The sequence below is a fragment of the Streptomyces asoensis genome, assembly GCF_016860545.1.
GTDB lineage: Bacteria > Actinomycetota > Actinomycetes > Streptomycetales > Streptomycetaceae > Streptomyces > Streptomyces asoensis.
On sequence record NZ_BNEB01000002.1, the window covers coordinates 1,087,828 to 1,317,567 of the forward strand.

At 73.4% G+C, this 229,740-nt stretch carries 195 protein-coding genes and 8 pseudogenes (2 of these 203 cut by a window edge); 99 read left to right on the forward strand and 104 right to left on the reverse strand.

The genetic code is table 11. The annotated features are described in order from the left end of the window. From Saso_RS07875 to Saso_RS07885, 3 genes are all read right to left on the reverse strand, one after another. A protein-coding gene (locus tag Saso_RS07875; RefSeq protein WP_189922821.1) for a non-ribosomal peptide synthetase crosses the window boundary here: on the reverse strand, positions 1-2,227 show its 5' portion. 965 nt of this gene lie to the left of the window's left edge; only the first 2,227 of its 3,192 coding nucleotides appear in the window; it begins with the start codon at positions 2,225-2,227; its stop codon lies beyond the left edge, outside the window. Positions 2,228-2,387: 160 nt separating this feature from the next. After that, positions 2,388-3,032, reverse strand: a complete 645-nt coding sequence (locus Saso_RS07880) for a response regulator transcription factor (protein WP_203833512.1) — start codon at positions 3,030-3,032, stop codon at positions 2,388-2,390. Then, positions 3,029-3,652: a helix-turn-helix transcriptional regulator gene (locus Saso_RS07885; RefSeq protein ID WP_189922819.1), complete on the reverse strand. Its 624-nt coding sequence runs from the start codon at positions 3,650-3,652 to the stop codon at positions 3,029-3,031. The genes Saso_RS07880 and Saso_RS07885 overlap by 4 nt, the downstream gene beginning before the upstream one ends. Before the next feature lie 347 nt (positions 3,653-3,999). Here Saso_RS07885 and lanM point away from each other — a divergent pair, with 347 nt between their 5' ends. The 3 genes from lanM to Saso_RS07900 all read left to right on the forward strand — a co-directional run bounded on the left by lanM (position 4,000) and on the right by Saso_RS07900 (position 10,466). Then, complete coding sequence (gene lanM / locus Saso_RS07890) at positions 4,000-7,155, forward strand: type 2 lanthipeptide synthetase LanM family protein (RefSeq protein ID WP_189922817.1); 3,156 nt, start codon at positions 4,000-4,002, stop codon at positions 7,153-7,155. A 127-nt stretch (positions 7,156-7,282) separates the two neighbouring features. Continuing rightward, positions 7,283-7,489 (forward strand): hypothetical protein, encoded by a 207-nt coding sequence (locus Saso_RS07895; protein WP_189922815.1) that lies wholly within the window; start codon positions 7,283-7,285, stop codon positions 7,487-7,489. Positions 7,490-7,559: 70 nt separating this feature from the next. Next, positions 7,560-10,466 carry a helix-turn-helix transcriptional regulator gene (locus Saso_RS07900; protein WP_189922813.1) on the forward strand — a complete coding sequence of 969 codons (2,907 nt, stop codon included), beginning with the start codon at positions 7,560-7,562 and terminating at the stop codon, positions 10,464-10,466. A 175-nt stretch (positions 10,467-10,641) separates the two neighbouring features. On the opposite strand, the gene exaC is transcribed toward Saso_RS07900, so the two are convergent. The 5 genes and pseudogenes from exaC to xylB all read right to left on the reverse strand — a co-directional run bounded on the left by exaC (position 10,642) and on the right by xylB (position 16,793). Then, a complete protein-coding gene (gene exaC, locus Saso_RS07905) occupies positions 10,642-12,165 on the reverse strand; it encodes an acetaldehyde dehydrogenase ExaC (RefSeq protein WP_189922811.1) in 1,524 nt (507 codons plus the stop codon). A 137-nt stretch (positions 12,166-12,302) separates the two neighbouring features. Continuing rightward, positions 12,303-13,571: a GAF domain-containing protein gene (locus tag Saso_RS07910; protein ID WP_189922869.1), complete on the reverse strand. Its 1,269-nt coding sequence runs from the start codon at positions 13,569-13,571 to the stop codon at positions 12,303-12,305. 131 nt (positions 13,572-13,702) lie between these two features. Next, a pseudogene (locus Saso_RS07915) lies at positions 13,703-13,942 on the reverse strand (N-acetylmuramoyl-L-alanine amidase); the annotation flags it as partial. A gap of 166 nt (positions 13,943-14,108) precedes the next feature. After that, a complete protein-coding gene (locus Saso_RS07920) occupies positions 14,109-15,317 on the reverse strand; it encodes an ROK family transcriptional regulator (protein ID WP_189922809.1) in 1,209 nt (402 codons plus the stop codon). A 30-nt stretch (positions 15,318-15,347) separates the two neighbouring features. Further along, positions 15,348-16,793, reverse strand: a complete 1,446-nt coding sequence (xylB, locus tag Saso_RS07925; RefSeq protein ID WP_189922807.1) for a xylulokinase — start codon at positions 16,791-16,793, stop codon at positions 15,348-15,350. Between the two features lie 128 nt (positions 16,794-16,921). Between xylB and xylA the strand changes: the two genes are divergently transcribed. Then, positions 16,922-18,088 (forward strand): xylose isomerase, encoded by a 1,167-nt coding sequence (gene xylA / locus Saso_RS07930; RefSeq protein ID WP_189922805.1) that lies wholly within the window; start codon positions 16,922-16,924, stop codon positions 18,086-18,088. A gap of 261 nt (positions 18,089-18,349) precedes the next feature. Next, a complete protein-coding gene (locus Saso_RS07935; RefSeq protein ID WP_189922803.1) occupies positions 18,350-18,823 on the forward strand; it encodes a hypothetical protein in 474 nt (157 codons plus the stop codon). Between the two features lie 113 nt (positions 18,824-18,936). Here the strand turns inward: Saso_RS07935 and Saso_RS07940 are convergent, their stop codons facing one another. From Saso_RS07940 to Saso_RS07950, 3 genes are all read right to left on the reverse strand, one after another. After that, the gene (locus tag Saso_RS07940; RefSeq protein ID WP_189922801.1) at positions 18,937-20,280 is read right to left on the reverse strand and encodes an esterase-like activity of phytase family protein; all 1,344 of its coding nucleotides are present in this window, start codon (positions 20,278-20,280) and stop codon (positions 18,937-18,939) included. Positions 20,281-20,412: 132 nt separating this feature from the next. Next, positions 20,413-21,792: an SWF or SNF family helicase gene (locus tag Saso_RS07945; protein ID WP_189922799.1), complete on the reverse strand. Its 1,380-nt coding sequence runs from the start codon at positions 21,790-21,792 to the stop codon at positions 20,413-20,415. Next, a complete protein-coding gene (locus Saso_RS07950) occupies positions 21,789-24,674 on the reverse strand; it encodes a DEAD/DEAH box helicase (RefSeq protein ID WP_189922797.1) in 2,886 nt (961 codons plus the stop codon). Before Saso_RS07950 ends, Saso_RS07945 begins: the two co-directional genes overlap by 4 nt. Positions 24,675-24,965: 291 nt before the next feature. Between Saso_RS07950 and Saso_RS07955 the strand changes: the two genes are divergently transcribed. Then, on the forward strand, positions 24,966-25,148 hold the full coding sequence (locus Saso_RS07955; protein WP_189922795.1) for a hypothetical protein: 183 nt from the start codon (positions 24,966-24,968) through the stop codon (positions 25,146-25,148). Between the two features lie 96 nt (positions 25,149-25,244). Here Saso_RS07955 and Saso_RS07960 read toward each other — a convergent pair whose 3' ends face one another. Further along, positions 25,245-26,189 (reverse strand): hypothetical protein, encoded by a 945-nt coding sequence (locus Saso_RS07960; RefSeq protein ID WP_189922793.1) that lies wholly within the window; start codon positions 26,187-26,189, stop codon positions 25,245-25,247. A gap of 139 nt (positions 26,190-26,328) precedes the next feature. Further along, entirely contained in the window at positions 26,329-26,658 is a 330-nt protein-coding gene (locus Saso_RS07965) for a hypothetical protein (RefSeq protein ID WP_189922791.1), read from the reverse strand. Positions 26,659-26,755: 97 nt separating this feature from the next. Here Saso_RS07965 and Saso_RS07970 point away from each other — a divergent pair, with 97 nt between their 5' ends. Then, positions 26,756-27,652, forward strand: a complete 897-nt coding sequence (locus tag Saso_RS07970) for an oxygenase MpaB family protein (RefSeq protein WP_189922789.1) — start codon at positions 26,756-26,758, stop codon at positions 27,650-27,652. Positions 27,653-27,702: 50 nt separating this feature from the next. Here Saso_RS07970 and Saso_RS07975 read toward each other — a convergent pair whose 3' ends face one another. Next, positions 27,703-28,302: a class I SAM-dependent methyltransferase gene (locus Saso_RS07975; protein WP_189922787.1), complete on the reverse strand. Its 600-nt coding sequence runs from the start codon at positions 28,300-28,302 to the stop codon at positions 27,703-27,705. A 152-nt stretch (positions 28,303-28,454) separates the two neighbouring features. Here Saso_RS07975 and Saso_RS07980 point away from each other — a divergent pair, with 152 nt between their 5' ends. The 5 genes from Saso_RS07980 (at position 28,455) to Saso_RS08000 (ending at position 33,626) form a co-directional block, all read left to right on the forward strand. Then, on the forward strand, positions 28,455-29,249 hold the full coding sequence (locus Saso_RS07980) for an MHYT domain-containing protein (protein WP_189922785.1): 795 nt from the start codon (positions 28,455-28,457) through the stop codon (positions 29,247-29,249). Positions 29,250-29,290: 41 nt separating this feature from the next. Continuing rightward, positions 29,291-31,906 carry a sensor histidine kinase gene (locus Saso_RS07985; protein ID WP_189922783.1) on the forward strand — a complete coding sequence of 872 codons (2,616 nt, stop codon included), beginning with the start codon at positions 29,291-29,293 and terminating at the stop codon, positions 31,904-31,906. Beyond that, positions 31,903-32,340, forward strand: coding sequence for a roadblock/LC7 domain-containing protein (locus tag Saso_RS07990; RefSeq protein WP_189922781.1), 438 nt, complete (start codon positions 31,903-31,905; stop codon positions 32,338-32,340). The genes Saso_RS07985 and Saso_RS07990 overlap by 4 nt, the downstream gene beginning before the upstream one ends. Positions 32,341-32,362: 22 nt before the next feature. Next, entirely contained in the window at positions 32,363-32,773 is a 411-nt protein-coding gene (locus Saso_RS07995) for a DUF742 domain-containing protein (RefSeq protein ID WP_189922779.1), read from the forward strand. A 247-nt stretch (positions 32,774-33,020) separates the two neighbouring features. Continuing rightward, positions 33,021-33,626, forward strand: coding sequence for a GTP-binding protein (locus tag Saso_RS08000; RefSeq protein WP_189922777.1), 606 nt, complete (start codon positions 33,021-33,023; stop codon positions 33,624-33,626). Between the two features lie 52 nt (positions 33,627-33,678). Here Saso_RS08000 and Saso_RS08005 read toward each other — a convergent pair whose 3' ends face one another. After that, the gene (locus tag Saso_RS08005) at positions 33,679-34,107 is read right to left on the reverse strand and encodes a PPOX class F420-dependent oxidoreductase (protein WP_189922775.1); all 429 of its coding nucleotides are present in this window, start codon (positions 34,105-34,107) and stop codon (positions 33,679-33,681) included. Between the two features lie 105 nt (positions 34,108-34,212). Here Saso_RS08005 and Saso_RS08010 point away from each other — a divergent pair, with 105 nt between their 5' ends. Further along, a complete protein-coding gene (locus Saso_RS08010) occupies positions 34,213-34,626 on the forward strand; it encodes a roadblock/LC7 domain-containing protein (protein WP_189922773.1) in 414 nt (137 codons plus the stop codon). Positions 34,627-34,765: 139 nt separating this feature from the next. Beyond that, entirely contained in the window at positions 34,766-35,653 is an 888-nt protein-coding gene (locus Saso_RS08015) for a DUF6397 family protein (RefSeq protein ID WP_189922771.1), read from the forward strand. Between the two features lie 10 nt (positions 35,654-35,663). Here Saso_RS08015 and Saso_RS08020 read toward each other — a convergent pair whose 3' ends face one another. Then, positions 35,664-36,530, reverse strand: a complete 867-nt coding sequence (locus Saso_RS08020) for an acyl-CoA thioesterase (protein WP_189922770.1) — start codon at positions 36,528-36,530, stop codon at positions 35,664-35,666. Positions 36,531-36,579: 49 nt separating this feature from the next. After that, positions 36,580-39,093 carry a DEAD/DEAH box helicase gene (locus tag Saso_RS08025; RefSeq protein WP_189922768.1) on the reverse strand — a complete coding sequence of 838 codons (2,514 nt, stop codon included), beginning with the start codon at positions 39,091-39,093 and terminating at the stop codon, positions 36,580-36,582. A 145-nt stretch (positions 39,094-39,238) separates the two neighbouring features. On the opposite strand from Saso_RS08025, the gene Saso_RS08030 reads away from it, so the two are divergent. Next, positions 39,239-40,033 carry a metal-dependent hydrolase gene (locus Saso_RS08030; RefSeq protein ID WP_189922765.1) on the forward strand — a complete coding sequence of 265 codons (795 nt, stop codon included), beginning with the start codon at positions 39,239-39,241 and terminating at the stop codon, positions 40,031-40,033. A gap of 23 nt (positions 40,034-40,056) precedes the next feature. On the opposite strand, the gene Saso_RS08035 is transcribed toward Saso_RS08030, so the two are convergent. From Saso_RS08035 to Saso_RS08050, 4 genes are all read right to left on the reverse strand, one after another. Beyond that, a complete protein-coding gene (locus Saso_RS08035; RefSeq protein ID WP_189922763.1) occupies positions 40,057-40,314 on the reverse strand; it encodes a type B 50S ribosomal protein L31 in 258 nt (85 codons plus the stop codon). A 66-nt stretch (positions 40,315-40,380) separates the two neighbouring features. Then, positions 40,381-40,851: a DUF5709 domain-containing protein gene (locus Saso_RS08040; RefSeq protein WP_189922761.1), complete on the reverse strand. Its 471-nt coding sequence runs from the start codon at positions 40,849-40,851 to the stop codon at positions 40,381-40,383. A gap of 313 nt (positions 40,852-41,164) precedes the next feature. Beyond that, a complete protein-coding gene (locus Saso_RS08045; RefSeq protein WP_189922759.1) occupies positions 41,165-43,000 on the reverse strand; it encodes an ABC transporter ATP-binding protein in 1,836 nt (611 codons plus the stop codon). Then, positions 42,997-44,814 (reverse strand): ABC transporter transmembrane domain-containing protein, encoded by a 1,818-nt coding sequence (locus tag Saso_RS08050; protein WP_189922757.1) that lies wholly within the window; start codon positions 44,812-44,814, stop codon positions 42,997-42,999. Before Saso_RS08050 ends, Saso_RS08045 begins: the two co-directional genes overlap by 4 nt. Before the next feature lie 244 nt (positions 44,815-45,058). Between Saso_RS08050 and Saso_RS08055 the strand changes: the two genes are divergently transcribed. Together Saso_RS08055 and Saso_RS08060 are read left to right on the forward strand one after the other, a co-directional pair. Beyond that, on the forward strand, positions 45,059-45,802 hold the full coding sequence (locus tag Saso_RS08055) for a L,D-transpeptidase family protein (RefSeq protein ID WP_189922755.1): 744 nt from the start codon (positions 45,059-45,061) through the stop codon (positions 45,800-45,802). A gap of 69 nt (positions 45,803-45,871) precedes the next feature. Then, on the forward strand, positions 45,872-47,533 hold the full coding sequence (locus Saso_RS08060) for a peptide-N4-asparagine amidase (RefSeq protein ID WP_307822207.1): 1,662 nt from the start codon (positions 45,872-45,874) through the stop codon (positions 47,531-47,533). A 105-nt stretch (positions 47,534-47,638) separates the two neighbouring features. On the opposite strand, the gene Saso_RS08065 is transcribed toward Saso_RS08060, so the two are convergent. After that, on the reverse strand, positions 47,639-48,154 hold the full coding sequence (locus Saso_RS08065) for a MarR family winged helix-turn-helix transcriptional regulator (protein WP_189922751.1): 516 nt from the start codon (positions 48,152-48,154) through the stop codon (positions 47,639-47,641). Positions 48,155-48,247: 93 nt separating this feature from the next. Between Saso_RS08065 and Saso_RS08070 the strand changes: the two genes are divergently transcribed. Both Saso_RS08070 and mltG read left to right on the forward strand, forming a co-directional pair. Then, the gene (locus Saso_RS08070; protein ID WP_189922749.1) at positions 48,248-50,050 is read left to right on the forward strand and encodes an ABC transporter ATP-binding protein; all 1,803 of its coding nucleotides are present in this window, start codon (positions 48,248-48,250) and stop codon (positions 50,048-50,050) included. A 53-nt stretch (positions 50,051-50,103) separates the two neighbouring features. Beyond that, positions 50,104-50,958: an endolytic transglycosylase MltG gene (gene mltG / locus Saso_RS08075; RefSeq protein ID WP_189922747.1), complete on the forward strand. Its 855-nt coding sequence runs from the start codon at positions 50,104-50,106 to the stop codon at positions 50,956-50,958. 12 nt (positions 50,959-50,970) lie between these two features. On the opposite strand, the gene Saso_RS08080 is transcribed toward mltG, so the two are convergent. Next, positions 50,971-52,086, reverse strand: coding sequence for an NAD(P)-binding domain-containing protein (locus tag Saso_RS08080; RefSeq protein WP_189922867.1), 1,116 nt, complete (start codon positions 52,084-52,086; stop codon positions 50,971-50,973). A 132-nt stretch (positions 52,087-52,218) separates the two neighbouring features. Here Saso_RS08080 and Saso_RS08085 point away from each other — a divergent pair, with 132 nt between their 5' ends. After that, positions 52,219-52,647: a YjbQ family protein gene (locus tag Saso_RS08085; RefSeq protein WP_189922745.1), complete on the forward strand. Its 429-nt coding sequence runs from the start codon at positions 52,219-52,221 to the stop codon at positions 52,645-52,647. 11 nt (positions 52,648-52,658) lie between these two features. Here the strand turns inward: Saso_RS08085 and Saso_RS08090 are convergent, their stop codons facing one another. After that, positions 52,659-53,399: a class I SAM-dependent DNA methyltransferase gene (locus Saso_RS08090; RefSeq protein WP_189922744.1), complete on the reverse strand. Its 741-nt coding sequence runs from the start codon at positions 53,397-53,399 to the stop codon at positions 52,659-52,661. 398 nt (positions 53,400-53,797) lie between these two features. On the opposite strand from Saso_RS08090, the gene Saso_RS08095 reads away from it, so the two are divergent. From Saso_RS08095 to Saso_RS08110, 4 genes are all read left to right on the forward strand, one after another. Continuing rightward, positions 53,798-54,001 (forward strand): cold-shock protein, encoded by a 204-nt coding sequence (locus tag Saso_RS08095; RefSeq protein WP_020125862.1) that lies wholly within the window; start codon positions 53,798-53,800, stop codon positions 53,999-54,001. Between the two features lie 211 nt (positions 54,002-54,212). Beyond that, positions 54,213-55,628, forward strand: a complete 1,416-nt coding sequence (locus tag Saso_RS08100; RefSeq protein ID WP_189922742.1) for a DEAD/DEAH box helicase — start codon at positions 54,213-54,215, stop codon at positions 55,626-55,628. Between the two features lie 56 nt (positions 55,629-55,684). Further along, complete coding sequence (locus Saso_RS08105) at positions 55,685-56,125, forward strand: OsmC family protein (RefSeq protein WP_189922740.1); 441 nt, start codon at positions 55,685-55,687, stop codon at positions 56,123-56,125. Between the two features lie 200 nt (positions 56,126-56,325). Next, positions 56,326-57,723: a cytochrome P450 gene (locus Saso_RS08110; protein WP_189922738.1), complete on the forward strand. Its 1,398-nt coding sequence runs from the start codon at positions 56,326-56,328 to the stop codon at positions 57,721-57,723. Between the two features lie 73 nt (positions 57,724-57,796). Here the strand turns inward: Saso_RS08110 and Saso_RS08115 are convergent, their stop codons facing one another. The 9 genes from Saso_RS08115 to Saso_RS08155 all read right to left on the reverse strand — a co-directional run bounded on the left by Saso_RS08115 (position 57,797) and on the right by Saso_RS08155 (position 75,519). Then, complete coding sequence (locus Saso_RS08115; protein ID WP_189922736.1) at positions 57,797-60,247, reverse strand: carbohydrate-binding protein; 2,451 nt, start codon at positions 60,245-60,247, stop codon at positions 57,797-57,799. Between the two features lie 116 nt (positions 60,248-60,363). Then, the gene (locus Saso_RS08120) at positions 60,364-60,924 is read right to left on the reverse strand and encodes a DinB family protein (RefSeq protein ID WP_189922734.1); all 561 of its coding nucleotides are present in this window, start codon (positions 60,922-60,924) and stop codon (positions 60,364-60,366) included. 127 nt (positions 60,925-61,051) lie between these two features. Further along, the gene (locus tag Saso_RS08125) at positions 61,052-63,073 is read right to left on the reverse strand and encodes a hypothetical protein (protein ID WP_189922732.1); all 2,022 of its coding nucleotides are present in this window, start codon (positions 63,071-63,073) and stop codon (positions 61,052-61,054) included. After that, on the reverse strand, positions 63,070-66,771 hold the full coding sequence (locus tag Saso_RS08130; protein WP_229901307.1) for a vWA domain-containing protein: 3,702 nt from the start codon (positions 66,769-66,771) through the stop codon (positions 63,070-63,072). The genes Saso_RS08125 and Saso_RS08130 overlap by 4 nt, the downstream gene beginning before the upstream one ends. A 5-nt stretch (positions 66,772-66,776) precedes the next feature. Further along, complete coding sequence (locus Saso_RS08135; RefSeq protein WP_189922863.1) at positions 66,777-67,958, reverse strand: ATP-binding protein; 1,182 nt, start codon at positions 67,956-67,958, stop codon at positions 66,777-66,779. 35 nt (positions 67,959-67,993) lie between these two features. Further along, complete coding sequence (locus Saso_RS08140; protein WP_189922730.1) at positions 67,994-72,994, reverse strand: hypothetical protein; 5,001 nt, start codon at positions 72,992-72,994, stop codon at positions 67,994-67,996. Further along, positions 72,991-73,845: a DUF4132 domain-containing protein gene (locus Saso_RS08145; protein ID WP_189922728.1), complete on the reverse strand. Its 855-nt coding sequence runs from the start codon at positions 73,843-73,845 to the stop codon at positions 72,991-72,993. Before Saso_RS08145 ends, Saso_RS08140 begins: the two co-directional genes overlap by 4 nt. A gap of 317 nt (positions 73,846-74,162) precedes the next feature. Then, complete coding sequence (locus Saso_RS08150; protein ID WP_189922726.1) at positions 74,163-74,552, reverse strand: cold-shock protein; 390 nt, start codon at positions 74,550-74,552, stop codon at positions 74,163-74,165. Positions 74,553-74,637: 85 nt separating this feature from the next. Then, positions 74,638-75,519, reverse strand: a complete 882-nt coding sequence (locus Saso_RS08155; RefSeq protein WP_189922724.1) for a LysR family transcriptional regulator — start codon at positions 75,517-75,519, stop codon at positions 74,638-74,640. A 68-nt stretch (positions 75,520-75,587) separates the two neighbouring features. Between Saso_RS08155 and Saso_RS08160 the strand changes: the two genes are divergently transcribed. Further along, positions 75,588-76,508: an EamA family transporter gene (locus tag Saso_RS08160; protein ID WP_189922722.1), complete on the forward strand. Its 921-nt coding sequence runs from the start codon at positions 75,588-75,590 to the stop codon at positions 76,506-76,508. A 30-nt stretch (positions 76,509-76,538) separates the two neighbouring features. Here the strand turns inward: Saso_RS08160 and Saso_RS08165 are convergent, their stop codons facing one another. Further along, the gene (locus Saso_RS08165; protein WP_189922720.1) at positions 76,539-76,925 is read right to left on the reverse strand and encodes a DUF5997 family protein; all 387 of its coding nucleotides are present in this window, start codon (positions 76,923-76,925) and stop codon (positions 76,539-76,541) included. Positions 76,926-76,983: 58 nt separating this feature from the next. On the opposite strand from Saso_RS08165, the gene Saso_RS08170 reads away from it, so the two are divergent. Beyond that, on the forward strand, positions 76,984-77,790 hold the full coding sequence (locus Saso_RS08170) for a LysR family substrate-binding domain-containing protein (RefSeq protein WP_189922718.1): 807 nt from the start codon (positions 76,984-76,986) through the stop codon (positions 77,788-77,790). 51 nt (positions 77,791-77,841) lie between these two features. On the opposite strand, the gene Saso_RS08175 is transcribed toward Saso_RS08170, so the two are convergent. Continuing rightward, positions 77,842-80,628, reverse strand: coding sequence for a beta-L-arabinofuranosidase domain-containing protein (locus tag Saso_RS08175; RefSeq protein WP_189922716.1), 2,787 nt, complete (start codon positions 80,626-80,628; stop codon positions 77,842-77,844). 185 nt (positions 80,629-80,813) lie between these two features. After that, the gene (locus tag Saso_RS08180; protein ID WP_189922714.1) at positions 80,814-81,290 is read right to left on the reverse strand and encodes an Lrp/AsnC family transcriptional regulator; all 477 of its coding nucleotides are present in this window, start codon (positions 81,288-81,290) and stop codon (positions 80,814-80,816) included. Between the two features lie 300 nt (positions 81,291-81,590). Here Saso_RS08180 and Saso_RS08185 point away from each other — a divergent pair, with 300 nt between their 5' ends. Both Saso_RS08185 and Saso_RS08190 read left to right on the forward strand, forming a co-directional pair. Next, entirely contained in the window at positions 81,591-83,102 is a 1,512-nt protein-coding gene (locus Saso_RS08185) for an FUSC family protein (protein ID WP_229901306.1), read from the forward strand. Between the two features lie 168 nt (positions 83,103-83,270). Beyond that, positions 83,271-84,311 (forward strand): lactonase family protein, encoded by a 1,041-nt coding sequence (locus Saso_RS08190; protein WP_189922712.1) that lies wholly within the window; start codon positions 83,271-83,273, stop codon positions 84,309-84,311. 120 nt (positions 84,312-84,431) lie between these two features. On the opposite strand, the gene Saso_RS08195 is transcribed toward Saso_RS08190, so the two are convergent. The 4 genes from Saso_RS08195 to Saso_RS08210 form a co-directional block, all read right to left on the reverse strand. After that, positions 84,432-85,355: a sirohydrochlorin chelatase gene (locus Saso_RS08195; RefSeq protein WP_189922710.1), complete on the reverse strand. Its 924-nt coding sequence runs from the start codon at positions 85,353-85,355 to the stop codon at positions 84,432-84,434. Between the two features lie 199 nt (positions 85,356-85,554). Beyond that, the gene (locus Saso_RS08200) at positions 85,555-86,508 is read right to left on the reverse strand and encodes an N-acetylglucosamine kinase (RefSeq protein WP_229901319.1); all 954 of its coding nucleotides are present in this window, start codon (positions 86,506-86,508) and stop codon (positions 85,555-85,557) included. A gap of 89 nt (positions 86,509-86,597) precedes the next feature. After that, the gene (locus Saso_RS08205; RefSeq protein WP_189922706.1) at positions 86,598-87,275 is read right to left on the reverse strand and encodes a uracil-DNA glycosylase; all 678 of its coding nucleotides are present in this window, start codon (positions 87,273-87,275) and stop codon (positions 86,598-86,600) included. Between the two features lie 81 nt (positions 87,276-87,356). Beyond that, positions 87,357-88,508 carry a WD40/YVTN/BNR-like repeat-containing protein gene (locus Saso_RS08210; protein ID WP_189922704.1) on the reverse strand — a complete coding sequence of 384 codons (1,152 nt, stop codon included), beginning with the start codon at positions 88,506-88,508 and terminating at the stop codon, positions 87,357-87,359. 214 nt (positions 88,509-88,722) lie between these two features. Between Saso_RS08210 and Saso_RS08215 the strand changes: the two genes are divergently transcribed. Continuing rightward, positions 88,723-89,304, forward strand: a complete 582-nt coding sequence (locus Saso_RS08215; protein ID WP_189922702.1) for an Rv1733c family protein — start codon at positions 88,723-88,725, stop codon at positions 89,302-89,304. A 104-nt stretch (positions 89,305-89,408) separates the two neighbouring features. Here Saso_RS08215 and Saso_RS08220 read toward each other — a convergent pair whose 3' ends face one another. Further along, a complete protein-coding gene (locus Saso_RS08220) occupies positions 89,409-91,139 on the reverse strand; it encodes an acyl-CoA dehydrogenase family protein (RefSeq protein ID WP_229901305.1) in 1,731 nt (576 codons plus the stop codon). Positions 91,140-91,211: 72 nt separating this feature from the next. On the opposite strand from Saso_RS08220, the gene Saso_RS08225 reads away from it, so the two are divergent. Then, a complete protein-coding gene (locus Saso_RS08225; protein ID WP_189922700.1) occupies positions 91,212-91,964 on the forward strand; it encodes a PaaX family transcriptional regulator C-terminal domain-containing protein in 753 nt (250 codons plus the stop codon). Between the two features lie 96 nt (positions 91,965-92,060). Here the strand turns inward: Saso_RS08225 and Saso_RS08230 are convergent, their stop codons facing one another. After that, entirely contained in the window at positions 92,061-92,882 is an 822-nt protein-coding gene (locus Saso_RS08230; protein ID WP_189922698.1) for a pectate lyase, read from the reverse strand. A gap of 666 nt (positions 92,883-93,548) precedes the next feature. Between Saso_RS08230 and Saso_RS08235 the strand changes: the two genes are divergently transcribed. Then, the gene (locus Saso_RS08235) at positions 93,549-94,850 is read left to right on the forward strand and encodes an extracellular catalytic domain type 1 short-chain-length polyhydroxyalkanoate depolymerase (RefSeq protein ID WP_189922696.1); all 1,302 of its coding nucleotides are present in this window, start codon (positions 93,549-93,551) and stop codon (positions 94,848-94,850) included. A 199-nt stretch (positions 94,851-95,049) separates the two neighbouring features. Here the strand turns inward: Saso_RS08235 and Saso_RS08240 are convergent, their stop codons facing one another. Further along, complete coding sequence (locus Saso_RS08240) at positions 95,050-96,429, reverse strand: FAD-dependent oxidoreductase (protein ID WP_189922694.1); 1,380 nt, start codon at positions 96,427-96,429, stop codon at positions 95,050-95,052. Between the two features lie 205 nt (positions 96,430-96,634). Between Saso_RS08240 and Saso_RS38165 the strand changes: the two genes are divergently transcribed. Beyond that, the gene (locus Saso_RS38165) at positions 96,635-97,360 is read left to right on the forward strand and encodes a DUF6214 family protein (protein WP_307822224.1); all 726 of its coding nucleotides are present in this window, start codon (positions 96,635-96,637) and stop codon (positions 97,358-97,360) included. 49 nt (positions 97,361-97,409) lie between these two features. Here Saso_RS38165 and Saso_RS08255 read toward each other — a convergent pair whose 3' ends face one another. Next, positions 97,410-98,057: a DUF305 domain-containing protein gene (locus Saso_RS08255; RefSeq protein ID WP_189922692.1), complete on the reverse strand. Its 648-nt coding sequence runs from the start codon at positions 98,055-98,057 to the stop codon at positions 97,410-97,412. 190 nt (positions 98,058-98,247) lie between these two features. On the opposite strand from Saso_RS08255, the gene Saso_RS08260 reads away from it, so the two are divergent. Further along, the gene (locus Saso_RS08260; RefSeq protein WP_189922691.1) at positions 98,248-99,750 is read left to right on the forward strand and encodes an LVIVD repeat-containing protein; all 1,503 of its coding nucleotides are present in this window, start codon (positions 98,248-98,250) and stop codon (positions 99,748-99,750) included. A gap of 188 nt (positions 99,751-99,938) precedes the next feature. On the opposite strand, the pseudogene Saso_RS08265 reads toward Saso_RS08260, so the two are convergent. The 5 genes and pseudogenes from Saso_RS08265 to Saso_RS08285 form a co-directional block, all read right to left on the reverse strand. Further along, positions 99,939-100,592, reverse strand: a pseudogene (locus Saso_RS08265) (TetR/AcrR family transcriptional regulator); the annotation flags it as partial. Between the two features lie 219 nt (positions 100,593-100,811). Continuing rightward, on the reverse strand, positions 100,812-101,405 hold the full coding sequence (locus Saso_RS08270) for a hypothetical protein (protein ID WP_307822209.1): 594 nt from the start codon (positions 101,403-101,405) through the stop codon (positions 100,812-100,814). Further along, positions 101,402-102,073, reverse strand: coding sequence for a phosphatase PAP2 family protein (locus Saso_RS08275; RefSeq protein WP_189922689.1), 672 nt, complete (start codon positions 102,071-102,073; stop codon positions 101,402-101,404). The genes Saso_RS08270 and Saso_RS08275 overlap by 4 nt, the downstream gene beginning before the upstream one ends. A 181-nt stretch (positions 102,074-102,254) precedes the next feature. Further along, the gene (locus Saso_RS08280) at positions 102,255-103,190 is read right to left on the reverse strand and encodes a M56 family metallopeptidase (protein ID WP_189922687.1); all 936 of its coding nucleotides are present in this window, start codon (positions 103,188-103,190) and stop codon (positions 102,255-102,257) included. A gap of 79 nt (positions 103,191-103,269) precedes the next feature. Next, positions 103,270-103,815 carry a DUF5134 domain-containing protein gene (locus tag Saso_RS08285; RefSeq protein ID WP_189922685.1) on the reverse strand — a complete coding sequence of 182 codons (546 nt, stop codon included), beginning with the start codon at positions 103,813-103,815 and terminating at the stop codon, positions 103,270-103,272. Positions 103,816-103,972: 157 nt separating this feature from the next. Here Saso_RS08285 and Saso_RS08290 point away from each other — a divergent pair, with 157 nt between their 5' ends. Both Saso_RS08290 and Saso_RS08295 read left to right on the forward strand, forming a co-directional pair. After that, complete coding sequence (locus Saso_RS08290; protein ID WP_229901303.1) at positions 103,973-105,733, forward strand: FUSC family protein; 1,761 nt, start codon at positions 103,973-103,975, stop codon at positions 105,731-105,733. A 269-nt stretch (positions 105,734-106,002) separates the two neighbouring features. After that, on the forward strand, positions 106,003-106,482 hold the full coding sequence (locus tag Saso_RS08295) for a MarR family winged helix-turn-helix transcriptional regulator (RefSeq protein WP_189922684.1): 480 nt from the start codon (positions 106,003-106,005) through the stop codon (positions 106,480-106,482). A gap of 51 nt (positions 106,483-106,533) precedes the next feature. Here Saso_RS08295 and Saso_RS08300 read toward each other — a convergent pair whose 3' ends face one another. Together Saso_RS08300 and Saso_RS08305 are read right to left on the reverse strand one after the other, a co-directional pair. Continuing rightward, positions 106,534-107,298 (reverse strand): VOC family protein, encoded by a 765-nt coding sequence (locus Saso_RS08300; RefSeq protein ID WP_189922683.1) that lies wholly within the window; start codon positions 107,296-107,298, stop codon positions 106,534-106,536. A gap of 124 nt (positions 107,299-107,422) precedes the next feature. Then, the gene (locus Saso_RS08305; RefSeq protein WP_189922682.1) at positions 107,423-107,815 is read right to left on the reverse strand and encodes a VOC family protein; all 393 of its coding nucleotides are present in this window, start codon (positions 107,813-107,815) and stop codon (positions 107,423-107,425) included. A gap of 73 nt (positions 107,816-107,888) precedes the next feature. Between Saso_RS08305 and Saso_RS08310 the strand changes: the two genes are divergently transcribed. Further along, a complete protein-coding gene (locus Saso_RS08310; protein WP_189922681.1) occupies positions 107,889-108,425 on the forward strand; it encodes a GNAT family N-acetyltransferase in 537 nt (178 codons plus the stop codon). Positions 108,426-108,459: 34 nt separating this feature from the next. Here the strand turns inward: Saso_RS08310 and Saso_RS08315 are convergent, their stop codons facing one another. Further along, positions 108,460-109,143 (reverse strand): glycerophosphodiester phosphodiesterase, encoded by a 684-nt coding sequence (locus Saso_RS08315; protein WP_189922680.1) that lies wholly within the window; start codon positions 109,141-109,143, stop codon positions 108,460-108,462. A gap of 287 nt (positions 109,144-109,430) precedes the next feature. On the opposite strand from Saso_RS08315, the gene Saso_RS08320 reads away from it, so the two are divergent. The 4 genes from Saso_RS08320 (at position 109,431) to Saso_RS08335 (ending at position 113,387) form a co-directional block, all read left to right on the forward strand. After that, the gene (locus Saso_RS08320) at positions 109,431-110,828 is read left to right on the forward strand and encodes a DUF6421 family protein (protein ID WP_189922679.1); all 1,398 of its coding nucleotides are present in this window, start codon (positions 109,431-109,433) and stop codon (positions 110,826-110,828) included. Positions 110,829-110,869: 41 nt separating this feature from the next. Next, a complete protein-coding gene (locus tag Saso_RS08325) occupies positions 110,870-111,616 on the forward strand; it encodes an SDR family oxidoreductase (protein WP_189922859.1) in 747 nt (248 codons plus the stop codon). Further along, positions 111,613-112,683, forward strand: coding sequence for a threonine aldolase family protein (locus tag Saso_RS08330; RefSeq protein WP_189922678.1), 1,071 nt, complete (start codon positions 111,613-111,615; stop codon positions 112,681-112,683). The genes Saso_RS08325 and Saso_RS08330 overlap by 4 nt, the downstream gene beginning before the upstream one ends. 110 nt (positions 112,684-112,793) lie before the next feature. Beyond that, on the forward strand, positions 112,794-113,387 hold the full coding sequence (locus Saso_RS08335; protein WP_189922676.1) for a transglutaminase domain-containing protein: 594 nt from the start codon (positions 112,794-112,796) through the stop codon (positions 113,385-113,387). 19 nt (positions 113,388-113,406) lie between these two features. Here Saso_RS08335 and Saso_RS08340 read toward each other — a convergent pair whose 3' ends face one another. Both Saso_RS08340 and Saso_RS08345 read right to left on the reverse strand, forming a co-directional pair. Next, positions 113,407-114,135 (reverse strand): lysophospholipid acyltransferase family protein, encoded by a 729-nt coding sequence (locus tag Saso_RS08340; protein ID WP_189922674.1) that lies wholly within the window; start codon positions 114,133-114,135, stop codon positions 113,407-113,409. 181 nt (positions 114,136-114,316) lie between these two features. Further along, entirely contained in the window at positions 114,317-114,733 is a 417-nt protein-coding gene (locus tag Saso_RS08345; RefSeq protein ID WP_189922672.1) for a DUF4395 domain-containing protein, read from the reverse strand. A gap of 75 nt (positions 114,734-114,808) precedes the next feature. Here Saso_RS08345 and Saso_RS08350 point away from each other — a divergent pair, with 75 nt between their 5' ends. From Saso_RS08350 to Saso_RS08365, 4 genes are all read left to right on the forward strand, one after another. Beyond that, on the forward strand, positions 114,809-115,222 hold the full coding sequence (locus Saso_RS08350) for a TlpA family protein disulfide reductase (RefSeq protein WP_189922670.1): 414 nt from the start codon (positions 114,809-114,811) through the stop codon (positions 115,220-115,222). 208 nt (positions 115,223-115,430) lie between these two features. Then, entirely contained in the window at positions 115,431-115,940 is a 510-nt protein-coding gene (locus Saso_RS08355; protein ID WP_189922669.1) for a flavin reductase family protein, read from the forward strand. 218 nt (positions 115,941-116,158) lie between these two features. Continuing rightward, the gene (locus Saso_RS08360) at positions 116,159-116,947 is read left to right on the forward strand and encodes an electron transfer flavoprotein subunit beta/FixA family protein (RefSeq protein WP_189922667.1); all 789 of its coding nucleotides are present in this window, start codon (positions 116,159-116,161) and stop codon (positions 116,945-116,947) included. Between the two features lie 48 nt (positions 116,948-116,995). Continuing rightward, positions 116,996-117,970, forward strand: a complete 975-nt coding sequence (locus Saso_RS08365; RefSeq protein ID WP_189922665.1) for an electron transfer flavoprotein subunit alpha/FixB family protein — start codon at positions 116,996-116,998, stop codon at positions 117,968-117,970. Between the two features lie 68 nt (positions 117,971-118,038). On the opposite strand, the gene Saso_RS08370 is transcribed toward Saso_RS08365, so the two are convergent. Next, a complete protein-coding gene (locus Saso_RS08370; protein ID WP_189922663.1) occupies positions 118,039-118,959 on the reverse strand; it encodes an endonuclease/exonuclease/phosphatase family protein in 921 nt (306 codons plus the stop codon). Positions 118,960-119,137: 178 nt separating this feature from the next. Between Saso_RS08370 and Saso_RS08375 the strand changes: the two genes are divergently transcribed. Beyond that, on the forward strand, positions 119,138-120,442 hold the full coding sequence (locus Saso_RS08375; protein ID WP_189922661.1) for a DUF6986 family protein: 1,305 nt from the start codon (positions 119,138-119,140) through the stop codon (positions 120,440-120,442). A gap of 136 nt (positions 120,443-120,578) precedes the next feature. Here the strand turns inward: Saso_RS08375 and Saso_RS08380 are convergent, their stop codons facing one another. The 3 genes from Saso_RS08380 to Saso_RS08390 form a co-directional block, all read right to left on the reverse strand. Then, a complete protein-coding gene (locus Saso_RS08380) occupies positions 120,579-120,968 on the reverse strand; it encodes a VOC family protein (RefSeq protein ID WP_189922659.1) in 390 nt (129 codons plus the stop codon). Between the two features lie 86 nt (positions 120,969-121,054). After that, positions 121,055-121,792 (reverse strand): hypothetical protein, encoded by a 738-nt coding sequence (locus Saso_RS08385; RefSeq protein WP_189922657.1) that lies wholly within the window; start codon positions 121,790-121,792, stop codon positions 121,055-121,057. 7 nt (positions 121,793-121,799) lie between these two features. Next, entirely contained in the window at positions 121,800-122,837 is a 1,038-nt protein-coding gene (locus Saso_RS08390) for a LacI family DNA-binding transcriptional regulator (protein WP_189922655.1), read from the reverse strand. A gap of 233 nt (positions 122,838-123,070) precedes the next feature. On the opposite strand from Saso_RS08390, the gene Saso_RS08395 reads away from it, so the two are divergent. Continuing rightward, the gene (locus Saso_RS08395) at positions 123,071-124,036 is read left to right on the forward strand and encodes an ROK family protein (protein WP_189922653.1); all 966 of its coding nucleotides are present in this window, start codon (positions 123,071-123,073) and stop codon (positions 124,034-124,036) included. A gap of 437 nt (positions 124,037-124,473) precedes the next feature. On the opposite strand, the gene Saso_RS08400 is transcribed toward Saso_RS08395, so the two are convergent. Beyond that, the gene (locus tag Saso_RS08400) at positions 124,474-125,391 is read right to left on the reverse strand and encodes an ADP-ribosylglycohydrolase family protein (RefSeq protein WP_189922651.1); all 918 of its coding nucleotides are present in this window, start codon (positions 125,389-125,391) and stop codon (positions 124,474-124,476) included. Between the two features lie 118 nt (positions 125,392-125,509). Here Saso_RS08400 and Saso_RS08405 point away from each other — a divergent pair, with 118 nt between their 5' ends. Both Saso_RS08405 and Saso_RS08410 read left to right on the forward strand, forming a co-directional pair. Continuing rightward, positions 125,510-125,704, forward strand: coding sequence for a hypothetical protein (locus tag Saso_RS08405; RefSeq protein WP_189922649.1), 195 nt, complete (start codon positions 125,510-125,512; stop codon positions 125,702-125,704). 148 nt (positions 125,705-125,852) lie between these two features. After that, positions 125,853-126,896 (forward strand): NUDIX hydrolase, encoded by a 1,044-nt coding sequence (locus tag Saso_RS08410; RefSeq protein WP_189922647.1) that lies wholly within the window; start codon positions 125,853-125,855, stop codon positions 126,894-126,896. A 78-nt stretch (positions 126,897-126,974) separates the two neighbouring features. Here Saso_RS08410 and Saso_RS08415 read toward each other — a convergent pair whose 3' ends face one another. Next, positions 126,975-128,330, reverse strand: coding sequence for a dipeptidase (locus Saso_RS08415; protein WP_189922646.1), 1,356 nt, complete (start codon positions 128,328-128,330; stop codon positions 126,975-126,977). 193 nt (positions 128,331-128,523) lie between these two features. Between Saso_RS08415 and Saso_RS08420 the strand changes: the two genes are divergently transcribed. Next, positions 128,524-129,804 carry a geranylgeranyl reductase family protein gene (locus Saso_RS08420; RefSeq protein WP_189922644.1) on the forward strand — a complete coding sequence of 427 codons (1,281 nt, stop codon included), beginning with the start codon at positions 128,524-128,526 and terminating at the stop codon, positions 129,802-129,804. Positions 129,805-129,819: 15 nt separating this feature from the next. Here the strand turns inward: Saso_RS08420 and Saso_RS08425 are convergent, their stop codons facing one another. Beyond that, a complete protein-coding gene (locus Saso_RS08425) occupies positions 129,820-130,275 on the reverse strand; it encodes a nitroreductase family deazaflavin-dependent oxidoreductase (protein ID WP_189922642.1) in 456 nt (151 codons plus the stop codon). A 125-nt stretch (positions 130,276-130,400) separates the two neighbouring features. Between Saso_RS08425 and Saso_RS08430 the strand changes: the two genes are divergently transcribed. From Saso_RS08430 to Saso_RS08440, 3 genes are all read left to right on the forward strand, one after another. Continuing rightward, on the forward strand, positions 130,401-131,090 hold the full coding sequence (locus Saso_RS08430) for a TetR/AcrR family transcriptional regulator (protein WP_189922640.1): 690 nt from the start codon (positions 130,401-130,403) through the stop codon (positions 131,088-131,090). 155 nt (positions 131,091-131,245) lie between these two features. Continuing rightward, positions 131,246-132,499, forward strand: coding sequence for a sensor histidine kinase (locus Saso_RS08435; protein ID WP_189922638.1), 1,254 nt, complete (start codon positions 131,246-131,248; stop codon positions 132,497-132,499). A 65-nt stretch (positions 132,500-132,564) separates the two neighbouring features. Next, positions 132,565-133,230 carry a response regulator gene (locus Saso_RS08440; RefSeq protein ID WP_189922858.1) on the forward strand — a complete coding sequence of 222 codons (666 nt, stop codon included), beginning with the start codon at positions 132,565-132,567 and terminating at the stop codon, positions 133,228-133,230. Here the strand turns inward: Saso_RS08440 and Saso_RS08445 are convergent. Next, positions 133,191-133,475 (reverse strand): DUF6332 family protein, encoded by a 285-nt coding sequence (locus tag Saso_RS08445; protein ID WP_189922636.1) that lies wholly within the window; start codon positions 133,473-133,475, stop codon positions 133,191-133,193. The genes Saso_RS08440 and Saso_RS08445 overlap by 40 nt on opposite strands. 308 nt (positions 133,476-133,783) lie before the next feature. After that, the gene (locus tag Saso_RS08450; protein WP_189922634.1) at positions 133,784-135,274 is read right to left on the reverse strand and encodes an MFS transporter; all 1,491 of its coding nucleotides are present in this window, start codon (positions 135,272-135,274) and stop codon (positions 133,784-133,786) included. 86 nt (positions 135,275-135,360) lie between these two features. On the opposite strand from Saso_RS08450, the gene Saso_RS08455 reads away from it, so the two are divergent. Then, entirely contained in the window at positions 135,361-135,768 is a 408-nt protein-coding gene (locus tag Saso_RS08455; RefSeq protein ID WP_189922632.1) for a MarR family winged helix-turn-helix transcriptional regulator, read from the forward strand. Positions 135,769-135,878: 110 nt separating this feature from the next. Here Saso_RS08455 and Saso_RS08460 read toward each other — a convergent pair whose 3' ends face one another. Next, positions 135,879-136,634, reverse strand: coding sequence for a maleylpyruvate isomerase family mycothiol-dependent enzyme (locus tag Saso_RS08460; protein WP_189922631.1), 756 nt, complete (start codon positions 136,632-136,634; stop codon positions 135,879-135,881). Between the two features lie 48 nt (positions 136,635-136,682). After that, a pseudogene (locus tag Saso_RS08465) lies at positions 136,683-137,901 on the reverse strand (MFS transporter). A 315-nt stretch (positions 137,902-138,216) separates the two neighbouring features. Here Saso_RS08465 and htpG point away from each other — a divergent pair. The 4 genes from htpG (at position 138,217) to Saso_RS08485 (ending at position 144,591) form a co-directional block, all read left to right on the forward strand. Next, entirely contained in the window at positions 138,217-140,166 is a 1,950-nt protein-coding gene (gene htpG, locus Saso_RS08470) for a molecular chaperone HtpG (protein WP_189922630.1), read from the forward strand. Between the two features lie 203 nt (positions 140,167-140,369). Next, positions 140,370-142,766 (forward strand): MFS transporter, encoded by a 2,397-nt coding sequence (locus tag Saso_RS08475; protein WP_189922629.1) that lies wholly within the window; start codon positions 140,370-140,372, stop codon positions 142,764-142,766. 84 nt (positions 142,767-142,850) lie between these two features. Further along, positions 142,851-143,732, forward strand: coding sequence for an SIS domain-containing protein (locus Saso_RS08480; RefSeq protein ID WP_189922628.1), 882 nt, complete (start codon positions 142,851-142,853; stop codon positions 143,730-143,732). Between the two features lie 16 nt (positions 143,733-143,748). Further along, positions 143,749-144,591: a class II fructose-bisphosphate aldolase gene (locus tag Saso_RS08485; RefSeq protein ID WP_189922627.1), complete on the forward strand. Its 843-nt coding sequence runs from the start codon at positions 143,749-143,751 to the stop codon at positions 144,589-144,591. On the opposite strand, the gene Saso_RS08490 is transcribed toward Saso_RS08485, so the two are convergent. Further along, positions 144,578-145,717 carry a methyltransferase gene (locus tag Saso_RS08490; protein ID WP_189922626.1) on the reverse strand — a complete coding sequence of 380 codons (1,140 nt, stop codon included), beginning with the start codon at positions 145,715-145,717 and terminating at the stop codon, positions 144,578-144,580. The two genes, Saso_RS08485 and Saso_RS08490, sit on opposite strands and share 14 nt — an antisense overlap. Before the next feature lie 78 nt (positions 145,718-145,795). On the opposite strand from Saso_RS08490, the gene Saso_RS08495 reads away from it, so the two are divergent. After that, positions 145,796-146,458 carry an alpha-ketoglutarate-dependent dioxygenase AlkB family protein gene (locus tag Saso_RS08495; protein ID WP_189922625.1) on the forward strand — a complete coding sequence of 221 codons (663 nt, stop codon included), beginning with the start codon at positions 145,796-145,798 and terminating at the stop codon, positions 146,456-146,458. Positions 146,459-146,486: 28 nt separating this feature from the next. After that, entirely contained in the window at positions 146,487-147,731 is a 1,245-nt protein-coding gene (locus Saso_RS08500; RefSeq protein ID WP_189922623.1) for an ROK family protein, read from the forward strand. 61 nt (positions 147,732-147,792) lie between these two features. On the opposite strand, the pseudogene Saso_RS08505 reads toward Saso_RS08500, so the two are convergent. Further along, a pseudogene (locus Saso_RS08505) lies at positions 147,793-148,032 on the reverse strand (LysR substrate-binding domain-containing protein); the annotation flags it as partial. A gap of 236 nt (positions 148,033-148,268) precedes the next feature. On the opposite strand from Saso_RS08505, the gene Saso_RS08510 reads away from it, so the two are divergent. Genes Saso_RS08510 through Saso_RS08520 form a run of 3 tightly spaced genes read left to right on the forward strand, consistent with a single transcriptional unit; the run spans position 148,269 to position 149,773 of the window. Then, positions 148,269-148,439 carry an SRPBCC family protein gene (locus Saso_RS08510; protein WP_203833513.1) on the forward strand — a complete coding sequence of 57 codons (171 nt, stop codon included), beginning with the start codon at positions 148,269-148,271 and terminating at the stop codon, positions 148,437-148,439. 9 nt (positions 148,440-148,448) lie between these two features. Then, positions 148,449-149,333: an NAD(P)-dependent oxidoreductase gene (locus Saso_RS08515; protein ID WP_189922621.1), complete on the forward strand. Its 885-nt coding sequence runs from the start codon at positions 148,449-148,451 to the stop codon at positions 149,331-149,333. A 17-nt stretch (positions 149,334-149,350) separates the two neighbouring features. Continuing rightward, a complete protein-coding gene (locus tag Saso_RS08520; protein ID WP_189922619.1) occupies positions 149,351-149,773 on the forward strand; it encodes a PPOX class F420-dependent oxidoreductase in 423 nt (140 codons plus the stop codon). Positions 149,774-149,851: 78 nt separating this feature from the next. Here the strand turns inward: Saso_RS08520 and Saso_RS38170 are convergent. Beyond that, a pseudogene (locus tag Saso_RS38170) lies at positions 149,852-150,076 on the reverse strand (phosphotriesterase); the annotation flags it as partial. Between the two features lie 125 nt (positions 150,077-150,201). Between Saso_RS38170 and Saso_RS08525 the strand changes: the two are divergent. Then, on the forward strand, positions 150,202-150,495 hold the full coding sequence (locus Saso_RS08525) for an SHOCT domain-containing protein (RefSeq protein ID WP_189922617.1): 294 nt from the start codon (positions 150,202-150,204) through the stop codon (positions 150,493-150,495). Between the two features lie 94 nt (positions 150,496-150,589). Here the strand turns inward: Saso_RS08525 and Saso_RS08530 are convergent, their stop codons facing one another. Beyond that, positions 150,590-151,126: an ATP-binding protein gene (locus tag Saso_RS08530; protein ID WP_189922615.1), complete on the reverse strand. Its 537-nt coding sequence runs from the start codon at positions 151,124-151,126 to the stop codon at positions 150,590-150,592. A 215-nt stretch (positions 151,127-151,341) separates the two neighbouring features. Next, positions 151,342-151,665 (reverse strand): hypothetical protein, encoded by a 324-nt coding sequence (locus tag Saso_RS08535; protein ID WP_189922613.1) that lies wholly within the window; start codon positions 151,663-151,665, stop codon positions 151,342-151,344. Positions 151,666-152,064: 399 nt separating this feature from the next. On the opposite strand from Saso_RS08535, the gene cds1 reads away from it, so the two are divergent. Further along, positions 152,065-153,189, forward strand: coding sequence for an L-cysteine desulfhydrase Cds1 (cds1, locus tag Saso_RS08540; RefSeq protein ID WP_189922611.1), 1,125 nt, complete (start codon positions 152,065-152,067; stop codon positions 153,187-153,189). Between the two features lie 21 nt (positions 153,190-153,210). Here cds1 and Saso_RS08545 read toward each other — a convergent pair whose 3' ends face one another. Beyond that, on the reverse strand, positions 153,211-153,681 hold the full coding sequence (locus Saso_RS08545) for an SRPBCC family protein (protein ID WP_189922609.1): 471 nt from the start codon (positions 153,679-153,681) through the stop codon (positions 153,211-153,213). Positions 153,682-153,735: 54 nt separating this feature from the next. Continuing rightward, positions 153,736-154,563, reverse strand: a complete 828-nt coding sequence (locus tag Saso_RS08550; protein ID WP_189922608.1) for a DeoR/GlpR family DNA-binding transcription regulator — start codon at positions 154,561-154,563, stop codon at positions 153,736-153,738. Positions 154,564-154,844: 281 nt separating this feature from the next. On the opposite strand from Saso_RS08550, the gene Saso_RS08555 reads away from it, so the two are divergent. After that, positions 154,845-157,181 (forward strand): hypothetical protein, encoded by a 2,337-nt coding sequence (locus Saso_RS08555; RefSeq protein ID WP_189922606.1) that lies wholly within the window; start codon positions 154,845-154,847, stop codon positions 157,179-157,181. Between the two features lie 5 nt (positions 157,182-157,186). On the opposite strand, the gene Saso_RS08560 is transcribed toward Saso_RS08555, so the two are convergent. From Saso_RS08560 to Saso_RS08575, 4 genes are all read right to left on the reverse strand, one after another. After that, on the reverse strand, positions 157,187-159,631 hold the full coding sequence (locus Saso_RS08560; protein ID WP_189922604.1) for a right-handed parallel beta-helix repeat-containing protein: 2,445 nt from the start codon (positions 159,629-159,631) through the stop codon (positions 157,187-157,189). A gap of 107 nt (positions 159,632-159,738) precedes the next feature. After that, complete coding sequence (locus Saso_RS08565; RefSeq protein ID WP_189922602.1) at positions 159,739-160,344, reverse strand: Rv1733c family protein; 606 nt, start codon at positions 160,342-160,344, stop codon at positions 159,739-159,741. A gap of 183 nt (positions 160,345-160,527) precedes the next feature. Further along, positions 160,528-161,352 (reverse strand): MOSC domain-containing protein, encoded by an 825-nt coding sequence (locus Saso_RS08570; RefSeq protein WP_189922601.1) that lies wholly within the window; start codon positions 161,350-161,352, stop codon positions 160,528-160,530. 39 nt (positions 161,353-161,391) lie between these two features. After that, positions 161,392-161,811 (reverse strand): DUF6643 family protein, encoded by a 420-nt coding sequence (locus tag Saso_RS08575; protein ID WP_189922600.1) that lies wholly within the window; start codon positions 161,809-161,811, stop codon positions 161,392-161,394. A 279-nt stretch (positions 161,812-162,090) separates the two neighbouring features. Between Saso_RS08575 and Saso_RS08580 the strand changes: the two genes are divergently transcribed. Continuing rightward, positions 162,091-163,407 (forward strand): TerD family protein, encoded by a 1,317-nt coding sequence (locus Saso_RS08580; protein WP_189922599.1) that lies wholly within the window; start codon positions 162,091-162,093, stop codon positions 163,405-163,407. 59 nt (positions 163,408-163,466) lie between these two features. Here Saso_RS08580 and Saso_RS08585 read toward each other — a convergent pair whose 3' ends face one another. After that, positions 163,467-164,660, reverse strand: a complete 1,194-nt coding sequence (locus Saso_RS08585) for a glycosyltransferase (RefSeq protein ID WP_189922857.1) — start codon at positions 164,658-164,660, stop codon at positions 163,467-163,469. Between the two features lie 39 nt (positions 164,661-164,699). Between Saso_RS08585 and Saso_RS08590 the strand changes: the two genes are divergently transcribed. Further along, the gene (locus Saso_RS08590; RefSeq protein WP_189922598.1) at positions 164,700-165,485 is read left to right on the forward strand and encodes a glutamate racemase; all 786 of its coding nucleotides are present in this window, start codon (positions 164,700-164,702) and stop codon (positions 165,483-165,485) included. A gap of 109 nt (positions 165,486-165,594) precedes the next feature. Further along, positions 165,595-166,170 carry a hypothetical protein gene (locus Saso_RS08595; RefSeq protein ID WP_189922597.1) on the forward strand — a complete coding sequence of 192 codons (576 nt, stop codon included), beginning with the start codon at positions 165,595-165,597 and terminating at the stop codon, positions 166,168-166,170. A gap of 34 nt (positions 166,171-166,204) precedes the next feature. Here Saso_RS08595 and Saso_RS08600 read toward each other — a convergent pair whose 3' ends face one another. Next, positions 166,205-167,302: an O-antigen ligase family protein gene (locus Saso_RS08600; protein WP_189922596.1), complete on the reverse strand. Its 1,098-nt coding sequence runs from the start codon at positions 167,300-167,302 to the stop codon at positions 166,205-166,207. Positions 167,303-167,505: 203 nt separating this feature from the next. Between Saso_RS08600 and lnt the strand changes: the two genes are divergently transcribed. The 4 genes from lnt to Saso_RS08620 all read left to right on the forward strand — a co-directional run bounded on the left by lnt (position 167,506) and on the right by Saso_RS08620 (position 172,518). Then, entirely contained in the window at positions 167,506-169,116 is a 1,611-nt protein-coding gene (gene lnt / locus Saso_RS08605) for an apolipoprotein N-acyltransferase (RefSeq protein WP_189922594.1), read from the forward strand. 26 nt (positions 169,117-169,142) lie between these two features. Continuing rightward, complete coding sequence (locus Saso_RS08610; RefSeq protein WP_189922592.1) at positions 169,143-169,622, forward strand: NUDIX hydrolase; 480 nt, start codon at positions 169,143-169,145, stop codon at positions 169,620-169,622. A gap of 54 nt (positions 169,623-169,676) precedes the next feature. Next, positions 169,677-170,480: a 3-hydroxybutyrate dehydrogenase gene (locus Saso_RS08615; RefSeq protein ID WP_189922590.1), complete on the forward strand. Its 804-nt coding sequence runs from the start codon at positions 169,677-169,679 to the stop codon at positions 170,478-170,480. Positions 170,481-170,556: 76 nt separating this feature from the next. Beyond that, positions 170,557-172,518: a helix-turn-helix domain-containing protein gene (locus Saso_RS08620; protein WP_189922588.1), complete on the forward strand. Its 1,962-nt coding sequence runs from the start codon at positions 170,557-170,559 to the stop codon at positions 172,516-172,518. Between the two features lie 151 nt (positions 172,519-172,669). On the opposite strand, the gene Saso_RS08625 is transcribed toward Saso_RS08620, so the two are convergent. Next, positions 172,670-174,115, reverse strand: coding sequence for an MFS transporter (locus tag Saso_RS08625; protein ID WP_189922586.1), 1,446 nt, complete (start codon positions 174,113-174,115; stop codon positions 172,670-172,672). A gap of 401 nt (positions 174,116-174,516) precedes the next feature. On the opposite strand from Saso_RS08625, the gene Saso_RS08630 reads away from it, so the two are divergent. Continuing rightward, positions 174,517-175,701, forward strand: a complete 1,185-nt coding sequence (locus Saso_RS08630; protein ID WP_189922584.1) for a beta-ketoacyl-[acyl-carrier-protein] synthase family protein — start codon at positions 174,517-174,519, stop codon at positions 175,699-175,701. Between the two features lie 111 nt (positions 175,702-175,812). On the opposite strand, the gene Saso_RS08635 is transcribed toward Saso_RS08630, so the two are convergent. The 3 genes from Saso_RS08635 to Saso_RS08645 all read right to left on the reverse strand — a co-directional run bounded on the left by Saso_RS08635 (position 175,813) and on the right by Saso_RS08645 (position 181,987). Continuing rightward, complete coding sequence (locus Saso_RS08635; RefSeq protein ID WP_189922582.1) at positions 175,813-177,975, reverse strand: ATP-binding SpoIIE family protein phosphatase; 2,163 nt, start codon at positions 177,973-177,975, stop codon at positions 175,813-175,815. Between the two features lie 265 nt (positions 177,976-178,240). Beyond that, the gene (locus Saso_RS08640; RefSeq protein WP_189922580.1) at positions 178,241-179,803 is read right to left on the reverse strand and encodes a mucoidy inhibitor MuiA family protein; all 1,563 of its coding nucleotides are present in this window, start codon (positions 179,801-179,803) and stop codon (positions 178,241-178,243) included. Positions 179,804-179,809: 6 nt separating this feature from the next. Next, positions 179,810-181,987 carry a DUF4139 domain-containing protein gene (locus Saso_RS08645; protein ID WP_189922578.1) on the reverse strand — a complete coding sequence of 726 codons (2,178 nt, stop codon included), beginning with the start codon at positions 181,985-181,987 and terminating at the stop codon, positions 179,810-179,812. Positions 181,988-182,192: 205 nt separating this feature from the next. On the opposite strand from Saso_RS08645, the gene Saso_RS08650 reads away from it, so the two are divergent. After that, positions 182,193-182,909, forward strand: coding sequence for a DinB family protein (locus Saso_RS08650; RefSeq protein WP_189922576.1), 717 nt, complete (start codon positions 182,193-182,195; stop codon positions 182,907-182,909). 29 nt (positions 182,910-182,938) lie between these two features. Here the strand turns inward: Saso_RS08650 and Saso_RS08655 are convergent, their stop codons facing one another. After that, positions 182,939-183,406: a winged helix-turn-helix transcriptional regulator gene (locus Saso_RS08655; protein ID WP_189922574.1), complete on the reverse strand. Its 468-nt coding sequence runs from the start codon at positions 183,404-183,406 to the stop codon at positions 182,939-182,941. Between the two features lie 92 nt (positions 183,407-183,498). Between Saso_RS08655 and Saso_RS08660 the strand changes: the two genes are divergently transcribed. Next, the gene (locus Saso_RS08660; protein ID WP_189922572.1) at positions 183,499-183,999 is read left to right on the forward strand and encodes a PaaI family thioesterase; all 501 of its coding nucleotides are present in this window, start codon (positions 183,499-183,501) and stop codon (positions 183,997-183,999) included. A 75-nt stretch (positions 184,000-184,074) separates the two neighbouring features. Here Saso_RS08660 and Saso_RS08665 read toward each other — a convergent pair whose 3' ends face one another. Then, the gene (locus Saso_RS08665) at positions 184,075-184,761 is read right to left on the reverse strand and encodes an SDR family oxidoreductase (protein WP_189922571.1); all 687 of its coding nucleotides are present in this window, start codon (positions 184,759-184,761) and stop codon (positions 184,075-184,077) included. Between the two features lie 134 nt (positions 184,762-184,895). On the opposite strand from Saso_RS08665, the gene Saso_RS08670 reads away from it, so the two are divergent. Beyond that, a complete protein-coding gene (locus Saso_RS08670; RefSeq protein WP_189922570.1) occupies positions 184,896-185,453 on the forward strand; it encodes a TetR/AcrR family transcriptional regulator in 558 nt (185 codons plus the stop codon). Positions 185,454-185,707: 254 nt separating this feature from the next. Here the strand turns inward: Saso_RS08670 and Saso_RS38740 are convergent, their stop codons facing one another. From Saso_RS38740 to Saso_RS08685, 4 genes are all read right to left on the reverse strand, one after another. Next, complete coding sequence (locus Saso_RS38740) at positions 185,708-185,830, reverse strand: hypothetical protein (protein ID WP_268253215.1); 123 nt, start codon at positions 185,828-185,830, stop codon at positions 185,708-185,710. A 166-nt stretch (positions 185,831-185,996) separates the two neighbouring features. After that, positions 185,997-187,205 carry a flotillin family protein gene (locus Saso_RS08675; protein WP_189922569.1) on the reverse strand — a complete coding sequence of 403 codons (1,209 nt, stop codon included), beginning with the start codon at positions 187,203-187,205 and terminating at the stop codon, positions 185,997-185,999. A 13-nt stretch (positions 187,206-187,218) separates the two neighbouring features. Further along, complete coding sequence (locus Saso_RS08680; RefSeq protein WP_189922855.1) at positions 187,219-187,467, reverse strand: hypothetical protein; 249 nt, start codon at positions 187,465-187,467, stop codon at positions 187,219-187,221. Positions 187,468-187,592: 125 nt separating this feature from the next. Continuing rightward, the gene (locus tag Saso_RS08685; protein ID WP_189922568.1) at positions 187,593-188,252 is read right to left on the reverse strand and encodes a YceI family protein; all 660 of its coding nucleotides are present in this window, start codon (positions 188,250-188,252) and stop codon (positions 187,593-187,595) included. 321 nt (positions 188,253-188,573) lie between these two features. Between Saso_RS08685 and Saso_RS08690 the strand changes: the two are divergent. Continuing rightward, positions 188,574-189,146: pseudogene (locus Saso_RS08690) on the forward strand (MarR family winged helix-turn-helix transcriptional regulator). Positions 189,147-189,150: 4 nt separating this feature from the next. On the opposite strand, the pseudogene Saso_RS38175 reads toward Saso_RS08690, so the two are convergent. Beyond that, positions 189,151-189,865 (reverse strand): annotated as a pseudogene (locus Saso_RS38175) (gamma-glutamyl-gamma-aminobutyrate hydrolase family protein). 268 nt (positions 189,866-190,133) lie between these two features. Between Saso_RS38175 and Saso_RS08695 the strand changes: the two are divergent. From Saso_RS08695 to gndA, 3 genes are all read left to right on the forward strand, one after another. After that, entirely contained in the window at positions 190,134-191,822 is a 1,689-nt protein-coding gene (locus Saso_RS08695; RefSeq protein WP_413790178.1) for a cellulase family glycosylhydrolase, read from the forward strand. A 192-nt stretch (positions 191,823-192,014) separates the two neighbouring features. Continuing rightward, on the forward strand, positions 192,015-192,521 hold the full coding sequence (locus Saso_RS08700; RefSeq protein ID WP_189922567.1) for a MarR family winged helix-turn-helix transcriptional regulator: 507 nt from the start codon (positions 192,015-192,017) through the stop codon (positions 192,519-192,521). Between the two features lie 263 nt (positions 192,522-192,784). Beyond that, positions 192,785-194,224 (forward strand): NADP-dependent phosphogluconate dehydrogenase, encoded by a 1,440-nt coding sequence (gene gndA / locus Saso_RS08705; RefSeq protein WP_189922566.1) that lies wholly within the window; start codon positions 192,785-192,787, stop codon positions 194,222-194,224. 142 nt (positions 194,225-194,366) lie between these two features. Here gndA and Saso_RS08710 read toward each other — a convergent pair whose 3' ends face one another. Continuing rightward, positions 194,367-195,824 (reverse strand): glyceraldehyde-3-phosphate dehydrogenase, encoded by a 1,458-nt coding sequence (locus Saso_RS08710; RefSeq protein WP_189922564.1) that lies wholly within the window; start codon positions 195,822-195,824, stop codon positions 194,367-194,369. Positions 195,825-196,206: 382 nt separating this feature from the next. Here Saso_RS08710 and Saso_RS08715 point away from each other — a divergent pair, with 382 nt between their 5' ends. Continuing rightward, on the forward strand, positions 196,207-196,605 hold the full coding sequence (locus tag Saso_RS08715) for an SseB family protein (RefSeq protein WP_189922562.1): 399 nt from the start codon (positions 196,207-196,209) through the stop codon (positions 196,603-196,605). Between the two features lie 158 nt (positions 196,606-196,763). Here Saso_RS08715 and Saso_RS08720 read toward each other — a convergent pair whose 3' ends face one another. From Saso_RS08720 to Saso_RS08745, 6 genes are all read right to left on the reverse strand, one after another. Next, positions 196,764-197,174, reverse strand: a complete 411-nt coding sequence (locus tag Saso_RS08720) for a MarR family winged helix-turn-helix transcriptional regulator (protein WP_189922560.1) — start codon at positions 197,172-197,174, stop codon at positions 196,764-196,766. 74 nt (positions 197,175-197,248) lie between these two features. After that, positions 197,249-197,599, reverse strand: coding sequence for a VOC family protein (locus Saso_RS08725; protein ID WP_189922558.1), 351 nt, complete (start codon positions 197,597-197,599; stop codon positions 197,249-197,251). Positions 197,600-197,751: 152 nt separating this feature from the next. After that, a complete protein-coding gene (locus Saso_RS08730) occupies positions 197,752-198,786 on the reverse strand; it encodes a LacI family DNA-binding transcriptional regulator (RefSeq protein WP_189922556.1) in 1,035 nt (344 codons plus the stop codon). After that, positions 198,783-199,688 (reverse strand): carbohydrate ABC transporter permease, encoded by a 906-nt coding sequence (locus tag Saso_RS08735; RefSeq protein WP_189922554.1) that lies wholly within the window; start codon positions 199,686-199,688, stop codon positions 198,783-198,785. Before Saso_RS08735 ends, Saso_RS08730 begins: the two co-directional genes overlap by 4 nt. Next, the gene (locus Saso_RS08740; protein WP_229901314.1) at positions 199,685-200,548 is read right to left on the reverse strand and encodes a carbohydrate ABC transporter permease; all 864 of its coding nucleotides are present in this window, start codon (positions 200,546-200,548) and stop codon (positions 199,685-199,687) included. The genes Saso_RS08735 and Saso_RS08740 overlap by 4 nt, the downstream gene beginning before the upstream one ends. Positions 200,549-200,667: 119 nt before the next feature. Next, positions 200,668-201,999, reverse strand: coding sequence for an extracellular solute-binding protein (locus tag Saso_RS08745; RefSeq protein ID WP_189922550.1), 1,332 nt, complete (start codon positions 201,997-201,999; stop codon positions 200,668-200,670). Between the two features lie 230 nt (positions 202,000-202,229). Between Saso_RS08745 and Saso_RS08750 the strand changes: the two genes are divergently transcribed. The 15 genes from Saso_RS08750 (at position 202,230) to Saso_RS08820 (ending at position 219,152) form a co-directional block, all read left to right on the forward strand. Next, positions 202,230-204,251, forward strand: coding sequence for a beta-galactosidase (locus Saso_RS08750; RefSeq protein ID WP_189922548.1), 2,022 nt, complete (start codon positions 202,230-202,232; stop codon positions 204,249-204,251). Between the two features lie 103 nt (positions 204,252-204,354). Then, positions 204,355-205,923 carry a glycoside hydrolase family 53 protein gene (locus Saso_RS08755; protein ID WP_189922546.1) on the forward strand — a complete coding sequence of 523 codons (1,569 nt, stop codon included), beginning with the start codon at positions 204,355-204,357 and terminating at the stop codon, positions 205,921-205,923. A 217-nt stretch (positions 205,924-206,140) separates the two neighbouring features. Next, positions 206,141-206,428, forward strand: a complete 288-nt coding sequence (locus Saso_RS08760; RefSeq protein WP_189922544.1) for an ArsR/SmtB family transcription factor — start codon at positions 206,141-206,143, stop codon at positions 206,426-206,428. 136 nt (positions 206,429-206,564) lie between these two features. Then, positions 206,565-207,524, forward strand: coding sequence for an SMP-30/gluconolactonase/LRE family protein (locus tag Saso_RS08765; RefSeq protein ID WP_189922542.1), 960 nt, complete (start codon positions 206,565-206,567; stop codon positions 207,522-207,524). Positions 207,525-207,609: 85 nt separating this feature from the next. Then, positions 207,610-208,065 carry a fluoride efflux transporter CrcB gene (gene crcB, locus Saso_RS08770; RefSeq protein ID WP_189922540.1) on the forward strand — a complete coding sequence of 152 codons (456 nt, stop codon included), beginning with the start codon at positions 207,610-207,612 and terminating at the stop codon, positions 208,063-208,065. Continuing rightward, positions 208,062-208,442, forward strand: coding sequence for a DUF190 domain-containing protein (locus tag Saso_RS08775; RefSeq protein ID WP_189922538.1), 381 nt, complete (start codon positions 208,062-208,064; stop codon positions 208,440-208,442). The genes crcB (Saso_RS08770) and Saso_RS08775 overlap by 4 nt, the downstream gene beginning before the upstream one ends. Further along, positions 208,439-208,804 (forward strand): fluoride efflux transporter CrcB, encoded by a 366-nt coding sequence (gene crcB / locus Saso_RS08780; RefSeq protein WP_189922536.1) that lies wholly within the window; start codon positions 208,439-208,441, stop codon positions 208,802-208,804. The genes Saso_RS08775 and crcB (Saso_RS08780) overlap by 4 nt, the downstream gene beginning before the upstream one ends. 94 nt (positions 208,805-208,898) lie before the next feature. After that, positions 208,899-209,735, forward strand: a complete 837-nt coding sequence (locus Saso_RS08785; protein WP_189922534.1) for an undecaprenyl-diphosphate phosphatase — start codon at positions 208,899-208,901, stop codon at positions 209,733-209,735. A 195-nt stretch (positions 209,736-209,930) separates the two neighbouring features. Beyond that, positions 209,931-210,608: a FadR/GntR family transcriptional regulator gene (locus Saso_RS08790; protein WP_189922852.1), complete on the forward strand. Its 678-nt coding sequence runs from the start codon at positions 209,931-209,933 to the stop codon at positions 210,606-210,608. Then, complete coding sequence (locus Saso_RS08795) at positions 210,605-212,044, forward strand: amino acid permease (protein WP_189922532.1); 1,440 nt, start codon at positions 210,605-210,607, stop codon at positions 212,042-212,044. Before Saso_RS08790 ends, Saso_RS08795 begins: the two co-directional genes overlap by 4 nt. A 44-nt stretch (positions 212,045-212,088) precedes the next feature. Next, entirely contained in the window at positions 212,089-213,105 is a 1,017-nt protein-coding gene (locus tag Saso_RS08800) for an asparaginase (RefSeq protein WP_189922530.1), read from the forward strand. Between the two features lie 462 nt (positions 213,106-213,567). Beyond that, positions 213,568-214,980, forward strand: a complete 1,413-nt coding sequence (gene aspA / locus Saso_RS08805) for an aspartate ammonia-lyase (protein ID WP_189922528.1) — start codon at positions 213,568-213,570, stop codon at positions 214,978-214,980. A 92-nt stretch (positions 214,981-215,072) separates the two neighbouring features. After that, positions 215,073-216,002 (forward strand): glutaminase, encoded by a 930-nt coding sequence (locus Saso_RS08810; protein ID WP_189922525.1) that lies wholly within the window; start codon positions 215,073-215,075, stop codon positions 216,000-216,002. A gap of 136 nt (positions 216,003-216,138) precedes the next feature. Next, positions 216,139-217,545: a polyprenol phosphomannose-dependent alpha 1,6 mannosyltransferase MptB gene (mptB, locus tag Saso_RS08815; protein WP_189922523.1), complete on the forward strand. Its 1,407-nt coding sequence runs from the start codon at positions 216,139-216,141 to the stop codon at positions 217,543-217,545. Then, positions 217,542-219,152, forward strand: a complete 1,611-nt coding sequence (locus Saso_RS08820) for a glycosyltransferase 87 family protein (protein WP_229901302.1) — start codon at positions 217,542-217,544, stop codon at positions 219,150-219,152. Before mptB ends, Saso_RS08820 begins: the two co-directional genes overlap by 4 nt. 35 nt (positions 219,153-219,187) lie before the next feature. Here the strand turns inward: Saso_RS08820 and Saso_RS08825 are convergent. Both Saso_RS08825 and rho read right to left on the reverse strand, forming a co-directional pair. Continuing rightward, a pseudogene (locus Saso_RS08825) lies at positions 219,188-220,093 on the reverse strand (D-alanyl-D-alanine carboxypeptidase family protein); the annotation flags it as partial. Positions 220,094-220,630: 537 nt separating this feature from the next. Further along, complete coding sequence (gene rho, locus Saso_RS08830; RefSeq protein WP_372442411.1) at positions 220,631-221,884, reverse strand: transcription termination factor Rho; 1,254 nt, start codon at positions 221,882-221,884, stop codon at positions 220,631-220,633. A gap of 429 nt (positions 221,885-222,313) precedes the next feature. On the opposite strand from rho, the gene Saso_RS08835 reads away from it, so the two are divergent. Beyond that, on the forward strand, positions 222,314-223,210 hold the full coding sequence (locus tag Saso_RS08835) for a hypothetical protein (RefSeq protein WP_189922519.1): 897 nt from the start codon (positions 222,314-222,316) through the stop codon (positions 223,208-223,210). 17 nt (positions 223,211-223,227) lie between these two features. Here the strand turns inward: Saso_RS08835 and Saso_RS08840 are convergent, their stop codons facing one another. Further along, the gene (locus Saso_RS08840; protein WP_189922518.1) at positions 223,228-223,635 is read right to left on the reverse strand and encodes a nuclear transport factor 2 family protein; all 408 of its coding nucleotides are present in this window, start codon (positions 223,633-223,635) and stop codon (positions 223,228-223,230) included. 79 nt (positions 223,636-223,714) lie between these two features. Between Saso_RS08840 and Saso_RS08845 the strand changes: the two genes are divergently transcribed. Next, entirely contained in the window at positions 223,715-224,278 is a 564-nt protein-coding gene (locus Saso_RS08845) for a PadR family transcriptional regulator (RefSeq protein WP_189922516.1), read from the forward strand. 5 nt (positions 224,279-224,283) lie between these two features. After that, complete coding sequence (locus Saso_RS08850) at positions 224,284-225,057, forward strand: class I SAM-dependent methyltransferase (RefSeq protein ID WP_189922514.1); 774 nt, start codon at positions 224,284-224,286, stop codon at positions 225,055-225,057. Here Saso_RS08850 and Saso_RS08855 read toward each other — a convergent pair. The 5 genes from Saso_RS08855 to Saso_RS08875 form a co-directional block, all read right to left on the reverse strand. Then, complete coding sequence (locus Saso_RS08855) at positions 225,035-225,793, reverse strand: GntR family transcriptional regulator (protein ID WP_189922512.1); 759 nt, start codon at positions 225,791-225,793, stop codon at positions 225,035-225,037. The two genes, Saso_RS08850 and Saso_RS08855, sit on opposite strands and share 23 nt — an antisense overlap. Positions 225,794-225,946: 153 nt before the next feature. Continuing rightward, the gene (locus Saso_RS08860) at positions 225,947-227,113 is read right to left on the reverse strand and encodes a serine hydrolase domain-containing protein (RefSeq protein ID WP_189922510.1); all 1,167 of its coding nucleotides are present in this window, start codon (positions 227,111-227,113) and stop codon (positions 225,947-225,949) included. Between the two features lie 114 nt (positions 227,114-227,227). Further along, positions 227,228-228,196, reverse strand: a complete 969-nt coding sequence (locus Saso_RS08865) for an acetylxylan esterase (RefSeq protein ID WP_189922508.1) — start codon at positions 228,194-228,196, stop codon at positions 227,228-227,230. Between the two features lie 87 nt (positions 228,197-228,283). Beyond that, on the reverse strand, positions 228,284-228,871 hold the full coding sequence (locus Saso_RS08870) for an Rv1733c family protein (protein WP_189922506.1): 588 nt from the start codon (positions 228,869-228,871) through the stop codon (positions 228,284-228,286). 169 nt (positions 228,872-229,040) lie between these two features. After that, on the reverse strand, positions 229,041-229,740 hold the 3' portion of the coding sequence (locus Saso_RS08875) for a ferredoxin reductase (RefSeq protein WP_372442430.1). Its footprint extends 68 nt past the window's final position; the window shows 700 of its 768 coding nt (coding positions 69-768); the start codon falls outside the window, past its right edge; its stop codon occupies positions 229,041-229,043.

Genomic DNA, 229,740 nt, shown 5'->3' on the forward strand with positions numbered 1-229,740 from the left:
CTCCGTCCGCCGCGAGCGCCGCGGCCAGGTCGGTGTGCAGCTTCTCTCCGCCGGACAGCACCGTAAGACCTGGGCCGGGGGTCCAGCCCGTGTCGACCAGTGTCCGCAGCATCGACGGGGTGGCCTGCATCAAGTCCGGGCGGGCCTCGCCGATCAGCCGGATCAGGCGCTCGGGGTCGCGGGCCTGCTCGCTGTCGGCCAGCACCAGCCGGGCGCCGGTCAGCAGCGGCAGGCACAGCTCCAGCATCGAGGGGTCGAAGGAGGCGGTGGTGACACCCAGCACGGTGGCCTCCGGCCCCGTCTCCAGCCGGGCCGCCATGGCGAGCAGGAAGTTGGTCAGGGCGTGGTGCGGGATCTGCACGCCCTTGGGGGTGCCGGTCGAGCCGGAGGTGTGGAAGACGTACGCGAGGTCGTGCGGTCCGGTGGTCCGCTCCCGCCGGTCCGCCGGGCCGGCCGGCGGCGGGTCGCCGTCGAGCAGAAGGGTCCGTGCCTCGGTGCCGGCCACCCGTCCGGCCAGCGGGCCGGTGGTGACGACCACGGCGGCCCTGGTGTCCTCGATCAGGTGGCCGATGCGCCGCGCGGGGTGCAGCGGGTCGAGCGGCACGTAGGCGGCGTCCGCCTTGAGAACGCCGAGCAGGGCGACGAGGAGCCCGGTGCCGCGCTCCAGCAGAACGCCCACCCGGGTGCCGCGGCCGACGCCGAGGCCGCGCAGTCGGTGTGCCAGTTCGTCGGCCCGCCGGTCGAGTCCGGCGTAGCTCAGCTCGCCGTCCCCGGAACTGACGGCAATGGCGTGCGGGGTGCGGCGCGACTGCTGCTCGAACAGGTCGGTGACGGTCTGCGGGGGCACGGCGCGGGCGCTGCCCAGGCCGAGCGCGAGCCGGCGGCGGCGCTCGCCGCCGGGCAGCGGCTCGAGTACGGAGGTGACACCGGCCAGCGGCTTGTCGGGGGCGGCGAGCAGCTCGTGCAGGAGCCGGACGTAGTCCTCGGTGATGCGGGCGGCCGTCTCGGGCGTGAACAGCGCGGTGGCGTACCCCAGGCGCAGCCCGAGGCTGCCGTCGGGGCGGCCGAGCAGGTCGAGCGCCAGGTCGAACGGCGTCCCGGCGACCGGGGTGGGCACCACTTCGACCGACAGGCCGGGCAGGTCGGGTGGTTCGGCCTGGGAGTCGAGGGTCAGGAAGGAGACCTGGAAGAGGGGGTTGCGGCTGAGGTCGCGGGACGGGGCCAGCTCGCCGACCACGCGTTCGAACGGGGTGTCGGCGTGCGTGAGGTCGGCCAGGAAGGTGTGCCGGACCCGGTCCACCAGCTCGCCGAAACCGGGTCGGCCGGACAGGTCGGCGCGCAGCACCACGGTGTTGACGAAGGGGCCGATGAGGTCCCTGGCGGCGGGGTGGCCGCGACCGGCGACCGGGGTGCCGACGGCGAAGTCGCTCTGCCCGCTGTAGCGGCCCAGTTGGGCCTGGAAGGCCGCGAGCAGCACCATGAAACGGGTGGCGCGGCGGGAGCGCGCCAGCCGGTCGGTCAGCGCCACCAGATCGGCAGGGAGGGTGAACCGGGCCACGGCGGCGGCGCCGTCGAACTCGGCCGGGCGGGGCCGGTCGGTCGGCAGGTCCAGCGGCGGCAGGCCCGCCAGCCGCGAGCGCCAGTGGTCGAGGCCGCGGGCGAGCCGGGGACCGGCCGACCGCTCGCGCTGAAGGGCCGCGAGGTCGGAGTACTGCACGGGAAGCTCCGGCAGCCCGTGGCGGACACCGGTGGTCCTGCCGCGGTAGGCCGCGGCCAGGTCTCGGGTGAGGACGTTCCAGGAGGAGAAGTCGAAGGCGATGTGGTGGACCACGACGACCAGCAGGTGGTCGTCGGGCGCGAGCCGCGCCAGAGTGGCCCGCAGCGGCGGCGCGGTCGACAGGTCGACCGGCCGGCGCAGCGCGCGGTCGAGGACCGCGGCGATGCCGGCCGCTCCGGCGGCGGGCGCGTCGACCCTGTCCAGCAAAACCTCGACCCGGGGGACCACATGGGCCACCGGCTCGCCGTCGGCGGCCGCATACCGGGTGCGCAGCACCTCGTGCCGGTCGACCACGTCGGCCAGGGCCGCGGCGAGGGCCTCGGTGTCGAGGTCGCCCCGCAGGCGCAGCGCCAGCGGAAGCAGATGGTCCGCCGTGCCGGGTCGCAGTTGGTCGAGGAACCACAGTCGTTGCTGCGAGAAGGATGTCGTCCGGCCGTCACAGCGGTCCACCGGCTCACCTCCGAGGAGTCGGGTAGGTCGTCGCGTGCCTCGGGTGGTCGGGGCACGTCCGGAGCTTGCCGTTCGGGCGTGGCTGCGCAGTAGGGAAGGAGCGGCAGCGCCCGTCGCGGCTTTTGCTGCGTCAATGTCTCTGGTCGGGACCGGGACCGGCTCAGATCAGCCCGGTGCGGACGCCGTACGCCACCGCGTGCGCCCGGTTGCGGACCTGAAGGCGGGTCATGAGGTCGTACATGACGTTCTTCACGGTGTGCTGGGAGCAGGACAGTTCACGGGCGATGGCGGCGTTGCCGTGCCCCTCGGCGACCAGCGCGAGTACCGTCTTCTGCCGGGCCGTCAGGGGCGAGTCGGGCACGGGGTGCCGGCGCTCCGCCTCGTCGCCGGCCGCTTCGTCGAGGAGACGGGCCAGTACGCCGTACGGCATCCGGTTGTCGCCGTACCGGGCGGCGTGGACGGCGGTGAGCAGGCGCTCCGGCGTGGCCTCGGCGGACTGAAGCATCGCCGTCACCCCGGCCCGCACGGCCAGCCGCACTCCCGCGGCGGTGAAGGTGTCGGCGACCAGCAGGAGAGGGCCGCCGCCGGGTTCCGGTCGGCCCTCGAGCGCCGCTCCCGGCGTCCGGCCCGCGGCAACCCGGACGACCCCGTCGCGGTCTCCGGCCGCCACCAGCTCGACGCCGGCCCGGCGCAGACCGGCGGCGACCGTGTCGCGGGCCGCCCCGCCCGCCGGGCACAGATGTACGCGCGGCGCGCCGTCGTCCCGCCCGGCAACCGGCGCCGCTTCGAGGACGAGGCCGGTCACAGCAGGCCCGTCCGCAGCGCGTAGGCCACCGCGTGGGCGCGGTTGCGCAGCCGGAACCGCTGGGTGATGTCGCGGACCACGGTGGTCACCGTCCGCGGCGAGTAGCAGAGTTCCTTGGCGATCTCATCGGTCTCCCGGCCGTCGGCCACCATCCGCAGGACCGCGCGTTCCCGCTCGTCCAGCCCCCAGTCCGGGCCGCGGCCCCGTACGCCGGGATACGCGTCGGTCTCGGTGCTCTGGTCGAGCAGGCCGTCGATCAGGTCGGGGGGCACGGTGCAGTCGCCGCCGGCCACGGTTCGCACGGTCCGCGCCAGCCGGTCGGCGTCCACCTCGTGCCGGCGCAGGAGGCCGCGGGCCCCGGCGTTGACGGCGTCCGCGGCCTCGGCCGCCGACATGTGGGAGGCGATCACGATGACGGCGGGCCGGTGCGGGCCGCCGCCGGTCGCGGCCACCAGATCGAGTTCCTCGCGATCCACTCGGTCGAAGATCACCACGGCCACGTCGGCCTTCTCCTCCGGCCGGACCAGTGCGATGTCCGGGTTGCCGGACAGGGCGCTGACGGCACCGGCTTCGAGCAGCGGGTCCAGGGCCACGACGCACAACGACAGGGGATTGCCCATGTGTACTCCTCGGTCAGCGCAGGACGAACCTCTCGGCGAGGAGTCTCGGCAACCCGTGCGCCGCGCCGCATGGGGCGCGACTACCCGCATTCCCGTGCCCCGCCGCGCCGGCCCCGGCCCGTACACCGACGGCCGGACCGCACACGGCCGCGCGCCGCCGGACGGAGCCCGGCCGCCCGGCCCGCTCGCCCCGGCCGCGGCGCCGTCGTCGCCGCCCACCGCTCCCGCCGACCCGCCCGGCAGCGCGAAAGGGGCCCGGCGGTGGCGCCAACTGGGTAGTCCGCCGCGGAATGTGGGGGTCCTGCCCCCCTGTACGGGTGGGCGACACCGCTGGAAGGGTGACGGACGTGACCCCAACCGACACCGCCCGTCCCGCCACGGAGGCGACACCCTCCTGGTGGGCACCGGCCGCGACACTGCGTGAGCGCCTGTCGGCCCCGCACCCGCCGGCGCCGGCACAGGCCACCCCGGCCGCCCGGCTGCGCACCCGCTCACCGGTCGAGTCGGCCTGCGAATCCGTCCGCTCGGCCCGACTGGGCGCCGACACCGAGCTGGTGGCGGCACTCGCCGCCGAACCTCCGGCCCGCCTGGCCGGGCGACTCGCCAAGCCGCAGTGGGCGGTGTTCGTGGAAGGGGCGCTCGCCGCGGCCCCCGAGACGCCCGCGGAGGTCCGTGGGGCAGCGGTGACCGCGCCCGCCGACCCGGCGGACGGAGCGGTGGTCTTCGGACCGGTACTGCGCCCGCTGGTGACGGCGGCCGTCGCCGAGCTGGCCGAACAGGCCGGAGCGGACGGTGCCGACCCCGGAGAGACGGCGGTGTTCGCCGGGGACTACGCGGACTGGCTGGTACGGCGACTCACCAGAACGGCCGCCCGGACCCTGGTCGTCGAGCTGGCCGCCGCGCGGACCGCGGGCGACCTGTCCGGCTCCACCTCGGCCGCCCGCTTCGCCGACTTCGCCGCCCGGGCCGGCACCCGCGCGGGTCTGGCCCGGCTGTTCGCCGGATACCCGGTGCTCGCCCGTCTGCTGGCCCTGACCTGCCGGCGCACCGCCCGGTCCGGCGCCGAACTGCTGGCGCGGCTCGCCACCGACCGGCAGAAGCTCGCCGACGAGCTGTTCGGCGGGCGGGACCCGGGCCCGCTGGTCGGCGTCGAGCTGGGACTCGGGGACCTGCACCAGCAGGGCAGGTCGGTGGCGGTGCTCCGGTTCGCCGCCGGCAGCGCGGTCTACAAGCCGCGGCCGGTCGACCAGCACGCCCTGCTGGACAGGATGGCCGGCTGGCTGGACGCCAAAGCCCCGGGCCTGGGGCTGCGCACCCCGCGCTGGGTGGCCGGCGACGGCTACGGGTGGCTGGAGTACATCGACCACCGGACGTGCCGTTCGCTGGCCGAGATCGACCGGTTCCACCGTCGGCAGGGTGTGCTGATCGCGCTGGCCTACACCCTCGAAGGGGTGGACCTGCACTACGAGAACGTCCTCGCGCACGGCGACCAGCCCGTGCTGGTCGACGTCGAGACACTGCTGCACCCCGTCCTGCGGGAGGGCGGGACCACCCGGCCGGATCCGGCCGCCGGGGCACACGCCTCCTCGGTGCACCGCACCTGCCTGCTGCCGCAGCTCATGGTGGGAGAGCTGGGCGCGGTCGACGTCTCCGCGCTGGGCGGTGCACCGGGCGGGGAGTCCCCCGATACCCGGATGGTCTGGGAGGACGCCGGCACGGACGAGATGCGGATGGTGCGTCGCCCGGCGCCGTTCACCGGCGCGCTGAACCGTCCCTACAGCGCCGCGGCCGGCCCCGGCAGCGCCGACCGGGTGGCCGCGGTCCTGGCGGGATTCCGCACCGGGTACGACGCCGTCGTCCGGCACCGCGACGAACTGTCCACGCCCGCCGGGCCGCTGGGCGCCGGCGGGGACGCGGTCGGTCGGCTCGTGGTCCGGCCGACGATGCTGTACGCCACCCTGCTGGAGGAGGCGACGCATCCGCAGGTGCTGCGCGACGGGCTCGACCGGGATGCCATGTTCGCGGTGCTGTGGGCCGATTCGGACGGCGACCCGGCCCGCCAGGCCCTCATCGAGTACGAGATCGCCGACCTGTGGGACGGCGACGTCCCCGTCTTCTTCCACCGGCCCGGCTCAACGGAGGTCTTCGCCGCGGACGGGAGCCCGGTGAGCGGTGTCCTGGACACCTCCGGCCTCGCCTCCTCACGGGCGAAGCTCGCCGCCATGAGCACCGTCGACCGCCGTGCCCAGGAATGGATCATCTCGGCCACCCTGGCATCCGCGGAGCCGTGCGCCGCCGGACGCCGCCACCGGGTGAGCCGCCGGGCCAGTCCCGCTCCCGCCGTCCTGCCGGAACCCTCCGCGCTGCTGGCCGCCGCCTCCGGGATCGCCGACGAGATCGCCGGCCGGGCCGTCGGCGGACACGGCCGGGCCAACTGGGTCGGCCTGGAGGCGGTCGACGACCGCTGGACGGTGCTGCCCATGGGCGCCGGGCTGGCCCAGGGATACAGCGGGGTGGCCCTGTTCCTGGCCCAGCTCGGCGCGCTCACCGGCTCCGCCCGGCACACCGAGCTGGCCCGGGCGGCGCTCGCCCCGGTGCCCGAACTCGTCGCCGCGATGGCTGCCGACCCGGCCCTGAGCCGGGCCGTCGGCCCGGGCGGCTTCGAAGGCCTGGGCGGAGTCTGCTACGCGCTCGCCCGGGTGGCCACCCTGGTCGACGACGATCTCGCCGGGTGCCTGCCGACGGCGCTGGACGCCTTGGCGCTGGCGGCGCTCGGCGACGACACCCCACCGGGTGTGTCGGCCGGCCTGGCCGGAGCGCTCGCCGCTCTGCTCGCGGTGTACCGCGAGCGCGGGCTGCCCCAGGCCGCCGACCTCGCCGACCGGATCGCCGAACGGTTGCTGGGGCTTGCGCCGGCCGGTCGGCCCGGTGACGGTGCGCCGGAGAGCTTCGGCTTCGCCTTCGGCGAGGCCGGGATCGGCTGGGCGCTGGCCCGGCACGCCCGGTTCGCCGGCGGTCCACTGGGCGCGCGGACCGAGGCGGCCGGACGCACCCGGCTGACCACCGCACTCGCGGCGGCGGACCGGCTCGACGCGGGCTGGTGCCGGGGCACCGCCGGCGTCGTACTGGCGGCGGCCGACGCCGGGCTCTGCCCGCAGTCGGCGAACGGTCCGGCCCGGGACGCGAGCCGCAGGCTCATCGAGCATCCGCCGGTGGCCGACCTCAGCCTGTGCCACGGCGAGCTGGGTATCGCGGAAGCGGTGGCCGCCCTCGCCGGGTGCGGCCACGCCGAGGCGCGAAGCAGCCTGACCGGCCGGATCGGCCTGGTCCTCGGACTGCTTCACGCCTGGGGGCCCAGCTGCGGGACACCCGGGCGCGTACCGACGCCCGGACTGCTCACCGGGCTGTCGGGCATCGGCTACGCCCTGCTCCGGCTGGGCTTCGCCGACACCGTGCCCTCGGTCCTCTTGCTCGGCCCCGCCCAGGGCGGCGGACGGGACTGAGTGCCCTCGTACCGCCGTCCGAACCGGTGCCCGCGCCGCGAGCACCACGAGAACCTTTGCGGAAATACGAACAGTTCATCAACAGTGCGATCCCGAGTCGGATCCATGTCCACCGAAAGGAAGAACCATGTCCAGCTTCCCGCAGAACGGTACCGTCCACGACGAGGCCACGGGCGCGTCCGCGACGGTCACCGACCCGGCCGGCGAGATCCGGCTGGTCCGCTGGAACGGGGCGTGCGCCCGGACCCGGGCGCTGGCCGGAATGACCCTCGGCAGCGGCGTGGTGGTCGGCCTCGGCTCCGCCACCATCACCACCGTGTCGGTGCCCGCCTGACCTGACGTCACGCCCGGCCGGTTCGAGCAGGTGTGTGACCTTCGTGAGCGAGTGACTACCATCCGGAGGTATGCGTCTGCGGGCAGCTCATCTCATTGGTCGTGAGGCCGAAGTCACCGAGCTCGGCGAATCGTTACGGGATCTGAACCGGTCACGCGGAGGCACGGCGTTTCTGGTCGGAGAGGGAGGAATCGGCAAGTCGCGGCTGGTCGCCGAGCTGATCGGATCCGCGCTGGACGCCGGCGTCCGGGTCCTGAAGGGCCGGAGCAGCACCATCGGACCCATGGTGCCGCTCCGGCCGCTCACCGAGGCCCTGATGCCGCTCTCCCGCGGCGGGGTGACACCGGACGAGGCGAGCCTCGGACCGTACCGCCCGGTGCTCGGCCGGCTCATCCCGGGCTGGAGCACCGGCTCCCCCGACCAGGGATCGACCGTGGTGCTCGCCGAAGCGGTGCTGCGGGTGCTCGCCCACGCCGGCCGTGAGAGCGGCTGCCTGCTGGTGCTGGAGGATCTGCACGACGCCGACACCGAAACCCTCGCCGTCGTCGAGTACCTGGTGGACAACCTCGAGCATCAGCCGCTCATGCTGGCGGCGACCATCAGGTCCGATCCCGGCGAGGCGCTGAGCCTCGCCGAGTCCGCCGGGCGCCGTCGCAGCGCGACGGTCTTCCGGCTGGCACCGTTGGACGCCGACGGGGTCGGCCGGATGATCGCCTCCTGCCTGGAAACCGACCCCGGCCGGCTGCCTGCCGAGGTGCTCGTCCAGATGTGGCAGGACAGCGCGGGCATCCCGTTCCTGGTCGAGGAACTTCTCCAGGGGGCGGTCGCCGGCGGCTCGCTCGTCCGCGAGGGCGCCGCCTGGCGGGTGGTCGGCGACCTCCGCCGCAACATGCCCAGGGCGCTGCTGGAGGGCGCCATTCACCGCATCGACCAACTCGGCCCACAGGGGCGGACCGTGCTCAGCGCCGCGGCCGTACTCGGCCGGCGGTTCCCCCTGTCGGTGCTCCAGTCGATGACCGGCGTCGACGACCGGAGCCTGCTCAGCCACCTGCACGCGAGCGTGGCGGCCCGGCTGGTCGCGGCCGACGAACCCGCCCCCGACTGGTACGCCTTCCAGCATCCGCTGACCGCCGAAGCGCTGCTCGCACAGCTCACCCCGGCCGCCCGAGTGGCACTGTCCGAGCAGGCCGCGAACGCGATCGAGACCCTCAACCCCGGTCTGCCGGGCGACTGGTGCCCGCTGGCGGCGACCCTGCGCGCCGACGCCGGTGACCCCGTACGGGGCGGCCGGCTGTTCGCCGAGGCCGGGCGCCGTGCCCTCGCCGACGGCGCGGTGGGATCCGCGGTCGCGTTGCTCGACCGCGCCGAGCGGCTGCTGGCGGAAGGCGGGGACTCCGTCGCCCGCGCCGAGGCGCTGGAAGCGCTGCTGCCCGCGCTCGCGGAGACCGGGGAACTGACCCGCGCGCTCAGCCTCACCGGAACCCTGCGTGAACTCGTCGGAGCCGGCCTGGGCGCGGCCCGGCTGGCGGCCCTGCACACCCGCCTCGCGCACGTGGCGTACATGGCGGGCCGCTGGGCCGACGGCAACAGTCAGATCGAACGGGCTCGCGCGCTGCTGGCGACGGCGCCGGACGAGGCGCACACCGCGCTGACCGACGTGGTGGAGGCGTACCTGTGCCTCGACACGCCGGGACAGGACCGCACCCAGCGGGCCGAGCGGCTGGCCCGCGCCGCGCTCGGCACCGCCGAGCGGGAGGGCCTGCCCCTGGTCGCCTGCCAGGCAGGGGAACTCCTCGCCGTGGTCGCCCGCGAACGTGACCTCTCCGAGGCCAGTACCTATCTGGAGCAGGCCATGAGCACCGCCGAACGGCACAGCCTGCCACTCCAGCGGATGTACGCGCTCACCCGCCTCGGCGGCATCCGGTGGCTGGACGACGGCAGTACCGCCACCCTCGAGGAGGCCCGCACCGAGGCCCGGAGGCTGGGCGCGGTCACCGTCGTCTACGGCATCGACGGCATCCTCACCCTGCACGATGTACTGCGCGGCCGGTTCACCGAGGCCCGGGCACTCGGCGACGAGACGCTGACCATGGCAGCCCGCCTGAAGCTGACGTCGGTGGCCCGATACCTGCTGATGGCCCGCTCGGTGCTGGCGGCTCACCAGGGCGACCGTACCGCCATGGAGGAGGCCCTGGCCGACTTCGGACGCTGGGGAGGGCGCGGCTCGCTGGAGGAGCCGCTGGCCCTCGGCCTGGCCCAGGTCTTCTGTGCCCTCTTGGAGGAGAACCGGGACCAGGCGGCCGGTGTCATGGCCGACCTCAAGGCGCTGGAGGCCGAGAACCCGACCACTTTCCACCTGAGCGGACGGCACGGCCTCGCTCTGCTGCTCGACCTCCTGGACGGCCGGGCCGACCGCGCTCACCTCGACCGGCTGACCGCCAGCGCCGCCGGCCGGATGCGTTGGAACCGGTACTTCCTCCTGCTTGCCGAGGCCGTCCTGCTCGGCCGCGAGGGCCGGCCCGAGGCGGCCGGACAAGCGGCGCTCCTCGCCGAGACCACGGGGGCGCCCTATCCCACCGCCCGCCATCTCGGGCAGCGGCTGATCGCGGAGGAGGCCCACGCGCTGAGCTGGGGCGAACCGGAGAGATGGCTGAGGGAAGCCGAGCACCACTTCCGCGAGACCTCCGCCACCGCGGTGGTCGGCGCCTGCCGGACCCTGCTGCGCGCGATCGGCGCACCGGTGCGCCAGCACCGCACCGGCAGCGACCGGATTCCACCGGAACTGCGCATGAAGGGCATGACGGTCCGCGAGTACGAGATCTTCCGGCTGCTCGCCGACCGACCCAGCAACAAGGACATCGCCGTCCGGCTCTACATATCGCCGCGCACCGTCGAGAAGCACGTCGCCAGCCTGATCGCCAAGACCGGGCTGCCCAACCGTTCACAACTCTGCGCCCTGGCGGCGGAGCAGTCCTGACGTCAGGCCGCGGCCCGGCCCGCGCCGGAGACTCCACAAATACGCCAAGTTCCTCGACGGCGGGCAGTCGTGGGAGGAGTGGGGAGTCGGCGCGCCGGCCGGGCCCGGTCGAGAGCGGGTTGAGCGAAGGGCGCCTTACGGGTGAAAATCCAGGTCAGGCGCCCTTTCGCAGCGTCTAGAAGAAGCCCAGCTTCTTCGGCGAGTACGACACCAGAAGGTTCTTCGTCTGCTGGTAGTGCTCCAGCATCATCTTGTGCGTCTCGCGGCCGATGCCCGACTGCTTGTAGCCGCCGAAGGCGGCGTGCGCCGGGTAGGCGTGGTAGCAGTTCGTCCAGACGCGGCCCGCCTGGATGGCCCGGCCCGCGCGGTAGGCGGTGTTGATGTCGCGCGTCCAGACACCGGCCCCGAGGCCGTACGACGTGTCGTTGGCGATCTTGATGGCGTCGTCGAAGTCGCCGAAGGAGGCCACCGACACGACCGGACCGAAGATCTCCTCCTGGAAGATCCGCATCCGGTTGTCGCCCTCGAAGATGGTCGGCTGCACGTAGTAGCCGCCCTTCAAGTCACCCTCGTACTCGGCGCGTTCGCCGCCGGTGAGGATCTTGGCGCCCTCCTTCCGGCCTATGTCGATGTAGGAGAGGATCTTCGCGAGCTGGTCGCCGGACGCCTGCGCCCCGATCATCGTGTCGGTGTCCAGGGGATGGCCGGGCTTGATGAGTTCGGTGCGGGCCACGGCGGCCTGGAGGAAGTCGCCGTAGTTGCCGCGCTGGATCAGGCCACGCGACGGGCAGGTGCAGACCTCACCCTGGTTCAGCGCGAACATGGTGAAGCCTTCGAGGGCCTTGTCGCGCAGGTCGTCGTCCTTCTCCCACACGTCGTCGAAGAAGATGTTCGGCGACTTGCCGCCCAGCTCCAGCGTGACGGGCTTGAGGTTCTGCGAGGCGTACTGCATGATCAACCGCCCCGTCGACGTCTCGCCCGTGAAGGCGATCTTCGCCACGCGCGGACTGGACGCGAGTGGCTTGCCGGCCTCCTCGCCGAAGCCGTTGACGATGTTGATCACGCCCGGCGGCAGCAGGTCGGCGATCAGGCTCATCCAGTAGTGGATGGACACGGGCGTCTGCTCGGCGGGTTTGAGGACGACCGTGTTCCCGGCCGCGAGGGCGGGCGCGAGCTTCCATGTCGCCATCAGGATCGGGAAGTTCCACGGGATGATCTGGGCGACGACGCCGAGTGGCTCGTGGAAGTGATAGGCCACCGTGTCGTCGTCGACCTCGCTGAGGGAACCCTCCTGGGCCCTGACCGCTCCCGCGAAGTAGCGGAAGTGGTCGATGGCCAGCGGGATGTCCGCCGCCAGCGTCTCCCGGACGGGTTTGCCGTTCTCCCAGCTCTCCGCGACCGCCAGGGCTTCGAGGTGTGCCTCCATACGATCGGCGATCTTCAGCAGGATGTCGGAGCGTTCGGTGGCCGAGGTGCGGCCCCAGCCCGGCGCGGCCGCGTGCGCCGCGTCGAGCGCCCGCTCCACGTCCTCCGCCGTGCCGCGCGCCACCTCGGTGAAGGCCTCGCCGTTCACCGGGGAGGGGTTGTCGAAGTACCGGCCCCGGGCCGGGGGCACGTACGCGCCGCCGATGAAGTGGTCGTACCGCGCCTGGTAGGAGACGATCGCGCCCTCGGTGCCGGGCGCCGCGTAACGGGTCATCCTGCTCTGCCTCCTTCAGCAGCGCTGCCCGCCGTTGGACAGCCGCTCTGCGCCGCAGGCTAGGGAGAAGGACGTTGCATCCACGTTGCGCCCGCCCGGGGGAGCCGTGCCGGCGGGCGCGACGCGGATGAACACCCTCAGGGGCGCGGCCATCCGGCCGGTGCCGTGAGTTCCGACCGGAGTGACGCGAGGCGGGCCCGTATCGCGGCGGTGGGGCGGACCGCCGCCAGCGCCTGCCACACCTCGAGGTCGTCCTCGCCCCATGGTGCGTGGGCCCAGTCGGCCAGCAGATCGGGGTCACCACAGGCGATCAGCGCGGCGCGCAGCCCGTCGGCGAGCCGCTTCCCGAGCCGCACCACGGCCGGTGCCCGGGACGTCGGCAGCGGCGGGCCGGTGTACGCGGTCACGGCCGCCGTGACCGCGCCGGCCGCGAGCCTGCGTTCGACGACCGCGACGTCCGACTCGATCGCCGCGGTGAGCCGGTAGGGTCGCGAGGCCAGGAGCCCGGGGCCGAGCACCCCGCGCAGCCGGGCGAGTTCGGCCCGCAGGGTCACCGGGGTCACCGACTCGTCCTCGTACAGCGCGCACAGCAGTTCGTCGCCCGTCATGCCCTCCGGGCGGCCGGCCAGCAGGATCAGGATCTCGCTGTGCCGACGGCTCAGTCTGATCTCGCGGCCGCCGGTGACCAGTCGGGCCTCGTCCCGGCCCAGCACGGTCAGCCGCGGTGTGTCGGCGGCGGGCGGCTCGGGGGCGAGCAGGGCCAGGTGCGCCTCGGCGGCCCGCGCCACCGCCTGCACGAAACCCAGGCTGTGCGGATGCGCCAGGCCGTTCCCGCCGGTGATGTCCACGGCGCCCAGCACCCGCCCGGTGCGCGGGTCGTGCACCGGGGCGGCCGCGCACGTCCACGGCTGCACCCGGCGGATGAAGTGCTCGGCCGCGAAGACCTGCACAGGCCGGTCCAGGGCGACCGCCGTGCCCGGCGCGTTCGTGCCGACCGCGCTCTCCGCCCAGCGCGCACCCGGCACGAAGTTCATCCGGTCCGCCTGCCGACGGGTCGCCGCGTGCCCCTCGACCCACAACAGCCTGCCGTGCGCGTCGCACACGGCGAGCAGGTGCTCCCCGTCGGCCGCGAACGTGCCCATCAGCTCTCGGAACAGCGGCATCACCCGGGCCAGCGGATGTTCGGCCCGGTAGGCGCCGAGGTCGCCGTCGGTGAGCTCGACGCTCGCGGTGCCGTCGGGGCCGACGCCCGCCCGCGCGGAACGCCGCCAGGAGTCGGCCACGACGGGGCGTACCGGACGCGGCACGGTTCCCGCCTCGGTGAACGCCTCGTGCGCCCGCCGCAGGACCCGCACCCGCTCGGCCGGGTCGGCACCCGGCTCCAGAGCCACCCAGGAATCGGTCAACTCGTCCTCCCGGAAGGCGATACGGCCGGAGTACGGCGGGGACACGGCTGGCGTACCCCGGCCTGCGACCGGAGTACGGCTGGGGACATCGTCACTCCGGGTGCGCGGGCCGACAACCGTTTCGACGCCGGTCATCCGGAAGCGGGCGCCCCGCGCCCGTCCGGTTCGCGCCAGGTGCGGTCGACGAGACGCAGGTAGCGACTCCACTCCCAGTGCGGACCGGGGTCCCTGTGGTCGCTCCCCGGCACCTCGTAGTGGCCGATCACGCGCGTGCGGTCCTTCGGGATGCCGTACCGGTCGCAGACGGACGCCGTCAGCCGGGCGGAGCTCTCGTAGAGGGCGTCGGTGAAGTACGCCGGTCTGTCGACAAAGTACGGGCCGACGGGCCGGTGCGAGGGCACGCCGTGATCTCGTGGACGGGCGGGGACTTGTGGACAATTCACTCACCCGAACGGGGAGTTCCGCCTGTGGCAGCCCCTCGTCGGCGACCCGGCGCGACGGGGCTTCCAGGGGTGAGGGGACAGCGGCCGGGCCCGCTCAGGCCCGTTCCGCCACCATCGAGGGATCGTCCAGCACGGCCCGCACCACGGAGTGTGCCGCGCCCAGCAGCGGGCCCTCGGGTCCCAGCCGTGACACGGAGACGGGGCGGGCGGGTCCCGCCGTGCGCCGCGACAGTTCGGTCTCCAGGGACGGCAGCAGCCAGGGCGCGAGCCCGGCCAGCGCGCCACCGAGCACGACACCCTCCGGGTCCAGCAGGTTGATGGCCCCGGTCAGGGCGATGCCCAGGGCCGTACCCGCCTCGCGCAGCGCGCGCCGCACCTGCGGGTCGCCGTCCGCGGCGCGCCCCGCGAGCAGACCGACGCGGTCCTCGCCGGGTGCCAGCCCCGCCGCACGCAGCACCGCCTCCTCGCCGGCGTATTGCTCGAGACATCCGCGCCCGCCGCACACGCACTCGGGCCCGTCGGGGTGGACCGGCACATGGCCCAGCTCGCCCGCGAAACCGCGGGTGCCGCGCAGCAGGGCGCCGTCCACGACCAGCGCGGCACCGATGCCGATCTCGGCCGACACGTGCAGGAAGTCCGCCGGGGTGTCCTCGCCGAGCCAGAGTTCGGCCAGTCCGCCGAAGTTGGCCTCGTTGTCCACGGTCAGCGCGAACTCGCCGGGCAGCAGCGCGCCGAGATCGACGTCCTGCCAGTCGAGGTTCGGCGCGCGGACGACCGTCCGGGCGTCGCGGGCGACCAGGCCGGGGACGGCCACGGCGAGTCCGGCCGGCCACAGCCCTTCGCGTTCGGCCTCGGCGACCACCCGGCGCACGAGCGCGGTCAGCTCCTCCACCACCGGGCCGGGGGAGCGGCCCCGGTTCGTGCCGTGCCGCACGGCACGCGCCCGCACCTCACCGCGCAGGTCGACGGCGCAGACCGCGAGGTGGTCGACGCCGATCTCGGCGCCTATCCCCGACGGGCCGCGCCCGCTGACCGCGAGCGCGGAACCGGGCCGGCCCACCCGGCCGGGCCGCTCGGGGCCCAGCTCCTCGAGCAGTCCGGTGCGTATGAGCTCGTCGACGAGGGTCGAGACCGCCGCACGGGTCAGGCCGATGCGCGAGGCGACCGCCGCGCGCGAGAGCGGCCCCTCGGCACGGACGGCGTGCATCACCCGGGCCAGGTTGCGGCGGCGCATGCCCTGCTGGGTGTCGGGCAGCGAACGCCCGGGGCCGGTCTGCCGGGCCTCGTGCAGCGGTGCGGTCATGCCTCCGTCGATTCGTCGATTCGTCGATGGTCAGCGGATGTCCGTGCTCCGGTCCAGGAGCGGGGCCGCGTCGGAGAGTACCCCGGCGATCCTGGCCAGCGTCGACTCGTCCCGCTCCACGGCGTCCAGCACCGGACCGCGCGTGGTGTTCCAGCGCCGCGCCACGGCGGCCGGGTCCTCGCCGGTCAGCAGACCCGCCGCCTGCGCCGCCGCCCCCAGCGCGACGAGCTCCTTCGCCTCGGGCACCTGGACCGGCCGACCCGACAGCCTGCGTACGGTCTGCTGCCAGGCCTTTCCGCGGGCGCCGCCGCCGATCAGCAGCAGCGGGGCCGAACGGTCCGCGTCCTCGTCCAGGACCAGGTCCAGCGCGCCGAGCAGCGAGTGCACGGCGCCGTCGTAGGCGGCCTGGAGGAGCTGGCCGGCGGTCGTGTCGTGCCGCAGCCCGTGCAGGAGGCCCGAGGCGTTCGGCAGGTTCGGGGTGCGCTCGCCGTCCAGGTAGGGCAGGAGGGTGAGGCCGGCGGCGGGTTCCACGGCCTCGCGGTCCAGGCCCAGCAGCGCGGCGACACGGTCGACGGCGAGGGTGCAGTTCAGGGTGCAGGCCAGGGGCAGCCAGTCGCCGTGGGCGTCGGCGAAGCCGGCCACCGTGCCCGTCGGGTCGGTGGGGCGGTGCTTGGCCACCGCGTACACCGTGCCCGAGGTGCCGAGGCTCAGCACGGGCGTGCCGGGGCGCAGCCCGAGGCCGAGCGCGGCCGCGGCGTTGTCGCCGGTGCCGGGGGCGACCAGCGTTCCCTTGGCGAAGGGCAGGTCGTGGCTGTCGCGTACGGTGCCCGCCACTTCGCCCGGCCGCACCACGCGGGGCAGCAGCGCGGGGTCGAGTCCCACGTGCGCGAGGATCTCCGCGTCGTACGACTCCGTCGCGGAGGCCCACCAGCCGGTCCCCGAGACATCGCCGCGGTCCGTGGTGCCCTCGCCCGTGAGGCGCTCGGTGAGGTAGTCGTGCGGGAGGCGTACGGCCTTGGTGGCGCGCAGGGCCTGCGGCTCGTTCTCCGCCAGCCAGGCCCACTTCGTGACCGTGAACGAGGCGGCGGGCACCGACCCGGTGCGCTCGGCCCAGAACCCTGCGCCGCCCAGTTCCTCGGTCAGCCGTCGGGCCTGCGGCGCCGACCGCACGTCGTTCCACAGCAGCGCGGGGCGCACCGGCTCGCCCCGCTCGTCCAGGGTGACCAGTCCGTGCTGCTGGCCGCCCACCGACACCGCGGCGGCCTCGCGGGCCGCGTCACCGCACTGGTGCAGGGCCTCGCGCAGGGCGTCCCACCACTGGCGGGGGTCGCTCTCGCGGCCCGCTCCGGAGGACACCGTGTGCGAGGCCTGGCCGCTCGCGACGACCTCGCCGGTGGCCGCGTCGACCACCAGCGCCTTCGTGGACTGGGTGGACGTGTCCACGCCGACGACGAGCGGACCCTCGGCTGCTGACATCGGGCTCTCCCTCAAGTTTTTCCGCGGCTCTGCGGGATCTGTCTTCCCAGAGATGCGTCCGCATACTAATTTGTAAACTGCCATGACGAAATAGTCGGCGACACAGTCTTCAAGCAAGGAGCCGTGGCATGAGCTACCAGCCCACCCCCGACGACAGGTTCACCTTCGGCCTCTGGACCGTCGGCTGGCAGGGACGCGACCCGTTCGGCGACGCCACCCGGCGCGCCCTGGACCCGGTCGAGTCGGTGCAGCGACTGGCCGAGCTCGGCGCCTACGGTGTGACCTTCCACGACGACGACCTGATCCCCTTCGGGTCCTCCGACAGCGAGCGCGAGGAGCACATCAAGCGCTTCCGCCAGGCCCTGGACACGGCCGGCATGACCGTGCCGATGGCCACCACGAACCTCTTCACGCACCCCGTGTTCAAGGACGGCGCCTTCACGGCGAACGACCGTGACGTGCGCCGGTACGCCCTGCGCAAGACGATCCGCAACATCGACCTGGCGGTCGAGCTCGGCGCGCAGACCTACGTCGCCTGGGGCGGCCGTGAGGGTGCGGAGTCGGGTGCCGCCAAGGACGTACGGGTGGCCCTCGACCGCATGAAGGAGGCCTTCGACCTGCTCGGCGAGTACGTGACCTCCCAGGGCTACGACCTGAAGTTCGCCATCGAGCCCAAGCCGAACGAGCCCCGCGGCGACATCCTGCTCCCCACCGTCGGTCACGCGCTGGCCTTCATCGAGCGCCTGGAGCGCCCGGAGCTGTACGGCGTCAACCCCGAGGTCGGCCACGAGCAGATGGCCGGGCTCAACTTCCCGCACGGCATCGCCCAGGCGCTGTGGGCGGGCAAGCTCTTCCACATCGACCTCAACGGCCAGTCCGGCATCAAGTACGACCAGGACCTGCGCTTCGGTGCCGGTGACCTGCGCTCCGCGTTCTGGCTGGTCGACCTGCTGGAGAGCGCCGGCTACGCGGGCCCGAAGCACTTCGACTTCAAGCCGCCGCGCACCGAGGACCTCGACGGGGTGTGGGCCTCCGCCGCGGGCTGCATGCGCAATTACCTGATCCTCAAGGAGCGTGCGGCCGCGTTCCGCAGCGACCCGGAGGTCCAGGAGGCCCTGCGCGCGTCCCGCCTCGACGAGCTCGCCCAGGCCACCGCCGCCGACGGTCTGGAGAGCCTGCTCGCCGACCGTACGGCCTTCGAGGAGTTCGACCCGGAGGCGGCCGCCGCCCGCGGCATGGCCTTCGAGCACCTCGACCAGCTCGCCATGGACCACCTTCTGGGTGCCCGCGGCTGAGCCCGCACGCGCGCGTGTGTGCGCACAGGTCAGGTGCACACACACGCGCGCGGGCCGGCCGCCCGACGACAGGCCTGCGCCCGGTCTTCCCGCACCGAACGCAGCCTGACCGCGCCGGAACGATCCGCAACGATCCGGAACGCGCATGAACGATCCGCAACGATCCGGAATGATGCGGTCCCTGACGCGGATCGCCACCGACGTGTATCAACTTCCCTGTGGGGCTCGCCTCCTGAGCCGTTCGCCGGGACGCTGGACGGTATGGCCATGCCGCCCGTACCGCCCCAGCCGCCCGGACCACCGGGCGGCACACCGCCTCCGGGCGGTTTCGGATCGCCCCCGCCCGGCTTCGGACCGGCCGACACGGCGGGAGGCGGCCACCGGCCGCCCCCACCGCCGGGCCGCGGGCGCGGGAACCTGCTCTTCGTGGTCCTCGCGCTGCTCGTCGCAGCCGGGGTCGTCCTCGCCGTCGTCCTGACGCGCTCCGACAGCGACGACTCCCCGGGCCATGAGCCCGGCGCCGTCAGCAGCAGCGGCTCCGCGGCCGATCCCTCCTTCGGCCTGCCGAGCGGTCTTCCGAGCGGCCTGCCGAGTGAACTGCCCTCGCGGTTGCCCAGCGGACTGCCCTCGGGGCTGCCGAGCAGCCTGCCGTCCGGGCTGCCGAGCGGTCTTCCGTCGGAGTTGCCGAGCGATCTGGAGTCGCTGCTGCCGTCGCTGACGGCGCTGCTTCCTTAGCGGCACGTGTGCGCCTGCGCCTCGACGGTACGCGCGCGTGGACGCGGACACCGCGTCGGACCACGCGCGCATGCGAGGCACGGCCCCTGCGGGCGTGCCGGGTTCGGGCTCTCCTACAGGCCGCGGGGCAGCCGCACGTAAGTGATCTTCGTCTCGATGCCGCTGTCGACCAGCCTGCCCTGCGCGTCGAAGGCGTCGGCGCCGTCCGTCATCCCGAAGTCGTTGTCGTTGGCGAGAGCCAGGGTGTCGTGGTCCACGACCGCGACACCCTCGATCTTGCCGGGAACTCCGGCGACCGTCCCGAGGTCGACGACCAGCCGCTTGGCCAGCACCGGGACGCCCGAGGCGGCGGGGTCGTCCAACTGCTCCAGCGAGGGCGACGTCCCGGCGTCGTCCCAGCGGCCGCCCAGGATGTCCGACGCCCGGCTCAGCCGTACCGCGTGCAGTCTGGCGGCCTTGTCCGTGCGTTCCTCCACGAGCAGGCGGTCGCCGCCGACGGCCACCACCGAGGAGATCTTGAGCTCGGAGGTGTCGTCCTCGCCCGGGTCGACCACACCGACCGGGTCGAAGCGGTAGGCGTACTCGGCGGTGACCGCCTTCCTGCCGGGCGAGAAGCGCAGCAGCCGGACGGTCCTCGACGCCTCTCCCGCGGCCGTGTCCGGCAGCGACAGCGGGCTCTGCACCGCCAGGACCAGGTCGCCGTTCGGGAGTTGGGCCAGGCCCTCGAAGCCGCGGTTGATCTTCCGGTGCAGCAGGACCGCGGGCAGCGCCTCCACCACCGGGTAGTCCGTGCCCGTGAGGTGCAGCCCCTGGGGCACGTACCGCGCCAGCACCTTCCCGCGGGCGGAGACGTGGACCAGCGAGGGCCCGTACTCGTCGACGAGCCAGAACCCCCCGTCCGCGGCCCGTACGACGCCCTCGGTGTCGAGCCCGTTCGGGTCGTACGACAGCGGCGTCCGTGCGTCGTAGGAGTAGGGAGCCTCGTCGCGTCCCGCCTGGTTCGGCAGCCCCGTCACGGGCTTGCCCGACGACGTGGTGACGGGAATCGCCTGCACCACCTTCACCGTGGCGCCGGAGACCCTGACGCGTACGATCGCCGGATCGAAGCCGGGCACGGGGAAGGTGCGGCGCTTGGTGCCACCGACCTTGATCTGTCCGTTGGGCCCGCGGTCGGTGACCGTCCAGAACTCGCCCTTGCGGCCCGCCGGGTAGATGTCGCTGCCGATGCCGCCGAGGTCGACGCCCCGGTCGTCGTCCACCGTGCCGGGCAGCAGTCCGTTGCTGAACGTGCCGAGCGGGATGTCGGAGAGCGCGGCGGTCCGTGTCACGTGGGCGTCCCGGGCCGGCGTGCCCGCGGCGGCCGGCCCGGCGGTGACGAGCGCGGCCAGGACGGCGAGCGGTACGCCCGCCGCGACACTTCGGTGGACGCGGCGCCGGCCGGTGGCGTGCGGGGACATCGGGCCTCCTGTGGAGAGGTCACGGCAAGTTCCGTGACAGCGGCCAGAGTTCGGGCACGCACCGAACGGCGCAAGACCTCCGGGTGAACGCGGGGCGTCGGCCGCCCGTCGGACCGGCGCCCCGCGCGACACCTACAGGACCGGGCGCCGGGAAAGCCCTTCCTCACCGTCGGGCCTCGCCATCGCCATCGCCATCGCCACCGCCAGGACCGTCGCCGGGTCGTGGCCGGCTTCCCCGGCCGGCCACCAGCGGCCACCCTCCTCGCGGTAGGGCCACCATCGGCCGTCCCGGCCCAGCCGCAGCTGGCAGGCCGCGCCCACCACCGTCCACCGGTTCGCCCGCGCGTGCAGGTGGGGCCGTTCGTCCTCCTCCCAGGCGGAGTCCAGCGCGGCACGCGCGCGTGCGAGCGTCTCGCCCTCCACGGACCACTCCTCCTCGCACACCGACAAGGCGTCCGCCGCTCCCTGGCGCCAGGCGAGCACGGCGGCCGCGAGTTCGTCCCGGTCGCGCCCGGATCCCCGGGCGAGCCGGTCCGTCAGGGCGTCGGCCGACGGACCGGCGCCTGTCGCCCCTTCGGGCATTCCGGCCGCCAGGCGTACGGCGTCCTGGGCCACCGTCGACCGGGCGGTCGGCTCCTGCCCTCCGGCGCCGCCGTGGAGCGCCTCCGCGAGCAGGGTGCGTGCCGCGACGGCCGTCAGCGCGGCCAGCGTCTCCAGTGCCGCCGGTTCGACTCCCGGCGGGGGCGGCGCGTCCGTGTCCAGCGAGGGCGGCACCCCCGGTCCCGCCGGCAGGTCGGGTGCCGTGGGCAGCGGGGGCAGGATGTCCCCGACGGCGTACGCCTCCGCCGCGTCGACCCCCTCGCGGTTCCCGCTCCCCTCGGCCCCCTCGCCGTCCCCACTGCCCCCACCGGGGGGCGCGTCTGCCCCGGGCGGGGTGGTGGTGCCGCGTGCCTGGAGGTCGTCCATCAGTCGTCGTTCGGTGCGTCCTCGAAGGAGCAGCAGGACGAACGGGTCCTGGTCGAGCAGTCTCGCCACCTGGTAGCACACCGCCGCCGTGTGCCGGCAGTGGTCCCAGGCGCCGCACCCGCACTCCGCCTCCAGCTCGCCGAGCCCCGGCAGCAGGTCGATGCCGGCCGTCCCGGCGTCCTCGACCAACTCGGGCGGCACCTCCCGGTCGAGCAGCGCGGCGACGTGGCCCGCGCGTTCCGCAGCGAGACCGAGGAGCCGGTCCCACCGGGCGTCGGAGAGCCTGTCGAGCAGCACGTCCGCCCGGTGCTGCACGAGATCGGTGTCCCGGACGACGGCGGTGACGCGTCCCGGCCGGACGGACACCGCGCCCACGGCACCCGCGCGTGCGAGCCGCCGTCCCGTCCTCACCTGCTCCGCGTCCAGCGCGCCGTCCTCGAGGGCCGTCAGCCACGCGCGCCCCCACCAGGTCCGCGCGAACGCGCCCCCGCGCGCGGGAGGCAGGGCGGCGAAGGTGCGTTCCTCGCCGTTGTCGTACCCGTTCATCGCGTGCCCTCTCTCAGCTCCACCAGGTCGGCCAGTTCGGCGTCCGTCAGTTCGGTGAACGCCGCCTCGCCGCCCGCGAGAACGGCGTCGGCGAGATCCTTCTTGCGGCGCAGCATGTCGGCGATGCGGTCCTCCACGGTGCCCTCGGCGATGAGCCGGTGCACCTGAACGGGCCGGGTCTGGCCGATGCGGTACGCCCGGTCCGTGGCCTGTGCCTCGACGGCCGGGTTCCACCAGCGGTCGTAGTGCACGACGTGCTCCGCGCGCGTGAGGTTGAGGCCGGTGCCGGCCGCCCTGAGGGACAACAGGAACACCGGGACCTCACCGGCCTGGAAACGCGCGACCATGGCCTCCCGCTCGGCGACCGGGACCCCGCCGTGCAGGAACCGGGTGGGGACGCCGCGGGCCGCCAGGTGCTGTTCCAGCAGCCGTGCCAGGCGCACGTACTGCGTGAAGACCAGCACGCTCGCCCCCTCGGCCAGGAGGATGTCGAGCAGCTCGTCCAGGAGTTCCAGTTTTCCGGAGCGCCCGGCCGTCCTCGGCCGTTCCTCGCCCAGGAACTGCGCGGGGTGGTTGCAGATCTGCTTGAGTGCGGTCAGGAGCTTCATGACGAGCCCGCGCCGCGCCATGTCGTCGGCTTCCGCGATCGCCGCCAGCGTCTCGCGCACCACGGCCTCGTACAGGCCCGTCTGCTCCTTGGTGAGCGCCACCGGGCGGTCGGTCTCGGTCTTCGGCGGCAGCTCGGGGGCGATCCCCGGATCGGACTTGCGGCGACGCAGCAGGAACGGTCCCACGAGCCGCCCGAGCCGTTCCGCCGCGGCCGGGTCGCCACCCGACTCGACGGCCGCGTACCGCTTGCGGAAGGCGCCCAGCCCGCCCAGCAGGCCGGGTGTCGTCCAGTCCAGGATCGCCCACAGCTCCGACAGGTTGTTCTCCACCGGGGTGCCCGTGAGCGCCACGCGTGCGCGTGCGCCCAAGGTGCGCAGCGCCCGCGCGGTCGCCGAGTACGGGTTCTTCACGTGCTGCGCCTCGTCCGCCACGAGCAGGCCCCACCGCACCGCGCGCAGGCGCCCCGCGTCGGACCGCAGCGTGCCGTAGGTCGTGAGGACGAACTCCCCGTCGGCCAGTGCCGTGAGGTCCCGCTGTCGGCCGTGGAAACGCCGCACGGGTGTGCCCGGCGCGAACTTCTCGATCTCCCGCTGCCAGTTGCCCAGCAGCGACGTCGGACAGACGACCAGCGTCGGGCCCGCCGCCGAGGGGTCGGTGTGCCGGTGCAGGTGCAGCGCGATCAATGTGACGGTCTTGCCCAGCCCCATGTCGTCGGCGAGGCAGCAGCCCAGTCCCAGGGCGGTGTTCCGGGCCAGCCAGTCCAGACCGCGACGCTGGTAGTCGCGCAGGGCGGCGTCGAGCGCCGCGGGCTGCTGGATCAGATCCTCGGTCCGCGGACGCGTCAGGTGCTCCCGCAGGGCCTCCAGCCATCCGCCGGGCCGCACGTCGACCCGGCGGCCGTCGACCTCGGCCGAACCCGTCAGAGCCGCGCCCAGCGCGTCCACGGGCGTCATCGTGCGGTCCTGCCGCGCACGGGCCCGGCGCAGTTCCCCCGGGTCGAGCAGGACCCATCGGTCGCGCAGGCGCACCAGAGGGCGGTCGGCCTCCGCCAGCCGGTCCAGTTCCTCGCGCGCCAGCTCCCGGTCGCCGAGCCCGAACCACCAGGTGAAGTCCAGGAGCGAGTCGGCGGACAGCAGGGACGGGGACGGCGTCCGCGAGACCGGCCGTGCGGGCCCCGGTCCATCCTCGGACGGTCCCACCACCGCACGCGTGGTCAGGGAGGCGGGCGCCAGTCCCTTCGGCCAGTGGACCTCGATCCCGGCGCCCGCCAACGCGCGCGTGCCGACTCCCAGGAGTTCGGTGACGTCTTCGTCGAGAAGTTCGACGGAGTCCGGGACGGTGGCGGCCAGCAGAGGCGCCAGCGCGGGCCAGGCACGGGCCGCTCGGCGCAGGGCGAGCAGGGCGTCCATCCGCGCGCGCGGGCCGAATCCCTCGCGCGGGACGCCGGGGTCCGTCCAGATCCGCGTGGCGTCCACGACGAGCGCGGGATCGCTCACGCTGTGCACCTGGGGAACGGCACGGAACCGGGGGCCCGCCTCGGCCGCCCCGTCGGGTGTGCCCGCCGCGGCCTCGGCGTCGTCGAGCCCCGACACCTCGATCCGCAGGGAGACACGGACGCCTGCGTCGTGTCCCGCGGCGACGTCGGCCGCCCAGGCGCGCAGCTCCGGCAGGCGCCGGGGCTGCCAGGCCGCGTAGGCCGGTCCGCCCGTCAGGAGCGGCGCGGCCGGCGTGCGGGGCAAGGCGTCCGCGACGGAGTCCAGGAAGGCGCGCAGCAACCGCTCGGGAGCGGGGAGCCGCAGGGGCGGGGTCTCGTCCACCGGCACGGCGTGTGCCTCGGGCGGCATCGAGGCGGCGAGCCTGCGCACCTGCTCCATGGCCTCCGGGTCCAGTGGGCCGATCCGCCAGGCGTCGTGGTCCCGCGGTGAGAGCCCGGGCAGCAGAAGGCCGCGTGCCACGCACCGCAGGGCGAGGAGCGCGGCGGCGCCCCAGAAGGCTCCCGCCCGGTGCCCGTCCGGTGCGACCCGTGCGCGCACGAGGGCGGGCAGCGCGTCTCCCACCGGGAGCAGGACGGCGGGGACGCGCGTGAGCGCGACGCCCGTCTCCGTGGGCCGCACGACGGACAGTTCCCGCGTGTGCGGCGGCGGGAGGGCGGGCAGGGCGGCGCCGTCGGGTCTCCAGAAGGCGACGTGCCCGGTACGGGCGGGATCGCCGGGCAGGAACAGGGCGGAGCATCGGCTCAGTTCGGAGAGGTCGGACGGTGTTCCCACGGGCATCCTCTGCGCGGAGATGAGTAGCTCCTCAAACTTGACTACTGGGGCGGAGTCGCCGAGGGTACAGCACTCGGCGGGCACGGCGGGCACGGCGGGCGTGGGCGCACCATGGTGGGGGAGGGCCCGAGTCCCGCGGACGCCCGTGCTCCCGCGGTTGTCGTGTGTCGCGGTTGTTCTCAGGGCTGTATCGGGGACGAGGCTCAGGGACGTATCAGGGTCGTCTCCGGAACCGCGGGCGGCGCGGAGCCGTTCTCATGGCAGAGAGCGGCAGGGGCCGCGAAGGAGGCGACGCACATGTCGAGGAACGCGAAGATCGCCGCAGGCGGTGTGGCGGTCGGACTGCTGTTGCTGATCTGGTTGCCGTGGTGGGCGGCCCTGCTGATCGTGCTGGGGGTCCCGGCGGCGGCCTACCTCACGCTGGACCCCTCGCAGCGGCGCAGACTGCGCCGTGTCTCCCGCAAGGAACTCGGCCGGTGAGTGACGGGGACCGCGCCGCGGTCCCCGTCCTCGTACACCCCGGCCGGCCGGACACCCGTGGGGCCCGGTCGCGCCCGCCGCGGGGGCGCGTCGGCCTCAGAGCGGACGCACGGCCATCTTGTCGAGCGCTTCCAGGAGCCCGGGCAGTTCCGGTCCGCGGCCGACCGGCAGCACCTCACCGGGTGCGTCGTCGAGCAGCACGAACGCGATGTCGTCGGTCCTGGCCACCAGCGACCAACCGGGGCCGTCGGCGCGCAGGGTGCGCGCGTCACCGGGAGCGAACGACGAACGCACCCGCCCGAGCGGGGGCGGAGAGTCCACATAGGCGCGCACCTCGGCCAGGACGCGTCTGATGCCCTGATGCCCCTTCCCCGGGCCCTTCGCGGCGCCGTCGTCCCCGGCACCCCCCTCCGCGGCAGCGACCTCCCCGGCGGGCCGGGCGGTCGCACCGGACCCGTCAGCCCGGCCGTCCCGGTCGTCCCGACCGGCGTCGTCGCTCCCGGAGCCCGTCTCCGTGTCCGCGCGGGGGCCGACCGCGAAGTCCGCGTCGTCGATCTGCTCGCGCCACACGGCCCACTGGAGCGCGATCTCGTCGGCTCCCAATCGCCGCTGGGCCGGACCCCACCTGGTCGTGTCCGGGGGCGACAAGGGCGGTCCTTCGGCGATCTCGGGCGCGGGATCGTGCGGCTCGGGCACGCCCGGAGCCGCCACGGCGACCGCGAGCGGCCAGCCGGGCAGCGCGGCGACGACCGTCCGCTCGCCGGGCGAGAGGTCGTACTCCATGCCGCAGTCCCACGACGCGATGGCCACGGCCACCAGGGACACGTCGTCGATGACGACCGTCCAGCGCGCGCCCTCGCCGTCCTGGCCCAGCACCAGTCCGTAGCCGTCGGCGAGCGGCGGGAGGCCGAGCGCCGCACAGGCCTCCGGGTAGTCGTCGCCCAGCGCGCTCGGGAACTTCGCCGGCGTCAGCAGCACCGCCGTGAGCACATAGAGCGCGTCGTCCGCGGCGGCGACGGCGTCCTCGTCCGTCCCGGCCATCCCAGCCTCCCCATAGGTTTGTCCAACGGCGCGCACCCTAGTGCGGCGGGAAGGCGCTTGTCACGGCCGACCGACATACCCGGAGCTGCGGTTTTCCGGTCGGACGGGGCGAATCGACCACTCCGGGCCGTCGGATGCGTCACGCCGACGGCAGTCCGAGGAGTTCACGGGCCACGACCCGCGGCGACTCGCCGCGCTCCCGGGCGAGCGCGACGACCGCCCGACAGGCCAGTTCGTTGACGCCGAAGGAGAGCGCCTCGGGCGACACCCAGCCCGCCGCTTCGTCGATGCCCTCCTGATCGTCCGCCGCGCACGCGCAGACGTACGCGGCGGCCGCCTCGAACAGATTGCGCGGACGCCTTCCCTCACCGGGCGGGCGCCCTCCGGCCGTCCCGTTCCCGCCGGCACCCGACCGGGAGTGCCACGCGTCACGCCATCTCCCGCAGACCTTGCGGACCGAGCCGAACACACCGACCACCTTCCCCTGCGTCCTGCCGCGACGGGCCGTCCATGTCCTCCTCCTCAAACTAGGGTTGGAGCTCCGGCGGCAGAAGGGGGACGGTGCGGTGAAGCGCTTCGAACGGCTCGGGCGGATCCTGCGGATGGACCCGTACGCGGACGCGGCCGAGATCTACCGGCTCACCGCGGCCTACGAGTTCCCGTGGGACATCAGCCGCGCTCTGGAACTGGCCCTGTACCGCACCTACGCGGTCCCCGCCATCGGGCGCCTGCTCGCGGAGACGGCGGAGCTCACCGACCGCACGCAGAAGCGCTACGACGACACCGCCCTGCTGCTCGACGCCGTCGTCGAGCACGGCTTCGACAGCGAGCAGGGACGGACGGCGGTCCGGCGCATCAACCGGATGCACCGCTCCTACGACATCGCCGACGACGACATGCGGTACGTGCTCTGCACCTTCGTCGTCGTGCCGAAGCGATGGATCGACGCCTACGGGTGGCGCCGGCTGTCACGCCACGAGATCGTCGCCGCTGCGGAGTACTACCGCACCCTGGGGCAGCACATGGGCATCAAGGACATCCCAGGAACCTACGAGGAGTTCGAGGCCTGCCTCGACGCGTACGAGGAGGCTCACTTCGGCTGGGACGAGGGAGCGCGGCGGGTTTCGGACGCGACGCTCGCCATGACGGCCTCCTGGTACCCCCGGCCGCTCGCCCCCGTCCTGCGCTCCGCCACCCTCGCGCTCCTCGACGAACCCCTGCTCGAGGCATTCCGCTACGCCCCGCCCGGCCCCGCCGTCCGCGCGGTGGTGCGCGCTGCGCTCCGCGCGCGGGGGCGAGCGGTGCGGCTGCTGCCGCCGCGCCGCGCACCGCACCACGCGCGGCAGAACCGGGAGATCAAGGGCTATCCGAACGGCTACCGGCTGGCCGAACTGGGCACCTGCCCGGTCCCCGGCGTCCGGGGCTGTCCCGTCCGGCACACCGGTGGGCCGGACGGCGGATGAGATGACGTGGCGCGCCGCCCGTCGGGTGCGCGCCGCGGGACGGTGAGCGCTCAGGGTTCGCGGACGGCGAGGGCGAGGAAACGGGAGTCCTCGTCGGCGTACGACGTCATGCGCCAGCCGGAACCGGCCAGCAGCGGCCGGAGGTTGGCTTCCGCGCGCAGGTCCTCCGGTGTGATCCGCCGTCCCTGCCGGGCCGCGAGTGCCGCCCGGCCGATCGGGTGGAACAGCGCCAGCGTGCCACCGGGACGCACCACCCTCGCCAACTCCCGCAGGTTCTCCTGCGGCCGGGGCAGATGGGCCACGAGGCCCGCCGCGAACACCGCGTCCAGTACCGCGGAACGCAGCGGCAGGCAGGCCACGTCGGCGAGCACCAGGTGGCCGTCCCGTCCCCGGCCGGCCCGTACGGCGGCCGTCAGCATGGCCGACGTGAGATCCACGCCGACGACCACTCCGGTGGGCCCGACGGCCTCGCGCAGCGGGGGCAGAGCCCGTCCGGTGCCGCAGCCGGCGTCCAGCACCCGGTCCCCGGGGCGCAGACCGAGGTCGCCGACCGCCGCGGCGTAGGCCGGACCGTCGTCCGGGAAGCGGCGGTCCCAGTCCGCGGCCCGTGCGCCGAAGAACTCCTGCACGCGTGTGTGGTCGTCGCTCATGCTCCGCATGATCCCTCACCGACACGGACGACGCCTCGGCGCACACGTTCGAGCGTGACCCGATCGTTCCGGCGCAGTACTGCGCCACATTCCAACCGCTTTCGAAATGCGCCCCCTTCGTGCTCCCGTGCCCCGGCTAGCGTCCCCTGGCCATGGGACACCTGGACCACGCAGCCTTCGGCTGGCTGACCCCCGTGCTGTCGTACGTCATGGCCTGCGTCGGGGCCGCTCTCGGGCTGCGCTGCACCGTGCGCGCCCTCGCAGCCACCGGGCGCTCGCGCCGCAACTGGCTCGTCACCGCCGCCTCGGCGATCGGCACCGGCATCTGGACCATGCACTTCGTGGCCATGCTCGGCTTCGCCGTCGGCGGCACCGACATCCGCTACGACGTCCCGCTGACCGTACTCAGCCTCGTCGTCGCCATGGCCGTCGTCTGCGCCGGTGTCTTCGCCGTCGGATACGGCCGAGACCGCACGCGCGCGTTGCTGATCGGCGGACTCACCACCGGCCTGGGGGTGGCCAGCATGCACTACCTGGGCATGGCCGCCGTCCGGCTGCACGGCGCCGTCACCTACGACCCCGTGCGCGTCGGACTCTCCGTCCTGATCGCCGTCGTCGCGGCGACCGCGGCCCTCTGGGCGGCCCTCAACATCAGGTCGCCCCTCGCGGTCACCCTCGCCTCGCTCGTCATGGGGGCGGCGGTCACCAGCATGCACTACACCGCCATGTTCGCGGTGAACGTCCGGGTCACGCCCTCCGGCGCGACGCTGCCCGGGGCCACGGCGATGCAGTTCATCTTCCCCCTCGCCGTCGGCCTCGGGTCCTACCTCTTCCTGACCTCGGCCTTCGTCGCGCTGTCGCCCACCTCGGGGGAGCGCGAGGCGTCCGCCTCGGCACAGCAACCGATGGACAGCCCCACCGGACGACAGCAGGCCTGGCCCGTCTGACGCGACCGGTCCGCCCCGAACCCCTTCCGAGCGAGGAGGCCATGCGTACACCCCGTAGGACCCCCACGGCAGGCGCCGACGCGCCGCCCCCCGCGCGCGGGCGCCGTGCCCACGCCGGACCCCCCGCCGACGAGAGTCCGTCCGACCGGACGGACGGCCCGACGGGCGGACCGGCGGACGCGGCACCCCCGCGCGCGGCACGCTGGCCCGTCCGCCCGCGCACCGTACGCGCCAAGATCGTCTGCCTCCTGATGGTGCCGGTCGTCTCCCTGCTGGCCCTGTGGGCGTACGCCACCGTCAGCACCGCCCAGGACGTCTCCCGGCTGCGCCAGTTGCAACGGGTGGACTCCGAGGTCCGGGCCCCCGTGGCGGCCGCCGTGGCAGCGCTCCAGGCGGAGCGCGCCTCAGCCGTGCGGTACGCGACCCGTCCGGCGCCCGGGCAGGACGGCGACCTGAGGACGCTCGCCGAACGCACGGACCGCGCGGTGTCGGCCCTGCGGCTCGGTGACGACAGCACCGTCGCCGACGCCCAGGAACTGCCCGAGGGCGTGGCCCGGCGGCTCGAGACCTTCGTCTCCGGAGCCGAGACGCTGCCCTCGCTGCGGACCTCGGTGCTCGGCGGCGGCGCCGACTGGCAGGAGACGTACGCCCGGTACACGAGCACGATCTCGGCCGCCTTCTCGGTCGGTGGCGCCCTCTCCGGCATCCAGGACGCCGAACTCGGCTCCGACGCGCGCGTGCTGCTGGAGTTCTCCCGCGCGGGGGAGGCGCTCGCCCAGGAGGGCGCCGTACTCGCCGGCGCCCGCCTGTCCGGGCGGCTCGACGGGGACGGACTGCGGCTCTTCACCGGCGCCGTCGGCACCCGCCGCACCCTGACCGAATCGGCCGTCGCGGACCTGCGCGGAGCCGAACGCACCGCCTGGCAGCGCCTCGCCGCGGGCAGCGCCTACGCGTCCCTGTACGCCGCCGAGGACAAGGTGCTCGCCCGGGACCCGGGCGCGAAGGCACTCGCCGCTGCTCCCGCGGCCGTCTGGGACAACGCCCACGCACGCGTGCAGGGCGGCATGCGGACCATCGAGGCGGAGACGGGGCGCGGCGTCGCCGACCGCGCCGACCCGTTCACCCGGGGGCTGCTCACCTCGGCCGGCGCGGCGGTCCTGCTGGGGCTCGCCGCCGTCGTCGCCTCACTCGTCGTCTCCGTGCGCATCGGCCGCGGACTCGTCGTCGAACTGGTCGGTCTGCGCAACAGCGCGCTGGAGATCGCCCGGCGCAAGCTCCCGGAGGCCATGCGCAGACTGCGCGCCGGGGAGGAGATCGACGTCCGCGCCGAAGCACCGACGGGACCCGCGGCGGAGGACGAGACCGGTCAGGTCGCCGAGGCCCTCGCCACGGTCCACCGGGCGGCGCTGCGGGCCGCCGTGGAGCGCGCCGAACTCGCCGGCGGCATCTCCGGGGTGTTCGTCAACCTCGCGCGCCGCAGCCAGGTCCTGGTCCACCGTCAGCTGAGGCTCCTGGACAGCATGGAGCGCCGCTCCGACGACCCGAACGAGCTGTCCGACCTCTTCCGCCTCGACCACCTCACCACCCGTATGCGGCGCCACGCGGAGAGCCTGATCATCCTCTCCGGGGCCGCGCCCGGCCGGGCCTGGCGCATGCCGGTGTCCCTCACCGACGTGGTCCGCGCCGCCGTCTCCGAGGTCGAGGACTATGCGCGCGTGGAGGTACGGCAGTTGCCCGAAACGGCCGTCATCGGGACCGCCGTCGCCGACCTCACCCACCTGCTCGCCGAACTCGTCGAGAACGCGGCCCAGTTCTCGCCCCCGCACACGCGTGTGCGGGTCACCGGTGAGCCGGTCGGCAACGGATACGCCGTCGAGGTGGAGGACCGCGGCCTGGGCATGGGCAAGGAGACCCTCAGCGAGGCCAACCGCCGTATCGCGCAGTCCGAGGCGCTGGACCTCTTCGACAGCGACCGGCTCGGGCTGTTCGTCGTCAGCAGACTCGCCGCCCGGCACGACATCAAGGTGCATCTGCGCACCTCGCCCTACGGCGGGACCACGGCCGTGGTCCTGCTGCCGACGGCCCTGCTGCACACCGGCAAGCCGGAACGTTCCGCCCCGGAAGCGACGGAGGCGGAACCGCCCGCGCAACGCGTGCAGGCGCGCGTGTCCGCCCCCGACCGGTCCATCGCCGCCGACCGGTCCATCGCCCCCGACCGGTCCATCGCCGCCGACCGTCCCACGGCCACCGACCGGCCCGTCGCCGTTCCCCGGCAGGAAGCCGTCCCCGCCGCCGCCGACCGCCCCGCGCTGGCGGCTCCCGCCCGGGCCGCGGAACCCGCGGCCGCCGGCCCCACGCCTCCCGGAGTCACCACCTTGCGCCTGCACCGTCCCCCGGACGACCCCGACGGATCGGACGACCTCCCGCGCCGGGTCCGGCAGACCCACCTCGCCCCCCAACTGCGCAGGCAGCCCGCGGAGGAACCGGCCGAGCCGTCCGGCCCACGCGGCGGCGAAGGACGTACCCCCGAACTCGTACGCGACCGGATGTCCGCCTACCGGGACGGCTGGGCCCGGGGCGGCGGCAGACGACCCGGCCGCGGATCCCGCCCGCACCCCGGAGCGGGCAGTGACAGCAGCGAAGGAGACCACGGATGATCCAGGATCCGAGCACGAGGCCGGCCCAGCGGTCCGGTGAACTGGACTGGCTGCTGGACGACCTGGTGATGCGGGTGAGCGAGGTACGGCACGCGGTGGTGCTGTCCAACGACGGCCTCGCCGTGGGCGCCTCCACCGACCTCAGGAGGGAGGACGCCGAACACCTCGCCGCCGTGGCCTCCGGCTTCCACAGCCTCGCCAAGGGCGCGGGGCGCCACTTCGGGGCGGGCGGGGTACGCCAGACGATGGTGGAGATGGACGACGGCTTCCTCTTCGTGGCCGCCGCGGGCGACGGCTCCTGCCTGGCCGTCCTCACCGCGGTGACCGTCGACATCGGCATGGTCGCGTACGAGATGGCCCGGCTGGTCAAGCGGGTCGGTGAGCATCTCTACTCGGCACCACGCCTCGCCTCGCGGCCGCCCGCCGCCGGATGAGACGAGAGAGCGACCCGCGCAGATGACCGAGGACATGACCGGCCCCCCGCGTGAGCCGGGCAGCCAGTGGTACGACAACGAGGCCGGCCCGCTCGTGCGCCCCTACGCCATGACGGGCGGGCGCACGAAACCCGGGCCCACCGGAGTGCGTTTCGACCTGATAGCGCTGGTCACCCTGGACCCCGGCGCACCGGGCACGGACGGCGCGGCGCTCGGACCGGAACACCGCGCCCTCATCGCCCTGTGCCGCAAGGAGACCCAGTCCGTCGCCGAACTGTCGGCCGGCGCGGACCTTCCCGTGGGCGTGGTCCGGGTGCTCCTCGGAGATCTGCTGGAACTCGGCCGCGTCAGGGTCAGCCGCCCCGTGCCGCCCGCACAACTGCCCGACGAGCGGATCCTGCGCGAAGTCATCGAGGGGCTGCGCGCCTTGTAGCCGACACCTCGGAGCATCCCGGACGCGTACGGACGCACCGCACACCGACTCGGGCACGTCTTCGGACCCGGAGCGGACAAAAGTCGGTCACATCAGGCGGACAGCGGTCGAACCCCTCACGGGAGCACCGCGGTTGTCATGATGCTGACTTCGCAGCGCGGCGCCGAGACCGCGCGTGAGCCCGGCGCCGCGGAACGGCGCACCCCTCGACCCCGACCGTTGCCGACACTCCCGAGAGAAGTGATCCATGGTCTCCGAGCACTGCGATGCCACGGGCGGCGACACGACCCCCCTGGCGTTGAAGATTCTGGTCGCCGGCGGATTCGGCGTCGGCAAGACCACGATGGTGGGCGCGGTCAGCGAGATCAAACCGCTGCGCACCGAGGAACTGCTGAGCCAGGCCGGACGTTCGGTGGACGACACCGAAGGCGTGGACCAGAAGGTGACGACGACCGTCGCGATGGACTTCGGCCGGATCACCATCCGCTCCGGCCTCTCCCTCTACCTGTTCGGCACGCCCGGACAGGACCGCTTCTGGTTCCTGTGGGACGAGTTGTCCCAGGGGGCCCTGGGCGCGGTGGTCCTCGCCGACACCCGGCGGCTCGAGGACTGCTTCCCCGCGGTCGACTACTTCGAGCACCGGCACATCCCGTTCGTCGTCGCCGTCAACTGCTTCACGGGCTCGCGGACCTACGGCGCCCAGGACGTCTCGCGCGCCCTCGACCTCGACGGCGGCACCCCCGTCGTCCTGTGCGACGCCAGGGACCGCGACTCGGGCAAGGAGGTACTGATCCGGCTGGTCGAATACGCCGGGCGGATGCACACCGCCCGGCTCCTCGACTCCGTGGGCTGACGGAACCCCGACCTGAGCATGGACAGGGGGTTTCGGGGTCCGCCCGGTGCCCTCAGTCCGCCACGCGCTTCTGCGCCAGGACCTTGTCGACGGCGACGCGCACGAGCAGTTCACCCGGGACGCCGTTGCGGGCACCGAACTCCTCGGCCCGTTCCTCGCCCATGTAGCGCGCCGCGAGACGGGTCGCCCAGTGCCGGACCTCGTCGAGGTCCTCCGAGACGCGCGCCCGGCCCTGGAGCACCACGAAGTCGAACGGCGGGCGGTCGTCGTCGACACACAGGGCGACCCGGCCGTCGCGGGTCAGGTTGCGGCCCTTCACCGTGTCCCTGCCGGTGTTGAACACCACCTCGTCCCCGTCCAGCAGGAACCAGATCGGCGCCACGTGCGGGCTGCCGTCGGCCCGTACGGTGCAGAGCTTCCCGGTGCGGGTGCCGTCCAGGACGAACGCCCGCCATTCCTCATCGGTCATCTTCTGTGCCATGCCGCCATCCTCCTTGCTCCCGCGGCCGCTCGTGGGGAAGGCTGGCGGGCGGATTCTCCGCAGCGGCGGAGGAGCACACGGGGAACGTCACACGGGGAGCGGGACATGGCGCAGAACCAGGGGCTGGGCTGGCTGCTCGACGACCTGACCGGGCGCGTCGACCACGTACGGCACGCACTCGTCCTGTCGACCGACGGGCTGGTGGCGGGAGCCAGCACCGGACTGCCGCAGGAGGACGCCGAGCACCTCGCCGCCGTCTCGTCCGGACTGCACAGCCTGGCCAAGGGCTCCGGGCGGCACTTCGGGGCGGGCGGAGTGCGGCAGACGATGATCGAGTTCGACGACGCGGTGCTGTTCGTCACCGCCGCGGGCACCGGCAGCTGCCTGTGCGTGCTCAGCGACGCGGAAGCCGACATGGGGCAGATCGCCTACGAGATGACCCTGCTCGTCAACCGGGTCGGGGAGCACCTGACCGTGGACGCCCGACAGCCCGACCGCGCACCACTCGAAGAGCTCTGACCTGGACTTCTGTCCCTCCCCGTGGAGTTATCCACAGGCCCCGCGGCAGAGCGGCGATCCCGGCTACGGTTTTTCCCGGGGCCACCGCCGACGGCGTGGGCCCGCTCCGCACCACATCACTCCACGGGGGAGACCGACCATGTCAGACAGCACCGTCACGCGACCGCACCCCGACTTCCGCACGCCGGGCCGAGCGGCGCGTGAACTCGAATTGAAGCGAAGCGAGTACGACCTCGCGGTACACCTCGGACGCGTCAGGACCGTGCCCGACGAGGGCGGCGGGGGCCACAGGGTGGCCCGCGCGGAGATCGAGCGGCTCCGCGCGGACCCGGGCTTCCCCGAGACCCTGCGCAAGCGCGTGCTGGCCGTCGGCACCCGCGAGGGCGCCGCCCTGCTCGGGGTGGCCCCCACCCGGTTCACCCGCCTCGCCCGGCTGGGACTCATCGTGCCGGTCACCTTCTACCTCAACCGGTACCGGGCCGTCGTCTGGCTGTACCTCGCGGACGAACTCACGCAGTTCGCCGCCGAGCGGAGCAACGCCTTCCTGCTGTCGGGGCGCACCCCGGAGGCGCTGCGGAGCCGACTGGCCGCGGGCGTCGACCTGCGGGCCCGGAACTGGCGCGGACGTCACCTGGGCTTTCTGTGCCGTCGGGCCGAAGGCCCCTGGCAGCGCGCCGGAGCCCTGGCCGCCCTTCTCGACCCGCTCCAGGTCTCGCAGATCGTCAAGGACCCCTACGAACGCTCCCACCTGAACAGGTTCCGGCCGGGACCCCCGGGCCACAGCACGCCCGGCACGCCGGCCGCCCACCTCGTCGAGAAGATCGCCACAGCGTCCGACCCCGACGAGATCGCATGGCTCAGGGCCGACCTGGCACGCACCCTGGAAGAAGCCCGCGCCGCGCAGCCAGCGCCCCGCCCCGCACCGAAACCGGTCCCGGCTCCGCCCACCGGGCCACCGGACCCGCCCGGCCTGCCCGGTCGGCCGACACGCGGCCTGCTGAGCCGGCTGCGCCGCCGGGGCGGGTGATCCACCCGACCTACAGCGCCCGGAACAGGCCCTCCTGGACGACGGACACCAGCAGACGTCCCTCCCGGTCGTAGATCCGCCCGCGGGCCAGACCGCGGCCGCCGGTGGCGATCGGCGACTCCTGGTCGTACAGGAACCACTCGTCCGCGCGGAACGGCCGGTGGAACCACATCGCGTGGTCCAGCGAGGCCATGTCGAAGTTCCGCGGCCCCCACAGCGGCTCGACCGGAAGCCGCACCGCGTCGAGAAGGGTCATGTCACTGGCGTAGGTGAGCGCGCAGGTGTGGACGAGCGGATCGTCGCCGAGCGGCCCGACCGCCCGCATCCACACCGCGCTGCGCGGCTCGGCCTCCTTGACGTCCTCGTCGGTCCAGCGCAGCCGGTCCGCGTAGCGGATGTCGAAGGGCTGGCGGCGGGCCATCCGCTCCAACTGCTCCGGCAGCGCGCCCAGATGCTTACGGATCTCCTCGGCGACCGTCGGCAGGGACTCCGGGTCCGCGACCTCACGCGCCGGCGGCAACTGGTGCTCGAAAGGACCTTCCTCAGGCTTGTGAAAGGAGGCGGTGAGATTGAAGATCGTCCGCCCCTGCTGGACCGCGGTGACCCGGCGGGTCGTGAACGACCGCCCGTCCCGCACCCGTTCGACCTGGTACACGATCGGGACACCCGGTCGGCCCGGGCGCAGGAAGTACGCGTGCAGCGAGTGCACGGGCCGGTCCCCGTCGGTGGTCCGGCCGGCCGCGACCAGCGCCTGTCCCGCCACCTGGCCGCCGAAGACCCGTTGCAGGGACTCCTGCGGACTGCGGCCGCGGAAGATGTTGACCTCGATCTGCTCGAGGTCGAGCAGGTCGACGAGCCTCTCGGCCGGATTCGTCATCGGTGTGTCTCTCCTGTGCCCGTGCCCTCGTGCGTGTCCGCTCCGCTTCTCACAACTGGCCCACCGCGGTGACCCGGACGACCGCGCGGCCCTCGGCGTCGGACGCCGTGAGGTCGACCTCCGCGCTGATGCCCCAGTCGTGGTCGTCCTCGGGGTCGTCGAAGATCTGGCGGACCCGCCACAGGGCGTTCTGCGGCTCCTCCTGGATGACCAGCAGCTTCGGGCCCCGGGCGTCGGGGCCGGTGCCGAGGTCGTCGTACTCGTCCCAGTACTTGTCCATCGCCTCGCCCCACGCGTCGGCGTCCCAGCCGGACTCGCCGTCGAGCTCGCCCAGCTGGTCGACGTGGTCCAGGGCGGCGAGCTCGACACGACGGAACATCGCGTTGCGGACCAGGACCCGGAAGGCCCGGGCGTTGGCCGTGACCGGCTTGACCTCGTCCGCCTTCTCCTGCGCCTCCTCGGCCGTCATCTCCGCCGGGTTCGCGAGCTGCTCCCACTCGTCGAGCAGGCTGGAGTCCACCTGGCGCACCATCTCGCCCAGCCACTCCACCAGGTCCTGGAGGTCCTCCGACTTGAGATCGTCGGGGACGGTGTGGTCGAGGGCCTTGTAGGCGCCGGCCAGGTAGCGCAGCACGATCCCCTCGGTGCGGGCCAGCTCGTAGTAGGACACCAGCTCCGTGAAGGACATCGCCCGCTCGTACATGTCGCGGATGACGGACTTCGGCGACAGCGGATGGTCGCCCACCCACGGGTGACTCCTGCGGTAGGTGTCGTACGCGTGGAAGAGCAGCTCCTCCAGGGGCTTGGGGTACGAGACGTCCTGGAGACGCTCCATCCGCTCCTCGTACTCGACACCGTCCGCCTTCATCGCGGCCACGGCCTCGCCCCGCGCCTTGTTCTGCTGGGCGGCCAGGATCTGGCGCGGGTCGTCGAGCGTGGACTCCACGACCGAGACCATGTCGAGCGCGTAGGACGGCGACTCCGGGTCCAGCAGTTCGAACGCGGCCAGCGCGAAGGTGGACAGCGGCTGGTTCAGCGCGAAGTCCTGCTGGAGGTCCACCGTGAGGCGGACGACACGGCCCGTGGCATCCGGCTCGTCGAGCTTCTCGACGATCCCGCCGTCCAGGAGCGAGCGGTAGATCGCGATCGCGCGCCGGATGTGCCGCAGCTGCTGCCTGCGCGGTTCGTGGTTGTCCTCGAGCAGGTGACGCATCGCCTCGAAGGCGTTGCCGGGACGGGCGATCACCGACAGCAGCATCGTGTGGGTGACCCGGAAGCGGGACGCCAGCGGCTCCGGGTCGGACTCGATGAGCTTGTCGAAGGTGTTCTCCGTCCAGCCCACGAACCCCTCCGGCGCCTTCTTGCGCACCACCTTGCGACGCTTCTTCGGATCGTCGCCGGCCTTGCTGAGGGCCTTCTCGTTCTCGATCACGTGCTCGGGGGCCTGCGCGACCACCAGGCCCGCCGTGTCGAAGCCGGCCCGGCCGGCCCGGCCCGCGATCTGGTGGAACTCCCGGGCCCGCAGCGTGCGCACGCGGTTGCCGTCGTACTTCGTCAGCGCCGTGAAGAGCACCGTGCGGATGGGGACGTTGACCCCCACGCCGAGCGTGTCCGTACCGCAGATCACCTTCAGCAGACCGGCCTGCGCGAGCTTCTCCACCAGGCGCCGGTACTTGGGCAGCATGCCGGCGTGGTGGACGCCGATGCCGTGCCGCACGTAGCGCGAGAGGTTCTGACCGAACTTCGTGGTGAAGCGGAAGTTGCCGATCAGGTCGGCGATCCGCTCCTTCTCCTCGCGCGAGCACATGTTGATGCTCATCAGCGCCTGCGCCCGCTCCACCGCCTGGGCCTGCGTGAAGTGCACGATGTAGACGGGCGCCTGCCTGGTCACCAGCAGGTCGCTGAGCGTCTCCGTCATCGGGGTGTAGCGGTACTCGTAGGACAGCGGCACGGGCCGGGTCGCCGAGCGGACCACGGACGTGGGACGGCCGGTGCGCCGCGCGAGGTCCTTCTCGAAGAAGGACACGTCGCCGAGCGTGGCCGACATGAGCACGAACTGCGCCTGGGGCAGCTCCAGGATGGGGATCTGCCAGGCCCAGCCGCGGTCGCCCTCCGCGTAGAAGTGGAACTCGTCCATGACGACCTGGCCGACGTCGGCGTTGCGGCCGTCGCGCAGCGCGATCGAGGCCAGCACCTCGGCCGTGCAGCAGATCACCGGGGCGTCGGAGTTCACGGACGCGTCGCCGGTCAGCATGCCGACGTTCTCCGTGCCGAAGATCTTGCACAGCTCGAAGAACTTCTCCGACACCAGCGCCTTGATCGGAGCCGTGTAGAAGGTGACCTCGTCACGGGCGAGCGCGGCGAAGTGCGCGGCCGCCGCGATCATGCTCTTGCCGGATCCGGTGGGCGTCGACACGATCACGTTCGCCCCGGAGACCACCTCGATCAGCGCCTCCTCCTGGTGGGGGTAGAGCGTCAGACCACGCTCCTGCGCCCAGGACTCGAAGGCTTCGTACAGGGCGTCGGGATCTGCGGTCGGAGGCAACTGATCGATGAGGGTCACGCCCCCATCTTGCCTGCCCGCGTCCCGGAGAGGGGAATCGGATGCCGGCCCGAAGATCACGAACGCTACGCTGTGTCGCCGACGGAGCGTCAACGCACCCGGTCAACTGCACAGCGGTATTCGAGGAATAGGGCGGGCCACGGCCATGATGGGACCAGCACACTCACTGTCGGGCGCCGCCGCCTGGCTCGGCGTCGGTGCGGCCGCCGCCGCGGCCGGGCACACGATGCCCTGGCCGGTCCTGCTCGCCGGCGCGCTGATCTGCGCCGGAGCGGCACTCGCCCCGGACCTCGACCACAAGGCCGCCACCATCTCCCGGGCCTTCGGACCGCTCTCCCGCTGGCTGTGCGAGATCGTCGACAAGCTCTCCTACGCCGTCTACAAGGCCACCCGCAAGCAGGGCGACCCGCGTCGCTCCGGCGGGCACCGGACCCTCACGCACACCTGGCTGTGGGCCGTCATGATCGGCGGGGGCGCGTCGGCGCTGGCCATCACCGGTGGCCGCTGGGCGGTGCTGGCGCTGCTCTTCGTGCACATGGTGCTGGCGATCGAGGGGCTGCTGTGGCGCGCGGCCCGGGGATCCAGCAGCGATGTGCTGGTGTGGCTGCTGGCCGCCACCAGCGCCTGGATCCTCGCCGGAGTGCTGGACAAGCCGGGCAACGGCTCGGACTGGCTGTTCACCGAACCCGGTCAGCAGTACCTGTGGCTGGGGCTGCCGATCGTGCTGGGCGCGCTGGTGCACGACATCGGCGACGCGCTGACCGTCTCGGGCTGCCCGGTGCTGTGGCCCATCCCGGTCGGGCGCAAGCGCTGGTACCCGATCGGTCCGCCCAAGGCGATGCGCTTCCGGGCGGGCAGCTGGGTCGAGCTGAAGGTCCTGATGCCCGTGTTCATGGTGCTCGGCGGAGTGGGCGGGGCGGCGGCCCTCAACTACATCTGACCCTGGCGTCCGGCACCGCCGGATCAGGTCATCGCCCCGCCGTCGCCGTAGCGCCGCTCGAAGCGGGCCACCCGGCCCTCCGCGTCCACGGTCCGCGACTTTCCGGTGTAGAAGGGGTGGCTCTCGGAGGAGATCTCCACGTCCACCACCGGGTAGGTCTCCCCGTCGTCCCACTCGATGGTCCGGTCGCTGGTCGCGGTGGACCGGGTCAGGAACGCGTATCCGGCGGTCCGGTCGCGGAAGACGACCGCGTGGTAGTCGGGCTGCTTGTCCTGCTGCATGCGTGCTCCTCCAGCGGTGCGGGCGGCGGCGACCGACCGTGGACGGCCGGGTCCGCCGGGTGCGGATCAACCGGACAGGGCGTCCTCGTCGACGATGTGCATCGCGGCCTCCTCGGCGGAGGCCGCCGCGCCGTCGATACCCACGTCCGTGGCGATCAGCGCGCTCTCCTCGTCCTCGTGGACCCCCTCGTCCGGTGCCACGAGCCGGCCGGAACGCGCGGCGCCGACTTCGTTGTCGAGGAGTTCCCCGTCGGTGCCGTCGCAATCGCCGAGGCCGTCGCCGTCCGGAGCGTCGAGCTCCGGCATCTCCTCCGCGAGCCGCTGCTCCAGGCTCTCGCCCTCCCGGCGCTCGGCGGCGGTCACACCGGTGTGCTCGACAGCCCACGGGCGGTCCGGCGGGGACCAGCCGCGGTCGAGAGGATCGTCGACGCCGTCGTTCTCCAGCGTGTCCTCGGCGTCGAGCAGTCCGGCGTCGTCCTGGATGTCGGAGGAGTCGGGCTGGTAGACGTCGTCCCCCCATCCGTCGGCACTGTTCACGGGTACCTCCAGGGGGTGGCGTCCCCGTCCTCATCGCGGTCGGCGGCGGGGTGCCGCCGCACGGGGCACCGGGCGGGCGCGGGACGTTCCGTTCGGATCCCGGCCGCTTCCCGCGCGGGTGCCGCTCTCCAGCGTTCCACCCCCCGTCGGGACCGCGCAACGCCAGAGGCGACGCGGGGGCGGGAAGGGACGGTCCGGCCCCGGGTCAACGGGTCGCGGCCCGCCCCCTCCCGCCCGCGGGACGCCCGGGCCCCCGGCCGGGACCGGACTACGCGTGCCCGGGGCGGTCGGGAGCGGGTCCCGGGGGGGTGGCTCAGCCGTGCCACGACCGCCAGAGTGCCGCGTACGCGCCGTCCGCCGCGACCAGCTCGGTGTGGCTGCCCAGCTCGCTGATGCGACCGTTCTCGACGACGGCGATGACATCGGCGTCGTGGGCCGTGTGCAATCGGTGGGCGATGGCGACGACGGTACGGCCGTCCAGGACACGGGCCAGGGACCGCTCCAGGTGCCGGGCCGCACGCGGGTCGAGCAGCGAGGTCGCCTCGTCCAGCACCAGGGTGTGGGGATCGGCCAGGACCAGCCGGGCCAGCGCGATCTGCTGGGCCTGCGCCGGGGTCAGGGCCACCCCGCCGGAACCGACCTCGGTGTCGAGTCCGTCGTCCAGGGCCCGTGCCCAGCCGTCCGCGTCGACCGCGCCGAGCGCCGCCCACAGCTCCGCGTCCTCGGAGGCCGCCGCGTCCGCACCGCCCGTCGGCGTCCCGTCGCTCGGACGGAGCCGGGCGTGAGGGAGGGCGAGCCGGAGGTTGTCGCGCAGCGAACCGACGAAGACGTGGTGCTCCTGGTTGACGAGCGCCACATGGGAGCGGACCCGTTCGGCGGTCATCCGCGACAGCTCGGCCCCGCCGAGCGTGATCCGGCCGTCGCGGGGCGCGTAGATACCGGCGAGCAGCCGGCCCAGGGTGGACTTGCCGGCCCCCGACGGGCCGACCAGGGCCAGGCGGGTACCGGGGGACACCTCCAGCGTCACCTCGCGCAGCACGTCGACGCCCTTGCGGTAGCCGAAGTGGACACGGTCGGCGTGCACGTCGCGTCCGTCCGGCACCAGCCGGGTGTCCCCGCCGTCGGGCTCGATGTCACGCACTCCGACGAGGCGGGCCAGCGACACCTGGGCCACCTGGAGCTCGTCGTACCAGCGCAGGATCAGGTTCACCGGGTCGACGAGCATCTGCGCCAGCAGCGCGCCCGTCGTCAGCTGACCGACGTCGATCCAGCCCTGGAGGACGAACGCCCCGCCGAGCATGAGGACCGAGCCGAGGACCGTGACGTGCACCAGGTTGATGACGGGGAACAGCACCGACCGAAGCCACAATGTGTAGCGTTCCCAAGCAGTCCACTGCCGGATGCGCTGCTCGGAGATCGCGACGCGGCGGTCGCCGAGCCGGTGCGCCTCGACGGTGCGGCCGGCGTCCACGGTCTCGGCCAGGGCGGCGGCCACGGCCGCGTAGCCGGCGGCCTCGGAGCGGTAGCCGGCCGGCGCCCGCCTGAAGTACCAGCGGCACCCCACCACCAGCAGCGGCACGGCGACCAGGACGGCCGGCGCCAGCGGCGGCGCGGTGACGACCAGCCCGCCGAGCAGCAGCAGAGCCCACATCACGCCGATGGTCAGCTGGGGCACGGCCTCGCGCATCGCGTTGGCCAGCCGGTCGATGTCCGTCGTGATCCGGGAGAGCAGGTCGCCGGTCCCGGCACGCTCCAGCACGCCCGGTGGCAGTCGCACCGAGCGCACGAGGAAGTCCTCGCGCAGGTCCGCGAGCATCCGCTCGCCGAGCATCGCGCCGCGCAGCCGCACCTCCCGTACGAAGGCCGCCTGGACGACCAGGGCGAGTACGAACAGCGTGGCGACGAGCCCGAGGTGGAGCTCGCGCACACCGTCCGACAACCGCTCCACGAGGTCGCCGAGGAGCCACGGGCCCACCATCGAGGCGACGGTGGCGACCGTGTTCACCAGCAGCAGGAGCACGAAGGCGCGGCGATGCCGGCGCAGGAGTTCGGCCACGTAGTCGCGGACGGTCGAGGGGGCGCCGACGGGCAGCGTGTTCGCCGTCGTCGGTGCCGCCGGGTCGTACGCGGGCGGCGCCACGCCGATCATGCCGTCTCCTCGATCTCTTCTCGTTCGATCACTTCGAGCTCCTTGAGCCCCTCGAGTGCGCCGAGTTCGTCAAGTCCGGCTTCCTCCTCGGTCTCCCGGGTGACCACGGCCCGGTACCGGGGTTCGCGGCGCAGCAGTTCGCGGTGCGCGCCGACCGCGACGGCCTCGCCCTCGTGGACGAGTACCACCCGGTCGGCCCGGTCCAGCAGCAGGGGAGAGGAGGTGAACACGACGGTCGTGCGCCCCGCCCGCACCTCGCGCAGGCCTTCGGCGATCCGCGCCTCGGTGTGCGAGTCGACGGCCGAGGTGGGTTCGTCCAGGACGAGGACCTCGGGGTCCGTGATCAGGGAGCGGGCGAGGGCCAGCCGTTGCCGCTGGCCGCCGGAGAGGGACCGGCCCCGCTCGGTGAGCCGGGCGTCCAGCGGGTCGTCGGCGTCCAGCGAACCCTGGACGAGGGCGTCAAGGACGTCCCCGCACTGGGCGGCGGCCAGCGCCGTCCCCGTGTCGACCCCGCCCGAGGCGGGCACGTCGAGCAGCTCCCGCAGGGAGCCGGACAGCAGGACGGGATCCTTGTCCTGGACGAGGACCGCCGTACGGGCGCTGTCCAGCGGCAGTTCGTTCAGCGGGACTCCGCCGAGCAGTACCGACGGGCTGTCCTCCGGGGGATGCCCGCCCAGCCGCTCGGCCAGCCGGCCGGCGGCGTCCGGGTCGCCGCACACCACGGCCGTGAGCCGGGCCGCGGGTGCGAGCAGGCCGGTGGCGGGGTCGTACAGATCGCCCGAGGGGGTCTCGGCCGCGCGTGACCCGCCGATGTCGGTGACCCGTTCGAGGGAGAGCACGCGTGCGGCGCGTCGGGCCGACGGACGGGAGAAGGAGTAGGCCATCGCGATCTCCTCGAAGTGCCTGAGGGGATAGGCCAGAACCATGACGGAGCTGTAGACGGTCACCAGTTCGCCGACGCTGATGCGGCCCTCGCGGGCCAGGTGGACGCCGTAGCAGACGACGGTGATCAGCAGCAGTCCCGGCAGCAGCACCTGGACGGCGCTGATCAGCGACCACATGCGCGCGCTGCGCACCGCCGCGTGCCGGACCTCCTGCGAGGCGCTGCGGTAGCGGTCGAGGAAGAGGTCCTCGCCGCCGATCCCGCGCAGCACCCGCAGACCGGCCACGGTGTCCGAGGCGAGTTCGGTGGCGCGTCCGGCCTTCTCGCGCTGGAGGTCGGCCCGCCGGGTGGCCGGGGGCAGCAGGGGCAGCGCGGCGAACGCGACGACCGGCAGACCCACGGCGACCACGACACCCAGTGCGGGCTGGTAGACGACCAGGCCGACGCAGACCACCAGGACCGTGAGGGCCGCGGCGGTGAAGCGGGACACGGCCTCCACGAACCAGCCGATCTTCTCGACGTCACCCGTGGAGACGGACACGACCTCACCGGCCGCGACCCGCCGGGTCAGCGCGGAGCCCAGCTGTGAGGCCTTGCGGGCGAGCAGCTGCTGGACGCGGGCGGCGGCGGTGATCCAGTTGGTGACGGCGGCGCGGTGCAGGAAGGTGTCCCCGACCGCGGTGGCGGCACCGCACAGGCCCATCAGGCCGCCGGTCAGGGCCAGTCGGGTGCCGGAACGGTCCACGACGGCCTCGACGGCCAGACCGACGCAGAACGGCTGCGCCGAGACGGCGACGAAGTGCAGCAGTCCCCAGGCCAGGGCCTTGAACTGGCCGCCCAGCTGGTTTCGGCCGAGCCACCACAGGAAGCGGGGCCCCGAGCGTGCGTCGGGCACGCCCGGGTCGGGGTAAGGAAGGTCTTGGATCTGCATGACGTCCCAGTGGCTCGAGTCAGGGGATGGGAGGGAGGCAGGCGGGAGAAGGTAGGCAGGTGGGAGGGGTGGGCGGACCGGAGGGTCCGCCGGGAGCGGCAGCAAACCGTGCAAGGTTCGCGCCGGATCATGGTCACAATCAACCGGTTTTCCGTGGCGTCGGCCGGATCCGGCAGCTGTCCGACACGGCCCGGATGTCCGGAACACGGCGCCCGGGCCCGGAGGGTGGTGCGAGCATGGGCCGATGGGATCTGGGGACCGGCGGCGTCCAGGAGCGGTGACGGTGGTCTGCGGCCTCCTGCTCGTGGTTCTGTACGCGTGCGGTGGTGCGACCGTGGAGCGCGGGGGTGACGGTGCGCCCGGAGCGGGCGCCGGCACGGGCGGTGCCTCGCGGGGGACGGCGGCGGCGACGGGGCTGCCCGACGTCGGGGACCGGTTGCGGAGCCGGATCCCGGCGGTTTCGGGCCAGGTCCTGGCGGTGTACGGCGACGGGAAGGACTCCGCGAACTCCACCGTCGTGCTGTACACCAGGAGCGACGGGGGCTGGGAGCGGGTCCGCAGCTGGCGGGGTCACAACGGCAAGAAGGGCTGGACCGTCCGGCACCGGGCCGGTGACAACCGAAGCCCTGTCGGCGTGTTCACGCTCACCGACGCGGGGGGTGTCCTGGCCGATCCCGGCACCAGGCTGCCGTACACCCGGTCCGCCGCCTTCGCGGCGCCGCGCTCGTGGGCGCGGTCGCACTGGCACGACTTCGACTACGTCATCGCCATCGACTACAACCGCGTCAAGGGCGCCCCGCCCAACGACCCGACGCGGCCGCAGGGGGAGGACAAGGGCGGCGGGATCTGGCTGCACCTGGACCACGGCAGCGGCACCTCGGCCTGCGTCGGCCTGTCCAGGACGGCGATGGAGTACCTGCTGCGCACCCTCGACCCGGCCCGGCATCCCGTGGTGGTGATGGGGGACAGGGACGCGCTGCGAGCGTAGGCCGGGTCCCGGCCCCGTGGGCCGAGGCGTCATTGCGGGGAACGGCCGACTGCCCGTAGAACACCGGCCATGAGAAGCCGGATTTGCATGTCCATGCTCACCGGGGCGGTCCTCCTGGCGAGCACCGTCCTGGGGAGCGGCACGGTACGGGCGGCGCCCCTCACCTCTTCCCCGTCGCCCCCGACGGCCTCTGCCTCGGCCTCGTCCCCCTCCCCAGGGGTGCCCGCCGAGTTCGGCGGCGACTGGCACGACCCCCTCACCGCCGCGCCGCCCGTGACCAAGCCCCACACCAGGAGCTGCCGGGTCACCCTCGCCGAGGCGCAGTTCCGCGACTTCACGCCGTACCGCGGCTCGTACGTCCCGCCGGACGGCTGCGGCGACCACTGGAGCAAGGTGGTGCTGCGGCTCGACGGCAAGGTCCGCGGGCGGCAGTTCGACCGGCTCGGCCATGTCCAGGTCGGCGGGGTGGAGATCTTCCGCACGTCGACGCCCGAACCGTCGCCCGACGGGATCGAGTGGTCGGTCGAGAAGGACGTCACCCGCTACAGCGCCACCTTCCGCTCCGCCCAGGACGTGGAGATGCTCATCGGCAACGTCGTCGACGACACCTACACGGGCGTGATCGACGTCAAGGTGACGCTCACGTTCTACGCGGGTGAGGCGGCCGGCGTCCCCGACCGCGTCCTCACCCTCGACCGGGGTCCGCAGGGCACGACCCTCACCACCCCGCGCAACAGCGAACGCGTGGTCGCCGAGGTCTACGCGACCGGATCCGGCGGCGGATGCGAGGAGTACTGGTACCTGACGGTGCCCTCGGCCGCGCCCTACTCGTGCCGCGCCGGCGACGGGCCGTACCGGGAGGTGCAGGTCGAGGTCGACGGCCGACCTGCCGGGATCGCCGCCCCCTTCCCGACCGTGTGGACCGGTGGCCTGGGCAACCCCTTCCTCTGGTACGTGGTCCCCGGGCCCCGTGCCTTCGACATCAAGCCGATCGAGTACGACCTGACGCCGTTCGCGGGGTTGTTCAACGACGGCCGCGCGCACCGGGTCGAGGTGTCGGTCGTCGGCGTGCCCGAGGGGCAGAGCGGCTGGAGCACGCCGGTCGACGTGCTCGTCTGGCAGGATCCCGGCAAGGCCGTCGTCGGCGGCGGGCTCCTCGCGCACGACGCGGGCGAGCTGACCGACTCGGCCACCTACACGCCCGGCGCCGAGCACCGCGTCGACACGACGGGCGGCCACCGCCTGACGGTCGCCGGGTACCTCGACACCTCGCACGGACGGGTGCGGACCACCGTGACGCGCACCCTCGCGAACACCTCCGCGCACCGCTGGACCGACGGCGAGAGCGTGGACGGTCTCGACGCCTCCTGGACGGACGACGAGTCCGTCACCGTCGACGGCCGCCGGACGTCGCTGACGACGCGCATCAGCCGGACCTACACCATGAACGGCACCACCACCCTGGGCGCGGACGACCGGCTGCGGACCGTGCTGACGCTGGGGGACCGGGCCGACGCCGTGACGCGGCGGGACGGACGTTTGGTGTCCTGGTCGCGGCTCGACGACACGTATGCCGGTGACGCCACCTTCATCGTCGGCGTACCCCGGGACCAGCGCCACGCCGTCGGCACGACGAGCGAGCGCTACCGGTCGTACGGCCCGGACGGCTGCTACGACCGTCGGCTGGCCACCGCACAGGGGGTGCTGACCGAGAACCGCCGGCGCTGCTGACCCCTGGGCCCGGCTCCCGCCTCCGGGGCGGCTCCCGCCTCCGGCGGGGCCCCGGTCGCCGGGGCCGCTGAGGGCGGGCGCGCGGCACGGTGTCCGGGCGGGGCTTCAGCAGTTGCGTCCCGGACCCGGCCCGCCGCCCTCCCCGCGCCCATGTCCGTGCCCGTGCGGGTGCGTCGGTGTGCCGTCCGGCGCTCCGCCCACCAGGGCGTCCAGCAGGCCGCTCAGCACCTCGCGCTCCAGGTCCGTCAGCGGATCGAGGATCTCCTCCGCGGCGGACATCCGCGCGCCCCGCAGCCGGCGCAGGGCCTTGTGGCCGTCCTCCGTCAGCTCGATCCGGATCACGCGCCGGTTGGCGGGGTCCGGCATGCGCCGCACCTTGCCGCCCGCCTCCAGGGCGTCGACCAGGGTCGTGACGGCCCGGGGGACCACCTCCAGGCGTTCGGCGAGGTCGGCCATGCGCGGCGGTGCGTCGCAGTGCGCCAGCGTGCGCAGCAGCCGGGCCTGGGCCGGGGTGACGCCGAGCCCGCTCCGCTCCAGATGGTGCTTCTGGATGCGGTGCACCCGGCGCGTGAGCCGCAGCAGCTGCTCGGCGAGCGCGCTGTCGGAATCGGGGGTCGTCATGGGGGAACAATATCAGGATGCAGTTCATTGTGAGTATAGGTAACAATGAGCTATGCTCCGTCTGTCCGCACCGTCTCACCCTCCGTAGGAGCCATGCCCCGCGATCACATCGACTGGTCCCCCTCGCCCGGCACCCCGACCGACCAGCCTCGGCAGGTGCGCCGCATCCTCGCGCTCTTCAAGCCCTACCGTGCCCGGCTCTCGGTCGTCGGCCTCCTGGTCGCCGCCGCCTCCCTGGTCACCGTGGCCACACCGTTCCTGCTGAAGGAGACGCTGGACGTCGCCATTCCGCAGGGACGCACCGGCCTGCTCGGACTCCTCGCCCTCGGCATGATCCTCAGTGCCGTCCTCAGCGGAGTCTTCGGCGTCCTCCAGACCCTGATCTCCACCACCGTCGGTCAGCGCGTCATGCACGACCTGCGCACGGCCGTATACGACCGCCTCCAGCGGATGTCCCTCGCCTTCTTCACGCGTACGCGCACCGGCGAGGTGCAGTCCCGCATCGCCAACGACATCGGCGGTATGCAGGCCACCGTCACCTCCACCGCCACCTCGCTGGTCTCCAACTTCACGAGCGTGGTCGCGACCGTCGTGGCGATGATCGCCCTCGACTGGCGGCTGACCGTCGTCTCGCTCCTCCTGCTGCCGGTGTTCGTGTGGATCAGCCGGCGCGTCGGCAACGAACGCAAGAAGATCACCACCCAGCGCCAGAAGCAGATGGCCGCGATGGCCGCCACGGTCACCGAGTCGCTGTCGGTCAGCGGGATCCTGCTCGGCCGCACCATGGGCCGCTCGGACTCCCTCACCCGCTCCTTCGCCGAGGAATCCGAGCAATTGGTCGACCTCGAGGTGCGGTCCAGCATGGCCGGACGCTGGCGCATGGCCGTGATCGGCATCGTCATGTCCGCCATGCCGGCCGTCATCTACTGGGCCGCGGGCATGGCCCTCCAGTTCGGTGGACCCGACGTGTCGCTCGGCACGATCGTCGCCTTCGTCTCGCTCCAGCAGGGCCTGTTCCGGCCCGCCGTCAGCCTGCTGTCGACCGGCGTGCAGATCCAGACCTCCCTGGCCCTCTTCCAGCGGATCTTCGAGTACCTGGACCTCCCCGTCGACATCACCGAACGCGCGGACCCGGTCCGCCTCGACCGGATCAAGGGCGAGGTCCGCTTCGAGGACGTCACCTTCCGGTACGAGGGCAAGGGCGGGCCCGTCCTCGACGGAATCGACATCACCGTCCCCGCCGGCACCGCCCTCGCCGTGGTCGGCCCGACGGGCGCCGGCAAGTCCACGCTGGGCTACCTGGTGCCGCGCCTGTACGACGTGACGGGCGGCCGGGTCACCCTGGACGGCGTCGACGTCCGCGACCTGGACTTCGACACCCTCGCGCGCGCGGTCGGCGTCGTCTCGCAGGAGACGTACCTCTTCCACGCCACGGTCGCCGACAACCTGCGCTTCGCCAAGCCCGACGCCACCGAAGAGGAGCTCCACGCGGCCGCGCGCGCGGCGCAGATACACGACCACATCGCCGCCCTGCCCGACGGCTACGACACGGTCGTCGGCGAGCGCGGCCACCGGTTCTCCGGTGGGGAGAAGCAACGGCTGGCCATCGCCCGCACCATCCTGCGCGATCCGCCTGTGCTGATCCTCGACGAGGCGACCAGCGCCCTGGACACCCGTACGGAACAGGCCGTCCAGGAGGCGATCGACGCGCTCTCGGCCAACCGCACCACGATCACCATCGCCCACCGGCTGTCCACCGTGCGGGGCGCCGACCAGATCGTCGTCCTCGACTCCGGGCAGGTGGCCGAACGGGGTACGCACGAGGAACTGCTGCGACAGGACGGACGGTACGCGGCGCTGGTGCGGCGTGACGCCCGCCTGGAGCCGACCAGATGAAGACATGGCACGTGATGCCGGTTTTGTGATGATCTGAGGGATACCGTGCCCGCATGCAGATGAACACACCGCCTCGGAGCGCGATTCGACTGACGCGCCGGGGCCGACTCGTCCTCATCGCGACCGGAGCCGTCGTGGCCGGCACCGCCGTGGCGGTGCCGCTGCTGAGTCTGGAGAACGCGAAGACGGAGGCCGGGCGGGCGACCCTCGTCATCCCCGAGGGGTGGCGCGCGAGCCAGGTCTTCGACGCCGTCGACAAGGCGCTCGCCCTCCCGGCGGGCACCACCAGGAACGCACTGCCGAAAGCCGCCCTGAAACTGCCGGACGACGCAGACGGGAACCCGGAGGGCTACCTCTTCCCCGCGACGTACCCGCTGGACGAGAAGGCGACGCCGCAGACCCTGCTGACCTACATGGTCGACACGGCCAACAAGCGGTTCGGCCGGGCGCCCCTCGCGGCCGGCGCGCAGCGCACCGCGATGAACGTCTACCAGACGGTCACCGTGGCCAGCATCGTGCAGGCCGAAGCCGCCGACAAGGCGGACATGGGCAAGGTGGCCCGGGTGGTGTTCAACCGGCTGGAGCGCGGCATGCCGCTACAGATGGACTCGACCGTCAACTACGGACTCAACCGCTTCACGCCGAGGACGACGGAGCGTGACACGCGTGTCGAGAGCCCCTACAACTCCTATCAGCGCATGGGGCTGCCGCCCACGCCGATCGACAACCCCGGCGAGGAGGCGATGCGCGCGGCCGTCAGCCCCACCCCGGGGGACTGGCTGTACTTCGTCACGGTCAAGCCGGGCGACACGCGCTTCACGGCCGGTTACGCCGAACACCTGCGCAACGTCGCCGAGTTCAACCGCAGCGGGGAGACCGCGAAGAGCCGGGCCGCGGCCGCCGGATGACCGGGCGGGGCATCAGACGGCGACCGGCTCCCGCGCGAGCAGCCGCCTGATGTCCCGTACGGCCGCGCGCCCGGCCCGGTTGGCGCCGATGGTGCTCGCCGACGGTCCGTAGCCGACGAGGTGGACCCGCGGATCGGCGACCGCCCGGGTGCCCTCGACCCGGATACCGCCTCCCGGCTCGCGCAGCCGCAGGGGCGCGAGGTGGTCGACGGCGGCCCGGAATCCGGTCGCCCAGAGGATCACGTCGGCGGCGACGTGCCGTCCGCCGTCCCACTCCACGCCGTCCTCGGTGATCCGGTCGAACATCGGAAGCCGGTCCAGGACCCCGTCGGCGAGCCCCCGCCGGATCGCGTCGTTGAGCGGCAGTCCCGTCACGGACACCACGCTCTTGGGCGGCAGGCCCTGTCGCACCCGCTCCTCCACCAGGGCGACCGCGGCGCGGCCCGCGTCCTCGTCGAAGGGTCCCTCGCGGAAGACGGGGGGCCGCCGTGTCACCCAGGTCGTCCCCGCCGCGTACGGCGCGATCTCGAGCAGGTGCTGTGTGGCGGACGCGCCGCCGCCCACGACGACCACCCGCAGACCGGCGAAGGCCTCGGGACCCGGATACCGCGCGGTGTGCAGCTGACGTCCGCGGAACGTCTCCTGGCCGGGGTAGCGCGGCACGAACGGCCGGTCCCAGGTGCCGGTGGCGTTGATCAGGGCCCGGGTGGACCACACCCCGTCGGAGGACTCGACGAGCAGGCGCCCGCCGGTGCCCTCCCGTACGGCCCGCACGTCGACGGGACGCCGTACGCGCAGGTCGAAGGCGCGCTCGTAGGCCTCGAAGTACTCGGGGACGACCTCGGCCGACGGCCGGTCGGGATCGGCGCCCGTCAGCTCCATCCCGGGCAGCGCGTGCATCCCGTGCACCTTGCCGTACGTGAGCGACGGCCAGCGGAACTGCCAGGCGCCTCCCGGGGCGGGGGCGTGGTCGAGCACCACGAAGTCGCGCTCGGGCTCGAAACCGGTGCGCCGCAGGTGGTGTGCGGCGGCCAGACCGGCCTGTCCGGCGCCGATGACGACCACGTCGACCTCACGCGCCTCGTCGACCCCATGCGCCTCGCCCGCGGGGTCCTCGACCTCACCCAAGTTGTTCACGGTTCTACCAACGGTGGAACGGTCGTAGATCTTCCCCGCCCGGGTGTGACGCGCCGGACGGCCGGGGCGCACTCGGGTCGGCCGGACAGGTGTGGAAGGGGGCGGATGGGTCAGGATGGGGGGATGTCAGATGCGTTCACCACCCGAGTTCTGCACATCGCCTCAGGTTCCCGGGAGAGGGTCGTCGATCTCACCGGGGAGTGCGAGTCGTTCCTGCGTGAGGTGGCCGCCGGCCGGGACGGCCTGCTGAACCTGTTCGTCCCGCACGCCACCGCGGGCATCGCGATCATCGAGACGGGCGCCGGCAGCGACGACGACCTGCTGGCCGCCCTGCACACGCTCCTTCCCGCCGACGACCGCTGGCAGCACCGCCACGGCAGCCCGGGGCACGGTCGCGACCACGTCCTGCCCGCCTTCGTCCCGCCGCACGCGACCCTGCCCGTCCTGGACGGCAGGCCGGCCCTGGGCACCTGGCAGTCGGTGTGTCTGGTCGACACCAACAAGGACAACCCGGACCGCCAGGTGCGGCTGTCGTTCCTCGGCGGGCTCTGAGGCCGGTCCTGTCAGAGCGGCTTGCGCCAGACGGAGACGTGCTTGGCGGAGTCCCCGGTGAAGGGGGTGCCGTCCCAGTCCGCGACCCTCCGTTCCAGTGCGAGGCCCGCGATCCGCGCCATCAGGTCCAGCTCGGCGGGCCAGGCGTACCGGTGGCGGGAGGCGTCACGGCGGTGGCGGCCGTCGTCGCCGTCCCGGGTGAAGTGGTGCGAAACGAGGATCTGCCCGGCCAGGTCGAAGGTGTCGAAGCCGAGATGCCGTTCGGAGACGTCGAACGGCACCGCGACCTGCCCGGGCGGCAGGAACCGCAGCGGCGGTACGCCCAGCTCGACGACGAAACGGCCGCCGGGCGCCAGGTGCCGCGCCGCGTTGCGGAAGCACTCGACCTGCTCGTCCTGGGTGAGGAGGTTGGAGAGGGTGTTGTAGACGAGGTACACGAGGGTGAACTCGCCGGGGACGACGGTCGTGGCCATGTCCCCGAGGGTGACGGGGAGCGCGTCCTCGTCGATCTTGCGCCGCAGGACCGCCGCCATGGGCTCGGAGAGCTCGATGCCCGCCACCCGCACACCGCGCCGCCGCAGCGGCACACCCACCCGGCCGGTCCCGATCGCGAACTCCAACGCCGCTCCCCCTCCGGCGAGTTCGGCGAGGAAGTCGACGGTCGGGCCGAGGACGGCGGCCGAGGACATCTCGGTCTCCTCGGCGTCGTAGCGGTCGGCGGTCGCCCGGGTCCACAGTTCGCTGCTCGTCACGGGAGGTCACTCTGCCGGGCGCCGGCGCGCCCTGTCGACGCATATTCCGCACGGCCCGGCCCGCCCGCGCCCGCCTCGCCGCCCCCGAACGTTCGCCGGGGAGTTCTCGTCGGACGCATCCTGTGTAATCTGAAAGTTAACCTTTCGCGTGTATTCAGGTTCGTACAGCCTCACGCCACCGATCCGGCGCCGTGCGGGCGAAAGGTAGTGCGGTTGTATGTGCCGTGCTAGGCTTCGTGCTAGTTGCAGTTGTGGTTCCCGAAACTTCAAGTGCCTCGACGGCCCTCTGCCGTCGGGCACTTTTGTATCTCCGGTGCTCATCCGGACGGGGTTCATTGTGGCAACGCATGGGTTCACACGGTGTGAACCCCTGGGCACTGCCCCGAAGGAGATGTGACATGGCTACTGGCACCGTCAAGTGGTTCAACTCGGAAAAGGGATTCGGCTTCATCGAGCAGGACGGCGGCGGCCCCGATGTCTTCGCCCACTACTCGAACATCGCCACCCAGGGCTTCCGTGAGCTTCAGGAAGGCCAGAAGGTGAACTTCGACGTCACGCAGGGCCAGAAGGGCCCGCAGGCGGAGAACATCACGCCCGCCTGACGCGAAGCGTAAGTGAAGCTGGGGTCCGCACCGCTCGGTGCGGACCCCAGCTTGCTGCTGTTCCGGCATTTCGCCGGAATTCCTTCAGTCTCATTTTCAGTCCAGTTCTGGGCCTGGTTCGCGGCCCGCACTCCGGCTCGTGCTTGCAATTCGTCCGGCGTATTGCCGCCGGGAATTCCTCGATGCGTGCCCCGTCGAGGAAGGTTCTCCCATGAGCCGTTCAGCTCGCACGAATGACCGTTTCGAGTTCGCCCTGCCGGTCACCGTCACCCCCGCACTTCCCGCGGTCACGTCCTTCGGTGAACTGGACATGCCCACCGAGTTGCTGGAGACGCTCACCCGGCTCGGCGTGCACGAGCCGTTCCCGATCCAGGCGGCCACCCTGCCCAACGCGCTGGCGGGCCGGGACGTCCTGGGCCGCGGGCGCACGGGCTCGGGCAAGACCCTCGCCTTCGGCCTCGCGCTGCTGGTGCGCACGGCCGGCCGGCGGGCCGAGTCCCGCAAGCCGCTCGCCCTGGTCCTCGTCCCCACCCGGGAGCTGGCCCAGCAGGTCACCGACGCGCTCACCCCGTACGCCCGGCTGCTCAAGGTGCGGCTGGCCACGGTGGTCGGCGGCATGTCGATCGGCAGGCAGGCCGGTGCGCTGCGGGCCGGCGCCGAGGTGGTCGTCGCGACCCCCGGCCGCCTCACGGATCTCGTGGAGCGCAGGGACTGCCGTCTGGACCGGGTGGGCATCACCGTCCTCGACGAGGCCGACCAGATGGCCGACATGGGCTTCATGCCGCAGGTCACCGCCCTGCTCGACCAGGTGCGCCCCGACGGCCAGCGCCTGCTCTTCTCGGCCACGCTCGACAGCAACATCGACGCCTTGGTCCGCGGCTACCTCCACGACCCGGTGGTCCACTCGGTCGACCCGTCCGCCGGCGCGGTCACCACGATGGAGCACCACGTGCTCCAGGTGCACGGCGCCGACAAGTACGCCACCGCCACCGAGATCGCCGCCCGCGACGGCCGCGTGCTGATGTTCCTGGACACCAAGCACGCCGTCGACCAGTTCACCCGGCACTTGCAGGGCAGTGGAGTCAGGGCCGCCGCGCTGCACGGCGGGAAGTCGCAGCCCCAGCGCAACCACACCCTGGGCCGGTTCAAGGACGGCCAGGTGAGCGTGCTGGTGGCGACCAACGTCGCGGCCCGCGGTCTGCACATCGACGACCTCGACCTCGTCGTCAACGTCGATCCGCCCGCCGACCACAAGGACTACCTGCACCGCGGCGGCCGGACGGCCCGGGCCGGCGAGTCCGGCAGGGTCGTCACCCTCGTGCTGCCCAACCAGCGCCGGGACATGGCCCGGCTGCTGTCCGAGGCGGGCATCAGGGCGAACATCACACAGGTCCGCTCGGGTGAGGCCGAGCTCAGCCGGATCACCGGCGCCCAGGCTCCCTCGGGCGTCCCCGTCGCGGGCGCCGCACCCGCCGCCACGGAGGGCCCCAAGCGCGGCGGCGCCCCCTTCCGCGGCATGGGAACCCGCCCCGGCCGGCCGGGCCGCGGGGGCGAGTCCCGCAAGGCCGCCGAGGCGCGCCGGACCGCCGAGGCCCGCGCCGCGGCCCGGGTACGCCGGGGAGCCTAGGCGCTCGCACCGCGGGGGACGACCGCAAGCGCCGGACACGACCTAGGGTCGTCGCCATGAGCGAAAACTCCCTGCGTCACGTCAGCATCGAGCGGACCGGCCCCGGCCGGTTCACCGCGACGAACGCCCGCGGCGGCACCCTCGCCTTCGGTACCGGCGCCGACACCGAGGGCGGCACCGACTTCACCCCGGTCGAACTGCTCCTGGCGGCGCTCGGCGGCTGCACCGCGGCCGACGTCGACGTCGCCACGGCCCGGCACGCCGAGCCCGCCGCGTTCACCGTCACCGTGACCGGCGACAAGATCAGCGACGAGCTGGGCAACCGGCTGACCGACCTCGCGGTCACCTTCTCCGTCGGCTTCCCGGACGGCGCGGCGGGTGACCGGGCGCGGACGATCCTGCCCCGGGCGGTCGCGGTGTCCCACAACCGGCTGTGCACGGTCAGCCGCACCGTCGAGATCGGCACGCCGGTCACCGCGACGATCGCACAGGCCTGACCCGACCGGCCGCCCCACCGGCTCGTCGCGCGCGGGCCGGTGCCGGGCGCGGCCACGGGGCCCGGGGATCCTCCACGGATGCCAACAGGACGCCGTGCCCCCGTCGTTCACCGCGGGGGAGTCCTGGGATAAGGTCCGTCCGGTTCCGGTTTCCGGGGAGGGCACGCCGGTACGGGGCGTGGCGGAGGGGCGGCAGAGCGATGGAATCGCAGGTGGGCGACGGCAGATCCGTGGACCTGGACGGTGAGCGGCTGGAGGCGTTGGCTCCGCAACCGCTGCTGACCCGGGACTACGAGACCCGCCCCTCGCTCGTGTACGAGAGGCTCAGGCAGCGGCACGGCGCGGTCGCGCCGGTCGATCTTCTGGGCGTCCCCGCCTGGCTGGTGCTGGGCTACCGGGAGTCGCTCGAGGTGCTCCAGAACGACGCCGGATGGCCCAAGGGGCTGGAGAACTGGCGGGCCCGCTCGGAGGGCAGGGTGCCGGCCGACTGGCCGCTCGCTCCGTCCCTCGAGGTCAACCACGTGCTGATCCAGGGCGGCCCGGACTACCGGCCGTTGCGGACGGCGTGGGACGCGGCCCTCAAGCCGTTCCAGGACCCGCGCCACCCGCAGGCCAAGCGGCTGAAGACGGCCGTCACCGCGTACGCCGACGAACTGATCAGTCTGGTGGGCCGGGCCGGCGGCACGGGCTGGGCGGACCTGTCCGCCCAGTTCGCCCGGCCGCTGCCGCTGATGGTGGCCAGCCACCTGCTCGGCTTCCCCGGTTCGCAGGGCGACGACGCGCTGATGGACATGTGGCGGGTACTGGACGCCGGCCCGGACGCGGAGCCCGCCCTGGAACGGCTGCTGGCGGCGCTGGCGGAGCTGGGCGCGGGCAAGCGGGAGAATCCCGGGGAGGACTTCCCCTCCTACCTGCTGGCCGCACACCCCGACCTGTCGCTCGACCAGCTGGCCCGTGAGCTGTTCATGCTGCTGGGCATGACCTCCGACCACGTCGGCATCCTCATCTCCAACACGGTGGTCGAGGTGATCTCGGGGGAGGGCGGTGTCCGGGCCAGCCTGTCCGCCGGCATGGTCCGGGAGAGCATGAACCGGGTCGTCATGCGCAAGCCTCCGCTGGTGAACTTCGTGCCGCGCTTCGCGGCCGAGGACACCCCGCTCGGCAACTACACGATCCGGGCGGGGGACCCGGTGTGGGTCTCCTCGGCTGCGGCGCACGCCGATCCGCTCTTCGCCGGTGCCGTGGAGTCGGCCACCACCAGCACCCGGGCGCACCTCGCCTGGGGCGCCGGACCCCGCCAGTGCCCGGCGCGCGAGCTGGCGTCGACGGTCGCGGCGGTCGGCGTGGGCCGGCTGTTCGAGCGGCTCACCCACCTGGACCTCGCCCTGCCCGTCGACCAACTGCCCTGGCGTTCCTCGCCCTTCATGCGGGGGCTGCGCTCCCTGCCGGTGCGCTACGAACTCGCCGCGACGCCGGAGCCGCCGCCCGCGCCGGTCCCGGACGCGGAGTCCGCGGCGACCGGACTGCCCGATCCGCAGGTCCGGCAGCGCTCCTCGCTGTGGAGCTATCTGACGGGGCTGATCGGCGTCGGCCGCTGAACCCGGCCGCTGATCCCGCGCCGCGCCCGGCCGCTGAGTCCGGCGGCCGGGCGCGGCCCGGGTCGGTGTGCGGCTACGGCCGCAGCAGGACCCTGCCCACTTCCACGCGGGCGATGAAGGGGGCCGGGCCCGACGGGTTGCGGAACGTCACGGCGTTGGCGCCCGCGCGCAGCTCGACGGCGACGCCCAGGGTCCAGTAGTCGTCCCGGCTCCAGGTGTTCTTGAACGTGAGACGCGTGGGCGCTCCGGCGCCGACGGTGAGGTCCGCCGTACGGGACATGATGTCGGTGTTGTAGGCGTGGCCGTTGTCGCGCCGGTCGTCGTGCGCGTAGTGCACCACCAGGACGTAGCGGCCGGACCCGGGTGCGTGCACCGTGAACTCGGCGGCGCTGGCGGGACTGCCGCCGAGCCCGGCGACACAGGCGCCCCCGGGGGCATGGGGGGACGCCTCCAGCCGGGCCCCGCCGGTGAGCGTGGCGGCCGACGCGTCGTACCGGAGGACGCCGTCCGTCGTACCCGTGTCCGAGACGTCGAGGGAACGTACGGCGGCGCCGTGCGCGGTCACGGTCACGCGGTTGTTCCCGGCCACGAGGAACAGCCTCAGGGGCCTGTCCGGCTCGGCCGTCACCCGTTCGCCGTGCACCGTGAGCCGCACCGCCGCCGAGGCCCTCGGCAGGAACGTGCGGTAGCCGTCCCCGGGCGCGTAGACGTCGAAGACGGCCCGGTCGCCCTCCCGCAGGACCAGGGCGCCCGTGCCCGTTCCGGCGGACGAGGCGTAGTCGTACGAAGGATCGCCGCCGATGTCGGCGAGTGTCGCCTCGTACGACACCACCGGCTCCGCGGTGCGCGCGGTGAGGTCGACGCGGTCGAGGGTGACCTCGCCCTCGCCCTTGGCCAGCGTCAGCACATGGGTGCCGCCCGTCAGGGGGACCGGGAGTTCCGTCCGGCCGCGGTGGGCCGCGTTCTGCGTGGACGGGTACGTGACCGTGACCGGGCCGGCGCCGTCGACGAGCAGTTCCTGGGTCGCGGGGGCGCCGGATCCGTTGCCGTACAGGACTGCCAGGTCGTACGTCCCGTCCGCCGGGACCGTCACCGTGAGGTCCACCCGGCTGGAGGCGGAGCCGAGCGGGCCGACGTCCTTGCTGCCGGAGGCCGCGTAGCCGTTGGCGTCGGCCACCGTCCCGAGGGTGCGGACCTCGCCGTCGGTGATCTCCGCGTCCTCGGCCTCGTACGACGCCGACCAGGGGACACAGGCGGCGGCCGGGGCGCCGGTGCCGCCCGGCACGAGGACGACCCGGTAGGCGGACATCCGCCGCCCGCCCCGCAGCGGGACGGTCACCGAACCGTCGGCCGCGACCGCGAGGACGGTACGGGCGATGACCCGCGGCGCGGCGTGCGGGCCCTCGTAACCCGACCAGGCGGCCTCGGCGACGACCGCGACGACCGAACGGCCGAAGAGGGTCGTGGGAACGCCGCGGACCACGACGTCCGTGTCGCCGTCCGAGCCGCCCAGCAGCACCTGGACCTGACGGCGCGAGGTGTCGAGGCAGGCCAGCGCCTGGAGCGTGTCGGCGGTGTGCGGCCGCGGCGGCGTCACCGCGACGGTCTCGCCGGTCAGTCCGGCGTACCAACGGAAGAACCACCAGCCGCCGTTGGGGATGCCGGTGTGCACCACGTTGCCGTCCAGGTTGCCCGCGGCGTCCCAGTAGGCCTGGTTGGCGTACACCTTGTTCCGCTCGAACATCGACACCCACTGCACGAGCTGTCCCGGCACCGACAGGTCACGGCGGTTGGCGTACTCGTCGATGCTGATCGTCAGCGGCGCGATGCCCAGCCCGCGCTCCAGCGCACGGTAGTCGTCGTGGTGCTGCTGGAAGTCCCGCAGCGAATCCGGGCTCAGCTCGTGCCAGGTCACCACCTGGGGCAGTACGTCCTCCCGCCGGGCGAAGGCCAGGAAGTCGCTCATCAGGCGGGAGTGGTAGCCCGTCTCGTTGGGTCCCGCGATCCTCGCGTCGGGGTCGAGCGCGCGGATGCGGCGGTACACGGCCCGCCAGTCCTCGAAGAACCGGTCCCGGTTGGCCTCGTAGGCTGCCCGGTCGTCGACCCCGAGGTCGTACCAGATCCAGTCGGGCTCGTTGAACGGGATGTGGACGAAGCGGTCCTTGTGCGGGTGCGCGGACACGTCCCCGACGATTTTGTCGATCTTGGAGAGGTAGTCGTCGATCCCGAGGTTCTCGTACGGCCACCGGGCGTGGACGTCCTGCATCATCACGTAGATCTTGCCGCCGCCGTTGCGGAAGAACGCCCCGGCGACGGAGAGCGCGTCGCCGTTGGGGTGCTGCGCGCCGCCCTCCGGCTTCTGCGTCACGCTGGTGATCTTGAGCGGGGCGAGCACGGCGTCACCGGGCACCCCGTCGTCGCCCAGCCCGTACAGTGCCCCGTTGGCGCCGAGCAGCACCGGGCCCTCGGAGACGGTCAGGTCGACGATCAGGGCGGCGGGTGAGGTGTGACCGGTCACATCCATGCGGGGATTCTGATCGGCCGCGCCAGGGCCGTCAAGGGGGTGGTGGGTGGCTCAGGTGGCGGACGGCCCCGCGCCGGACGGCCCGGGCGTCGGCGCCGGGCCGTCGGCCGGGGGCCTCAGCCCATGCTCTTCGCGCCGTCCAGGGATTCGCGGATGATGTCGGCGTGACCGGCGTGCTGGGCGGTCTCGGCGGCGATGTGCAGCAGGACCCGGCGGGCCGACCACCAGCCGCCCGCCTCGAACCACGGTGCCTTCGGCAGCGGGTGACCCGCGTTCAGGTCGGGCAGCGAAGCGACCAGCGCGTCGGTACGGTCCGCCACCTCCTCGTACTCCTTCAGGACCTCGGCCAGCGTCTCACCGGGCAGCATCCGGAACTCGTCGGCCCGACGGGCCCAGTCCTCGTCCGTCATCTGGTCGAAGTCGCCCATCGCCGACGGCCCTTCCACGATGAAGGCCGCCCAGTTCCGCTCCGTCGAGGTGACGTGCTTGATGAGGCCGCCGAGACAGAGTTCGCTCGCCGTGGTCCGCAACCCGGCCTGCTCGTCGGTGAGATCGCGGGTGGTGAAGCGCAGGAAGTGCCGCTGCTTGGCGAGCGACTCCAGCAGGTCGGCGCGCTCGCCGCCGACGGTGGCTGCCGGTGCCGCCGCGGTCTCGTCGAGGGGGGTGTGCTTGCTCATGTGGGCCTGCTTCCGTGAGTGCCGTTCCGCGGTCGAGCACCACGTTAGGAGCGATAGAGGTCAGATCCTGTCCTAGACGGGCCGCGTCCGGGCGACGTTTCCCGCCTTCATGTCGTCGTCCCCGCCCTCAGTGTGGCGCGCCCCAGGCCGCCGCGCACAGCGCCCGCTCGACCTCGTCGGTGTAGACGGCGGACGCCAGCCAGGCGCGGGCGAAGCGACCCGGGTCCGCGGGGAGCAGCCGGCCGAAGGCGTCCCGTGAGCGGTCGGCCGCCGCGGACCGCAGCTCGTCGAGCAGATCGGCCGCGGTGGCCAGGCCGACGCTCCGCAGCCGGCCCCCGTCACCCGCTCCGCTGTCCGGGAAGGCCAGCACCCGGCGACCTCCCGACACGGCCTGGTGCACACGGCGGCGCAGGAGGTGCAGCGGCGCCTCGTCCGCCTGCGGGGCCTCGGCGGCGACCGGGGCCGCTGCCGCGGGCAGGTCCGCGTGCTGGAGCCGGTCCAGTCCCAGGTCCAGCCGGGTTCCTGGGCTGGACGGGTGCCCGGCGGCGAGCAGCAGGGCCCGGGGGAGCGGCCCCGGCACGAGACGTGCGACGACACGCAGCCGTGTGCCCCCGACGGCGGACAGGAGGCGGAGGTTGTCGCGGTAGGGGAGCGCCGGGTCGTCGTGGGCCGTGGCGAGCCTGACCGCGAGCCCGTCGCACTCGGCCAGCAGGTCGTCCCCCGTGCTCCCGCGGACCGCTCCCCCCAGGGTGACGTCGAGGAAGAGCAGTTCATGACCGCCGCCCAGGGCGCGGGCGACCTGTTCGGCGACCGGTACGGTCCACAGCCGGTCCAACGGCTCGGCGGTCCACTCGGCGCCCGACGCGCGGACCGCCCGCACCCCCGCACCCGCGCCGAGGCGGCCGGTCGGGGACACGGTCGCGCCGGACACCGCGAGGCCCGCGCGCGACAGCTCGCGGTGGGTCAGGGCGGTGTCGCCGATCCGTACGGTCCGGTCGGCGGCGCCGGTCGCCCGGCCCGGTCCGCCGGGAGCCACGTCGGAGACGGTGTACAGGCGGCCCTCGGCGTCGGTGGTCCAGGTGACCGCGCCCGCGTAACCGGTGGTCGTCAGGACGGGTTCGGAGAAGAGTCCGTACAGCCGAAGCGAACCGTCCGGGGTGTACGGCATGCGGACGGTGCCGCGCAGTTCGGCGAGGTCGGCGCCGGTCGCGAACGGCAGGCGGTGCGCCATGCCGAGCACGGTGCGCAGGGCCTCGGCGAGAGCGGCCAGCCGGTGCGCCGGGTCGGCGGTGCGGGCCGCGCGTGTCCCGTTGACCACGGAGACGGCGGAGGCGGCGATCCGGGGGAGGCCCGCGAGCCGCGCGGTGTGCGCGGCGCGCAGCAGGGCCGCCTGGACCACGGCGCCCGATCCGTCGGTCCCGGCTTCGAGGACGGCCGCGGCCGCGTCGAACACGGCCCGGGCGGCGTCGAGTTGTGCCGGTGGGACGGTCTCGGGAACCGGTGGCGCCGCCACCGCGTCACCCTGCCGCCGTGACGGGCCGCCAGGAGCGTCGAGGGGCGTGCGGGTGCGGGTGCGCCCGTGCGCGGTGACGGAGGTGTCGCCGTCAGGGGCGGCGGGTGCGCTGCCGAACGCGCCGTCCGGGCTGTTGCCGGACGCGCCGACGGTCGGATTGCCGGCAGATGGGGGGCCGGTGGGGGCGATGCCGTCATGTGCGGTGCCGTCGGGTGCGCTGCCGTCGGCGGTGGTGCCTGAGCCGTCGGCGGGGGCGCTGCCGGAGGGCGCGGCGGCGGTGTTGTCGGGCGTGCCGGTGCCGGTACGCGTGTCGGTGTCGGTGTCGGTGTCGGTGTCTTCGGCGTCTTCGGCGATCGGCGCGGCCGAGGCCGCCGCCGCGCGGTGCAGGCAGTCCGGTGCCAGCAGGCAACCGCAGCGGATCGCGTCGGCACTGGTCACCGAGCCGCCGGGGGCGTGCAGTTCGAGGTCGGTGTCGTCGTCGACGGCGATCCGTACGGTGTCCCCCTCGCGGGTCACCGGGCGGGTCGCCAGCTTGGCGATGCCCGCGTCCAGCCGCTTGCGCAGACGGGGCGACAGCGCCTCGACGAGTCCGGCGGTGACGTCCGGGGCCACCGGGGGCAGCAGGTCCGGGCTCATGCGATCTTCTCCCCTACCCAGCGGGCGAGTTCCAGCGGACTGAGGGCGGCGACGGGCATGCCGGCGGCGACGAGCTGGCCCGCGACGCCCGTGGAGTAGCGCGGCCGGCCCGTGTCGTCGAGGCTCGCGCACCCCAGGACATGGCAGCCCGCGCCCACCAGCGCGCGTACCTCGCCGAGCAGTCCGCCGAGCGGATAGCCCTCCTCGAAGTCGCTGACGACCACGACCAGCGTCCGCGACGGCACGGTGACCAGCTCACGGGCGTGCCGCAGACCCGCGGCGATGTGCGTGCCGCCGCCCACGCTGACCTCGAGCAGCAGCGACAACGGGTCCTCGACCTGATCGGTGAGGTCGATGACCTCCGTGGAGAAGGCCAGGAAGTGCGTGGACAGCGTCGGGACCCCGGCCAGCACCGAGGCGGTCAGCGCGGCCCACACCGTGGACGCCTCCATGGATCCCGAGACGTCGGTGACGAGGATCAGCCGCCAGTCGGCGGCCCGTCGTGCCCGGGTGCGGAACACCGGCCGTTCGGGGACGACCTGGACCGTGCCGTCCGCGCCGCGCCGGGCGTTCACCAGATTGGCGCGCAGGGTGCGCGGCAGGTCGAGCCCGCCGCCGGGACGCCTGCTGGGACGGGGCAGGACCGTGCCGTGCAGGGCGGGGCGCAGCCGGGTGGCCAGTTCCCGCGTCAGCGCCTCGACCAGCCGGCGCACCAGCGGGCGCAGCGCCGCCAGCCGGGCCTCGGGCAGTCCGCCCGCGTGCCGCAGTACCGTGCGCAGCAGATCGACCGAGGGGCGGACGCTGTCCGCGTCCAGCTCGGTGAGCACGTCCCGGCGGCCCGACGCGGCGGCCGCCGCGAGCACCTCCTCGCGGATGCCGGGCCCGAACAACGCGGCCAGCTCCTGCGACCACTCCCGTACTCCGGGGTACGGCGCCTCGCGGCCGCCGCCGGCTCCCGGGCCCGTCAGATCGCCGCGGCTGCCCTCGCCGCGCCCGCTGCCGTAGAGCTCGTCCAGAGCCGTCGCCAACGCGCGCGCGGACCGGGGGAGCCGGTCGCTCCTGCGGCCCAGCAGGAGCCGCCAGCGGTCCGCGGGCGCGAGCTGACGGTCCTCCCCGGCCGGCTCCGACCGGTCGGTGCCCTTCTGCGCCGCCTCGTCGGGCCCGGCCTCGCCGCCGTGGGCGACGGGGGCCTGCGCCGGGCCGTCCGGGGTCGGTTCGTCGGCGCCCCGCGCAGGCGCGGGCCCCGGTACCGGCACAGGTGCCGGCAGGAGTTTCAGCGACCGCAGCGTGGCGTGCGCCGTGAGGTCCGCGCCCGCCCAGACGGCGAGCGCGGCCGGGTCGAGCCCGCCGGTGTCGGCGACGCGTCCCGTGCCGAGGCGTTCCTCGACGGCCGCGAGGAGGCGGTCGCGGGAGGCGGGGCTCAGGGTCTCGAAACCGCCCCGCAGGGCGGGCAGCCGGTCGAGGAACTCCCGGTCGGGCAGTCCGGCGATCCTGCCGAGCAGGGGCTCCAGGGCGGGGGCGGCCGCCTCCAGCAGCGGGCCCGCGGCGGTCAGCAGCCCGCCCAGACGGGCCGTCAGAGCCGACCGCGAATCGGCGTCGACGGCGCCGTCCACCCAGGACGCGACCCGGTCGCCGAAGACCCGCGCGTCCTCCTGCCCGAGCAGTACCCGCACCGCCCCGGCGGCGCCCCGCATCAACGGGGAGCCGTCGGCGGCGAGCCGGGCCAGGGCGTCGGTGAGCCGGATACCGCCCAGCAGGTCGGCCCGGTGGGCGAGTTCGAGCAGGGCGTGCGCGTCGGCCGGGTCCTCGGAACCGGTCAGCCCGTCGACCTGCCGTACGGCCGCCGTCGTGAGCAGCTCGGCCACGGCGGCCGCCCGCTCCGCACGGTCCGCGTCGGCGCCGAGGCCCGGCACGTGACCGGCCCGCAGACGGTCCGACAGGGCCAGCCCGGCGAGGAGTTCGGGCAGCGTGCCGGCCGGAGGAAGCACCTCGGCCAGGTCGTCGAGCCGTTCGTCCGCCAGCGCGGGCAGACCGCACTCGGCGGCTCGGGCGAGCCCTTCGAGGACCTGCGCCGCCGTCGATCCGCCCGCGTCCTCCTCGGCACGCCGGCGCTCGCGCAGCACGCCCTCCGCGGCCTGCGCCGAGGTCACCCCGCGCACCCCGGCAGCGGTCAGCATGGCGGCCGTCGCCGGAGTCCACCGCACCTCCCAGCGCGAGGTGAGGGCCTCGGCGCCGCCCGCGCCCACGACCTCGCGCGCCTCTCCGTACGGCACCCCGCACACCGTCAGACGGCGCAGCAGCAGCTCACGGCGCCGGTCGAGGTCGGAGCGCAACGGGTCGAGCCGTAGGTCCCGTGCCGGCCGTGAGGCGTCCTCGGGGCCGGGCAGACCCAGCGCCGCCACCTCGGACTCGACCGCCGGCACCAGGCCGCTGCGCGGCGCGTCCGGCGCCGGGCGACCGGTGCGCGTACCGACCAGCACCCGTTCCATCGCCCGCGCCACGGCGCGGCCCCGCCCGTACGGCTCGCCCTGTGCGAGCACCGTCTGCACGGCCTCGACCAGCTCGCCCCGGCCCGCGGCGGGCAGCCCGCGCAGCCGGGCCAGGTCACAGGCCAGCCGGGTGATCTCGCGCGCGTCGGCCGGGCCGGACGGATGCCCGAGGTCCCGCAACTGCGCGCACACCCGCACGGCCGCCCGCGTCAGCGCCTCCTCCAGCGCCGCCGGGTCGCCCGCGGCCCGCAGCACCATGTCCTGCCACTCCGGATCCCGGATCCCCGCCGGGTACCCGGAGCGCTCGTCCAGCAGGGCGTAGGCGTACGGAATCAGCGAGGTCGTCCACCCGGCCCCGGCCCGCTGGCCGCCGCGTTCACGTCCCGTCCGATCCGGGCCGCGTTCCCCCGGAGCGCTCCCCGTGTCCCGGGCGGCGGGGTCGTCCGCGAGGGCGGTGGCGGCCTCGTACCCGGCGCGGGCCGGTGCGGTCAGGGCCGGTGCGTGGAAGGCGCCGACCACCACGGCGGCCCGCTCGCCCCGCGCGGTGGCCTCGGCGATCCGGGACCGCATCCATCGCTCGCGTCGCAGGTCGAGCTCCGGCACACCGCCGGCCGCGGCCGCGTCCGTCCGCAGCGCCCACCCCGTCAGCAGTGCGGCCCTGCGCACCGCCTCGGGCGGGGAGCCCGGGGCGGTGGCCTCCACGAGACGGTCCCACAGGTCGTCCCCGGCACGGCCGGTGAGCCGGGCCCGCAGCGCGACGGCGAGCCCCGGGGCCCCGGCCGGGACGGTGCCGTCGCGTCCCGCACCCCACGCCCGGTCCGCGAGCGGCAGGTCGCAGGCGACGACCGGGACGCCGTGCCGGGCGGCCCAGCGGACGGCGGCCAGCTCGGGCGAGAAGTCGGCGAACGGATAGAACGCCGGGCTCCCGGCGCCCGTGCCGTCCGCGGGCGCGGCGGCGAGCGCCACCGGGGCCCGGGTCTCCTCGTGCCCGAGCCAGGGCAGCCACTCCTGCATCTCGGCGGGCAGCTCGACGAGCACCACGTCGGGCTTCGCCTCGTCCAGCAGCGCGGGCACCGCCGCGGCCAGGGAGGGCGCGTGGTGCCGTACGCCGATGAGGAAGGGCGCGGCCGGGTCGGTGAGGTCGGCGAGGGCCTCGTCCGGGGAGAGGGGCCGGCTCACGGAGTCCGGAGCGCTGGGGTGCGGGGACACGGCCGTCAGCCCTCCAGGACGGTGCGCAGGTCCCACAGGGTGCGCCAGGTGGCGGAACCCTGCTCGGCACGGCGCCGGACGGGCCCGTCCCAGTAGCCGCGCAGCCGCGCCGCGTCGGCCGGGTCGTCCTTGCGGACCACGCCCAGCAGATGCCCCGGAAGGAGCCCCAGCACATCACGGTCGCCCGGGAAGTACGCCGCGGCCAGCGCCAGCGCGCCCGCGACGGACACCGCCTCCGCGGTACTCATCACCGTGGAGGGCCGCTCGACCTCCCAGCCCTCCGCCGACCGGCCCTCCCGCAGATCACGGAACGCGGTGACCAGTGCCTCCAGCACGGCGTCGTCGACCTGGAAGGACGCCCCCACCCGCTCCACCGAGGCGCGCGCCTGGCTCCGCACCAGCGCCGTCTCGGCGTCGAGGTCCGGGATCGGGCCGACCGTCTCGAAGTTGAAGCGGCGCTTGAGGGCGGCGGACATCTCCGAGACGCCCTTGTCCCGGAGGTTGGCCGTCGCGATGAGGTTGAAGCCGGGCGCCGCGTGCGCCAGCGCGTCCGGCGTCCCCGCGAGTTCGGGTACGGCGATGCGCCGCTCCGACAGCAGCGAGACCAGAGCGTCCTGCACCTCGGGCAGACAGCGCGTGACCTCCTCGACCCGGGCGACGGCGCCCCGCGACATGGCGGTGAGCACCGGCGAGGGGACCAGCGCCTGCCGGCTCGGCCCCTGCGCCAGCAACAGGGCGTAGTTCCAGCCGTACTTGAGCTGGTCCTCGGTCGTACCGGCGGTGCCCTGCACGACCAGCCCGCTGGTGCCGCACACCGCGGTGGACAGCAGCTCGGACAGCATCGACTTGGCGGTGCCGGGCTCGCCGACCAGCAGCAGCCCGCGTTCGCCGGCGAGCGTGACCACGCACCGCTCCACCAGCGCCCGGTCGCCGACGAACTTCCCCGCCACGACCAGCCGGCGCGGCACGCCCTCGGGTGCCTCGGCGTCGTCGGGCAGCTTCAGGGCACGGCCGTCGCTGCCCATGACGAAGGTGACGACGGCGCGCGGGGTGAGCCGCCAGGCCGGCGGGCGCGGCCCGTCGTCGTACGCGGCCAGGAACGCCAGCTCGTCGGCGTACCGCTCCTCCGGCGGGACGACCTGGCGGACGGGTCCGGCGGAGCCGGGGAACGGGGCGGTGGTGGTCATCCGGGCGCGCTCTTCCCTGTAGGACCGGTCGGTGGTCATCGGCGGCGCCCCTTGCGGGTCGCGCGGGTGGTGAGCTGTTCGTAGGCGGGGGCGTCACCGGAGCGGACGCGGTCCCAGGCCCGGGCGAACAGTTCGGGCACGGGCACCAGCGGCACCACGCCCGAGTAGGCGCGGACGGTGTACAGGCCTTCCTTCCAGCTCTCGACCGGGAGCGCGGGAGACCTCAGGTCCAGCCAGCCGCACGGCAGGAAGAGGGTGCGTCCGGCGCGGGCCCTCTTGGCCTCGACGACCAGGCCGCTCGCCGCGAGTTCGGTGCGCGCCTTCTTCGCCCGGGCGGGCTTCCAGCCGGTCCAGCGGGCGCGGTTGCGGTCCGTCGGGTCGGGCAGGGCGAGCAACTGGAGGTAGAGCGCCGCAGCGTCCTCGGCCAGGCCGTGGTGCGTGGCTACCTCGGCGACCAGCTCCGGCACGCTGAAGGCGGGGTCCTGGGCGTGTCCGGCGGCCCCGCCGGGGGCGCTGTCCGCCGCGAGCGCGCGGGCCAGTTCGTCGCCGAGGACGGTGCGCAGGGCCCACATGCCCTCGCCGCGTCCCGGCCCGACCAGCCCCTCCAGCAGACCGAAGACGGGGTCGTCGGGCGTCTTCAGCGCGCCCGGCCGGACCAGGACGGTCTCCTGGTCGCCGTACCAGGGGCGCAGCACCAGCGCCTGACCCACGTGCGTGAGACCGTGCGCGTCGGCGCCCCCGGTGGCGGGCAGCCCGTACGCCTTGCGCAGCTCGACCGCGGTGGAGGATCCCTTCTCCGTCCACGCGACGTCCAGGTCGATCAGCAGACCCGGATCGGCGACGCGCCGGCGCAGGGCGGCGAGGCTCTCCGGCAGCACGGACCGCAGGGGGTGCCCGTACGGAAGGGCGTAGGCGAGGGCGGCGAGGGCCGTCACGGCGCCCGTCAGGTGGTGCCGTCCGGGCACCGCCGAGGGGTCCTCCGCGACCAGGTTGCCGTCCTTGTCCGGCCGCTGCACCGTGGTGCGGCCGATCCACGCGGTCAGCCCCGGGTTGAGGACCTGCTCGGCCGAGCCGGTGGGCAGACCGCCGAGGGAGAGTTCCGCGGCGAGGTCCTCGGGCAGCCGCACGACCTCGCCCAGCCGCTCCGCCCACACCCGGCCCGCGGCCTGCGTGTCGGGACCGGCCGTCCACAGGTCGCCGGGGTTCGCGGGCAGCAGCGCCCCGACCAGGGCGGCCCGGTCACCGCCGCCGACCGTGGACAGCAGGGCGTCGCCGAGCTCCTTCTGACGCGGCTTCAGCCCGGTGGCGGCCGCCACTTCGGCGGTGAGCTGCTTGGGCTTCCCGGCGAGCAGCAGAGCGGCCTGTATGGGGCCGAGGCCGTCACGGGTCGCCGCGGCGAGGGCGGCGGGCGCCTCGGGCTGCCAGGGCGCCGGGCCCTTGTCCCGGACGAGAGCGGTGACGGCGGCCAGCGCCTCGGCGGGGAACGGCGCCGGGTGGGCGGTCTCCCGCTCCAGCGTGAAGTGGGCGACGGCCCCGAACATCCCGGACGGGTCGTGGTCCAGGGCGAGCCAGTGCACCCGTCCCGACTGCCGGTCCACGCTCTGGCAGCCCAGGACGACCACGACACGCCCGTCCCGGCGCAGCACCTGGCCGACGCGCTCCTGCTTGTCCTGCGGCTCGCTCAGCACGACCTCGCGCAGGGCGCCCCCGGCGCCGGCGAGCGGTCCGTCCGCGATCGCCTCCAGGAGCAGCAGCAGTGCCTCACGGTGCGTTTCGGTCACCGTGGCGGAGGCGGCCCGGTAGGCGAGCGGACGCAGCACGTCCAGCACCGGCGTCCACACCAGGCCGATGCCCGGCACCGTGAAGCCGTCGCTCTGCCAGCCGTCGGAGGCTCCGGCGGCCCGGGCGGCCTCGGGCAGCACCTTGCCGTCGGCGGGCTTCCCGGACAGCACGTGGTTCACGGCGCGGATCTGGCGCAGCGCGTTCCAGCGGACGTCGCTGCCCCACCAGCCGTGCAGCTCGGCGAGGCCGGTGGTGGCCTCGCGCAGCGTCGCGTCGTCGCCGTGCTCGGGCCTGAGGTCGGCGAACATGCCGTCGGTGCGCCGCCGTTCGGCCTGCGGGCGCTCGACGGGAGGCGCCACGAAGGCGGCGGTCGACTCCGCGAGCCGCAGTGCCGCGCGCACGAGCGCGGCCACCCCGGTGACGAGGTCGGTGTCACCGAGCGCGGGCAGAGCCCCGGCCACGACCTCCCGGACGACCTCGTCGGCGGGCGGTACGACGGCACCCGCCTCGGCCGTCCCGTCGACCAGCCGGGCCGCAGCCAGCTGCTCCTGACGCCGGATCAACGCCTGGGCCGCCGTCTTCAGCAGGTCCGCCGCCCGCTCGTCGGTCAGCGCGCGCAGCACCGCCGACGCGCGCTCGTCACGCGGCCGCAGGGCGTGCCAGAAGGCGACCGGGGGGACGAAACGGGTCCCCGCGGCGAACTCGCCGCCGCGCTCCATCGGCGTCACCCGGCCCAGTTCACCGGTGACGGACGTGTCGTCGCCCGCGTACAGGGCGATCTGCCGGTGCAGTGCGACGGCGACCGGTTCGGCTCCGCCGGGCAGGCGCAGCGCGCCGAGCAGGACGCCCGGGGCCCGGCCGCCGGTCCACGGCAGGGCGACCGTCCGGCCGTCCGGTGTACCCGCGACGGTCCGGGTGTCGGCGCCCTCGCCCTCGGTGCGCACCCAGCGGCCGAGCACGGTGCCGTCCGTGCCGAACGGGCTCCGCTCCAGGCCCGGGCGCAGCGGCAGCACCTCGCAGTGCTGCGGCAGCAGTTTGGCGTCCTCGCGGATGCCGGACGACAGGAACGCGGGCAGGGAGGCCCGCCCGTGGGTACCGGTGGCCGGGTCGTACTCGAGCCACACCTGCTGGGTGCCCTGCCGGCCCTGGCGCCAGTAGGTGGTGCCGTCGCCTATGACGCGGCGGCTCGGCGGCAGGACGGTGTCACCGGCGTGCAGCGTGCGGCCACCGGTGGCGCGGCCGCCCGCGGGCAGCGGGACGGAGGGCTCTCCGGCGTCATTGCCGCCGTACCAGTGCGGGATCTGCTCTCCGCCGAGCGGGAACACGTCGGCCGGGCGGCCCGACCAGTAGGCGACCTGCTTGCCGTCCTGCCGCCACATGACGAGGAGTTCGCCGTCGGTGTAGCGGTAGCGCGGACGCTGCCAGCGGTCCAGTTCGACGGGCAGCCGCAGGTCGTGCTCCAGCAGGATCTCGTCGGGGCCGACGACCAGCACCTTGTGGGCGCGGGCCAGGATCAGGGCGGGCCAGGCCTCGCTGACGCTCAGCGTGTCGTCGCGGTCGCGCCGGGTCTCGGCGTCCAGTCGGCGCAGCGCCTCGTCCAGCGCGGGCCAGCCCAGTTCGTCGAGGAGACCCGCGCGCAGCGTGTGTCCGAGCAGCGGTGCGACCGTGTGCGCGGCGACCCGGGCGACGGCCGCCGGGCTGACCCGGGCGGCGACCGCGCGGAAGGGCCGCAGCCGTTCCAGCGCCGCCCGCGCGGCGGGCAGTCCGACCGCCGCGGCGAGTTCCCCGGCCGCGTCGTCCAGCCACTCGCGCAGCACGTCGCCGAGGACCGGGTGGGCGGCCAGGCCCTCCAGCAGTTCGGCCGCGGGGCGGTGACCGGCCACGGTGCCGATGTCGGTGTACAGCATCCGCCGCAGCCGCGGGTCCGCCGCCGAGGCGGTCAGGTCGCGGGCGCCGGGCAGGGATTCGCGCAGCCAGCGGTCCAGGGACAGGTAGACCACCTGGTCGGCGGCGGGCAGCCGCAGCGGCACGCCCCGCGCCGCGCACAGGTCCAGCAGGTCGAGGTCGGCGCCCGCGTGCCAGCGGCCCGTGCACAGGTCCACGGGGCGGCCGAGGTCGCGCAGCCGGGGCGCCATCCGCTCCACCAGGGCCAGGGTGGCCGGGGAACGGCGGCTGACGTTGCCCCCGTGCTTGCGGTGCTGCGCCCACCGGCCGAGCCAGTCCGCCGGGTCCACGTCGCTCGCCGTCTCACCGGTGAGGAGCAGGTCCGCCCCGCACTCCGTGAGCAGCGCCAGCCAGAACTCGTCGTCCTCCACGGACCGTCCGAGGCCGGCCGGCATGATCTCCAGCAGCCGCTCCCGCACCTGGGGCCGCTGCTCGGCGAGGACCGCGAGCGTCGCCCGGTAGGCGTTCCAGAAGGACGCGGGCGCCCGGACCGCGGCGGGCGAGGACAGCAGGTCCGCGACCAGGCCGCACTCCTCGGTGACCCGGTCCAGACCCGCGGCCTTGACGAGACCGCGCGCGTCCTGCGGCAGGGAGGCGTAGGGCGGCATCCCGGCCGCGCAGCGCTCCACCGTCAGCTGCCGGAACTGCGACCAGGCCTCGCCCGCGTCGAGCCGCGCCGCGAGGGCCTTGACGTGCTCCTTGAGCGCCTTGACGGTGAGCGCCCCGGCGAAGGCGAACTCCAGGAACACGGCCCGCTGCCGCTCCTCGTCCACCTCCAGCGCGTGCACCCGCTCGGCCTCGCGGGCCTTGCCGAAGAACGCGGAGGCGTACGTGGTGTTCTCGTACTGGAGGAAGACGCGGGCGGCCTGCTCGTAGAAGGTGGGCAGGAAGTGCGGCACCGCACGGCCGAGCCGGGTGCCCAGCTCCTCGAAGCCGTCCTTGGCCGTGCCGGGACGGGACTTGGCCTGCCGCGCCAGCCGTTCCACGTCCTTGACCAGGGCCAGCGCGTGGTGGCCGTTGGCCGGGTCGTTGACCAGCGCCCAGGCGGGGAAACCGAGGGTCTCCCGGCGCACCTGGCCGACCTCGGGGGTCTGCGGCGCGCGGGTCAGCCCGAGGAAGTCCAGCGCCAGGTCCTCGGCCTCGCCCAGGGTGCCCGGCACCAGCCGCACGACGCGCCGGTCGTCCAGCGCGGGGTGGGTGTAGCTGCGGACGGTGAGGGTGTCGGCGTCCTCGCGGGTCGTGGTGCCCGGCGGGAGGACGGCGCCCGCGTCCAGCAGCGCCGCCGCGGTGGTCTCGTCGTAGGTCGTCATGCCACCCGCTCCTCGTCCTCGATGTCGCGCCCGGCGTACAGGGCCGCGGCCATGCGCATGCCTTCGGACCAGGCCACCGGCCCGACCTGACCCAGCTTCAGCGCGCGGCCCGCGGCGTCGGTGAACACCAGCGGGCCGGTCTCCGTCTCCTGGTAGCCCTCGTAGTCGCCGACCCAGACCCGGGCCTCGACGGTGCGGCCGTCCTCCAGGACGGAGACGACGGCGTGTCCGCCGCGCACCCGGTAGCCGAGCTGGGTGACCCTGCCGTGCAGGAACCGCTGCTCCTTGAACGCGCCCCCGGCGTACTCCTCGACCGAGGTGCCCTCCGCGTCGAGGGCCGCGGGGCGCCGCCACACCTCGCGGAAGAGCTGCTGCGCGCGCTGTTCGACGCCGAGCTCGACGGCGAACTCCCGCAGTTCCTCCAGGTCGTCGAGGAGCACGGGGTGCGGGAGGCGGACGAGGTCGGGGGTGATGCGGACGGTGTCGCCGTCGAGGTCGACCAGTCCGAGGCCGCGCTCCGGGTCGGCGTCCCGCAGGAACCCGGCCACCTCGCCGTCGGCCCCGGTGACGACCAGGTCGCGCAGGGCGCTCTGCCAGGCGGGGTCGGGCCACACCTGCGCGACGACCGCGAACGGCACCGGCAGCGAGCGCACCATCCACCGCTCCACGTCGGCCAGGCACTGCCGTTCGTGCCGCTCCAGCCATTCGGTGAGCTGACGCAGACCCACCACGGCCGGTTCGTCGGCGATCTTGGGCGGTACGGACTTCAACCGCCGCCCCGCCGCGTTGCGGCACACCACCTTGCCGTCGTCGAGGGCGACTTCGTAGTCGCCGGCCGACACCCACCCCATGTGTGCCTCCCGCACCCGCAGTGATCAAGTGACGGGAACTGTAGATCAGGCCACTGACAACGGGACCGGGAAGACGGCGCAACGGGCGCCGCTCCGTGCGCCGTCGGGAGGAAACCGCAGGTAATCGCCCTTTTCGAGGCGTTCAGGGAGCAGCTCGTGCCGCGGACCGACCGCACGCGCCACCCCGGGAACAAGCCGCCGGACCAGGTCCCGCGCGACTCCTCGGACCAAGCTCCGCGCGCCCCCTCGGGCCCAGCCCCGAACGAGACTTCGGCCCGGGCCCCGGACAAGTCCCGGGACCCGGGCCGGACTCCGGATCAGCCCTCGACCCAGCCGTGGTTCTTGGCGAACTGCGCCAGCCCGGCGCGCACCTGGACGATCTGCTCGCCCGTGAGCGAGGGCGCCGCCGTCAGGAGTGCCTCGGTGACGTCACGGGTGAACTCCTCGGTGCTGAGCACGTCGCACAGCACGTCGTCGTCGGCGGCCAGGGGCTTGCCGTCCTCACCCCGCGCCAGCCGCACCCCGGAGGCCTTCGGACCGCGCTCACCGTCCTCGATCTCGAACTCCACGACGAGGCCCCTGCGCACCTGCGACTCGGGCATCAGCATGTCGTTGACGTGGAGGAAGACGTCCTCCCCGCCGTCGTCGGGTGCAATGAAACCGTAACCGCGCTGACTGTCGAAGCGCACCACACGACCAGCGACCATCCCAACCCCCAGCAACCTCGAACACCCACATCGGTGGACCTGCCCAGATGGTAGTCAGACCGGCGGGGCACGGGCGACCCGGGCATCACGGTGCGCGGTACAGCGTGGTGAGCAGCTCGACCACGGCCTGGGTCGCGGGATGCGGGTCGTCACGCCACCACACCAGCCGGACGGCCACGGGCTCGGCGTCGCGCACCGGCCGGTAGACGACGCCGGGCCGCGGGTACTGGTTGGCGGTCGACTCGGCGGTCATGCCGACGCTGCGGCCGGTGGCGATCACCGTCAGCCAGTCGTCGACGTCGTGCGTCTCCTCCGTGGCGGGACGGGCGTCGGGCGGCCACAGCTCGGGCGTGGTGGTGCCGGTCCGGCGGTCGATGAGCAGGGTCCGGCCGCCGAGATCGGCGAGCCGCACCGACCGGCGCCGGGCCAGCGGGTCGTCGGCGGCCAGCGCGCACAGGCGCCGCTCCAGGCCGACGATCGCCGAGTCGAACCGCCTGCCCTCCAGGGGCCTGCGGACCACCGCCATGTCGCAGGCGCCCTCGGCGAGACCGGCGCTCGCGGAGTTCACCCGCACCAGCTGGAGGTCGGTCTCCGGGCGCTGCGCCGCCCACTGGCGCTGGAAGTCGAGGGTGTGGCGGCCGAGCGCCGACCAGGCGTAGCCGATGCGCAGCCGGGTGTGCCCCGAGGCCGCGTCCTGTACGAGGGCGTCCACCTCGGCCAGCACCCGTCGCGCGTGGGCCGCGACCCGCAGCCCCGTCGCGGTCGGTGTCACGGTCCGCGACGTCCGCCGCAGCAGCCTTGCTCCCAGCGCCCGTTCCAGCGAGGCCAGGGTGCGTGACACGGCCGCCTGCGAGACGCCGAGCACGGCGGCCGCGTCGGTGAACCCGCCCTCGTCCACGATCGCCACCAGGCACCGCAACTGCCGCAGATCCGGTCCCGGCCCCGGCTCCCGCTCTCCCAGATCCATGACTACAGCGTATAGATGAAGCTGCTCATGCATTTTGCGCAAGGCCGAGCGGGGAGGACGATCCCGGTATGTCTGCCGCGTCCGTCCCCGCACCCACACCCGCACCCGTCTCCACGACGACCGTCACCGCTCCCGTGCCCGAGGCGGGGCCCGGCGGTCGGCTGCGCCTCGCAGGGGTGCTCACCATGGCCGGCAGCGGACTGGCCAACCAGACCGGCGCGGCGATCGGCTCGCTCGCGTTCCCCGTGCTCGGACCCGTAGGGGTCGTCGCGGTGCGCCAGTACGTCGCCGCGCTCGTCCTGCTGGCCGTGGGCCGCCCCCGTCCGCGGTCCTTCACCCGGCGGCAGTGGGGTCCGGTCCTGCTGCTGGCCGTGGTCTTCGGGACGATGAACCTGTCGCTCTACACCGCCATCGACCGGGTCGGACTGGGCCTCGCGGTGACGCTGGAGTTCCTCGGGCCGCTGGCCATAGCGCTGGCCGCCGCGCGCCGCCGGGTCGACGCGGGCTGTGCGCTGATCGCGGCGGCGGGCGCGGTCACGCTGATGCGTCCGCGGCCCTCCACCGACTACCTGGGCCTGGGGCTCGGCCTGCTCGCCGCACTCTGCTGGGCGTCGTACATCCTGCTCAACCGCACGGTCGGCCGACGCGTCCCGGGGGCCCAGGGCCCCGCGGCGGCCGCGGCCGTGTCGGCCGTGCTGTTCCTGCCGGTGGGCGTCGTCCTGGTGGTGCGCCACCCGCCGACCGCCCAGGCCGTCGTCTGTGCCGTCGCCGCGGGGGTCCTCTCCTCGGCGGTGCCCTACCTCGCCGATCTCCTCACGCTGCGGTTCGTGCCCGCCGCCGCGTTCGGCCTGTTCATGAGCGTCAACCCGGTGCTCGCGGCGCTGGTCGGCCGGTTCGGGCTCGGGCAGCACCTCGGACTCGTCGACTGGGCGGCCGTCGGCGCCGTCGTCGGCGCCAACGCGCTCAGCATCCTGGTGCCGCGCCGGTGAACGCGCCGGCGGCCGGGGCGCGGGGCGGGGTCAGGACCCGGCGCGCTCCGCGTTGCGCTTCTTGATGCGGACGGTCTCCTTGCGGACCTCGGCCTGCGTGGCGCGCTCCTTCTCCAGCCACTCGGGCCCGGCGTCCTTGATGGCCTCGATCTGCTCGGTGGTGAGCGCCTCGGTCACCCCGCCGCGGGCCAGGCCGGCGATGGAGACGCCCAGCTTGGCCGCGACCACCGGACGCGGGTGCGGACCGGTCTCGCGCAGCTCGACCAGCCACCGGGGCGGGTTCGCCTGGAGCTCGTTCAGCTCGGCGCGCGAGACGACGCCCTCCTGGAACTCGGCGGGCGTGGCGGGGAGGTGCACACCCAGCTTCTTCGCCGCGGTGGCGGGCTTCATCGTCTGGGTGCTCTGCTGCGACTTCATACCGTCCAGGGTATCGGCCGCGGCGGAGGGCTCCGACCACAGCCGGTAGCCTTGCGGGATGACCGACTCGGCGGATTCCCCCTCGTTCCGGCTCGCGTACGTCCCCGGAGTGACGCCCGCCAAGTGGGTGCGGATCTGGCAGGAGCGCCTGCCCGACATCCCCCTCACCCTCCTCCAGGTGACCGCCGAGGAGGCCTCCGTCGTCCTGCGCGAGGGCGCCGCCGACGCCGCCTTCGTCCGCCTCCCGGTGGACCGGACGGTGTTCAGCGCGATCCCGCTGTACACGGAGACGACCGTCGTCGTGGTGCCCAGGGACCACGTGATCACGGCGGCCGAGGAGATCACCTTGGACGACCTGGCCGACGAGGTGGTCCTGCACCCCCTCGACGACGTCATGGGCTGGGAGCGGCCGCCCGGCGAGCCCGCCTTCGAGCGTCCGGCGACCACCGAGGACGCCGTCGAGCTGGTCGCCGCGAACATCGGCGTCCTGGTCGTCCCGCAGTCGCTGGCCCGCCTCCACCACCGCAGGGACCTCACCTACCGCACGGTCGCCGACGCTCCCGGGTCGGACGTCGCCCTCGCCTGGCCGGAGGAGGCGACCACCGACCTGGTCGAGGACTTCATCGGCATCGTCCGGGGCCGCACCGTGAACAGCACGCGGGGCCGCGACCGGCAGGCTCCGGCCGAGGCGCCCAAGGGCGAACGGCGCAAGCCGCAGCCGGGCGGCGCCGCGCGCAGGAGCACCGCCCAGGGCGCCGCCCGCGGTCGCGGCGCGGGCGCCAAGGGCGGGGCGGCGAGGGGCGGGGCCGCGAAGGGCGGCGGCCGGCGCGGTACCGGCGGCGGAAAGCCCCGCCGCCGTTCGTAGCGCGCCACCGGCGGCGCGGGTCCGCCGCCGGCAGCGGTGCGTCCCCGCACGTCAGGGCTGGTACGTCGCCGCGCTCGCGGTGCTCACCGCCTTCGCCCCGTCGGCCGCGCCGAGCAGTCCCGCGGCCACCCAGGCGTCCACGACGGTCCGCACCCGTGCCACCAGTGCGGGCTTTCCGGCGAAGGGAGCCGCCGCCCAGACCTCGTCGAGCAGGGTGGTGCCGTCCGCCTTCGCCGGGTTGGCGACACCCGAGTCGGTGTTCCCGAACACGATCCGGGGCTCGGCCCGCCGCACGTAGGCGTGGGTCGGATCCTCGGTGCCCTCGAAGAAGGGGGCGAACTCCGTGCCGTCGAGAGTGAAGTGCAACGGCTTCCCGCTCACCGCGGTGAGGGACGGCAGCAGGTCGCCGGAGAGCGCCGCGTCGCGGTAGAGGCCGCACTTCAGGTACGTCGTCGCAAGGTCGCGGGCGACGAGGTTGACGGGGCCGAGGAACAGCGTCTGGAGGGCCGGGTCGTCGGCGGCCTTCTCCACCCGCAGCCGGAAGGGCATGGTCACGCGGACGACGTCACCGTCCCGCCAGGTCCGCGACACCGTGAAGTAGCTGCCGGGCACGGGTGTCCCGCCGGCCCTGCGCCCGTTGACCGTCACCTGGAAGCCGGCCGTCGCCCAGGACGGCACGCGCAGCCGCAGCGCGAAGGCGGCCGTGCGTCCCCGCACGGTGAGCGTGGTGCCCTGCTCGCGCGGGAAGTCGGTGCTCTGCGTGACGGTGACGCCCTTCTCGGCCCAGGTCAGCACGGACGGGCTGTAGAGGTTGACGTACAGCGCCCCGCCGTCGGCGGCCCTGAAGTACACCGAGTCCTGGTACTTGGTGGCGCTCTCCATGCCGGTGCCCTCGCAGCAGGTGGTGCCCTGCTTGGGCGTGTAGTCGCGCACATGGCCGGGTTCCAGCCCGATGAAGTACGTGACCAGCGGCTTCTCCGCGTCCGGGGCGTCCTGCCTGGAGCCGAGGACCTGGTTGAACAGGGTCCGCTCGTAGTAGTCCATGTAGGCGGGGTCCTGCTCGTGGAAGAAGAGCGTCCGGCTCAGCTTGAGCATGTTGTACGCGCAGCACGTCTCGGCGGTGCTCGCGCCGATCGTCCCCGCGATGACGTCGCGCGCCTTCCAGAACTCGCCCGTGCTCGTGCCGCCGATGCCGTACATGCGGTGCGGTACGACCATCCGCCAGAAGTTCTTCGCGGCGGTGAAGTAGCGCGTCTCGCCCGTCGCGTCGTACAGCCGCACCAGACCGGTGAAGATCGGGATGTGCTGGTTGGCGTGCAGTCCGTCGAGGGTGTCGGTGTCGGCCGCGCAGGCGTCGATGAGCTTGTCGAGGTCGAACAGCTTGGCCAGCGCGAGGTGTTCGGCCTTGCCGGACAGTGCGTGCAGATCGCAGATCGCCTCGACGATGCCGCCGAACTCACCGCTGGAGAAGAGGCCCCACATGCGCTGGAGCGTGGCGTCGGGCAGCTTCGACAGCCGGGAGTACATCCAGTCGCCCATGCCGGACGCCAGGTCGAGCGCCCGGTCGTCGTCGGTGGCGAGGTGGGCGTCCAGCAGTCCCCTAAGGATCTTGTGGGCGGTGTAGTAGGGCGCCCACACCTTGGTGTAGTCGCTGCCCGTCATGGACTCCAGCTGGATGAACTGGGTCTCCGGGTACGCCGCGAGGAACCCTGGATGACTCGGCCCGCCCCAGGTGCGGCGCAGGGTGGCGGTCAGGCCGCGGCCCGAGGCGTCCGCGAACGTGCTCCCCGAGGTCTCGTCGAAGGCGTACGAGACGAGGTCGCCGGTGGCCCGGCCGCTCTGGAGGGCGGTGACCTCGGCGGCGGTCAGCGCGCGCGACCAGGCGTCGAAGCCGCCGAAGGCGCCCGCGAAGACGGGGTCGGAGGCGTAGTGGGACCGGCCGAGCCAGTGACCGGTGAGGGTGCCGAGGGCGGCCGGGGTGAGGGTCATCGCGGTGTTGCGCGCCACGGCCGTGCCGTTCACGTACAGGGTGCCCGTGCCCCCGCCGAGGGTCACCGCGAGATGGCTCCACTGGTTCAGGGGCAGCGCGGCCGTCCCCTCGAGTCCCTGCTCCGCGCCCGCTCCGCCGGTCGTGACGGCGAACCGGGGCACCCCGCGCGCGTTGCGGGAGGCCAGGTACAGGTAGCGGGTCGTGTCGTTGCCGAAGTCGAGGATCCGCGTCCAGGCGGCGTCGTGCGTGGGCTTCACCCAGGCGGCGAGGGTGACCTCGGTGGCGGCGCCGAGCACGCCGGACGGCAGGTCGACGTACCGGTAGGAGCCGCGGACGTGCTCCACGGCCGTACCGGACCTGCCCTCGGTGGTCAGCACCACGGGCTCGTGCCGCAGCGCCTCGCGCACCTGGGTCAGGGCGCCGACCGCCGTGCCGATCCGGTCGGCGAACACCTGCTCGCCGGTGCTCGCGCAAGCCTGCGAGAGCATCGTCAGGAAGTGACCCGTGTAGTGGCCGCGGAGATTGCCGTTGGCCTCCCCGTCCAGGCCTTCCCAGCCCCCGGGGGCGACCGCGCCGAGTGTGGAGAGACCGGCGTTGGCGCGGAAGACCTGGAGGAGCCGGTTCACGTCGTATCCGCGGGCGTGGTCGAGCATCAGCTGCCGCTTCGCGCCGAAGACGCCGGGGCCGAGTGCGACGTCCCCGAGGCCGAAGGGCAGGAGGGTCCAGGCGGCCGGGGGCGGGAGCGTGGCCGCGCGGGCTTCGGCGCCGGCCGCGGCGGGGAGCGCGGGAACGGCCGCCGCGAGCATCGCGCTGCGCAGGAGGGTGCGTCGGGTGAGGGGCGGTGCCATGTGCTGCTCCTCGGGTCCACAGGTGGTCGGTACGGTGACCGGGCGGGTGATCGGACGGGTGACCGCCCCCGTTGTTCGATATCGCGAACAATGTGCGAACAGTCGACCAGACGTTAGAGGGGTGACGGTGGACCGTCAACGGTCCTGACGGGACGGAAAGTTGCGGACGTCCACCGGGCCCCGCCCTACTTCCCGGCCGCCCGCCCGATCGACTCCACCAGCGGCAGCACCCGGTGCGGCACGCGCTCGCGCAGTGCGACCTCGGTGCGGGTGCGGACCACGCCCGGCAGGCTGATCAGCGTCTGGATCACGTCCTCCAGGTGCGCGTTGTCCCGCGCCACGACCCGGGTGAGGAGATCGCCGCCGCCGGTGATGGAGAACGCCTCCATGATCTCCGGTACGGCGGCCAGCGCGTCGCCCACGTCGTCGAGATGTCCCTGGGTCACCTCGATGTGCACGAACGCGAGCACCGGATGACCCAGCGCGGCGGGTGAGAGGGAGGGGGCGGTGCCGGTGATGACGCCGTCGCGCTCCAGTCGGTCCAGCCGGGCCTGGAGCGTGCCGCGCGCCACGCCGAGCAGTCGGGCGTACTCGCGCACGCTCGTCCTCGGCTGCTCGAGCAGCAGGCGCAGGATGCGGGTGTCCAGTTCGTCCACGGCCATCCGGCGGGCCTCCTCGCGCGTTCGTGATCGGCGCCGACTGTACCAATGGCCCAGCGCGGCGGGCGGGACGCGCGCCACCGGTCGCGGGGGAGCCGTCGCACACGGTGGGCCGTTGGCCGGCTGAGGGCGGAGCGGTGTCGCCGATGACTGGGCCAATGGCCCAGTGGGATCGGGTCCTGTTGAACCACCGGCCGCACGGATGCTCAAATGGCGGAGTCGATGGCGCTGCGGACCTCCGCGGCGCCTTTTTCATGTGCCCGCGGTGGCGGGACGCCGGGGTGGGGAAAGGGCGGGGCCGACTTGCTGAAGAGGGCGTTCGTGGCACCGGATCCGGGACGGGTGCGACTGCGGTTCGCGTCCCGGGCCGTGCTCGGCATCGGACTGGCCGTGGCGTCGTGCGGTCTGACCGGGCACTCGCTGGTGGCGACGATCACCGGGGGGCTGGCCGCGCTGCTCGCGCTCTTCACCGTCACGGACGCGACGGTGCGCGACCAGGCCGTGACCACCGCGCTGCTGCCCGCCGCCGGTCTGCCCGTACTGACCCTCGCGGCCTTCCTGCACGCCGTGCCCGCCGCCCGGGACGCCGCCTTCCTCGCCGTCGTGGGTGTCGGTGTCTACGCCAGGCGCTGGGGACCGCGGGGACACTCGCTCGGGGTGTTCGCGTTCATGACGTTCTTCGCCGCCCAGTTCCTGCACACCGTCCCCGACCGGCTGCCCGGGCTTGCCTCCGCCGTCCTGCTGTCGGTCGCCACGGCGGCCGCGGTGCGCTTCGGGGTGTGGCCCTACGAACGACACCTGCCTGCCCCGGCGGCCGTCGCCCCGCCGGCCGACGGGACGGGGCTGGCGCGGATCACCACGCGGCAGGCGGTCCAGGCGACGGTCGGCGCCGGGTTCGCCCTGGTCGTCGGCCAGGCCCTGTCGGACCAGCGGTGGTACTGGGCCGTCGGCGCCACCTGGTGGGTGTTCGTGAACACCACCTCGCGCGGCGAGACCCTCGTCCGCGGATTCCGGCGGTTCCTCGGAACCGTCCTCGGGATCGTGCTGGGCCTGGCCGTCGCCCTGCCCCTGCACGGGGAGCCGGTCGCGACCGCCACCGTCGTGGCGGCCGGCGTCTTCGGGATCTTCTACACCGCCGCCGTGTCGTACACCTGGATGATGCTCTCCGTCACCGTCATGGCGAGCGCGCTGTACGGCCTGCTCGGCCTGCTCGACCCGGCGCTGCTCGCCCTGCGGGTGACCGAGACGGCCGTCGGCGCCCTGGGGGCGGTGCTCGCGGTGCTGCTGGTGCTGCCGGTGACCACCCACTCCGTCACCGACGCCTGGGTGGAACGCGCCCTGCGCTGCGTGCACGTGTGCACCGCCGAGGCCGCCGCCCGGCTCGCGGGCTCCGCGACGGCCGACCCGGCCGGGCGGGTGGCCGAACTCGAGCAGATCCTCGCCCGGGTCCGGCTGTCCCTGGCGCCGCTCGTCCACCCGCTCAGCCCGCTGCCGGCCCGCAAGGGCCGGGCCCGGCACGTGTTGGCGCTGCTCGACGACTGCGCCCGTGAGGTGCGCGGACTCGCCTCGGTCGCCGCCGACCCCGAGGCGTCCCACGACACGCGGCTCGTCGCCGCCTGCTGGCGGGTGGAGGCCGCCGTCGAGGCGCTCACCGCACCGCGGGCGGGCGGACGGACCGACCCGGCGCTCACCGCCGTCGCGTCGTCCGCCGCCGTGTCCGAGCCGGTGCTGCTCCATCTGCACGCCCTGGAGCGTGCCCTGCTCGAACTCGCCGGACCCCTGCGCGGCTCGGGACGCGTGTCGATCGGCGCCTGACCGGAAGCCCCGACCGGCCCTCCCCGCCGGGGCGCGGCGGCCATCCGGCCCGGGTGGCGCCGCGCCCGCGGCAGAGCGTGCCTGGTCTAGACCGCTCGTGATCGGCTGCTACCGTCACCCCGAGCAGCAGCGTGAGCAGCGGCAGCGGCGACCCGGGAGGGGACAGCGGTGGCAGACCTCGGCGGCAGGCGACGGCGGGCGTTCATCGGCTCTTTCACGGCGGCCGGAGGGCCCGGGATCGTGGCCGCGGCCGTGGACCCGGCCGACGGCGCGCTGACCGTCCTGGGCAGCGTGAACGGCGTCCCCGACCCCTCCTACCTGGCCCTCTCCGCCGCCGGGGACACGCTCTACGCGGTCAGCGAGACGGCGGACGGCGCCGTGGTCGCCTACCGGGTGACGGGCGACGCCCCCGAACAGGCCGGGCCGCCCGTGCCCGTCGGCGGCAGCGGCCCCACCCACCTCAGCGTGTTCGACGGGCACGTCCTCACCGCCAACTACGGCTCCGGGAGCGTCACCGCCGTACCGGTCCGACCCGACGGCACCCTGGCCCGGGTGGCGTCCGGCGTCCTGCGGCACACCGGCTCGGGCCCGCACACGCGGCGCCAGCAGGCGCCGCACGCCCACCAGGTGCAGCCCGACCCGAGCGGCCGCTGGGCGGTCAGCGTGGACCTCGGCACCGACTCCGTCCGGGTATGCGCCCTGCGCGACGGCGCGCCCGTCCTGCACCGGGAGCACGCGCTGCGGCCCGGCTCCGGACCGCGCCACCTGGCCTTCCACCCGAACGGCACCCACGCGTACGTGGTCAACGAACTCACCCCGACCGTCACCGTCTGCCGCTGGGACGCCTCGGACGGCTCCCTGAAACCGCTGGCCGAGGCCCCCGTGCTGCCCGGCGCGCCGGCCGGGGACGCCTACCCCTCGGGCCTGGCCGTCTCGCACGACGGCCGGTTCGTGTGGACCGCCACCCGGGGCGAGGACGTGATCTCCGTCTTCGCCGTGGAGGGCGGGGGAGAGGCCCTGCGGCTCGTCGGAACCGTGTCCTGCGCCGGACACTGGCCCCGCGCCGTCGCCCGGTCCGGCGGGTACCTCTACGTCGCGAACGAACGCTCGGGCGACGTCACCTGGTTCACCCTCGACCCGGAGACGGGCCTGCCGCGCAGAGCCGGCGCGATCCCGGTCCCCGCGGCCTCCTGCGTGGTCCTGGACTGAATCCCCCCGGACGGCCGCCGACAGCGCCCGCGCACGGGTCCGTCCGGCCGCCGGGGTGACGCGAAGGGCCCGCTCCGCAGTGGAGCGGGCCCTTCGTCCGTACGTGCGTCCTGACAGCGGCTAGCGGACCGGCGCGCCCTGGGGCTGCGGCGGTGCGATGCCGAGGGCGGTCGTGTACTTGGCCAGCGCGAGCTTGCCGATGGCCGGGTAGGGGCCGAGCGCCTCCGCGGCGGCGCAGCCGGCTTCCCGGGCGGCCTCCTCGATCAGCGTGGCGTCGATCTCCGGGCCGATCAGGTACGGCGCCAGGGCCAGCTGCTGCGAGCCCGAGGAACGCAGCTGCTCGGCGACGGAGGCGATGGAACCCTCCTGGTCGAGCGCCGCGGCCATCACCGGCACGGCGAGGCGCGCGGCGAGCAGCATGCCGGTGATCCCGGCGGCCTGGACGGCCTCCTCGCCGCCCACGGAGGCGAGGATGATGCCGTCCGCGGCGGTGGCCACGGTGAACAGCCGGGCGCGGTCGGCGCGGGCGAGGCCGGCCTCGGACAGCCGCACGTGCAGCGCCTCGGCGAGCAGCGGGTGCGGGCCGAGCACATCGGTCAGCTCGGCCGCGATCCGGCTCTCCATGACGGCCTGGCGGACCTGGCGCAGCAGCGCGCTGTCCGGACCGGCCAGCAGCGGCACGACCACGGCGACGGGACCGTCGGGCTCCTTGACGTCCAGACCGGCGGCACGGGCCTGCTCGAAGCGGGCGGTGCGCTCCTCGGCGGCGTGCGTCAGGACGGACGGGAGGGTCGGGAAGTCGGTGTCGTCCCCGTCGAGGTAACCGATACGCGCGTCCAGGCCGGGCAGCTCGGAGCGGGCGATGCTCACGATCTCCTCGGCGAGGCCACGGGTCGCGGCGCTCGGTCGGCCCGGCACCGCGAGGACGAGCGCGGGCGCGCCCTCGGGAGCCGCCAACGGCTCGGGTCGGCGGTGCCGCCCGGGCTGGCGAGGCCGCGGCATTCGTACTGGCAGGCCGGACGCGGGCCCAGTGGGGGAGCTCATGGCGACGCATGTTACTGGCTTCCTGGGCTCCCCTGTTCGGGGAGGGTGCACGTGAGCGGTATCCGTCCGGTTTTGTCTGATGAGTTACGTACGGATCAGAAGTGATCAGCGTGTTTTCCAGGTGACTTGCCCGCGGAGGGGTGAATCCACCTTTTGGGGCATGACGTACGTTCCCTACGCACGATGCATCAGTCGGGCTTCAGCCGGGGCGAGTCACCGACAGCAGCCTCTCCTCGCCCGGCAGGACGAGCGTGCCGGTGGCCAGTGCGGTGGCGATCCGTACCGCGCCCTCCAGCGGATCGCCTTCGGCGGGCACGCGCCGGGCGTGCGGCAGGCGTGCCGCCAGTTCCTCCGCCAAGGGGACGAGCAGGGTGTCGCCCAGTTCGAGCAGGCCACCGGTGAAGGCGATCTCGGGTTCCCCGTCGGCCGGGCACACGGCGGCGGCCGACTCGGCCAGGTGACGTGCCGCCGTGCGCAGGATGCCGTCGGCGACCGCGTCCTTTCGTGCGCAGGCGGCCACGAGGGGCGCGAAGGAGGCGAGGACGGCGGGGCGGTCCGGACGCGGGTAGAGCAGGGCGGGCAGCCCGGTCATCGGCCCGAACCGTTCCTCGGCCCGCACCAGAAGGGCGGTGGATCCGCCGGCCCGGCCGTCGTACGCGCGCAGGGCCGCCTCCAGTCCGGCCCGCCCGATCCAGGCGCCGCTTCCGCAGTCGCCCAGCAGATGGCCCCAGCCGTCCGCCCGCCGCCAGGTCTTCAGGTCGGTGCCGATCGCGACGACGCCCGTGCCCGCGGCCACCACGGCGCCGGGCCGCGGACCGAGCGCGCCGGCGTAGGCGGTGACGGCGTCGGCGGCCAGCGCGACCTCACGCACCCCGAACTCCCGTGCCAGGGCACCCGGCAGTTCGGCGCGCAGCGCGTCCCCCAACGTGCCGAAGCCCGCCGCGCCCACCACCGCCGTGACCGGGCGGCGGACGCCGGTCTCGTCGGACAACGCACGCACCAGCGGGGTCAGTCGGGCCATCAGATGCTCGGGGTCGATGCCCCGCGGGCCGGTACGGACCGGCACCGCGGACGCCCGCCGGGCCGGCGCACCACGTGCGACGGTCCCCAGCGCGACCCGCAGACCCGAACCGCCCGAATCCACGGCGAGGATGCCGTCCTGGCCGTGCCCGCCGTCCCGGCCGTCGTGACGACCGTGGCCCGTGCCGACCCGTGCGTCGGATCCCGGGCCGGCATCGGCGGTCACGGCAGGCGCCAGTCCACCGGTTGTCCTCCCTGCCGCACCAGCAGGTCGTTGGCCCTGCTGAACGGGCGTGAGCCGAAGAAGCCGCGGTCCGCCGACATGGGGGAGGGGTGCGCGGACTCCACCGAGGGCAGATCCCCCAGCAGCGGACGCAGGTTGCGGGCGTCGCGGCCCCACAGGACGGACACCAGCGGCTTGCCGCGCGCCGCCAGCGCCCGTATCGCCTGCTCGGTGACCTCTTCCCACCCCTTGCCCCGGTGCGCGGCGGGCTTGCGCGGGGCCGTGGTGAGCGCCCTGTTGAGCAGCAGCACCCCCTGCTGCGTCCACGGCGTCAGATCACCGTCGGACGGCTGGGACAGGCCCAGGTCGGTGGTCAGCTCCCGGTAGATGTTGATCAGGCTGCCGGGCAGCGGGCGGACGTCCGGGGCCACCGAGAACGACAGGCCCACCGCGTGCCCGGGCGTCGGATAGGGGTCCTGCCCGACGATCAGGACGCGGACGTCGTCGAAGGGCTGCTGGAAGGCCCGCAGGACGTTCTTCCCGGCGGGGAGGTAGGTGCGTCCGGCGGCGATCTCCGCGCGCAGGAAGTCGCCCATCTCGGCGATCTTCCCGGCGACGGGTTCGAGGGCCTTCGCCCACCCCGGTTCGACGATCTCATGCAAGGGTCGTGGTGCCACGGCGTCACCCTACTGCCGTACACACGGCGGTGATCAACCGGTGGCCAAGGCCGCACGGCCCGCCCGCACGCGCCGTCCGGCTCATCCGACCACCGCGGCCCGTACGCACAGGACGTCCGGCAGGTGCGAGGCCAACTGCCGCCAGCTGTCGCCGTCGTCGGCCGAGGCGAACACCTCGCCGTTGCGGTTGCCGAAGTAGACGCCCGCCGGGTCCGCGTCGTCCGTGCACAGGGCGTCGCGCAGCACCGTGCCGTAGTGGTCCTCCTGGGGCAGGCCCGCCGTGAGCGGCTCCCAGCTCTCGCCCGCGTCCGAGGTGCGGAACACCCGGCAGCGGCGGTCGGCGGGCACCCGGTCGGCGTCGGCGTTGATGGGGAACACGTACGCCGTGTTCCCGCGGGCCGGGTGCGCGGCGACGGCGAAGCCGAAGGTGGAGGGCAGCCCCGCCCCGATGTCCTTCCACCGCCCGCCCCGGTCGTCGCTGCGGTAGACCCCCCAGTGGTTCTGGAGGTAGAGGCGGTCCGGGTCCGCCGCGTCCCTGGCCACCTTGTGCACGCACTGGCCGAACTCCGGGTTCGGATCCGGCAGGAACACCGCGGAGACACCGGAGTTGGCGGGCGCCCAGCTCTCGCCGCCGTCGCTCGTGCGGAACACCCCGGCGGTGGACACGGCCACGGTGACCGACCGCGGGTCCCGGGTGTCGGTGAGGACCGTGTGCAGCCCCTCGCCGCCGCCACCGGGCACCCACTTCGAGCGGGTCGGGTGCTCCCACAGCGGACGGACCAGCTCGAAGCTCTCGCCGCGGTTCTCCGAGCGGTACAGCGCGGCCGGCTCCGTGCCCGCGTACACCACGTCCGGTTCGGCGGCCGCCGGGTGCAGCTGCCACACCCGCTCCAGCGACGCCTGCGTGTCCTTGGGGAACCTGACCGCTGGGGCGGCCGGTTCGGTCCAGGTGCGGCCGAGGTCGTCGGAGTGGAACACCGACGGACCCCAGTGCGCGCTGTCGCCGCCCGCCAGCAGCCGCGGGCGCTCACCGCGGGTGTCCACGGCGACCGAGTAGATCGCCTGCGCGTTGAAATAGGGCGATGCGTCGAACTCCCACGAGCCACCGCGCCGACGCCCGATGAACAGGCCTTTGCGCGTGCCCACGGCGAGCAGTACCTCGGTCATGCCGATCACCTCCGCTGTGTCCTCGACGTCTTTGTCGCAGACATCGGCCAGTTTGCACCCCAGCACTGACAGCCACCCCATCGGACGCCGTCGCCGCAGGTCAGAGCGGCGATGGCGGGCCGGGAGGCGGGGGACCGCGGCCGCTTCCGACAGCCGGCCTGCGCGGTCGCGCGGACCGTGCGACCGTCGAGACGAGGGACTCGGCCTGAGCATCGGGGCCGCCCGCCCCGTATGGGAGGGCGGCCGGGGTGTTCGTGTGCTCATGAGGAGGAAGCCTTCGATGGCGTTCCGTGGTCCGAAGGTGTGGCTGTGGCGCTGGCGGCGCAACCCGCTCAAGCGGCGCGCCGACATGGTGGAGGCCTGGGTGGTGCTCGGCGTGTGGGCGCTCACCGTGCTCGTCGGGATGCTGGCGGGCTGGATGACCGCGGGTGCCGTGGAACGCGGTCTGGCACGCGAACGCGTCGAGTGGCGGCCGCTGATGGCGCGGCTGACGGAACGGGCCCCGGGCAAGGCCGTCACGAACGGCGCCGCCGGCGGCGACCAGGTGTGGGCCAAGGTCGGCTGGACCGGTCCGGACGGCTCGACGCACAACGGCCAGGTCCGGGTCGGGCCCGGCAGCGCGTCGGGTACCCCGGTCATGATCTGGACGGACCGGCAGGGCCGTCTGGTGACGAAGCCGGCCACCGCCGCCCAGGCCGGACTGCGCGCCTCCCTCGTCGGGGGCCTGGCGGGGGTCGGCGCGGCGACCCTGCCGTTCGTCGGCGGCCGTGTCCTGCTGGGACGCATGGAGCGCCGGCGCGTGGAGCAGTGGGACACCGACTGGGCCCGCTTCGACGCCCTGTGGGGCCGCCCCACCGGCTAACCGCCCGAGGCCCCACCACACCGGCCGCCCTGAGGGGCGACGGTCGCGTCCACCGCGCCACGGAGGGCACGCGAAGTGGGTGCCGACGCCCGTGGGCCGCGTGGTCAGCCGGTCACGGGGAGGCTCCGTTCCAGGATGGCGTCGATGTCCGCGGCGTCCGGGAGGGTGCCGAAGGAGTACCCCCAGTCGCCACCGAGCCGGGTCGCGCAGAACGCGTCCGCGACGGCGGGCGCGGCGTGCCGCACCAGCAGCGAGGCCTGGAGGGTGAGGGCCATCTGTTCCACCAGGCGGCGGGCGCCGGACGGTGTCGCCCCGCCCAGGCGGGTCCGCAGCCGGGCGACGGCCGCGTCGAGGCGGGCGTCCGCCCCCCGGGCCAGGGCGAGTTCGCCGAACAGGGCGTCCGCCGTCGCCGGCTCGCGGGTCAACGCCCGCAGCACGTCGAGGGCGTTGACGTTGCCCGAGCCCTCCCAGATGGAGAGCAGCGGTGCCTCGCGGTAGTGGCGGGGCATGCCGGAGTCCTCCACGTAACCGTTGCCGCCCAGGCACTCCAGGGCTTCCGCCGTGAAGGCCGGGCCCCGCTTGGTCACCCAGTACTTGCCGACGGCGGTCGCGATCCGGCGGAAGGCGCGCTCGGGCCCCCGGCTCCCGTCGGCCCGCGCCGCCCGGTCCGCCGCGCCGGCCAGCCGCAGGGTGAGCGTGGTGGCGGCCTCCGACTCCAGCGCGAGGTCGGCGAGCACGTTGCGCATCAGCGGCTGGTCCAGCAGCCGTGCCCCGAACGCGCCGCGGTGCCGTACGTGGTGCCCCGCCTCGACGAGCGTCTTGCGCATCAGTGTCGCCGACATCATCACGCAGTCCAGCCGGGTGCAGTTGACCATCTCGATGATGGTCTTCACGCCCTGGCCCTCGGGCCCGACCAGCCAGGCCACGGTCCGGTCGAACTCCGGCTCGGAGGAGGCGTTGGAGCGGTTGCCGAGCTTGTCCTTGAGCCGCTGGACCCGGAACGTGTTGCGGGTGCCGTCGGGCAGCACGCGCGGGACGAGGAAGCAGGAGAGCCCGCCCGGCGCCTGGGCCAGCACGAGGAACACGTCGCACATCGGGGCCGAGGTGAACCACTTGTGCCCGCGCAGGGTGTACACGCCGGGCTCCGCCGTGGGCGCGGCCGTCGTGGTGTTCGTCCGGACGTCGGAGCCGCCCTGCTTCTCCGTCATTCCCATGCCCGCGAGCAGTCCGCGCTTGGCCGTCGGCACCCGGAGTCCCGGGTCGTACTCGCGGGCGGTCAGCAACGGCTCGTAGACGGCTGCCAGTTCCGGCTGACGGCGCAGCGCGGGGACGGCCGCGTAGGTCATCGAGGTCGGGCAGCCGTGTCCGGCGTCCGTGTGTCCCCAGGCGAGGCCGCCCGCCGTGCGCGCCACGTGGGCCCCCGGCCGGTCGTCCGCCCAGGGGGCACCGGCCAGCCCCTCCTCGACCGCGACCCGCATCAGCTCGTGCCAGGAGGGGTGGAAGTCGACCTCGTCGACGCGGTGGCCGTACCGGTCGTGCGTGCGCAGCTCGGGCTCGTGGCGGTTGGCCAGCTCGCCCCACTCCTGGGCCTCGGCGCCGCCCGCCAGCAGACCGATGCGGCGCACGTCCGGCTCCGCCCATCCGGCGCCCTCCCGCCGCAGGCCCTCGAGCAGGGCCCTGTCGTCGGAGGCGTCGTAGGGGGCCAGGGGCGGCGGCTGGTTGGTGACGTCGTGCGTGACGGACGCGGCCTCGGCGCCGGACGGGGGCAGCGTCCGGTCCTGCGCCCGGCCGTGGGTGGGCGACGGCGCCTGTGACGGGGTGACGGTGTGGACCATGGCCCCATGTTGCACCTGCTCTGCGGTTGTAGCAATAGTGCAACATCGAGGGCGCACGTAGAGTACGTCCCCATGCGGATGAACGTGTCGGCGCGGCCCGGCGAGGTGGACCTGCGTCCGCTGTCCGCCCGGTCGGTCGTCCTCAGTCTGCTGCTGGGCACGCACCCGCCGGAGCTGGCGGCCAAGGACCTGGTGAGCGGGGTGGAGCCCTTCGGGGTGGGCGGTTCCACGGTGCGCGCCGCGCTCAGCCGGATGGTCACGGCCGGGGATCTGCGCCGGACGGACGGCGTCTACCGGCTCAGCGAGCGGCTGCTGGAGCGCCAGCGCCGCCAGGACGACGCCGTGCAGCCGGACACGCGCGCGTGGGACGGCGACTGGGAGATGGCCGTGATCACCGCGACCGGTCGCGGCCCCGCCGAACGGGCCGAACTGCGCGGCCGGTTGGGAGCTCTGCGGCTCGCCGAGCTGAGGGAGGGGGTCTGGCTGAGGCCCGCCAATCTGGGCCGGCCCTGGCCCACGGACCTCGGACAGGTCCTGCGCCCGTTCACCGCCCGCCCGGACACGCCTCCTCGCGAGCTGGCCGCGGGGCTGTGGCAGCTGGACGCGTGGGCGCGGACGTCCCGGGCCCTGCTGGCCCACGTCGAGCGGACGCACCTGCCCGCCGACCGCTTCACGGCCCTCGCGGCGGTCGTACGGCACCTGCTATCCGACCCGGTGCTGCCGCCGGACCTCCTCCCCGCCGACTGGCCGGGACCGGCCCTGCGCACCGCCTACGTCCACCACCGGCACACGCTGACCGCCCTGGTGCCGGGACCGGACGCGTAGGCGGGCCCCGGGGCACGGATGCGGCGGCCGTACGAAGCGCCGTGCGGGGACGCTTCGTACGGCCGCCTTCTCACCGTGGGGGGAACGCGGGGGGTGTCACTTGTAGGTGATGTCCGAGGACGCGTACTTGCAGTAGGTCCCGTCCGCACCGCTGCCGTTGGTGGTCGGTTCCTTGCCCGTGTTGTTGCCGATGTACTTCTGGCACGGGATGATCTTCTTGCTGCTGTCCCCGACGATCGTGATCTTCTTCAGGGTCGCGCTGTCGCCGTAGTTGGTGTTGATGCCCACGAGCCGGCTGCCCTTGTACGTGGCCTCGATGGTGTTGAGGTTGATGGTGCGCTTGTACTGGCCGCTCTTACAGTTGCCGCAACTGCGCACGAACGTACCGAAGTTCTGCACGGCGAAGTTCGAGACGTTCAGCGTCCCGGCGCCGTTGAACTGGAACACCTTGTCGCTGGCCTCCTTCGCGCCGCCGCCGGAGACGGTGTAGACGTTGGACGACGAGGACCCCAGGAACGTCGCCGCGTCCTCGCCGACGTCCTCCCACCAGACGTTCTGGAGCGTGCAGCTGCCCAGGCAGTGGATGCCGTCGGCGGCGGGCGACCCGATGATGACGTTCTTCAGGACGGCGCCTGCCGCCAGCTCCAGGATCGGGTCCTGGTCCTCGTTCTGGCCGCCGGTGCCGAGGTCGCCCGAACCGTAGAGGCGCTTCATCCCGTAGTCCTTGGTGCCGGAGACCGAGATGGTGGCGGTGACCGCCTGGCTGCCGTTGGCGCTGGGCCAGGTGGCGGCGCTCGCGGGGGTGAGCGCCCCGCTAGTCATGATCATGCCAACCGTGAGGCCGACGGCGGCCAGGCCTCCGGTGAGTGCGCGTCCGCGGACGCGTCGAGGTACCGCCGAACTTTCCCGTGAAGTCATGTCCCGATGCCTTCTTCCATGTGGGGGATGGGGGGTGGGGAGGGGGGAGCGCTCCGGCCGATTCGGCCGTCCCGGTCCGGGCTGTCACCGGCGCGGGGTGGGCGCCGCCGCCGCGGCCGGGGCCGGCCGTCGCGCCCGCGCCCGCGGGGCCGCACTTTGCGCCCGTGTACGCGGCGGCCCTGTGCTCATGCGGGTACGTCCCTTCGTGAAGCCGGAGGATCACCAGGATGATCAGATACATGAACGACGTGCATCATGCTGGCCCGGCGACACGAATGCCGTGCCTTTTTGTGCGGACAGTGCGAGCGGCTCGGTCACACTGCTGAACGGAACGTAGGGGGCAAGCGCTTTCTAGTCAACGCTTTGCGCAGAACACATTCGGCCACCCGGCCTGGCCTCGGTCGATGAGCAAGGGCTTGCGGAGAGAGGCCGTGGGAGCGCTTCCATGACGGGCGTGAACATGCCACCATGCGAGGCGGACGCTTCCCTTCACCACCCGCCGGGAGGAGGTGACCGCCGCGCGGAGGCCGCACACCGAGGCGCCCGTTCCGCCCGTACCCCGCGTCCGCGCACCCAGCACGTGCTCCCGCCCGGCATACCCGGCGTTCCCGTTCGCGCACTTCACGTACGACGTCCCCCGAGCCGCTACCAGAAAGGGACAGGCACGTGTCGAACTCCCCTGGAAGAGCCCTGCGTTCGTCGTTGGTGGCCCTGCTCCTGCTGCTCGCCGCCGCCCTCCTCGCCGCTCCCGGCGCCTCGGCCCGCCCGCAGGCCGCCGCGCCGGTGCCGCCGGCCACGCTCACCGAGGTCACCGGCTTCGGCGCCAACCCCAGCAATCTCCAGATGTACGTGTACGCGCCGGCCACCGTCACCGCGCACCCGCCGGTGCTCGTCGCCGTGCACTGGTGCGGCGGCTCCGGACCCGCCATGTACTCGGGCACCGAGTACGCCCAACTCGCCGACCGGTACGGCTTCGTGGTCGTCTACCCGTCCGTCACCCGCAGCAGCAGGTGCTTCGACGTCTCCTCGCCGCAGGCGCTCAGGCGCGGCGGCGGCAGCGACCCGGTCGGCGTCAAGTCCATGATCGACTGGGTGACCGCCGCCTACGCGGCCGACACCGGCCGCGTCTTCGCCACCGGCATCTCCTCCGGCGCGATGATGACGAACGTCCTGCTGGGCGACTACCCGGACGTGTTCGCCGCCGGATCCGCCTTCTCCGGCGTCCCCTTCGGCTGCTTCGCCACCACCGACGGCTCCGAGTGGAACAGCGCCTGCTCGGGCGGCACCGTGATCCACACCGCCCGGGAGTGGGGCGACCTCGTGCGCGCGGCCTACCCCGGGTACACCGGGCCCCGGCCAAGGATGCAGCTGTGGCACGGCACGGAGGACGACGTGCTGCGCTATCCCAACTTCGGTGAGGAGATCAAGCAGTGGACCGACGTCCGGGGCGTCGGTCAGACCCCGGCCACCACCGACACGCCCGCCTCGGGCTGGACCCGCACCCGGTACGGCGGCACCGGTGACCAGGCTCCCGTGGAGGCCGTCAGCCTCCAGGGCGTGGGCCACAACCTGTACGCCTGGGGCATGGCCGCCCGCGTGATCACCTTCTTCGGCCTGGACACCTCGGGCCCCGTCCCGCAGCCCGAGCCGGGCGGTTGCCGGGTGTCCGCGACGACCAACGCCTGGAACACCGGTCTCACCGGATCGATCACCCTCACCAACACGGGGACCACCACGGTCGACGGCTGGCGACTGGCCTTCGCCCTGCCCTCGGGCCAGACCATCACCAACGGCTGGGGCGCGACCTACGCGCCGTCCGCCGGAGCGGTCACGGCGACCAACGCGTCGTACAACGGCAGCCTCGCCCCCGGCGCGAGCGTCACCATCGGCTATCAGGCGACCCATACCGGAAACAGCGCGGCGCCCGGCGCCTTCACGCTCAACGGAGCCACGTGCGGCACGGGTTGACGCCGGAGGGAGGGGCGGCCGCCATGCGCGGCCGTTCCCTCCCCGCGGTGCCCGCGCTGTCTCACCGTGTCCTGCCGTGCCTCGCCGCATCGCGCGGTGCCCCGCTGTGTCCTACCGTGCTCCGCCGTGTCGCGTGGTGTCACGCCGTGCTCCGCGCCGTGGTGGCCGCTGCCGTCGGCGGGCCGGGCATTCCGTCGGCTCACCGCTCACCGCTCCCGGCGCTCGGTTCCTCTGCGCCCGCACCGGCCGGGCCGACCGCGGTCCGCAGCGCCGCCCAGTCCGGCAACTTCACCACACCCCTTCCCAGTGAGGCCCCCAGCTCCGCTTCGGCCCGCTCGATCGCCAGCCAGCCGGCCCATCCGACGGGTTCGGCTCCGGCGGCCCGCAGCAGCCCGAGCGGTTCACCGGGCAGCTCCCGGCGCGCGAGGACCGGAGCGTCCTCCAGCAGGGACGTCGCCGTCTCCTTCGCGCACGGCCGGTTGGTGCCGATGACCCCCGTGGGGCCCCGCTTGATCCAGCCCGCGACGTACTCACCGGGCGCCACCGCCCCGTCCCGCAGGACCCGCCCCGCCAGATGCGGCACCGTGCCCCGCGCCCGGTCGAACGGCAGGCCCTCCAGCGGCACCCCGCGATAGCCCACCGACCGCAGCACCAGCTGCGCCTCGACGTCCCGGTAGCGGCCGGTGCCCGTCACCCCGCCGTGCGCGTCGGGAGCGGTCCGTTCGAACCGTACGGCGCCCACCCGGCCGTCCACGTCCAGCAGTTCGACGGGCCGCAGGAAGAACCGCAGCCGGATCCGCCGCCGCGCGCCCCGGGAGGGAGCGGTCGCCCAGTCGCGTAGTACCTCCACGTTGCGCCGCTGCGCCGCGGCCAGTCGGGAGGGATCGCCGTACGCGGGATCCAGTGCCAGTTCGGCCTCCTCCACGACCGCCTCGGTGTCCGGCAAGCCGCCCAGCTCGCGCAGTTCCTTGGTGGTGAAGCGGGCCTGGGACGGGCCGCGCCGGCCGACCACGTGGATCTCGTCGACCCCGCTCGCGGCCAGCGCGGTCAGCGCGGCCTGGGGCATGTCGGTCGGACGCAGTTCGGCCGCCCGCCGGGCCAGGATCCGGGCGACGTCCACCGCGACGTTCCCCACGCCCACCACCACGGCCGAGCGGACACCCCGCAGGAAACCGTCGTCGGCGGCGTCCGGGTGCGCGCTGTACCAGGACACGAACTCGGTCGCCGACCAGCTGCCCGGCAGCTCCTCGCCGGGGACGCCGAGGTGCCGGTCGGCCGCCGCGCCCACGCAGTACACCACCGCGTGGTACAGCTCGCGCAGCCGTGTCGTCGGCACCCCGCCGCTCCCGACCCGGACCCCGCCGAGGAAACGCACCCGGTCGTGTTCGAGCACCGGGCGCAGGGTGTTCTGGAGCGACTTGATCTTCTCGTGGTCCGGAGCGACGCCGTACCGCACGAGTCCGTACGGGCACGGCAGCCGGTCCAGGACGTCGACGAGCACCCCGGGCTCCCGCTGGACCAGGCTCTGGGCGGTGTAGAGCCCGCTCGGTCCAGAACCCACGACGGCGACACGCAGCACGGCGGAACTCCTTACCCAGGGGACGGAGGAGATCGCTGGTGCCTCCAGCATCCCATCGGGGCGGGTCCGCTGACAGGGTGCCGTACGGCCTCGGTGCGCGCGTGTCCGTTCGTATGGAAAGTGATCACACGGTTACGTTGCGTGGGTGCCAGAAGCATCTTTTCTTGATCTTTCCGATCGTTCCGCCGAGGACGGCACGGTGACCGTGTGGCCGGCGTGGAAGGTCCAGGAGGCCGGGGGTGCCACTTCCTGGTTCCACGTGCGGCTGGGCTTCACGGACGGCGCGCGCGTCGAGCTGCTGGCCGTCGTCACCGGCGGACACCTCTGCGTCGAGGACGTGCGCGCCCGGCCGCCCTTGTCGCTCGCGGACCTGGCGGTGCTCGCGCACTGGATCCACGGGCCGCTGTCCGAGGAGTGCGGTGACGGTGTGGGTGGCGGGGGTGGGCCGGAGGCGGACGGCACGTGCGACGCGAGCGGCCGGCGGGCCGCGTACGGCGTCGCCGTCGGTGTTGGCGATGCGGCCGGTGCGGCCGGTGCGGTCGAAGTGGCCGAAGTGGCCGAAGGTGACGAGGGTGGTGGGTGCGGCCCGGCCGGTGCCGGGGAGGCCGGTGCCACGGCGACCGGTGCCGGGGAGGCCGGTGCCACGGCGGCCGGTGCCGGGAAGGCCGGTGCCACGGCGGCCGGGGTCGGGGAGGTCGGTGTCGGCGCAGCCGGTCAGCCGTCCGGTCCAGGTCGGGCCCGTCGGGCCTGGCCGCGCGGCAGCGAAGGCCGCAGGCTCGTGGCGCAGGAGTACCGGGCCGCCCAGGAAGGAGGAGCGGACCCCGTCCTCGCGGTCATGTGCGCGACGGGCCGCAGCCGCCGCCGGTCGCTGCGGCTGATCGCACAGGCGCGTGACGCCGGATATCTGACACCTCGTCATGCCCGGCGCTGAAACGGGCCGCTGACACGGGCGGCTGGCGCAGGCCGGGCCGGGGGAGGCGCTACTGCATGCCCCGCATCCGGGTGATCTCGCTCGTCTGCTGGGCGATCACGTCGTCCGCCATCTCCTCGATGCGCACGTTGTTGCCCTGTGCCTTGACATCCGCGGCCATGCTGAGCGCGCCCTCGTGGTGGGTGATCATCAGGGTGAGGAAGAGCGCGTCGAAGGCCTTGCCGCGGGCGGCGCGCAGCTGGTCGAGCTGGTCTTCGGTGGCCATTCCGGGCATCGCCGCGTGCTCGTGCCCGCCGTTCTGCCCGTCCTTGCCGTCCTTGCCGTAGGTCGCGAGCCAGCCCTGCATGGCCTTGATCTCCGGGCCCTGGGCGGCGCCGATCCGCGCGGCGAGGCCCTTGACGGCGGTCGACCGGGCCTGTCCTGGGGCGAGTTCGGTCATCTTCAGGGCTTGCGCATGGTGCTGGATCATCATTCGCGCGTAGGCGACGTCGGCGGAGTTCGGGGTGTCGTCGTCGGCGCGTTGACCGGCCGCGTCCTGGGCGGAGAGGGTCCGGTTCGCTTCGCCCGGCTTGCCCGGCGCGATCACCGAAGGGCCGCTCGCGGCGGCGCGGTCGGTGTCGGACCCCGAGTCGCATCCAGTAAGGGCCAGGGCGAGCGCGAGCGTGGCTGTGGCGAGGAACGCGCGTCGGACGAGCACAACGACCTCCTGAAGCAGACGAGTTGAGGACGGGTGGCCGTCCTCCTCCGGATCTTCGCATCCCGGATCACATCAAGGGCCGGAAAGATTCATTACGAGTGCGTTGCCAGCCCTTGATATGTGCATGATGAAGACGATACTTCGGAGCACCGCGAACCGTTCCTCGTGAACGGCGACAAGGGAGGACGCAGTGACCCTGTTGAACGACCTTCGAACGCGCCGCAGACGGCTCGGAGTTGCCGCCGCGTGTACCGGACTCCTGGCCGCGCTCCTGACCGCCGTCCCGGCTGCCGCGACCCCCGACCCGGGGGACGGCCCCGCCGTGCGGCAGCAGGTGTCCCCGGGAAGCCGGGCCGAAGCGGCGGCGGCGATCGCCGACGGCGAGATACCGGGGCAGGACGAGATCGTCCACTCCGACAACATCGAGCACCTGGCGAACATCCCCAAGGATGCGTTGCCGGGCACCAACTCGGACCTCGCGTTCCAGGGCAAGTACGCCTTCTCCGGGAACTACGACGGCTTCCGCATCTTCGACATCAGCAACCCGAAGTCCCCGAAGACCGTCGCGCAGGTGCTCTGCCCCGGCTCGCAGAACGACATCTCCGTCTCGGGCGACCTGCTCTTCCTGTCGACCGACTCCTCGCGCAGCGACAGCAGTTGCAACAGCACCACCCAGCCCGTGACCGAGAAGTCCTCCTGGGAGGGCATGAAGGTCTTCGACATCAGCGACAAGGCGAACCCGAAGTACGTCGCCGCCGTCGAGACCGCCTGTGGCTCGCACACCCACACCCTGGTGCCCGAGCGCAAGAACGTCTACATCTACGTCTCCTCCTACTCGCCCAACGCCGCCTACCCGGACTGCCAGCCCCCGCACGACGGCATCTCGGTCATCAAGGTCCCGCGCAAGGCGCCGGAGAAGGCCGCGCTCGTCGGCTTCCCCGTGCTGTTCCCGGGTGAGGGCCCCGACGGCGGCGGCAACCCGGGCTCGCCCACCAACCCCGGCGTCGCGAAGACGACCGGCTGCCACGACCTCACGGTCCTGCCCTCGAAGGACCTGGCGGCCGGAGCCTGCATGGGCGACGGCATCCTGTTCTCCATCAAGGACCCGGAGCACCCGAAGGTCATCGACCAGGTCCAGGACAACGTGAACTTCGCGTTCTGGCACTCGGCGACCTTCAACCAGAAGGCGAACAAGGTCGTGTTCACCGACGAGCTGGGCGGCGGTGGCGCCGCCACCTGCAACGCGGCGACCGGCCCGGACAAGGGCGCCGACGGCATCTACGACATCGTCGGCAAGGGCGACAAGCGCAAGCTGGTCTTCCGCAGCTACTACAAGATCCCGCGCTACCAGGCGGACACCGAGAACTGCGTGGCTCACAACGGCTCGCTGATCCCGGTCAAGGGCAAGGACATCATGGTGCAGGCCTGGTACCAGGGCGGTGTCTCGGTCTGGGACTTCACCAACTCGTCGAAGCCCAAGGAGCTCGCCTACTTCGAGCGCGGTCCGCTCGACACCCAGGTGCTCAGGGGCGCCGGCTCATGGTCGGCGTACTACTACAACGGCTACATCTACTCGAACGACATCGCCAAGGGCTTCGACGTGCTGAGGCTCGACGACAAGCGGACCGACCCGGCGAAGCGCATCAGGCTGCCCGAGCTCAACGTCCAGACGCAGCCGGACTACTTCGACTGACGCCCCGGCGTCCGTCCCCCGGACGTCCGATCCCCGGGTATCCGCGTTCCGGGCCGCTGGTCCTCGGGCGTCCGCGTTCCGGGCCCCTGGTCCTCGGGTGTCCGCGTCCCGGGATTCTGGCCCTCGGGCTCCCGAGTCCTGTGCGTCCGGTCTCCGGGCGGCTGGTTTCCGGCCGTCCGGGGGTCGGCGGGCTCCCCGGTGGCGAAGAAGCGTGAGAGATCGTCGCCGGCACTCCCGCCGGGCGCCTCGGCGTCCGGCGGGATCCCCTGCTCCCAGTCCAGCCGGTAGCGCGAGAACAGTTCCGAGCGGAGCGTGGTGAGCGGCAGGGGCACGTTCGGCAGCACCATCGCGTAGACGGCGCCCATCAGCTGCGACCGCAGCATCGGGTAGTCGTGGTCGACGTCCTGGGACCCGTGCCGGACGGCGGTCTCCCGCAGCAGCTCGGCCAGCCGCTGCTGCTCCGGGCACTGCACGAAGCCCTCGGCCTGGAGGAGCCCGGCCATGTGCTGGCGCATCAGCACCGTGCGGTCCCGGGCCAGGCCCAGGATGCCGTCGATGGCGCGGGCCATCCGTTCCCGGCCGTCCTCGGTGTGCGGCTCGCGCTCCAGCGCCTCCTCCAGCGTGCGGTGCATCAGCCGGTGCACCGCGGACTGGACCAGCTGCCGCTTGCCGGGGAAGTAGTACGACACCAGGCCGCGAGCCGATCCGGCCCGGTCCGCGATGTCACCCAGCGTCGTCGCCTCATAGCCGCGCTCGTTCACCAGCTCCACGGCGGCCTGAAGGAGCCGTTCCCGGGAACGCCGCCGCAGTTCTTCATTGACCGAGGCGCTGCGCGGGGACATTCTGTAACTCCTGCGTTGACTGGCTGCCAGCCAACTATACTCAGGACATCCCGGTCGGGTTCCGCTTCGGAGCGCGCCGGGATTGCCGCCTGCTCTGGGCGACGCGGGGGATCGTCCAGAGTGGGCGCGCTTCACTCCACATAGTGGCCTGAGGCGACCGTCCCACCCCGACCCCGGACCGGCGTACGCCGGCACCACCGGTGCCGCTCGCAAGGTCCCTCAGCCGCCCGGGCTCCGCCCTCGTCGACCTTGCCCCTCCTGGCGACCCTGCCGGTCTCGCCTGCCTTGCCGAGCGCGCGGGTCGTGCCGGTCCTGCGGAGCCAGGTTCCAGGCGAGGGGGAGATCGCTGTCGCAGAAGACGCAGACGAAGACCTCTTCCCTTACGACGTTGTTCTCGCCGCAGCCGTCACAGCGGCGGAACAGCAGTGGGTGGGTGAACCCTTCGGGACGGCCGATGCCCGCGCGGTCGAGCGCGGCGGCCACGGCGGGCCAGCAGTCGGGGTCGGGGCAGTAGCCGGTGGACTGGTTGCTGACCTCATGGACCTGTGGCCCCCGGGGCGTACGGCGGAACGAGATCTCGCCCGCGCCGAGTACGTCCCCGCCGCCCGCACACGCCACGTGCTCGCTGTGCCGGGGCGCGAGCCGGAGCAGGCCGTCGAGACCGACGACGTACGTGAACGGTTCCCCGTCCCACGCCGGGTACGGCTCCAGGTCCCCGGTGCCGCGGATCACCCGGCCGCCGGGGCCCGGTGCGGTCGCTTCGCGGATGTGCTCGGGGCCGACGTAGGAGTAGCGCCGTCTCGAGGGGTTCACGGGCGCCAGCGCAGTTGGGCCGCGATGGCCAGGGCCACCAGGGTGGCGCCCAGCAGCCACCCGCCCAGGACGTCCGTCGGCCAGTGCACGCCGAGCCAGATCCGGGTCAGGCCCACGCCCACCACGGAGACCACCGCCACGGCCAGCGCCATACGCCACACGGCGGGCGCGACGCCGTGCCGGTGCAGCAGCCACAGCAGCAGTCCGGACACCACCGTCGCGGTGAGGGCGTGCCCCGACGGGTAGGCCGCGTAGTGGGCGGAGTCGAGCGGATCGGGCCAGACCGGCCGGGCGCGGCCGGCCCCGGCCTTGAGCGCCTGCTGGAGCAGCGTGCCCACGGCCGAGGTGACGACCAGCCACCCGGCCGTCCACCAGGCCGCGTGCCGCCACACCAGCCATCCGGCGACCGCCGCCCCCAGCAGACGCATGGTCAGGGGATCCCAGACCCAGTCCGTGAGGACGCGGCAGGCCTGGGTGAGACCGGGGTCGGCGACGGCCCAGCGGTGCGCGGTGCGGGAGATGTCGCCGTCGGCGGAGATCAGCAGGCGCCACTCGGCCGTCACCAGGGCGAGGAGCAGGACCGAGCACAGGCCGAGGACCAGACCGGTCCGCAGAGCGGTGCGCTGGGCCGGCGGGCGGGGCGCGGAGTCGACGGACGGGGAGTGCATGGGGAGATCCTCGCCGAACCAGGGGCCCGGAGGCGAGCCCGGGACGCACGGCCCCGCCGGACGACGCCCGCCGGACGAGTCCCGGGGGCCGGCGTCCGATTCCCGACGACAGAGGGACGAGGCCCGACGCCCGGACTGCCGCCGTACAGCCCGATGGCCGTATCGCCGTGCCGGCGGTGCGTCAGCCCAATGCGCGCAGAGCGGGTGCCAGGGTCACCAGTACCGGGATCACCGGGACGAGGGAGGCCGCCGCCGTCAGCCGCATCCGGCGAGCGGCGGTGAGCCGGCCGGCCGGTGCGAGCAACCGGTCCACGCGCAGCGGAACATGGGCCTGAGGAGCGGGGGAGGGGCCGAACACGCCCCGGTCCTCGTTGAGTTCGACCAGAGCCAGCGCGGTGGTCAACCGTCCGAAACGACGGGACGCCACGTCGTCGGCCGCCAACTCGACCAGCCGGTGCATCTCGTCGCGGAACGCGGCGAACACCGGCACCTGGGGAAACCCGGTGGCCAGCGCGGTGGAGCAGTGCAGCAGCCAGTCGTGACGCGCCTGGGCGTGCCCCTGCTCATGGGCGAGCACGGCGTCGAGTTGACGCCCTTTCAGACGGCGCAGAGCCGCCGTGGTGACCACCAGTCGGGGCGTCGCGCCGGCCAGCCACCACGCCTCGGGGCGCTCGGCCTCCACCACGAGCAGCCGACCGGATCCGCTCTCCTCGCCCGGCAACAACGGTGCCCGCAGGCGGAGTTCGGCATGACGGCTGCGGCGTCCCGCCCGGCTGCGCAGCACCTCGCGCACGAGCATCGCACCGCTCCACAGCCCGCCGCAGGCGAGTGCCACCGCGGTCGCCGCCGCCCAGGGACCCGTCGTGCCCGGCGCGTACGCCTCCACCACCGAGCGCGGCGCGGGCGCGAACACATGGCCGCGCACCGCCTGCCAGGCCGCCGCGGCGCTCAGTGTCATCGACAGCGCGCAGCACAGCAGGACCGCGGCCACCACGCACTGCCACGCCCACAGGGCGACCACCGGTTCGCGGTCCGGCCAGTCGGCGCGGGCGATCAGCCGGGGAGCGGTCACGGCGGTCAGGGCACCGAGCAGCAGCAGTACCGCGGGGACCATCATGAGCAGCACCCTATGAGCGGCGTACCGCTCAGGGGTACGGCTTGCCTCGGCGAGTGACGCAGACCACGTGCCGTCCGGTTCACATCGTCAGCAGCATGGCGAGCATCCCGATCCCCATGGAGAGCCGGCACGCCCGTGCCACCTCGGGACGGTCGCCCCAGGCGACGGCGGCCCCGCCCGCCCCGGGCGCCGGCAGCAGCCGGACCCCCGCGAGGAGGACGTAGCCCGTGAAGTACAGCAGCAGCACGCCCGTCAGCAGCGGGACGCCGGATCCGCCCTCCTGCGCGTGCCGGTGCGCGGGCGCGGTGGCCATCGCCGCCGCCATGTAGACCATCGCTCCCGCGCCGACCAGGTGGTGGAGGTGATGGGCGTCGGTGCGGGCGGCCCACAGGGCCCGCAGCGCGGCCGCGCCGAAGACCGCAGCGAACACCGGCCAGGCCCACGCGGGCGGGGTGAACGCGGCCGGGGGCACCGCCATGGCGGCCATCCCGAAGCCCATCAGCGCCTCGCCGCCCGCGGCTCTGCGCTGCTCCTCGACCCCGCTGCGCATCCGCAGCAGACAGTAGGCCCCCGTCGCCGCGCACAGCGCCACCAGCAGCCAGCCGGGCGAAGCCGGTCCGTGCATGCGCACCTCCCCGCTCGACATCGCGATCGAGGGTTGCGATGCCCGCGGCGGACCGTGCGCACGCGGGCGCAAGGGAGTACACGGGGAGCGTTCGGCGGTGCACGGCCGACGGCGGTCCATATATTTCACTGGTAAAACACATGCTAAATTTATGAGTATGAGCAGTGCGACCCCCCGGCGCCCCCGTCCCTCGGGCCGTCCCGCATCCGCGCCCGGCACCCGTTCCGCGTCCGGCACCCGACCCGGACCCGGGCCCGGCCCACGACCCGCAGCCCGCCGCAGGCTGCGGCTCCCGGTCGCCGGTGTTCTGCGTCTCGGCCGGCCCTCGGACATCTGGTTCAAGCCCGCGCTGAGCGTCGTCGCCGCCGTCGCGCCGCCGAACCTGATCCTGCTGGCCCTGGGACGGCTCGACCTGGCGCTCTACACGATGGCCGGGTCCCTGTGCGCGCTCTACGCCCACAACCGTCCGTACGCGGCCCGGGCCCGGGTCCTGGCCGGGGTCGTGCTGGGCATGACCGGCGGCCTGGCCGTGGCCCTGCTCGCGGCCTCGCTCACCACCGACGCCGTCGCCCTGGTCACCGTCGGCGCCCTCCTGGCCGCCGCGCAGAAGGTCCTCTGCGACGTGACCAGACTCGGTCCGCCCGGCAATGTCGTCCTCACCTTCATCAGCTCCGCCGCGCTCTTCGTCCCGCAGACCCCCGGACAGCTCCCCGCCCATCTGGGGCTGCCGCTCGCCGCAGGGGTCTGGGCCTGGGTGATCGGCATGGCACCCGGACTCCTGCGACCGCACGGCCCCGAGCGCCGCGCCACCGCGCACGCCCTGGAGACGGCCGCCGCCCACGCCGCGACGGACGGTACCGGCGACGACCACGCCCGGACCCGCGCCGCCGCGGCCGCCGCCGTGCACGCCGCGTGGCAGACCCTCCTGTCGGCCCGCGCCACCGAGAACCGGCGTGCCCTGGAACGCCTCGTCGTACGCGCCGAGATCGCGCTGGCCGCGCCCGCCGACGCCGACCCGGCGCAACTGCGCGAGCGGGCCCGCCAACTGCGCGGCACCGGCCCGGTCCGGCACCCCGGTGACCTCGTGGACGACGACGAACTTCTCGGCGTCGACGTCGAACTCGCCGTCGGCCGGCCGTCGTTGTGGCACCGCCTCGGCCCCCTCGCCCCCATCGCCGCACGCACCGCCCTGGGGTGTGCGCTCGCGGGGTACGTCTCCCTCGCCCTCGGGGTCGGCCGCCCCTACTGGGCCCTGGTCACCGCCGCCTCCCTCTACCAGGCCAACGTCACGCTCACCTGGAAGCGCGGGGTCCAGCGCGTCGTCGGCAACCTGGTCGGCGTGCTCGCCTTCGCCGCACTCGTGCCGCTCGCCCACCTCACCCGGGCGGCACTCGTACTGGTCTGCCTGGCCCTGAACTTCGGCGCCGAGGCGCTGATCAGCCGCAACTACTGGCTGGGCAGCGTCTGCGTGACCCCGATGGCGCTGCTCATCACCGAGTTCGCGCAGGTCCAGGACTCGGGCCGACTGATCACCGAGCGGCTCGCGGACACCCTCGTGGGCGCCGTGGTCGGCTTCGTCGCCGCGGTCGCCGTCACCAACCGCCGGGCCGGCGACCGCCTCGGACACGCCCTGACCTGCGCCGAACAGGCCCGCGAACGCGCGGCCCGCCTGCTCACGGAGCCGAGTCCCGCCCCCGGCGCCCTGGAGTCCGTCCGCCGCGGCCTCGCCGCCGCGCTGGTCGACCTGCGGGCCACCGCCGACGCCGCGTCCGGCGAGTGGTGGCAGCGGGCGCTGCCCGAGGAGCGGGTCGTGTCGGCCGAACAGTCGGGACACCGTACGCTCGCGGCGACGGTACGGCGCCAGGGGCTGCTCCTGGACCGGGACGCGAGCGCGGGAGCGGAGGACGTACGGCGATGACGGCGACGCGGGGACGGATGGCGGCCGGCGAAGGGGCGGAGGGGCCGGACGGTACGGCGGCCGGGGAGCCGCCCCGAGAGCGACGTCCCGCCCCGGACAGCCCCGCGACCGGCGAAGACGGCCCGGAAGATGCCCCCGCGACCGGCGAAGACGGCCCGCAGGGTGCCCCCGGCGCGGCGGTCGGCCACGGCGGCGGGCCGAAAGGTGACGCGCGGCACGGTGACCAGGGCCCCGGTGACCCGGGCCGCGGTGACACGGTCGCCGCGGTCGTGCGGCAGTGGCAGACCGTACGGCCCGACCTCGACACCGGCCCCATGGAGATCATCGGCCGCGTCAACCGCTGCGCCGCGCTGCTCCAGCAGGCCGAGGACGCGCCGCTGCGCCGCGCCGGTCTGAGCCGCCCGGAGTTCGACCTGCTCGGCGCGCTGCGCCGCACCGGTCACGAGCTGACCCCGGGCGACCTGGCCCGCGAGACGTTCTCGTCCGGGGCGGCCGTCACCAAGCGGCTCAAGCAGCTCACCGAGCGCGGCCTGGTGGACCGTCGCGTCGACACCCGCGACCGCCGCGTGGCGCACCTGCGCCTCACCGAGAAGGGGCGTGACCTCGTCGACGGCATCCTGCCCGAGCAGCTCGCCTACGAGAGCACCGTGCTGTCCGCCCTCGACGACGGAAGCCAGGGCGAACTGGCCGACCTGCTGGGCGAGTTGCTCAGCCGACTGGAGGGGCGGTCACGGGCGCTGCGGGTCTGAGCGGCTCGCGGCGCAGGCGTGGCGGGCCGTCGGCGCGGGGACCGCGGCCGTTCACCCCTCCTCGCCCGCCCGGTACACGCCGAACACGGCGCCCTGCGGGTCGCGCAGCACGGCGATCCGGGGGCCGTCCGGCACCGAGACCGGCTCCATGAGCGCGGTGCCGCCCGCGCCCACCGCCGTCCGCGCCGATTCGTCCACGTCCGTCACGGCGAAGTACGGCAGCCAGTGCGGGGGCACCTCGGGCGGGAACTTCTCGTCCATCGCGACCATGCCGCCGAAGTCGGCGCCCCCGACGCCCCACTGAACGTAGTTCTCCGAGGAGGCGACGGTCCAGCCGAACACCGTGGTGTAGAAGGCCTCGGCCCGCACGGCCTCACGGGTCAGCAGCTCCACCCAGCCGAGGGAGCCGGGCGCGTTGAACAGTCCGGCGCCCGGGAACGTCCGCGCCTGCCACAACTGGAACACGGCCCCGCCCGGATCGAGGGCGACCGCGAAACGGCCCACGTCGAAGACGTCCGTCGGCCCGAGCAGCACCTCGCCGCCCGCCTCGGTGAGCAGGCGCGCGCTGACGTCCGCGTCCGTCACCGCGAACGACACGTTCCACGCGCACGGCTGCCCCTCCTGGTAGAGCGGGGTGAGGGCGGCGACGGCCCGGTCGCCGAGGTGCGCCACCGTGTAGCCGCCCGCCTCCGGACGCGGGTCGGTCCGCGCGCGCCAGCCGAACAGCGCCGCGTAGAACCGCTCGGCCGCCTCCAGGTCGCCGGTCCCCAGCTCGGTCCAGCAGGGCCCGCCGGGCACGGGCGCGTCGAGCTTCATGGCGTTCCTTCCGAAAGGGACCCCTTCCAGCACGCTATGCCCCGGCCCGGCCCACGGCATCCGCTGGCCGGAGGCGCCCGGCCCGCCCCCGGACGGCGTGCCGGAGCGATCCGATCGGGGCCGCTCAGATGCCCGGCCGGTACCGGATCGGATGGTCGGCGGGCACCTCGACGAGGACGATCGGCGTGCTGTCCGGGTCCTCGATCCACATCTCGATCAGCCCCCAGGGCTCCCGCACCGGCGGCCGCACGATCGGCACACCCGCGGCGCGCAGTTCGTCGTGCGCCGCCGCCACGTCCGCCACTTGCAGCCAGAGCCGCACGGCGGGGTCCGGCCGGCTCTGCGAGCGGCCCGAGACCTCCAGGAAGCCTCCGCCGAGGAAGTACACGACGCCCCGCTCGGGCCCCGTCCCGAACTCGCGGTAGACGGCCAGACCCAGCTGTTCGCCGTAGAAGGCGCGGGAGCGCTCGGGATCGGCCGGGCGGAGCAGGATCCTGCTGCCGAGTACGTGCACCATGCATCCGGAGCCTACCGGTGAAGGGTCTACGCTTCTCCTGCCCGAGCCGCGTCAGACACCGGAGACAGCCCGTATGGACACCGCCGCCGCCTTCACCTTCCGCGACGCCGCCGACACCGACGTGGACGCGCTCGTCGCCCTCATCGAGTCGGCCTACCGGGGCGACTCCAGCCGGGCCGGGTGGACCACCGAGGCGGACATCCTGCACGGGCAGCGGACCGATCCCGACGGGGTGCTCGCGGTCATCGAGGCGCCGGAGAGCCGGCTGCTGACCGTCGAGCGGGACGGGCGGATCGTGGCCTGCTGCCAGCTCGAACACCGCGGCCTGTACGCCTACTTCGGCATGTTCGCCGTCAGCCCCCTGGTGCAGGGCGAGGGCCTCGGCAAGACCGTCATGGCGGAGGCCGAGCGGCAGGCGCGCGAGACCTGGGGGGTCGTGGAGATGCACATGACCGTGATCTCCGTGCGTGAGGAGCTCATCGCCTGGTACGAGCGGCGCGGCTACCGCAGGACCGGCCGGACGACCCCCTTCCCCTACGGCGACGAGCGCTTCGGCATCCCGCAGCGCGACGACCTCGAGTTCGAGCTGCTGGTGAAGGAACTCATCTGACTCCGCCGTCCCGCCTCCGGAAGCCCGTGGCGGTCTACGCCGTGAAGCGGCCGGTGCGCCGGATCTCCGGATAGTCGGTGGTCGCGCCGTCCAGCTCCAGGGCGCGGACGAGCCGCAGCTGCTCCTGCGTGTTGACCACCCAGCCGATGATCCGCAGGTCGCGCTTGCGCGCCTCCTCGACGGTCTCCAGGGTGAGCCGGCGCAGGTTGAGGCAGACCGTCGCGGCGCCGGCCCGCACCGCGCGGTCGACGAGGTCCAGGCCGTAGCGGCTGCCGATGAGGGCGGTGCGCACGCCGGGGACCAGGCGCGCGATCTCGACGAGGGCCTCGTCGTGGAAGGAGGACACCTCCACGCGGTCCACCAGGTCGCGCTCGTGCATCACCGCGGCCAGCGCGCGTGCCGCCTGCACGTCCTTGATCTCCGCCTGGAGGGGGAGCCGCACGGCGTCCAGGACCTCCTCGAACACCGGGACCCGCTCCCCGCGTCCCGCGTCGAGCGTCCTCAGCTCCGCGAGGGTCCGGTCGGCGATGGGCCCGGTCCCGTCGGTCGTCCGGTCCACCTCCGGATCGTGCATGACCACCAGGGCGCCGTCCTTGCTCAGGTGCAGATCGAGTTCCACGACGTCCAGGCCCGCGTGTTCGGCGGCGACGAAGGAACGCAGGGTGTTCTCGGGCTCGACACCCATGACTCCGCGGTGACCGATGGTGAGGAAGTTCAAGACGCGACTCGCTTCCGTCGACGGCTGGGCCGGAGGAGCACGCAGCCTAGTGGCCCCGGGGCGACAAGGACATGAGCGTGCACCGGGGGTTCCTCTACCCGACCTGCCCGGGGACACGACCAGCCGGACGACGTGGTAGCGGAAGTCACCGCACCATCGGTGTCCGGCAGGAAAAAGTGCGGTGAAGATGCGAGGGCGCAGGATAATTTCCCGAAGGTCCACTTGCTGGAGGAATCGTCATATGCATACGGTGTCCTGACGCGAGTTTCTCCAGCGAAGGATGGGACATGACGGAAATTCTTGTGCAGGCAGCTGCGGGGGAGCAGGTTCCTCCGACGACCAGGGTGGTCGAGCACCCGGCGTGGCGCGTGCTCAAGGATGCCGTGGAGCGCATCCGGCCCTGGCAGTCGAAGGACGGCTCGATCGACTTCGCGGCCGAGGGCGCGCCCGCGCGCACGGACGCCGAGCGCGCCGTCCAGGACGTGGTCGAGGCCGTCGAGGAGCTCTCCCCGCTGCTCCCGCACGACGCCGACTACCACCGCGCGCTGGTCAAGGACCTGCGGCTGTGGGCCGACGGCGGCTTCGAGGTGCCCGACTTCCTGGACTCGCTGCTGGCCTTCCAGCCCGCCGCGAACCGTCGCGACGGTCTGACGCACCTGGTCGTCTTCGCGATGTACACGCAGAACGGCAACCCGGACCGCAACCTGGAAGCCGTCGTGCTGCGCATGGTCTGGCCCGAGTGGCTGGCCGAGCTGGAGCGCACCCGCTACGACAACCCGCTGTTCTGCGGCATCAAGTTCGACGACTTCACGTCGGGCTACGACACCAACTCCGCCGTCCTCTTCCCGGAGACCATCGCCGTCCGCGAGGCGCCGGAACGTTTCTCCTGGGGCGGCATCTTCTGTGACCGCGAGGCCGCCCGCTTCCGCCGGGTGACCGACGCCGCCGTCGACATCCTGGGCCTGGAGCTGCCCGAGGACATCGCCGCCATGGTCCACGACCAGAAGCGCTCCGAGGAGGCCTTCGTCCTGTGGGACATGGTCCACGACCGCACCCACAGCCACGGCGACCTGCCGTTCGACCCCTTCATGATCAAGCAGCGCCAGCCGTTCTGGATGTACGGGCTCGAGGAGCTGCGCTGCGACCTCACCGCTTTCAAGGAGGCCGTGAAGCTGGAGGCCGACGGCGTCCCCCAGGCCCGTGACGTGCAGTACGCCGTGCTGTTCGACCGGATGTTCCGCTTCCCGGTCACCGGCGACCGCAACCGCAACTACGACGGCCTCGGCGGCCAGCTGCTCTTCGCCTACCTGCACAAGCACGACGTCGTCCGATGGACCGACAACAAGCTGCACATCGACTGGCAGCGCGCTCCGCAGGTCACCAACGAGCTGTGCGCCGACATCGAGAAGCTGTACCGCGACGGCATCGACCGCCCGAAGCTCGTCCACTGGTTCGCCGGCTACGAGCTGGTCTCCACCTACCTCGCGCCGCACCCCGGGTCCAAGTGGGCCAAGGGTCCCGACGCCCTCGACCTGACCCAGCCGCCCCGCCGTCTCGTCGACGACGTGCTTCCGGACGAGTTTCCGCTGAGCATGTTCTATGAGGCACTGTCCAAGAAGCTGAAGAACGTGATCGCCTCCACCAAGGGCATCACGGCGGACAGCGCCGAGCGGATCGCCGCGTGAGCGACCTGCGTACCGAGAACACTGCTCAGGAGGCGAAGACCATGGGGAACGGGGCTCTCAGCGGAGCGGTGATCGCGGTCGCCGGCGCGGGCGGACCGGCCGGCCGGGCGGCACTGCTCAGGCTCGCCGAGGCGGGCGCCACCGTCGTCGGCGCGGACAACGACCCCGAGCGCCTGGCGGAGGCCGTCGACGCGGCCCGCTACGGCGCCGGAGGCGCCACCGTCACCGGCGAGCCGGTCGACCTGCTCGACCTGGACTCCACCCGGGATTGGGCGCTGCGCGTCGAGAAGGAGTTCGGCCGGATCGACGGCGTGGTCCACCTCGTCGGCGGCTGGCGCGGGAGCGAGACGTTCATCAAGACCAGCCTGGACGACTGGGACTTCCTGGAGCTGCTGCTCATCAAGACCGTCCAGCACACCTCGCTCGCCTTCTTCGAGGGCCTACAGCGCAGCGAGCGCGGCCGGTACGTCCTGATCAGCGCCTCCGGTGCCTCGAAGCCCACCGCGGGCAACGCCGCGTACGCCGCCGCCAAGGCCGCGGCCGAGGCCTGGACCCTCGCGCTCGCCGACGCCTTCCGCAAGGCCGGGGGCGCCGAGGGGCCGACCTCCGCGGCTGCCATCCTGGTGGTGAAGGCGCTGGTGCACGAGGCGATGCGCGCCGACCGCCCCAACGCGAAGTTCGCGGGTTTCACGGACGTCAAGGACCTGGCCGAGGCCATCGCCGGGGTCTGGGAGAAGCCCGCCACCGAAGTGAACGGACAGCGTCTGTGGCTCACCGAGAAGCCGTGAACCCTTCGAAGACCGACGCACGACGCCACCACGACCCGCTGACCCGCGGGTTCGCCAGCGACAACTACGCGGGCGCCCACCCGGAGGTGATGGCCGCCCTGGCCCTGGCCAACGGCGGCCATCAGGTGGCGTACGGCGAGGACGACTACACCGATCACCTCCAGACGGTCGTGCGCAGCCACTTCGGCTCCACGGCCGAGGCCTTCCCGGTCTTCAACGGCACCGGCGCCAACGTCGTCGCGCTCCAGGCGGTCACCGACCGCTGGGGCGCGGTGATCTGCGCCGAGAGCGCCCACATCAACGTCGACGAGGGCGGCGCGCCCGAGCGGATGGGCGGCCTGAAGCTGCTCACCGTGGCGACACCGGACGGCAAGCTCACCCCTGAGCTGATCGACCGGCAGGCGTGGGGCTGGGAGGACGAGCACCGCGCGATGCCGCAGGTCGTCTCGATCACCCAGAGCACCGAGCTCGGCACGCTCTACACGCCGGACGAGATCCGCGCGATCTGCGACCACGCCCACGCGCACGGCATGAAGGTGCACCTGGACGGCTCGCGGATAGCCAACGCGGCCGCCTCGCTGGACGTCCCGATGCGGACGTTCACCAACGCGGTCGGCGTCGACATCCTCTCGCTCGGCGGGACGAAGAACGGCGCGCTGTTCGGCGAGGCGGTCGTCGTCGTCAACCAGGACGCGGTGCGGCACATGAAGCATCTGCGCAAGCTGTCCATGCAGCTCGCGTCCAAGATGCGCTTCGTCTCGGTGCAGCTGGAGGCGCTGCTCGCCAAGGACCTCTGGCTGCGCAACGCCCGCCACGCCAACGAGATGGCCCAGCGGCTCGCGGAGGGCGTGCGCGCCGTGCACGGGGTGGAGATCCTCTACCCGGTGCAGGCCAACGGCGTGTTCGCGCGGCTCCCGCACGAGGTGAGCGAGCGTCTTCAGAAGAAGTTCCGGTTCTACTTCTGGGACGAGAGCGCCGGCGTCGTGCGCTGGATGTGCGCGTTCGACACGACCGAGGAGGACGTGGACACGTTCGTCGCCGCGGTCAAGGAGGAGATGGCCCGGTAACGGCCCCGGCGGCCTCGTCCGGCAGGGGGGCATCGCCGAGTGTGCATAGATATGCGGTCACCTGAAAAGTCATTGACTCTCGGGTGATCGCTTTCCTATGCTCTGCGGCCATGGAGCCGATCCAGAAGAACCCCGACCTGTCCGCGTATCTGGGCGCCGACGAGGCCGTCGACCATCACCACCCGCTGGTCCGGGAGACGGCCGCGCGGCTCGCCAGGGACGCCGAGGACTCGTATGCCTATGCGTCGCTGGCCTTCGCCTTCGTCCGGGACACCGTCTCCCATTCGCAGGACGCCGGGGACCCGCGGGTGACATGGCGCGCCTCGGACGTCCTGGCGCAGGGGACGGGTGTCTGTCACGCGAAGGCCCACGCGCTGGCGGCGCTGCTGCGGGCCGAGGACATCCCGACCGCGCTCTGCTACCAGCGTCTCGCGCACGACGACGGCGTCGGTCACGTCGTGCACGGACTCGTCGCGGTCCGCTTCGGCGGGGCCTGGCACCGCCAGGATCCGCGCGGCAACAAGCCGGGCGTGGACGCGCGGTTCTCCCTGGACGGCGAGCGGCTGGCCTTCCTCCCCGACCGCGGGGCGGGCGTGTGGGACTACCCTGACCTCCACCCGGCGCCGCACCCAGCCGTGCTCGGCGCCCTGCGGGCCGCCCCCGACCGGATGCGGCTGTGGAGGACCCTCCCCACCGCCCTGTGAGGGGCGGGGGTCGCCCGGGTCAGCGTGCCTCGGCCGCGCGGACCTGCTCCGGCGTCGGCGCCGTACCGCCCAGGTGGGCCGGCATCCACCAGGTGTCGTTCGCGTCCTTGGGACGGACGGGGTAGGCGCGCTGGGCGGCCTCCAGCAGCTCCTGGACGCGCTCGCGCAGCTGCCGGGTGATCGCCCCGGCGTACTTGTCGCGCGAGGCCTCGATCGCCTCTCCGACGCGGATGGTGATCGGGGTGTGGCTGCGCTTGAAGTTGCGCGGGTGGCCCTTGGTCCACAGGCGCTGGGTGCCCCACAGGGCCACCGGGATCAGCGGGACGCCCGCCTCCTGGGCCATGCGCGCCGCACCCGACTTGAAGCTCTTGAGCGTGAACGACTGGGAGATGGTGGCCTCGGGGAAGACGCCGACGATCTCGCCCGCCCGCAGGGACTCCAGGGCGTGCGCGTAGGCCGTCTCGCCCTGGTTGCGGTCGACCGGGATGTGCTTCATGCCGCGCATCAGCGGACCGGAGATCCGGTGGCGGAAGACGGACTCCTTCGCCATGAACCGCACGAGGCGCTTCTGCGGGAGCGCGGCCAGGCCGTCGAAGATGAAGTCCAGGTAGCTGATGTGATTGCTCACCAGCACGGCACCGCCCGAGCGCGGGATGTTCTCCGATCCCTTGCAGTCGATCTTGAGGTCCCAGGCCTTGAACAAGGTCTGGGCGAGGCCGACGACGGGACGGTAGACAAGCTCTGCCATGGGTTGGGCGAACCCTTCCTTCTCTTCGCCGGGATGCCCGGCGAAGTTACGCAGCCGTAGGTTTACGGCATCTCGCAGATCGTGCCCGAAGAACGGCCGGGGAGCCAGCCCTGGTGCCCGGGAACGGCGAGATCCTCGTCACGTCAACCCCCTTGATCCACCTCGGGCTTTTAATTCTTCTTTACTCCGTGCGCACCGCCACCCGCCGCACCAGCAGGTACATCTCGCATCCGAGGCAGTACCCGAAAGCGGCATTGAGGAAGGCGGCCGCCAGCGCCGCGCCGGTCGCCGCGAGGCCGAGCCAGCTCGGACCCAGCGTCAGACCGACCAGACCCACGCCCGCGAACAGCAGGCCGACCGCCTGCGCGAACCGCGGCGGCTCCGGCGCCTCGAACTCCGTCGGCGGCCCGATCCTCGGCCGTACGGCCCGGCGGAACACCCAGCCGTACGGCGACCGTCCCACCCCGCCCGCCGCGCCGAGGGCGAACGCCAGCGTCTGCCACGCCAGCAGCCAGGCGCTGCCGGTGACCAGGACGGCCGCGAGCACCACGGTCGTCACGGCGGCCCCGAAGCGCGGGCCCCTCGCATCAATGTCCATGAATCAAGCATTCCGCAACGGAAACGATTCCCGGCGGCGGGAATCTTTGCAGTCTCGTGAACGCTGGAGGCACCGATGACCGGACTGGTGGTGTGCGTGGCGGTGCTCGCGGCGGCGAGCGCCTACGGAGTGCTGCAACGGCGGCGGAGCGGGAGGGTGCGGGTGCGCGGGCGCGACGACGGCAAACGGCTCGGAGCGGACCGGCTCGGCGGTGAACTCGGCGAGCGGGCCACGCTCGTGCAGTTCTCCAGCGCGTTCTGCGCGCCCTGCCGGGCGACCCGCCGGATCCTCGGCGAGGTGGCCGGCGTGGTCCCCGGCGTCGCCCACATCGAGATCGACGCCGAGGCACACCTCGACCTCGTCCGCGATCTCGACATCCTCAAGACCCCCACCGTCCTGGTGCTCGACGCCGACGGCCGCGTCGTGCGGCGCGCCACCGGCCAGCCCCGCAAGGCGGACGTCATCGCCGCCCTGGGGGAGGCCGTGTGACCGGCCGTCGGGGGACGGTGAGGCATCTCCCAGATGCCGGGACGCACTTGACTGTGCGCGCCACCTATCGTCAGCCTGACCGTATGCCTGAGGAACTCCTTCTCCACGGACGGGTCCACGTCGACCTGGTCCGTACCGCGAGCGCGCGCTGTCCGGTCCGTTGAGCACCCACGGCCCAGCCCGCCCTCTTCCGCAGAAGGAAAAGCCCATGACGGCCACGCCCGGCCTCGGCTCCCCGCACGTCGCCTCTCCCGATCTGCTGCGCTCCGTCTTCCGCCGGCACGCCGCGGGGGTGGCCGTGATCACCGCCGCCGGCGAGGGCGGTCCGGTCGGCTTCACCGCCACCTCGCTCAGCTCCGTCTCCGCGCAGCCCCCGATGCTCTCGTTCGGCGTCGGCACCGGCGCGTCCAGCTGGCCGGCGCTGTCCCGGGCCACGCACGTGGGTGTGCACATACTCGGCGAGCACCAGCAGGCCCTGGCCGCCACCTTCGCCAGGAGCGGGGCCGACCGCTTCGGCGCGCCGACCGCCTGGCGCGAGGGCCCCGAGGGCGTGCCCGTCCTCGACGACGTGCTCGCGTGGCTGGTGTGCCGGGTCGTCACCCGGGTGCCGGCGGGGGACCACCGCATCGTGCTGGCCGAGGTGGTCGTGGGCGACCCCGAGGGCGCGGGCCGCCCCCTGCTGTACCACCAGGGGCGCTTCACCGCCCTGCGGGATTGATCACCCCCCGCTCTCCTGCGAAGTCGTCGGATTCCGATTACGCTGCGTTGCGAAGGTCACAGTTCAAAGCGCTTGCTTAGTGGGAACGAACTGGGTGTACTGACGAGTAATATTTCGGTCGGAGCGCGGGTCGCCCCGTACCGGGATCGGCCGCTTGTGGCGCCTATGCTGCCTGGAAGAAGGCAGCCGAGAACTGACGATGCAGTAGGAGAGCCGGCGTGAGCTTGAGGATCGTTGTCACTGTGAAGTACGTGCCCGACGCCACTGGCGACCGGCACTTCGCCGATGACCTGACCGTCGACCGGGACGACGTGGACGGTCTGCTCTCCGAGCTCGACGAGTACGCGGTCGAGCAGGCGCTGCAGATCTCCGAGAACTCCGACGACGACGTCGAGGTCACCGTCCTGACGGTGGGCCCCGAGGACGCCAAGGACGCGCTCCGCAAGGCCCTTTCCATGGGTGCCGACAAGGCGATCCACGTCGAGGACGACGACCTGCACGGCACCGATGTCATCGGCACCTCTCTGGTGCTGGCCAAGGCGATCGAGAAGGCCGGCTACGACCTGGTCATCTCCGGCCTGGCCTCCACCGACGGCACCATGGGCGTCGTCCCGGCCCTGCTGGCCGAGCGCCTGGGCGTCCCGCAGGTCACGCTGCTCTCCGAGGTCTCCGTCGAGGACGGCACCGTCAAGGGCCGCCGGGACGGCGACGCCGCCTCCGAGCAGCTCGAGGCCTCCCTGCCGGCCGTCGTGTCGGTCACCGACCAGTCGGGCGAGGCGCGTTACCCCTCGTTCAAGGGCATCATGGCGGCCAAGAAGAAGCCGGTCGAGTCCTGGGACCTGTCCGACCTGGAGCTGGAGGCCGAGGAGGTCGGCCTCGAGGGCGCGTGGACCGCGGTCGACAGCGCCTCCGCGCGTCCCGCCCGCACCGCGGGCACGATCGTCAAGGACGAGGGCGAGGGCGGCAAGCAGCTCGCCGAGTTCCTCGCGGGCCAGAAGTTCATCTAGGCCCTTCGCCGACCGCCCCTCAACTTCGTTTCGCAGGAGAGCAATCCCATGGCTGAAGTCCTCGTCTACGTCGACCACGTGGACGGTGCCGTCCGCAAGCCCACCCTGGAGCTGCTGACGCTGGCCCGCCGCATCGGCGAGCCCGTCGCCGTCGCGCTGGGCGCCGGTGCCGGCGACACCGCCGCCGCGCTGGCCGAGCACGGCGCCGTGAAGGTGCTGACCCACGACGCGTCCGAGTACGCCGACTACCTGGTCGTCCCCAAGGTCGACGCGCTCCAGGCCGCCGTCGAGTCAGTGTCCGCCGCGGGCTCCCTGGCCGCCGTGCTGGTCCCCTCCTCCGCCGAGGGCAAGGAGATCGCCGCCCGCCTGGCGCTGCGCATCGGCTCCGGCATCATCACCGACGCCGTCGACCTCGAGGCCGGCGACGAGGGCCCGGTGGCCACCCAGTCGGTGTTCGCCGCGTCCTTCACCACCAAGTCCCGCGTCTCCAAGGGCGTCCCGGTCGTCACTGTGAAGCCGAACTCGACCGCCGTGGAGGCCGCCCCGGCCGCCGGCGCCGTCGAGTCCCTCGCGGTGACCTTCTCGGCGCAGGCCACCGGCACCAAGGTGACCGGCCGCACCCCGCGCGAGTCGACCGGGCGCCCGGAGCTGACCGAGGCCGCGATCGTCGTCTCCGGCGGGCGTGGCGTCAACGGCGCGGAGAACTTCGCGCTCATCGAGTCCCTCGCCGACTCCCTCGGCGCGGCCGTGGGCGCCTCCCGCGCCGCCGTCGACGCCGGCTGGTACCCGCACACCAACCAGGTGGGCCAGACCGGCAAGTCCGTCTCGCCGCAGCTCTACATCGCCAACGGCATCTCCGGCGCCATCCAGCACCGCGCCGGTATGCAGACCTCGAAGACCATCGTGGCCGTCAACAAGGACGCCGAGGCCCCGATCTTCGACCTGGTCGACTACGGCGTCGTCGGCGACCTGTTCGACGTCGTCCCGCAGCTCACCGAGGAGATCAACACCCGCAAGGGCTGATCACCCGGCAGTCGCAGCACTGTCCGAGGCCCCCGCGACCGCACCGGTCGCGGGGGCCTCGGCGCGTCTCATCCCAGGGTCACCGAGGCCAGCACCGGCAGATGGTCGCTCGGGTACCGGCCGTCCACGTGGAAGGTGTCGGTCCACTCGCGGTCCACGGTGACGCCCGGCGTCGCCAGGATCCAGTCGATGCGGTCCCCGTTGGGCGTGAGCGGCCGGTACCCGTGGTACGTCGCGTAGGCGCCGCCCCGTGCGCGTGCCGTGTCCCACGTGTCGACCAGCCCGGCGGCCAGCAGCCGGTCGTAGACCGGATTGCGGTGGGCGACGGCGTTGAAGTCGCCGGTCAGCAGCAGCGGCAGGGAGCGGTCCGTGCGGGCGATCCGCGCGGCGATCAGGTCGGCGGAGCGCACGCGCGCGTACTGGCTGCCGTTGTCGAGGTGGGTGTTGAACACATAGAACTCCCGCCGCGACCGCAGATCACGGAAGCGCACCCAGGTGACCATGCGGGGGTAATCCGCCCCCCAGGTGTCGGAACCCTGCACCTCGGGTGTGTCGGACAGCCAGAAGTGCGCGTGCTCCACCGGTGTGAGCCGGCGCATGTCGTAGAACACCGCCACCGCCTCCGGGTCCTCCACGCTGCGGCCCTTGCCGATCCAGGCGTAGTGCGGGGCGAGGTCGGCCTCGATGTTGTGCAACTGGGACGGCAGACCCTCCTGGGTGCCGATGACGTGCGGAGCCGCCCGGCGCAGCAGGGCACGCATCACCGGACGGCGCAGCGGCCACGTGTGGGCGTCCCTGGCGCCCGGGTAGCGCAGATTGAAGGTCATGACCTTCAACGGCGTCACGGGCGCGGGCTGGAGCGCCCCGCGCTCCGGACCCTCCCGGCGCGTGGCGGCGGATCCTGCCGTACCCAGCAGGGGCAGCGTCGCCAGGGCGGTCAGCGCCGTGCGCAGTCCCGCCCGTCGGGTGGGCCCCGTGATGCCGGTCATGTATCCCCTTCCCCTTGTGAGACAGGATGCTGGTCGGGAACGGGTGTGCGGAAGGGGGTCAGGGGACGAGGAGTGGGACGGCCACGCCGTGGACAGGGTGTTGACCGGCCGAACCTGCACGGATAACTTCGCTCTACGGATTGTTGATTCCGTACAGCGGAAAACAGGAGGGTGCGGAATGGGTCAGGGCCAGCAGGAGACCGTCGCCACGAGCCTCGCGGACGCCGTGAGCGGGCGGATCAGCGCCTCCCTCGCCCCCGTCGACGCCGAACTGGAGCGCCGCTACCCGGGCGACCCCGGCACCCGCCAGCCCGTCCACACCGTCTACGTCCCCGGCGACGCCTTCGACGCCGACACCGTCCGCTCCTGGGGCGACAGGGCCCTCGCCGCCCTCGACGAGCACGCCCCCGACGCGGCCTCCCTGGCTGCCTGCCTCGGTCTGTCCGACGACCTCGCCGAGCCCGTCCACGCGCGCGTACGGGCCAAACTGGAGCGCGAGCCCGTCGAGGACCTCCGCGTCGACTTCGAGGACGGCTACGGCCCCCGCCCGGACGCCGAGGAGGACGAGACGGCCGCCCGCGCGGCCCGGCTGATCGCCGAAGCCTGCGCGAAGGGGACCGCGGCGCCGTACGTGGGCATCCGCATGAAGTGCATGGAGGCGGCCGTACGCGACCGCGGCATCCGCACGCTCGACATCTTCCTCACCGGCCTCATGGACCACGGCGGCCTGCCCGACGGCCTGGTCCTGACCCTCCCGAAGGTGACCTACCCGGAGCAGGTCACCGCGATGGTCCGGCTGCTGGAGGCCTTCGAGCGGACGCGCGGGCTCGACGCGGGGCGGCTCGGCTTCGAGATCCAGATCGAGACCAGCCAGGCCATCCTCGCCACCGACGGCACCGCGACGGTCGCCCGCATGATCCAGGCGGCCGAGGGCCGTGCCACCGGCCTGCACTACGGCACCTTCGACTACAGCGCCTGCCTCGGCGTCTCCGCCGCCCACCAGGCGAGCGACCACCCCGCCGCCGACCACGCCAAGGCGGTCATGCAGGTCGCGGCGGCCGGCACCGGGGTACGGGTCTCGGACGGCTCCACCAACATCCTGCCGGTCGGTCCGACCGCACAGGTCCACGACGCCTGGCGCCTGCACTACGGCCTGACCCGGCGCGCCCTGGCACGCGCCTACTACCAGGGCTGGGACATGCACCCCGGCCACCTCCCCACCCGCTACGCGGCCGTCTTCGCCTTCTACCGGGAGGGCTTCGCGCAGGCCGCCGAACGCCTCGCGCGCTACGCGCAGCGGACGGGCGGCGACGTGATGGACGAACCGGCCACCGCCAAGGCCCTCAGCGGCTACCTGCTGCGTGGTCTGGACTGCGGCGCCCTCGACCCGGCCGAGGTGACCGGTGCGACCGGGCTCGACCGGGCGGCCCTGGAGGGGTTCGCGGCACCGCGCCGAGGCGATCTGACGGCCTTCGCGCCGTAGCGCCCGCGCGGACGGCCGCCGGGAGGTCTTCGACGTAAGGACCTCCCGGCGGCCGCCCTGCGCCCGAGCTTTCATGGCACCCGGTGACAGCCGCACCCGGTGACAGGCGCGCCCGGCGGTCACCGGCGCCCGGGGCCTACGGCTGCGGGATCGCGTACGGGCGCGTGATGATCTCCATGCCGTGCCCGGCGGGATCCAGGAAGTACACGCCCCGGCCGCCGTGGTGATGATTGATCTCACCCGGCTGCCTGCCGTGGGGGTCGGCGAAGTAGGTGATCCCCGCCCGCTCGATGCGCTCGAAGGCCGCGTCGAACTCCTCGTCCGAGACGAGGAACGCGTAGTGCTGCGTGACGATCGACTCCGCGGGGACGGCCGCGAAGTCCAGGGTGACCCCGTTGCCCGTGGCGACGGGGACGAACGGGCCCCACTCGGACCCGACTTCGAGTCCCAGGATGTGGGCGAGGAATGTGGCGGACTCCCGGTTGTCGCGGGAGTGGACGATGGTGTGGTTCAGCTCGACTGACATGTGTGGAATGCCTCCGTAAGGCAAACTCACGGGCACCTCCATGCCTCACCCGGACGGTGACCGACACGCGATGCCGTGCGGTCACCCTACGGGACGTGCAGGTGTTCCAAGCCGGACGAGGTCACCATCTTCTCCTCTGCGAACAGCCGGGTGCCCTCCTCGCAGAGGGCCGCGTCGGCCCGGGCGCGGGCACAGAACTCCTCCGGGGTCCCTCCGAACATATTCCGCAACGCCGCCGAGGCCAGCAGGAGTTCGGTGATCAGGGCGCGCTGCCCGGGATGCCTGCGCGGGATGCCGTCACCGCGGTGCAGCACGCCATGGTGGTTCACGTACGCGAACGTGTCCGGGAGGGGTTCGCCGTTCTCGAGCTCGACCCGGAACTCGGGCGCGGGCAGCAGGACCCGGTCGTAGTTCGGCTCCGTCGCGTCCACCAGCGCCAGTTGCTCCGGGTCCAGCCAGATCACGAACAGCTCCCGCGTGACGGCGGGGGCCCGGACGGGGGACGCGGACACATAGCCGAAGCGGCTGACGTGCGCCGAGGCGCCGACGTCGATCCCGGTCACCCGGGCCTTCACCATCGGCACGGCCGAGGCGACCGCGGCCGCCGCCATCTTGTGCCGCAGCTGGGCCGGGCTGGCGTTGGAGCCCACCGCCACCACCGGAGTGCGGCCCGGATGCGTCAGCCGGTCCAGCGGCAGCAGCTCGTCCCCGCTGAGCAGCCCGGACCGGGCGGGCCAGGCGCCGGGATAGCTCAGCGGACGGTCGCGCGGCGCGTCGGCCAGGCCCAGGGCCCGCAGCGTGTGGCGATCGTGACGGGAGGTCATGGGCGCCTCAGTCGGCCGGCGGCAGCTCGCCCGAGCCGCGCCTGACGAGCCGGGTCGGCAGCTCGATGCGCTCCGGTGTGATCAACGTGCCGTCCAACTGCCCGAAGAGGCGTTCGGCCGCGGTGCGGCCGAGCAGGGCCGCGTCCTGGGCGATCACCGTGACACCCGGCTGGAGCAGGTCGGCGAGCTCCAGGTCGTCGAAGGCCACCAGAGCGACCCGCCGGGTCCGTTCGGCGAGCACCCGGATCACGGTGACGGTGACCCGGTTGTTGCCCGAGAAGATCGCCGTGACCGGTGTCGGACCGGACAGCATCTCCTCGGCCGCGCGGCGCACCCGCAGGGGGTCGGTGGCGCCCAGCGACATCCAGGCGTCCTCGACCGCTATGCCCGCGTCCTCCATCGCCGTGCGGTAACCGCGCAGGCGCTCGGCGGCGGTGTGGATGCGGGGCATGTCGCCGATGAACCCGATCCTGCGGTGCCCGTGCGCCACCAGATGGCTCACGCCCTCGTGGGCGCCGCCGAAGTTGTCCGACAGGACGCAGTCGGCGTCGATGTGCCCGGCCGGCCGGTCCACGAAGACGGTGGCGACACCCGCCTTGATCTCGGGCTCCAGATACCGGTGGTCGTCACCGGCCGGGATCACCACCAATCCGTCCACCCGCCGCGCGCACAGCGCCAGCGCCAGCTCCTGCTCCCGGTCGGGGTCCTCGGCGCTGGAGCCGTTGATGAGCAGCGCCCCGTGCGCCCGCGCGACCTCCTCCACCGCGCGGCTGAGCGGACCGTAGAACGGGTCCGCGAGGTCCTCCAGGACCAGACCTATGCTCGCCGTGCGCCCCTTGCGCAGCACGCGCGCGCTGTCGTTGCGGCGGAAGCCGAGTGCGTCGATGGCCTCCTGGACCCGGCGCTCCGTCTCGGGCGTGACCCCCGGCTCGCCGTTCACCACGCGCGAGACCGTCTTGAGGCCGACTCCGGCGCGCGCCGCGACGTCCTTCATGGTGGGACGGTTGCCGTAGCGGCTCTCGGGCCGGCGCTGCGTCTCGGGCACGATGCGGTGTCCTGTCCTGTCGTCCACGGAGGCCGGCCGGGCGCCCCGTCCGCGGATGTTGCGCACGGGGGTGCGTGGGCCCCAGGGTTGTATGAGGATGTGGCGTCGAGCATAGAGCCTGGACAACGTTGTCAGTCGCGGGGGACACTGTCCGTCGCAATCTCCGGCCCGCGTCCCCCCAACCGCTGGACCGGCCAGCCCTTTTCCTCGGTGGACCGGGAGAACCCAGACTGATGCACACCGACCCAGTGGCCGCGCTCGACATCGGCGGCACCAAGATCGCCGCAGCGCTGGTGGACGGCGACGGCACGATCCTGGCCCGCGTGCAGCGCCCCACGCCCGCGCGCGAGCACGGCGACACCGTGATGCGGGCCGTCGAGGAGGCGCTGGCGGAGCTGACCGCGTCCCCGCTCTGGGGGCGTGTGCAGGCCGTCGGTATCGGCAGCGCGGGCCCCGTGGACGCCTCGGCGGGCACCGTCAGCCCGGTCAACGTGCCCGGCTGGCGCGACTATCCGCTGGTCGACCGGGTCCGCGAGGTCACCGGCGACCTTCCGGTCGAACTCATCGGCGACGGCGTGGCGATCACCGCCGCCGAGCACTGGCAGGGCGCCGCCCGGGGCCACGACAACGCGCTGTGCATGGTGGTCTCCACCGGCGTCGGCGGCGGCCTGGTCCTGGGCGGGCGGCTGCACCCGGGTCCCACCGGCAACGCGGGCCACATCGGTCACATCAGCGTCGAACTCGACGGCGACCTGTGCCCGTGCGGCGCGCGCGGCTGCGTCGAACGCATCGCCAGCGGTCCCAACATCGCCCGGCGTGCCGTGGAGAACGGCTGGCTGCCGGGTCCCGACGGAGACGCCTCCGCCGCCGCGGTGGCCGCCGCCGCCCGTGCGGGCGACCCGGTGGCCGTGGCCTCCTTCGAGCGGGCCGCCCAGGCCCTGGCCGCCGGTATCGCCGCCACCGCGACCCTCGTCGAGATCGACATCGCCGTGATCGGCGGGGGCGTCGGCAAGGCGGGCGAGGTGCTCTTCACGCCGTTGCGCCGGGCCCTGCGCGACTACGCCACCCTCTCCTTCGTCCAGCGCCTGACCGTCACGCCCGCCCAGATGGGCACCGACGCGGGACTGGTCGGCGCGGCCGCGGCGGCGCTGACCCGAAGAACGGGGGAGCCGACCGGACCCGCGAGAGCGGCCGTCTGACACCGGGGCCCTCTGGAGGAACGTTCCGGCGTCGGGAACCGCGGATCGGCTCGGCGGTGCGGGTTCGCCGCCGATGTCGGCGCCGGTGTTGTGCCGTGACGCCGGTGGCCGCCCGGGGAGAGGGACGACCGGAGTGGTGACGTGGCGGATCGGCCGTCGGACGGCGGTGGGTGATCGACTACCGGGCGGGCCCGGTCGTTGTGCGGGATGGGCCCGAACGGTGTCCGGGGACGCCCGGGAGAGGGGCGGCCGGCCTTGTGACGTGGCCCCTCACCCACTGCACCCACCGCTCCCCGGCGTGGTGTTGGGGCCGTCGGGGGTGAACCGGCGGCGGACGGCGGTCGTCCGGTAGGTCGCTCCGCTGTCCGCCGGCTACGGCGTACCGGCGCCCGAGGCGGTGGCCGACCGGTGGTGCGGTGCCGTCGGTCGGCCTGCTGTCAGGACGGGGTGGGGTTCCAGCCGCTCCAGGCCGGGATGTCCTCGCGGGAGCGGCGCCAGGAGGCCGGGACACCGTCCGTGCCGGTCCGGGAGGCGACGACGCCTCCCACGATCGCGCAGGTCGTGTCGCGGTCGCCCCACCCTCCGACGGTCCGCCACAGCGCCTCGGGCAGATCGTCGAGGTGTCCGGCGGCGGACCACAGGGCGAACGGCACCGTGTCCGGGGCCGAGATCAGGGTCCCTGAGCCCAGCACGGACGCCGCGTGGCGCACCGAGGCATGCTCGGGGAGGCCCGCGGCCACCAGCAGCCCGGAGCGGACGTCGCTCTCCGGCAGGGACGACGCCACCTCCCCCAGGAACGCGGCGCGCGCGGGGGCGTCCGCGTCCGCGCCGGCCGCCGCCAGCGCGGCGGCGACCGCGACGGCCACCGCGCCCGCGACCGCCTCGGGGTGGGCGTGGGTGGCCAGCGCGGACAACCGGGCCTGCTCGCGGACCGCCGCGAGGTCGTCGCCGAACCAGGCCCCCAGCGGGGCCACCCGCATCGCCGCCCCGTTGCCGTACGAACCCTGCCCGCCGAACTGCGTCGTCGTCACCGTCCGCCAGTCCGCGCCCGCGCCGATGTCCCGCAGGACCCGGTGCATGGACGGGCCGTACTTGCGGTCCGGGTCGCGGCGGTACTCGGCGGCGAACTCGCGGGCCAGCCCGCCCGGCCGGACCTCCCCGTTCCGCACGAGGTGGGCGAAGAGCACGAACGCCATCGCGGAGTCGTCCGTCCACGGCCACGGCGCGGGGCGCGGCTCGCGCGCCGCCCACCACCGCTCGGCGGGCTCGTCCGAGCGGGTGAACCAGCTGTCGCCGAAGGCGTCGCCCGTCACGAGCCCGTCGAGAGCGGCGTGGGCGTACTGCGGGGCGATCATGGTGAGCTCCTCCGGAACCGTCGTGGACCACGGCATTCTCGCCGCAGGCCGGACGATCACGCGCGCGGATTACCGGACGACGCGTGACCCCGCACCGGTCGACGGCGTTGATCCGTGCATGAAGAAGCGCAGCATGCTCGCCATCGCCTCCCTCGCCACCGGCTTCGTCGTCGCGGCGATCACCCCTTCGCACGGTCTGTCCGGCGCGGAGCTCGACGGACTGAACGTGGGCGACACCCTCAGCACGCTCGACCACACCATCTCCAGCGACAGCCTCGCCGTCGACGACGACGCCCTGGGGCAGAACGGCTGACGGCCGGCGCGGAACGCGAGCGCGGGGGCGCCGGCACCTCACCGGGAGGGGTGCCGGGCCCCCGCGCTCGTGCGCCCTGAACGGGAACTGGTTTCCGTGGCAGGGTGGAGCGGGCAAGCCACAGGGGGCCAACAGAAGAGGGGGAACCGTGACCGTCGTCTGGATCAACGGCGCGTTCGGTGCGGGGAAGACCACCACCGCACGGGAATTGATCGACCTGATCCCGAACAGCACGCTCTTCGACCCCGAGATCATCGGAGCGGCCCTGCCGCACCTGCTGCCGGCCAAACGTCTCGCCGAGGCCGGCGACTTCCAGGACCTGCCGATCTGGCGACGGCTCGTGATCGACACGGCGGCCGCTCTCCTGGCCGAGCTGGGCGGCACCCTCGTCGTCCCCATGACGCTGCTCCGCCAGGAGTACCGCGACGAGATCTTCGGCGGCCTCGCCGCCCGCCGGATCCCCGTCCGGCATGTCCTCCTCGCTCCGGCGGAAACGATCCTGCGCAAGCGAATAGCCGACCGCGAGATACCCGAGGACCTCCCCGACGGCGAGATCCGGATCCGCCAGTGGTCGTACGAGCACATCGAGCCCTACCGGGCCGCCCTCGCCTCCTGGCTCACCGCCGACGCCCATCCCGTCGACAACGGTCCCCTCACCCCGCGCGAGACGGCGGCCCGCATCGCCGAGGCCGTCGGCAGCGGCACGGTCGCCGTCTGCGAGATCGTGCAGACTCCCGAGCCGACCGCCGAGACGGTGGCCGCCGGAGTGCTCCTCTTCGACGAACAGGACCGGGTGCTGCTCGTCGACCCGACGTACAAGCCCGGCTGGGAGTTTCCCGGCGGAGTGGTCGAGCCCGGCGAGGCGCCCGCCCGGGCGGGGGTGCGCGAGGTCGAGGAGGAGACCGGGATCCGGCTGGACGACGTACCGCGGCTGCTGGTCGTCGACTGGGAGCGGCCCGTCCCGCCCGCCTACGGAGGACTGCGTCTGCTCTTCGACGGCGGACGGCTCGACCCCGCGGCCGTGGCGGCGCTGTTGCTGCCGGGGCCCGAACTGCGCGCCTGGCGCTTCGTCACCGAGGAGGAGGCCGCCGCGCTCCTGCCGCCGGTCCGCTACGCGCGCCTGCGCTGGGCGCTGCGGGCCCGCGAGCGCGGGGCGGCGCTGTACCTGGAGGCCGGCACCCCCACGGAATGAGCGCCCTCGCTCAGGACGAGGGCCGCCCCTCGCGGAACCACGCCGGCGGCGAGGCCCTCGCCGCCGGCAGAACGCGGCTCAGCCGGCCGCGTAGTTGCGCAGGAAGAGGGCCTCCGCCACCGACAGCCGCTCCAGCTCCTCGGGGGAGACGCTCTCGTCGATCGCGTGGATCTGCGCCTCCGGCTCGCTGAGGCCGATGAGGAGCATCTCCGCCTGCGGGTAGAGGGAGGCCAGGGTGTTGCACAGGGGGATGGATCCGCCCTGTCCCGCGTACTGCATGTCCTGGCCGGGATAGGCGACCGCCATGGCGTCGGCCATCGCCGCGTAGGCGGGGCTGGTGGTGTCGGCGCTGAACGGCTGGCCCTCGCCGACGTGCTCGGTGCTCACCCGGGCACCCCACGGCGTGTGGTCCTCCAGGTGCGACTGGAGCAGCTTCGTCGCCTCGGCCGCGTCCACACCCGGCGGAACCCGCAGGCCGAGCACCGCGCGGGCACTCGCCTGGATGGACGGGGTCGCGCCCGCGACCGGCGGGCAGTCGATGCCCAGCACGGTGACGGCGGGACGGGCCCAGATGCGGTCGGCGACCGAACCCGAACCCAGCAGCCCGACGCCGTCCAGGACCTTGGCGTCCTGCCGGAACTGCGCCTCGTCGTACTGGAGGCCGTCCCAGCGCGTGTCGTCGGTGAGGCCGTCGACGGTGGTGGAGCCGTCCTCGGCGCGCAGCGAGTCCAGGACGCGGATCAGCGCGCTGAGCGCGTCGGGCGCGGCCCCGCCGAACTGGCCGGAGTGCAGATTGCCCTCGAGGGTGTCGATCCGTACCCGCATCATCGTCATGCCGCGCAGGGAGGTGGTCACGGTCGGCAGGCCGAGCCGGAAGTTGCCCGCGTCGCCGATGACGACGGTGTCGGCCGTCAGCAGCTCGGGGTGCTGCTCGGCGTAGCGCTCCAGGCCGCCGGTGCCCTGCTCCTCGGAGCCCTCCACGATCACCTTCACGTGCACCGGGACCCCGCCGTTCGCCTTCAGCGCCCGCAGCGCCAGCAGGTGCATGATGACGGCGCCCTTGCAGTCGGCGCTGCCGCGGCCGTACCAGCGGCCGTCGCGCTCGGTCAGCTCGAAGGGCGGGGTGGTCCAGGCGGCCTCGTCCAGCGGCGGCTGCACGTCGTAGTGGGCGTAGAGCAGGACCGTCCGGGCGCCGTCGGGGCCGGGCAGGTATCCGTACACCGACTGGGTGCCGTCCGGGGTGTCGAGCAGCGCCACGTCCTGGAAGTCCTCGGCGCGCAGCGCGTCCGCGATCCAGTTCGCGGCGGCCTCGCTCTCGCTCCTGGGGAACCGGTCGAAGTCCGCCACCGACCTGAAGGCGACCAGTTCGGCGAGCTCCGCGCGTGCCCCGGGCAGCAGCGAGGCGACGGTCTCGGCGACCGGATTCGACGACATGGGCACGCTCCTTGTGGGTGCGACGTTGTACTGGTGTGTACTGGTCCGTACGGGTGACCGTGCGAGCGTACGCGCCCGCCGGGATGTGGGGCGCCCACGCCGTCGATCCTCCCACAGCGGACCGTGGCGATCTCCGCCGTAGGATGCGGGGGACAGGTGCGGCAAGCGGCTTGATCAGGAGCAGTAGACCATCGTGAGCAGCGAGAACTCTCCGGCGGACGACGAGAACCCTTCGGCGGACGCGCAGCAGGTATGGGACGTCGTCGTGGTGGGCGCGGGCCCGGCAGGGGCTTCGGCCGCCTACGCGGCGGCGGTCGCGGGACGGCGTGTGCTGCTGCTCGAGAAGGCCGAGCTGCCCCGCTACAAGACGTGCGGCGGCGGCATCATCGGCCCTTCGCGTGACGCGCTGCCCCCGGGCTTCGAGCTGCCGCTCCGCGACCGGGTGCACGCGGTGACCTTCTCGCACAACGGCCGCTTCACCCGCACGCGCCGTTCCCGGCAGATGCTGTTCGGGCTCATCAACCGGCCCGAGTTCGACCAGCAGCTCGTCGAGCACGCCCAGAAGGCGGGCGCCGAGCTGCGCACGGGCGCCGCCGTGCAGCGCGTCGAGCAGCACGGCTCGGCGGTGCCGGACCGGCGCACGGTCGCGGTCGTCCTCCAGGGCGGGGAGACGCTGCTGGCACGTGCGGTGGTCGGCGCGGACGGAAGCGCGAGCCGGATAGGAGCGCACGTCGGCGTCAAGCTCGACCAGGTGGATCTCGGTCTGGAGGCGGAGATCCCGGTGCCGGACACGGTCGCGGAGGACTGGAAGGGCCGGGTCCTCATCGACTGGGGTCCCATGCCGGGCAGTTACGGCTGGGTGTTCCCCAAGGGCGACACGCTGACGGTCGGAGTGATCTCGGCCCGCGGCGAAGGCGCCGCAACCAAGCGCTACCTGGAGGACTTCATCGGGCGGCTCGGCCTCGCCGGGTTCGAGCCGAGCATCTCCTCCGGTCACCTGACGCGCTGCCGGGCCGACGACTCCCCGCTGTCACGCGGGCGGGTGCTCGTGTGCGGCGACGCGGCGGGCCTGCTGGAGCCGTGGACCCGCGAGGGCATCTCCTTCGCGCTGCGCTCGGGCCGGCTCGCCGGCGAGTGGGCGGTCCGCATCGCCGAGGCACACGACGCGGTGGACACCCGCCGCCAGGCGCTGAACTACGCCTTCGCGATCAAGGCCGGTCTCGGCGTCGAGATGAGCGTCGGCAAGCGGCTCCTGGCCCTCTTCGAGCGCCGGCCCGGCCTCTTCCACGCCGGTCTCACCGGTCTGCGCCCGGTGTGGCGGGCGTTCACCGACATCACCCGCGGCCGGACGACCCTCGGTGAACTGGTCCGTTCGCACCCGATGGCCCAGCGGGCGCTGACCGCGCTCGACCGGCGGCAGGAGGAGACGCCGGAGCGCGAGTCCGCGCCGGCGTCGCAGGAGAGCGACGCCTGACCGGGCGGGAGCGGATCACCGTCGGCCGGTGACGGTGATCCGGAACACCGGGTGGTCGGGCGCGATCCGGCGCAGGTCGGCGTCGGAGGAGTCCGGGCCCACCCCGTTGAAGAACACGCCGACCTCGGCCTTCCAGCGCTTGAGGTAGGCGCGCAGCAGCGGCGTCTTGTCGTCGTCGGCGATCTCGACCGCCGTGAACTCCTCGACGTTCTTCCCGAGCAGCAGCTCACCGCCGCCCGCCGCCCGCATGTTGTGCGTCCACTGGACGTGGCCGCGCGGCGCGACCAGGTACTGCGCGCCGTCCACGGTCAGCAGATTGACCGGGGTGGTCCGCCACGCGCCGCTCTTGCGGCCGCGCACCGCCAGCACCCGGGACCCCCACACGCTCAGGCCCCGGCGGGTCAGCCAGCCGACGGCACGGTTGAGGACGTTGACGGTGAACCAGCCGGGCTTCTGCACGTGGGTGGACATGGCTGCTGCCTCCTGAAGGGAAAAGTGTGAGCACTGCTCTCGCTCTGGGCAAGAGCAGTGCTCTCTTTTCGGTTCGCCGCTCTCCAGTGTGTGCAGTGCTCTGCTTCCGTGCGACACTGGAGCGCATGAGCAGCACCGTTCGAGGGGCACGCGCCCGCGCCAGGATCGAAGTGACCGCCGCCATCAAGGAAGAGGCCCGCAGACAACTCGCGGCCGAGGGCCCGACCAAGCTCTCGCTGCGCGCCGTGGCCCGCGAACTGGGCATGGTCTCCTCCGCGCTGTACCGCTACTTCCCCAGCCGCGACGACCTGCTCACCGCTCTCATCATCGACGCCTACGACTCCCTCGGCGAGCGGGCCGAGACCGCCCACGCCACCGTCGCGGACGCCGCTCCCGTCGAGCGGTGGGTGGCGGTCGGCGAGGCGGTGCGCGGCTGGGCGCTGGCGCACCCGCAGGAGTACGCGCTGATCTACGGCACGCCGGTGCCCGGCTACAGCGCACCGCAGACGACCGTCCCCGCCGCCGCCCGGGTCGGCCTGCTCCTCATCGACATCGTGCGGGACGCGCACCGCCGGCACGAGTTGGAGGTGCCGCTGCTGACGGACGAGCTGGTCCCCGAGGCGGTCCGGATGGGAGCCGAGCTCGCCCCCGACCTGCCGCCGGGCGCGGTCGCGGCACTCGTCGCGGCCTGGTCCCAGTTGTACGGGCTGGTCGGGTTCGAGCTCTTCGGCCAGTTCAACCGGGTGGTCGAGGAACGCGAGCCGTTCTTCCGGTACGCGGTGACGCGGCTCGCCCATGGAGTGGGCCTGCGCTGAGTCCGGCGGCGCAGGGCGGGCCGGCTCCCCGGGTGGTCGCCGACGGCAGGCCTGCACCGTGGCCGTACTTCCGCGGCCGTACTTCCGTGGGAGTACGGCCGCTCACCTCGCCCGGCGGACGTGCGGGGCGGCCCCGGGCGTCTAGCGTGGCGGGCATGGACGAGGAGCGGACGCACGGCCGGGGCCGCCCGGGCCCGTGGTGGTGGCACGGGCCGCCGCCCTGGCACCGCCACCGGGAGGGTCCGCAGGCCGGAGCCGAGGTGGTCTCGGGTGGCGTGCGGTGGCCCTGGCGGTCCACCGTGCTGGTCACCGTCCTCGTCCTCGTCGGGTCGAACTTCGCGGCCCACGCGCAGGGATCCGGCCGGGCGCCGCTCGACGCCTACGCGCGCGTGCTGCTGCTGGTCGCCTCCGGGCTGCTGCTGTGGCGGTGGCGCCGGCCCGTGACCGTCGTGTTCGGGACCGCGGCCGCCGCCGCCCTCTACCTCGGCGCCGGCTATCCGTACGGACCGGTGTTCCTGACCGTGGCCGTGGCCTGCTTCGCCGCCGTCGTCGCCGGGCACCGGCGAGCGGCCTGGACGGCGTTGGGTCTGTTGTGGGCCGTCCATCTGCTGGTCGCGCACTGGCTCTACCGGTGGCTGCCGCCCGCCGGCGACGACCCGGCGTCCTTCGGGCAGGAGATCGTCGTCGCGGGATGGGCCCTGGCGATCGTGGCGGTCGCCGAGCTGGTCCGGATCCGGCGTGAGCAGTGGTCCCGCGAGCGGGCCGAGCGCGCCCATGCGGCCCGTCGGCGCGCCGACGAGGAACGGTTGCGCATCGCCCGTGAACTGCACGACGTCCTCGCGCACAGCCTCTCGCTGATCAACGTGCAGTCGGGGGTGGGGCTCGCGCTCCTCGACTCCGATCCGGAACAGGCGCGCACGGCGCTCACCACCATCAAGGCCGCCAGCAAGGAGGCGCTCGGCGAGGTCCGGCAGGTGCTGGACAGCCTCCGGGCGCCGGGGGAAGCGCCGCGTACCCCCGCCCCCGGCCTGGACCGGCTGCCCGAGCTGGTGGAACAGGCGGCCCGCGCGGGTCTGGCGGTCGAGGTGACCGGTGAACCGCCCCGGCTGCCGCCGCACACGGACCTCGCCGCCTTCCGCATCGTGCAGGAAGCACTCACCAACGTCGTCCGGCACTCGGGTTCGCGCCACGCGCGCGTGCGGCTCGGACGCGACGGCGGCACCCTGCGGCTGCGGATCGACGACGACGGGCCGGCGACCGGCGCGGAGGCGGGCGGCAGCGGCAACGGCCTCGCCGGGATGCGGGAGCGGGCCGCGGCGCTCGGTGGCACGATCGAGGCCGGGCCACGGCCCGGCGGAGGCTTCCGGGTGTTCGCCGTACTGCCCATGGGGGCGGGGGAGGACCGGTGAACCCGGCGGGCCGTGCGGCGGACCGCGGGACAGGAGGACAGGTGGACACGGAAGCGGGGCGGCCGGTGATCCGGGTGCTGCTCGCCGACGACCAGTCGCTGGTGCGGGCGGGATTCCGCGCCCTGCTGGACGCACAACCGGACATCGTCGTGGCGGGCGAGGCCGCCGACGGACGGGAAGCGGTCGGCGCGGTGCGCGAACTGCGGCCCGACGTCGTGCTGATGGACATCCGGATGCCCGTCCTCGACGGCCTGGCCGCCACCCGGCGGATCACCGACGACGAGGCGCTCTCCCGGGTCAAGGTCGTCATGCTGACCACCTTCGAACTCGACGAGTACGTCTTCGAGGCGATCCGTTCGGGGGCGTCCGGCTTCCTGGTCAAGGACACCGAGCCGGAGGAACTCCTGCGTGCGGTCAGGGCGGTGGTCGCCGGGGACGCGCTGCTGTCGCCGGGAGTGACGCGTCGGCTCATCGCGGAGTTCGCCGCCCGTTCCAAGGAACCCGCGGTGGCCGACGTGCTGACCCGGCTCACGGAGCGGGAGCGGGAGGTGATGGCGCTGGTCGGAATCGGGCTGTCCAACGAGGAGATCGCGCGCAGACTGGTGGTCAGCCCGCTCACCGCCAAGACGCACGTGAGCCGCACGATGGTGAAGCTCGGCGCCCGCGACCGGGCCCAACTGGTCGTGCTCGCCTACGAGTCGGGGCTCGTCCGGCCGGGCTGGCTGGGCTGAGCGCCGGCCCGCAGGCGGACGAGCACAGAGACCACCCGGACCACGAACACCACGGGGGCCAGCACCTGACCCGTCCGGAGCAGCGCCTTCTCCGCGAGAGCGGGCAGTTCGAACAGCAGCGCCGGACCGGCGACCGCCCCGAACAGCACCGCCGCCGCGAACACCGCGCTGCACAGCGCGTATCCGATCTCGACGGTGATCGCGTCCCGTTCGGCCTGTGTGCGCCGTCCCCCGTTGCCGCTCATACCGCGAGTCTCACAGGTGGGCGCCCGGCGGGGCGATCGGCCCCGCCGGGCGCTCTCCGCCGGAAGGTCCCTACCCCCGAGGAGGGACCTTCCCGGACGGCCGGTCCCTTCGGAGAGGGCCGGGAGCCGTTCTAGGGCGTGTTTCGAAAGTCCCGTCTGCCCGGCGACGCCTGGCACGCACGCTCGCCGCGTTGTCGGGATCACCCCGATACAACCAGTATCGGGGCGACCCTCCGCCTTGCGATCGCACGCACCAGGCGCCGCCGGGCCCGCCCTCCGGGCGGACGACGCTACTTTCGAAACACGCCCTAGTCGCGGGCCCCCACGGGCTCCGCGTCCGGCTCGGGCACGGTGGACCTGGCCACCACGACCGAGCCGAGGGCGCGCCGGGTGCGCAGTCCCGGCAGGGTGATGAGCAGGCCCGCTGCGGCGATCAGCGTCACCACCGCCAGCCCGGGCCGGTAACTGTCGAGGACGGCCTGCGGGGTGGGGTCGGCCGGGGCGCCCGCGGTCACCACCGCCGTCACCACCGCCAGGAAGATCGCGCCGCCCACCTGCACCGAGGTGTTGAGCAGCCCCGACACCATGCCCTGCTCGTGGTCGGCGACGCCGTTGGTGGCCTGGATGTTGAGCGAGGGGAAGACCAGGGCGCAGGCCGCGCCGATCAGCAGCATCGTCGGCAGGATCACCGCCGCGTACACCGGGTCGAGATCGACGCGCAGGAACAGCGCGTATCCGGCGACCATGAAGGCGAAGCCGGCCGCGATCAGCCGAGGAGTGCCGAACCGGTCGACGATCGAGCCGACCTTGGTCGAGGACACCGCCACCAGCGCGCCGGCGGGCAGGAAGGCGAGCGCCGTGTGCAGCGCCGACCAGCCGAGCAGCGTCTGCATGTACAGGGTGGCCAGGAACTGGAAGCCGACGTACGAGCCGAAGAAGGCCATCGCGCCGAGCTGGGCGCGGATCTGGCTGCCGGAGCGCAGGACGCCGAGCCGGATCAGCGGACCCGCCGAGCGCCGCTCGACGAGGACGAAGACGGTCAGCAGGACGGCGACGGCGAGGAACGACAGCAGGGTGCGCGCGGACGTCCAGCCGGCCTCCGGTGCCTGGACCACGGTGAAGACGAGGAGCAGCATCGACGCGGTGCCGAGGACGGCGCCGGGCACGTCGTAGCCGTCGTGGTCCTTCTCGCGGGTGCTGCGCGGCAGCAGCTTGAGACCGGCGATCAGGGCGATCAGGGCGATCGGGGCGGGCAGCAGCATGGTGAGGCGCCAGCTCGCCTCGGTGAGCAGCCCGGAGAGGACCAGGCCCATCGAGAAGCCGGTGGCGGCGCAGGTGGTGTAGATGGAGAGGGCGCGGTTGCGCAGCGGGCCCTCGGGGAACGTCGTCGTGATGATGGACAGGCCGGCCGGGGCGGTGAAGGCCGCGCTCAGCCCCTTGACGAACCGGCTCGCGATCAGCAGCGGGCCCGAGTCGACCAGTCCGCCGAGCAGCGAGGCGAGCGCGAAGACGCCGAGGGCGATCAGGAAGACCTGGCGGCGGCCGAGCAGGTCCGCCGTGCGGCCGCCCAGGAGGAGCAGCCCGCCGTAGCCCAGGATGTATCCGCTGACGATCCATTGCAGGGTCGAGGTGGTCAGGCCGAGGTCGGAGCCGATGGACGGCAGGGCGACGCCGACCATCGACACGTCCAGCGCGTCCAGGAACATCGCTGCGCACAGCACCAGCAGGGTGCCCCACAGCCGGGACGTCCAGCGGCCCTCGGGGAGAGGGGACGCGGGGGAGGGGAGCGGAGAGGTCATGCCGCAGACACTACATGCGTATGCATCGAATGCAAGCGCATTTAATTCTGATGCAATGAAACCCGTTCTCTGCTACGGTGCGCCCCATGGCGGCTGCGGGAACGGACGGGACACAGGCCGAGCAGGCGCTCGTGGAGCAGTGGCGGGGCATGCTGGCCCTGCACGCGAGGACCCAGTGCGAGCTCGACCGGGCACTGCACGGACACGGCCTGTGCGGCAGCGACTTCGAGGTGCTCGACGTCCTCGCGGAGTCGGCGGCGCCGGACGGCTCGTGCAGCTACCGCGTCCAGGAGATCGCCGAGCGGGTCCACCTCAGCCAGAGCGCGTTGTCACGGCTCGTCGCCCGCCTGGAGAAGGAGGGGCTCGTCGAGCGGGGCATGTGCGCGGAGGACCGCAGGGGCGTCCGTGTCGCCCTGACCGGCAAGGGGCGCGCGCTGCACGTCGACGTACTGCCGGTGCAGCGCGCGGTGTTGAGCCGGATGCTGACGGACTGACCCGTGAGCCCGACGCCGGGCACCGGGGCGGAAGGGCCGGGGCCGAAGGGTGAGGGACGGACCGGACGGTACGGGTACCGACGGCGGTCGTCCCCCCGGCCGGCGGACCGTCAGCCCACGGCGGACTTCTCGCGCCACAGGGTCGCCGTCGCGCTGTCCCCGGTCACGGCGGGGAACGGCGCCCGGTTCCACAGCGACAAGTAGAGCAGGGCCGCGGGACCGGACACCTCGCAGTCGGCGTCCGGTTCGGCCCCGCCGCCGTCCCGTTCCGTCACGGGCGGCTCCGCGGAGAGCCGTACGGTCCACGCGGCGCCGGCCGCATCCGTCGCCCGCACCCGCAGGACCCTCGGTACCTCGGCGCGTACCCGGCTCTTGGCGCGCCCGTGGAACCCGCGCAGCAACTCGTCGACACCGTCGGCCGCGAAGCCCGGGTCGAGGTCCCGGGCCGCCTCCTCGGGAGAACGGCCGCATGCCGACTCCGCGTCCACGCGGTGCACCGCCGTCTCGTGCGCCTGCCGCCTCGCCCAGAAGGCCAGCGGCGAGGGGGCGGGCAGGAAGTGCCAGCACTCCAGGTCGGGCGGGGCGGCGGACAGGGTGGCCACGAGACGCTCGTGCCCTTCGCGGAACCAGGCGAGCAGCGCGTCGCCGTCGAGGTCCGGCGGGTCGCCGAACGGACGGAACGAAGGCTCGGCCCGCGCCACGAACGACGTCGCCCAGCGGTGCACCGCGCCCGTGTGCCGGAGCAGGTCCCTGACCTGCCACTCGGGGCAGGTCGGCACCTTCGCGCCGGGGCCCGCTTCCGCCGCGGCGGCGGCCAGCGCCCGGCCTTCCCGGTCCAGGACGCTGAGGAACTCGGCAGTCTCCATGGGGCGAGTGTGGCGGACGGAGCGCGGCCGGGGGAATGCCGCCGTGGATCAGCCCGCCGTCGCCCGGCGGGTGGCGAAGCCGATCGCCGCGGCCACCGCGGCGAGCACGGCGACGCTCGTGAGCGCCGCGGACAGGGAGAACCAGTCGGCCATGAAGCCGATCGCGGGCGGACCCAGCAGCATCCCGCCGTAGCCGAGCGTCGAGGCGACGGCGACGCCGCTCGGCCCCGCGAGGGCGCCCGCCCGTTCCACGGCCACCGGGAAGAGGTTGGCCAGTCCGAGCCCCGCGACCGCGTAGCCCACCAGGGCGGCCCACAACTCCGGGGCCAGGGAACCCAGCAGCATCCCCGCGGCCGCGACGGACCCGCCGGTCACCACCGTGCGGGTGCGGCCGAGCCGTTCGAGGAGGGTGGTGCCGGTGAGCCGGCCGGCCGTCATGGCGAGCGCGAAGCACGCGTATCCGGCCGCGGCGGCTCCGGCGGACGCGTCCAGGTCCTGTTCCAGGTGCAGTGCGCCCCAGTCCGCGAGGGCCCCCTCGCCGTACGCGGTGCACAGGGCGATCAGGCCGAAGACGAGGACGAGCCGGCGCGTGCGGGGCTCCGGGCCGTGCGCGTCCGGCGTCGGGGGCGTCGGTTCCCCGGTCGCGCCGGTGACGCGCTCCGGTGGCCGCGGCGGCTCGTGACGGAGCAGTGCCGGCGCGGTGAGCGCGGTGACCAGAAGTCCGATGATCCCGAGACCCAGCAGATGGCGGGCGGGGGGAGAGGGAACCGGCGACCAGGCCGCCGAGACCGGCGCCGATCATCCCGCCCAGGCTGAAGGCCGCGTGGAAGGTGGGCATGACCGGTCTGCGCAGCGCCGCGACCAGGTCGACCGCGGCGCTGTTGAAGGCCACGTTGATCCCGCCGTAGGCCGCGCCGAAGAGCAGCAGGACGATGCCGAGCGCGGCGGCGGAGTGGGTGAGCGGGGGAAGCGTGACGCTCAGGGAGAGCAGGACGGCGCAGACGACGGTGACCGGGTGGCTGCCGTACCGGTTGCACAGGCGCCCGGTGCACACCATCGTGACCACCGCGCCGGCGGAGACGCCGAGGAGGGCGAGACCGAGGGTGCTGGGGGAGGCGCCGGTCTGCTCCTTGATCGCGGGGATCCGGACGACCCAGCCGGCGAAGACGAAGCCGTCGAGGGCGAAGAACGTGGTCAGGGCGACACGGAGCCGGGTGAGGCCGCGGCCCTCGCCCGTCACCGCGTGATGTCTCCCCGCTTTGTTCATTTGCGGCACAAAATGAGGCTAGGGGTTGTCCGGACGGGGGACAAGGGGAGCCCGGGGGGTGTGCGGACGGAGGCGAACGAGGTGAACGAGGAGTAGCTGCGGCGCTCGGGGTCCGGGCCGGGCACCCGTCCCGCGGCGCCGGCCCGGCGGAACACCCTTCCCCTGCCGTCCGGGGGCACCGGACGGCGGGAGGGCGCCGTGAGGGGGTCGGGAACCGGGCGACCCGGAACAGCGGGCACCGTGGGCTGACTTGGTGTCCTACAGTGGCATTCGCCAGCCCAGGAGACTCCAGAACCTGTGAGGTACACGCCCACCATGTCGACCGAAACCTTTGAGTTCCAGGTAGAGGCCCGTCAGCTGTTGCAGCTGATGATCCACTCGGTCTACTCGAACAAGGACGTCTTTCTCCGTGAACTCGTGTCCAACGCCTCGGACGCGCTGGACAAGCTGCGCCTGGCCGCGCTGCGGGACGACGCGCCCGGCGCGGACGTCTCGGACCTGCACATCGAGATCGACATCGACGCGGAGTCCCGCACCCTGACGGTGCGCGACAACGGGATCGGGATGTCGTACGACGAGGTCGGCCGGCTCATCGGCACGATCGCCAACTCGGGCACGGCGAAGTTCGCGCAGGAGCTGCGCGAGGCCCAGGAGGAGGCCGGGGCCGAGGGGCTCATCGGGCAGTTCGGCGTCGGCTTCTACTCCGGCTTCATGGTGGCCGACGAGATGACGCTGCTGACCCGGCGGGCCGGCGAGAACCACGGGACCCGCTGGTCCTCGCGCGGCGAGGGCACCTACACGCTGGCCCGGGTGGACGACGCGCCGCAGGGCACGTCCGTCACCCTCCACCTGAAGCCGGCCGACGCGGACGACCAACTGCACGACTACACGGCGGAATGGACGATCAGGGAGATCGTCAAGCGCTACTCGGACTTCATCACCTGGCCCATCCGGCTCGTCCCCAAGGCGGCCTCCGGCGACACCGGGGGCGAGGACGCCGCCCAGGACGGCGACGCCCCGGAGAGCGCGGGCACCGCGTCCGCGCCCGAGACGCTGAACTCGATGAAGGCCCTGTGGGCGCGCTCGCGCGACGAGGTCTCCGACGACGAGTACCACGAGCTGTACAAGCACATCAGCCACGACTGGCGCGAGCCCCTGGAGACCGTCCGGCTCCAGGCGGAGGGCACCTTCGAGTACCAGGCGCTGCTGTTCCTCCCCTCGCACGCCCCGCACGACCTGTACAACCAGAACTACCAGCGCGGTGTGCAGCTGTACGTGAAGCGCGTCTTCATCATGGACGACTGCGAGGCGCTGCTTCCGCCGTACCTGCGCTTCGTCAAGGGCGTGGTCGACGCGGCGGACCTCTCGCTGAACGTCTCGCGCGAGATCCTCCAGCAGGACCGCCACATCCGGATGATGCAGCGCCGGCTCACCAAGAAGGTCGTGTCGACGGTCAAGGACATGATGACCTCGGCCCCCGACCGCTACGCCACCTTCTGGCGGGAGTTCGGCGCCGTCCTGAAGGAAGGGCTGCTGAGCGATTCCGACAACCGGGACACGCTCCTCGCGGTCTCCTCGTTCGCGACCACGCACAGCGAGGACGAGCCGACCACGCTGAAGGGCTACCTGGAGCGGATGAAGGACGGGCAGGAGGCCGTCTACTACCTGACCGGCGAGTCCCGGCAGAGCATCGAGAACTCTCCGCACATGGAGGCGTTCCGGGCGAAGGGCATCGAGGTCCTGCTCCTGACCGACCCGGTCGACGAGGTGTGGGTCGACGCGGTGGGCGAGTTCGAGGGGAAGCCGCTGCGGTCCGTCGCGAAGGGCGAGGTCCACCTCGGTGGCCAGGACGACGAGAAGGCCGACGCCGAGCGGGAGAAGCAGGGCGAGGAGTTCGCCGGACTGGTCGGCTGGATGAAGGAGCAACTGGCCGAGGAGGTCAAGGAGGTGCGGCTGTCCTCGCGCCTCACGGTGTCGCCGGCCTGCATCGTCTCCGACGCGCACGACCTCACCCCGGCGCTGGAGAACATGTACCGCGCGATGGGGCAGGAGGTGCCGCGCGCCCTGCGGATCCTCGAACTCAACCCCGATCACGTCCTGGTGAAGGGCCTGAACCAGGCCTACAAGGAGCGCGACGACCGTGCGGGGCTCGCCGAGACCGCCGAACTGCTGCACGGGCTCGCGGTGCTGGCCGAGGGCGGCCGGCCCAAGGAGCCCGGCCGGTTCGTGAAGCTGGTCGCCGACCACCTGGAACGGGCCCTGTAGCACGGGGACTTCGGGCCGGGCGGAATCCTCCGTCCGGCCCTCGCTCCGGGGAGGTCGGCCGGGCCCTCGGCCGGGGCCGTCTGCCCGGTTCCTTCACGCGTCGCACACCGAACATGCTAGTTGCTTGAGTAAATCAAGTGGGCATACGATGCTGCGCACGCGTCGTGCGGAACCGCAGCGGCATCCCCCACGGAGGCTCGGCCATGTCTCATGCGCAACCCAGGTCCGCGGCGGCGGAGGAGGCGCCCACCGCACGGCGGTCCGGCCCCGTCGTGGCGGTGCTGGCCTTCGGCGGGATCGTCGTCTCGCTGATGCAGACCCTGGTGATCCCGATCGTCCCCGAGCTGCCGCGGCTGCTGGACGCCCCGGCCTCGGACGCGGCCTGGGCGGTCACCGCGACCCTCCTCGCCGCCGCCGTCGCCACCCCGGTCATGGGCCGCCTCGGCGACATGTACGGCAAGCGCCGCATGCTGCTGGTCAGTCTGCTCACCCTGATCGCCGGGTCGGTCACGGCCGCGCTCGGCGACGGACTGGCCCCGATGATCGTCGGCCGGGCCCTCCAGGGACTGGCGGCCGGGGTCGTCCCGCTCGGCATCAGCATCATGCGCGACGAACTCCCCGCGGAGCGGCTCGGATCGGCCACTGCCCTCATGAGCGCCTCCCTCGGCATCGGCGGTGCCCTCGGGCTGCCCGCGGCCGCGCTCATCGCCGACCACTTCGACTGGCACATGCTCTTCTGGACCTCGGCCGTCCTCGGCGCCGTGGCCGCCGTGCTCGTCCCGCTGGCCGTACCCGAGTCGAAGGTGCGCGGCGGCGGGCGCTTCGACGTGGTCGGCGCCCTCGGTATGGCGGCCGGCCTGGTGTGTCTGCTGCTCGGGATCTCCAAGGGCGCCGACTGGGGGTGGGGGAGCGGCACCACCCTCGGCCTCCTCGCCGCGGCGGTCGTCGTGCTGCTGCTGTGGGGCGTGTTCGAACTGCGCGTCGCACAACCCCTGGTGGACCTGCGGAGCACCGCTCGCCGTCAGGTGCTGATGACCGACCTCGCCTCGCTGGCCTTCGGATTCTCCATGTTCGCGATGTCCCTGGTCCTGCCCCAGTTGCTCCAGCTGCCTCGGGCGACGGGCTACGGCCTGGGCAGGTCGCTGCTGACCGCGGGTCTGGTGATGGCTCCCACCGGCCTGGTGATGATGGCCACCGCCCCGCTCTCCGCGCTGCTCTCCAGGGCGCGGGGCCCGAGGACGACCCTGATGACCGGCGCCCTCGTCGTCGCCGCCGGGTACGGCCTCGGCACCGTGCTGATGGACACGGTGTGGCAGCTCGTCCTGGTCTCCTGCGTGATCGGCGCGGGCATCGGCCTCGCCTACGGGGCCGTGCCCGCGCTCGTCATGGGCGCGGTGGACCCCTCCGGGACGGCCGCCGCCAACAGCCTCAACACCTTGATGCGGTCCATCGGCACCTCCACGGCAAGCGCGGTCGCCGGCGTCGTCCTGGCCCGGACGACCACACCGTTCGGCGGTGCGGAGCTGCCCTCGGAGAACGGCTTCAAGGTGGTCATGGCCGTCGGTTCCGCGGCGGCCCTGCTGGCCCTCGCCGTCGCCGCGTTCATCCCGCGCCGCCGCACGGACGACCCGGCCGAGCCGTCCGGCGCGCCCGTGGTCCCGGGATCACCGGAACCCGCTTCCGCGGCCGCCGTTCCCGCGGCCCCCGCTCTCGGGGCCCCCGATTCCGCCGCGGCGGTCGAGCGGGCCGTCGGTGCCGCGGTCGCCGTGCCGCTGGCCCGCGCGGTCGCGGAACTCGTCGCCACGGTCCCGGGCCTGAGCGACGACGACCCGGGCGGCGCCGGGCGCCCGGTACGCGGACACGTGCGGGGCGCGGAGAACGTCCCGGTGCCCGACGCCGCCCTCACGCTGATCTCGCCGACCGGGCGGCAGCTCAGCCGGACGGTGGCCGGGCCCGACGGCTCGTACGCGATGCACGCGCCGGGCGAGGGCACCTACGTGCTCGTGGTCGCGGCCGACGGACACCGGCCGCAGGCGACGACCCTCGTGGTCGGGGCGACGCCGGTGACGTACGACGTGCTGCTCAGCGCGGACAGCGGCCTCGCCGGGACCGTGCGGTCCGCGCAGGACGGGGCGCCGGTCGCCGGGGCGGTGGTGATCCTCACGGACGTGCGCGGCGACGTGGTGGCCACCACGCGCACCGACGGGACCGGCGACTTCTCCGTCACCGAACTGGTGCCGGGGCCGATGACCCTCGCGGTGAACTCGCCCAAGCACCGCCCGCTCGCACGGCCAGTGGAGATCCGCGGCACCGGTGTCACCCGCGTCGACGTCGAGCTGCGGCCCGGCGCGCTGGTGCGGGGCACGGTGCGCGGCGGGGGCGCTCCGCTGGGCGACGCCCGGGTGACCCTGGTGGACGCCGCCGGGAACGTCGTGGCGACCGCCACCACCGGCGTCGACGGCACGTACGCCTTCCCCGACCTGGACGGCGGCCGGTACACGGTCATCGCGACCGGCTACCCGCCGCGCGCGAGCGGCGTCAGCCTCGACGGCGCGGACGTGGACGGCCACGACATCGAACTCGTCCACGCGGCGCGGTAGTCCGCCCACCGCGGGACCACGTCCGTGCGTGGTCCCGCGGCGGGCGCCCGGGTAGGAACCCCCGCCCTCGGGAAAAGGTGGGGCATGACCCACGTCGAGGACGAACTGACCGACCAGCCCGCGTGCTGGACCCGTGTCGCGGGCGAAGTCCCCCGGTACGCGGACGCGTTGCCGGGCCCCGGGGAGCGGGTGGCCGTCGTCGGCTGCGGCACCTCGTACTTCATGGCCCAGGCGGCGGCCGCCCTGCGGGAGGGAGCCGGGCACGGCGAGACCGACGCCTTCGCGGCGTCGGAGTTCCCCCACGGCCGCGCCTACGACCGGGTCGTCGCCCTGACCCGCTCCGGCACCACCACCGAGGTCGTGGCCCTCCTCGCCCGGCTGCGCGGACACACCCGCACGAGCGCGGTCACCGCCGACCCGCGCACCCCGGTCGTGGAGACCGCCGACCAGGTCGTGGTCCTGGACTACGCCGACGAACGCTCCGTCGTGCAGACCCGGTTCGCCACCACCGCGCTCACCCTGTTCCGCGCCCACCTCGGACTGCACACCGGGGCCGTCGTCACCGACGCCCGCACCGCGCTCGCCGAACCCCTCCCGCAAGGGCTCGTGGACTGCCGTCAGTTCACCTTCCTGGGACGCGGCTGGACCGTGGGCCTCGCCAACGAGGCCGCCCTGAAGATGCGCGAGGCCTCGCTCTCCTGGACCGAGGCCTATCCCGCCATGGAGTACCGGCACGGCCCCATCAGCATCGCCACCGGCTCCACGGTGACCTGGATGCTGGGCGACGCCCCCGACGGTCTCGCCCGGCAGGTGACCGACACCGGGGCGCGATGGGTGCCGGGGGAACTCGACCCGCTGGCCGAACTGGTCCGCGCCCAGCGCCTCGCCGTGGCCGTCGCCGCCGCGCGCGGCCTCGACCCGGACCGGCCGCGGCACCTCACCCGCTCCGTCGTCCTCCACCCCTGAGCCCCGAGGAGCCGGCGTGCCGCTCACCACCACCGCAGAACTCGTCCTCGGGGCCCGCGCGGCCGGGACCGCCGTCGCCGCCTTCAACATCATCACGCTGGAACACGTCGAGGCCGTCGTCGCCGGCGCCGAGTCGGCCGGGGCACCCGTCGTGCTCCAGGTCAGCGAGAACGCCGTCGCCTACCGGCTGGGCCGGCTGCTCCCGCTCGCCCGCGCCGCCGCCGTCGCCGCCGAACGGGCCGACGTGCCCGTCGCGTTGCACCTGGACCACGTGCAGAGCGACCTACTGCTGCACCAGGCGGCCGACGCCGGATTCAGCTCGGTCATGTACGACGGCTCCCGCCTGCCGTACCTCGACAACCTCGCCGCGACCCGTACCGCCGTCGACCGCGCGCACGCCCGGGGGCTGTGGATCGAGGCCGAGCTGGGGGAGATCGGCGGCAAGGGCGCGCACGCGCCCGGAGCCCGGACGGACCCGGTCGAGGCCCGCGCGTTCGTCGCGGACTCCGGTGTGGACGCCCTGGCCGTGGCGATCGGCAGCGTCCACGCGATGACCACCCGCACCGCCGCCCTCGACCACCAACTGCTGCGCAGGCTCCGCGCGGCCCTCGACGTGCCCCTCGTCCTGCACGGCTCCTCCGGGGTGCCGGACGACGAGCTGACGGCCGCCGTCGCGGGCGGCATCGCCAAGGTCAACGTCGGCACCGCGCTCAACCAGGCCATGACCGCCGCGATCCGCGCACATCTCACGGCGCACCCGGACGCGGTCGACACACGCACCTACCTGGGCGCGGGCCGCGAGGCCATGGCACGCACCGTGGAACGGATCGTCACCCGCGTGGGGCTCAGCCCTGCCTGACGGCCCTCAGCACCACGAACTTGCGGTCGCCCGCGACCAGTTCCGCGTTGCCGAAGAGCCGTTTCAGCTTCACGTGATAGCCGAGGTGCCGGTTGCCCACCACCCACAGTTCGCCGCCCGGCCGCAGCGCGCGGCGGGCACCGGTGAACATCCGCCATGCGGTGGCGTCCGTCGTCGCCTGGTGGGAGTGGAACGGCGGGTTGTTCAGGACGATGTCCACACTGCCGTCCGCCACCCCCGCGAGGCCGTCGCCGACCCTGAACTCGGCGTGCCCCGGTACGCCGTTCGCCTTGTACGTGGCCTCCGCCGACGCCACCGCCTGGAACGACTCGTCGGTGAACAGCACCTCGGCCTCCGGGTTGGCCAGGGCCACCGCCGTACCGACGACGCCGTTGCCGCAGCCGAGGTCGACGACCCGCCGGGTGCCACTGGTCCTCGGCAGGTGCCCGAGGAGGAACCGGGTGCCGATGTCGAGCCGGTCGGCGCAGAAGACCCCCGCGTGGTTGACGACCGGGCGCCCGGACAGGGGGCCGCCGACGTCGTCGGGGAGGGCGTAGGCGTACGGCCAGGGGTTGACGGGGCGCTTCAGGGACGGGTCCGGCACGCAGAAGACGAGCCGGGCCTTCTGCTCGGCGAGGGACGTCCGGACCGGCCCCAGGATCCGCTCGAACAGCTTCAGCGTCGAGGTGTGGATCTCCTTCACCATGCCGGTGCCGACGACGACCGTCCCGGCGTGCACGGCCGGCGCCAGCCGCTGCAACTGGTCCTCCAGCAGCGCCAGGCTCTTGGGCACCCGGACCAGCAGGACGTCGATCCGCTCCGGCACCGGGTCCTGCGTGGTGAGCAGCCGGACCGCGCCGGGCGCCACACCGGCCCGCGCCAGGTTCGCCCGGGTCGCCTCCTGTCCCAGCCAGGAGTCGGTGATCTGCGTCGGGCCGTGCGCCGCGAGGGCGGTGACCAGCGCGCCCCAGCGGTCGCCGAGCACCACCACGGTGCCGTCCAGCGCGACGTCCTGCTCCGCGAGGTGTCTGAGCAGGTACGCGTCGGAGGCGTCCCAGGCGCGCAGCCTCTCGCGCGGATCCTCGGGGTGGCGGGCCAGCGCGATCTCGCCCCACGGCGTCGTCATGCAGTCGTTCATTGTGCCCCAAGGCTAACCGAGCCGCAGCTCAGGCCCGGTGTCGCACGGGAGCGAGAGAATGGGCCGATGGACACCGAGCTGTTCCCCCGGGAACCCGCGCAGGTCGCGCCGGGCGCCGCACACGTGCCGGGCTGGCTGGACGGGGCCCGCCAGCGCGAGCTGCTCACCGCCTGCCGGGACTGGGCGCGCCCCCCGGCGGGTCTGCGCACGGTCCGCACGCCCGGCGGCGGCACGATGACCGCCCGCCAGGTCTGTCTGGGCTGGCATTGGTACCCGTACGCCTACGCCCGCACGGTCCGCGACGGCGACGGCGCGCCCGTCAAACCGTTCCCCGGCTGGCTGGGCGAGCTGGGCCGGCGCGCCGTGGCCGAGACGCTGGGCCCGGAGCAGGCGCGGGCAGCCGCCTACGACATCGCGCTGATCAACTTCTACGACGGGGACGCCCGCATGGGCATGCACCGTGACGCCGACGAGCTGTCCGGCGCGCCCGTCGTCTCGCTGAGCCTCGGCGACACCTGCGTCTTCCGCTTCGGCAACACCGAGACCCGCACCCGTCCCTACACCGACGTCGAACTGCGCAGCGGCGACCTGTTCGTGTTCGGGGGGCCGTCCCGGCTCGCATACCACGGGGTGCCGCGCGTCCTGCCGGGCACGGCACCCGCCTGGCTCGGGCTCACCGGACGGCTGAACGTCACCCTGCGGGTCAGTGGCTTCCCGGACGCCACCTGACGAAGCGGATCATGGGAGACTCGCCCTCATGAGCGGCAAGGCGGACCCCCGGCCGGCGGGGGATGGGACCACCTCGAGGGCGCGACTGGACCGGGGGCGCAGCGCGCTCGGGCCCGCGCTGGAGCTCGTGCACACCGGACGGGCGCCCACCCGGGCGGTGCTCACCGCCGAACTGGGCGTCACCCGTGCCACGGCCGGTGCGGTCGCGGCGGAGCTGGAGGCGCTGGGCCTGATCAGGGTCGACGCGCGCCCCGGTGCCGCCGCCGGCTCGCAGGGCCGCCCCTCGCACCGCCTGGAGGTCGCGGAGGAAGGGCCGGTCGCCCTCGCCGCGCAGGTCCACGCCGACGGGTTCCGGGCCGCGCTGGTCGGTCTCGGCGGGCGGATCGTCGCCACCACGCCCAGCTGCGAGACCGTCGACGCCGACCCCGCCAAGGTGCTCGGCGCCGCCGTCGACGCGGGCGTCGAACTGCTGCGGGCGACCGGCCTGCCCTGCGTGGGCGCCGGTCTCGCCGTGCCCTCCGCGGTCACCGAACCCGAGGGCCTGGCACTGAACCCCCTGCACCTCGCGTGGCCCGTCGGCGCCCCCGTGCGGGAGGTGTTCGCCGAGCGGATCCGCGCAGCCGGATTCACCGGTCCCGCCTTCGTGGGCAACGACGTCAACCTCGCCGCCCTCGCGGAGCACCGGCACGGCGCCGGACGCGGTGCCCGCGACCTGCTGTGCGTGGCCACCGGGCACCGCGGGGTCGGCGGGGCGCTGGTGCTCGACGGCCGCCTGCACACCGGCAGTTCGGGCCTCGCGCTGGAAGTCGGCCACCTCACGGTCAACCCGGAGGGACGCCCCTGCCACTGCGGCAGCCGCGGCTGCCTGGACGTGGAGGCGGACCCGCTCGCGCTGCTCACCGCCGCGGGCCGCGAACCGGGCCCCGAGGGCTCCCTGCTCCAGCAGGCCAACGAACTGATCCGCGAGGAGTACGGCGACCCGGTCGTCCGCACCGCCGCCGAGGCCCTCATCGACCGGCTCGGGCTGGGGCTGGCGGGCCTGGTGAACATCCTCAACCCCGACCGCATCATCCTCGGCGGGCTGCACCGCACCCTGCTCGACGCAGACCCCCACCGCCTGCGCGCCGTCGTCGCCGACCGGAGCCTGTGGGGCCGCAGCGGCGGTGTCCCCATCCTCGCCTGCTCCCTCGACCACAACAGCCTCGTCGGCGCGGCCGAGTTGGCCTGGCAGCCGGTACTGGACGACCCCCTGGGCGCGTTGCGCCCGGTGTGAGCCGCGAAGGGGCGGCGGAGCCCGCGTGCGCTGCGTCCCGGCCGGTGCGCCGGCCGGGCGGTCACCAGTCCCGCGCCGCCGCCCGCCGCCGGTCGCGGACCCTGAGCACATCGGGGTTGGCGTCGCTGCCGGGGCGCCGGACGAGGAAGAGCATGTCGAGCGGCGGCTCCTCGGGGGTGTGGACCCGGGCCGGCCGGCCCGAGTCCAGCTGTTCCTGGCACAGGGAGTGGGGCAGGACGCTGTACCCGGCGCCCGCGTCGACCGCCGCCAGGACCGCGTACAGGTTCGGCACCGTGACGGCGGCGCGGGCGGTGAGCTGCTTGCCGAAGACGTTGCGCCAGGAGCGACGTCGCCGACATCTCCTTCCCGCAGGGCGGCGGCCCGCGCCTCGCGGACGGCCTCGCCTTCGGCTTCGGCACCTTCGGGTTCCCGCCGCCGGCCGCCCGTGTCGTCGAGTTCCGGGCCCCCGCCGAGGGCGTCCCGGGCCGGCTGTCCTGGACGGCCGAGCAGGACGGCACGCCCGAGGAGCGGCTCGACGTGCTGCACGCCTGGCTGGTGGAGGACCTCCCCGGGGGCCGGGTCCGCGTCCTGACGCAGGAGACCCAGATCGGACAGCCCGCGGCGGCCCTGGCCCAGGAGCGGCCGAATCCCATGCTCAACGGCCACCAGGCGTGGCTGGACGGCCTGGTCGGCGCGGCGTCGAAGTAGGTTGACGTCATGACCGACGAACTGACCGTGACCGTCCTGGGCACCGGCATCATGGGTGCCGCGATGGCCCGCAACCTCGCCCGGGCCGGCCACGCCGTGCGTGTCTGGAACCGCACCCGGGCCAAGGCCGAGCCGCTCACCGCCGACGGCGCGCGGGTCCTCGGCACCCCCGCCGAGGCCGTCGAGGGCGCCGACGTCGTCCTGACCATGCTCTACGACGGCCCCGCCGCCCTCGACGTGATGCGGGAGGCCGCGCCCGCCCTGCGCGCCGGAACCGCCTGGGTGCAGTCGACGACCGCCGGGACCGGCGCCGTCGGCGACCTGGCGGCCTTCGCCCGCGCCCACGGTCTCGTCTTCTTCGACGCGCCCGTGCTGGGCACCCGGCAGCCCGCGGAGGCCGGACAGCTGACCGTGCTGGCGGCGGGCCCGAGCGAGCACCGCGACGCGGTGGCGCCCGTCTTCGACGCCGTGGGCGCGCGCACGGTGTGGACCGGTGAGGACGGCGGCGAGGGGAGCGCCACACGACTGAAACTGGTGGCGAACAGCTGGGTGATCGCGGCCACCGCCGCAGCCGGCGAGGTCCTCGCCCTGTCGCAGTCCCTGGACGTCGACCCGGACGCGTTCTTCGCGCTCATCGCGGGTGGCCCGCTCGACATGGGGTACCTGAAGGCGAAGACCGGTCTGATCCTCGACGACCGGCTCTCACCGCCGCAGTTCGCGGTGGCGACCGCCGCGAAGGACGCGCGTCTGATCGTCGAGGCCGGCCGCGAGCACGGCGTCCGGCTGGATGTGGCGGCGGCGAGCGCCGAGCGGCTGGAAAGGGCAGCCGCCCAGGGCCACGGCGACGAGGACATGGCCGCCGCCTACTTCGCCAGCTTCGACCGGAACGACTGAACCGCAAGGAGACCTTCGTGTCCAAGCCCCCGCTGCCGCCCGAGGCCGTCGACCTGCTGAGCCGCCCCAACCCCTGTGTGATGGCGACCCTGCGCTCCGACGGAACCCCCGTGTCCACCCCCACCTGGTACGTCTGGGAGGACGGGCGCGTCCTGATCAGCCTGGACGAGAGCCGGGTCCGCCTGCGGCACCTGCGCCGCGATCCGCGGCTCACCCTCACCGTCCTGGACGCCGACGACTGGTACACGCACGTCACCCTCATCGGACGCGTCACCGGCCTGCGCGAGGACGACGGTCTCACCGACATCGACCGCATCTCCACGCACTACACCGGCAAGCCGTACCCCGACCGGGTACGGCCCCGGGTCAGCGCCTGGATCGAGATCGACCGCTGGCACGGCTGGGGCGCCCTCAAGGACAGCGACCAGCCGTCCACCTGACGGCCCGGCGCGCGCACGGCTCGGCCCTCTGCGGCGGGGCGGCCGGGGGCGGGCGCGCCCGCACCGACCTCGGCGCCGGTCGGTGGCGAAGGCCCGGCCGGGGTTCCCGGTGAGGATCCGCGCCACGAGATCCTCACCCACCGCGAGCTCCAGCCGCGGCCGTACGCGGCGCAGCGGATACGGCATCCCGGGACCGCCGTCGACCGAACGCGCGGCGGCCGTCGTGGTGTCGCCGCCGAGCAGCAACCGGTCGCCGAACCCGGCTTCGGCCAGGGCCCGCACGGCGTCCGGCATCCGCCGGTCGCGCCGCAACGCGCGCGTGTACACCCGGAGAGGTAGGCGCACTGCCGCCGGCCGTACGACGACCCGGCACCCCGCCGTGCGGGAGGCTCGGGGCATCGACGCACCCACTGAGGAGATGACCCGAGATGAACACCCTCGCGCACTGGGACGGTGGCGGACCCGGCCCGTGGATCCTGTTCCTTCCGCTGATCTGGGCGGCCGTGGTGGCCGGCGTCGTCACGCTGCTGCGCCGCACCGCCCCACGGGGACGCCGTGGACCGTGGGGCCCGGCCGGCGACCTCCGGCCCGCCGGTGACTCCCCCCTCGCGGTCCTCGGCCGCCGCTTCGCCTCGGGAGAGATCGACGAGGACGAGTACTGGCGCCGACTCTCCGTCCTGGACGAGCAGTTCGGCCGGGTGGGCAGGGGAGGATCGGCCTGAGCGGACGTGCGCCGGAACCCGCCCGCAGGCATGCCCGCGCGGCGGGAGCGCCGCCGCGCCGGGCGGTGTGCGCCCGGAGGACGTCACCGCCCGGTCAGCCGACCACGGCCGACCGGGCGGGGGCATGTGCGGGCCGCAGATCGTCGACGGAGACGACCTCCGTGAACCGGGGCGGCACCTGCTCGCGGGGTGTGCGGCGCGGCGGCCGTGCCGCCAGCTCACGGGCGGCGACCGGGGCGGGCAGCGTGAACCACACGACCTTGCCGGACTCGCCGTCCGGCCGCGCTCCCCAGCTCTCGCTCACCGCGGCGACCATGGCGAGGCCGCGGCCGCAGGTGGCGAGGGCCTCGTCGTCGAGGGGGCCCACAACCGGCAGGCGCGGATCGCGGTCGCGCACCGACACGGTGAGCCGGTCGAGCAGCAGCTCCATCTCCACGACGCACGTCTTGTCGGGCCGCGCGTGCAGGTGGACGTTGGTCAGCAGCTCGGTCACGCCGAGCGCGGCGCGGTCTATGAGCGGATCCATGTGCCAGTAGCGCAACTGCGCAGATACGATTCTGCGGACCTGGCCGATCCGCGACGGCAGGGCCTGAAGCTCGACCGTGCAGTGCCTGCTTGGGTTGGTGATCACGGCTGCGACTCCCCGACTTAGGTCCGGAAGAACACGGAGTTCGGATCGAGCAGGGCAACTGCGCAAGGCGGCCGCCCGCTGTCATGGCCGGCGGGGCTGGTTCGCAGCGTTATCGCCGGTAAACCCAGAGTGATGTGAGACCAGAGTGGCGCAGGGGCCGCCATGCCGCAACTCGCGGTAGGCCGACCGGCGCGAGGCGGTCCCGCGTGCGCGCGTCAGCCGCCGCGTCCCGCCGCCCTGCGCACGGCCTCGATGAAGCGGCGCGCCGCGGGTGGCCCCGGTTCGCCCGGCGCCGGGTCGTGCTCGCCCAGGGTCAGCAGATACCGCTTGCCGTTCAGGTCGGCCAGTGCCCGGTCCTCCGGCGCGAACCAGGGCCTGGAGGCGCGGACCGCCTGCACGGGCGCACTGTCGATCTCGCTGCCGTAGCTGGTCAGCAACTCCAGCCTGCCGTCGTTGATCCGGACCTGGCCGGCTCGGGTGAGCGAACGCAGCCGCTTCCCGATGCGCACGCCCGTAGCCGTGAACTCCGGCTCCGCCATGCCTTCCCGCCCCCTCGTGCGCCTGGGCCGGCCGAGCGGCGCACCCTCGTGGGGCGTCGTGGTCCGGCCCGTGTCGTGATCGGAAGTCTCCTGATGCCAGTGTGCGCCCCCGTCCGGGACGTGTGTCCGGACCGGCGTCGTCACCTCGTCCGGACCCTCGCCCGACCCGGTGCAGTCTGCCCGCGCCGGGCGTCGAGCACCAGTGCGTACGCCGTCCAGGAGTCACCCGTCCGGAGCATTCGCCGGAATGCGCCCCCCGCTGCCCGCAGCCGCCCCCCAGGGCCGCCTTTGGGGCCCTCAAAGGTGTGTTTATGCAGGTGAGAAGCGTGTGGCGGGTGTTTATGATCGGTGTGTCGGCCGTGCGGACCACCGTCGGCGCACAGCTGAAGGAGCCCCGCCGTGACCACCAGCCAGAACCCCAGGACCGGCGCCACCCTCGACGTCGACCGCAGCGACACGGCGTACCGCGACTGGCTGAAAGAGGCCGTCCGCAAGGTCCAGGCCGACGCCAACCGCTCGGCCGACACCCACCTGCTGCGTTTCCCGCTCCCGGAGGAGTGGGGCATCGACCTGTACCTCAAGGACGAGTCGACCCACCCCACCGGCAGCCTCAAGCACCGGCTCGCCCGTTCCCTCTTCCTGTACGGCCTCTGCAACGGCTGGATCCGCCCCGACCGCCCCGTGATCGAGGCGTCCAGCGGCTCGACGGCCGTGTCCGAGGCGTACTTCGCCAAGCTGATCGGTGTGCCGTTCATCGCGGTCATGCCGCGTACGACGAGCGCCGAGAAGATCCGCCTGATCGAATTCCACGGCGGCCGCTGCCACTTCGTCGCCGACTCCCGCACGATGTACGAGGAGTCGGCCCGCCTCGCGGCGGACAGCGGCGGCCACTACATGGACCAGTTCACCTACGCGGAACGGGCCACGGATTGGCGCGGCAACAACAACATCGCCGAATCCATCTTCCGGCAGATGGAACGGGAGCGGTTCCCGGAACCCGCCTGGATCGTCGCCACGGCCGGCACCGGCGGCACCTCCGCGACGCTCGCCCGCTACGTGCACTACACGCAGCGCGACACCCGTATCTGCGTGGCGGATCCGGAGAACTCCTGCTTCTTCGAGGGCTGGACCACCGGCGATCCGGACGTCACCTGCGACTGCGGTTCGCGCATCGAGGGCATCGGCCGCCCGCGCATGGAGCCGAGCTTCGTGCCGGGCGCCGTCGACCGGATGATGAAGGTCCCGGACGCGGCCAGCGTCGCCGCCGTGCGGGCCCTGGAGCAGGCCATCGGCCGCAAGGCGGGCGGCTCCACGGGCACCGGACTGTGGAGCGCGCTGAAGATCGTCGCGGAGATGGTCGCGGACGGGCGCCGGGGCAGCGTGGTCACCCTGCTCTGCGACCCGGGCGACCGCTACCTCGACAAGTACTACTCCGACGCCTGGCTCGCCGGACAGGGCCTGGACGTCACCCCGTACACCACCGCCATCGAGTCGCTTCTGGCCACGGGTGTGTGGCAGGCCTGACGACGGCCGGGGCAGCGACCCTCAGGACGCGAGCCGGCGGTCCAGCCGCTTCACCGCGCCCCTGAAGGAGCGGCCGAGGCCCGGCCGCGCGGGCCGCAGAAGCGCCCGGAAGGCCCGGCCGCCGTCGGCGGCGAACGTCCACCGCACCCGTGTGCCCGTGCCGGCCGGGGCGAGCCGCCACTCCTCGACCAGCGCGCTGATACCCGGCGCGTTGGTCACGTCCACGCGGTAGGCGTACAGTTCCGGCTCCTGCGCCGCGAGGACCGTCTCGCGGAAGCGCCCGCCGCCGAGCAGCCGCACGTCGCGTCCCGCACCGCCGTCCAGGGGCTCGACGGACCGCACGGCCGGGAACCACTCGGCCCAGCCGGCCACGTCCTCGGCGAGGGCCCGGAAGACCCGCTCGGGCGGAGCGGACAGCTCATGGGCGAAGACCAGCCGTACGGGAGCCGTCTCCACGAACGCGAGCCCTTCGGGACGCAACCGGTGAGCCATGCCCACGACCTCCTGGAGCCGGGAAACGGGTGCGTCACCCTAGCCGCGGCTCCCTCAGATGTCTGTACCCTCGCCCGGCTCGCCCGCGACCACCAGCCGCAGCAGCTCCGAGATCTCCGCCCGCTCCGCACCCGGCAGCCCCGCATCCGTCACCAGGGTGTCGACCTGCTCCAGCGCCGCGAACGAACTCAGGCCCACCACACCCCACTTGGTGTGATCGGCGACCACCACGACCCGGCGCGCCGACTGCACCAGGCGCCGGTTGGTCTCGGCCTCCGCGAGGTTCGGCGTGGACAGACCGGCCTCGGCCGATATCCCGTGCACACCCAGGAACAGCAGGTCGAAGTGGAGCGCGGCGATGGCCTGGTCGGCGACCGGGCCCACCAGCGAGTCCGACGGCGTGCGCACCCCGCCGGTCAGCACGACCGTCGCCGCGCCCTGCCGGGGGCCCGAGGACCGCTGCGCCATGTGGAAGACGTCGGCCACCCGCACCGAGTTGGTGACCACGGTCAGGTCCGGCACGTCCACCAGGTGGTGCGCCAGCGCGAACGTCGTCGTACCGCCCGACAGCGCGATCGCGCTGCCCGGGGCGACGAGCTCCGCCGCCGCCTTGGCGATGTCCTCCTTGGCGGTCAGCTCCAGACCCGACTTCGCCTCGAACCCGGGCTCGTGGGTGCTCGCCTCCACCACCGGGACCGCGCCGCCGTGCACCTTCTCCAGGACACCCTGGCGGGCCAGCGCGTCGAGGTCGCGGCGCACCGTCATGTCCGACACGCCGAGCTTGCGGGTCAGCTCGTTGACACGGACGCCGCCGCGTCGGCGTACCTCGTCCAGGATCAGGGCGCGGCGCTGCTCCGCGAGGAGGTTCTGATTCTCACTCACGTACGCTCCGGTCCTTTCCCTCGACCCGTCCGACAGGCCCGCCCACCTGCTCCGACGAGGTCATTCTCGCCGAACCCGGTGCGGGGGCGTCCCATCCTCGCACGGCTCGCTCACCGCCGGTCCACCACCCCGACGCGTGCATGCCACTCACCGGCCGCCCCGCCGCGGATCGCACGGTCCGGGGAGGTTCCGTGACGGGAGGTGTATCAAGGCCGTGGAGTGGCGATCCTTATGTCCGCACGGACGCATGTCGAAGGCGTGTCACGGGGGAAGTGCGAACAGTGGAACCAGCCTCTGCGGACAGACCGGCCCTGGAACTCCTGGTGCACGGCGTGGGAGGTGCCACGCCCGAGAAGATGCTCGACGATCCGCGCACGGTGCGGATCGACGGCGACGACACGGCGGCCCTGTTCCGGCGCGCCGACGACGTCACCGCCGACGCCGGACCGGCCGGTGACCGCCGCCGCGACACCCCGGTGCCCGAGGCCTACGTGTGGTCCAACCTCACCTCCGGCAACGGCACCCGCGCCCTGTGGCTGCTGCTCCTGCCGTTCATGGTCGTCAACCTCGCCCACTGGATGCGCCCCGCCGCCCGGGAGGGCCTGCGCGCGGTGCGCGCGTACGGTCTGCTGGTGCGGCTCGCGGCGCTCAGCCTGACGGTGCTGCTCGTCGCCGCCGCCTGCGAGGTCGCCCTGGACCTCACCGCCTGGCAGTGCGCGGGCACCGCCGCGTGCGCCGGGCGGCACTCCTGGCTGGGCTTCCTGTCGCCGCAGGCCTCGGACGGCGGCTGGTGGAGCCTGCCCGGCCGCAGGCTCGCCCTCGCCGCCCTGGTCCCCACCGCGCTGACCGCTCTCCTGTGGTACCTGTCCCACCGCACCTGGCGGGCGTACGAGTCCCAGGAACCCCTGGACCCCACGAGCGAACCCGCGAACGGCCCCGCCCACACCGCGCTCGGCCGGCCCGGCTTCTGGTTCGGGCGCCGGCTGGTGGCCCGGCTGCGCGCCGCCCACACGGCGGCGGCCCTGCTGACCGTGGCCGCGGCGGTCGGTACGGCGGCCGTACGGGAGGACCGACGGCCCGGCGGCCCCGCCCTCCTGGAGGTGCTCGGCGGGTTGCTGGAGGCGTCGCTGCTGGCCGGCGCGCTGGCCACGGTGTGGGTGGTGTGCCGCCGGGGCCGCAGCGAACACCGCCTCGACCGTCGTCTCGACGCGCACCTCGTGCACCGCCTGCCCCTGGCCGCCTTCGCCCTGCTCGCCCTCACCCTGGTGTACGCCGGCTGGGAGCGCCCCGGCTGGCGCTCCGCGGGACGGCTCCCCGGGGACGCGGCCTTCGGCGCCCTCGCGCTGTCCCAGGGCGTCCTGGTGATCGCCCTCGCCGTCGTCGCCCGGATCCTGCACCACTGCCCGCGCGAGCGCCCCGCGCGGGCGGAACCGGACGGGACGGCCGCCGCAGGGTGTGGGCCGCAGGAGCGCTGCGCGCTGCGCGGGCTCGGCGGGCCCGCCGTGACGATGCTCGCCTGCGCGCTCGGCGGGGTGATGTCCGGCGGGGTGTCGCAGCGCGTGTCGGACTGGCTGGACGGCACCGGCACCTTCCTCGACGGCCCGCCGGTGCTGCTGACCTGGCAGGCCTCCGTGATTCCCGTGCTGATCGTCGTCCTGCTGGTGCTGTGCTGCCTGCTCGCCCGGCGGACCGTGCGGCTGACCCGCGCCGAGGAGAGTGCCGTGGTCCGCGAGTACGGGGTGCCGCGCCCGGACCCGGCCCGCACCCGGCGCATCGCCCGCGCCCGCGCCATGGCCACGCTCACCGACCGCGGGCCGCTCCTCGTGGCGGTCACCTCCGGCGCCACCCTGCTGCTCGGCGCGGGAGCCCTCGTGGGCGCCCTCGGCACCGGGAAGACCCCGGTCCGGGCCGGGGACGGCGCCCAGCCCCTCGTCCAGGGCGCCGCGCAGACCGCCCAGGCGCTCGGCTCCTGGCTCGTCGGACTGGGCTTCGTCCTCTTCGTCACCTGGGGCCGGCGCGCCTACAAGGACGCCTCCGCCCGGCGCACGATCGGCATCCTCTGGGACGTCGGCACCTTCTGGCCGCGCGCCGCGCACCCCTTCGCCCCGCCCTGCTACGCCGAGCGCGCGGTCCCCGACCTGACCTGGCGCATGGCAGCCTGGACGCGTGCCACGGGCGGCCGTCTGGTGATCTCCGGACACTCCCAGGGCAGTGTCCTCGCGGCCGCCGCGGCCTGGCAGCTGAAACCGTCCGACCGCGGGCGCGTCGCCCTGCTCACCTACGGATCGCCGATCGAGCGGCTCTACGGCCGCTGGTTCCCGGCCCACTTCGGACCCGCCGCGCTGGCCGCCCTGCACGAGGACATCGCCTGCTGGCGCAATCTGTACCGGCTCACCGACCCCATCGGCGGACCGATCCGGCTGTCCGGCGACGACTGCGGCCCCCAGGTGGACCGCGAGCCCCTCGCCGACCCCCTGGCGTACGGCCGCGACGAGCAGCACCCGCTGCCCGCCGCGGTCCTCGGCCACTCCGACTACCAGGCCGACCCGGTGTTCGCGCAGGAACGGGCCAAGCTGCTGGGACGGCTGGAACCGGAGGTGCCCCAGCAGCGCGTCTGAGCGGATCAGGGCAGCGCCGGCAGGTCCTCCGCGTACACCAGTGTCAGATCGTCGGTGCTCGGCTCCGCCACCTGGGCCACCCGGCTCGCGTGCCGCTCTACCATCGCCTCGAACGTCTGGCGCGCGGTGCGTCCGTTGCCGAAGGCGGGCCCCTTGGGCAGCTCGGTGAAGTATTTCAGCAGGGCGTCGGCGGTGCCCGGACCGAGCCGGTACTCGTGCTCCTCCGCCTGCTGCTCCACGATCCGCAGCAGCTCGTCCGGGCCGTAGTCGCCGAAGGTGATGGTCCGTGAGAAGCGGGATGCCACACCGGGGTTGACCGACAGGAAGCGTTCCATCTCGGCCGTGTAGCCCGCCACGATGACGACCACCGAGTCCCGGTGGTCCTCCATCAGCTTCACCAGGGTGTCGATGGCCTCCTTGCCGAAGTCCCGCCCCGCGTCCTCGGGCGACAGCGCGTAGGCCTCGTCGATGAACAGCACGCCGCCGTGCGCCCGTTGGAAGGCCTCCTGGGTCCGGATCGCCGTCGAGCCGATGTGCTCACCGACCAGGTCGACGCGGGAGACCTCGACCAGATGCCCCTTCTCCAGGACGTCGAGGGCGGCGAGGATCTCGCCGTAGAGACGGGCCACGGTCGTCTTGCCGGTGCCGGGGGAGCCGGTGAACACCAGGTGCCGTTTGACCGACGCGGCCTTGAGCCCCGCCTGCTGACGGCGCCGACCCACCTCGATCATGTCGATGAGGGCCCGCACCTCGCGCTTGACGCTCTCCAGGCCCACCAGGGTGTCCAGTTCGCCGAGCACGTCCTTCGAGGTCCGTACCGACGTCGCCGGCTCCTCGGCCGGCTGCTGCGGCTGCGGAGCGGTCACCCGCTGGCCGGGGACCATGCCCAGCAGCCCGGGTGACTGGGCGGTCGTCTGCACGGCCGCCTCCGGTGCGGCCACGGGTCCGGGGCCGCGCACGCCGGCGCTCTCGTCGCTGGTGCAGTCCTCGACGACGGGACCGGTGCCCGGCTCCGCGTCCGTCCCGTCGGCGAACTCGTAACCGCCGCGCGCGCAGCGCTCGGTGCGGCACTTGCGCAGCGTCGTACGGCTGCCGTCTATGACGTGGAAGCCGTAGCCGCCGCTGTTCGTCACCCGGCAGTTCAGGAAGCTGCCGCGGCCGCCCGCCGACACGTAGAACCCGGCCTCGGCGGGGGAGTCGACCGTGCACCGCTCGACGGTGGGGTCGGCGCCCTTGGTGACGATCACGCCGGTCTGGGTGCCGTCCACGGTGCAGTTGTTGAGGGTGCCGCCGCTGCCGTGGTCGCGGAACCACGCCCCCGTGGCCGCGTCCCGGATCCGGCAGTCGTCGAGCTGCGCGGTCGCCCCGTCGCTCACCGACACCGCCGTGTTGCGGACCTGCGACAGGTCGCTGTCCACGACGTCCGCCCGGGAGCCCCGGTCGAGGACGAACAGGGCGTCGGGCACGTCGTGCACCCGGCAGGAGTCGAGGACCGCGGTGGCCCCGTCGCTGACCCAGACCGCCGGGTAGTCGCCGGTGCTGTCGAAGATCTCGCACTGGTTGGCGTCCACGCGCGTGCCCGGGTCCCACACCGACAGCCCGTTGCGCCCGAACTGACGCACTGTCGTGCGGGTCAGCGTCAGGACGGAGCGGGAGCGCAGGTCGACCGCGTTCTCCGGGATGTCGTGGATCCGGCAGTCGGCCAGGGTGAGCACGGCGTCCGTGTCGAGCGTGACGCCGTCGGCGGTCGTGCGGTGCACGTCGCAGTCGGTCAGGTGCGCGGTGGCCCGGGCGGTGATCTGGACGCCGCCGCCCCGCACCTCGTAGACCTCGCAGCCCACCGCCTCCAGGGAGGAGCCGTCGCCGGTCGCGCTGAGGCCCGCGCCGGAGGTGTGGTGGATCCGGCAGCGCTCGAGCCGGGGGTGCGCGCCCCCGCGCACCGAGACGCCGGCCTGACCCGCCGCGACGACCTCGCACTCCTCGAACACGCCTCCGCCGCCGTCGACCACGGCGATGCCGATGCCCGCCGGGTTGTCGACCGTGCACCGGCGGACCGTCGGGCGGGCGCTGCCGCGCACCTCGATGCCCGCGGCGGACCGGGTGACGATCCGCACGTCCAGCAGCTCGGGGGTGCCCTCCTCGACGAGCACCGCGGGTGCGGCGGCGTCCTGGCCCTCCACGTGCAGGTCCTGGAGCACCGCCGAGGCGCGCACGGTCAACGGCACGCCGTCCGCGGGCGCGAGGCGCACGGAGCCCGGCAGGCCCTCGGGGCCGCGCAGCGTCACCGACCGCTCCACGACCAGGTTCTCCCGGTACGTCCCGGGGGCGATGGTGAGGACGTCCCCCTCGGCCGCGGCCTCCAGGGCGGCGGCGAGGGATGCGTACTCACCCGTGCGGCGCCGCCACCTCGACGTGCCGGTGTGCGTCACCTGGACCGTGCCCTGTGCCATGGCGTTGATGTGCCCCCACCTCGTGTTACGCGGGTCGATGCCGAATGCTTCGGCCGGACCACCGTAGCGTGCGCGCGGGTGGTGGGTTGACCAGAGACGGAAGGCCGTCAACTACCGGCGCCGGTGCGGCCCCAGTCGGGACCCGCCCGGTCCCAGGCCTGGTCCCAGCGGGCGTAGCGGCGGCGGACCAGGCGCCAGACGATCAGCCGCCGGCCGACCTCGCAGGCCCCCGCGGTCAGCAGGGCCGCGCCGAATCCGGCGAGCACGGCGTGCGTGGTCGCGGTGACGGAGTCCAGCGGGCGGGGCACCAGGGCGCCGTGCCCGTCGGTCCATATCGCGAAGTGGTCCCCGCCGTGCGGGGACTTGAGGCCCGCCAGGAGCGTGCCCCGCTGCGCCGTGCCGTCCGGCGCCGTCCACCGCGCGACGACCCTGGTGCGGGTCTCGCGGCCGGTGACCGTCTCCGGGTCCACCTCCAGCGGCGAGCCCTGCGCCTTGCGCACCACGGTGGCGACGACCTCGTGCCGGGACTGCCGTTGCTCGCGGACCGACCGCTGGAGGACGTCCTGCGCGACGGAGCCGACGACGGACCCCACCACGGGCGCCACGACGAGGATCATCACCAGGGCCGACAGCGCCACCCACGCCTCGACCAGATCCGTCGTACGACACAGCGGGTTGTGTCGCCAGCGCCAGATTCCGCCGATCGCTCGCACCGCCCGCACCCCCTTCCCGCTCCGTGATAACCCCCGTCGGAGCCGTTCACGTGCGGGTCCGGGGAAAGAGAGAGCGAAATCACCAGGGCCCGGGACCTCTCATGAACTTCTCACGCAGCATCAACGCCCCGAGGCCCGGCAGGGGTTCCCGCGGATCACCCGGTCCGGTGACCGCGGCCGGAACTATGCGATGACGCGCACCGGGTCACCGGCTTCGACCGTCCCGCGACGCAGTGGGACCAGGTTCTGACCGAAGACGAGCTTGCCGCCGAGGCGCCGGTGCCGGCCCAGGGTGTACAGCGGCTCCTTGCCGCGGGCCGCGGTACCCTGGTCGGTGGTGGTCACCACGCACCGTCCGCACGGCTTGGCGACCCGGAACTCGACCTCCCCGACGGCGATGCGCGACCAGCCGTCCTCGGCCCACGGCGTGGTGCCCGCCACGACCAGGTTCGGCCGGAAACGGTTCATGGGCAACGGTCCCTCGGCGGCGTGCCCGTCGCGCGCGATCAGTGAGTTGAGGGCGTCGAGCGAGGCGGTCGTGGTGACCAGCAGCGGATATCCGTCGGCGAATGCGACGGTCTCGCCGGGGCGTGCGTACTCCGGGTCGACAGGTCTGCGGACGGCGGGGTCGTCCATGTGCACCAGCCGTACGTCGGCGCCGACATGGGCGCTGCACCAGGCGTGCGCGTCGTCGTCGGCGAGGACCCCCTCCACCTTGTCGCGGAAGATCTCCATGGACACCGTGCCCACCGGGTCGGGAACGGCCACCGTCAGCGGTTCGAGGCCGGGCGCGGACAGCCGTAGGCCGCCGCCGGGCAGGAGCTCGGCGGCGGCCAGGGCCAGATGCGGTCGTTGCCGCTGGGTGACGACCTTTCCCCCGTCGTCGATCAGTGCCCAGCGCCGGTCACCGGCCAGCCCCCAGGGCTCCACGACGGCCCTCCGGGGGCTCTGCCCCCGGAACGCCTTGACCGGATGGACGTGAATCGACAGCAGTTCCCCATGACCCATGAGGTCATCCTGCCAGGCGGCACGGACGACCCGGTCGGCTCAGTAGCCGCGGTACTGCTGGTTGTACGGGTCCTGGTACTGGGGCGCGGCGGGCCGGGGGGCGGCCGGACGCATCGCGTCGTAGCCCGTGACCGGACGCGGCTGCTGCGGCGCCTGGGGCCCGGGGTAGCCGCGCGGTGCGGAGGCCTGCGGCGGGATGTACGCCGCGGGGGCCTGCTGCAACGGCGCGGGCTGCTGGGCCTGCGGGTAGCCGTAGGACATCTGCGAGGGGCCCGCCGGGAGCGCGGGCAGTGCCGACGGCAGCGCGGGCAGGTTGCTGCTGCCCATGTCGTACGCGGCGGGGACCCGGATCGGGGCGATCTGCGGGGTGCCCCGCTCGGCCACGAGCGAGTCGTAGATCGGGGTGTCCGGGAAGGAGGCGTAGTAGCCGCCGCCATAAGTGGAGCGGGGGGAGGTCATGGCACATAAGTTAAGCCCACGATGTGCTGGTTGGGGAGACCGATAAGAGGGTTGATTTCCGTGTCCGCAGTGGCTTCGGCCCCCCAATGCGAGCGAACGTGGGGAAAAAGGACGGCGAACGCCGGTCAGATCGTGTAAAGGCCGAGTTCCAGGCGGGTTACCAGCGGTCGGGCAGGGCTGTTCCCGCACTCCCGATGGGCGTTCACCGTCCCGCGCAATAGGTTGGCCGGAAGGAAAGCCGGGGGTGCCGAGGCGCGCGGCCCGGTGCACCGACACGCGATGGGGGCGTACATGTCAATGTCGAAGGGGTCCAATGTTCCGGTGCCGGCCACGGCACTGCGGGTCGAGCTGGGCTGGCGTTCGGGACCCGGCGTCCCGGACGCGGACGCGTCGGCGCTGCTCCTGGTGGGCGGAAAGGTACGTTCCGACGCGGACTTCGTCTTCTACAACCAGCCGGCGCACTCCTCCGGAGCCGTCCGCCACGAGGGCAAGCGCGACGCCGGCGGTCAGGTGACCGACAGTCTTCTCGTCGACCTCGCGCGCGTGGAGCCCGCGATCGAGACCGTCGTCCTGGCGGCCTCCGCCGACGGCGGTTCGTTCGGCCGGGTGCCGGGCCTCTACATCGAGGTGCGCGACGCCGCTCAGGGCACCGTCGTGGCACGGTTCGACAGCACCGGCGCGACCGTGGAGACGGCCTTCGTGCTGGGGGAGTTCTACCGCAGACAGGGCGCGTGGAAGTTCCGGGCCGTCGGACAGGGCTACGGCAGCGGCCTGGAAGGCCTGGCCACCGACTTCGGCATCGCCGTGGACGAGCCGCAGCGGGCGGCCGCCCCCGCCCCGTCCGCGCCGCGGACTCCGCCGCCCCCGCCGCCGACCGTGCCCGCCTTCCCGGTCACCGTGCCGCCGCCCGTCCACCAGGCTCCGCCGCCCTCACCGCCCGCTCCGCCGGTCACCCCGGTCCGGCTGACCAAGGTGACGCTCACCAAGGCCGCGCCGTCGGTCTCCCTGAGCAAACAGGGCGGCACCTCGGGCGCCCTGCGCGTCAACCTCAACTGGGAGGTGCGCAAGCAGTTCTCCGGCTGGGGCAGCAAACGCGGCCGGGCGGTCGCCCTGCACAACGACCTCGACCTCGACCTGTGCGCCCTGTTCGAGCTCGCCGACGGCCGCAAGGGCGTCGTCCAGGCCCTCGGCAACGCCTTCGGCTCCCTGCACCAGCCCCCGTACATCCACCTCGACGGCGACGACCGCACCGGCGCCGTGTCGAGCGGCGAGAACCTGACCGTCAACCTCGACCACAAGAACGACTTCCGGCGCATCCTCGTCTTCGTGACCATCTACGAGGGCGCCCGGTCCTTCGCCGACCTGCACGCCACGGTCACCCTCCAGCCCCAGTTCGGCGCCCCGATCGACTTCTCGCTCGACGAGTGCACGGTCCCCTCGACCGTGGCGGCGCTCGCCCTGATCACCAACAATGGCGGCGACCTCGTCGTCCAGCGCGAGGCCCGCTACCTGGTGCCCCAGCGCGGGGTCAGCCCGCAGCGGACCGTCGACCACGCCTACGGATGGGGCATGAACTGGACGCCGGGCCGCAAGTAGCGGCCCACCCCGGGGGTCCCGGTGCGGGGCCTCCGCACGCCGGGGCCCCGTACCGGGACTCAGCCCTCGTCGGGCACGCTGTCCGGCCGGGCGTAGGTGCGGCCCTTCCAGGCCGCGCCCCGACCCCGGTAGTGCTGCACCGCGGAGTCGACCGTCATCAGCAGATAGAGGAACGCGGTGAACGGCAGCAGGGGAGCGAGCCACAGCGGCTGACGGTAGTACCGCAGCATCGGGACGTACGTCCCCGCCATCACCAGCCACGCGAGAGCGCCGCACACGGCGGTCGCCGTACTCCCGACGACGAGACCGCCGGCCAGCGCGAGCGGCGGAACCAGGTACACGAGCGCGAGACCGAGGACCGTCCCGGCCAGGAGGAGCGGACTGTGCCGCAGCTGCGCGTACGCGCTGCGCGAGACCATCCGCCACAGGTCGTGCAGCGCCGGGTACGGGCGCACGCTCTCCACGTGGTCCGCGAGCCCCAGCCACAGATGGCCCCCGGCGCCCCGCACGGCCCGCGCGAGCGCCACGTCGTCGATGACGGCGTGCCGGACGGAGTCCGGGATCCGCGCCCGGTCGGCGGCTTCCGCGCGCAGCAGGACGCAGCCGCCCGCCGCGGCCGCCGTCCGCGCCCCGCGCCGGGCGATCCGGCGGAAGGGATACAGCTGCGCGAAGAAGTAGACGAAGGCGGGCACCACCAGCCGCTCCCACCGGCTCTCCACCCGCAGTCGCGCCATCAGGGACACGACGTCGAACCCTCCGGTGCCCGCCGCCGCCACCAGCTCCCGCAGACTGCCGGGGGCGTGGGCGATGTCGGCGTCCGTCAGGAGGAGGTACTCGGGCTCACGCGCGCGTGCCAGGCCGATGCCGTGACGCACCGCCCACAGCTTCCCGGTCCACCCCGCGGGAGGTTCGCCCGGCGAGTCCACGGTCAGCGCCAGCCCGCCGTGCCGCAGGGCCAGGTCGCGCGCGAGGTCCCCGGTGCCGTCCGAGCTGCCGTCGTCGACGAGGAAGACCTCCGCCCGGCCCGGGTAGTCCTGCGCCAGCAGCGAGGGCAGGCTCGCGGGCAGCACCGCCGCCTCGTCCCGCGCGGGGACGACGACACAGACGGACGGCCACTCCCGCGGCTCCCGGCGCACCGGGAGCCTCACGTCCGTACGCCAGAAGAAGCCCTGACACAGCAGCAGCCACAGCCAGGCGGCCAGGGACACGGCGGCGATCCACGCGACGGCGCTCACGCGCGCAGTCTGCCCCACGCCGCCGGGCCGCAGGAGCACATCGTCTATGGTGGCCGGGTGAAGATCGCGCTCATGGACTCCGGAATCGGCCTGCTGGCGGCCACCGCCGCGGTACGGCGCCTTCGGCCCGACGCCGATCTCGTGCTCTCCCTCGACCCCGACGGCATGCCCTGGGGACCCCGCACCACCGAGGACCTCACCGAGCGGGCCGTCGCCGTCGCCGAGGCCGCCGCGGCCCACCGGCCCGAGGCCCTCATCGTCGGCTGCAACACGGCGACCGTGCACGCCCTGCCCACGCTGCGCTCCCTCCTCGAACCCGGCATCCCGGTGATCGGGACCGTCCCCGCGATCAAGCCGGCCGCGGCAGGCGGCGGCCCCGTCGCGATCTGGGCCACGCCCGCCACCACCGGCAGCCCCTACCAGCGCGACCTCATCCGCGACTTCGCCGGCGGCGTGCCGGTCACCGAAGTGCCCTGCTGGGGCCTGGCCGAGGCCGTGGAGCACGCGGACGAGACGGCGATCGACGACGCCGTCGCCGCGGCCGCCGCCCTCACCCCCGAGAACGTGACGACCGTCGTCCTGGGCTGCACCCACTACGAGCTGGTCGCCGACCGCATCCGCGCCGCCGTGCAGCGTCCCGGACGGCCGCCTCTCGTCCTGCACGGCTCCGCGGGCGCCGTCGCCGCGCAGGCGCTGCGCCGCATCGGCGCGGGCCCGGCACCCGGGTCCGCGGTCCTCGGCAGCGTGACGGTCCTGCTCAGCGGCCGCCCCGGCGGCCTTCCGGCGCCGGCCCTCGCCTACGCGGAAGGCCGGCTGCTCCAGGCCGTCAGCCCCGCCTCGTAGCCGCCGGGCCGCCCGCGGGTCGCCCCGGAGAGCCGTCCACCGCCCGGGCGGAGCAGTCACCGTGCGCAACGAGGTACCCGCGCAGCGAAACCTGAGTAACCTCATGAACATGAGGGACCACCCCCACGACGAAAGCACCCCGCTTCCCGGCGTCCCGCATGCCGAGGCCCCGCATCCCGACGTCTGGACCGGGCGCGCCACCAACCGGTTCCAGTGGCTGCTGGCGCTCGTCGGCGCCGCCTGCATGGCGCTCGGCATCGAGCTCGCCGTGGCCTCCGCGTGGACGTCCGGTGTCGCCCCGCTGGTCATGTCCGTCGTCGGCTGCATCGCCGCCGGACTGCTCGTCCTCTTCGGCACCCTCGCCTTCGTCCACGTGGACCTCAAGCTGGACCGGGAGTCGCTCGAAGTGCGCTGCGGCCACATCGGGCTGCCGCGCCGGCGCATCCCGCTGGCCCACGTCGCGGGCGCCGATTTCGAACCGCTCGTCACACCGCGCCACTGGGGCGGCTGGGGCTACCGCTGGCGCCCGGACAAGGGCACGGCCGTCGTGGTGCGCCGCGGGGAAGGCGTGGTGCTGCGGCTCTGGGACGGCCACACGTTCACGATCACCGTGGACGACGCGGAGTCGGCGGTCCGGGTCATCAAGGACCGGCTGCGCACCGGCACCCCGGGCACCGCGCCCTGAGCCGTCCCGCTCCCGTGCGCGGGAGCGGCCGAGATCAGCGGGCCGGGCGACCGCCCCGGGGCAGGTTCCCGCCGTACTGCGCCCGTGCCCCGCTGGCCGCGGGCTCCTCGGCCAGCGGCCGGGCCGTGGACAGCCCGGCCAGCAGCCCCGCGCCCACCGACACCGTCGTGAAGCTCAGCGCGTTGCCGAGCGCGGCGACGACGGCCACCGCGCCGAGCGCGGCCCCCGCGGTCAGGACGACCGGGGTGGGGCGCGGCGCGCGCCACAGGGCGAACAGCACCCAGCAGAAGACCGCGGCCAGCAGCAGCACTCCGACGACACCCTGCTCCGCGGCCAGTTGCAGCGGCGCCGAGTGCGGCCTGCCGTCGGCCGGCACAGGTCCTGGCGCGGCACCGCTCAGCTCGCCGAAACGACCGGGCCCCACGCCCAGGCCGGCCTCGCGGCGGGCCATGTCCAGGGCGTCGCGCCACAGGTCGAGCCGGTGCGGGGTCAGCCGGTCCGCCAGCGGGCGGGCCAAGCCGCCGGGCAGCGCGTCGGCGGCGAGGGCCCAGACCAGGCCGGTGACCAGGGCGACGGCCATCGCCGGGGCGATCAGTGCCGGCCCCCGGCGGGACGTCCGCCCGGCGGCCAGGGAGCACAGCAGCACGGCGGCGCAGGCGACGACCGCCGTACCGGAGCCCAGCAGGGCTCCGGTCGCCGTGCCGCCCGCGGCGAGGAGCCGCAGGGCGGACCGCAGCGCGGGCACCGGTGTCGCCCAGGCGGCACAGCACGCGGCTCCCGTCGACAGGACGAGCACCGCAGCGGTGGCACCCGCGTGGCCCAGGGGCGCGGCGATCTCGGGACCCGGATCCAGCCGGGGCCGGGCGACGGCCAGCGTGAGTCCCGCCAGCGCCCCCGCACAGGGCGCGGCGACCGGCAGCAGCACCCCGAGGATCCGCCCCGCCGCGTACCCCGCGGCCAGTGCCAGCACCGCGAGCAGGACACCCTCCGGGCGCCCGTCGTGCACGGTGGCGGTGACCAGGGACCAGACGGCTAAGGCCCCGAGCACGGCGATGCCCGCCGCGTCGGAGACGCTGCGTCTCTCCCCGTCCCCGTCCGTACCGGCCGCGGACGACCTCCCCGTGGAACCCACCCGTCCCCCCGAACCCGGTCGCCCCCCGGTCGTGACGGCCCCGAACCGTGACGGGCCCCGCTCACCAGTGCGAACGGAGCTCTGGCACACCGTAACGGCTGATGGGCGGTTTGTGGATGAGTCGCACCGGTTCGGGCGGACCCCGCCGGCCGCTCCGCGGACTGTGCTGTCGGCCAAAAGGTCACGCGCCGTACACTCCCGGAGTGACCGTCACCGCTACTTCCGTGGACCGGCCGGACCAGCTGGAGCCCCAGACCGCGCGGGCTTCCCGCGGTGCGCGGCTCCTGCGCCTCGTCCCGGCCGCCGCAGCCGCGCTCGCCGGAGTGCTGCTCTATGTCAGTTTCCCGCCGCGCTCCCTGTGGTGGCTGGCGCTGCCGGCCTTCGCCGTATTCGGCTGGGTGCTGCGCGGACGCGGCTGGAAGGCGGCCTTCGGCCTGGGCTACCTCTTCGGGCTCGGTTTCCTGCTGCCGCTCCTCGTCTGGACCGGCGTCGAGGTGGGTCCGGGGCCCTGGCTGGCGCTCGTGGCCATCGAGGCGCTCTTCGTCGCCCTGGTCGGCGTGGGCGTCGCCGCCGTGGCGAAGCTGCCGGCCTGGCCGCTGTGGGCGGCGGCGCTCTGGATCGCCGGCGAGGCCGCACGCGCGCGCGTGCCCTTCCGCGGCTTCCCGTGGGGCAAGATCGCCTTCGGGCAGGCGGACGGCCTCTTCCTGCCCCTGGCCGCCGTGGGCGGCACCCCCGTACTCGGCTTCGCGGTCGTCCTGTGCGGCTTCGGCCTGTACGAGGTCGTGCGCCTCGTGCAGGAGCGGCGGCGCTCCGGTGAGGTGCGGCGCTCCGCGGCCGCCCTGGCCCTGCTCGGTGTGGCCGTCCCGGTCATCGGCGCCGTGGCCGCCCGTCCCCTGGTCAGCGACAAGGCGCAGGACGGCACCGCGACCGTGGCCGTCATCCAGGGCAACGTGCCCCGCCTCGGACTCGAGTTCAACGCCCAGCGCCGGGCCGTGCTCGACTACCACGCGCGCGAGACGGAGCGCCTGGCCGCCGAGGTCAAGGCGGGCAAGGTCGCCCGGCCCGACTTCGTGCTGTGGCCCGAGAACTCCTCCGACATCGACCCCTTCGCCTATGCCGACGCGGCCGTCGTCATCGACAGGGCGGCGAAGGCGATCGGCGCGCCGATCTCCGTCGGCGGCGTCGTCGAGCGGGACGGCAAGCTCTACAACGAGCAGATCCTGTGGGACCCGGTCAAGGGACCCACCCAGACGTACGACAAGCGGCAGGTCCAGCCGTTCGGCGAGTACCTTCCGCTGCGCTCGTTCATCGGGGCCCTCAACAAGAACTGGACCTCCATGGTCCGCCAGGACTTCAGCCGCGGCAGCAAGCCCGGCGTGTTCGACATGGACGGCGCCCGGGTCGGCCTCGCGACCTGCTACGAGGCGGCCTTCGACTGGGCCGTGCGGGACACCGTCACCCACGGCGCCCAGCTCATCTCGGTGCCCAGCAACAACGCCACCTTCGACCGCAGCGAGATGACCTACCAGCAGCTGGCGATGTCGCGCGTGCGCGCCGTCGAGCACAGCCGGACCGTCACGGTGCCCGTGACCAGCGGCGTCAGCGCGATCATCATGCCGGACGGGAAGATCACCCGGAAGACCGGCATGTTCGTCGCCGACTCCCTCGTGCAGAAGGTGCCCCTGCGCTCCTCCGAGACGCCGGCGACCAGGCTGGGCATCCTGCCCGAGATGGCCCTGGTGCTCGTCGCCGCGGGAGGCCTCGGATGGGCGATCGGCACCGGTCTGCGGACCCGGCGGAGCACGGCCGGCTGACGGGACGGCCCGGATAGGGTCGCCGTATGCCGACTCCTGACTTCATCACCGAGATCCGGGCCGCCGCGGGCCACCAGCTGCTCTGGCTCCCCGGCGTCAGCGCCGTCGTCCTCGACGACGAGGGGCGGGTGCTGCTGGGCCAGCGCGCGGACAACCACCGGTGGTGCCTGATCTCGGGCATCCCCGACCCCGGCGAGCAGCCCGCGGACTGCGCCGTGCGGGAGGTGTACGAGGAGGCGGGCGTGCACTGCGTCCCCGAGCGGGTCGTGCTGGTGCGGGCCGGGAGCCCCAAGAGGTTCCCGAACGGCGACGAGTGCCAGTTCATGGACATCACCTTCCGCTGCCGGGCCGTGGGCGGCGAGGCGCGCGTCAACGACGACGAGTCGATCGAGGTGGGCTGGTACCCACTCGACGCCCTGCCGCCGATGGAGGAGTCGCAGCTGTTCCGCATCAAGCAGGCGCTCGCCGACGAACCCACATGGTTCGAGACCACGCCTTCCCAGTGAAGTATGGGTTGTGACCACATGGAGTGGGGGCCTGGCGCTGCCTAGGGTCGAGGAATGACTTCCCCCCAGGCCGCCGCCCCCGGCCCCGTCGCCGCCCCGTCCGACCTCGGCGGCCGGACCGCTCTCGTCACCGGCGCGGCCGGCGGCATCGGACGCGCCTGCGCGCTGCGGCTCGCGGCCGCCGGCGCCAAGGTCCGCGCCGTCGACCGGGACGCGGCAGGGCTGGAGGCGCTCGCCGCGAGCGCGGCCGGCCTGCCCGGCCCGGTCGAACCGTACGTCCTGGACCTCACCGATCTGGAGGCCGCCGAAGCCGCCGCCGCCGGGACCGACGTCCTGGTCAACAACGCCGGGCTGCAACACGTGGCCCCCCTGGAGGAGTTCCCGCCGGACGTCTTCCACACGGTCCTCACCGTGATGCTGGAGGCGCCGTTCCGGCTCGTCCGCGGCGCCCTGCCCCACATGTACGGGCAGGGCTGGGGCCGCATCGTCAACGTGTCCTCGGTCCACGGACTGCGCGCCTCCGCCTACAAGTCGGCGTACGTGGCCGCAAAGCACGGGCTGGAGGGCCTCTCCAAGACCGCCGCCCTCGAAGGCGCACCCCACGGCGTGACCTCCAACTGCGTCAACCCCGCCTATGTGCGCACCCCGCTCGTCCAGCGGCAGCTCGCCGACCAGGCACGCACCCACGGCGTCCCCGAAGAGCGCGTGCTCACCGACGTGCTCCTGCGCGACAGCGCCGTCAAACGGCTCATCGAACCCGAGGAGGTCGCCGAGGCCGTCGCCTACCTGTGCGGCCCGCAGACCTCCTTCGTGACGGGCACCTCACTGGTCCTCGACGGCGGCTGGACGGCGCACTGAGCGCCCCGCCGCCCCCCGCGCACGGAGTTGTCCACAGGCCTGACGGGGCGGCCGGGCGATGAGGAATCCTGTGACCATGTCCCGCGATCACACGAAGGAAGCCACGGCGGCCCCCGGCCCCGCCCACGACGCCGACGCGCCGTTCCTCGAGCTGCTCGCCCGGGGCGCCGCCGCCGAGGCGTACGACCGGCCCGTGCTGCTCGCCCGCGCCGAAGGGGCGGACGGCGGACGGATCGCGGCCCTCGAACACGCCAAGGTCCTCGCTCTGCGGGTGCGCTCGGAGATCGAGGGCCGGCGCCGGCGGGAGGCCGAGCTGTCGGCGCTCTTCGAGACGGCCCACGACCTCGCGGGCCCGCGTGACGTGGACGCCGTGCTCCAGGCGATCGTGCAGCGGGCCCGCTCCCTGCTCGGCACCGACATCGCCTACCTCAGCCTGCACGACCCGGCCAGGGGCGACACCTACATGCGGGTCACCGAGGGCTCCGTCGCCGCCCGCTTCCAGCAGCTGCGCCTCGGCATGGGGGAGGGACTCGGCGGCCTGGTCGCGCAGACGGCCCGTCCCTACGTCACCGACGACTACTTCCGCGACGAGCGCTTCCGCCACACGACCACCATCGACGCGGGCGTGCGCGACGAGGGGCTGGTGGCGATCCTCGGGGTCCCGCTGACCCTCGGCCCCCAGGTCATCGGGGTGCTGTTCGCCGCCGACCGGCGCGCCCGGGTCTTCGAGCGGGAGCAGATCGCCCTGCTCGCCTCCTTCGCCGCGCTCGCCGCGGCCGCCATCGACACCGCCAATCTGCTCACCGAGACCCGCTCGGCGCTGGCCGGCCTGGAGCGCGCCAACGAGATCATCCAGGACCGCAGCGCGGTCATCGAGCGTGCCTCCGACGTCCACGACCGGCTGGCCGAGCTGGTCCTGCGCGGCGGCGGGGTCCACGACGTGGCCGCCGCGGTGTCCGAGGTGCTCGACGGCACGGTGCGGTTCGAGGAGAGCGCCCCGGCGGACGCGCTCGAGACCTCCCGCGCGGACGGCCACGCGGTACGCCACCGGGACGACTGGATCGCGGCGGTGGCCGCCGGCGGAGAACTGCTCGGCGCCCTGGTGCTGCGCGGCCAGCCCGGCCTCGACCCGGTCGACCAGCGCACGCTGGAACGGGCCGCGATGGTCACGTCCCTGCTGCTCCTGGCCAGACGGTCGGCCGCCGAGGCCGAACAGCGGGTGCGCGGCGAGCTCCTCGACGACCTGCTCGAGGCCCGTGACCGCGACCCGCGTCTCCTGCGCGAGCGCGCCGCCCGGCTGGACGCCGACCTCGACGCCACCCACGTCGTCCTCGCGGCCCGCCTCGACGCCCCCGCACCCGACGCCGACCAGGAGGCGGCCGCCCGGCGCCGGCTGTGGGCGGCCGCCTCCCACCTCGCCGCGACCCGGCACGGCCTGGCCGCCTCCCGCGACGGCGGCACGGTCCTGCTGCTGCCCCTCGGACGGGGCGACACCGCCACCGGGCTGGCCCGCCGTACCGCGCTGCACCTCGGCACGGCCGTCCACGAAGCGGTCACCGTCGGGGCGTCCGCCCCGGTGCGCGGCCTCGCCGCCGACCCGGACACGGTGGTCGCCGCCTACGCCGAGGGCCGCCGCTGCCTCGACGCCCTGCGGCTGCTGGGCCGCTCCGGCGACGGGGCGGCGGCCGAGGACTTCGGGTTCCTCGGGCTGCTCCTCGCCGGGGAACGGGACGTGGCGGGCTTCGTCGAACGCACCGTGGGAGGCGTCGTCGCCTACGACGAGCGGCGCGGCACCGACCTGCTGCGTACCCTCGACGCGTATTTCGCGGCGGGCATGAGCCCGGCCCGCACCAAGGACGAACTCCACGTCCACGTCAACACGGTGGCCCAGCGACTGGAGCGGATCGGTCGCCTCCTCGGCGAGGACTGGCAGAGCCCCGCGCGCGCCCTGGAGATCCAACTCGCTCTGAAACTGCACAGGTTGACGGCTGCGCCGTCCGCCGTCGCCATGCCGGTCCCGTCCGCGCCCTCTTCCTGACCCCCACGCGACGGCCCCCGTACGCGCGGTCGGCGTACGGGGGCGGCTGTGTCACCGTGCGGCGGTCGTGGAAGCGGGGCCGCGGCCGGGCGGGGACGGGTCCGGCGGGGACGGTTTCGGGCTGGGAGGGGTCCGGGCGGTCCGGGAGGGATCACATGGTGCGTGCGTCCGTCGCCGAGGGCCGCGCCCGTTCGGTGGCCGCGCCCGACGCGATGCCGGGTGTGCCGTCGCCGGGCATGCCGTCGCGGGCCGGGTCACCGCCGGCCGGGTCGCCGTCCGCGAGGTCGCGGTGGCGGGTCTCCTGGGCGACGCCCACGGCGACGACCGTCACCAGCGCAGCGGCGATCACGTACAGGGCTATCGGCGTCGAGCTGTCGTAGTCGGCGAGCAGCGCGGTGGCGATCAGCGGTGCCGGCGCGCCCGCGGCCACCGAGGCGAACTGGGCGCCGATGGATGCTCCGGAGTAGCGCATCCGGGTCGCGAACATCTCGGAGAAGAAGGCCGCCTGGGGTGCGTACATCGCCCCGTGCAGCACCAGACCCACCGTCACCGCGAGGACGAGGCCGCCGAAGGCGCCGGTGTCGACGAGGGCGAAGAACGGGAACATCCAGAGCCCGATCCCGACCGCGCCCAGCAGATAGACCGGCCGCCGCCCGATCCGGTCGGAGAGCGCGCCCCAGGCGGGGATCACCGCGAAGTGCACGGCGGAGGCGATGAGTACGGCGTTGAGCGCGGTCTGCTTGGAGACGTCCGCCGCGGTGGTCGCGTACACCAGGATGAACGCCGTGATGACGTAGTAGGAGATGTTCTCCGCCATGCGCGCGCCCATCGCGACCAGCACGTCCCGCCAGTGGTGCCGCAGCACCGACACCAGCGGCAGCTGCTCGGCCCGCGCCGGAGCTTCCTTCCTGCGGGACTCGGCCTGCGCCAACGCCTGCCGGAACACGGGGGATTCGTCGACGGACAGCCGGATCCACAGACCGACGACCACCAGCACGCCGGAGAGCAGGAAGGGGATCCGCCAGCCCCAGGAGGCGAAGGCGGAGTCGGAGAGCACGGCGGTCAGCAGGGACAGCACGCCGGTCGCGAGCAACTGCCCGGCGGGCGCGCCCGTCTGCGGCCAGGAGGCCCAGAACCCGCGTCGTCGCGCGTCCCCGTGCTCGGACACCAGCAGAACGGCTCCGCCCCACTCGCCGCCGAGCGCGAAGCCCTGGACCAGCCGCAGCGCGGTCAGCAGCACGGGGGCGGCGCTCCCGACCGTCGCGTGCGTCGGCAGCAGCCCGATCGCGAAGGTCGCCCCGCCCATCAGCAGCAGGCTCAGCACCAGCAGCTTCTTGCGCCCGAGCCGGTCCCCGAAGTGCCCGAAGACCAGGGCGCCCAGCGGTCGCGCGGCGAAGCCGACGGCGTAGGTCAGGAAGGAGAGCAGGGTGCCGACGAGCGGATCCGAGTCCGGGAAGAAGAGCTTGTTGAAGACCAGGGCGGCGGCGGAACCGTAGAGGAAGAAGTCGTACCACTCGATGGTGGTGCCGACGAGGGACGCGGCGACGATGCGCTTGAGGTTGTTCGGAGCTGGTGGAGCGGCTGCGGGCGACGACATCGGCACCACTTCCTGGGGTGTGACGGGGACGATTGCGTGTCGCCACACCGTAGGAATCCGCACGTCAGAGACACATGTGGTGGGACACCATAGTTCTCCGCGCGGGGGTGCGTGCGGTCACCATGAGCGGCGTCGGCCGGACCTCGCGTGCTGACGGCGCGTCGGACGCGCTCCGCGGCACGGTCCCGAAGATCACCGCTTGGCCGGTGTGTGGCGTATCACGCCTTTTCATGGCCGCCCAAGTTGTGTGAGTCACAGCGGAAATGTCCCTTTGGCGGCCATGCTCGACGGAGACGGCGGCTCCCGGAGCGGAGCCCCTTGCCATGGGCGTCACGTACCGAAGTGGCCCATGACGCAGCCCTCCTGACGTTCCTCCTCTGCGCCCCGGAAAGGTGTCCAGCATGGCCGCATACCTCTCTCCCCCTGCCGTGATACACGGTGAGAACGCCGTCGAGACCAGCCGGATCGTGGCCGAGGTGCGCGACCGGCACCCGAACGCCGCGTGGGCGCCGCGGATCGACGGGATCGCGGCGAGCACGGGCATCGAGACCCGCGGCTGGATGCTGCCGCTCGAGGCCGCCACCGCGCCCGGCAGTGCCGGGGCCCTCGGCGCCGTCGGCAGCGGAACCGCCCAAGAGGCCCTGGCCCGCGAGGGATTCACGCAGCAGGACGTGGACCGCGCGATCGCCGCCCTCGAGGCGATACCCGCGCCGCAGACCGTCCAGGAGCGCACCGCTCCCGCCTGGGAGGCCGTGCAGAACTACGGGGAGCGCGCGGCGCGCGGGGCCCTTCAGGCGGCCGGCCTCGACGCCGCTGACGTCGACTGTCTGATCACCAGTCACTCCACCACTCCGGCCCTGCCCGGTCTGGACGTGGCCCTGGCCGACAGGCTTCCCCTCCGCCGCGACGTGATGCTGCTGCCCGCCACCCAGTGGGCCTGTGTCGCGGGGACCCGCTCCCTGGCCCTGGCCGCCGATCTCGTGGCCGCGGACCCGGACCGCGTGGTCCTGGTGGTGATCGCGGAGGCCCTGAGCACGACCTACCAGCCCGCCGACGACACCCTGGAGTCCCTGATCGTCCGGCTGCTGTTCGCGGACACCGCGGTCGCCGCGGTGGTCACGGGCCGCCGGCGCACCGAGTCGGTGCTGCGCCTCGACGCGGCCTGGCACCACACCCTGCCCGGCACCCAGGACCTGCACCGCCTGGAGACGCGCGCGGACGGCACCCACTTCGTGATGGACCGGCGCGGGCCGCGCGCCGTCCAGGAGACGGTCACCGCGATGTGGGAGTGGCTGCGCGTGCGTTACCAGGACGACCCCGACGCCTGGCACCCCGACGTGCTCCTCGCGCACCCCGGCGGGACGCGGGTGCTGGAGTACATGGAGCAGACGATGCCCGACACCTGGCCCTCGGGGCTGCTGGACTTCAGCCGGGAGAGCTACACCAGCGGCAACCGCGGGGGCGCCGCCGTCTTCGACATCCTGCGCCGGGCGCACGACACCGGGCTGAAGCCGGGCAGCCGTGCCGTCCTGTACGCGGCGGCACCGGGACTCACGGCCACGGCCCTGGAAGGCGAGTGGCTGTAGCGCGGGCGAGCGCCGCCCGGCCCGTCGTCGACGGGACCGGCTGACGCGTCCCCCTCGCGCCGTACACGCGTACCCCGTCCGCCGGGCTGCCGTGTCACCGAGCCCGCCGTGTCAGCGCGCGACCTCCGCCCAGACCACCTTGCCGGTGTCCGTCCAGCGCACCCCCCACCGGGTGGTGAGCCGGTGCACGATGTGCAGGCCGCGCCCGCCGTCGTCGAGGAGACCGCCCGCGCTCAGCCGCGGCCGGCCGTTGCCCGCGTCGCCCACCTCGCACAGCAGGCCGTGACCGGTCCGGATCAGCCGCACCGTGACGGGCCCCGCGGCGAAGCGCACCGCGTTGGTGACCAGCTCACTGACCAGCAGCGTCACGTCGTCCCGGGTGGCGCCCCTGGCACGCCACCGACGCAGCAGCGCACCGACGTGCTCGCGGGCCCGGGCCGGAGCGTCGCTGCGCGCCGGCAGCCGCCAGGTCGCGGTGTCCTCCTTGCGGTAGCCGATCATGCGCGCGAGCAGCAGGGTCACGTCGTCACGCTGGCGCACCGGCGCGAGGGTGGAGACGACGTGCCGGGCCGCCTGCTGCAAGGTGTCCCAGGGGTGCACCGCGGACACGGCCTCCGCCAGCCTGCCGATGCCCTCGTCGATCGACAGGGCCGGATCCTCCACCAGGCCGTCGGTGTAGAGGGCGAGCACGGAGCCCGGCGGCGCGGCGAAGGTGTGGACGTCGAACGGCTCCCGCAGGGCGAACTCGGCGCCCAGTCCGGGGTGCGGCGGGAGCGGGAGCGGGGCCGCCCTGCCGTCCGGCAGCATCAGCACCGGCGGCAGGTGGCCGGCGCTGGCCAGCGCCACGTCGTGGCCGACCGGGTCGTACAGGGCGATGCAGCAGGTGGAGCCGAGGGCGCTGTAGCCGGCCGCCAGTCCGGACTCCGCGTCGTCCAGCAGGCTGACGGTCTCGTCCAGGTGCTCCAGCACCTCGTCGGGCGCCAGCCCGGCGGAGAGCAGCGCGCGGGCCTCCATGCTCAGCTGGCCCATCGTCGCCGCGGCCCCGAGGCCGTGCCCGACGACGTCACCGACCACCAGCGCGGTCCGGCCGTCGGGGAGCGGGAAGCTGTTGACCCAGTCGCCGCCGACGCCCGCGCTGTCCGGGGTGGCGGGCTGGTAGACGCTGGCGAACTCGACGGTGTGGCCGCCCGTCCGGGGCAGCAGCCGGCGCTGGAGGGCCAGTACCTGGGTGTGCTCGCGGTGGTGCTGGCGGGCCAGGTCGACGTGATGGGCGGTCCTCGCCACCAGTTCCTGGAGGTCGAACAACTCGCTGTCGCGGAAGGGGCGGTCCGCCCGCCGCCAGACCTCCGCCACGCCGAGCACGACGGGCGGTGTGCCGTCCAGCACGAGCGGTATGCACGCCACGCTCGCGGAACGGTCGCCGGGGACCAGGGCCCGGATCACCCGCGGACTGCCCAGCAGCCGTTCGACCGCCTGCCGGTCCGGTATGACGATGGCCTGCGGCGCGTCGTCGCGCCGTACCGCCTGGGCCAGCAGGCGACTCGCGTCGCTCGGCAGATCGCCGCCCGGCGTCACATAGCCCTCGGGCCACGCACGCTCCGGGACCAGCGCCGCCCGCCGGAGCCGGATGCGCCCCTGCGACTGCTCGGTGACCCCCTCGCCCGTCCACACGGCGAAGTCCAGGTCGACGGCGGCCACGTCGCCCCAGGCCAGCAGGGACTCCGCCAGCGACTGCGCGGTCTCGCCGATGTCCAGCGACGTGCCGATCGCGGTCTCCGCGGCGTACAGGTGCAGTCTCTTCGCCATCGCGATCAAGGAGACGGTCAGACCCTCCTGCGGAGCAGCGGCGGGCAGGATGCTCATGGAGACGACCAGCTCCGAGCCGTCGCTCCGCCGCAGCCGCTGGATGCGGGCCACATGCGCCTCACCGATCTCCAGGACCTGCCGCAGGCGCCGCGTCACCGTCGGTACGTCCCCGGGCGGCAGGAGATCGGCGAAGGGGGTCCCGGACGCGGCGTCCAGCCCTGTGAACACGGCCGCGTCGAGGTTGCGGCGGGTGATCCTCAGTTCCTTGTCCAGATTGACGACGCCGAGGATCTGGTCGTGCCGTCCGCCCTCCGGGTCGTCGGGCACGGGCGGGGCGGCGGGCCGGTCGCCCTGCGCGTCGGCGGACGCCGTGGCCGCCGAGGTCGCGCCGTGCGGGACGTAGCGCCCCAGAGCGCTGCTGACCAGCTCGAACGGCGACGAGGACGAGGGGGACGGCGTGGAGTCCATGCGGCTCTCTCGGCAATCCCCGGCACAGTGCCGGGGTCGTTACTCGGACCCGTGCGACAAGGCCCCGAGATCCCTCACCGCACACCTCATTGAATAACACCGGGGGTCGATCCGCCCACACCGGCGGGATCGCACCGTGACCGCCGTGCACACCGACGGTGAGGGAACAGGGCGCCCGGCGCCGCCCCGCCCACTCCGCACGGACACCGTCCACCGGGCCGACCGCCGCCGTCGCCCGCCCTCCACGCCGGCGTGGAGCCGTGGATCAGAGACCGGCGACCTTGGCGCTCGCCGTCAGCTCGTAGACCAGGGTGACGGTGCGCCGGCCGCCGGGCGGGAGCGTGACGTTCCAGCGGGCGATGCCGTCGGCGTCGACCGTGTCGGGGGCGGGAGCGCAGAGTTCCTTGCGCAGGCGTACGTCCACCGCCGAGACCTCGGAGACCGGGATCCGTTCGCGCACGACCACCACCCGTTCGTCCTGCTCGCCGGGGGTGGAGAAGCGGGACACGTGGAGGCGGACCGTACGGGTGATCACGGTCCGCTGGGTGAGGGTCGCCGTCTCGCGGGTCTCCTCCGTCCCCCGGGTGACCCGGTGGTCGTCGCGGCTGCCGTAGGCCAGTTCCACGGGGGCCTGGGGAGCGGTGAAGTCCAGAGTTCCGCGGCCGGTGAACCCGCTGCCCCGGACGAGGTCGACGGGCCCGGCGAGCAGGGCGTGGCCGGACAGGTTGTCGAACCGCACCACCTGCGTGACCAGCGGGGACAGCTCGGGTGCGCAGGCGTACTCGATGCCGGCGGCCGTAGTGAAGGAGGAGAGCGGGACGCGGTGGGCGCGGCCGTCCGCGGGTACCCGTACCGGCGCGGGGGAGTGCAGGACCCGCACCTCGCCCGCGTCGTCGACGCCCGGCAGACCGAGCACGGGGGCCGGACCGAGGTCCGCGATCTCCTCCTCGCGCAGTTCGACCTCGACCGTGCGGCGCTCGGCGGGCGTGCGGTCCTGGAGCGTCAGCCGGTCCGCCTCCAGCCCGGGTGGTTCGGTGGCCAGCGCCGAGCGGGCCGTCGACAGCGTCAGCCGTACGTCGGACCAGTCCTCGCCGGTCCGCTGCCAGACGATCGCGTCGGTCTCCAGCGTCAGGGAGTCACCGTCGAGGACCGCCCGGTAGGCGGGCCGCCACAACGCGCACGGGGTCAGATGGCCGAGCCGCAGACGGGCCGGTCCGGCGGCCGCGGCCTCCACGGTCAGTTCGATGTGGCCGACCAGTTCGGCGGGTTCCTCCTCGGCGAGCCGCAGGAGGCGCCCGGCCTCGTCGAGTTCCGCGGTGAGGGCGACCCACCGGGCCTCCAGGGCGCGCAGCCGCTCACCGTGGGCGTCGCGTTCGCCGTCCACCCGGTCCAGTTCGCGGGCCCAGCGTTCCCCTTCCGCCTCCCCCGAACCCGCACCCTCGCCGATCTCCCGCAGCAGGTCGGCGGCGAGCCGGCCGAGCACGTCGAGGCGGGTGTGCAGCCGGTCGCGCCGCTGCTCCAGGTCGCGCAGTTTCTCCTCGTGCGCGCGCACGCGCCGGCGCAGGGCGGAGTCGTCGTCGGCGGGCCGCGGCCCGCGGGGGGTCCAGGTGCGCACGATCCGCACGTCGAGGACGGTCGCGGGCTGCTCGGCGGCGGTCAGCTCGGCGTGCAGCGTACGGTCCACGGCCAGCGCGCTGACCGGCCCGAGACGCAGCCGCTGGACGCCTGCCGCGAGGTCGAGCACGGTGGTGCGCTCGACGTGGGCGCGGTCCTCCAGGCAGGTGACGGCGGTGACGGGGAGGGGGATCGGCTCCGGTGCCGTGGACATGGGGTGTCAGCTCCTGCGGTTGCCGCCGGCCAGGGTCTTGGCGGACGCGATACGGATCTCGTAGCCGCCGTCGAGGGCGGTCGTGCTGCCGGCGGGCAGTTCCACCCGCCAGATACGGGTGCCGGGGGCGTGCTGCTCCAGGCCCTCGCCGTCCTCGGGCGGGATCTTCCAGTCGGCCCGCTCGTCGATCCGGATGTCCGTGTCGGACGTGACCGGTACCCGTTCACGGACCTCGACGGTGACGGGACCGGCGAGCAGGTTGGCCAGCTCCACGTGGACGCGGTGGTCGAGCACGGTGGTGCTGTTGCGCAGGCCGGCGGTCGACTCGTGCAGGTTGGTGCGGCGCGTGACCCGGATCCCCTGGGCGGGGCCGAGGCCGACGCGGGAGACACCGCCCGGGGCGAGCGTGGGCAGCGCGGTGGTCAGCTGGAAGTCGTCACCGGCGGTGACCTCCACCGGTCCGGCCAGCAGCGCCTGGTCGGTGGAGTTGGAGAGCACCAGCGTCGCGTACACGGTCTGCTCCACCGACGGGACGCAGAGGTACTCGGTGTGCAGACCGACCGGGATCTCGCCGACGGTGACCGTGTGCCAGGTGCCGTCGGAGGGGATGTCGGCGCGGGCCACCGCGTCGAAGCGGTGGTCGAACGAACCGGCCGACTCGCGGGGCCGCACCGCGTGTCCGGGCAGCGGCAGCGCGGTCACCGCCTCGGCGCGGCGGCGGTACTCGGCCGCCACCGGGTCGAAGGCCGCGTCGGGGAACAGCCGGCCCCGGCGGACGCCCGCCTCCTCGGGGCCGCGCAGGACGAGGGCGGTGTAGTCGAGTTCGGCGCCGGTCGGACGCGGGGGACCGGTCACCGGCTCCGCGGCGGGCCACTGCGGGGCCGGGCCGCCCGGCGCGGGAGGCGGCGGCGCCAGGCCCGGGGCAGCCGGTGCCATGGCGGCCGGGGCCGCGGGGACCATGCCGCGGGGCCGGCCCGCGGCGCGCGGACGGGAGGGGACCGCCCTGGCGCGCTCGTCCGCCGCGCCGCCGAAGGCCTGCGGATACACGCCCTCGGCGCCCCCCGCCGAGGAGTCGGGGGGCGGTGCGCCGTAGACCGGCGGGGCCACCGACGGCGCGGGGGGCGGTGCGCCGTGACCGGGCGGGGCCGCGGGCGGCTCGCCGTAGGCCGCCGCCTTGTACTGCGGGGCCGGGACGGGACCGTCCGCCGCCACGGGCAGGGGAGCGGCGCCCGGGGACAGCGGCGCGGCGGACCCGGGGCGGGCCGGTCGCGGGCCTGCCGTGTCGTACCCGGTGAAGAGGTCGGCCAGTCCGGCCGGCGGCTCGCGCCAGCCGGACGGCGACGGGGCGGGCTGGCGGCGGCCGATCCGCATCGAACGCAGCCGCGGCAGATCGGTACGGCGCCGCAGATCGGCCGTGGCCAGCGCGATCCGTACGCCGGACCAGTCCTCGCCGGTCCGCTGGGCGACCGAGGCGCGCAGCACCAGCCGGCCGCTGCTGTCGCCCGCACGGTGGGTGAGCCGGTAGGCCGGCACCCAGACCGCGCCCGGCACGCCGTACTCCAGCTCCACCTCCACGTCACCCGTGCCGTCGAGGGTCAGGACCGCCGACACCGTGGTCTCCAGGTGCGCGTCGGGCGCGTCGGTGGAGGCACGGGCGAGCCGGTCGGCGGCGACGGCGAGTGCGTGCTCGGCGCGCTCCACCGCCTCCTCCAGGTCGACGAGACGGGTCTGGAGCGCCGCGAGCCGCTCGTCGACGAACTCGGCGAGTCCCAGCCAGGCGTCGACCGGGGTGCGCCGGTGCGGGTCCTCGCGCCTGCGGACGGGGGGCACCGGCCGCAGCGCCCTGACCTCCTCGATCACCACCAGCTGGCGGTCCCGGTGTCCGCGCGCCGCCTCGCACGCGTCGAGCAGCCGGTCCACCTCGCGCCGCAGGGCGTCCGGGGCGTCGGTGACGGCGGGCTCGGCCTCGACCTCGACCCGTGCCTCGGTGACGCGCACTCCCGAAGCGTCCGTGACCCGGGCCCGCAGGGATCCGGGGTCCAGCGAGCGGGGCAGTCCCGTCACCCTGACCCGGCCGTCCTGCGGCACACTGCCGCGGGCCAGACGGCGGCAGAGCGCGCCCTGCGCGTACACCACCACCGCATCGAGAGCCGAATCCCACCGCTGTGCCGTTCGAGCCGTCATCCGCTCCGCTCCCCGCCGCCTGCGTGCTGAGCGAAGCCTACGCCCGGCCGGTCCGCGCCGAACGGAGAACCCGTGGGGGAACGCCGGGCCCCGGCGCGGGAATTCGGTGGTGCCCCGGGCGCCGAACCGCTAGTTTCCGCGAACCGTCAGTTTCCGCCCGGACGCGACGCGTCGGGCCGACAGGTGCTACCGAGGGGAGCCGGGCGTGGGGACCGAAGGCGTACGGACGGACCGGCTGGGCCTGCTGCTCGACCAGTTCGACCATGCCAGGGAGACGGCCGAGGCGCGGCTCGCGGGTCTCGGTGACGAGGAGTACCTGTGGGAGTCCGCGCCCGGGTGCTGGTCGATCCGGCGCCGGGGCGAGGCGGTGACGCCCAGGGCGTTCGGGCCGGGCGAGTGGGTGCTCGACCTGGGAGCCGCCGACATCCCGGCGAGCGAGTACGCCGAGGTCGCCCGGCAGGCCGCGGACGGCATGACCGTCGAGAAGATCGCCGACGACTGGAGCGTGAGCACGGAGCGGGTCCGTGAGGTCCTCGCCCACACCGGTCCGCCCAAGCCCGACGAAGCGCCCCTCACGACGATCGCGTGGCGCCTCGGGCACCTGCACTTCCACTTCGCGGGCCCCTGGGAGTGGACCTTCGGGGAACGGCGGCGGGAGCCGAAGCTCCTGGTCGACTTCACCCCGTCCGCCGGCCTGGCCCTGGAGCGGTTCTGGGCGGTGATCGACCGCTGGCGCGAGAGCGTGGACGGCGTCACCGAGGAACAGCTCGACACGGTCGGCTTCTCGCAGTACCCGTACAGCAACGACGCCGAGTACCCGTTCGCCGCAGTGCTGGCGGGCTCCAATCTCGAATTCATCCACCACATGGCCGAGATCGCCCTGCTCCGGGACCTGTGGCGGATCCGTTCCGCGGCCGGGTAGGGCGCAGCCCCGCCGCCGCGTCCGGCGGCTCAGGAGCGGAGCCGGGCGCCCGGTCCGGGTCGGGCGGTCACCTCGCGCGGGGTGAGGGCGGAGTGCTCGGTGGAGCACTCGACGACGACCCGCAGCGGAGCGCCGCAGCCGGTGTGCCGGACGTCCAGGACGGGGTCCTCGGACTCCAGGGTGTGGGCCTCGCCCCACTGGCTCAGTGCCATCAGCACCGGCCACAGGTCCCAGCCCTTGCGGGTCAGCCGGTACTCGTTGCGCGGACGGCTGCCCGGTTCGCGGTACGGGACGGTGCGCAGGACGCCGGCCGCCGTCAGCTTGCGCAGCCGGTCGCTCAGCACGGCCTCCGACAGGCCGATGTGGCGGTGGAAGTCGTCGAAGCGGGTGACCCCGTTCATGGCGTCACGCAGGATCAGCAACGTCCATTTCTCGCCGACCACGTCGAGCGTGCGCTGGACGGGGCAGTTCTCGGTGCTCGCCTCAAGCCACTCCATCCTCCCATCCTAGGACGCTGGCTTCGCCGTTGACAGTCAGGTGAGGCGGAAGCTAGCTTCACTCGAAAAAGTCAGAGGGAAGGCGCTCGGCCGTGGGACGGACACGTACGTATCAATGGGAAGACCCGGCGATCCTGGCGGAGGCCGCCGGACGCATGGCCGGCATCGACTTCCTGCGCGAACTGCGCGCCGGACGGCTGCCCGGGCCGCCCATCGGCCACCTCGTGGACTTCGCGCTCGACGAGGTGGAGCCCGGCCGGGCCGTCTTCTCGCTCACACCGGGCGAGGAGCACTACAACCCGATCGGCAGCGTGCACGGCGGGGTCTTCGCCACGCTGCTCGACTCGGCGGCCGGGTGCGCGGTGCAGTCCACCCTCCCGCAGGGCATGGCGTACACCTCGCTCGACCTGACGGTGAAGTTCCTGCGGCGGATCACCGCCGACACGGGCCCGGTGCGGGCCATCGGCACGGTCGTCAGCAGCGGCCGCCGCACCGCCCTGGCCGAGGCGCGGCTGGTCGACGCGAAGGACCGCCTGCTCGCCCACGCCACCAGCAGCTGCCTGCTCTTCCCGGTCCCGGCGCAGCAGGGGTGACCCCGCCCGCCGGGCGGGGCGACCGGGCCGGCCCGGGCCGTGCGCCGCGGCCCGGTGCCCCGGCGGGGGCCGGTCTCACGCCGTGGTCGGTGCCGCGGACAGTCCCTGCTTGACGTAGCGGGTGATCTCGTCGGCGAGGATCTCGGGCAGGCCCTTCTCGATGCCGTCGAGCGCCTGGGCCGCGACCTCGGCGGGGTCGGCCTTCTGGTCGGCGGGGACGCTCGCGGCCATGTCGGTGTCCATGTAGCCGACGTGCAGCGCGGAGACGGTGATGCCGCGGGGTGCCAGTTCCTCCCGGGTGGCGTCGGTCAGCGCCCAGGCGGCGGCCTTGCTCGCGGCGTAGGAACCGAGGCCGGCCGGGTGCAGCCAGGAGAGCACCGACAGCACGTTGAGCACGGCACCGCCGCCGTTGTCCTCGATGACCGGCGCGAAGGCCCGCGTGGCGGTCAGCGGTCCGAAGAAGTTCGTCGCCATCTCGAGGCGTATCGCGTCCGGGTCGCCGTTCAGCAGCTGTGTGGCGGTGGAGATTCCCGCGTTGTTGATCAGCAGTGTCGTGTCCGAGGCCACGCGGGCCGCGGCCCGCACCGACTCCTCGTCCGTGACGTCCAGCCGGAGCGGGGTCACGCCCGGCAGGTCGACGGTCTCGGGCCGTCGGGCGGCCGCGTACACCTTCGCCCCGCGCTCCACCAGCTGTGCGGCCAGGTGACGGCCCAGTCCCCGGTTGGCTCCGGTGACCACCACGACGGCGTCCTTGAGTTCCATGTGCGCTCCCAGTGCTGCGGACCCCGGGGAGGGGCCCTCGTTTTTAGATTACATCCATAATCTAAACCGGGACTAAGATAGATTGCAACCGTCATCCAAATGAGCTGTGGGTCGACTCCGACCGAGGAGGAACGATGGGCCGTGTGTCCCAGGAGCAGGCGCGCGAGAACCGCGAGCGGGTCGTGCGGACCGCGTCCCGGCTCTTCCGTGAGCAGGGCACCCACATCAGCGTCGCCGACCTGATGAAGGCGGCGGGCCTGACCCACGGCGGCTTCTACAAGCAGTTCGCCTCCAAGGAGGCGCTGATCGACGAGGCCACGACGCACGCCTTCGGCGAACTCGCCGCGCGTCACGCGGCCGCCGCCGAGGAGGGCGCCGGGGGGCGTGCCGAGGTCCAGCGGGCGCTGATCGACGCCTATCTCACCGCCGAGCACCGTGACAACGCGGCCGACGGCTGCCCCGCCGCCGGGCTCGCCCAGGACATGGCCCGTGAACCGGGAGCGAGCGAGGCGCATCGCGCCTATGCCGAAGGGGTGGGCGCCTTCGCCGAGTTCCTCGCCACCGAGGACGAGGACGGCATCGTCCGGCTGTGCACGATGCTCGGCGCGCTCGTCCTGGCCCGGGCCACGAAGGACTCGCCCCTGTCCGACGAGATCCTCGCGACCGCGCGGGCGGCCCTCACGCAGAGGTGACCCACCCCGGCGGCGGGCGCCGTGACGCCTTCCGCAGCACCGGTGGGCCCGGTCGCGGGCGGACGCGAGGTCCGGAGCCCGGCCTGCACCGTGACCACCTCCACTCCCGCCTCCCGCAACCGGGCGCAGGTCTTCTCGTTCCCACCCCGGGGCGTCGGTGACCACCATGTCGGGTTCCCCCGGGCCGTGCCGGTGCCGGGGAACTTGCCCATGTCCGCCACCAGGACCACCTGGGCGCCGGCTGCGATCACGGCTCACTTGACGGCCGTGGTGTGCAGGACCTGCCCGTCGGGGCGGACTCCGCTCGTGCCGAGGAAGAGCCGGTCGGCGCACCGGGCGGCCAGGGCGTCCACTACCTCGACCCGGACGCCGGCCACGTCGGAGAAGGGTCGTCCTTGCCCACGACCGGCGCGGCGCCGCCATGGACGCCGGCAGCTACACCTTCGTCGCCGACGCGACGAAGGGAGCCCATGCGCTGAGGGCCGGCGCCGCGTCCCGGTACCGGACCCGAACGGTCCGCCCCGGGACGCGGCCGCGGGGGCCTCAGTCGATGTCCACCGGGCCGTCGCCGGTCTTCTTGTCCTTGCCCGCCCGCAGCTGGAGCAGGCCGCCGGCCGTGGCGCCGTCGGCCGCGGAACCCTCGCCGGTGCCGCGGGCGCCGGAGGAGTCCTGGCCGTTGCCGAGGTTCTGCCGGACCGAGTCGAGGATCGTCAGGCCCTGGGACACCAGACCGGCGGCGATCTCACCGAGGCCGTCCGCGCCGTTCAGGACGTTGACATTGGCTCCGGCGAGGCCGCCCGCGGCCTCCTTCACGATCTGCGGCAGCTGGTCGATCAGCATCCGGTCCAGCGCGACCCGGTCGTAGGAGGCGGCGGCCTCCGCCTGGATCTTCATGCGCTGCGCCTCCGCGGCCGCCAGGATCCTGACCCGCTCGGCCTCCGCCTCGGCCGGCTTCACGACCTCCGCCACCAGCTGCTGCTGGCGCAGCTTCGCCTGCCGCTGGGCCAGTTCCGTCTGGGCGGCGAGCACCTCCTGCTGGGCGTGGGCCTGCGCGAGCGGTCCGGCCTGCGAGGCGTGTGCCTCGGCACGGTTCACCTCGGCCGAGTACTCCGCCTTCACGACGGCGGTCTGCCGGGCGTACTCCGCCTGCTTGCGGGCCGCCGCCTGCTCCGCCTCGGCCGCGGCCTGGGTGGCCTGTGCCTGGGCGATCTGGGCCTGCCGCTGGATGGCAGCCTTGTGCGGCGCGGACATCGCGTCGATGTAGCCGGTGTCGCCGTCGTCGATCGACTGGATCTGCAACGAGTCGACGATCAGGCCGATCTTCGCCATCTCCGTCTTCGAGGTGTCCAGGACCTCCGCCGCGAGCTTCTGCCGCTCGGTGACGATCTCCTCGACCGTCATGGAGCCGATGATCGCCCGCAGGTGACCGGCGAAGATCCGGCCGGTCAGCACCGACATCTGGTCCTGGTCGGAGAGGAAGCGCTGGCCCGCGTTGATGATGCTCTCGTGGTCGTTGCCGACCTTGAAGGCGATGACGGCGCGCACGTGCAGCGCGATGCCCTGCCGGGTCACACAGGTCTCGGTGACCTCGGACTCGCACATCGACAGGGTGAGGAAACGGGTCTTGCGGAACACCGGAAGCACGAACTTGCCGTGCCCCGTCACCACTCGGAACGGCGCGCCCCCCAGTCCCCGCCTGCCCCCCGAGATCAACATCGCCTCGTCGGGAGCGGGAACGCGATATCCGAACATTTCTCTTCCACTCTCAGTCGGTCCCGGCGAGATCGCCGAGCGCGTCCAACGGATCCACCCACTCGACGACGCCGACCTCGCGGCAACCGCGCGACTCGATCACGAGCACCGTCGCCCCCGTCGGCAGCGGATCCTCCGACCAGGCGAGAAAGGTCTCGGAGCCGCCTCTGACCCGCACGAGGATCTCCCCGGGGCCCGCGGACCCGCGGGTTCCGATGAGCACTCTCCCCGTACAGCCGATCACGGCCTCGTCCTGCGGCATCACCGGCCGCCCTCCATCGCTCTGGCCCACGGTTCAGACGATAGACCCACGCGGGACCGGGGCCAACGGCAAGGCCGGACTGCCGCGGCGGCACCGGCCGCGAGGGCCGCGCCGGGCCGCCGCCGTCAGCCGGCGGCGGGGGTGCGGATGGCGGCGATGTCGAACTGAAGGCGCACCTTCTCGCTCACCATGGCACCGCCCTCGGCGAGCCGCGCGTCGTACGTCAGACCCCATCGCGAACGGTCGATCGTGGTCGTCCCGTCGAAACCGGCCCGCTCGTACCCGAAGGGGTCGACGACATGTCCTATGTAGGTGAGTTCCAGGTCCACGGGGCGGGTGATGTCCTTGATGGTGAGGTCACCGGTCATGAGATAGACGTCGGGGGCCGCGAGCCGGACGGCGGTACTGGTGAAACGCATCTGCGGATAGGCCGCGGCGTTCAGGAAGTCCCGTCCGACCAGATGCGCGTCGCGCTGTTCCACACCGGTGTCGACACTCGCCGTGGACAGCAGGATCTCGGCCCGTGAGCGTGCCGGGTCGCGACCGTCGAAATGGAGCCGGCTGCGGTACTCGGTGAAAGCGCCGCGCACGGTGGTCACCAGGGCGTGCCGGACGGAGAAACCGATGCGGCTGTGCGCCGGGTCGATCATCCAGTCGCCGGTCAGAGCGGCCAGGGCGGGATCCGGGTGTCCGGCGGCCCGGGAGGCGGGGGAGCCGACGGAGGACTGCGCTGCTGTGTGGGGTGCCGAGCGCCGGGGGGATGCGCCACGGGTGAACAGGTTCATGATTCACGTAGGTACTGCACCGCGGATATCGCCGCAAGCCTGCCTCGGGAGCGCCGACGGACCGAATGCGTACCGACGTGCCTATACACCGCCACGCAATGCCCGGCGGCTGCAATATCCACACATCGTCGTCACTCCACGGTCAAAAGAATTCCGCCGCGCTCCTGACGTATTCCGATTCCGGGACAGCCTTCCGGACGGCTTGTCCCGAAGGGTGTCCCGGGGGTCGTCCCGGCTCGGCGGACGGGGCTTGTCGCTTCGTACGATTCGACTCCGAACAACATGACGACCCACGCAGCCCGTGGCCGCAGGAGTGTGCCGATGCCCGGCCGGCGATCCATCGCCGAAGCGGAGAAGCTCGCCGAGACCAAGCTCGGCGGCATCCCCCTGCGGCGGGAACAGATGGCCGTCGTCGCCGACATCTGCCGTGCCGCGTCGGCGGTACGGCAGCACCTGGAGAACTCGGTGCTGCGCGGCTCCGACCTGACGTGGACGGCGTTCGTCGTGCTCTGGGTGGTGTGGGTCCGGGGCGAGTCGGAGACCCGGCACGTCGCCGAGTAGGCCGGGATCTCCAAGGGCACGCTCACCGGGGTGGCCCGCACGCCGGAGGGGCGCGGGCTGCTGCGCCGGGCCGGGCACCCCGTCGACGGCAGGCTCGTCCTGCTCAGCCTCACCGACGAGGGGGAGACGCTGATGAAGCGCCTCTTCCCCGCGTTCGACGAGGAGGAGGCATTCGTGGCGAGCCGGCTCAGCGACGAGGAGTGCCGCAGCGTGGCCGACGGGCTGCGCCGCGTGGTCCGGCAGGTCGAGGAGAAGGGCGAGGAGCGCCGCACCGCCCTCCTCGACGGCGCCGAGCCGGCCCCCCGCCGCAGCGGCCGCCGCCCGAAGGCCTGAGCCCTCAACGGTCGGTCGAGTGGGCTGACGCCGGACGCCGGACGCCGGACGCCGGACGCCGGACGCCGGACGAGGGGCGGGGCACCTGGGCGCCGGACGCCCGACCCCCGCGGGGGAGCGGAGGTCGGTGGCCGGCGAGGGCCGCGGTCACCAGGGCGTCGAACAGGCCCTGTTGGGCCGGATCCTCGTGGGCGGTGTCCTCCGGGTGCCGCTGGACGGCCGTGAACCAGCCCCGGGCGCCGGGAAGTTGGACCCCTTCCACTGTGCCGTCCGCCGCGCGCGGTGACCGTCAGCCCCGCGGCGAGGCCGCTCACCCGCTGATGGTGGTAGCAGGACGCCTCCACCTTCTGCGCGTGACGTCGCGCTCGGCGGCACCCTCGAACAGGACATGGGCGGTCCCGGCCGCGAACACCGGCACGTGGTGCACCCGGTGGAGACAGCGCGCGGTTCCCTGCTCGAACGGGCCACGCTGCCAGGGTGTCGGCGGCGCCGTGGCGGTGCGGGGCGAGGCCGCCCCCGCCGGGCAGCAGCACGCCGTCGAAACGGGCGAGCCCGCGTGGCTACGTCGCCGTCCGCCGGATGGATGCCCACCGGTTCACCGCCCGCGCGTCAGACGGCCTCGACCAGCGTGCGGGTGCTGACCTCGGCCGCTACCGGAGCGCCGAGGCGGTGGCGGAGAAACGGGCGGGGATCGCGATGAGCGGCCGGACGGGGGATATGTGGCCGTGCCTCGGTCCGTAAGGCTCCGAGGCTTGCGCGCATCCCGTGGGAGCCTGCGCCAGGTCTTGACGTGTACTTGACGTAGTGGCTTCATGGGAGCGCTCCCACATACGGTCCACGGTGAGCCACGTCCGACGTGTCACCCCCACACCCCTTCTGCCGCCTGAGTTTCCGGGCCTCACTCCTGGAGTCGCAGTGAGATCAGCAAGGAGCACCGAAGGAACCACCGGAAGCACCTCCCGGGCCCGTCCGCGAAGCGCTTTCCGGGTGCACCGGCACAGCACCTCGTGGGCCCGGCGCAGCGCCTACCGGGCGCACCCGCTGGGCGGCCTGCTGGCCAGGCTCGCGGCCCTCGTCGGCCTGGTCCTGGTCGGAGCCCTCTGCCCGGCCGCCGCCCAGGCGCAGACCCAGGCGCCGCGCGCTCTCGCCACCGGCCTGCACATCAGCGACGGCCGCCTGGTCGAGGGCAACGGCAACGACTTCGTCATGCGCGGCGTGAACCACGCCCACACCTGGTATCCGGGCAGGACGCAGCAGTCCCTCGCCGACATCAAGGCGATGGGCGCCAACGCGGTGCGTGTCGTCCTCGCCGACGGCCACCGCTGGAGCGCGAACAGCGCGGCCGACGTCACGGCCGTCGTCGCGCAGTGCAAGGCCAACCGGCTCATCTGCGTGCTGGAGGTGCACGACACCACCGGCTACGGCGAGGACACCGCGGCGGGAACGCTGGACCAGGCCGCCGACTACTGGATCGGTCTGAAGGACGTCCTGGCCGGCCAGGAGAGCTACATCATCATCAACATCGGCAACGAACCCTGGGGCAACACCGACCCGGCCGGCTGGACGGACCCGACCATCGCCGCGGTCAAGAAGCTCCGGGGCGCCGGCTTCGCGCACACGATCATGGTGGACGCGCCCAACTGGGGCCAGGACTGGCAGGGCGTCATGCGGGCCAACGCCCGCGCCGTCTACGCCGCCGACACCACCGGCAACCTCATCTTCTCGATCCACATGTACAGCGTCTTTGACACCGCGGCGGAGATCACCGACTACCTCAACGCCTTCGTCGCGGCCAAACTGCCCCTTCTGATAGGTGAGTTCGGTGGCCCCGCGGACCAGTGGGGCGACCCCGACGAGGACACCATGATGGCCGCGGCCGAGCAGCTCGACCTCGGCTACCTGGCCTGGTCCTGGAGCGGCAACACCGACCCGATCCTCGACCTCACGCTGAACTTCGATCCCGCCCAGCTGACTTCGTGGGGCAAGCGCATCTTCAACGGCGTGAACGGCATCGCGCAGACCGCCAGGGAAGCCACGGTGTTCGGGGGCGGCACCCCGGGCGACACCCAGGCCCCGACCGCTCCGGGAACCCCGGCCGCCTCCGGCGTGACGGCCACCTCCGCGACCCTCACCTGGACGGCGGCCACGGACAACGTCGGCGTCGCCGGCTACGACGTCGTCCGGATCAGCGGCACGACCGAGACCGCCGTCGCCGCTTCGACGACCAACACCGCCACCGTGACCGGTCTGGCCGCGAACACCGCGTACAGCTTCGCCGTCTACGCCCGCGACGCCGCGGGGAACCGTTCCGCCCGCTCGGCCGCCGTCGCCGTCACCACCTCCGCGGCACCCGCCGTGTCCTGCTCGGTCGCCTACCGGGTGGTGGGGGAGTGGCCCGGCGGCTTCCAGGGGGACATCACCCTGCGCAACACCGGCACCTCGGCCATCAGCGGCTGGAAGCTCGCCTTCGCCTTCGCCGACGGCCAGACCGTCACCAACATGTGGGGCGGGACCGCCACCCAGAGCGGCGCCTCGGTGAGCGTCGCCCCCGCCTCGTACACCTCCACCGTTCCCGCCGGCGGCTCGGTCACGGTCGGGTTCATCGGAAGCAAGGGCGCGGCCAACACCGCGCCGACCGCGTTCACCCTCAACGGCGGCGCCTGCGCCACCACCTGACACCCGGCGTCCCGGCCGGGCGGAGGGCGCACCCCCTCCGCCCGGCCGGGACGCCCCTACCGCCGCGAGCCCTTGACCGGTGCGAACGACCGGGGGCGCAGCTCTCGGGACCTCGCCGGTGCGAGCCCCGCTCGCGGTGTCACTCCGCTTCTGTCCGGGTGCCGTCCGGCAGGCCCCCCGTAGGCTGGACCCATGTCCACGACGCCCCGCTGGCTCAACGCCGACGAACGACGCGCCTGGCTGGCCTACGTCGACTTCTCCACGCTGCTCGCCGACCACCTCAACCGGCAGCTGCGGCGTGACGCGGGTATGACACACGCCGACTACAGTCTGCTGGCCTACCTCTCGATGGCCCCCGAGGGCACCCTCGGGATGTCCGAGCTCGCCCAGCGTCTGAAGATCACGCGCAGCCGGCTCACCCACGCGGTGAACAGACTGCGCGAGGTAGGCCTGGTGGACCGCAGGGAGGACCCCGCCGACGGCCGGGGCCAGCTGGCCTTCCTCACCGACCGGGGCAGGTCCCTGCTGGAGGAGGTCGCCCCGGGGCACGTGGAGGCCGTCCGCCGAGCGGTGTTCGACGCCCTCACCCCGGAGCAGGTGCGGCAGTTCGCGGACATCGGCGAGGCCATCAGCGCGGCCCTGGTCCGCGCCGAGAGCACCGAGGCGGACCCCGCGGCACTGCCCTGGCGCCGCCGGTAGCGACCCCGCGGCGGTACCGGACGGGTGGCGGTGCCGGACCGGTGGCGGTGCCGGACCGGTGGGCGCAGCGCCGGGGAACGGCCGCGCGGCGGTCGCGCGCCGACGGCGGACCGGGGCGGATCGATGGCGGATCGAGCCGAACCGTCGGCGGATCGAGGCGAATCGGCGGTGGATCGAGAAGAACCGGCCGACGGTCCGTACCTGGGGGTACCGGGGGGCCGCCCGCCCCTCCGACCACGCCAACGATCCAAGGGACGTACCTCGTGAACGCAACCGCCGCCATCGGCGTCACCGGCCTCGGCGTGATGGGCCGCAACCTCGCGCGCAACTTCGCCCGCAACGGCTACACCGTCGCCGTCCACAACCGCTCCGCAGGCCGTACCCGCGCGCTGGTCGAGGAGTTCGGCCACGAGGGCACGTTCGTCCCCGCCGAGTCCGCCGCTGACTTCGTGGCGGCGCTCGAACCCCCCCGCCGACTGATGATCATGGTGCAGGCCGGTGCGGTCACGGACGCCGTCATCGACGAGTTCGCCCCGCTCCTGGAGCCCGGCGACATGATCATCGACGGCGGCAACGCCCACTACGCCGACACCCGCCGCCGCGAGGAGGCGCTGCGCGAGCGCGGCATCCACTTCGTGGGCGCCGGTGTGTCCGGTGGCGAGGAGGGCGCGCTGAACGGGCCGGCCGTCATGGTGGGCGGTTCGAGCGAGTCGTACGACGTCCTCGGCCCGATGTTCGAGGCGATCAGCGCGAAGGTCGACGGCGAGCCCTGCGCCACGCACATCGGCACCGACGGAGCCGGGCACTTCGTGAAGATGGTGCACAACGGCATCGAGTACGCAGACATGCAGCTCATCGCCGAGGCGTACGATCTGCTGCGCCAGGTCGCCGGCTACACCCCCGCGGAGATCGCGGACATCTTCCGCACCTGGAACGAGGGCCGCCTCGGTTCCTACCTGATCGAGATCACCGCCGAGGTCCTCGCCCACACCGACGCCACCACCGGTCTCGCGTTCGTCGACGTCGTCGCCGACGCCGCCGGTCAGAAGGGCACCGGCCGCTGGACCGTGCAGACCGCGCTCGACCTCGGGTCCCCGGTCACCGCCATCGCCCAGGCCACGTTCGCCCGCGCCGCGTCCGGCCAGAGCGCGCTGCGGGCCGCCTACGCCGGTCTGCCCGGCGGCACCACGCCCCCGCTCAGCCGCACCGAGGCCACCCGCTTCACCTCGCAGGTCGAGCACGCCCTGTACGCGTCGAAGGTCATCGCCTACGACCAGGGCTGGAAGATGATCCAGGACGCGGCCGGGGAGTTCGGCTGGAAGATCGACCTGGGCGCGGTCGCCCGGATCTGGCGCGGCGGCTGCATCATCCGCGCCTCGTTCCTCGACCGCATCCGGGCCGCTTACGCCGCCGACCCGGACCTGGTCAGCCTGCTGGGCGAGATGGAGTTCGCCATGGAGATCACGGACGCGCAGGTGCCCTGGCGCGAGACCGTCGCCTCCGCCGCCCGGCGCGGCATCCCCGTGCCCGCCTTCTCGGCCGCGCTCGCGCACTACGACACCCTGCGCTCCGAACGCCTGCCGGCGGCGCTGCTCCAGGGGCAGCGCGACTACTTCGGGGCTCACACGTACCTCCGGACCGACCGCCCGGGCGCCTTCCACACACACTGGGCCGAGCCCGGCCGCCCGGAGACGTCCGCCTGATGCCTGATGCCTTACGGCTGAGGGCTCGCGGTTCATGACTCATGGCTCGCGGCACGAGGGAGGGGCGGGGCGCTCACCGGGCGCCCCGCCCCTCCCTCGTGCCGGCCACCTGTAAGGGGCCGGTGCGCGAAATGCGCCCCCGTCAGACGCCCGTCGCCGGCGCCGGGTACGTCGGGTACTCTACCCCGGAGACGTGCTGGACGACGCGGACGACCTGGCAGGAGTAGCCGAACTCGTTGTCGTACCAGAGGTAGAGGATGGCGTTGTCGCCGTCGACCTTGGTGGCGCCCGCGTCGATGATCGACGAGTGGCGCGAGCCGATGAAGTCCATGGAGACCGCGTCCGGCGCCGTCGTGAAGTCGATCTGGCGCTTGAGCGGCGAGGTCAGCGAGACCTCGCGGAGGTACTCCAGGACCTCGTCGCGGCTGGTCTCGCGGCCGAGCCGCAGGCTGAGGATGGCGATCGAGACGTCCGGCACGGGCACCCGGATCGAGCTGCCGGTGATCGGCGCCTTGAGGTCGGGCAGCGCCTTGGCGACGGCCGAGGCGGCACCGGTCTCGGTGATCACCATGTTCAGCGGCGCCGAACGGCCGCGACGGTCCGCCTTGTGGTAGTTGTCCAGCAGGTTCTGGTCGTTGGTGAACGAGTGGACGGTCTCCACGTGGCCGCGCAGCACACCGTACTCGTCGGCCATCGCCTTCAGCGGCGGGACGATCGCGTTGGTGGTGCAGGAGGCGCAGGACAGGATCTGCTCGTCCGGCTTGATCGTGTCGTGGTTGACGCCGTGCACGATGTTCGGCACGTCACCCTTGCCGGGCGCGGTCAGCACGACCTTGTCGATGCCCGGCCGCAGGTGCTTGGCGAGGCCCTCGCGGTCACGCCACTTGCCGGTGTTGTCGATGAGGATGGCGTTGCGCACGCCGTACTCGGTGTAGTCGACCTGGCTCGGGTCGTCGGCGTAGATCACCGTGATCTCGTTGCCGTTGGCGATGATCCTGTTGTGAGCCTCGTCGACCGTGATCGTGCCCTGGAACTGGCCGTGCACGGAGTCGCGGCGCAGCAGCGACGCCCGCTTGACCAGGTCGTCGGCGGGACGGCCGCCGCCGCGCACGACGATGGCGCGCAGCCGCAGACCGTTGCCGGAGCCGGACTTCTCGATGAGCAGCCGGGCGACGAGGCGGCCGATGCGGCCGAAGCCGTACAGGACGACGTCGCGGGGCTCGCGCCGGTCGATCTTGTTCGCGCCGGTGGCGCCGGCCACGGCCTCGGCGGTGAACTCCGCCACCGACAGGCCGCGGTCGTCGGACCGGTGGGTCGCGGCGAGCATGCCGATGTCGATCTGGGACGGGCCGAGGTCGAGCGCGGTGAGCGCCTCGAGGAACGGCAGCGTCTCGGTGACCGAGAGCTCCTCGCCGGCGATCTGGCGGGCGAACCGGTGGGTCTTGAGGATGCTGACCACCGACTTGTTCACCAGGGAGCGGCTGTGCAGCAGGACCGTCACGTCCCGCTCGCGGTGCAGCTTCCCGATCATCGGGATCATCGACTCCGCGATCTCCTCGCGGTTCTTCCAGTTGGTGAACGAATCGTCGTTGAGCGTCACGGGCCTATCTTTCGAGCTAGGTGGCGCTCATATGCTAACCCTGTGGTGTTCCGATCATTCAAGCGGGTCCGCGCTCAGGTGTGCAGCATCGTCGGCCGGGGCCGCCGCGCGCCTTCGACCCGCAGGCCGCGGGGTCGTCCGCGGCGCGGATCGACGGCGTCGGAGGGGGCGGCGCGAGCGCGGGATGGGGGCGGTGCGGGGGGCGGGTGTAGGCGCGGCATGACGCGGGTACGGAGGCGTCTTGACGACGGTACGGAGGCAGCCGGATGACGGTACGGGGTCGGCCTGACCCGGATCCCGGTCCCGCGTGTTCCCCCGCCGGGGGTTGAGGCCCGCCCGCTCGGGTACGCGACGCCGGACCGCCGCTACCAGGGAGTTCGTCATGGAGACACCCGCGCACGACCGCAGCAACAACCCGGCCGCGCTGGCGCTGGACGCGCTGGCCAGGGACACCGAGGACACCGCCGCGCTGGACACGCTCGCGCACTGCGACGTGCTCGTGCCCGTGCCCGACGACGCCGTCGACGAGGACGTCAGCAACCCGGCCACGGTCGCGCTGCCCGTCCTGGAGCAGCCCGGTGGCGCGCCGGTGGTGCCCGTCTTCACCTCCGAACCGGAGATGGCGGACCTGCTGCCCGAGGTCGACCGCTACCGTCTGGTGCCGCTCGGCGCGCTCGCCGCGCAGTGGCCCACCGGCGAGCTGTCCCTCGCCATCGACGCGGCCGGCGACCATCCGCTGACGCTCACCTCGGAGGGGGTCCGCACCCTGCTCGCCCGCTGAACCGCGGACGCCCGGAGCCGGGACCGGCCGGCACCGCGTCCGGCGTCCGGCCAGGACCCGGTGCCACGGCTGGACCCGGCGTCACGGCCGGACCGGGCGTCGCTGCGGGGCCCGGTGTTCCGGACCCGGCATCCGGTCGGTCCTGGGCGGGCGTACGGTCAGGACCGGGCGTCCGGCAGGGACCGGGTCAGCATCCGGCCCAGTACCGCCCGCTGGAGCGGCAGCACCTCGGTGTGCAGGTCGCGGCCCTTGGAGGTGAGGGCGACCCACACCCCGCGCCGGTCCTCCATGCAGACGGAGCGCTCCACCAGGCCTTCCTTCTCCAGGCGGCCGATGAGGCGGGACAGCGCGCTCTGGCTGAGGTGCACCCGTCCGACGAGGTTCTGCACCCTGCACTGGTCGCCCGCTCGCGGGGCCTCGGAGGCGAGGATGTCGAGCACCTCGAAGTCGCTCGCTCCCAGGCCGTGCGGATGCAGCGCGCGGTCGATCTCGCACATCGTGCGCGCGTGCACCGACAGGATGTCCCGCCACCGCTCCTCGAGGCCCGAACCGGCCGTCTTCGCTGCCATACCTGCACGGTAACACCGAAACGCCCGTTTATTGAGTGTGCAACTAGTGCGGGTGCAAGCGCTTGGGCAGGCGCTCAGGCGGCCGGGTCCTGGAGGAGCCCGACCAGGTTGCCGTCCGCGTCCTTCACGAACGCGATCAGCCTGCCGCCGCCGACGTCCTGCGCGTCCTGGATCAGCTCCGCCCCCGCCGCCACCAGCGCGGCGAGGCGCTCGCGCAGGTCGGTGACGTGCCAGTACGGGACCGGTCCCGTCATGCCCTTGCCGTGTCCGTTCGGGTCGAGGCCGATGTCCTGACCCGCGGCCTTGAAGCCGACGTAGTAGGGCTCGTCGGCGTACGGCTCGACCCCGAGGAGCGCGCCGAACAGGGCCTTGGCCCGGTCGAGGTCCTTGACGGGGTAGATGATCGTCTGAAGGCCGGTGGCCATGGCGTCCTCCTCGGTGAGGTGCGGGGTGCGGGAGCACCACCGTGTTCCCGCACGTCTCACGCTAGGCGGAGCAGCCGCGGACGGCTTCTTCGATCCTGACCGGTCGGGCGCATTTGATCCTGACCGGTCGGGCGCACGGCGGCTCCCGTCCGCTACGTGGACTCCCGCTTCACCAGCTCCGTCGGCAGGATCACCGCCGCCGGGTCCTCGCCGCCGATCTGGGCGAGCAGCACCCGGACCATCTCGTTGCTGATCCGGTCCCACGGCTGCCTGATGGTGGTCAGGGAGGGACTGACCGCGGTCGCCGCGGGGGAGTCGTCGAAACCGCCGACCGCGACGTCCTGCGGAACCCGTCGGCCCGCCCGGTGCAGCACGGTCAGCACACCCTGCGCCATCAGGTCGGACGCGACGAACACCGCGTCGAGGTCCGGCGCCTGGGCGAGGAGCCGCTCGGCGCCCGCCTCGCCGCTGGCCCTGCTGTAGTCACCGGAGACCACGAGTCGCTCGTCGTACTCGACACCGGCCTCGGCGAGCACCTCCCGGTAGCCGGCGAGCCGCTCCACACCGCCGGGCGTGTCCAGCGGACCGGTGACCACACCGACCCGCCGGCGGTCCTGGGCCAGCAGATGGCGCACCATGTCCCGGGCGCCGTCGCGGTCGTCGGCGGCCACATAGCTCACCTTGGACCCGATCCCGATCGGCTTGCCGCACGCGACCAGCGGTACGCCCGCCTCGCGCAGCTCCGTGGCGACCGGGTCCCCGGAGTGGCTGGAGACCAGCAGCACCCCGTCGACGTGTCCGGCGGTGATGTACCGGGTGATGCGCCGGCGCTCGTCCTCGGTCCCGGCCAGCATCAGCAGCAGGGGGATGTCGTGGGCGGCCAGCGCCTGTGTGCAGCCGCGCAGCAGGACGTTGAAGTTGGGGTCCTCGAAGAACCGTTCCTGAGGCTCCGTCAGCAGGAAGCCCACCGAGTCGGAGCGGCCGGTGATCAGGGAGCGGGCGTGCCGGTTCACGACGTAACCCGTCCTGCGGATGGCGGCGTTGACCGCCTCGGCGGCGGCGGGGCTGACGTAGTGGCCACCGTTGAGCACGCGCGAGACGGTGCCCCGGGAGACCCCCGCCTCCCGTGCCACGTCGTGGATGGTCGGCGGTCTGCGGCGGCCCCCCGCACCATTGTTCATGGTCATGACTTTACGGCTCCGGACAGCAGATCCAGGCTCCAGAACCGCTGAATGACCAGGAACAGCGCCACCAGCGGGATCACCGCGAGGAACGCGCCGGTGATCACGAGCGTGTAGAGCGCCGGAGTGTTGGCCCCCTGTTCGAGGAGGGTGAACAGACCGAGCGTGAGGGGGAACCGCTCGTCGTCGCTGAGCATGATGTACGGCAGCAGGAAGTTGTTCCAGATCGCCACGAACTGGAAGAGGAACACCGTCACCATGCCGGGGATCATCATCGGCAGCGCGATCCTGGTGAAGATCCGCCACTCGCTCGCCCCGTCCATCCGGCCGGCCTCGACCACGTCCCCCGGGACGGCGGCGGCCGCGTAGATCCGGGAGAGGTAGACGCCGTAGGGGGAGAGGATCTGCGGCAGGAGCACGGACCAGTAGGAGTCCGTGAGGTCCGCCTTCGCCATCAGCAGGTACTGCGGGATGGCGAGGATGATCGGCGGCATCAGCACACCGGCGAGCAGGACGTTGAACATCGTCTCGCGGCCGCGGAAGCGGTACGTCGCCAGCGCGTAGCCGCTGAACGCCGAGACGCCCGTCGACAGCAGCGCGCCGAGCACGGCGTAGAGCCCCGAGTTGGCCATCCACTGCCAGTAGATGCCGTCCCGGTAGGCGTCGAGGTCGGCGATGTTGTCCGTGAAGCCGCTGCCCGGCAGGAACGTGAACGTGGAGAACAGCTCGCTGCCGGACTTGGTGGACGCGATCACCACCCAGGCCACCGGGAGCAGGCAGTAGACCGCGCCGAGCAGCAGCGTGAGCGTCGGCACCGGCGCGATCCGGCCGCGGAGCGGGGGGCGGCTGCGGGCGGTGCCCGTGGCGCCGGCCGTCGAGGGCGCCTTGCGGACGGCAAGAGAACTCATCGTGCTCCTCCGGGACCGAGGTCCCGCTTGTTGCGCCGGTTGGCGGCCCTCAGGAACCCGAAGGACAGCACCAGCGTGGCGAAAGCGATGATCACGGCCTCGGCCGCCGCCTGGTAGATGTCGCCGGTGCCGAACGCGTCCCGGTACACCTTCATCAGCGGACTCCACGTCGTGGACACGGAGTTGGTGAGCGGTTTGAGGGTGGTCGGCTCGTTGAACACCTGGAGCGTGGCGATGATCGAGAAGAAGAAGGTGAGCACCAGCGAGGGCGCCACCATGGGGATCTTGATCCTCAGCGCGATCTGCGTCGGCGTCGCCCCGTCCAGCTTCGCCGCCTCGTACACCTCGGCCGGGATGGCCTGCAACGAGGTGTAGATGACGATCATGTTGAAGCCGGTGCCGCCCCACACCGCGATGTTCGACAGCGCGAGGTACAGCGGGCCGCCGTCCAGCAGGTCCGGCTGCGGCATGCCGAGCCTGTCGAGCACGTAGTAGAAGGGGCTGACGTCCGGCAGGTACAGGAAGCCCCACAGCAGGGCCGCCACCACGCCGGGGATGGCGTACGGCAGGAAGATCGCGAGCCGGGTGAAGGGGGCGAGCCGCACCTTCTCGGAGTCGAGCATCAGCGCGAACAGCAGCGCCAGGCCCAGCATCACCGGGACGACGATGCAGCCGTAGCCGAGGACACGCAGCGCGCCGTCGAGCAGCTCGCTGTCGGTGAAGGCGGCGGTGTAGTTCGCGAAACCGGCCCAGACCTCGCTGCGCGCACCCGAGCCGAGACCGAGGCCGGACACGTGCACCTTGCGGAAGCTGAGCCACACCGCGTAGCCGATGGGCAGGGCGAAGAACAGGGCGAACAGGAGGGTCGCGGGGACGAGGAAGAGGTAGGGGGCGCTGCGCGTCCGGTCGGCGGTGCGGGCGGACGGCCGGACGTACGGGGCCTTCTCGGCCCCGTACGTCCCGCTGCGGGGTGTGCTGGTCACTCGGAGACCTCGAAGCCCTGCTTCTTCAGGTCGGCGACGGTGTCCGACTGCATCTTCGCCAGGGCGGCGGAGAAGTCGGACTTGTCCTTCGCGGCGGCGCCGAACGCGTCCTTGAAGGTCGTATAGGCGACGTTCACGTTCGGGCCCCAGGCCGAGGGGGCGGTGGTCTTCGCGATCCTGGCCGCCGTGGTGTAGAAGTCCGCCTGGTTCGAGAAGTAGTCCGGCGGGGTGGTGAAGGCGCCGCTGAGCTGGGCGGAGGTGGAAGCCGGGTAGATACCGCCCTCCTTGGCCAGCGCGTTGAGGGCGTCGCCGTCGGTGTTCAGCCAGGCGGCGAACTTCGCGGCGGCCTCCTTGTGCTTGGAGTCCGTCGTCACGGCCGTGGAGGATCCGCCCCAGCTGCCGGTGACGTCGTCGCTGTTCGACCACTGGGGGAGCGGGGCCATGGCCCACTTGCCCTTGGTGTCGGGCGCGGCGGTGGTCAGGGTGCCCGGGGCCCACACGGCGGAGACCCAGGCGATCTGCTTGCCGGTGTTCAGCGCCTTGTTCCAGGCCGGCGTGTACATCGGCTGGTTGTCGATGGCGCCCTCCTTGACGAGACCGCCCCAGAAGTCGGCGACCTTCTTGCTGGCCGTGTCGTCGATGCCGACCTTCCACTTGTCGCCCGAGGTCGTCCACCACTTGGCGCCGGCCTGCTGGGCGAGGCCCGCGAAGAGACCGGAGTCGTTGGCCGAGAACGTCGTGAGGTCCGTGTCCGGGGCCTTCTTCTTCAGGTCGCGGGCGGTCTGCGCGAACTGCTCCCAGGTCACCGGGACCTTCAGGCCGTACTTCTTGAAGAGGTCCGCGCGGTAGTAGAACATCATCGGGCCGATGTCCTGGGGCACCGCGTAGACGGCGTCCGTGCCCAGCGTCGTCTGCTGCCACACTCCGTCGGCGAACTTGCTCTTCGCGTCGCCGACGTCCTTCGCTATGTCCGCCAGCGCGTCGTTGCTGACCAGCGTCGGCAGGGCCTGGTACTCGGCCTGGACCAGGTCGGGGGCCTTGCCCGCCTTGTGCGCGGTGAGGATCTTGGTGACCAGCGTGTCACCGGACGCCTGCTTCTTCACCGTGACGGTGATCTGGTCCTTCTTGCCCTGGCCCTTGTTCCACAGGTCCACGACCTTGTCCATGCCGGGCGTCCACGTCCAGTACGTGAGCGAGACCGGACCGGACTCGGCGCCGCCGTCCTCGTCGGACGATCCGCAGGCGGCGAGCGCGGTGGCGCCGAGGGCGACGGCGATGGTGGAAGCTGCACCTCTGACAAAGAGCCGCCGACGCTTCGTGTTGGGCATGGATCTCTCCCCTGACCTGGGTTCCCGCCCGGTGCGAGAACCTGCCATGCGATCACGTGGGCCGGGTCCTCGCCCGTCGCGAAAACCCTGCCCTGGTGTCTGTGAGCGTTCACAGTAGAGAAACATCCCGGACACTTGTCAATGGTTGTTGCTGTGCGGTTATGTTGGGCTCCGAACGACGCAGCAGTGTGTGCACGTTCCCAAATGATCGATTAAATGGGAGAGATCCAATGCCGGAGACCAGCCCCCGGGGCCTGACCAGGCTCGCCTTCGGTGGGGACTACAACCCCGAGCAGTGGCCGGAAAGCGTCTGGCAGGACGACGTCCGGCTGATGCGGGAGGCCGGCGTCACCATGGTGAGCGTCGGGATCTTCTCCTGGGCCCTGCTGGAGACCTCGCCCGGCGAGTACGACTTCGGCTGGCTGGACCGCGTCATCGGTCTGCTGCACGACAACGGCATCCGCGTCGACCTGGGCACCCCGACCGTGGCGCCGCCCGTCTGGTTCTACCGTCAGCACCCCGACGCGCTGCCCGTGACCGCCGAGGGCGTACGCCTGGAGTTCGGCTCCCGCGGCGCGATCTGCCACAGCAACGCGGACTACCGCGCGGCCGCGGCGAACATCACCACCCGCCTCGCCGAACGCTACGGCGACCACCCCGCACTGGCGATGTGGCACGTGCACAACGAGTACGGCGTGCCCGTCTCCGCCTGCTACTGCGACTCCTGCGCGGCCCACTTCCGCCGCTGGCTGGAGACGACGTACGGCACGGTCGACGCGGTCAACGAGGCCTGGGGCACCGCCTTCTGGGGCCAGCGCTACGCGAGCTTCGACGACATCAACCCGCCGCGTGCCACCCCGACCGTCGGCAACCCGGGGCAGGCGCTGGACTACAAGCGGTTCGCCGACGCCACCATGCGCGAGAACTTCCGCGCGGAGCGGGACATCCTGCACCGGCTCGCGCCCGGCGTCCCGGTGACGACCAACTTCATGACCGCCCTCAGCCAGTGCGACTCCGTCGACTACTGGGCCTGGGGCCGTGAGGTCGACATCGTCACCAACGACCACTACCTGATCACCGACGGCCGCCGTACGCACGTCAACCTCGCGATGGCCGCCGACCTCACCCGCTCCGTCGCGGGCGGCGCCCCCTGGATCCTGCTGGAGCACTCCACCTCGGGCATCAACTGGCAGCCGCGCAACCCCGCCAAGGCCCCCGGCCAGATGGCCCGCAACTCCCTGGGCCACGTGGCCCGCGGCTCCGAGGGCGCCATGTTCTTCCAGTGGCGGCAGTCCCGGCGCGGCGCCGAGAAGTTCCACTCGGCGATGGTCCCGCACGGCGGCACCGACACGCGCGTGTGGCGCGAGGTCGTCGAGCTCGGCGCCGGACTGGACTCGCTCGCCTCCGTCCGCGGCACCCGCACCGAGGCCGACGTGGCCGTGCTCTGGGACTGGCACTCCTGGTGGGCGCAGAGCCTCGACTGGCGGCCCAGCGAGGACGCCGACCCGCGCGAGCGCGCCGACGCCTTCTACGAAGCCCTCTACGACCGCCACCTGACCGTCGACTTCGCCCACCCCGAGGCCGACCTGTCCCGGTACCCGCTGGTCGTGGTGCCCGCGCTGTACCTGATGACGGAGGCGGCCGGGAACAACCTGGCGGAGTACGTCGCCGGCGGCGGCACCCTCGTCGTGTCGTACTTCTCCGGCATCGTCGACGAGCACGACGCCGTCCACGAGGGCGCCTGCCCCGGTGCGCTGCGCGACGTCCTGGGCCTGACCGTCGAGGAGTTCTCACCGCTGCTCGCGGGCGAGGACGTGCGCCTCACCGGCCCCGACGGGCAGGACCTCACCGGCGACGTGTGGACGGAGTTCGTCGTGCCGCGCGGCGCCGAGACCGTCTGGACCTACGCCGAAGGGCTCACCGCCGGTCACCCGGCCGTGACGCGGCACCGGCTCGGCGAGGGCACGGCCTGGTACGTCTCCACCCGACTCGGCCCCGAGGGCCTGGACGCGCTGCTGGGCCGGGCCGCCGAGGACGCCGGGATCTCCCCGCGCGCGGACCTCCCGTACGACGTCGAGGTGGTGCGCCGCTCCGGCGGGACGGGCAGCTACCTCTTCGCGATCAACCACACCGCCGCCGACGCCAAGGTGCCGCTGGAGACCTCCGGCACCGAACTGCTGACGGGCGAACGCGCCGCCGGCCGCCTCGCGGTCCCGGCGGGAGCCGTGCGGGTCGTACGACTCGACGGCTGACCCGACTCCCCCTTCGCCCGTGGAGCCGCGAGCCGCGGGCGGAGGGGGCCCCTCACCCCACGAGGGAACCCCACCCATCACGTCGAAGGGACGACGGACGACGATGTTCCATCCCAGACGCACCCTCAGGGCACTGCTCCTGCCGCTCGCCGCCGGGCTCGCCCTCACCGCCCTGCCCGCCCAGACGGCGCAGGCGGCCACCACCCTCACCAACGGCGGCTTCGAGACCGACGGCGCCGGCACCGCGACCCCGGCCGGCTGGTCGACGTACTCGGCGACCGGACAGAACTCCGCCTCGTTCACCGAGTCCGGCGGCCACGGCGGCAGTTACCGGCTCTCCCACTACTCGGCCTCCGCCTACAAGGTCGAGACGTACCAGTACCTGTCCGGACTCACCAACGGCGCCTACAAGCTGACCGCGTGGGTGCGCTCCGGAGGCGGCCAGAACTCCGCCTACCTGGCCCTGAAGAACTGCGGCAGCGCCGAGCAGCGCACCGACCTGCCGGTGTCGTCCAGCAACTGGATACGGATCGTCACGTCGATCAACGTCACCAACAACCAGTGCACCATCAGCGTCAACAGTGACGCGAACGCGGGCAACTGGATCAATGTCGACGACCTGACCTTCACCTCGGGCTCGACCGGCCTGTCCGTCAAGGGCGCCGACATCTCGTCCCTGCCCAAGAGCGAAGCCTTCGGCGGTGTCTACCGGACCGCCTCGGGCACCGCAGGCGACGCCGTCGGCATCCTCAGGAGCGCCGGGATGAACTACGCGCGCCTGAAAGTGTGGGTGAACCCCGCCGACGGCTACAACAACAAGGCGCGCACCCTCGCCCTCGCCAAGCGGATCAAGGCCTCCGGCATGAAGCTGCTGGTCGACTTCCACTACTCCGACACCTGGGCCGACCCGGGCAAGCAGACCAAGCCGGCCGCGTGGTCCGGCCACTCCTACAGCCAGCTGAAGACGGACGTCTACAACCACACCTACGACGTCCTGAACGCCCTCAAGGCACAGGGCACCACGGCGGACATGGTCCAGGTCGGCAATGAGATCAACGGCGGCATGCTGTGGTCCGAGGGCTCCACCGACAACTGGTCGCAGCTCGCCGGCCTGCTCAACTCCGGTTACAGCGCGGCCAAGGCGGTCTCCTCCGGCACCCAGGTCGCCCTGCACCTGGCGAACGCCGGTGACGACGCCACCGTGCGCTGGTGGTTCGACAGCGCCAAGACGTACGGCGTGAACTACGACCTGATCGGCCTGTCGTACTACGGCTACTGGCACGGCTCACTGGCCGCCGCGCAGACCACCCTCGACGACGTGGCCTCCCGCTACGCCAAGCCGGTCTTCATCGCCGAGACGGCCTACCCCTTCCGCCTCGACAGCGACGATGCGCTCGTCAACCAGATCGACACCACGGGTGAACTGGTCGGCGGCTACCCGGCGACCGCCGCGGGCCAGCTCGCCTGGATGAACGCCGTGGCGAACATCGTGGAGGCCGTCCCGAACGGCCGCGGACTCGGCGTCTTCTACTGGGAGGCGACCTGGACCGCCGTCACCGGCAACGGCTGGGACCCGGCCGACGCGAGCTCCGGCAACGGCTGGGAGAACCAGGCCCTGTTCGGCTTCGACGACCGGGCGCTGTCCTCCATGGCGTGGTTCGCGCACCGCTGATCACCTGATCCTCCGTCCCGGTGACAAGGGCCCGGCCGCCTCCTGCGGCCGGGCCCCTGACCGTCTCCCGTCCGGTCTGCGACGAACACCCTTGTGCCACAGGGGTGTTGGATCCAGGCCAAGGGGCGCGGAGTACGGGACACGGTGGCCCCCGCTGCGGAAGAGTGGGAAGACGCGGTCCGAGGGAGCCCCGACCGACGGGACAGAGGGGACGACGATGCTGACGACTCCCGTGAGCGAGAGGCGACTGGACATCCTGGAGTGGCTGAAGGAGCCGGCCCGGCACTTCCCACCGCAACGACACGGCGACCTCGTCGAGGACGGCGTCACGGTGGACGGCGTCGCGACCAAACTGGGCGTGCGCCGCCAGGTGGCGAGCACCCACCTCACGCTGCTCGCGGGCATCGGCCTGCTGCGCGCCAAGCGGATCGGGCGCCGCACCTACTACCGGCGCGACGAGATGCGCATAGCCGAAGTGGCGCGCATGTTCGAGAAGGGCTGGTAGCGGACGCCGGCGAACACGGCGCGGGGCCGCGGCAACGCCCGGCGCACGGCCCGGCGACGGAAAGTCCACGTCCGGCACGAGCCGGCCACGGCCCCGCCTGGGAGGATGGCCGCCTCCCCAAGGAAGGGCGAACCCCATGGACCGTCGGACCCCCCTCGTCCCCCTCAGGTACCTCACCCTCCCGGGACACGGACCCGAGGACGTCGTCGCCGACCCCGCGGGGCGCGTGCTGACCGGGGTGGCGGACGGGCGGATCCTGCGGGTCGACGGCCTGGACGACCCGTCCGCGCCCCGCGTGGAGCAGGTCGCCGAGATCGACGGACGGCCCCTCGGTCTCGAACTCCTCCCGGACGGCGACCTGCTGGTGTGCAGCGCCGACGGCGCGCTGCTGCACGTCGACCTCGGCGGCGGCACCGGGAAGGCCCGCGTCCTGACCGGGTCGGCGGCGGGGGAGCGGCTGCGGTTCTGCAGCAACGTCGTCGCCCTGCCCGACGGGACCGTGTACTTCACCGTCTCCAGCCGGGTCCATCCCCTGCGGGACTGGATGGGCGACCTCGTCGAACACACCGGCACCGGACGCCTGCTGCGTCTGGAGCCGGGCGCCCGGGAGGCCGAAGTCGTCCTGGAGGGGCTCCAGTTCGCCAACGGTCTGGCGCGCGGCGCCGACGACTCCTTCCTGATCGTCGCCGAGACCGGCGCCCGCCGCCTCACCCGCTACGGCCTCACCGGCCCCCGGGCGGGCCGGGCCGAGTCCCTCGTCGAGGACCTGCCCGGCTACCCGGACAACCTGTGGCGCGGCGCGCCGGACGGCCCGGTCTGGGTGGCGCTGGCCGGCCCGCGCGTCCCCCCGCTCGACCTGCTGCACCGCGCCGGCCCCGCGGTCCGCCGCCGTGCCGCCCGCCTCGCCCGGAGCGCGCCCTATCGCCCGTCCGGTACCGCGGGCGTCCTCGCCGTCGACGACGACGGCCGGATCGTCCACCACCTCACCCGCCGCCGCTCCGGGTTCCGTATGGTCACGAGCGTCTGCGAGACCGGCGGCCGGCTGGTCCTCGGCAGCCTCGCCGAGCGGGGCATCGCGGTCTGCGAGGCACCGTGACCTGCTGACCCGGCGCTAGGCTGGTGCCCGGTCGTGATCACTCCGGCGAGGCGGGTGACCCCGGCCCGGGCAGGAGACGTACGACATGACAGCTCCGGAGGCCGAGAGCCTGCGTACCGGTGCCGCGCGCCGGACCGGCGGGCAGGGGCAGCTCCCGGTGGTCGCCGTCGTGGCGGTCGGCGGTGGGATCGGTGCCGCCGCCCGGTACGCGGCCTCGCTGTGGTGGCCCACCCCGGGCGGCCACTTCCCCTGGACCACGTTCTGGGTGAACGTCGTCGGCTGCGCGGTGATCGGGTGCTTCCTCGTGCTGATCACCGAGGCGGTGCGGGTCCACCGGCTGGTGCGGCCGTTCTTCGGCACCGGGGTGCTGGGCGGCTTCACCACGTTCTCCACCTATGCCGTCGACATCCGGCAGCTGTTCGGCGAGGGCCGGCCCGGTACGGCCCTCGCCTATCTCGCCGCCACCCTGTCGGCGGCGCTCCTCGCGGTGTGGCTGGCGGCCGCGGCGACCCGCCGCGCTCTCGAGTGGAGGCTCCGATGACCAGGCTGACCGGCAATGCCCTGCGGCTGACCGTCTTCGTCGGCGAGAACGACACCTGGCACCGCAAGCCCCTGTACACGGAGATCGTGCACCGCGCGCACGCGGCCGGTCTCGCGGGCGCCAGCGTCTTCCGCGGCATCGAGGGCTTCGGCGCCTCCTCGCTGATCCACACGTCCCGGCTGCTCTCGCTGAGCGAGGACATGCCGGTCGCGGTCGTCGTCGTGGACACGGAGGAGCGCGTGCGGGCCTTCCTGCCCGAGCTGGACGAGCTGGTCACGGAGGGCATGGTGACCCTCGATCCCTGTGAGGTCATCCGGTACGTGGGCCGTGGAGCGAACCGGGGCGATACGGACACGAAGGGTAAGAGGTCGTTGTGAACTGGCTGGTGGTCGTCGCCGGTGGCATGATCGGCGCCCCGCTGCGCTATCTGACCGACCGTGCGGTGCAGTCCCGGCACGACTCGCTCTTCCCGTGGGGGACCTTCGTCGTCAACGTCACCGGCTGTCTGATCCTCGGCACCCTGGCCGGAGCGACCGCCGTCGGCTCCGACCTGCGGTTGTTCCTGGGGACCGGCCTCTGCGGGGCGCTGACGACGTACTCCACGTTCTCGTACGAGACACTACGGCTGACCGAGACCGGAGCGGGCCTCTACGCGGCCGTCAACGCCGTGGCGAGCGTCGTGCTGGGTCTCGGCGCCGCGTCCGCCGGTCTCGCGATCGGCGCGTGGGCGTGGTCCTAGGCGGTCCCGTCGGCTCCCCGCCTGGTAGGACTGTGCCTGACACCGGAACGTCTACAACGCTGTCGACACATTCGTCTTCTCAGAACTGGATTCCATGAGCGCCATCTCCGTCGGCCAAGCCGTCGTCCTCGGAGCCGTCGAGGGAGTGACCGAGTTCCTCCCCGTCTCCTCCACGGGCCATCTGAAGATCACCGAGGGCCTGATGAGCATCCCGGTCGACGACGACGCCGTCGTCGGGTTCTCGGCCGTCATCCAGGTCGGGGCGATCGCGGCCGTGCTCGTGTACTTCCGCAAGGACATCGTGCGGATCGTCTCGGCCTGGTTCCGGGGACTGCGCAGCCGTGAGGAGCGTCACCACCACGACTACAAGTTCGCCTGGTGGGTGATCTACGCGACCATCCCGATCGTCGTCGTCGGCCTCGCCGCGAAGCCCCTCATCGAGGGACCCCTGGCCTCCCTCTGGGTGGTCGCGGGCTCCCTGATCGTCGGCAGCGGCGTCATGTGGGCCGCGGACCAGATGGGCCGTCACAAGCGCGGCGAGGGAGACACCTCGTTCAAGGACGCGATGCTGGTCGGCAGCTCGCAGATCCTCGCCCTGCTCTTCCCCGGCTTCTCCCGCTCCGGCGCCACCATGTCCACCGCCCTCATGCTCGACCTGGACCGGGTGGCCGCCACCCGTCTGTCGTTCTTCCTCGGCATCCCCGCCCTGACCGGCGCCGGCATCTACGAGCTGAAGGACGCGCTGGGCACGGGAGCGGGCGCAGCGCCGCTGGCCGTCGGCACGGCCGTGTCGTTCGTCGTCGCCTACGCCTCCATCGCCTGGCTGCTGAAGTTCGTCGCCAAGCACTCCTTCAACGCGTTCGTCATCTACCGGCTCGTTGTCGGTGTGGCGCTGTTCGGGCTCCTGGCCGCCGGAGTCCTCGACAGCTGACGCCCGAGTCGCCGCCCGCCGGCGCCGCACGGTGAATCCCCTCAGGGGGCGGGAAGTTGCCTTTCAGGCTTCCCGCCCCCTGAATTTCTTGTTTCAGGCGTGTCTTGACAGCGGCGGGCGCGCACCCGGAGTATCACTCCCGTGAACCTGTCAGACAGCCAGACAGGTGGTGCGGGGCCGCGGCGCGTGAGCGCCATGGAAGCGGTACTCACCCACCTCCGCGGCGCCATCGAACGCGGCCGCTACGCCATCGGTGACAAGCTCCCTTCCGAGGCGGAGCTCTGCCGCACCCTCGAGGTCTCACGGCCCGTCCTGCGGGAGGCCCTGCGCGCCCTCCAGACGATGGGCCTGACCGTCGCCAAGACGGGCAAAGGCACCTTTGTGATCGCGAACACCGTGGAGGACCCCACCTTCGGCGACTACGCGGCCAGCGACCTCCTCGAGGTGCGCCGGCACGTGGAGATCCCCGTCGCCGGGTACGCGGCCCTGCGCCGCACCCCCGAGAACCTGGACCACCTGGCCCATCTGCTCGACCGCATGGAGCGGGAGACGGACACCACGGCCTGGGTCGCGATGGACACCCTGTTCCACCTGGCCGTCGCCGAAGCCGCCCAGAACCCGGTGTTCCGCCGGGTCATCGAGGAGATCCGGGACGCACTGGCGCGTCAGTCGGCCTTCCTCAACGAACTGGGCGGACGGCGCGAGCAGTCCAACCGCGAGCACCGGGCGATCGTCGAGGCACTCATCGACGGTTCGGAGCCCGACGCGGTGGAGGCCATGAGCCACCATCTCGACCGCGTCGAGACGACCCTCACCGACATCGTGCGCGCCCCGCGCACGGACACCCCCCTGGAAGGCGGACCCGCGGCGTGAGCGACCAGCACCTCAAAGACGAGACGCGCCCCTCGACCCGTCACGTCGACGCCGGAGACGAGGGCTACAGCAAGTCGCTGAAGTCCCGCCATGTCAACATGATCGCCATCGGCGGCGCCATCGGCACCGGACTCTTCCTCGGCGCCGGTGGCCGGCTCGCCGACGCCGGACCCTCCCTCTTCATCGCCTACGCGGTCTGCGGACTCTTCGCCTTCCTCGTGGTGCGCGCCCTCGGCGAACTCGTCCTGTACCGGCCGTCCTCCGGCGCCTTCGTGTCCTACGCCCGCGAGTTCATGGGCGAGAAGGGCGCCTACACGGCCGGCTGGATGTACTTCCTGAACTGGGCCACCACCGGTATCGCCGACATCACCGCGGTGGCCACCTACACCCACTACTGGGGCATGTTCTCCGACATACCCCAGTGGGTGATCGCGCTCATCGCCCTGGCCGTGGTCCTCACCGTGAACCTCATCTCGGTGAAGATCTTCGGCGAACTGGAGTTCTGGTTCGCCATCGTCAAGGTCAGCGCACTGGTGATCTTCATGTGTATCGGCATCTTCCTGCTGGTCACACAGCACCCGGTGGACGGCGCCACCCCCGGCCCCTCCCTCATCACCGACAACGGCGGCATCTTCCCCAGCGGCCTGCTGCCCATGCTGCTGATCATCCAGGGCGTCGTCTTCGCCTACGCCTCCGTCGAGCTGGTCGGCGTCGCCGCCGGTGAGACCGAGAACCCCGAGAAGATCATGCCCAAGGCGATCAACTCGATCATGTGGCGCGTGGGCCTGTTCTACGTCGGCTCGGTCGTCCTGCTGTCGATGCTGCTGCCGTGGAACAAGTACACGTCCGGCGAGAGCCCCTTCGTGACGGTCCTCTCCAACATCGGCGTGCCCGCGGCGGGCGGGGTGATGAACCTCGTCGTCCTCACCGCAGCCATGTCCTCCCTGAACTCGGGCCTGTACTCCACCGGCCGCATCCTGCGCTCCATGGCGATGTCCGGCTCCGCCCCGAAGTTCACCGGCCGGATGAGCCGCAGCCAGGTCCCGTACGGCGGCATCCTCCTCACCAGCGGTATCTGTGTCCTGGGCGTCGGCCTCAACTTCGTGGTCCCGGCGGACGCCTTCGAGATCGTCCTGAACTTCGCGGCGATCGGCATCCTCTCCACCTGGGGCATGATCATGATCTGTCACCTGCTCTTCTGGCAGCGCACCCAGAAGGGCGACCTGACCCGCCCGGACTACCGGCTGCCGGGTTCGCCCTGGACCGAGCTCGTGACGCTCTTCTTCCTCGCCTCGGTCCTGGTCCTCATGTACGCCGACGGCGGCGCCGGACGCACCACCGTGCTCTGTCTGCCGCTCATCGTCGCGGCCCTGGTCGCCGGGTGGTACGCCGTCCGCCGCAACCTCTCCCGCACCTCCTCCAAGGCCGACGCGTGACCCCGTCGCCGGCCGCCGACCACCCACCAGCGATACAGGCAGTGATGTACAGCAGTTCCCTCGCCGACGCCCCCGCGATCCGCGAACCCCTCCACGCACCCGTCGCCCGGCTGGTCCGCGGCGGGGTGACCGAGGGCATCCACTACGGCTCCGTCGTCGTCCTCGGCGCGGACGGCACGACCGAGCTCCAGCTCGGCGACATCGAGGCCGCCTTCTACCCGCGCTCCGCGCTCAAGCCCGTCCAGGCCGTCGCCATGGTCCGGGCCGGACTGCCGCTCGACGGCGAACTGCTCTCGCTCGCCGCCGCCAGCCACTCCGGCGAGGAACGCCACCTCGCCGGGACCCGCCGCATCCTCGAGCTGGCGGGCGTCCCGCAGGACGCGCTGCGCAACGTCACGGACCTGCCGTACGACCCCGCCGTGCGCGACGGCTGGATACGGGACGGCCGCGAGCCCTCCCGGCTGGCCCAGAACTGCTCGGGCAAGCACGCGGCCATGCTCTACACCTGCGCGCTCAACGGCTGGTCCCTGGACGGCTACCTCGATCCGGCGCATCCGCTCCAGCAGGCGATCGCCGAGATCGTCGAGGACCTCACCGGCCAGCGGATCGCCCGTGTCACCGTCGACGGCTGCGGTGCGCCCCTGTTCTCCGTCTCGCTGCACGGCCTCGCCCGGGCCGCCGCCCGCATCACCACCTCCGCGCCCGGCACCCCCGAGGCGCGGGTGGCCGACGCGATGCGCGCGCACCCAGAGATGGCCTCCGGCGCCGGCCGGGACGTGGCCGAACTGATGCGGGCCGTCCCCGGCCTGCTGGCCAAGGACGGCTTCGAGGGCGTCGAGGTGGCCGCGCTCCCGGACGGCCGGGCCGTAGCCGTCAAGATCTCCGACGGTGCGAACCGCGCGCGTGTCCCGGTCACCGCGGCGGCCCTCGTCCGGGCCGGTGTCGACCCGGGGCTCCTCACCCGGTTCGCGGGCGAGCCCCTCCTCGGCGGCGGCGAACCCGTCGGCTGCGTGCGCCCGGCACACGCGCTGGACCCGGTCACCGTCCGGGCCTGCGCCTGACGGTCTCCGGTGACCACCGGGTGTGCGCGGTGGTCACCGGCGCACCGCCGGACGCGGTCCCCGCGGCGGGGTCGAGGGCCACGCACAGGCCCGCGTCCGGCCCTCCGTACCGCCGTCGCGGTCACCACCGCGACGGTGCCCCACCGGCTCGGGCGGACGACACCCCGTACCGCCCGAGCCGGCACCACCCCGCGGGCTCCCGTCCCACGGCACCTCGCGTCAGGTTCGCCGTCCGGCGGAACGACCCCGCGGGCTCGCCGCCTCACCGTGCCACCCCGCGAGCCCCCGGTCCGGCGGCACCACCCGGCGGGCGCACCGCCTCACGCCGACACCCGGCAGCGGCGTAGCCCTCCCGGGGCAGCCGCGGCGCCGTCCCGTACGCACCGCCCGTCGCTCACCCGCACTTCGCTTCCTCACCTTCACCCTCACCCTCACCCTCACCTCGGAAAGAGGCGCACCCTCATGACCGCCGTCGTCACCCGCAGCGAACACGATCTCCTCGGGGACCGGGACGTTCCCGCCGACGCGTACTGGGGTGTCCACACCCTGCGCGCCACGGAGAACTTCCCGATCACCGGGACGCCGATCTCCGCCTACCCGCACCTCATCGACGCCCTCGCCGCCGTCAAGGAGGCCGCCGCCCTCGCCAACGAGGAACTGGGGCTGCTCGCGCCGGCCAAGGCGGCCGCCATCGTCGCCGCCTGCCGCGAGATCCGCTCGGGCAAACTGCACGAGCAGTTCGTCGTCGACGTCGTCCAGGGCGGCGCGGGCACCTCGACCAACATGAACGCCAACGAGGTGGTCGCCAACCGGGCGCTGGAGTTGCTCGGGCACCCGAAGGGGGAGTACCGGCACCTGCACCCCAACGAGGACGTCAACCTCGGGCAGTCCACCAATGACGTCTACCCGACCGCCGTCAAGATAGCGACTGTCTTCGCGGTACGTGGACTGCTCAAGGCGATGTCCGTACTACAGGACGCCTTCGCCCGTAAGGCCGTCGAGTTCCGTGATGTGCTCAAGATGGGCCGTACACAGTTGCAGGACGCGGTCCCCATGACGCTCGGTCAAGAGTTCTCGGCCTACGCCGTCATGATTGAGGAGGACCGCAACCGTCTTGACGAGGCCGTCCAGTTGATCCATGAGATCAATCTGGGGGCCACGGCCATCGGCACTGGCCTCAATGCTCCCGTCGGGTACGCCGAGGCGGCCCGCCGCCACCTCGCCGAGATCACCGGCCTCCCGCTCGTCACCGCCGCCAACCTGGTCGAGGCCACCCAGGACTGCGGTGCGTTCGTCCAGATGTCCGGCGTGCTGAAGCGGGTCGCGGTGAAGCTCTCCAAGAGCTGCAACGACCTGCGGCTGCTGTCCTCCGGTCCGCGCGCCGGTCTCGGCGAGATCAACCTGCCGCCGGTCCAGGCCGGTTCGTCGATCATGCCGGGCAAGGTCAACCCGGTGATCCCCGAGGTCGTCAACCAGGTCGCCTTCGAGGTGATCGGCAACGACGTCACCATCACCATGGCCGCCGAGGCCGGACAGCTCCAGCTCAACGCGTTCGAGCCGATCATCCTGCACTCCCTGTCGGAGTCCATCACCCATCTGCGCGCCGCCTGCCTCACCCTCGCCGAACGCTGTGTGGACGGCATCACCGCCAACACCGAGGCGCTGCGGGCGAGCGTCGAGAACTCCATCGGCCTGGTCACCGCCCTGAACCCGCACATCGGGTACACGGCCGCGACCGACATCGCCAAGGAGGCCCTGCGCACCGGCCGGGGCGTCGCCGAACTCGTCCTGGAGAAGGGGCTGCTCCCGGCCGAGCGGCTCGCCGACCTGCTGCGCCCCGAGGTCCTGGCGGGCAGCGGAGCACCCCTCGTCTGACGTCCCCGTCCGACGACCCCGTCCGACGACCGCCCTCCCGCGCCCCGTCGGCCACGACGGGCCGGGACCGGCACGGAGGCACAATAGCGATCATGACAGCGACGTCGTCCCACGCCTTCCAGCCGGTCCTGGAGCGCATCGCCGAGGAGATGGAGCGCACCCCGGGCCGGGGCCGCCCCGCCGACTACATCCCGGCGCTCGCGGCCTGCGACCCGCGCCGCTTCGGCATGGCCGTCGCCGAGCTGGACGGCACGGTGCACGGGGTGGGGGACTGGCGGGTACCGTTCTCCACCCAGTCCCTCACCAAGGTGTTCACCCTCGCCCTCGACCTGGCCCGCGAGGGGGACGAACTCTGGGAGCACGTCGGCCGCGAACCGTCGGGCAACCCCTTCAACTCCCTGGTGCAGCTGGAGTACGAGAACGGCATCCCCCGCAATCCGTTCATCAACGCGGGAGCGCTGGTGGTCACCGACCGCCTCCACACCCGTACCGGCGACGCGGCGGGTGAACTGCGTGCGTTCCTGCGCGCCGAGAGCGGCAACCCCGGCCTCGACTTCGACGAGGACGTGGCCGCCTCCGAGTCGCTGCACGGCGACCGCAACGCCGCCCTCGCCCATTTCATGGCGTCGTACGGCAACATCGACAACGCCGTGCCGGTCCTGCTGGACCAGTACTTCCGCCAGTGCTCCCTGACCGCCTCCTGCGCCGACCTCGCCCTGGCCACCGGCTTCCTGGCCCGGCACGGGGTCCGCGCCGACGGCACCCGGCTGCTCACCCGCAGCCAGGCCAAGCAGGTCAACGCCGTCATGCTGACCTGCGGCACCTATGACGCGGCCGGCGAGTTCGCCTACCGGGTCGGGCTGCCCGGCAAGAGCGGGGTGGGCGGCGGCATCATCGCGGTCGTACCGGGCCGCTGCACCCTGTGCGTGTGGAGCCCCGGCCTGGACGAACGGGGCAACTCGGTGGCCGGGGTGGCCGCCCTGGACCGCTTCACCACGCTCACCGGCCTGTCGGTGTTCTGACCGTCCCCTCGCATCCCGGGGCCTTCCCGGTCCGAGACTCCGCGGTGCGGGAGACGCACACGTCGGTCACGCGTGCGCCGCCGCCCCGCAGGCACGCCGTCGCTCCCCGGCCACCCGGGGCGGAAACCATGACGGAGTGTTGGCCAAGGCTTTCCCCGTCGACCTCCGTCGCTGCCAGGTACTCGGACTGGCCGGCACGGCCTGTCTCGCGCTCGGCGGCGAGACGGCCGGCGCGCTGCCCGCCCGTGAACTCCTCGCCCCGTCCTCGGCGCACGCCGTGCTCGGCCTGGTCGGGGTGTACTTCGGTCTGGTGCTGCTGACCGCTGCCTGGATCCTGCTGGGCACCTTGGTGCGCGGCGACGATCCGCCCGCCCCGCGCGCCCTCGTCCTGGTCCTCGCGGTCTGGGCGGCGCCCTTGCTGATCGCACCGCCGCTGTTCAGCAGGGACGTGTACAGCTATCTGGCCCAGGGCGCCATGGTCGACGCGCACCTCGACGTGTACGCACACGGCCCGGCCCGGCTCGGCGGCCCGCTCGCCGACGAGGTCGCGCCGCTGTGGCGGAACACCGGCGCCCCGTACGGCCCCGTCTTCCTCGCCGTCGCGGCCGCCCTGTCCGGGCTGACCCGGGGCGCCCTGCACGCCGGGCTGCTCGGCATGCGGTGCGTCGCGCTGGCCGGGGTGGCGCTGATGACGGCCGCCCTGCCCCGCCTGGCCCGGCACAGCGGAGCGGACCCGGCCGCCGCGCTCTGGCTGGGCGTGCTCAATCCGCTGGTGCTCCTGCACCTGGTGGCGGGCGCCCACAACGACGCGATCATGCTGGGTCTGCTCGGCGTCGGCCTGGTCGCCGCGCTCGGCCGGCGCCCCGTGCTCGGGGCCGTGCTCGTCACGCTGGCCGCCCTGGTCAAGGCCCCCGCGGCGCTGGGGCTCGTCGCCGTCGTGGTCCTCCAGCTGCGCGCGGGCCGGCGTCCCGTCCCCACCCTGCTGACGACGGGCGCCGCGTCCGCCGCCACCACGGTCCTCGCCACCGTCGTCGCGGGCACCGGCTACGGCTGGATCGCGGCCCTGGACACACCCGTCTCCGCGCACAACTGGGCGCTCACCAGCCTGCTGGGCCGGGCCACCCGCGCGCTCCTGGAGGGCCTGGGCAGCGATCTGGCGCCGCTGGCGATACCCGTCTGGCACGTCCTGGGCCTCGCGGACACCGCCGTCGTCCTCGTCGTCATCTGGTGGCGGCTGCGCCCGCGCCCGGTGTACGCGCTCGGTCTGAGCCTCGCCACGGTGGCCGCGTTCGGCCCGGCGATCCGCCCCTGGTACGCCCTGTGGGGCCTGTTCCTGATCGCCGCAGCGGCCCCTGACACGCTGACACGTCACCGCACGGCCGCCGTGGCGGGGGTCCTCGGCCTCGCCGTCCTGCCCGACGGCGGTCCCGCCGACCCGGGCCGCCTGGTCCTGGCCTGCTGCGGGGGCGCGCTCGCCATGGTGGTCCTGTGGCAGGCGCACCTCGCCGCCCGGGGCCCCGGGACCCTGGGGCGTACGGCATGAGCCTCGACCGGGTCCGGGGCCCGCGACCGCCCGGCACCGACCGGGGCCGGGTCCTGCTGCTCCTCGCGCTGGCCGCCGCCGTCACCGTCTTCACCGCCACCGTGCCGCTGCTGCGCGACTGGTTCGACCTGCGCGTCTACTACGGCACCGTCAACAGCTGGGTCCACGGCGGCGGTCAGGTCTACGACTACCGGGTGCCGGGGACGCCGTACGGTTTCACCTACCCTCCCTTCGCGGCCGTCCTCATGCTGCCGATGGCCCTGGTCGGGCCGGGCACCGCGACCGTCACCGCCCTGCTGCTCAACCTGGCGGCGCTGGCCGCGGCGGCGCGGCTGTGGGCCGGTCCCGGGTGGCGCCGGTACGGCTGGTACGGCGCCGGCCTCGCCGCGTGCGCCCTGGCGCTGTTCGAACCGCTGCGCGACACGTTCAGCTTCGGCCAGGTCAACCTGCTGCTGCTCGCGCTCGTGCTGACCGACGCCCGGCTGCTCGCGAGCGGGCGCCCCCGCTGGGCCGGGGCGGGCATCGGTCTCGCCGCGGCGGTCAAGCTCACGCCCGCGCTGTTCATCGGCCTGCTGCTGGTCACCCGCCGGTGGCGGGCGGCGGCGGTGGCCACGGGGGTGGCGGCCGCCGCCACGGCGCTCGCGGCGCTGGCCGCCCCGGAGGTCTCGCGTTTCTACTGGACCCGGGCGCTGTGGGACACCACCCGCGTGGGCCGACTGGACTACGTCTCGAACCAGTCGCTCCAGGGCGTCCTGGCGCGGCTGGGCGTGGAGAGCCGTGCCGTCTGGGCGGTGCTGGTCCTGCTGGTGCTGTGCTGCTGGGCACGGCGGGCCGGCCGGGCGGGCGCCGTGGGGGACTGGCGGGCGGCTTTCGCCCTCACCGGTCTGACCGCGTGTCTGGTCAGCCCCGTGACCTGGGTGCACCACCTGGTCTGGCTGCTGCCGTCCTTCGCAGTCCTGATCCGCGCCGGGCGCCCACGGGTCGCGGGCGCCCTGTACGCGGTGCTGTGCACGAGCGTGGTGTGGCTGTGGTTCGACGACGCGTCCGGTGTCGACGGCTTCCTCGGCAGCAACACGTACACGTGGATCACGCTCGGTCTGCTGGTGTGGCTGCCCGTCGGTCACGTCCCCGCCGGTCACCTCCCCGTTGGGCGCCGGGCGACGAGCCGCAGCACGAGTGCCACGGCGGTACCGCCCAGCGCGGCGGCGCCCGCGATCAGCACGGCCTCGAGCCAACCGGGAAAGGCGTCGTCCGCGGCGGTGACGGAGGCGGCGGGGGTCGCGGCCAACGGGGTCCCCGCCACCGGCGCGGGGGCGGGCGCGCTCGTGCCGGACGCGGAGGTGACGGGTGTGCCGGTGACGTGTGCGGGTGCGCTCAGGGCGGGCGACGGCCCGGTGGGAACGGGGGTGGGCACGGTCGCGGCGGGGGCCGGCACCGACTGCGCCTCGGGACCGGGCTGCGACTCCGGGCCCGACTGCGCCTCGGGGCCCGGCCGGGGTCCGGGCCAGGGCCGGGGGCGGGTCCGCAGCGCGTCCAGCGAGCCCACCGGGTCGACGCGTCCGGCGGCGGCGAACCCCCAGTCGAGCAGTTCGCGCGCCTCCTCGTAGACCGCGAACCCGCCTCCCGCCTGCGGGTTCATCACGGTCACCACGAGGGTGCGGCCGCCGTGACGGGCGGCGGCGACCAGGGTGTTGCCGGCGTTGCTGGTGTAGCCGTTCTTGATCCCGATCAGCCCCGGGTAGGGCTCGACGCCGTCCGCGCCGGTCAGCAGCCGGTTGGTGTTGGCGATGCCGTAGGACCCGTCCCCGTCGCCCGCCCCGTCCGCCGGGAACTGCGCCTCCGCGGTGGCGCAGTAGCGCGCGAAGTCCGGGTTGCGCAGCCCCGCGCGGCCGAACACCGCCAGGTCGTACGCGGACGACACCTGGCCGGGTGTGTCGTATCCGTCGGGCGACAGCACATGGGTGTCCAGCGCGCCCAGCGAACGTGCCTTCGCCTGCATCATGTCGGCCGTGGTGTGCCAGCCGCCGTTGAGGGACGCCAGGACGTGCACGGCGTCGTTGCCGGAGTTGAGGAACACCCCGCGCCACAGGTCGGCGACCTGGTAGGTGTGCCCTTCGGCCACCCCGACGAGGCTGCTGCCGGGGCCGATGCCCTCCAGTTCCTCCTCGCTGACCCGGTGGCGGACCTCGCCGGGCAGGACAGGCAGCACGGTGAGGGCGAACAGGGTCTTGAGGGTGCTGGCGGGCGGCAGCCGGCGATGCGCGTCGGAGGCGGCGAGCACCTCGCCGGAGTCCGCGTCGGCGACCAGCCAGGACAGGGCCGAGACATCGGGGATCCCGGGGACACCGCGGTGGGGTCTGACCTGTGTGCCTGAGCGGTACAACTGCGACGGCAGGGGCGCCGCCACACGTGGCCGGCCGGGTCCGGCGGGTGCCGCTGGGCCGGTGTCGGCCGGGGCGACGGCCGCGGCGGGGGCGACGGCGAGCACGCCCGCCACACAGAACGCGCAGGCCGTTGCGGCGGTCCGGGAAGAGAATCCGATCGTCATACGATCAACCTAGGAAGGAACCCGGCGTTCCCCGTGCTGCCCGTGCCGCAGACGAACACGCGAGCACCCGGATGCCGCACGCCGCGGGGTTCCCCCCAGCGGACGGGGGGACGACACCTCCTGACCGGTGAGACGCGCTCTGCGCGAGAAACCACCCCCACTGACGCGGAGGCGACCGCCTGCCGTACCCGTCGAACACCGAGGCCCACAAGCCACCCTCGCGAGCGCGGCGACGACGGAGGGTGCGGGCCCTGGTAGGAGGTTCTGTCCGCGCAGCTCGCCCAGCGACACGTCATCAGCTGGTCCCGCCGTCGACCGGCTTCGCCACTAGGAGGCCCCGCTCTGACGATCCCTGTGCCTGAGTCTGTGGTCCCGGACTGTACCGACGAGGTACCCGACTAGCGTCCCTGTACGGGTGGTGTCGTCCCCCGCGGCCCGATCCCCGCCCTATGCGAGTGGAGTCACGATGTGAGAGCTGAGCGGCGCTGGTGCTGTGGCCGCGAAGGTTCACCCGTGAGGTGATCGGCCGGGCAGGGGCTAGCCGGCGGGCAGGGTCGGCTGGACGAGTCGCAGGAAGGCCGCGTTGTCCGGGGTCGCGCGCATCCGCTCCAGGAGCGTCTCCAGGTTCGCCCGGCCGTCCCGCGGCGCGAGGGCCCGGCGCAGACCCCGTACGGCGGTCGACTCGGCCGAGGAGTAGAGGAGTTCCTCGCGCCGGGTGCCGGAGCCGGTGATGTCGACGGCCGGGAAGACACGCCGCGAGGCCGGTTCCCGGTCGAGACGCAGCTCCATGTTCCCGGTGCTCTTCAGCTCCTCGAAGTAGAAGTCGTCGGCGCGGGAGCCGGTTTCGACCAGGGCGGTGGCCAGGACGGTGAGCGAGCCGCCCTCCTCGGCCGCGCGCGCGGCGCCGAAGAACCGCTTGGGGCCGATCAGCGCGGTCGCGTCGACACCGCCGCTGAGGGTGCGGCCCCCGGCGGCGGCCGCGTTGTTGTGGGCCCGGCACAGCCGGGTCAGCGAGTCGAGGAGGATCACGACGTCCTCGCCCGCCTCGACGAACCGCTTGGCCCGCTCGACGACGAGTTCGGCGAGGGCGATGTGCGCCTTGGGCGCCCGGTCGAACGTCGAGGCGTACACCTCGCCGCGTACCGAGCGCCGCATGTCGGTGACCTCCTCGGGCCGCTCGTCGAGCAGGACGACCATCAGCCGCGCCCCCGGGTGGTTGCCGGCGACGGCGGCGGCGATCTGCTGGAGCAGGACGGTCTTGCCGGTCTTGGGCGGCGCGACGATCAGTCCCCGCTGGCCCTTGCCGATCGGCGCGACGAGGTCCACGATCCGTCCGGCGAGGCCGGCCGCCGGGTGCTCCAGGCGGAGCCGCTCGTGCGGGTGGACGGGGGTGAGGTCGCGGAAGTGACGGCGCTCGCGCAGCGCGTCGGGGTGGCGGCCGTCGACGCGGACGACCTCGGTCAGGGCGCGGGCGGTGCCGCGCACCCCCTCGACGAGGTCGCCCTTGCGCAGGTGGTGACGGCGGATCAGCGCGGCCGGGACCTGCACGTCGGCCGGGGTGGGCAGGCAGTCCGCGGGGCGCAGATGCCCCTTCCCGCTCGCGTCGATGTCGAGGACACCGGCGGCGATCCGGGCAGCGGGCCGCTGTTGCAGTGGAGGGTGTTCGAGAGTGGTGGTCATGGTGGCCGGTCCTTTCACGGACGGAAGGCATGAGACATGCGAGTCAGGGGGAGCTGCCGCGAGGGGAGGGCGCACGGCGCACCTCGGGCGGCGGGACATCACCTCGGACACGACGGACGGGACCGTCGACCCGGGTGGTGCGGGAAAACCGCTGCACCGGCCGGAAACGGCGGGTGACACGGTTGATGGAGAGAGAACTGGCACCGGCGCCCTGAAGGGGCGTACACAAGTGCTATGGCGACTGTAGCACGCCGGCCGTCTCCGTCGGTGTGAACCTGCGCGGCGCGCGCTTTGTTCCCCGTCGTGCGGGGCCGTGTCGTGCAGGGGGATTCCGCCGCCGGGTGCGAGGCGACACCGCGAGGGGGCGGCGGGCCGACCGAGGGCCTTGGGGGTCGGACGAGGGCCTGGGGGAGCCGGGTGAGGGACTGGGAGTCGGACGAGGCTCGTGACGTCTTCCGGGTTTCATCGCAGATGTCCCCAGGCGGTAACGATCCGTGACGGCAGGGGACTTGACCGCTATTTCTGCATTATCTTCACGTCATGTCCACGCCGCCTCAGCCCCCGCAGCAGCCGGAGCAGCCGTCCGAGGCGCCGGCCCAGCCGAGCGCGTATCCCTATCCGAATCCGCAGTCGCCGGCCCCCGGCGGTCCGCTGGGCTTCCCGCCGGCGGCGCCCGCCACCCAGACCGGCCAGCAGAGCATCTATGCCCAGCCCACCCTGGTCGGGCAGCCCGTTCAGCCCCAGCCGGTCAATCCGTACCTCCAGCAGGGCCCCTACCCGGTGGTGGGGCCACCGCCGGGCAGCGGTGGCGGGGGCGGTGCCGGGAAGGCCGTCCTGTGGGCCGCCCTCGGCGCGGTGGTGGCATCAGCCGCCTGGGCGGCCGGTGTCCTCCTGACCGGCGCCGCGGCCGATCCGGACCTGGCCGGTTACGAGGCGCCGTCGAACCTGTGCACCTCCACGGACTACGCGGCCTTCAAGGAGGAGTACGCGGCCAGCGACAGCTCCCCGACCCACAACAGCCTCAAGGACGACGCGCTCGACGAGAGCCTGTGCAGCCTCAGCCTGAAGAAGACCGGGTCGAGCTACACCGACGCCTACCTCTCGGCACAGGTCGACCTGCACAAGAAGACCGACCCCGGGCCCGAGTTCACCGCCGCCTGGAAGAACTACGGCGACAGCCACTCGGGTTATGACGTGCAGTCGGTCACCGGCATCGGCGACGAGGCCTACCTCGTCAGCAACGACACCACGTCCGGTTCGACGAGCGGCTCGCTCTACGCGACGCTCGCGGTCCGCGACGGGTGGATGACGTACATGATGAGTTACAGCGCCTACTACTCCTCGTACGACAGCGACAAGGACCCGCCGACGCTGGAAGAGGTCACGGACTACCTGAAGACGGACACGAGGGCAGCCCTGGAGGACCTCGGGGGCTGAGGCTCTCCGGACCGGGGTCAGGACGCGGGGGCCGAGCGCGCCTCCGCGTCCTTCAGGATCTGGTCGAACTGGGCCCCCATCGCCGCCGCGAGGGCCTGGGCGCCGGACAGCGGGCGCACCATGACAGTGAGTTCGTCGATGAGTCCGTCCTCGTCCAGGTGGATGAAGTCGCACCCCGTCAGCTCCCGTTCGCCCACCCGGGCCCGGAACACCAGGGCGTGGTCCCGCCCGTCGGCCCCGTCGAGTTCGCGCTCGTAGCGGAAGTCCTCGAAGACCCGCGTCACCCCCCGCAGGATCGACGCGGTGATCGCCTTGCCCGGATACGGCTTGAACACGACCGGGCTGGTGAACACCACGTCCTCGGCCAGGAGTGCTTCGACGGCGTCGAGATCGCCGGCCTCGACCGCCTCACGGAACGCGCGCATCGGGTCACCTCACAGCGTGCATAGTAAATTCGTTGACTAGGTGCGGACGACAATAGTCACCTGCTGTTACCGTGTCCACATGTCCCTCAAGTACGCCGTCCTGGCCGCTCTCCTGGAGGGCGAGGCCTCGGGCTACGAGCTGTCGAAGGTCTTCGACGTCTCCCTCGCGAACTTCTGGCCCGCGACCCCGCAGCAGCTCTACCGCGAACTGGAGCGCCTCGCCGGGGACGGCCTGATCGAGGCCCGGGTGGTGCAGCAGGAACGGCGGCCCAACAAGCGGATGTTCACGCTCACCGAGGCCGGCCGCGCCGACCTGCACACGTTCGCCGCCACCCCGCCCCGGCGGCCGACCGCCGTCCGGGACGAGCTCCTCGTCAAGGTCCAGGCGATGGACGGCGCGGACCCCGGGGCGACGCGTGAACTGATCGAGGAGCGCCTGACCTGGTCGCGCGCCAAACTCGACCGCTACCGGCGGGTGCGCGACCGGCTCCTCGACGGGCGCACCGAGGACGTGTACCTCGGCGAGACCGACCGGATCGGCCCCTATCTGACCCTGATGGCGGGCATCACCTTCGAGGAGACCAACGTGGCCTGGTGCGAACGCGCCCTGTTGCTGCTGAAGCGGCGGACGGCCGTAAGCTGACGCGGATGTTCGGTCCCGAAGGTCCCACCCTGCGCGAACTCGCCGTCCAGGCGCTGTCGTCCGTCGAGCACGGCTACGACCTGCTGGCGCCGAAGTTCGACCACACGCCCTTCCGCACCCCGGACTCCGTCCTCGACGCGGTCGCCTCGGCGCTCGGGCGGTCCGGCCCCTACGAGGACGGCCTCGACCTGTGCTGCGGCACGGGCGCCGGGGCCGACGTGCTGGCGGCGGTGTGCCGCCGCAGTGTCACCGGGGTGGACTTCAGCGCCGGCATGCTGGCGCGGGCCCGTGAGCGGGTGCGGCCGGCCGGGCCGCGGGTGTCCTGGGTCCGTGCGGACGCCCGCGCCCTGCCGTTCACCGAAGCCTTCGACCTCGTCGTCAGCTTCGGCGCGTTCGGGCACTTCCTGCCCCGCGAACTGCCGGGGCTGTTCGCCCAGGTGCGTACCGCGCTGCGGCCGGGCGGATGCTTCGCCTTCCCCGTCGTGGCACCGCCGAGGCCGACCTCGCCGTTCTTCTGGGCGCTGCTCGGCTTCGACGGCGTGATGCGGGTGCGCAACGCCCTGTGGCGGCCGCCGTTCGTGATGTACTACCGGGCCTTCCGCCTCGGCGAGGTGCGGCGCGAACTGGAGCGTGCCGGGTTCCGCGTGGAGCTGCGCGCCCTGCCCGAGTTCGGCACGCGGGGCGACGGGAGCCCCCGGGTCCGGATGGTCGAGGCGCGCCGACCCGGTGTTCCCGACGGCCCGGGCGGTCGCGCCGTCACCCCGCCGCGGGCAGGGTGAACGCGTAGACCAGCGCCTCCCGCCGGGTGTCCACCACCAGGTCGGTGATCTCCAGCGGACGGGCGTACTGGTCGTGCACGTGCCGGGTGACCAGCATCGACGGGGCGTCCTCGAGGTGGGTGATGCAGTCCCGGTGGTGCAGCGTCAGTCCGGCCCGGCGCATCCAGTCGTAGGCCCGTCGCAGCTCCGGGGAGACGCTCGGGTCGGCGCGGTCGCGGTAGCGGGCCAGTTCCTCGACCTCGGCCAGGGCCACCGCGGAGAAGGACGTCAGCGCCGTCCGCAGGCCTCGGCCGTCGGCGCGGGCGGACTCGTAGCGGTGCACCAGTGTCGGCCGGTCGGGGGCGAGGCCGAGCGCCTCGGCGTGGGCGGGCGGGGGAGTCTCCCAGCTGACGGCGGCGCGGGCCACCGCGGCCGGATCGTCCGCGGGCCGCGCGCCCACGGGAAAGGCGAGGAACGACGGGGTGCCGAGCGGTCCGGCCGGCAGGGCCGCGTGGCTGCCCCGCCGGTCGGTCTCGATCAGTCCGTCGCCGCGCAGGACCTCCAGGGCCTGCCGTACGGTCTGCCGGCTGACGCCGAAGCGCCCTGCGAGCCGCCGTTCGGCCGGCAGCCGTTCGCCGGCCGCGAGGGTGCCGTCGCGCAACTCGGCGAGCAGCCGCTGGGCGATGTGCCAGTACAGGGGCCGCTCGCCGGACTGCGGGCGGACTCGGGGGGTGGTGGGGGTGGTGCTGCGGGCCATGCCGCGCGCCTCCTGTGGGTGACGTGCCGTGTTCGTGCGGACTCGGTGCGCCACCAGATCTAGCATTGGTCTAAACCACCAGGGAAGGGCGGGCCGCCCGATCGGCCGAATCCGGACCGCCCGCCGCCGCGGCCACCGCGCCCGCGGCCCGGCTCAGAGCGCGCTGTACAGGGCGGCGACCAACGCCGTCTTGCGCGGGTCGTCGGCGATGTGCGGACCCATGCGGTTCATCACGTACCCCAGCGACACACCCGCCTCCGGGTCGGCGAGCCCGCAGGATCCGCCGAAGCCGTCATGACCGAAAGCGCGCGGGTTCGGTCCGTACGATCCGTTCGGGCCGCTCAGCCACAGTCCCAGCCCGATCTCCGTCTCGTGCGCGAACCCGGCTCCCAGCACCAGGTCCCGGCAGGCGCCCTGGCCCTCGCGCACCCGCTCGGCCGCCTCGGCGGAGAGGATCCGGTGACCGCCGTACGCGCCCCGGCCGGCGAGTATCCCGTAGAGCGAGGCCACCGCACGCGCGGTGCCGTGGCCGTTCGCGGCCGGGATCTCCGCGGCCCGCCACCCCGGCGAGTTGGCCTCGGCCGCGCCCGCGAGCGGATTGGTCAGCGCGGCGAGGGCCGCCGGGGAGAGCTGGCTGAAGACCGCCGCCTGCTCGCTCGACGAGGCGGCCTGCGGATGCACCAGTTCGGCCGCTCGTCCGGCCTCCTTCTCCGGCAGCCCGATCGTGAAGTCGATGCCGAGCGGCCCGGTCACCTCCCGCTCCAGGAAGGCCCCCGGCAGCAGCCCCGACACCCGCCGCACGACCTCCCCGACCAGGAAGCCGTACGTCAGGGCGTGGTAGCCGGAGCGGGTGCCGGGCTCCCACCAGGGCTCGGTGGCCGCCAGCCGCGCGGTGGTGAGCTCCCAGTCGTAGAGCTGCTCCAGCGTGTGCGGCTCGCGCAGCCCGGCCAGGCCCGCGCGGTGGGAGAGCAGGTACCGGACCGGTACGCGGTCCTTCCCGGCCGCCCCGAACTCCGGCCAGTACGACGCCACCGGGGCGTCGAGGTCGAGCAGGCCGCGGTCGGCGAGGATGTGCGCGCACAGCGCCGTCGGACCCTTCGACGTGGACCACACGTTGACCAGCGTGTCCTGCTCCCACGCGCGGGTGCGCGCCGCGTCGGCCCAGCCGCCCCACAGATCGGCCACCGGCACGCCGTCGACCGTGACGCTCACGGCGGCGCCCAGTTCGCCCCGGTCCCGGAAGTTCTCCTCGAAGGCGTCGCGCACCGCCGCGAAGCGCGGGTCGCAGTGGCCGTGGATCTGTGGCGCGTGCTCGGACATGGGGCCTCCGTGGTCCGCCGGAACACCGGACCGCTGCGGTGCGGCCCGGGCACCCCTGAACGTACCGACTGGTCGGACTGGAGGGAAGGGCGGCGCGGGCGCCCTCGCCGGACGTCAGATGTACGACCGCATCCAGCGCAGCTTGGCCGCCTCCTGGTAGGGGCCGCCGCCCTCGTGGTCGTTGAAGTCGTACACCTCGATCGCCTTGTCCTCGTGCGCCCACGCGTTGAAGGCGGCGAACACCGTCGACGGCGGGCAGGTCTGGTCCTCCAGGGCCGCCGAGAAGAGCGCGGGCGCCGAGCCGCGGGACGCGAAGTGCACGCCGTCGAAGTAAGCGAGAGTGGTCAGGACGTCCTCGGTGCGGCCGCGGTGCGTCTTGAGGAACAGGCCTATTTCCCGGTAGGGGTGACGGTCCGTCAGGGTCGCAGCCCGCGGGAAGTCGCACAGGAACGGCACGTCCGGGGCGATGCCCGCGAGATCCGGCACCAGGCCGCCCACGGCGAGGGTGATGCCGCCGCCCTGGCTCCCGCCGAGCGCCACGGTCCGCGCCGCGTCCGTCAGCGGATGGGAGCGCGCCGCCTCGACCGCGCGCACCGCGTCGGTGAACACCCGGCGGTAGTAATAGTTCTCGGGGGCGTCGATGCCACGCGTCATGAAGCCGGGGTACGCGGGCGCGCCGCCCACCGGGTCGGCGGTGCCGCCGCCTCCGCCCCAGGCGCTGCCCTGACCGCGGGTGTCCATGATGAAGTGCGCGCGTCCCGACGACGCCCACAGCAGATGCTCGTGCGGCAGCCCGCGTCCACCGCCGTAGCCGACGAACTCCACGACCAGGGGCAGCGGTTGCGTCGCCCCGGCGGGCAGGGTCAGCCAGCCCTTGACGGGGTGCCCGCCGAACCCGGCGAAGGTCACGTCGTACACCTGCACCGTGCTCAGGCCGGTGTCGACCGGTTCGAAGCGGGCGTCCAGATCGTGCTCGCGTGCTTCCTGGAGGGTCTTGGACCAGAACGCGTCGAAGTCCTCGGGCTCGGTGGACTCGCTGCGGTAGGCGCGGAGTTCATCGAGGGGCAGGTCGAACAGGGGCATCAAGGACCGCCTTTTGTTAAGTGCCCATACGAATGATCACACCGTACGTGGGCGGCGGGAGCCCTCGCCAGACCCCGGCGGGATGCTTCAGGCGGGCCTGCGGCGGGTCCACCGGGGCTCCGTACGGGCCCACTCGTGCTCCCACTCGTCCAGGCGGTGCCGCATGGCCACGCGGCGCACGACGGAGTGGCCCAGCAGCACCACGGCGGCCGTACCGCCGGCCGCGCACAGGCCCAGGGTGAGGGTGTGCTGCCAGACCATCGTGTCGTTCTGCGGCGGAGCGACGCTGCGGCCCCGCGCGTCGAACCACACGTCCACCATGTCCCCGGTGCGGGTGCCCGTCGGCACCCGGGCCGGCGCGGTCCGCGCCCGCTCGCCCGGCGGTGTCCAGCGCACGGCCACCGAGAACGTCTGCTGCCTGCCGCCCTCCGCCGAGGGCATGCTCGCGGGCGGGTGCCCGACCACCTCGGCCCGCACGCGGTGCCGCTCGGCCCGCTGCTGGGACGCGACCGCCCGGGCGTCGGCGTGGGCCCACCGTCCGGCGAGGACCCCGGCCAGCGGCGCGGCGACCATCAGCAGCGCGGCCACGGCGAGCGCCGTCCACGCCTCCAGCACGTCCGACCTGCGCCGCAGCGGGTTGTCCCGCAAGCGCCGGCCGCGAACACCGCCTCGCATGTCGACCTCCTCGCCGTCACGCGTACGAGTGCCCACATGAGCGTCATACCCCGTTCGGAGTACATCGTTTCACGCTTCGTTCACGTCGGCCCGTCGGCGACCGCCCGGGCCGACGTGGACGCGGGCGGACGCCGACGGGGGGCGGGGCAGGGGGCCCGCCCCGGGCGGATCAGCCGAACCGCTCGATCCGGATCCGCTCGACCGGCTGCCCCGCCCGGACCAGCAGCCGCGAGGCGTGCTCGGCGAACCCGTTGGACCCGCACACGTACGCCTCCCAGCCGCCGGCCGGCGCCCCGGCCAGCAGCGGAGCGAGGTGGTCCCCCGCCAGCCGCCCCACGGGCACCCCGCGCGGGGCGCTCCTCGTGAACACCGGCGTCGTCTCGGCTCCGTACTCCCGCGCGTAGATCAGCTCCTCGGGGCCGCGCGCGGACACCAGCAGCCGCAGCGGCACGTCCAGGCCGCGCGCCCGGTGGTGGCGGACCATGGACATCAGCGGGACGACCCCGGAGCCCGCGCCGATCAGCAGCGCGGGCCGGTCGCCCGGCCAGGCGAAGAACCCGCTGAGCGGGCCGCGCACCTGCACCTCGTCACCCGGCCGGGCCCGTGTGTGGAACCAGCCCGAGACCTCGCCGCCGTCCACGTGGTCCAGGGTCAGCTCGATGTGCCCCTCGTCGTCGGGCGCGGAGGCGATCGAGTAGTGCCGCTGGGCGGTGTAGCCGTCGCCGGCCGTCAGCCGCAGCATCAGGTGCTGGCCGGGCAGATGACCCTCCCACCGCGGCACCGCGAACCGGAAGGTGGCCGCCTGCGGGGTCTCGCGGCGGATCTCGGTGAGGGTGGCCGTCTGCCACCGGGCGGCGGAGCGGTTGCTC

Coding starts and splice junctions, on each gene's coding strand:
- Saso_RS08170 (WP_189922718.1), top strand. CDS start 76,984: ATGACCGACTCGGCGGATTCCCCCTCGTTCCGGCTCGCGTACGTCCCC.
- Saso_RS08145 (WP_189922728.1), bottom strand. CDS start 73,845: ATGGGGTGGGTGTCGGCCGGCGACTACGAAGTCGCCCTCGACGACGGC.
- Saso_RS08030 (WP_189922765.1), top strand. CDS start 39,239: ATGATGGGACCAGCACACTCACTGTCGGGCGCCGCCGCCTGGCTCGGC.
- Saso_RS07990 (WP_189922781.1), top strand. CDS start 31,903: ATGATCCAGGATCCGAGCACGAGGCCGGCCCAGCGGTCCGGTGAACTG.
- Saso_RS07980 (WP_189922785.1), top strand. CDS start 28,455: ATGGGACACCTGGACCACGCAGCCTTCGGCTGGCTGACCCCCGTGCTG.
- Saso_RS08750 (WP_189922548.1), top strand. CDS start 202,230: ATGCCGGAGACCAGCCCCCGGGGCCTGACCAGGCTCGCCTTCGGTGGG.
- Saso_RS08645 (WP_189922578.1), bottom strand. CDS start 181,987: ATGACGGCTCGAACGGCACAGCGGTGGGATTCGGCTCTCGATGCGGTG.
- Saso_RS08575 (WP_189922600.1), bottom strand. CDS start 161,811: ATGACCTCCCCCCGCTCCACTTATGGCGGCGGCTACTACGCCTCCTTC.
- Saso_RS07955 (WP_189922795.1), top strand. CDS start 24,966: ATGTCGAGGAACGCGAAGATCGCCGCAGGCGGTGTGGCGGTCGGACTG.
- Saso_RS08160 (WP_189922722.1), top strand. CDS start 75,588: ATGTCTGCCGCGTCCGTCCCCGCACCCACACCCGCACCCGTCTCCACG.
- Saso_RS07975 (WP_189922787.1), bottom strand. CDS start 28,302: ATGAGCGACGACCACACACGCGTGCAGGAGTTCTTCGGCGCACGGGCC.
- Saso_RS08615 (WP_189922590.1), top strand. CDS start 169,677: ATGACTTCCCCCCAGGCCGCCGCCCCCGGCCCCGTCGCCGCCCCGTCC.
- Saso_RS08820 (WP_229901302.1), top strand. CDS start 217,542: ATGAGCCTCGACCGGGTCCGGGGCCCGCGACCGCCCGGCACCGACCGG.
- Saso_RS08445 (WP_189922636.1), bottom strand. CDS start 133,475: ATGAGCGGCAACGGGGGACGGCGCACACAGGCCGAACGGGACGCGATC.
- Saso_RS08370 (WP_189922663.1), bottom strand. CDS start 118,959: ATGACCGGCATCACGGGGCCCACCCGACGGGCGGGACTGCGCACGGCG.
- Saso_RS08340 (WP_189922674.1), bottom strand. CDS start 114,135: ATGGCAGAGCTTGTCTACCGTCCCGTCGTCGGCCTCGCCCAGACCTTG.
- Saso_RS08045 (WP_189922759.1), bottom strand. CDS start 43,000: ATGATCGGCGTGGCGCCGCCCGCGTACGACCCGGCGGCACCGACGACG.
- Saso_RS08515 (WP_189922621.1), top strand. CDS start 148,449: ATGACCGACGAACTGACCGTGACCGTCCTGGGCACCGGCATCATGGGT.
- Saso_RS08460 (WP_189922631.1), bottom strand. CDS start 136,634: ATGGAGACTGCCGAGTTCCTCAGCGTCCTGGACCGGGAAGGCCGGGCG.
- Saso_RS08490 (WP_189922626.1), bottom strand. CDS start 145,717: ATGACGACGCCGTGGGGCGAGATCGCGCTGGCCCGCCACCCCGAGGAT.
- Saso_RS07960 (WP_189922793.1), bottom strand. CDS start 26,189: ATGGCCGGGACGGACGAGGACGCCGTCGCCGCCGCGGACGACGCGCTC.
- Saso_RS08525 (WP_189922617.1), top strand. CDS start 150,202: ATGAACACCCTCGCGCACTGGGACGGTGGCGGACCCGGCCCGTGGATC.
- Saso_RS07985 (WP_189922783.1), top strand. CDS start 29,291: ATGCGTACACCCCGTAGGACCCCCACGGCAGGCGCCGACGCGCCGCCC.
- htpG (WP_189922630.1), top strand. CDS start 138,217: ATGTCGACCGAAACCTTTGAGTTCCAGGTAGAGGCCCGTCAGCTGTTG.
- Saso_RS08385 (WP_189922657.1), bottom strand. CDS start 121,792: ATGACCTCCCGTCACGATCGCCACACGCTGCGGGCCCTGGGCCTGGCC.
- Saso_RS08835 (WP_189922519.1), top strand. CDS start 222,314: ATGTCCACGCCGCCTCAGCCCCCGCAGCAGCCGGAGCAGCCGTCCGAG.
- Saso_RS08055 (WP_189922755.1), top strand. CDS start 45,059: ATGGGATCTGGGGACCGGCGGCGTCCAGGAGCGGTGACGGTGGTCTGC.
- Saso_RS08395 (WP_189922653.1), top strand. CDS start 123,071: ATGCACACCGACCCAGTGGCCGCGCTCGACATCGGCGGCACCAAGATC.
- Saso_RS08755 (WP_189922546.1), top strand. CDS start 204,355: ATGTTCCATCCCAGACGCACCCTCAGGGCACTGCTCCTGCCGCTCGCC.
- Saso_RS07950 (WP_189922797.1), bottom strand. CDS start 24,674: ATGCCCGTGGGAACACCGTCCGACCTCTCCGAACTGAGCCGATGCTCC.
- Saso_RS08665 (WP_189922571.1), bottom strand. CDS start 184,761: ATGGAACTCAAGGACGCCGTCGTGGTGGTCACCGGAGCCAACCGGGGA.
- Saso_RS08730 (WP_189922556.1), bottom strand. CDS start 198,786: ATGACCATGAACAATGGTGCGGGGGGCCGCCGCAGACCGCCGACCATC.
- Saso_RS08560 (WP_189922604.1), bottom strand. CDS start 159,631: ATGGCACAGGGCACGGTCCAGGTGACGCACACCGGCACGTCGAGGTGG.
- Saso_RS07935 (WP_189922803.1), top strand. CDS start 18,350: ATGGCCATGCCGCCCGTACCGCCCCAGCCGCCCGGACCACCGGGCGGC.
- Saso_RS08790 (WP_189922852.1), top strand. CDS start 209,931: ATGGAAGCGGTACTCACCCACCTCCGCGGCGCCATCGAACGCGGCCGC.
- Saso_RS08305 (WP_189922682.1), bottom strand. CDS start 107,815: ATGGTGCACGTACTCGGCAGCAGGATCCTGCTCCGCCCGGCCGATCCC.
- crcB (WP_189922540.1), top strand. CDS start 207,610: ATGACAGCTCCGGAGGCCGAGAGCCTGCGTACCGGTGCCGCGCGCCGG.
- Saso_RS08675 (WP_189922569.1), bottom strand. CDS start 187,205: ATGTTCGGATATCGCGTTCCCGCTCCCGACGAGGCGATGTTGATCTCG.
- Saso_RS07995 (WP_189922779.1), top strand. CDS start 32,363: ATGACCGAGGACATGACCGGCCCCCCGCGTGAGCCGGGCAGCCAGTGG.
- Saso_RS08065 (WP_189922751.1), bottom strand. CDS start 48,154: ATGACGACCCCCGATTCCGACAGCGCGCTCGCCGAGCAGCTGCTGCGG.
- Saso_RS08860 (WP_189922510.1), bottom strand. CDS start 227,113: ATGTCCGAGCACGCGCCACAGATCCACGGCCACTGCGACCCGCGCTTC.
- Saso_RS08405 (WP_189922649.1), top strand. CDS start 125,510: ATGAAGAAGCGCAGCATGCTCGCCATCGCCTCCCTCGCCACCGGCTTC.
- Saso_RS08735 (WP_189922554.1), bottom strand. CDS start 199,688: ATGAGTTCTCTTGCCGTCCGCAAGGCGCCCTCGACGGCCGGCGCCACG.
- Saso_RS08010 (WP_189922773.1), top strand. CDS start 34,213: ATGGCGCAGAACCAGGGGCTGGGCTGGCTGCTCGACGACCTGACCGGG.
- Saso_RS07900 (WP_189922813.1), top strand. CDS start 7,560: ATGCGTCTGCGGGCAGCTCATCTCATTGGTCGTGAGGCCGAAGTCACC.
- Saso_RS08620 (WP_189922588.1), top strand. CDS start 170,557: ATGTCCCGCGATCACACGAAGGAAGCCACGGCGGCCCCCGGCCCCGCC.
- Saso_RS08020 (WP_189922770.1), bottom strand. CDS start 36,530: ATGACGAATCCGGCCGAGAGGCTCGTCGACCTGCTCGACCTCGAGCAG.
- Saso_RS08350 (WP_189922670.1), top strand. CDS start 114,809: ATGACCGGACTGGTGGTGTGCGTGGCGGTGCTCGCGGCGGCGAGCGCC.
- Saso_RS08635 (WP_189922582.1), bottom strand. CDS start 177,975: ATGGACTCCACGCCGTCCCCCTCGTCCTCGTCGCCGTTCGAGCTGGTC.
- Saso_RS08715 (WP_189922562.1), top strand. CDS start 196,207: ATGGAGACACCCGCGCACGACCGCAGCAACAACCCGGCCGCGCTGGCG.
- Saso_RS08775 (WP_189922538.1), top strand. CDS start 208,062: ATGACCAGGCTGACCGGCAATGCCCTGCGGCTGACCGTCTTCGTCGGC.
- Saso_RS07885 (WP_189922819.1), bottom strand. CDS start 3,652: ATGGGCAATCCCCTGTCGTTGTGCGTCGTGGCCCTGGACCCGCTGCTC.
- Saso_RS08680 (WP_189922855.1), bottom strand. CDS start 187,467: ATGCCGCAGGACGAGGCCGTGATCGGCTGTACGGGGAGAGTGCTCATC.
- Saso_RS08595 (WP_189922597.1), top strand. CDS start 165,595: ATGAGGGACCACCCCCACGACGAAAGCACCCCGCTTCCCGGCGTCCCG.
- Saso_RS08085 (WP_189922745.1), top strand. CDS start 52,219: ATGTCAGATGCGTTCACCACCCGAGTTCTGCACATCGCCTCAGGTTCC.
- Saso_RS08745 (WP_189922550.1), bottom strand. CDS start 201,999: ATGCCCAACACGAAGCGTCGGCGGCTCTTTGTCAGAGGTGCAGCTTCC.
- aspA (WP_189922528.1), top strand. CDS start 213,568: ATGACCGCCGTCGTCACCCGCAGCGAACACGATCTCCTCGGGGACCGG.
- Saso_RS08220 (WP_229901305.1), bottom strand. CDS start 91,139: ATGGTCCACACCGTCACCCCGTCACAGGCGCCGTCGCCCACCCACGGC.
- Saso_RS08310 (WP_189922681.1), top strand. CDS start 107,889: ATGGACACCGCCGCCGCCTTCACCTTCCGCGACGCCGCCGACACCGAC.
- Saso_RS08355 (WP_189922669.1), top strand. CDS start 115,431: ATGACGGCCACGCCCGGCCTCGGCTCCCCGCACGTCGCCTCTCCCGAT.
- Saso_RS08475 (WP_189922629.1), top strand. CDS start 140,370: ATGTCTCATGCGCAACCCAGGTCCGCGGCGGCGGAGGAGGCGCCCACC.
- Saso_RS08840 (WP_189922518.1), bottom strand. CDS start 223,635: ATGCGCGCGTTCCGTGAGGCGGTCGAGGCCGGCGATCTCGACGCCGTC.
- Saso_RS08865 (WP_189922508.1), bottom strand. CDS start 228,196: ATGCCCCTGTTCGACCTGCCCCTCGATGAACTCCGCGCCTACCGCAGC.
- Saso_RS08070 (WP_189922749.1), top strand. CDS start 48,248: ATGCCCCGCGATCACATCGACTGGTCCCCCTCGCCCGGCACCCCGACC.
- Saso_RS08180 (WP_189922714.1), bottom strand. CDS start 81,290: ATGGCCGTGGACGAACTGGACACCCGCATCCTGCGCCTGCTGCTCGAG.
- Saso_RS08225 (WP_189922700.1), top strand. CDS start 91,212: ATGCGGATGAACGTGTCGGCGCGGCCCGGCGAGGTGGACCTGCGTCCG.
- Saso_RS08425 (WP_189922642.1), bottom strand. CDS start 130,275: ATGTCCACCCACGTGCAGAAGCCCGGCTGGTTCACCGTCAACGTCCTC.
- Saso_RS08450 (WP_189922634.1), bottom strand. CDS start 135,274: ATGACCTCTCCGCTCCCCTCCCCCGCGTCCCCTCTCCCCGAGGGCCGC.
- Saso_RS08685 (WP_189922568.1), bottom strand. CDS start 188,252: ATGAACCTGTTCACCCGTGGCGCATCCCCCCGGCGCTCGGCACCCCAC.
- Saso_RS08135 (WP_189922863.1), bottom strand. CDS start 67,958: ATGACCACCACCGCCCCGTTCCCCGGCTCCGCCGGACCCGTCCGCCAG.
- Saso_RS08005 (WP_189922775.1), bottom strand. CDS start 34,107: ATGGCACAGAAGATGACCGATGAGGAATGGCGGGCGTTCGTCCTGGAC.
- Saso_RS08095 (WP_020125862.1), top strand. CDS start 53,798: ATGGCTACTGGCACCGTCAAGTGGTTCAACTCGGAAAAGGGATTCGGC.
- Saso_RS08140 (WP_189922730.1), bottom strand. CDS start 72,994: ATGACGACCTACGACGAGACCACCGCGGCGGCGCTGCTGGACGCGGGC.
- Saso_RS08640 (WP_189922580.1), bottom strand. CDS start 179,803: ATGTCCACGGCACCGGAGCCGATCCCCCTCCCCGTCACCGCCGTCACC.
- Saso_RS08165 (WP_189922720.1), bottom strand. CDS start 76,925: ATGAAGTCGCAGCAGAGCACCCAGACGATGAAGCCCGCCACCGCGGCG.
- Saso_RS08760 (WP_189922544.1), top strand. CDS start 206,141: ATGCTGACGACTCCCGTGAGCGAGAGGCGACTGGACATCCTGGAGTGG.
- Saso_RS08285 (WP_189922685.1), bottom strand. CDS start 103,815: ATGCACGGACCGGCTTCGCCCGGCTGGCTGCTGGTGGCGCTGTGCGCG.
- Saso_RS08570 (WP_189922601.1), bottom strand. CDS start 161,352: ATGGGTCATGGGGAACTGCTGTCGATTCACGTCCATCCGGTCAAGGCG.
- Saso_RS08325 (WP_189922859.1), top strand. CDS start 110,870: ATGGGGAACGGGGCTCTCAGCGGAGCGGTGATCGCGGTCGCCGGCGCG.
- Saso_RS08400 (WP_189922651.1), bottom strand. CDS start 125,391: ATGATCGCCCCGCAGTACGCCCACGCCGCTCTCGACGGGCTCGTGACG.
- Saso_RS08195 (WP_189922710.1), bottom strand. CDS start 85,355: ATGAGCTCCCCCACTGGGCCCGCGTCCGGCCTGCCAGTACGAATGCCG.
- Saso_RS08720 (WP_189922560.1), bottom strand. CDS start 197,174: ATGGCAGCGAAGACGGCCGGTTCGGGCCTCGAGGAGCGGTGGCGGGAC.
- Saso_RS08435 (WP_189922638.1), top strand. CDS start 131,246: ATGGACGAGGAGCGGACGCACGGCCGGGGCCGCCCGGGCCCGTGGTGG.
- Saso_RS08800 (WP_189922530.1), top strand. CDS start 212,089: ATGTACAGCAGTTCCCTCGCCGACGCCCCCGCGATCCGCGAACCCCTC.
- Saso_RS08535 (WP_189922613.1), bottom strand. CDS start 151,665: ATGGCGGAGCCGGAGTTCACGGCTACGGGCGTGCGCATCGGGAAGCGG.
- Saso_RS07945 (WP_189922799.1), bottom strand. CDS start 21,792: ATGAACGGGTACGACAACGGCGAGGAACGCACCTTCGCCGCCCTGCCT.
- Saso_RS08320 (WP_189922679.1), top strand. CDS start 109,431: ATGACGGAAATTCTTGTGCAGGCAGCTGCGGGGGAGCAGGTTCCTCCG.
- Saso_RS08015 (WP_189922771.1), top strand. CDS start 34,766: ATGTCAGACAGCACCGTCACGCGACCGCACCCCGACTTCCGCACGCCG.
- Saso_RS08000 (WP_189922777.1), top strand. CDS start 33,021: ATGGTCTCCGAGCACTGCGATGCCACGGGCGGCGACACGACCCCCCTG.
- Saso_RS08855 (WP_189922512.1), bottom strand. CDS start 225,793: ATGGCCCGCAGCACCACCCCCACCACCCCCCGAGTCCGCCCGCAGTCC.
- Saso_RS08335 (WP_189922676.1), top strand. CDS start 112,794: ATGGAGCCGATCCAGAAGAACCCCGACCTGTCCGCGTATCTGGGCGCC.
- Saso_RS08280 (WP_189922687.1), bottom strand. CDS start 103,190: ATGATGGTCCCCGCGGTACTGCTGCTGCTCGGTGCCCTGACCGCCGTG.
- Saso_RS07940 (WP_189922801.1), bottom strand. CDS start 20,280: ATGTCCCCGCACGCCACCGGCCGGCGCCGCGTCCACCGAAGTGTCGCG.
- Saso_RS08655 (WP_189922574.1), bottom strand. CDS start 183,406: ATGGAGTGGCTTGAGGCGAGCACCGAGAACTGCCCCGTCCAGCGCACG.
- Saso_RS08105 (WP_189922740.1), top strand. CDS start 55,685: ATGAGCGAAAACTCCCTGCGTCACGTCAGCATCGAGCGGACCGGCCCC.
- Saso_RS08230 (WP_189922698.1), bottom strand. CDS start 92,882: ATGACTTCACGGGAAAGTTCGGCGGTACCTCGACGCGTCCGCGGACGC.
- Saso_RS08765 (WP_189922542.1), top strand. CDS start 206,565: ATGGACCGTCGGACCCCCCTCGTCCCCCTCAGGTACCTCACCCTCCCG.
- Saso_RS08430 (WP_189922640.1), top strand. CDS start 130,401: ATGAGCAGCACCGTTCGAGGGGCACGCGCCCGCGCCAGGATCGAAGTG.
- Saso_RS08050 (WP_189922757.1), bottom strand. CDS start 44,814: ATGCAGATCCAAGACCTTCCTTACCCCGACCCGGGCGTGCCCGACGCA.
- Saso_RS08455 (WP_189922632.1), top strand. CDS start 135,361: ATGGCGGCTGCGGGAACGGACGGGACACAGGCCGAGCAGGCGCTCGTG.
- mltG (WP_189922747.1), top strand. CDS start 50,104: ATGCAGATGAACACACCGCCTCGGAGCGCGATTCGACTGACGCGCCGG.
- Saso_RS08785 (WP_189922534.1), top strand. CDS start 208,899: ATGAGCGCCATCTCCGTCGGCCAAGCCGTCGTCCTCGGAGCCGTCGAG.
- Saso_RS08700 (WP_189922567.1), top strand. CDS start 192,015: ATGTCCACGACGCCCCGCTGGCTCAACGCCGACGAACGACGCGCCTGG.
- Saso_RS08480 (WP_189922628.1), top strand. CDS start 142,851: ATGACCCACGTCGAGGACGAACTGACCGACCAGCCCGCGTGCTGGACC.
- Saso_RS08415 (WP_189922646.1), bottom strand. CDS start 128,330: ATGTCGTCGAATCCGGTCGCCGAGACCGTCGCCTCGCTGCTGCCCGGG.
- Saso_RS08110 (WP_189922738.1), top strand. CDS start 56,326: ATGGAATCGCAGGTGGGCGACGGCAGATCCGTGGACCTGGACGGTGAG.
- Saso_RS08500 (WP_189922623.1), top strand. CDS start 146,487: ATGAGCGGCAAGGCGGACCCCCGGCCGGCGGGGGATGGGACCACCTCG.
- Saso_RS08580 (WP_189922599.1), top strand. CDS start 162,091: ATGGGGGCGTACATGTCAATGTCGAAGGGGTCCAATGTTCCGGTGCCG.
- Saso_RS08870 (WP_189922506.1), bottom strand. CDS start 228,871: ATGCGAGGCGGTGTTCGCGGCCGGCGCTTGCGGGACAACCCGCTGCGG.
- Saso_RS08155 (WP_189922724.1), bottom strand. CDS start 75,519: ATGGATCTGGGAGAGCGGGAGCCGGGGCCGGGACCGGATCTGCGGCAG.
- Saso_RS08375 (WP_189922661.1), top strand. CDS start 119,138: ATGGGTCAGGGCCAGCAGGAGACCGTCGCCACGAGCCTCGCGGACGCC.
- Saso_RS08100 (WP_189922742.1), top strand. CDS start 54,213: ATGAGCCGTTCAGCTCGCACGAATGACCGTTTCGAGTTCGCCCTGCCG.
- exaC (WP_189922811.1), bottom strand. CDS start 12,165: ATGACCCGTTACGCGGCGCCCGGCACCGAGGGCGCGATCGTCTCCTAC.
- Saso_RS08035 (WP_189922763.1), bottom strand. CDS start 40,314: ATGCAGCAGGACAAGCAGCCCGACTACCACGCGGTCGTCTTCCGCGAC.
- Saso_RS08610 (WP_189922592.1), top strand. CDS start 169,143: ATGCCGACTCCTGACTTCATCACCGAGATCCGGGCCGCCGCGGGCCAC.
- Saso_RS08810 (WP_189922525.1), top strand. CDS start 215,073: ATGACAGCGACGTCGTCCCACGCCTTCCAGCCGGTCCTGGAGCGCATC.
- Saso_RS08625 (WP_189922586.1), bottom strand. CDS start 174,115: ATGTCGTCGCCCGCAGCCGCTCCACCAGCTCCGAACAACCTCAAGCGC.
- Saso_RS08275 (WP_189922689.1), bottom strand. CDS start 102,073: ATGCACTCCCCGTCCGTCGACTCCGCGCCCCGCCCGCCGGCCCAGCGC.
- Saso_RS08120 (WP_189922734.1), bottom strand. CDS start 60,924: ATGAGCAAGCACACCCCCCTCGACGAGACCGCGGCGGCACCGGCAGCC.
- Saso_RS08175 (WP_189922716.1), bottom strand. CDS start 80,628: ATGGCACCGCCCCTCACCCGACGCACCCTCCTGCGCAGCGCGATGCTC.
- Saso_RS08670 (WP_189922570.1), top strand. CDS start 184,896: ATGGGCCGTGTGTCCCAGGAGCAGGCGCGCGAGAACCGCGAGCGGGTC.
- Saso_RS08630 (WP_189922584.1), top strand. CDS start 174,517: ATGGCCGCATACCTCTCTCCCCCTGCCGTGATACACGGTGAGAACGCC.
- Saso_RS08215 (WP_189922702.1), top strand. CDS start 88,723: ATGGCGTTCCGTGGTCCGAAGGTGTGGCTGTGGCGCTGGCGGCGCAAC.
- Saso_RS07895 (WP_189922815.1), top strand. CDS start 7,283: ATGTCCAGCTTCCCGCAGAACGGTACCGTCCACGACGAGGCCACGGGC.
- Saso_RS08345 (WP_189922672.1), bottom strand. CDS start 114,733: ATGGACATTGATGCGAGGGGCCCGCGCTTCGGGGCCGCCGTGACGACC.
- Saso_RS08495 (WP_189922625.1), top strand. CDS start 145,796: ATGGACACCGAGCTGTTCCCCCGGGAACCCGCGCAGGTCGCGCCGGGC.
- Saso_RS08300 (WP_189922683.1), bottom strand. CDS start 107,298: ATGAAGCTCGACGCGCCCGTGCCCGGCGGGCCCTGCTGGACCGAGCTG.
- Saso_RS08725 (WP_189922558.1), bottom strand. CDS start 197,599: ATGGCCACCGGCCTTCAGACGATCATCTACCCCGTCAAGGACCTCGAC.
- xylB (WP_189922807.1), bottom strand. CDS start 16,793: ATGTCAGCAGCCGAGGGTCCGCTCGTCGTCGGCGTGGACACGTCCACC.
- Saso_RS08115 (WP_189922736.1), bottom strand. CDS start 60,247: ATGGATGTGACCGGTCACACCTCACCCGCCGCCCTGATCGTCGACCTG.
- Saso_RS08290 (WP_229901303.1), top strand. CDS start 103,973: ATGAGCAGTGCGACCCCCCGGCGCCCCCGTCCCTCGGGCCGTCCCGCA.
- Saso_RS08365 (WP_189922665.1), top strand. CDS start 116,996: ATGGCTGAAGTCCTCGTCTACGTCGACCACGTGGACGGTGCCGTCCGC.
- Saso_RS08850 (WP_189922514.1), top strand. CDS start 224,284: ATGTTCGGTCCCGAAGGTCCCACCCTGCGCGAACTCGCCGTCCAGGCG.
- Saso_RS08060 (WP_307822207.1), top strand. CDS start 45,872: ATGAGAAGCCGGATTTGCATGTCCATGCTCACCGGGGCGGTCCTCCTG.
- Saso_RS07920 (WP_189922809.1), bottom strand. CDS start 15,317: ATGACCGCACCGCTGCACGAGGCCCGGCAGACCGGCCCCGGGCGTTCG.
- Saso_RS08380 (WP_189922659.1), bottom strand. CDS start 120,968: ATGTCAGTCGAGCTGAACCACACCATCGTCCACTCCCGCGACAACCGG.
- Saso_RS08845 (WP_189922516.1), top strand. CDS start 223,715: ATGTCCCTCAAGTACGCCGTCCTGGCCGCTCTCCTGGAGGGCGAGGCC.
- xylA (WP_189922805.1), top strand. CDS start 16,922: ATGAGCTACCAGCCCACCCCCGACGACAGGTTCACCTTCGGCCTCTGG.
- Saso_RS08150 (WP_189922726.1), bottom strand. CDS start 74,552: ATGGTCGCTGGTCGTGTGGTGCGCTTCGACAGTCAGCGCGGTTACGGT.
- Saso_RS08125 (WP_189922732.1), bottom strand. CDS start 63,073: ATGAGCCCGGACCTGCTGCCCCCGGTGGCCCCGGACGTCACCGCCGGA.
- Saso_RS08545 (WP_189922609.1), bottom strand. CDS start 153,681: ATGGCTCACCGGTTGCGTCCCGAAGGGCTCGCGTTCGTGGAGACGGCT.